This is a genomic window from Thalassobacter sp. 16PALIMAR09 (genome assembly GCF_000765485.1).
Classification (GTDB): Bacteria; Pseudomonadota; Alphaproteobacteria; order Rhodobacterales; family Rhodobacteraceae; genus Thalassobacter; species Thalassobacter stenotrophicus.
Genome location: NZ_JHAK01000007.1, coordinates 1 through 170539, shown reverse-complemented (window position 1 = coordinate 170539; position 170539 = coordinate 1). Strand labels below are relative to the sequence as shown.

173 protein-coding genes and 1 tRNA gene are annotated in these 170539 nt (G+C 58.0%); 85 read left to right on the top strand and 89 right to left on the bottom strand.

The genetic code is table 11. The features are described 5' to 3' along the window. Positions 1 to 116 precede the first annotated feature (116 nt). The 4 genes from PM04_RS14130 to PM04_RS14115 form a co-directional block, all read right to left on the bottom strand. Complete coding sequence (locus tag PM04_RS14130) at positions 117 to 704, bottom strand: hypothetical protein (protein ID WP_235281446.1); 588 nt, start codon at positions 702 to 704, stop codon at positions 117 to 119. Between the two features lie 66 nt (positions 705 to 770). Next, positions 771 to 1919: a M48 family metallopeptidase gene (locus tag PM04_RS14125; RefSeq protein WP_038008029.1), complete on the bottom strand. Its 1149-nt coding sequence runs from the start codon at positions 1917 to 1919 to the stop codon at positions 771 to 773. Then, positions 1916 to 3124: a DUF898 family protein gene (locus PM04_RS17450; protein ID WP_052068311.1), complete on the bottom strand. Its 1209-nt coding sequence runs from the start codon at positions 3122 to 3124 to the stop codon at positions 1916 to 1918. The genes PM04_RS14125 and PM04_RS17450 overlap by 4 nt, the downstream gene beginning before the upstream one ends. A 9-nt stretch (positions 3125 to 3133) precedes the next feature. Beyond that, positions 3134 to 5431, bottom strand: coding sequence for a DNA topoisomerase IV subunit A (locus PM04_RS14115; RefSeq protein ID WP_038008025.1), 2298 nt, complete (start codon positions 5429 to 5431; stop codon positions 3134 to 3136). Between the two features lie 138 nt (positions 5432 to 5569). On the opposite strand from PM04_RS14115, the gene PM04_RS17445 reads away from it, so the two are divergent. From PM04_RS17445 to PM04_RS14085, 6 genes are all read left to right on the top strand, one after another. Further along, a complete protein-coding gene (locus PM04_RS17445; protein ID WP_052077309.1) occupies positions 5570 to 6034 on the top strand; it encodes an SH3 domain-containing protein in 465 nt (154 codons plus the stop codon). A gap of 57 nt (positions 6035 to 6091) precedes the next feature. Further along, positions 6092 to 6916, top strand: coding sequence for an SDR family NAD(P)-dependent oxidoreductase (locus PM04_RS14105; RefSeq protein ID WP_038008022.1), 825 nt, complete (start codon positions 6092 to 6094; stop codon positions 6914 to 6916). A gap of 33 nt (positions 6917 to 6949) precedes the next feature. Further along, positions 6950 to 7159 carry an HIG1 domain-containing protein gene (locus PM04_RS14100; RefSeq protein WP_038008020.1) on the top strand — a complete coding sequence of 70 codons (210 nt, stop codon included), beginning with the start codon at positions 6950 to 6952 and terminating at the stop codon, positions 7157 to 7159. Continuing rightward, positions 7159 to 7731, top strand: a complete 573-nt coding sequence (locus tag PM04_RS14095; protein WP_038008019.1) for a cob(I)yrinic acid a,c-diamide adenosyltransferase — start codon at positions 7159 to 7161, stop codon at positions 7729 to 7731. Before PM04_RS14100 ends, PM04_RS14095 begins: the two co-directional genes overlap by 1 nt. Positions 7732 to 8039: 308 nt before the next feature. Continuing rightward, entirely contained in the window at positions 8040 to 8801 is a 762-nt protein-coding gene (locus PM04_RS14090; protein ID WP_038008018.1) for an electron transfer flavoprotein subunit beta/FixA family protein, read from the top strand. 1 nt (position 8802) lies between these two features. Then, complete coding sequence (locus tag PM04_RS14085) at positions 8803 to 9729, top strand: electron transfer flavoprotein subunit alpha/FixB family protein (RefSeq protein WP_038008017.1); 927 nt, start codon at positions 8803 to 8805, stop codon at positions 9727 to 9729. A gap of 64 nt (positions 9730 to 9793) precedes the next feature. On the opposite strand, the gene PM04_RS14080 is transcribed toward PM04_RS14085, so the two are convergent. Continuing rightward, positions 9794 to 10612, bottom strand: a complete 819-nt coding sequence (locus tag PM04_RS14080; protein WP_038008016.1) for a DUF6473 family protein — start codon at positions 10610 to 10612, stop codon at positions 9794 to 9796. Positions 10613 to 10776: 164 nt separating this feature from the next. On the opposite strand from PM04_RS14080, the gene PM04_RS14075 reads away from it, so the two are divergent. After that, positions 10777 to 11652 (top strand): 3-hydroxybutyryl-CoA dehydrogenase, encoded by an 876-nt coding sequence (locus PM04_RS14075; RefSeq protein WP_038008015.1) that lies wholly within the window; start codon positions 10777 to 10779, stop codon positions 11650 to 11652. Here PM04_RS14075 and PM04_RS14070 read toward each other — a convergent pair. The 7 genes from PM04_RS14070 to PM04_RS14040 form a co-directional block, all read right to left on the bottom strand. After that, positions 11649 to 12518, bottom strand: coding sequence for a lysophospholipid acyltransferase family protein (locus tag PM04_RS14070; RefSeq protein ID WP_038008014.1), 870 nt, complete (start codon positions 12516 to 12518; stop codon positions 11649 to 11651). The two genes, PM04_RS14075 and PM04_RS14070, sit on opposite strands and share 4 nt — an antisense overlap. Positions 12519 to 12537: 19 nt before the next feature. Further along, complete coding sequence (locus PM04_RS14065; protein WP_038008012.1) at positions 12538 to 12807, bottom strand: HPr family phosphocarrier protein; 270 nt, start codon at positions 12805 to 12807, stop codon at positions 12538 to 12540. Beyond that, the gene (locus PM04_RS14060) at positions 12804 to 13202 is read right to left on the bottom strand and encodes a PTS sugar transporter subunit IIA (protein ID WP_038008054.1); all 399 of its coding nucleotides are present in this window, start codon (positions 13200 to 13202) and stop codon (positions 12804 to 12806) included. The genes PM04_RS14065 and PM04_RS14060 overlap by 4 nt, the downstream gene beginning before the upstream one ends. Before the next feature lie 8 nt (positions 13203 to 13210). After that, entirely contained in the window at positions 13211 to 14113 is a 903-nt protein-coding gene (gene rapZ / locus PM04_RS14055; protein ID WP_038008001.1) for an RNase adapter RapZ, read from the bottom strand. A gap of 81 nt (positions 14114 to 14194) precedes the next feature. Beyond that, a complete protein-coding gene (locus PM04_RS17440) occupies positions 14195 to 14668 on the bottom strand; it encodes an HPr kinase/phosphorylase (RefSeq protein WP_052068314.1) in 474 nt (157 codons plus the stop codon). Then, complete coding sequence (locus tag PM04_RS14045) at positions 14669 to 16396, bottom strand: sensor histidine kinase (protein WP_052068315.1); 1728 nt, start codon at positions 16394 to 16396, stop codon at positions 14669 to 14671. It abuts the gene before it with no gap. After that, positions 16393 to 17094 (bottom strand): response regulator transcription factor, encoded by a 702-nt coding sequence (locus PM04_RS14040; RefSeq protein ID WP_038007999.1) that lies wholly within the window; start codon positions 17092 to 17094, stop codon positions 16393 to 16395. Before PM04_RS14040 ends, PM04_RS14045 begins: the two co-directional genes overlap by 4 nt. A gap of 292 nt (positions 17095 to 17386) precedes the next feature. On the opposite strand from PM04_RS14040, the gene PM04_RS14035 reads away from it, so the two are divergent. Then, on the top strand, positions 17387 to 18985 hold the full coding sequence (locus PM04_RS14035; protein WP_038007989.1) for a phosphoenolpyruvate carboxykinase: 1599 nt from the start codon (positions 17387 to 17389) through the stop codon (positions 18983 to 18985). 27 nt (positions 18986 to 19012) lie between these two features. Here the strand turns inward: PM04_RS14035 and PM04_RS14030 are convergent, their stop codons facing one another. Beyond that, positions 19013 to 19768 (bottom strand): sulfite exporter TauE/SafE family protein, encoded by a 756-nt coding sequence (locus PM04_RS14030; protein ID WP_052068316.1) that lies wholly within the window; start codon positions 19766 to 19768, stop codon positions 19013 to 19015. A 198-nt stretch (positions 19769 to 19966) separates the two neighbouring features. Here PM04_RS14030 and PM04_RS14025 point away from each other — a divergent pair, with 198 nt between their 5' ends. The 3 genes from PM04_RS14025 (at position 19967) to rimO (ending at position 24179) form a co-directional block, all read left to right on the top strand. After that, on the top strand, positions 19967 to 21655 hold the full coding sequence (locus tag PM04_RS14025; protein ID WP_038007986.1) for an acyl-CoA dehydrogenase family protein: 1689 nt from the start codon (positions 19967 to 19969) through the stop codon (positions 21653 to 21655). A 107-nt stretch (positions 21656 to 21762) separates the two neighbouring features. Beyond that, positions 21763 to 22767, top strand: a complete 1005-nt coding sequence (locus PM04_RS14020; RefSeq protein ID WP_038007984.1) for an NAD-dependent epimerase/dehydratase family protein — start codon at positions 21763 to 21765, stop codon at positions 22765 to 22767. A gap of 41 nt (positions 22768 to 22808) precedes the next feature. Further along, positions 22809 to 24179, top strand: coding sequence for a 30S ribosomal protein S12 methylthiotransferase RimO (gene rimO, locus PM04_RS14015; RefSeq protein WP_038007982.1), 1371 nt, complete (start codon positions 22809 to 22811; stop codon positions 24177 to 24179). 4 nt (positions 24180 to 24183) lie between these two features. Here rimO and PM04_RS14010 read toward each other — a convergent pair whose 3' ends face one another. The 5 genes from PM04_RS14010 to PM04_RS13990 form a co-directional block, all read right to left on the bottom strand. After that, positions 24184 to 24522: a YigZ family protein gene (locus PM04_RS14010; RefSeq protein ID WP_369793317.1), complete on the bottom strand. Its 339-nt coding sequence runs from the start codon at positions 24520 to 24522 to the stop codon at positions 24184 to 24186. Positions 24523 to 24527: 5 nt separating this feature from the next. Further along, on the bottom strand, positions 24528 to 24887 hold the full coding sequence (locus tag PM04_RS14005; protein WP_038007977.1) for a diacylglycerol kinase: 360 nt from the start codon (positions 24885 to 24887) through the stop codon (positions 24528 to 24530). A 59-nt stretch (positions 24888 to 24946) separates the two neighbouring features. Next, on the bottom strand, positions 24947 to 25240 hold the full coding sequence (locus tag PM04_RS14000) for a DUF6455 family protein (protein WP_052068317.1): 294 nt from the start codon (positions 25238 to 25240) through the stop codon (positions 24947 to 24949). Positions 25241 to 25315: 75 nt separating this feature from the next. Then, the gene (locus PM04_RS13995) at positions 25316 to 25564 is read right to left on the bottom strand and encodes a DUF6455 family protein (protein ID WP_052068318.1); all 249 of its coding nucleotides are present in this window, start codon (positions 25562 to 25564) and stop codon (positions 25316 to 25318) included. An 81-nt stretch (positions 25565 to 25645) separates the two neighbouring features. Then, the gene (locus PM04_RS13990; protein ID WP_038007975.1) at positions 25646 to 26356 is read right to left on the bottom strand and encodes a M48 family metalloprotease; all 711 of its coding nucleotides are present in this window, start codon (positions 26354 to 26356) and stop codon (positions 25646 to 25648) included. A gap of 63 nt (positions 26357 to 26419) precedes the next feature. Between PM04_RS13990 and PM04_RS13985 the strand changes: the two genes are divergently transcribed. The 5 genes from PM04_RS13985 (at position 26420) to PM04_RS13965 (ending at position 29638) form a co-directional block, all read left to right on the top strand. Continuing rightward, on the top strand, positions 26420 to 26812 hold the full coding sequence (locus PM04_RS13985; RefSeq protein ID WP_038007972.1) for a thiol-disulfide oxidoreductase DCC family protein: 393 nt from the start codon (positions 26420 to 26422) through the stop codon (positions 26810 to 26812). Between the two features lie 21 nt (positions 26813 to 26833). Further along, positions 26834 to 27076, top strand: coding sequence for a hypothetical protein (locus PM04_RS13980; RefSeq protein WP_038007969.1), 243 nt, complete (start codon positions 26834 to 26836; stop codon positions 27074 to 27076). 9 nt (positions 27077 to 27085) lie between these two features. Beyond that, positions 27086 to 28183 carry a class II histone deacetylase gene (locus PM04_RS13975; protein WP_038007967.1) on the top strand — a complete coding sequence of 366 codons (1098 nt, stop codon included), beginning with the start codon at positions 27086 to 27088 and terminating at the stop codon, positions 28181 to 28183. Between the two features lie 107 nt (positions 28184 to 28290). Then, on the top strand, positions 28291 to 29004 hold the full coding sequence (locus PM04_RS13970; RefSeq protein ID WP_038007966.1) for a CoA transferase subunit A: 714 nt from the start codon (positions 28291 to 28293) through the stop codon (positions 29002 to 29004). 4 nt (positions 29005 to 29008) lie between these two features. Next, positions 29009 to 29638 carry a CoA transferase subunit B gene (locus PM04_RS13965; RefSeq protein ID WP_038007965.1) on the top strand — a complete coding sequence of 210 codons (630 nt, stop codon included), beginning with the start codon at positions 29009 to 29011 and terminating at the stop codon, positions 29636 to 29638. A gap of 15 nt (positions 29639 to 29653) precedes the next feature. Here PM04_RS13965 and PM04_RS13960 read toward each other — a convergent pair whose 3' ends face one another. Then, positions 29654 to 30460 carry a lytic transglycosylase domain-containing protein gene (locus PM04_RS13960; protein WP_038007963.1) on the bottom strand — a complete coding sequence of 269 codons (807 nt, stop codon included), beginning with the start codon at positions 30458 to 30460 and terminating at the stop codon, positions 29654 to 29656. A gap of 293 nt (positions 30461 to 30753) precedes the next feature. Here PM04_RS13960 and PM04_RS13955 point away from each other — a divergent pair, with 293 nt between their 5' ends. The 16 genes from PM04_RS13955 to PM04_RS13880 all read left to right on the top strand — a co-directional run bounded on the left by PM04_RS13955 (position 30754) and on the right by PM04_RS13880 (position 46947). Continuing rightward, positions 30754 to 30936 (top strand): hypothetical protein, encoded by a 183-nt coding sequence (locus PM04_RS13955; protein WP_038009527.1) that lies wholly within the window; start codon positions 30754 to 30756, stop codon positions 30934 to 30936. Between the two features lie 185 nt (positions 30937 to 31121). After that, positions 31122 to 31331 (top strand): hypothetical protein, encoded by a 210-nt coding sequence (locus PM04_RS13950; protein ID WP_038007961.1) that lies wholly within the window; start codon positions 31122 to 31124, stop codon positions 31329 to 31331. Between the two features lie 204 nt (positions 31332 to 31535). Then, the gene (locus PM04_RS13945; protein ID WP_052068319.1) at positions 31536 to 31760 is read left to right on the top strand and encodes a Flp family type IVb pilin; all 225 of its coding nucleotides are present in this window, start codon (positions 31536 to 31538) and stop codon (positions 31758 to 31760) included. A 270-nt stretch (positions 31761 to 32030) separates the two neighbouring features. Continuing rightward, a complete protein-coding gene (gene cpaB, locus PM04_RS13940) occupies positions 32031 to 32858 on the top strand; it encodes a Flp pilus assembly protein CpaB (protein WP_038007960.1) in 828 nt (275 codons plus the stop codon). Between the two features lie 209 nt (positions 32859 to 33067). Beyond that, positions 33068 to 34507 carry a type II and III secretion system protein family protein gene (locus PM04_RS13935; RefSeq protein WP_038007959.1) on the top strand — a complete coding sequence of 480 codons (1440 nt, stop codon included), beginning with the start codon at positions 33068 to 33070 and terminating at the stop codon, positions 34505 to 34507. Between the two features lie 6 nt (positions 34508 to 34513). Continuing rightward, a complete protein-coding gene (locus PM04_RS13930; protein WP_038007957.1) occupies positions 34514 to 35140 on the top strand; it encodes an OmpA family protein in 627 nt (208 codons plus the stop codon). A gap of 211 nt (positions 35141 to 35351) precedes the next feature. Next, positions 35352 to 36656, top strand: coding sequence for an AAA family ATPase (locus tag PM04_RS13925; RefSeq protein WP_038007955.1), 1305 nt, complete (start codon positions 35352 to 35354; stop codon positions 36654 to 36656). Between the two features lie 21 nt (positions 36657 to 36677). Then, the gene (locus PM04_RS13920; RefSeq protein ID WP_038007953.1) at positions 36678 to 38195 is read left to right on the top strand and encodes a CpaF family protein; all 1518 of its coding nucleotides are present in this window, start codon (positions 36678 to 36680) and stop codon (positions 38193 to 38195) included. A gap of 12 nt (positions 38196 to 38207) precedes the next feature. Continuing rightward, entirely contained in the window at positions 38208 to 39176 is a 969-nt protein-coding gene (locus tag PM04_RS13915) for a type II secretion system F family protein (RefSeq protein WP_038007951.1), read from the top strand. Between the two features lie 4 nt (positions 39177 to 39180). Next, positions 39181 to 40155: a type II secretion system F family protein gene (locus PM04_RS13910; protein ID WP_038007949.1), complete on the top strand. Its 975-nt coding sequence runs from the start codon at positions 39181 to 39183 to the stop codon at positions 40153 to 40155. Further along, positions 40156 to 40716, top strand: a complete 561-nt coding sequence (locus PM04_RS13905) for a tetratricopeptide repeat protein (RefSeq protein WP_038007946.1) — start codon at positions 40156 to 40158, stop codon at positions 40714 to 40716. It abuts the gene before it with no gap. A 36-nt stretch (positions 40717 to 40752) separates the two neighbouring features. Further along, complete coding sequence (locus PM04_RS13900; RefSeq protein WP_038007943.1) at positions 40753 to 41604, top strand: lipopolysaccharide assembly protein LapB; 852 nt, start codon at positions 40753 to 40755, stop codon at positions 41602 to 41604. Continuing rightward, positions 41605 to 42099: a prepilin peptidase gene (locus PM04_RS13895; RefSeq protein ID WP_038007939.1), complete on the top strand. Its 495-nt coding sequence runs from the start codon at positions 41605 to 41607 to the stop codon at positions 42097 to 42099. Positions 42100 to 42185: 86 nt separating this feature from the next. After that, the gene (locus tag PM04_RS13890) at positions 42186 to 43499 is read left to right on the top strand and encodes an ATPase (protein WP_038007936.1); all 1314 of its coding nucleotides are present in this window, start codon (positions 42186 to 42188) and stop codon (positions 43497 to 43499) included. A 323-nt stretch (positions 43500 to 43822) separates the two neighbouring features. After that, on the top strand, positions 43823 to 46222 hold the full coding sequence (locus PM04_RS13885) for a ligase-associated DNA damage response DEXH box helicase (RefSeq protein ID WP_369793316.1): 2400 nt from the start codon (positions 43823 to 43825) through the stop codon (positions 46220 to 46222). A 275-nt stretch (positions 46223 to 46497) separates the two neighbouring features. Continuing rightward, positions 46498 to 46947: an MmcB family DNA repair protein gene (locus tag PM04_RS13880; RefSeq protein ID WP_052068369.1), complete on the top strand. Its 450-nt coding sequence runs from the start codon at positions 46498 to 46500 to the stop codon at positions 46945 to 46947. On the opposite strand, the gene PM04_RS13875 is transcribed toward PM04_RS13880, so the two are convergent. After that, entirely contained in the window at positions 46934 to 47116 is a 183-nt protein-coding gene (locus PM04_RS13875; RefSeq protein WP_038007932.1) for a DUF6324 family protein, read from the bottom strand. The genes PM04_RS13880 and PM04_RS13875 overlap by 14 nt on opposite strands. A gap of 191 nt (positions 47117 to 47307) precedes the next feature. On the opposite strand from PM04_RS13875, the gene PM04_RS13870 reads away from it, so the two are divergent. After that, positions 47308 to 47384 (top strand) — tRNA-His (locus tag PM04_RS13870). A 64-nt stretch (positions 47385 to 47448) separates the two neighbouring features. Here the strand turns inward: PM04_RS13870 and PM04_RS13865 are convergent. Then, positions 47449 to 47745 carry a DUF6476 family protein gene (locus tag PM04_RS13865; RefSeq protein WP_038007930.1) on the bottom strand — a complete coding sequence of 99 codons (297 nt, stop codon included), beginning with the start codon at positions 47743 to 47745 and terminating at the stop codon, positions 47449 to 47451. On the opposite strand from PM04_RS13865, the gene PM04_RS13860 reads away from it, so the two are divergent. The 3 genes from PM04_RS13860 (at position 47735) to PM04_RS13850 (ending at position 51309) form a co-directional block, all read left to right on the top strand. Beyond that, a complete protein-coding gene (locus PM04_RS13860) occupies positions 47735 to 48748 on the top strand; it encodes an RluA family pseudouridine synthase (RefSeq protein WP_038007916.1) in 1014 nt (337 codons plus the stop codon). The genes PM04_RS13865 and PM04_RS13860 overlap by 11 nt on opposite strands. A gap of 196 nt (positions 48749 to 48944) precedes the next feature. Further along, on the top strand, positions 48945 to 49838 hold the full coding sequence (rpoH, locus tag PM04_RS13855) for an RNA polymerase sigma factor RpoH (protein ID WP_038008043.1): 894 nt from the start codon (positions 48945 to 48947) through the stop codon (positions 49836 to 49838). Positions 49839 to 49995: 157 nt separating this feature from the next. Continuing rightward, complete coding sequence (locus PM04_RS13850; protein WP_038007913.1) at positions 49996 to 51309, top strand: isoprenylcysteine carboxylmethyltransferase family protein; 1314 nt, start codon at positions 49996 to 49998, stop codon at positions 51307 to 51309. Between the two features lie 4 nt (positions 51310 to 51313). On the opposite strand, the gene PM04_RS13845 is transcribed toward PM04_RS13850, so the two are convergent. Together PM04_RS13845 and PM04_RS13840 are read right to left on the bottom strand one after the other, a co-directional pair. Then, positions 51314 to 53134, bottom strand: a complete 1821-nt coding sequence (locus PM04_RS13845) for a M3 family oligoendopeptidase (RefSeq protein WP_038007910.1) — start codon at positions 53132 to 53134, stop codon at positions 51314 to 51316. Between the two features lie 48 nt (positions 53135 to 53182). Beyond that, entirely contained in the window at positions 53183 to 53905 is a 723-nt protein-coding gene (locus PM04_RS13840; protein WP_038007907.1) for a folate-binding protein YgfZ, read from the bottom strand. Positions 53906 to 53979: 74 nt separating this feature from the next. Between PM04_RS13840 and PM04_RS13835 the strand changes: the two genes are divergently transcribed. Continuing rightward, positions 53980 to 55179, top strand: a complete 1200-nt coding sequence (locus PM04_RS13835; protein WP_038007905.1) for an alanine--glyoxylate aminotransferase family protein — start codon at positions 53980 to 53982, stop codon at positions 55177 to 55179. 52 nt (positions 55180 to 55231) lie between these two features. On the opposite strand, the gene PM04_RS13830 is transcribed toward PM04_RS13835, so the two are convergent. The 8 genes from PM04_RS13830 to PM04_RS13795 all read right to left on the bottom strand — a co-directional run bounded on the left by PM04_RS13830 (position 55232) and on the right by PM04_RS13795 (position 62419). Further along, positions 55232 to 55432, bottom strand: coding sequence for a hypothetical protein (locus PM04_RS13830; RefSeq protein ID WP_038007903.1), 201 nt, complete (start codon positions 55430 to 55432; stop codon positions 55232 to 55234). 60 nt (positions 55433 to 55492) lie between these two features. Next, positions 55493 to 56614 carry a pyridoxal phosphate-dependent aminotransferase gene (locus PM04_RS13825; RefSeq protein WP_038007902.1) on the bottom strand — a complete coding sequence of 374 codons (1122 nt, stop codon included), beginning with the start codon at positions 56612 to 56614 and terminating at the stop codon, positions 55493 to 55495. 7 nt (positions 56615 to 56621) lie between these two features. After that, positions 56622 to 57404, bottom strand: coding sequence for a LysM peptidoglycan-binding domain-containing protein (locus tag PM04_RS13820; RefSeq protein WP_038007900.1), 783 nt, complete (start codon positions 57402 to 57404; stop codon positions 56622 to 56624). Positions 57405 to 57650: 246 nt separating this feature from the next. Further along, complete coding sequence (locus PM04_RS13815; protein ID WP_038007898.1) at positions 57651 to 58409, bottom strand: serine aminopeptidase domain-containing protein; 759 nt, start codon at positions 58407 to 58409, stop codon at positions 57651 to 57653. 70 nt (positions 58410 to 58479) lie between these two features. Further along, on the bottom strand, positions 58480 to 59334 hold the full coding sequence (locus PM04_RS13810; RefSeq protein WP_038007896.1) for a DMT family transporter: 855 nt from the start codon (positions 59332 to 59334) through the stop codon (positions 58480 to 58482). A gap of 152 nt (positions 59335 to 59486) precedes the next feature. Further along, on the bottom strand, positions 59487 to 61127 hold the full coding sequence (gene groL, locus PM04_RS13805; RefSeq protein ID WP_038007894.1) for a chaperonin GroEL: 1641 nt from the start codon (positions 61125 to 61127) through the stop codon (positions 59487 to 59489). Positions 61128 to 61178: 51 nt separating this feature from the next. After that, complete coding sequence (locus tag PM04_RS13800; RefSeq protein ID WP_038007891.1) at positions 61179 to 61478, bottom strand: co-chaperone GroES; 300 nt, start codon at positions 61476 to 61478, stop codon at positions 61179 to 61181. Positions 61479 to 61744: 266 nt separating this feature from the next. Continuing rightward, on the bottom strand, positions 61745 to 62419 hold the full coding sequence (locus PM04_RS13795; protein ID WP_038008042.1) for a DUF2161 domain-containing phosphodiesterase: 675 nt from the start codon (positions 62417 to 62419) through the stop codon (positions 61745 to 61747). Positions 62420 to 62547: 128 nt separating this feature from the next. Here PM04_RS13795 and PM04_RS13790 point away from each other — a divergent pair, with 128 nt between their 5' ends. Then, entirely contained in the window at positions 62548 to 63468 is a 921-nt protein-coding gene (locus tag PM04_RS13790) for a manganese-dependent inorganic pyrophosphatase (protein ID WP_038007889.1), read from the top strand. A 64-nt stretch (positions 63469 to 63532) separates the two neighbouring features. Here PM04_RS13790 and PM04_RS13785 read toward each other — a convergent pair whose 3' ends face one another. Then, positions 63533 to 65152, bottom strand: coding sequence for a PAS domain-containing hybrid sensor histidine kinase/response regulator (locus PM04_RS13785; RefSeq protein WP_038007887.1), 1620 nt, complete (start codon positions 65150 to 65152; stop codon positions 63533 to 63535). Between the two features lie 130 nt (positions 65153 to 65282). On the opposite strand from PM04_RS13785, the gene PM04_RS13780 reads away from it, so the two are divergent. From PM04_RS13780 to PM04_RS13760, 5 genes are all read left to right on the top strand, one after another. Then, entirely contained in the window at positions 65283 to 66158 is an 876-nt protein-coding gene (locus PM04_RS13780; protein ID WP_038007884.1) for a TIGR01459 family HAD-type hydrolase, read from the top strand. Between the two features lie 124 nt (positions 66159 to 66282). Then, entirely contained in the window at positions 66283 to 66726 is a 444-nt protein-coding gene (locus tag PM04_RS13775) for a MaoC family dehydratase (protein WP_038007880.1), read from the top strand. 46 nt (positions 66727 to 66772) lie between these two features. Beyond that, positions 66773 to 67702: a bifunctional riboflavin kinase/FAD synthetase gene (locus PM04_RS13770; protein WP_038007877.1), complete on the top strand. Its 930-nt coding sequence runs from the start codon at positions 66773 to 66775 to the stop codon at positions 67700 to 67702. Next, a complete protein-coding gene (locus PM04_RS13765) occupies positions 67699 to 68169 on the top strand; it encodes a YcgN family cysteine cluster protein (RefSeq protein WP_038007876.1) in 471 nt (156 codons plus the stop codon). The genes PM04_RS13770 and PM04_RS13765 overlap by 4 nt, the downstream gene beginning before the upstream one ends. Positions 68170 to 68174: 5 nt before the next feature. Next, a complete protein-coding gene (locus tag PM04_RS13760; protein WP_052068321.1) occupies positions 68175 to 69239 on the top strand; it encodes a low specificity L-threonine aldolase in 1065 nt (354 codons plus the stop codon). Here the strand turns inward: PM04_RS13760 and PM04_RS13755 are convergent. Both PM04_RS13755 and PM04_RS13750 read right to left on the bottom strand, forming a co-directional pair. Then, a complete protein-coding gene (locus PM04_RS13755; protein WP_052068322.1) occupies positions 69191 to 69937 on the bottom strand; it encodes an alpha/beta fold hydrolase in 747 nt (248 codons plus the stop codon). The two genes, PM04_RS13760 and PM04_RS13755, sit on opposite strands and share 49 nt — an antisense overlap. Continuing rightward, complete coding sequence (locus PM04_RS13750; protein WP_038007875.1) at positions 69938 to 70531, bottom strand: 2-hydroxychromene-2-carboxylate isomerase; 594 nt, start codon at positions 70529 to 70531, stop codon at positions 69938 to 69940. A gap of 109 nt (positions 70532 to 70640) precedes the next feature. Here PM04_RS13750 and PM04_RS13745 point away from each other — a divergent pair, with 109 nt between their 5' ends. Further along, positions 70641 to 71678, top strand: a complete 1038-nt coding sequence (locus PM04_RS13745; protein ID WP_038007874.1) for a ribose-phosphate pyrophosphokinase — start codon at positions 70641 to 70643, stop codon at positions 71676 to 71678. A gap of 139 nt (positions 71679 to 71817) precedes the next feature. Here the strand turns inward: PM04_RS13745 and PM04_RS13740 are convergent, their stop codons facing one another. The 6 genes from PM04_RS13740 to PM04_RS13715 all read right to left on the bottom strand — a co-directional run bounded on the left by PM04_RS13740 (position 71818) and on the right by PM04_RS13715 (position 77705). Continuing rightward, positions 71818 to 72198 carry a F0F1 ATP synthase subunit epsilon gene (locus PM04_RS13740; protein ID WP_038007872.1) on the bottom strand — a complete coding sequence of 127 codons (381 nt, stop codon included), beginning with the start codon at positions 72196 to 72198 and terminating at the stop codon, positions 71818 to 71820. 2 nt (positions 72199 to 72200) lie between these two features. Further along, positions 72201 to 73625, bottom strand: coding sequence for a F0F1 ATP synthase subunit beta (gene atpD, locus PM04_RS13735; RefSeq protein WP_038007869.1), 1425 nt, complete (start codon positions 73623 to 73625; stop codon positions 72201 to 72203). 17 nt (positions 73626 to 73642) lie between these two features. After that, positions 73643 to 74518, bottom strand: a complete 876-nt coding sequence (locus PM04_RS13730; protein ID WP_038007866.1) for a F0F1 ATP synthase subunit gamma — start codon at positions 74516 to 74518, stop codon at positions 73643 to 73645. Positions 74519 to 74529: 11 nt separating this feature from the next. Continuing rightward, positions 74530 to 76068, bottom strand: coding sequence for a F0F1 ATP synthase subunit alpha (gene atpA, locus PM04_RS13725; RefSeq protein WP_038007865.1), 1539 nt, complete (start codon positions 76066 to 76068; stop codon positions 74530 to 74532). Beyond that, positions 76069 to 76629: a F0F1 ATP synthase subunit delta gene (locus tag PM04_RS13720; protein WP_038007861.1), complete on the bottom strand. Its 561-nt coding sequence runs from the start codon at positions 76627 to 76629 to the stop codon at positions 76069 to 76071. It abuts the gene before it with no gap. A 323-nt stretch (positions 76630 to 76952) separates the two neighbouring features. Then, positions 76953 to 77705 (bottom strand): class I SAM-dependent methyltransferase, encoded by a 753-nt coding sequence (locus tag PM04_RS13715; protein WP_038007860.1) that lies wholly within the window; start codon positions 77703 to 77705, stop codon positions 76953 to 76955. Between the two features lie 70 nt (positions 77706 to 77775). On the opposite strand from PM04_RS13715, the gene gloB reads away from it, so the two are divergent. Continuing rightward, complete coding sequence (gene gloB, locus PM04_RS13710) at positions 77776 to 78534, top strand: hydroxyacylglutathione hydrolase (protein WP_038007858.1); 759 nt, start codon at positions 77776 to 77778, stop codon at positions 78532 to 78534. Between the two features lie 198 nt (positions 78535 to 78732). Continuing rightward, positions 78733 to 81072 carry an ATP-dependent Clp protease ATP-binding subunit ClpA gene (gene clpA / locus PM04_RS13705; protein WP_038007855.1) on the top strand — a complete coding sequence of 780 codons (2340 nt, stop codon included), beginning with the start codon at positions 78733 to 78735 and terminating at the stop codon, positions 81070 to 81072. Between the two features lie 96 nt (positions 81073 to 81168). Here clpA and PM04_RS13700 read toward each other — a convergent pair whose 3' ends face one another. From PM04_RS13700 to PM04_RS13690, 3 genes are all read right to left on the bottom strand, one after another. Further along, positions 81169 to 82992, bottom strand: coding sequence for a peptidoglycan -binding protein (locus PM04_RS13700; protein ID WP_038007853.1), 1824 nt, complete (start codon positions 82990 to 82992; stop codon positions 81169 to 81171). Between the two features lie 3 nt (positions 82993 to 82995). Beyond that, on the bottom strand, positions 82996 to 84183 hold the full coding sequence (locus PM04_RS13695) for a biopolymer transporter ExbB (RefSeq protein ID WP_234702839.1): 1188 nt from the start codon (positions 84181 to 84183) through the stop codon (positions 82996 to 82998). Positions 84184 to 84276: 93 nt separating this feature from the next. Then, complete coding sequence (locus tag PM04_RS13690) at positions 84277 to 84804, bottom strand: gamma-glutamylcyclotransferase (RefSeq protein ID WP_038007849.1); 528 nt, start codon at positions 84802 to 84804, stop codon at positions 84277 to 84279. 65 nt (positions 84805 to 84869) lie between these two features. Between PM04_RS13690 and PM04_RS17435 the strand changes: the two genes are divergently transcribed. Next, on the top strand, positions 84870 to 85868 hold the full coding sequence (locus PM04_RS17435) for a DUF2125 domain-containing protein (protein ID WP_052068323.1): 999 nt from the start codon (positions 84870 to 84872) through the stop codon (positions 85866 to 85868). A 24-nt stretch (positions 85869 to 85892) separates the two neighbouring features. Here the strand turns inward: PM04_RS17435 and PM04_RS13680 are convergent, their stop codons facing one another. From PM04_RS13680 to PM04_RS13665, 4 genes are all read right to left on the bottom strand, one after another. After that, positions 85893 to 86810, bottom strand: a complete 918-nt coding sequence (locus PM04_RS13680) for a prephenate/arogenate dehydrogenase family protein (RefSeq protein ID WP_038007847.1) — start codon at positions 86808 to 86810, stop codon at positions 85893 to 85895. After that, positions 86807 to 87895, bottom strand: a complete 1089-nt coding sequence (gene hisC / locus PM04_RS13675) for a histidinol-phosphate transaminase (protein ID WP_038007846.1) — start codon at positions 87893 to 87895, stop codon at positions 86807 to 86809. The genes PM04_RS13680 and hisC overlap by 4 nt, the downstream gene beginning before the upstream one ends. A gap of 72 nt (positions 87896 to 87967) precedes the next feature. Continuing rightward, positions 87968 to 90163, bottom strand: coding sequence for a primosomal protein N' (locus tag PM04_RS13670; RefSeq protein ID WP_038007844.1), 2196 nt, complete (start codon positions 90161 to 90163; stop codon positions 87968 to 87970). 3 nt (positions 90164 to 90166) lie between these two features. Beyond that, positions 90167 to 90793, bottom strand: coding sequence for a LysE family translocator (locus tag PM04_RS13665; RefSeq protein ID WP_038007843.1), 627 nt, complete (start codon positions 90791 to 90793; stop codon positions 90167 to 90169). Between the two features lie 98 nt (positions 90794 to 90891). Between PM04_RS13665 and fsa the strand changes: the two genes are divergently transcribed. From fsa to PM04_RS13640, 5 genes are all read left to right on the top strand, one after another. After that, positions 90892 to 91545 (top strand): fructose-6-phosphate aldolase, encoded by a 654-nt coding sequence (gene fsa, locus PM04_RS13660; RefSeq protein WP_038007841.1) that lies wholly within the window; start codon positions 90892 to 90894, stop codon positions 91543 to 91545. A 46-nt stretch (positions 91546 to 91591) separates the two neighbouring features. Continuing rightward, positions 91592 to 92305, top strand: coding sequence for a DUF484 family protein (locus tag PM04_RS13655; protein ID WP_038007839.1), 714 nt, complete (start codon positions 91592 to 91594; stop codon positions 92303 to 92305). Beyond that, positions 92302 to 93237, top strand: a complete 936-nt coding sequence (locus tag PM04_RS13650) for a tyrosine recombinase XerC (RefSeq protein WP_038007837.1) — start codon at positions 92302 to 92304, stop codon at positions 93235 to 93237. The genes PM04_RS13655 and PM04_RS13650 overlap by 4 nt, the downstream gene beginning before the upstream one ends. 118 nt (positions 93238 to 93355) lie before the next feature. Beyond that, positions 93356 to 93937 carry a cytochrome P460 family protein gene (locus PM04_RS13645; RefSeq protein WP_038007835.1) on the top strand — a complete coding sequence of 194 codons (582 nt, stop codon included), beginning with the start codon at positions 93356 to 93358 and terminating at the stop codon, positions 93935 to 93937. Between the two features lie 46 nt (positions 93938 to 93983). Further along, on the top strand, positions 93984 to 94721 hold the full coding sequence (locus PM04_RS13640; RefSeq protein ID WP_038007833.1) for a phosphatidylcholine/phosphatidylserine synthase: 738 nt from the start codon (positions 93984 to 93986) through the stop codon (positions 94719 to 94721). Positions 94722 to 94724: 3 nt separating this feature from the next. On the opposite strand, the gene PM04_RS13635 is transcribed toward PM04_RS13640, so the two are convergent. Continuing rightward, positions 94725 to 95522: an inositol monophosphatase family protein gene (locus tag PM04_RS13635; protein WP_038007832.1), complete on the bottom strand. Its 798-nt coding sequence runs from the start codon at positions 95520 to 95522 to the stop codon at positions 94725 to 94727. Between the two features lie 60 nt (positions 95523 to 95582). Next, positions 95583 to 96497 carry a LysR family transcriptional regulator gene (locus tag PM04_RS13630; RefSeq protein WP_038007831.1) on the bottom strand — a complete coding sequence of 305 codons (915 nt, stop codon included), beginning with the start codon at positions 96495 to 96497 and terminating at the stop codon, positions 95583 to 95585. A gap of 93 nt (positions 96498 to 96590) precedes the next feature. Here PM04_RS13630 and metF point away from each other — a divergent pair, with 93 nt between their 5' ends. The 4 genes from metF to PM04_RS13610 all read left to right on the top strand — a co-directional run bounded on the left by metF (position 96591) and on the right by PM04_RS13610 (position 100690). After that, positions 96591 to 97457, top strand: a complete 867-nt coding sequence (gene metF / locus PM04_RS13625) for a methylenetetrahydrofolate reductase [NAD(P)H] (protein WP_038007830.1) — start codon at positions 96591 to 96593, stop codon at positions 97455 to 97457. A gap of 148 nt (positions 97458 to 97605) precedes the next feature. Further along, on the top strand, positions 97606 to 98784 hold the full coding sequence (locus tag PM04_RS13620; RefSeq protein ID WP_038007829.1) for an aspartate aminotransferase family protein: 1179 nt from the start codon (positions 97606 to 97608) through the stop codon (positions 98782 to 98784). Positions 98785 to 98859: 75 nt separating this feature from the next. Continuing rightward, positions 98860 to 99786 carry an ornithine carbamoyltransferase gene (gene argF / locus PM04_RS13615; protein WP_038007828.1) on the top strand — a complete coding sequence of 309 codons (927 nt, stop codon included), beginning with the start codon at positions 98860 to 98862 and terminating at the stop codon, positions 99784 to 99786. Next, a complete protein-coding gene (locus PM04_RS13610) occupies positions 99725 to 100690 on the top strand; it encodes a DMT family transporter (RefSeq protein ID WP_052068324.1) in 966 nt (321 codons plus the stop codon). Before argF ends, PM04_RS13610 begins: the two co-directional genes overlap by 62 nt. On the opposite strand, the gene PM04_RS13605 is transcribed toward PM04_RS13610, so the two are convergent. Continuing rightward, positions 100638 to 101447 (bottom strand): ABC transporter permease, encoded by an 810-nt coding sequence (locus tag PM04_RS13605; RefSeq protein ID WP_038007826.1) that lies wholly within the window; start codon positions 101445 to 101447, stop codon positions 100638 to 100640. The genes PM04_RS13610 and PM04_RS13605 overlap by 53 nt on opposite strands. Before the next feature lie 107 nt (positions 101448 to 101554). On the opposite strand from PM04_RS13605, the gene PM04_RS13600 reads away from it, so the two are divergent. Further along, the gene (locus tag PM04_RS13600; RefSeq protein ID WP_038007825.1) at positions 101555 to 102148 is read left to right on the top strand and encodes a GcrA family cell cycle regulator; all 594 of its coding nucleotides are present in this window, start codon (positions 101555 to 101557) and stop codon (positions 102146 to 102148) included. Between the two features lie 72 nt (positions 102149 to 102220). On the opposite strand, the gene PM04_RS13595 is transcribed toward PM04_RS13600, so the two are convergent. From PM04_RS13595 to folK, 12 genes are all read right to left on the bottom strand, one after another. Beyond that, a complete protein-coding gene (locus PM04_RS13595; protein WP_038007823.1) occupies positions 102221 to 104206 on the bottom strand; it encodes an AsmA family protein in 1986 nt (661 codons plus the stop codon). Between the two features lie 68 nt (positions 104207 to 104274). Beyond that, on the bottom strand, positions 104275 to 104994 hold the full coding sequence (gene recO, locus PM04_RS13590; protein ID WP_038007822.1) for a DNA repair protein RecO: 720 nt from the start codon (positions 104992 to 104994) through the stop codon (positions 104275 to 104277). A 9-nt stretch (positions 104995 to 105003) separates the two neighbouring features. Then, positions 105004 to 105336 (bottom strand): DUF1491 family protein, encoded by a 333-nt coding sequence (locus tag PM04_RS13585; protein ID WP_038007820.1) that lies wholly within the window; start codon positions 105334 to 105336, stop codon positions 105004 to 105006. Beyond that, the gene (gene era, locus PM04_RS13580; RefSeq protein ID WP_038007817.1) at positions 105333 to 106247 is read right to left on the bottom strand and encodes a GTPase Era; all 915 of its coding nucleotides are present in this window, start codon (positions 106245 to 106247) and stop codon (positions 105333 to 105335) included. Before era ends, PM04_RS13585 begins: the two co-directional genes overlap by 4 nt. Further along, positions 106240 to 106929 carry a ribonuclease III gene (gene rnc, locus PM04_RS13575; protein WP_038007814.1) on the bottom strand — a complete coding sequence of 230 codons (690 nt, stop codon included), beginning with the start codon at positions 106927 to 106929 and terminating at the stop codon, positions 106240 to 106242. Before rnc ends, era begins: the two co-directional genes overlap by 8 nt. Next, the gene (gene lepB / locus PM04_RS13570; RefSeq protein WP_038007811.1) at positions 106926 to 107708 is read right to left on the bottom strand and encodes a signal peptidase I; all 783 of its coding nucleotides are present in this window, start codon (positions 107706 to 107708) and stop codon (positions 106926 to 106928) included. Before lepB ends, rnc begins: the two co-directional genes overlap by 4 nt. Before the next feature lie 107 nt (positions 107709 to 107815). Continuing rightward, positions 107816 to 108217: a holo-ACP synthase gene (gene acpS / locus PM04_RS13565; protein WP_038007809.1), complete on the bottom strand. Its 402-nt coding sequence runs from the start codon at positions 108215 to 108217 to the stop codon at positions 107816 to 107818. 60 nt (positions 108218 to 108277) lie between these two features. Next, positions 108278 to 109030 (bottom strand): pyridoxine 5'-phosphate synthase, encoded by a 753-nt coding sequence (locus tag PM04_RS13560; protein ID WP_038007806.1) that lies wholly within the window; start codon positions 109028 to 109030, stop codon positions 108278 to 108280. A gap of 42 nt (positions 109031 to 109072) precedes the next feature. Next, positions 109073 to 109717: a DUF2062 domain-containing protein gene (locus tag PM04_RS13555; RefSeq protein ID WP_038007803.1), complete on the bottom strand. Its 645-nt coding sequence runs from the start codon at positions 109715 to 109717 to the stop codon at positions 109073 to 109075. 25 nt (positions 109718 to 109742) lie between these two features. Beyond that, positions 109743 to 111869, bottom strand: a complete 2127-nt coding sequence (locus tag PM04_RS13550) for a bifunctional (p)ppGpp synthetase/guanosine-3',5'-bis(diphosphate) 3'-pyrophosphohydrolase (RefSeq protein ID WP_038007799.1) — start codon at positions 111867 to 111869, stop codon at positions 109743 to 109745. 22 nt (positions 111870 to 111891) lie between these two features. Next, positions 111892 to 112245, bottom strand: coding sequence for a DNA-directed RNA polymerase subunit omega (rpoZ, locus tag PM04_RS13545; protein WP_038007796.1), 354 nt, complete (start codon positions 112243 to 112245; stop codon positions 111892 to 111894). Positions 112246 to 112343: 98 nt separating this feature from the next. Continuing rightward, a complete protein-coding gene (gene folK / locus PM04_RS13540) occupies positions 112344 to 112910 on the bottom strand; it encodes a 2-amino-4-hydroxy-6-hydroxymethyldihydropteridine diphosphokinase (protein WP_038008037.1) in 567 nt (188 codons plus the stop codon). Positions 112911 to 113056: 146 nt separating this feature from the next. Here folK and PM04_RS13535 point away from each other — a divergent pair, with 146 nt between their 5' ends. Further along, positions 113057 to 113641, top strand: a complete 585-nt coding sequence (locus PM04_RS13535; protein ID WP_038007794.1) for an NYN domain-containing protein — start codon at positions 113057 to 113059, stop codon at positions 113639 to 113641. A gap of 2 nt (positions 113642 to 113643) precedes the next feature. On the opposite strand, the gene PM04_RS13530 is transcribed toward PM04_RS13535, so the two are convergent. Both PM04_RS13530 and typA read right to left on the bottom strand, forming a co-directional pair. Next, positions 113644 to 114270, bottom strand: coding sequence for a trimeric intracellular cation channel family protein (locus tag PM04_RS13530; RefSeq protein WP_038008036.1), 627 nt, complete (start codon positions 114268 to 114270; stop codon positions 113644 to 113646). A 69-nt stretch (positions 114271 to 114339) separates the two neighbouring features. Continuing rightward, on the bottom strand, positions 114340 to 116160 hold the full coding sequence (gene typA, locus PM04_RS13525; RefSeq protein ID WP_038007791.1) for a translational GTPase TypA: 1821 nt from the start codon (positions 116158 to 116160) through the stop codon (positions 114340 to 114342). Between the two features lie 121 nt (positions 116161 to 116281). On the opposite strand from typA, the gene PM04_RS13520 reads away from it, so the two are divergent. Next, positions 116282 to 117151: a DMT family transporter gene (locus PM04_RS13520; RefSeq protein ID WP_038007788.1), complete on the top strand. Its 870-nt coding sequence runs from the start codon at positions 116282 to 116284 to the stop codon at positions 117149 to 117151. A 22-nt stretch (positions 117152 to 117173) separates the two neighbouring features. On the opposite strand, the gene PM04_RS13515 is transcribed toward PM04_RS13520, so the two are convergent. Next, positions 117174 to 118106: an ABC transporter ATP-binding protein gene (locus tag PM04_RS13515; RefSeq protein WP_038007787.1), complete on the bottom strand. Its 933-nt coding sequence runs from the start codon at positions 118104 to 118106 to the stop codon at positions 117174 to 117176. Positions 118107 to 118193: 87 nt separating this feature from the next. On the opposite strand from PM04_RS13515, the gene PM04_RS13510 reads away from it, so the two are divergent. The 4 genes from PM04_RS13510 to PM04_RS13495 all read left to right on the top strand — a co-directional run bounded on the left by PM04_RS13510 (position 118194) and on the right by PM04_RS13495 (position 122661). Next, positions 118194 to 118382 carry a zinc-finger domain-containing protein gene (locus PM04_RS13510; protein WP_038007786.1) on the top strand — a complete coding sequence of 63 codons (189 nt, stop codon included), beginning with the start codon at positions 118194 to 118196 and terminating at the stop codon, positions 118380 to 118382. Positions 118383 to 118388: 6 nt separating this feature from the next. Continuing rightward, complete coding sequence (gene panB, locus PM04_RS13505) at positions 118389 to 119201, top strand: 3-methyl-2-oxobutanoate hydroxymethyltransferase (protein ID WP_038007785.1); 813 nt, start codon at positions 118389 to 118391, stop codon at positions 119199 to 119201. Between the two features lie 121 nt (positions 119202 to 119322). Further along, on the top strand, positions 119323 to 122127 hold the full coding sequence (polA, locus tag PM04_RS13500) for a DNA polymerase I (RefSeq protein WP_038007784.1): 2805 nt from the start codon (positions 119323 to 119325) through the stop codon (positions 122125 to 122127). Between the two features lie 6 nt (positions 122128 to 122133). Beyond that, positions 122134 to 122661 carry a pseudouridine synthase gene (locus PM04_RS13495; protein WP_038007783.1) on the top strand — a complete coding sequence of 176 codons (528 nt, stop codon included), beginning with the start codon at positions 122134 to 122136 and terminating at the stop codon, positions 122659 to 122661. Here PM04_RS13495 and PM04_RS13490 read toward each other — a convergent pair. Next, positions 122658 to 122888 (bottom strand): DUF2798 domain-containing protein, encoded by a 231-nt coding sequence (locus PM04_RS13490; protein WP_038007782.1) that lies wholly within the window; start codon positions 122886 to 122888, stop codon positions 122658 to 122660. The genes PM04_RS13495 and PM04_RS13490 overlap by 4 nt on opposite strands. Positions 122889 to 122959: 71 nt before the next feature. Further along, a complete protein-coding gene (locus PM04_RS13485; protein WP_038007781.1) occupies positions 122960 to 123526 on the bottom strand; it encodes a DUF1285 domain-containing protein in 567 nt (188 codons plus the stop codon). 72 nt (positions 123527 to 123598) lie between these two features. On the opposite strand from PM04_RS13485, the gene PM04_RS13480 reads away from it, so the two are divergent. The 5 genes from PM04_RS13480 to PM04_RS13460 are packed head-to-tail and all read left to right on the top strand — an operon-like array spanning position 123599 to position 130706. Further along, on the top strand, positions 123599 to 124603 hold the full coding sequence (locus PM04_RS13480) for a MoxR family ATPase (RefSeq protein WP_038007780.1): 1005 nt from the start codon (positions 123599 to 123601) through the stop codon (positions 124601 to 124603). Beyond that, positions 124600 to 125490, top strand: coding sequence for a DUF58 domain-containing protein (locus PM04_RS13475; protein ID WP_038007778.1), 891 nt, complete (start codon positions 124600 to 124602; stop codon positions 125488 to 125490). Before PM04_RS13480 ends, PM04_RS13475 begins: the two co-directional genes overlap by 4 nt. Next, positions 125487 to 128231: a DUF4159 domain-containing protein gene (locus tag PM04_RS13470; protein ID WP_038007776.1), complete on the top strand. Its 2745-nt coding sequence runs from the start codon at positions 125487 to 125489 to the stop codon at positions 128229 to 128231. Before PM04_RS13475 ends, PM04_RS13470 begins: the two co-directional genes overlap by 4 nt. Before the next feature lies 1 nt (position 128232). Then, positions 128233 to 130311, top strand: coding sequence for a membrane protein (locus PM04_RS13465; RefSeq protein WP_038007774.1), 2079 nt, complete (start codon positions 128233 to 128235; stop codon positions 130309 to 130311). After that, complete coding sequence (locus PM04_RS13460) at positions 130308 to 130706, top strand: ACT domain-containing protein (RefSeq protein WP_038007773.1); 399 nt, start codon at positions 130308 to 130310, stop codon at positions 130704 to 130706. Before PM04_RS13465 ends, PM04_RS13460 begins: the two co-directional genes overlap by 4 nt. On the opposite strand, the gene PM04_RS13455 is transcribed toward PM04_RS13460, so the two are convergent. The 10 genes from PM04_RS13455 to mutM all read right to left on the bottom strand — a co-directional run bounded on the left by PM04_RS13455 (position 130703) and on the right by mutM (position 140686). Beyond that, the gene (locus PM04_RS13455) at positions 130703 to 131122 is read right to left on the bottom strand and encodes a universal stress protein (RefSeq protein ID WP_038007771.1); all 420 of its coding nucleotides are present in this window, start codon (positions 131120 to 131122) and stop codon (positions 130703 to 130705) included. The genes PM04_RS13460 and PM04_RS13455 overlap by 4 nt on opposite strands. Before the next feature lie 131 nt (positions 131123 to 131253). Then, positions 131254 to 133668, bottom strand: a complete 2415-nt coding sequence (gene gyrB, locus PM04_RS13450) for a DNA topoisomerase (ATP-hydrolyzing) subunit B (RefSeq protein WP_038007768.1) — start codon at positions 133666 to 133668, stop codon at positions 131254 to 131256. A gap of 98 nt (positions 133669 to 133766) precedes the next feature. Next, entirely contained in the window at positions 133767 to 134183 is a 417-nt protein-coding gene (locus PM04_RS13445; protein ID WP_038007765.1) for a VOC family protein, read from the bottom strand. After that, the gene (gene recF / locus PM04_RS13440) at positions 134180 to 135301 is read right to left on the bottom strand and encodes a DNA replication/repair protein RecF (RefSeq protein WP_038007763.1); all 1122 of its coding nucleotides are present in this window, start codon (positions 135299 to 135301) and stop codon (positions 134180 to 134182) included. The genes PM04_RS13445 and recF overlap by 4 nt, the downstream gene beginning before the upstream one ends. A 7-nt stretch (positions 135302 to 135308) precedes the next feature. Then, the gene (gene dnaN / locus PM04_RS13435) at positions 135309 to 136427 is read right to left on the bottom strand and encodes a DNA polymerase III subunit beta (protein WP_038007760.1); all 1119 of its coding nucleotides are present in this window, start codon (positions 136425 to 136427) and stop codon (positions 135309 to 135311) included. A 72-nt stretch (positions 136428 to 136499) separates the two neighbouring features. Beyond that, complete coding sequence (gene dnaA / locus PM04_RS13430) at positions 136500 to 137864, bottom strand: chromosomal replication initiator protein DnaA (protein WP_038007757.1); 1365 nt, start codon at positions 137862 to 137864, stop codon at positions 136500 to 136502. 35 nt (positions 137865 to 137899) lie between these two features. Further along, a complete protein-coding gene (locus PM04_RS13425; protein WP_038007755.1) occupies positions 137900 to 138349 on the bottom strand; it encodes a sulfurtransferase in 450 nt (149 codons plus the stop codon). Positions 138350 to 138539: 190 nt separating this feature from the next. Then, entirely contained in the window at positions 138540 to 138806 is a 267-nt protein-coding gene (gene rpsT / locus PM04_RS13420) for a 30S ribosomal protein S20 (RefSeq protein WP_038007753.1), read from the bottom strand. 182 nt (positions 138807 to 138988) lie between these two features. Further along, positions 138989 to 139765, bottom strand: a complete 777-nt coding sequence (locus PM04_RS13415) for an enoyl-CoA hydratase (RefSeq protein WP_038007752.1) — start codon at positions 139763 to 139765, stop codon at positions 138989 to 138991. 66 nt (positions 139766 to 139831) lie between these two features. Beyond that, the gene (gene mutM, locus PM04_RS13410) at positions 139832 to 140686 is read right to left on the bottom strand and encodes a bifunctional DNA-formamidopyrimidine glycosylase/DNA-(apurinic or apyrimidinic site) lyase (RefSeq protein WP_038007750.1); all 855 of its coding nucleotides are present in this window, start codon (positions 140684 to 140686) and stop codon (positions 139832 to 139834) included. A gap of 77 nt (positions 140687 to 140763) precedes the next feature. Here mutM and ubiE point away from each other — a divergent pair, with 77 nt between their 5' ends. Together ubiE and ubiB are read left to right on the top strand one after the other, a co-directional pair. Beyond that, a complete protein-coding gene (gene ubiE / locus PM04_RS13405; RefSeq protein ID WP_038007748.1) occupies positions 140764 to 141513 on the top strand; it encodes a bifunctional demethylmenaquinone methyltransferase/2-methoxy-6-polyprenyl-1,4-benzoquinol methylase UbiE in 750 nt (249 codons plus the stop codon). Between the two features lie 3 nt (positions 141514 to 141516). Next, entirely contained in the window at positions 141517 to 143049 is a 1533-nt protein-coding gene (ubiB, locus tag PM04_RS13400; RefSeq protein WP_038007746.1) for a 2-polyprenylphenol 6-hydroxylase, read from the top strand. Positions 143050 to 143064: 15 nt separating this feature from the next. On the opposite strand, the gene PM04_RS13395 is transcribed toward ubiB, so the two are convergent. Continuing rightward, the gene (locus PM04_RS13395; protein WP_052068325.1) at positions 143065 to 143724 is read right to left on the bottom strand and encodes a flagellar hook capping FlgD N-terminal domain-containing protein; all 660 of its coding nucleotides are present in this window, start codon (positions 143722 to 143724) and stop codon (positions 143065 to 143067) included. A gap of 9 nt (positions 143725 to 143733) precedes the next feature. After that, entirely contained in the window at positions 143734 to 146094 is a 2361-nt protein-coding gene (locus PM04_RS13390) for a flagellar hook-length control protein FliK (RefSeq protein ID WP_038007745.1), read from the bottom strand. Positions 146095 to 146210: 116 nt separating this feature from the next. Here PM04_RS13390 and PM04_RS17735 point away from each other — a divergent pair, with 116 nt between their 5' ends. The 6 genes from PM04_RS17735 to PM04_RS13370 all read left to right on the top strand — a co-directional run bounded on the left by PM04_RS17735 (position 146211) and on the right by PM04_RS13370 (position 150211). Continuing rightward, positions 146211 to 146486: a rod-binding protein gene (locus PM04_RS17735; RefSeq protein WP_081946014.1), complete on the top strand. Its 276-nt coding sequence runs from the start codon at positions 146211 to 146213 to the stop codon at positions 146484 to 146486. Further along, entirely contained in the window at positions 146486 to 146845 is a 360-nt protein-coding gene (locus PM04_RS17910) for a hypothetical protein (RefSeq protein ID WP_152594005.1), read from the top strand. The genes PM04_RS17735 and PM04_RS17910 overlap by 1 nt, the downstream gene beginning before the upstream one ends. A 200-nt stretch (positions 146846 to 147045) precedes the next feature. After that, entirely contained in the window at positions 147046 to 148563 is a 1518-nt protein-coding gene (locus PM04_RS13385) for a flagellin (RefSeq protein WP_038007741.1), read from the top strand. A gap of 78 nt (positions 148564 to 148641) precedes the next feature. Continuing rightward, positions 148642 to 149016: a flagellar biosynthesis regulator FlaF gene (flaF, locus tag PM04_RS13380; RefSeq protein ID WP_038007739.1), complete on the top strand. Its 375-nt coding sequence runs from the start codon at positions 148642 to 148644 to the stop codon at positions 149014 to 149016. Continuing rightward, the gene (gene flbT / locus PM04_RS13375; RefSeq protein WP_038007736.1) at positions 149016 to 149420 is read left to right on the top strand and encodes a flagellar biosynthesis repressor FlbT; all 405 of its coding nucleotides are present in this window, start codon (positions 149016 to 149018) and stop codon (positions 149418 to 149420) included. Before flaF ends, flbT begins: the two co-directional genes overlap by 1 nt. Beyond that, on the top strand, positions 149417 to 150211 hold the full coding sequence (locus PM04_RS13370) for a DUF1217 domain-containing protein (RefSeq protein ID WP_038007734.1): 795 nt from the start codon (positions 149417 to 149419) through the stop codon (positions 150209 to 150211). The genes flbT and PM04_RS13370 overlap by 4 nt, the downstream gene beginning before the upstream one ends. On the opposite strand, the gene PM04_RS13365 is transcribed toward PM04_RS13370, so the two are convergent. Together PM04_RS13365 and dacB are read right to left on the bottom strand one after the other, a co-directional pair. Further along, on the bottom strand, positions 150208 to 150672 hold the full coding sequence (locus tag PM04_RS13365) for a tRNA (cytidine(34)-2'-O)-methyltransferase (RefSeq protein WP_038007732.1): 465 nt from the start codon (positions 150670 to 150672) through the stop codon (positions 150208 to 150210). The two genes, PM04_RS13370 and PM04_RS13365, sit on opposite strands and share 4 nt — an antisense overlap. Then, entirely contained in the window at positions 150669 to 152108 is a 1440-nt protein-coding gene (gene dacB, locus PM04_RS13360; RefSeq protein WP_038007729.1) for a D-alanyl-D-alanine carboxypeptidase/D-alanyl-D-alanine-endopeptidase, read from the bottom strand. The genes PM04_RS13365 and dacB overlap by 4 nt, the downstream gene beginning before the upstream one ends. A gap of 150 nt (positions 152109 to 152258) precedes the next feature. Between dacB and PM04_RS13355 the strand changes: the two genes are divergently transcribed. Further along, positions 152259 to 153056, top strand: coding sequence for a DMT family transporter (locus PM04_RS13355; RefSeq protein ID WP_234702840.1), 798 nt, complete (start codon positions 152259 to 152261; stop codon positions 153054 to 153056). Positions 153057 to 153061: 5 nt separating this feature from the next. On the opposite strand, the gene uvrB is transcribed toward PM04_RS13355, so the two are convergent. After that, complete coding sequence (gene uvrB / locus PM04_RS13350) at positions 153062 to 155218, bottom strand: excinuclease ABC subunit UvrB (RefSeq protein WP_038007722.1); 2157 nt, start codon at positions 155216 to 155218, stop codon at positions 153062 to 153064. A gap of 396 nt (positions 155219 to 155614) precedes the next feature. Here uvrB and PM04_RS13345 point away from each other — a divergent pair, with 396 nt between their 5' ends. Continuing rightward, positions 155615 to 155926 carry an ETC complex I subunit gene (locus tag PM04_RS13345; RefSeq protein ID WP_038007720.1) on the top strand — a complete coding sequence of 104 codons (312 nt, stop codon included), beginning with the start codon at positions 155615 to 155617 and terminating at the stop codon, positions 155924 to 155926. Here the strand turns inward: PM04_RS13345 and PM04_RS13340 are convergent. Both PM04_RS13340 and PM04_RS13335 read right to left on the bottom strand, forming a co-directional pair. Then, positions 155923 to 156522, bottom strand: a complete 600-nt coding sequence (locus tag PM04_RS13340; RefSeq protein ID WP_038007719.1) for a nicotinate-nucleotide adenylyltransferase — start codon at positions 156520 to 156522, stop codon at positions 155923 to 155925. The genes PM04_RS13345 and PM04_RS13340 overlap by 4 nt on opposite strands. 36 nt (positions 156523 to 156558) lie before the next feature. Further along, a complete protein-coding gene (locus PM04_RS13335; protein WP_038007717.1) occupies positions 156559 to 158535 on the bottom strand; it encodes a protein meaA in 1977 nt (658 codons plus the stop codon). 149 nt (positions 158536 to 158684) lie between these two features. Between PM04_RS13335 and PM04_RS13330 the strand changes: the two genes are divergently transcribed. From PM04_RS13330 to PM04_RS13305, 5 genes are all read left to right on the top strand, one after another. Further along, entirely contained in the window at positions 158685 to 160115 is a 1431-nt protein-coding gene (locus PM04_RS13330) for a 1-acyl-sn-glycerol-3-phosphate acyltransferase (protein ID WP_081945995.1), read from the top strand. 100 nt (positions 160116 to 160215) lie between these two features. Beyond that, positions 160216 to 161508: a crotonyl-CoA carboxylase/reductase gene (gene ccrA / locus PM04_RS13325; RefSeq protein ID WP_038007715.1), complete on the top strand. Its 1293-nt coding sequence runs from the start codon at positions 160216 to 160218 to the stop codon at positions 161506 to 161508. A 363-nt stretch (positions 161509 to 161871) separates the two neighbouring features. Beyond that, complete coding sequence (locus PM04_RS13315; protein ID WP_038007712.1) at positions 161872 to 162585, top strand: LuxR family transcriptional regulator; 714 nt, start codon at positions 161872 to 161874, stop codon at positions 162583 to 162585. Between the two features lie 102 nt (positions 162586 to 162687). Beyond that, positions 162688 to 163302 (top strand): acyl-homoserine-lactone synthase, encoded by a 615-nt coding sequence (locus PM04_RS13310; RefSeq protein ID WP_038007710.1) that lies wholly within the window; start codon positions 162688 to 162690, stop codon positions 163300 to 163302. Positions 163303 to 163343: 41 nt separating this feature from the next. Then, entirely contained in the window at positions 163344 to 164876 is a 1533-nt protein-coding gene (locus tag PM04_RS13305; protein ID WP_038007708.1) for an ATP-dependent RecD-like DNA helicase, read from the top strand. A gap of 87 nt (positions 164877 to 164963) precedes the next feature. Here the strand turns inward: PM04_RS13305 and PM04_RS13300 are convergent, their stop codons facing one another. Next, positions 164964 to 165365: a tellurite resistance TerB family protein gene (locus PM04_RS13300; protein WP_038007706.1), complete on the bottom strand. Its 402-nt coding sequence runs from the start codon at positions 165363 to 165365 to the stop codon at positions 164964 to 164966. 140 nt (positions 165366 to 165505) lie between these two features. Between PM04_RS13300 and PM04_RS13295 the strand changes: the two genes are divergently transcribed. Together PM04_RS13295 and PM04_RS13290 are read left to right on the top strand one after the other, a co-directional pair. Further along, on the top strand, positions 165506 to 167080 hold the full coding sequence (locus PM04_RS13295) for a lysine--tRNA ligase (protein WP_038007704.1): 1575 nt from the start codon (positions 165506 to 165508) through the stop codon (positions 167078 to 167080). Between the two features lie 56 nt (positions 167081 to 167136). Next, the gene (locus tag PM04_RS13290) at positions 167137 to 167535 is read left to right on the top strand and encodes a DUF4864 domain-containing protein (RefSeq protein ID WP_038007702.1); all 399 of its coding nucleotides are present in this window, start codon (positions 167137 to 167139) and stop codon (positions 167533 to 167535) included. A 48-nt stretch (positions 167536 to 167583) separates the two neighbouring features. Here PM04_RS13290 and PM04_RS13285 read toward each other — a convergent pair whose 3' ends face one another. The 4 genes from PM04_RS13285 to PM04_RS13270 form a co-directional block, all read right to left on the bottom strand. Next, the gene (locus tag PM04_RS13285) at positions 167584 to 167928 is read right to left on the bottom strand and encodes a hypothetical protein (RefSeq protein WP_038007699.1); all 345 of its coding nucleotides are present in this window, start codon (positions 167926 to 167928) and stop codon (positions 167584 to 167586) included. Further along, entirely contained in the window at positions 167925 to 169013 is a 1089-nt protein-coding gene (locus PM04_RS13280; protein WP_038007697.1) for a flagellar biosynthesis protein FlhB, read from the bottom strand. Before PM04_RS13280 ends, PM04_RS13285 begins: the two co-directional genes overlap by 4 nt. Continuing rightward, positions 169010 to 169756 carry a flagellar biosynthetic protein FliR gene (locus PM04_RS13275; protein ID WP_052068326.1) on the bottom strand — a complete coding sequence of 249 codons (747 nt, stop codon included), beginning with the start codon at positions 169754 to 169756 and terminating at the stop codon, positions 169010 to 169012. The genes PM04_RS13280 and PM04_RS13275 overlap by 4 nt, the downstream gene beginning before the upstream one ends. 20 nt (positions 169757 to 169776) lie before the next feature. Beyond that, positions 169777 to 170539, bottom strand: a 763-nt coding sequence (locus PM04_RS13270) for an FHIPEP family type III secretion protein (RefSeq protein ID WP_038007693.1), incomplete at its 5' end; no start/stop codon positions are given.

Genomic DNA, 170539 nt, shown 5'->3' with positions numbered 1-170539 from the left:
GTATAATCGCCCGCGAGGACACATCCTCACGACAGGTGTTTCGAGAAGTGGCTGGGCCAATGCCCCCGCCCCACATCGCGCGCGGCTTAGACCCCTGGTGGGGAAAAATCAAGCGGTCATTCGAGCTGTGCTTCGGCCTCTGACGTCTGAGCCGCAAGAAGTGGCGGCAGCGCCAGCCATTCGGGCTTGGTCAGTATCCAATTCTGGATGGCTCTCGCGGCATTTCGCGACAGGGCGCGCATCTGCTCTTCTTTGGTTTTTGTGAACCCGGAGCCAATGATCGTGGTCGCGTTCGCGCCCTCGAATACCGTGATACGCTCAGGCTCAGCGTGCAGTTTGCGAGCCTCAGCATCGTCCCAGACGTTCGCCGACAGCACGAGAATAGATTTGGGCGCCAAAAGCACCGGAATGCCCGGAGGCGCAAGCGCGTAGCCATCCACATTTACTGCGATATGAAAATCACGCCCCCCGGCATAGCCTGAAAACCGGCGATCAATCTCGGCCCCAAGGACGTCCTGCCATTCGGCCGGTGTTGCGGAGCGCGAGGGCGGCACAAGGCGCGCATTGTCAGCGACCACAATATTCCACTTCATCTGAAACGACCCCATGTCGGGCTGCTGATAGATCAGTGGATCCTCTGAGGCGCAGGCCGAAACAAATAGTACGGCCAAAATCGTCAAAGTTTTGCGAAAAACGCCCATCATGCTCTCCAAAATTTAGGCCATGGGGTAGCCCACGATACCCGCCCGCGCAACGGTTGCTTGGCTCGGCTAGGGTGCGTCATCCGACACGACACTGCATATATCGCGCAGGGCTTGCCATTCTGTGTCTGACAAAGCGGGTGCAGTCGCGGTGCCGGTGTCCGCCGCAGCGGCGGCTTGGATCCGAGCGGCCATCTCGGGGTGCGAAGACAGATGCGCCAAGACGCCTGTAACTTCGGGATGATCTTCGGACATCCGGGCAAACAAGCTGCCCAACGCGGCGGGGGGCAGGCCCACGTCAGTCAACCGCTCCTGCGCGTAGACGTCTGCCTCTGTTTCAGCTGCACGTGAATAACCTGAGCTGATGATACCAGCCCCCAAACCCGCCGCCCCTGTGAAATCACCGGACAAGAGCGAGACGATGACAAAAGTCGTCATCCGCTCCAACACGCTGGCGACAGAATGGTCCAACACGACGTGACCCAATTCATGGGCGAAAACGGCCGCGACTTCATCCGGGCTCTCGGAGAGTTGGATGAGCGAATCGAAAAACGTGATGTAGCCCCCCGGCAAAGCATAGGCATTGGGGATTTGGTTGGCGCGATCATCCAAAACCGCCACCTTGAGCGGATAGGGCAAGGCAACGCCATCGGCGATACGCGCAGTGATCTTGTTCATCGCAGCCACCCCATCCGGCGCTGCACAGAACTTTAACGGCGTGTTGCTGGGCGAAAACGCGCTGCGGGTCAGTTCGAAATGGGTCTCCCCCATTTTCAGCTCAGCACGAACATTGGTGAAACCCGCCAGAACGCCCGCAAGCATCGGCAACACCACCAAGATCAGAGCGGCCACGGATACAGCGCCAACTGTGGCCGCCGTGATCGCTTGCCGCCACTTTGAAGGTGGACGTAAAGGAGTGCCTAGGTTCGGGCAGGCCCGCGCCACCATCGCGCAGGCGACCGGGTCCCGCAGGACCAAGCGCGCGCTGGTGTTGTCGTCTAACCCGATCGTCAGCGTGTCGTAATTCGACTGGTCCGGCAGCGTGCGCACCGCATCGCAAGGCCACAACACGACGTTCTGCCCGTCAGGCAGATCGAGGACCAGTACATCGCCGTAATCGCCGTGATCTTCGCGAACGGCAACACGCTGCGCTAGCGCACGCTCACCGTCATAGTAGTCGCCGAAATGCTCATTCGAGGGGGGCTGGGACGTATTCATATGCCGCCCCCAAAATCAAAGAAGCCCGCCAGCCCATCCGCATCTGCCATGTGATGATCCACCCCACGCCGGGTCGCGGCAATCACGCTGGCATCATGCACCAGCAGCGTTTCAGCCGCATGCCGCAACATCGGGAACGTCACAAACACATGTTTGAACTGCGCCCGCAGGACAAAAAAACTGAAGTAGATCAGAATGGTGCTCGCGAGGATAATCCACTCCGGCAGGTTGAACAGCGCCCCCAATGAGAATTCCTCAGTCAGGATGTCTTGGGAGGGAAGGCTTGCACCCAAGGCCCCAAAGATCGCGAACAGCATCGCCACGAGGATCGGCACAAGGATCGAAAGAATAAGGAAGATGATCAGGTTGCCGAGCAGATGGATTTTGATGATCTTGCCCGTGCGCGGATGAATTTCGAGTTCAGTCCCGCCGGAATAAAGCGTCTCGGACATCAACATCCGAAAGCTTGCAACCCGGTAGTAGATCCATCCAAAGACCATGCCCGGCACCGTAATAAATAGCCAGCCTAAGTTCCCGCCAGTTCCGTTAAAGGACGCCGCAGCGGGCAACCCAATTGTCGCCAATCCAAAGACCAAAAACGGTAGGTAAGCCGCATATAGCATAGTGAACCGGCCACTTTGGAAAAACGGCTGATCCCCAAACCACGTGCGATCCACCATAAATTTGCGCAACCGAAACGTCGCCAGTGGCAAAAGCAAGCCGAGCGACGCAATCGCCAGCCCATAGTAAAGGAACGCCCGCCACATGTAGCCAAACGCGCCGGGTTCCATAGAAAACGCGAGCCCGCGCCATGAGGTATGGTTTACCAGATACCTTCGGCCCCGGTACTGGGCGATAAAATAAAGCGGTAGGATCAGCGCAAGGGCCGCGATAAATCCGGGCGTCGTATCGCCGGTGAGATTGAGGCTCGCGAAGAGGATGAGCATCATCACGAGGCCCACGTAGAACACCAGCAGCACAGCCGCGACAAAGAAACCGATCAGTTTTTCAAGCGGTTGGCCCGTGTATTCTAACGGCATACCGCCCGGGCGCACACTAGACCACAGCCACCGGCGCAACCGGGTCCGCGCCCAAAATGAATACAGCCCGAAGGTCACAACCATCAAACTGCCGGTCTTGAGCACCAACCCTAGCAGGTCGATCCGCGCTCCTTTTACGGCAGTTTCCAGCGTGTCATCGGCCATTTCGGTGCCTTAGGTAAAGGTGTTATCCCGCGGAAAGCCACGTGGCGCCATCCGCCCTGCCGAAGCACGTTTGGATGTCCATTCGCTTAGATCTGTCTCGGTACGGGTCCGGCCAGCGGGATCGAGCCAGCTAAGGCCATCGGCGAGCGTGAAGGTCCGCGCATCCGTGAGGCCGCCGTCCTTATATTTTTGCAACCGGACGCCCTTGCCGCGTGCCATTTCCGGCAATTCATCAAGTGCGAAAACCAACATTTTACGGTTTTCGCCGACGACGGCGACGTGATCGCCTGCCACGGGCGCACAGACGGTCGCGCGCACATCACCTCGCACGTTCAGCACCTGTTTACCCGACCGCGTTTGGGCCACCACATCGTCCTGCGCGACGACAAAGCCGTCACCTGCACTTGAGGCAACCAGCAGCTTACCCCCAGCGCGGTAAATCAGAATATCCGTGATCTCGACCTCGTTGGGCAGATCTACCATCAGGCGCAAAGGCTCACCCATGCCGCGCCCACCGGGCAAATTCGCGGCCAGAACGGTGTAGAAACGCCCATTAGAGCCGAACACCAGCAGCTTATCCGTGGTCTCAGCATGGAACATAAAGCGGGGACCATCGCCGTCCTTGAACTTTAACTCACGCGCAAGATCGATGTGCCCGGTCATTGACCGCACCCAAGCCATCTTGGAGCAGACGACGGTGATCGGCTCACGCTCAATCATCGCCTCAAGCGGGACTTCTGCGATCTCTAGGGCCTCTGCAAAGGTTGTGCGGCGGGCACCGCCCTCAACACCTTTGCCGAATAGTTTACGCGTTTCGCGCAATTGATCCGCGATCGCTTTCCATTGGACGTCATCATTTTCCAGCAGGTCCTCTAGACCCGCGCGCTCCTCCATCAAAGCGTCACGTTCCGTGAGCAGCGCCAACTCTTCGAGCCGTCGCAAGGCGCGCAGACGCATATTGAGGATCGCTTCGGCCTGAACCTCGCTAAGGGCCTCGGACCGGTCGGTCGGCAAGGGGCTGACGTAGTCGGCTTCATCCTGCGCGCGCGCATGGCTGACGCCCCAGTCCTCGAACATCAACGCCCGCTTGGGCGCATCATCGTATCGGATAATATCGATGACGCGATCCAGATTGAGGAAGGCCACGATAAAGCCCTCAAGCACCTCAAGCCGGTGATCGATCTGGGCCAGACGGTGCCGTGAGCGGCGCTGTAGCACAACGCGGCGGTGGTCCAAAAACGCCTGCAAAACCTCACGTAGGCCGCAAACCTTTGGGGTCACACCGTCGATCAGCACGTTCATGTTCAACGAGAACCGTGTTTCCAGATCGCTGGCCCGGAACAGGGTCGACATCAAAACGTCGGGGTCCACGTTCTTGGTTTTCGGCTCAAGCACGATGCGGATGTCATCCGCACTTTCGTCGCGCACGTCCGCAAGGATCGGCACCTTTTTGGTCTGAATGACCTCGGCCAGCTTTTCGATCAGGCGGGATTTTTGCACCTGATACGGTATTTCGGTCACGACAATTTGCCATTGCCCACGGCCCAAATCCTCAACTTCCCAACGGGCGCGCAACCGGAAGGAGCCACGTCCAGTCCGATACGCCTCAAGCACGTTTTCGCGCGGCTCAACCAGCACGCCACCGGTTGGAAAATCCGGGCCGGGGATCATGTCGACCAGCGTTTCATCCCGAACATTGGGTGTCTTGATGAGATGCAGACAAGCGGTGATCAACTCTTCGAGGTTATGAGGCGGAATATTGGTCGCCATCCCAACCGCAATCCCGGAAGAGCCGTTTGCCAACAGGTTCGGGAACGCCGCAGGCAGCACGACGGGTTCACGCAACGTGCCATCGTAGTTGTCGCGGTAATCAACCGCGTCTTCGTTGAGCCCCTCTAGCAGCGCCTCAGCCGCGGCGGTCATACGCGCCTCGGTGTACCGGCTCGCGGCCGGGTTATCGCCGTCGATGTTGCCAAAGTTCCCCTGCCCGTCCACCAGAGGATAGCGAACTGCGAAATCCTGCGCCAAGCGCGCCATCGCGTCGTAAATCGCGGCGTCACCATGGGGGTGATAGTTGCCCATCACATCGCCCGAAATCTTGGCGGACTTCCGGAAGCCACCCGTCGGCGATAGACGCAATTCGCGCATCGCAAAGAGGATGCGTCGGTGAACTGGCTTCAGCCCGTCCCGCGCATCCGGCAACGCCCGGTGCATAATCGTGGACAGCGCATACGTCAGGTAGCGCTCCCCAATGGCGCGCGACAGTGGCTCTGCAATGGCTTCGGGTGTGTCGATGGGATCACTCATGAACTTGGTCTACTGTAGGCGATTTCCAGCGTAAACAGACAACGCGGCCAAAAAATGGTAAGTTGGTGTTCAAAGATTCGTAGCGCTGCCTTTTGCTGCACATTTATTTTATTTTGACCGTTTACGGAGGGCTGCGTTTTGCTTCGCCTTTCTATCATATTGATTGCCACCCTTTGGGCGGGCTTCCTGATTTGGGGCACGCCCAGTGAAACGACACCCCAATCGGGCCAAAACCTAAGCGACCACGCCCCGCGCGCCGCGAGAGTTTCGATATATTCAGAGCCGACGATTTTGTCTGTGGATCGCCCCACGCCAACAACTGCGCGCGCTGCACCGCCCCCGGTGCTGGCCGTTCAAATCGCCACGGAACCAACGACACCAGAAAAGATAGTGCCGATGGAAGAGTTACCTCTGTTTACGGTCACCGGCAGCCGCGTAAACCTACGCACCGGCCCCTCGACCCAGACAGATATTGTGATGTCCCTCTCGCTGGGGAGCGTGACCGCAGCGCTCGGCCCGGAAAAAAACGGTTGGATCGAGATCAGAGACCTAAACACGGGGCTGTCCGGCTACATGTCGGCCCAGTTTCTCGAATTGCTGTAAAGCATCCATTGACCCCACTGAGCCTGCCCTTACGTTGCCCCACGAAAAGAGGGCGCAATGCAAAAATCCATATTGATCACAGGGTGTTCCAGCGGCATCGGTCTAGACGCAGCACACACATTGCGTGACCGGGGCTGGCAGGTCTTTGCGGCATGTCGAAAGCAAGTTGATTGCGACCGGCTCTCGGATGAAGGCTTCGTCGCCCCACGGTTAGACTACGAAGCCCCCGAAACCATCGAGGCAGCCCTCAAAGATGTTCTGAACCAGACCGGAGGTACGTTGACCGGGGTCTTCAACAACGGTGCATACGCAATCCCCGGCTTGGTTGAGGACCTGCCCACCGACGCACTACGCCAGATTTTTGAAGCCAATTTCTTTGGCTATCATGCCCTGAACCGCGCCGTGATTCCGGTGATGCGCGCGCAGGGCCATGGCCGCATTGTGCAATGCTCCTCCATTCTAGGCTTCTCACCGCTGCCGTGGCGCGGGGCCTATAATGCCACCAAATTCGCGCTGGAGGGGTTAACGGACACGTTGCGACTAGAAATGCGTGGCACGCAGATTTTCCCGGTTCTGATTGAGCCCGGCCCCATCACAACCAAGATCCGAGAAAATGCGATTCCCCATTTTGAAAAGTGGATCGACTGGGAAAACAGCGCCCGGGTGGCTGATTACAAAGCGCTCAAACAGCGACTTTATACTTCATCTGGGCCTGACCCGTTTGAGCTGCCCCCCACTGCTGTGACCAAAAAACTGCTCCACGCCTTAGAAGCGCCAAGGCCACGCGCACGCTATTATGTGACCTTTCCCACCTACCTGATGGGCACGCTTAAACGGCTTTTGTCGACTTCGGGCATAGATTTTGTGGCCAGCCGGTTCTAGACCGCTACGTCACGGCCAAAGAGAGGAATAAACATGTTCAGCGATCCCTTGTTCTACATAGCAGCGGCTGCATGCCTTGTTGTGGCGGGCATCTTGTTGTTCGGCATCGGCGGCTTTGGCTCCGGTGGCGGCTTTAATAAAAAACACGCCAATAAGGTCATGCGGCTCCGGCTTTATGCCCAGTTGGGGGCCGTGGCCCTGATGGTTGGTTTTCTCTTACTACGCGGCGTCGGAGGTCAATAATGGTAGTTTTATCAAAGATTTACACAAAAACAGGTGATGCGGGCGAAACTGCTCTGGGCAACGGGGCACGGGTGGCAAAGCACTCACTGCGGGTCACGGCCTATGGCACTGTGGATGAAACAAACGCCACAGTTGGCCTAGCGCGACAGCACAGCACCGGTGAGATGGACGCCCAATTGGCGGCGATCCAGAACGATCTGTTCGACCTTGGCGCCGATCTGTGCCGCCCCGACATGGAAAAAGACGCCGAGAGCGAATATCCACCGCTGCGCGTCTCTGAAGCACAGGTCCAGCGGCTCGAAGCCGAAATCGACGCTATGAACGCTGCACTTGAGCCTCTGCGCAGCTTTATTCTGCCCGGCGGCAGCGCATTGGCTGCGCAACTACATCTGTGCCGGACCGTATCGCGCCGTGCCGAACGTTTTTCGGTTGAGCTAGCGACCGTCGAAGCGATTAACCCAGCAGCAGTCAAATACCTTAACCGCTTGTCTGATTGGTTCTTTGTTGCAGGCCGCATCGCGAATGACGGTGGCAAAGATGACGTTCTTTGGGTGCCCGGCGCGAATAGATAATTGATCCCTTTGCGCATCGCTTTGACCGCGAAAAAGGCGGTGCGCAAAGGACAAAATAGGACATAAAACGGCGTAAATGACCCAGACAGTGGTGTTGGCTTTGCCCTCTACATTGGCTCGCAAGCATCACGATAATCACGCCCAACATGCTACGACACACCACAGGCCTAGGGCCGGAAACATCGCCGCGTCACAGTGGCAAGTTGTAAAAATTTACTCTATGCCGCGCAGTGCACAGTGGTTATCAATGCGATGAAATTTTCGGGCAATATTTCACGAAAGCCCGAGTCGAACAGGAGAAACGCGCAATGAAGGTCCTCGTACCGGTGAAACGCGTGATCGATTATAACGTAAAAGTTCGCGTCAAAGCGGACGGAAGCGGTGTCGATCTCGCGAACGTCAAAATGTCCATGAACCCCTTTGATGAGATCGCGGTCGAAGCTGCGATCCGCCTGAAAGAAGCGGGTCAAGTAGACGAAATCGTCGTCGTTTCCGTTGGCGTTGCAAAAGCACAAGAAACGTTGCGCACCGCTTTGGCGATGGGCGCAGATCGCGCGATCTTGGTCGAAGCCACCGACGACGTTCACACCGACATCGAGCCTCTTGCCGTCGCAAAAGTCCTCAAGGCGCTGGTTGAAGAAGAGCAGCCCGGCCTCGTGATCTGTGGCAAGCAAGCCATCGACAACGACATGAACGCCACCGGTCAGATGCTCTCGGCTCTGCTGGGTTGGAGCCAAGCTACCTTCGCCTCCGAATTGGCGATTGAAGGCGAAAGCGCGACCGTGACCCGCGAAGTGGACGGCGGCTTGCAGACAATCAAGGTCAAGATGCCTGCCGTTGTGACCGTGGACCTGCGCCTCAATGAGCCGCGCTACGCGTCTTTGCCCAACATTATGAAGGCAAAGAAAAAACCGCTCGACACCAAGACACCAAGCGACTTGGGCGTTGACGTAACCCCACGTCTGAGCGTCGTCACAACAACTGAACCAGCAGCGCGCGCAGCTGGCGTCAAAGTTGGTTCCGTGGACGAACTTGTTTTGAAACTCAAAGACGAAGCAGGAGTGATCTAAGATGGCTGTTCTTCTTATTGCAGAAGTCTCGGGCGGCACTTTGGCCGTGGACGCAACCGCCAAGGCGCTCACTGCTGCCAAAGCGATGGGTGACGTAACCGTACTGTGTGCTTCCGCGGGATGCGGTGGCGCGGCAGAGGCGGCAGCGAAACTCGACGGTGTGAGCAAAGTTCTCTGCGCCGATGACGCAGCTTATGGCCACGACCTTGCGGAGCCTCTTGCCGATTTGGTTGTCGGCATGGCCGGTGACTACAGCCACATCGTGGCACCCGCTACAGCAACTGCTAAAAATGTGATGCCCCGCATCGCAGCCCTGCTGGATGCAATGGTGATCTCGGACGTAACGGCCGTTGTGGACGCAGACACTTTTGAGCGCCCCATCTACGCTGGTAACGCGATCCAAACGGTCAAATCGGCAGATGCTACAAAGGTTCTGACAGTTCGCACAGCGACGTTTGATGCCGCTGGCGAAGGCGGCTCGGCGTCGGTTGAAAGCATTGCAGCAGCGGCCAACTCCGGAATTTCGGAGTGGGTAGAAGACAAGGTTGCCGCCTCTGACCGGCCCGAGCTGACCTCCGCTGGAATCGTTGTCTCTGGTGGTCGCGGCGTTGGCTCCGAGGACGATTTCAAGATGATTGAAACCCTCGCGGACAAGCTGGGCGCCGCAGTTGGTGCATCCCGTGCCGCAGTCGACTCAGGCTACGCTCCGAACGATTGGCAGGTCGGCCAGACCGGCAAAGTCGTCGCACCCGACCTGTACGTTGCGGTCGGTATCTCGGGTGCAATTCAGCACCTTGCCGGCATGAAAGACTCCAAGGTTATCGTTGCAATCAACAAAGACGAGGAAGCGCCAATCTTCCAAGTTGCTGACTACGGTCTCGTTGCTGATTTGTTCGACGCAGTACCAGAACTTCTCGAAAAGCTCTGATTACGCTGAAACCTTTATTGGAAACGGCCCGCATTTGTGCGGGCCGTTTTCTTTTGCGCTAATCTCAAGCGAAAGCGGCAACACCCGCCAGTTTCTCCGCGATCTCTACGTGACACGCTGGGGGCAAAAGTTGCTTTGCCACGGGCACCTCCATCTCAGGCACTTTCATACCGTGAATACCCGCATTGGCACGTGTTTGCGCAGGGTCGTACCGCAGAACATCCTCAACCAATGGTCGTAAATCGTCGACCATGCGCTCAGACACAAAAAGTGGCTCTGGCCCAAGTTCCGCGCCATGTGTGGGCGGAGTTTCATCCGGCAACCACAAAAGCATTTTGCGCCCGGTTATCCGCGTCAGCAGCAAACGCATACGCGCCGTCCAGGCCGCACACAGTTCCTGCTCAATCATCCGGAACTTGTCCGGCGAACAGGCTTTTAACGTCACCAGCATGTGCCGCGTGAAATGGAATTCACTAAAATCAACGCCTTGAAACAGGTTTTGCATCAGAGCTGAGGGCTTCAAGAAGCGGTCGTTGCGGCGAGGATGAACGTGATAGAAACGGTTCGACATGTTATGCGCCGGCAAAACCTGGACAATTGTCATATCAGCCTCTGAGGCCATATCCAGCACCGTCGCATCAGCCGCAAAGACATCCACGCCAGCATTCATTTGGCCAAAGTTCACGCAAGGCAGGCCAATCTTATCTTCCAAAAGCTCGGAAAACGGCCGTTCCACATAGCGACCATACGTTTCAGAACCACCAATAACCGCGACATAGGGTGTTCGACGATCCTTCTTGGGACCCCGAAACAGTGTTTTCGATGCGCCGTAAGTGCACGGGTAATACTCAAGCGCGGGCTGCGCCATTCTTTCATAGGTCATCTACCTATTCCCACCAATGTTCGACTCACCCAAGCCAGACATTGCAGCAAAGCCGTTACCGATTACCTAACCGAGTAATTTGCCATTCTTTTTCAACAACACCGTGGCTTGTGACCCTTCGCTATCCCGCGTAATTTAGCCCCACACACGGCAGGAGAGCCCGAATGGATATTCAGAAAATCGGCATCGTCGGCGCAGGCCAGATGGGCAACGGCATTGCACATGTCTGTGCATTGGCGGGTTACGATGTGATTCTAAATGATATTTCCCAAGACTCACTCGACGCCGCGATGACAACGGTTCGCAAAAACCTCGAACGACAAGTCAGCCGTGAAAAAATCACACAAGCCGATCAGGATGCGACCCTAGGCCGGATCTCAACCACGTTGCGCCTTCCGGATTTGGGCGCGACGGACTTGGTTATTGAGGCCGCGACGGAGCGTGAAACAGTAAAACAGGCGATTTTCGAAGACCTTCTGCCTCACCTCCAACCACACACAATCCTGACCTCCAACACATCGTCTATCTCGATCACCCGCCTCGCGAGTCGTACAGACCGGCCCGAGAAATTCATGGGCTTCCACTTCATGAACCCGGTGCCGATCATGAAATTAGTCGAGTTGATCCGTGGGATCGCAACAGACGAACCAACATTTTCGGCCTGTCGCAAGGTGGTTGAACGGCTGGGCAAAACCGCTGCCACTGCAGAAGATTTTCCAGCATTCATCGTTAACCGCATCTTGATGCCGATGATCAATGAGGCGGTTTACACGCTCTATGAGGGTGTCGGAAACGTTAAATCCATCGATGAATCCATGAAGCTTGGCGCGAACCACCCAATGGGGCCGCTTGAACTCGCGGACTTCATCGGGTTGGACACATGCCTTGCGATTATGAACGTGCTACATGACGGTCTAGCGGATACCAAATACCGTCCCTGCCCACTGCTCACGAAATACGTTGAGGCCGGGTGGCTTGGTCGCAAAACGGAACGTGGCTTCTACGACTATCGTCAGAACCCGCCTGTCCCAACCCGCTAATCGTTCAGGGTTTTTTCCCGCAACCAAGCGACAAACCCACGTGGGTTTGACGCCCATTTTGCGATCTCAGATCGGTCAATGGGTGCACGCACGATAGGGGCCTGTGGTTTGTTCAACGCATAAACCACTTCATGCAGCAGCAGACCCTGACGCAGGGTCGCCGAAAGAATATTCGCAATCTGATACCAACGCGAGTTTTGTCCCGGAAAGAACACAGGCACGACAACCGCTTCGGATTTTTGGATCATTTTCGCGGTGAACGGATTCCATTCCTTTTCGACCGCTGGTCCAAAATATGTCTCCGAGGCTGCAACAGCGCCGGATGGGAACAGGACAATCACACCGCCGTTTTCCAGATGCGCATTCGAGGCTTTGCGCATCTCAAGATTTTTCTTCAACGAATTCTCTTCGTGCGGAAACGGCACCGGGATCATGAATTCTTCGATCTCGGGGATCCCGGTCAGCAAGGAACGCGTCAAGATTTTGTAATCTGTTCGCACCCGACCGATCAATTCGGCCAACACCATGCCATCCACCAAACCATGCGGGTGATTGGCCACAACAATAACCGGGCCCGTCTTGGGGATGCGCGCGATTTGCTCCTCGGGGGTGATCAGATCAATCCCCATGACCTTGAGCGCATGCGCCCAAAACCCCTGCCCGGTTTGCACACCCTCCCGCTCAAACCGGCGGATCAGGCGCAGCAGTCGAATTTTGCCCGTCGTCCACTCCATCACGCGGATTGTGTTGGCTTTCCACGGGTTTTCGAACGTGTTGGCGTAGGAAAGGCGCTTCTTATCATAGGCCACGTAATTGGGGTCCGTGACCCCATCCGCGCCGTCTAATTCGTGCGTATTGTCCACCAAAGCTAACGGGGCTCCCGGTTCAGACGTCTTCCCCAAAGCGCGCGGCCACCAAGTCGGCCAATGCATCGGCCAAGGCATCCGCTTGTGCGCCCGAAGTTTCGACCTCAATAGTCGTTCCCTTGGATGCTGCCAACATCAAAAGCCCCATGATTGAATCGCCAGACGCCTCAAGACCGTCTTTGCGGACCGTGGCAGAGGCATCAAAACCTTCGACACACTCAACAAACTTAGCTGAAGCCCGTGCGTGCAGGCCTTTTTGGTTCACGATGGATAGGGTTCTTGCCGTCATGCGTTGCCCGCCGTTGCATCAAAACTGTTGATGTACCGTCGTCCGGCATCGCGCGCCAAATCGACCGCCTCACCGACTGAGCGCCCACGAGACTTGGCAAGCTTAATCAGAGCCGGAAGGTTCGCGCCGTACAGAATACGCCGATCAGCGGCCATGCACGCAGGCAACGATAGGTTCGAGGGGGAGCCACCAAACATGTCAGTGACAACTACAACACCGTCTCCGGTATCGACATCGTTCGCCGCTGCACAAATTTCAGATTTTTTCACATCTCTGTCGTGATCAGGCTCTATGGCTATCGCAACAATACCGGTCTGCTGGCCAACGACATGTTCAATCGCAGCCAGGTACTCCCGTGCAAGCCCCCCGTGGGCAACGATGACGATCCCAATCACCTGTGGGTCTACCTCTTCCCCGGGCGCCACGTCTGTCCGCTGCGCCGCTCCAATTCCCTGTGTCTTAAAGACACTCTCCAGCCGCTTTCCGCAAGGGTCGCTGCGAGGCTTTCCGCTACGGCAACGGAGCGGTGTTGCCCCCCTGTACAGCCCAACCCAATCGTAAGATGCGATTTTCCCTCGGCCTCATAGGCGGGCAAAAGCATCAAAAGCAGGTCCTCAACCTTCGCACGGAACGGTAAATAATGCGTGTCTTTCGCGATATACGCGGCAACTTCTTGCGACTGGCCCGTTTTTTCCCGCAAATCTGGTGCCCAGTGCGGATTGCGCAAAAAACGCACATCAAACGCTAAATCGAGGCCGAGAGGCAACCCACGCTTATAGCTGAAACTTTGAACCGACACCGCAAGCCGCGTCGCCGCCGAGACCGCGAATATGCGATCCACCTCTGCGCGCAACTCGTGGATATTAAGCTGACTGGTATCAATAAAATGATCGGCCTGCTCTTTGAGCGGCTCTAGCAAGAGCATTTCTTGCGCAATGCCACCCTCTGTGTCCTGACCATCCGCAGCGGGATGCCGCCGCCGCGTTTCGGAATAGCGACGCAACAGAATATTTGGCGCGCAATCAACATAGAGCACATTCAGATCAACCGCTGGGTTTGCCCGAAGCTTTGTGATCAGATCGGTAAACCGCTGGACACTGAAATCTCGGTTGCGCGTATCGACCCCAAGCGCCAGAGGCCGACCCGTTGATGGTCCATTCAAAACGCGCCCCACCAGCGACAACGGCAGGTTATCAATCACCTCATATGCAAGGTCCTCAAGGGCAGCAATCGCAGTGGATCGCCCCGCGCCAGCAGGGCCGGTCACGAAAACAACAGGGGTTGGGTCTGGTGCCACGTCGGTCATTAAGCTCGCAGTATTATTGCTTGATAGAAGGATAGCGGTAACAGATCCCGAAGCAAATGAAACGGTGCCGCGGATAAACCGCTAGCAGCGCAGGGTCCGCCCCCCATGGCGCAACAACAATACGGCTTTGGCCGCCAGCCCAGTAACGTGAGACGCGCGATAGATCGGAACCTCACACTCATCAAAGATCACAGCTTCTTCAGGGGGGAAGCGCGGAGCGGCATTCTCTCCCAGCACAAGGCAGCACGTCAGTTTTGCAGAGCGTTTCAAAGGGATTGGGAGAAGACCGAACCCGCGCATCTCTAACTGCTCGGGCGCATTTTCTGGCGGCATGCATAGCAAGTTTCTGCGCGAATTCAGTTTGATTTCCACGGCATCATCACACACCAACGCACATCCCAAGGCGATCATCTCAGCCGCGAGCGTGCTTTTCCCAGCGCCACTTTTACCAAGGATCAAAAGCCCGTGATCCCCGTGTGCGACACAGGTGGCATGGGCACGCCAATGCCCCTGACCCCGCACCGCGCAAAAACTATCCGCTTGGATCAAAGTCACTTAAATCGGCAAGCCAACCACGAACCGCGCGCCTAGCGGCTCGGACGTGAGGTCCAAATCGGTGGGGCGAATATTCTCAGCCCAAATCACACCACCATGTGCCTCAACAATCTGCTTCGAGATGGCCAAACCAAGCCCCGAGTGATTGCCAAACTGTTGCTGCGGTCGCTCAGAATAGAACCGGTTGAACACCTTCGTCAAAGCCTGTTCAGGAATGCCGGGCCCCGTGTCTTCGACCACGATCAGCACGCGGTTGTCACGCTGACGCGCCCAAATTCGCACCGCATCACCAGCATCACAAAACGACAGCGCATTGGTGATCAAGTTCACGAAAACCTGAGCGAGTCGCGCCTCAAGCCCCATGATCACGATTGGCTCTTTGGGTAGGTCCGCGATGAAATCAATATCACGCGCGCTTGCTTCCTCAGAGTGGTAGAGCGTCAGATTATTGAGCATCTTGATGAGGTTGAAGGGCTCTTCTTCTTCCTTCACCAGCTCACTGTCCAGCCGCGACGCATTTGAGATGTCGGACACGAGCCGATCAAGACGCCGGACATCGTGGTCAATCACATCCAGAAGCGTGCTGCGCTGATCCTCTGTCTTGGCCAAACGCATCGTGCCCACCGCAGAGCGGAGAGAGGCCAGCGGGTTCTTGATTTCATGCGCCACGTCGGCCGCAAATTGTTCGTTGCTATCGATCCGGTCATAGAGCGCGGACACCATGCCCCTTAGCGCCCCCGACAGCCGTCCGATTTCATCGGGGCGCGCAGTGAGATCTGGAATGCGCACCCGATTGGGGCTCATCTTGCGGGCATTTTTGTCCCGCCCAAGTTCGGCCGCCGCTGATAAATCCGACAAGGGATTAGCAATGGTTGAGGCGAGCAGAAGGCTCAGCCCAATCGAAACCATCAAGGCAATCACAAACATCTGCAGCACTTGTTCCCGCTGCGCGCGGGCTAGGGCGTCAATCTCTCCCGCGCGGCTTGTCACGGCAATTGAGCCCAGTGCAACGGCATCTTTGCCGATGGGCGTGGCCACAGTATAGACAGTGCCGGTCTCAATCTCGCGGCCGCGGATGAGCGTCTCACCCTGGCCAATCTCACGTACCATTTCCAGCGCGACTTGGGATGTGGGCGTGCTGATCACTGGGGCCTGCTCGGCCGACATTACACCCGCAACGCTGTCCCACACCCAGTTGAGCAGGTTGGTAATGACATTGGTCCGATCAGTGGTTGTTTGCAGCCCCCGGACGGTCCCTGCGGGCTGCGCATCAGCGGTCGTTTCAGCCACAAGCCTTTGACGGTCGTCAAACACATGCACCTCGACCCCGGCTGGTAAGTCGATAGCGGCCAGCACCTCCGTCACGTCAACGTCCGCGAGGGACGCAAGCGACCCACTGGCAACACCCGGTAAGGACGCCTCAAAGATGTCGGCAATCAACTGCGCCTCAACCACCAAAGCCTTTTCGCGCTGCGTAACAAGGCTATCGCGCGAAGGGCTTAGAAACAGAACCCCAGCCACAAGCACTAAAATCGCCAACATGTTGAAAACGATGATCTTGCGCGCAAGCGGTGATCGGTTGAGTGAAATCATCCCACGACGTTCGCGCGCCGAAACCAATTCGCTTTCTAAAGCACCAGTGGGGCGGTCCCAGTCTTCACCAAGAACCACCTCACTTTCAGGCCTGCGTCCGCGCGAAGCGGTTTGCATAATGGCGTCCGCCGTCATTCTTCGTTGTATCGGTACCCAATGCCGTACAGCGTCTCAATCGCGGAGAACTCGGCATCAGCCATGCGCATTTTCTTCCGCAACCGCTTGATATGGCTGTCGATTGTTCGATCATCGACATAGACCTGATCGTCATAAGCCACGTCCATCAGTTGATCCCTGCTTTTAACAAATCCGGGACGCGTGGCCAATGCTTGTAACAGCAAAAACTCGGTTACGGTTAGGGTTACGTCGTTGCCCTTCCACTTCACTGCGTGACGCAGCGGGTCCATGACCAGATCACCACGCACAAGCGCCTGTGTTTCCTCTGGCGTATCGGTTTCATCGGAGGCAATCGCCTCCTGACGGCGCAAAATGGCGCGAATACGCTCGACAAGCAGGCGTTGCGAAAACGGTTTGCGCACATAATCGTCCGCCCCCATCCGCAGACCCAAAACCTCATCGATTTCGTCATCTTTGGAGGTTAAAAAGATTACCGGGACAGAGCTTTTCTGACGCAAACGCTGCAACAGATCCATGCCATCCATACGGGGCATCTTTATGTCCAACACAGCAAGTTCCGGCATCCGGCGCATAAATGCATCCAAAGCCGATTGGCCATCATTATATGTTTCGACCTCAAAACCCTCTGCCTCCAGAGTCATCGAGACTGACGTGAGAATATTTCGATCGTCATCGACCAGAGCAATCCGCGACATGTGCAATGTTCCTTATTTTGCCCAATTTGCCTAAATTTTTGCTTACTGTCCGACTTTCACTAGAGAGAATCAACAAAAAACGAATCAGCCGCGGTGATCCTGCCCCGTACAAGGCCTGATCGAAGTTAATAGCCCCATAATTTGCGCTAACAGCGGCAATTTGGTTGCGCTAACTGCGCGCTTGCGTCCTGTTCAAGCCAAAATACGTCATGATATAGCCACGGAACGTAGTCGCATTGGCTGCTGTTTGTATTTCGACCTAGAGCGGGACAACACCCGCGGGAGCAAGATCATGATCATCGGACGCGTTAACCCAGCGCACACGCTGGAAACCCAAGGCATTTCCGGGCTCGGGTCGGTCTATTACAACTTGCTTGAACCGGCGATCATCCAGCAGGCGATTGAACGCGGCGAAGGAACACTCGGCAAGGGTGGCGCGTTCATGACGACCACTGGCAAATACACCGGTCGTTCGCCCAAAGATAAGCACGTGGTGAAAACCCCAGACGTCGTTGATACGATCTGGTGGGACAACAACGCCGCGATGTCGCCCGAAGGGTTCGACGCGCTCTACGAAGACATGCTCGCCCACATGAAAGGTCGCGATTATTTCGTACAAGACCTGTTTGGCGGCGCGGACCCAGCCCACCGCTTGGACGTTCGGATGGTGACCGAGCTTGCATGGCACAACCTGTTCATCCGCCACCTTCTGCGCCGCCCTGAGCCCGCAGAGCTGGAAACATTCGCCCCCGAATTCACGGTCATCAACTGCCCCACGTTCAAGGCCGACCCAGAGCGTCACAACTGCCGCTCCGACACGGTCATCGCCATGAACTTTGAGCGTAAGCTGATCCTGATCGGCGGCACCGAATACGCCGGTGAAAACAAGAAATCGATCTTTACGCTGCTCAACTACCTGCTGCCAGCCAAGGGCATCATGCCCATGCACTGCTCGGCCAACCACGCCATCGACAACCCAGTCGATTCGGCCGTGTTCTTTGGCCTCTCGGGCACCGGCAAGACCACTCTTTCGGCTGATCCCGGTCGCACCCTGATCGGTGATGATGAACACGGCTGGTCCGAGCGCGGCATCTTCAACTTCGAGGGCGGCTGCTACGCCAAAACGATCAACCTGCGCCGCGAAGCCGAGCCTGAAATCTACGACACGACGTCTAAGTTCGGCACCGTGATCGAAAACATGGTGTTCGACCCGAACACCTTTGACCTCGACTTTGATGATGACAGCCTGACCGCCAACATGCGCTGCGCCTACCCGCTGGAGTATATTTCCAACGCGTCGGACACCGCACTTGGTGGCCACCCCAAAAACATCATCATGCTGACCTGCGATGCGTTTGGCGTCCTGCCTCCCATCGCGCGGCTCACGCCAGCGCAGGCTATGTACCACTTCCTGTCGGGCTTCACCTCCAAGGTCGCGGGCACCGAGCGTGGCGTGACCGAGCCTGAGCCAACGTTCTCGACTTGCTTTGGCGCACCTTTCATGCCCCGTCGCCCCGAAGTTTACGGTGACCTCCTGCGCAGCAAAATCGCCGAAAACGGCTCCACCTGCTGGCTGGTCAACACCGGCTGGACCGGTGGCGCCTATGGCACAGGTTCGCGGATGCCAATCAAGGCCACACGCGCGCTGCTGACGGCTGCGTTGAACGGTAATCTCGGCGATTGCGAATTCCGCCGCGACCCCAACTTTGGCTTCGACGTTCCCGTCGCATGCCAAGGCGTCGACGACAGCCTGCTTGATCCACGGACAACATGGTCCGACCCCGCAGCCTACGACGCACAGGCCGCGAAACTGGTTTCCATGTTCTCAGACAACTTTGCGCAATACGTCCCGTTCATCGACGAAGACGTCAAAGCCTGCGCGATCGGCTAATCATGTGCTGAGGCGGGCATCCCCGCCTCACGCCAAGCCTTTGCGGATCAGGTTCGCACCGGCCACCAGCAAGACAATCAAGATTGCCCGCCTAAACGCGACCGCGGGCAATCGGTCTTGCACCGCAAAGCCAACCCACATCCCCAACATGCTTGGTATCAACAGCGCGGCTGAAAATGGCGCGGTATCAAGATTGAGAATGCCGGATTTCAAATGCGCCACAAGCAGCATGAATGATCCAAGCCCATAGATCACGCCCTGCACCACACCCTGCTGCGCACGCGGCACGTCCGTCGCCAGCAGGTACAATACGGTGGTCGATCCCCAGTTGCCCGTAAGCCCGCCCATCGTGCCCGAAATTAGGCCCGCAATCCATTCGGTCCACCACCGATGCCGCTGCGCGATATGGAACGACACCCCCGCCAGCTGAATCACCGACAGCACGACCACCGGAATACCAAGCACCAGTGAGAAAACCTGTGGGGACAACGACGTGACCAACTGCGCCGCGAGCAAGATCATGACACATACCACGATCAAATAGCGCCAAAACTGCCGCGCCGCAGCAACCGCAGGCCCAACACCGGCTCGCAAGGTTTGCGTTACATTCGCCGCCACAATCGGCAAAATAATTCCGGCCAATGCCAGCTGCGGATCCAAAAATGTCGATAGCCCAGAAATCATGATCAAGGGCAGCGCAAATCCCACCACCCCTTTGACAAAACCGCCAAAAAACGTGATCGCGACAGCAAGAGCAAAGGCCCCCAGCGACATAAATTCCATGATGCGTGTCCCTGTTTTAGCTGCACTCAATGCAGTCTTGTGCTATCGTCACGGCAACCTACCTTCCAATGGATCAACGGACACCCAAAAATCCGCTGAGACATTTTAGTTCGCCATAGATTGCATATGCAGAATTTTCTTGCGCTGCACTTGCACAGTCGGTACGAAGACCCGACAAATTGATGCTAGGAGACGACCATGCCCCGTGACGCCGCCGAGAGCCACATCGAAACATCCGCCATTCTGCCAAACCTGCTTGCACTTACGGGTGATTCCGTCGCCGCAGCAGAGGCCCTATTGGCCCGCGCCAAGGCGCTGATTACTGTCCAAGTTACCGACAATGATCGCATCTCAGGCCGCTTGATCGAAGAAAACCAGACCGCGACCCATGGCTTTGCTTGGTTGGCAACATACGTCGAATCGCTGCGTCAGATGCAGGGCTGGGCCGAGCGGATGGCCGCAGACGGCACCTTCAACGAGATGAACCAACTGATCCACCAGATCGCCTTTGGCGAGTACCTGTGGCAGATGTACGGCGGCATCCCGATGAACCAGGGCGAAATGTTGCGCCCCCAAGACATTGGCCTCTCGCAAGAGGATCAAGCGGTGCTGATGACGCCTGCGGTCCAAATGCTCACACAGAACGGCAACACCCAAAACGCGCGGACCCGCCTTGTTGAGCTGATGCAAGAGGGTCAAGCTGAGGCGATGTTCGGCACCTCCGGCCTTGATGAAGAGCTGGAAATGATCCGTGAGCAGTTCTTCCGCTACTCCAAGGAAAAGGTCGAACCCTTTGCCCACGAATGGCACCTCAAGGATGAGCTGATCCCGATGGAAATCATCGAGGAACTGGCAGAAATGGGTGTCTTTGGCCTGACGATCCCCGAAGAATACGGCGGATTTGGCCTGTCCAAGGCATCCATGTGCGTCGTTTCCGAGGAACTGTCGCGCGGCTACATCGGCGTCGGCTCGCTGGGCACGCGCTCGGAGATCGCGGCCGAGTTGATCCTTGCAGGCGGCACCGAAGAGCAGAAACAAAGCTGGCTGCCACGCTTGGCCTCTGCCGAAATCCTGCCCACCGCAGTGTTCACTGAGCCAAACACCGGTTCCGACCTTGGCAGCCTGCGCACCCGCGCCGTCAAGGATGAGAACGGCGATTACCAAATCACCGGCAACAAAACCTGGATCACCCACGCGACCCGCACGCAGGTTATGACGCTGCTGGCCCGGACCGATCCCGACACGACCAACTACAAAGGTCTGTCGATGTTCCTTGCGGAAAAAACCCCAGGCACGGACGAAAACCCGTTTCCCACTGAGGGCATGACCGGTGGTGAAATCGAAGTGCTCGGCTACCGCGGCATGAAAGAATACGAGCTGGGTTTCGATAACTTCCACGTGAAGGGCGAAAACCTGCTTGGCGGAGAAGAGGGCAAGGGCTTCAAACAGCTCATGGAAACCTTCGAAAGCGCACGCATCCAGACCGCAGCTCGCGCCGTTGGTGTTGCGCAGTGCGCCCTCGACATCGCAATGCAATACGCGATCGATCGTAAGCAGTTCGGCAAGTCGCTGATCGAGTTCCCCCGCGTTTCGGGCAAGCTTGCGATGATGGCTGTTGAGATCATGATCGCGCGCCAGCTGACCTACTTCTCGGCCCGCGAAAAGGATGAAGGCCGTCGCTGCGACCTAGAGGCAGGCATGGCCAAACTGCTTGGCGCCCGCGTGGCGTGGGCAGCAGCCGACAACGGCCTGCAAATCCATGGCGGCAACGGCTTTGCGCTGGAATACAAAATCTCGCGCGTGTTGTGCGATGCCCGCATCCTCAACATCTTTGAGGGTGCTGCGGAAATCCAAGCCCAGGTGATTGCCCGCCGCTTGCTTGGCTAAACCGCCTCTTTTCTGAGCAGATCAAAACCCCCGGCGCTATTCCCTAGCGTCGGGGGTTGCTTTTTTCGCCCCTCCGCCACAGCTGTTAGGTCACGAGGGAGATCACCATGACAGATACGCGCCCTATCCTGCTCACTGGCGTCAGTGGGTTCATTGCCAAACGCATTGCCTATGACCTTTTGCAAAAAGGCTACCATGTGCGCGGGTCTCTGCGCAGCATGGACCGCGCGGATGAAGTGCGCGCCGCCGTCCAAGACCCCGGCGATGGGCGCCTCACCTTTGTTGAGCTGGACCTGACCCGCGATGCAGGTTGGGATGCTGCTGTCACCGGTTGTCAGGCAGTCCTGCACACCGCATCCCCCTTTCCCCTAGCCTCACCCAAGAATGAAGAGGACCTGATCCGTCCTGCGGTAGACGGCACGCGCCGCGCGCTCAAGGCCGCGCGCATGGCAGGCGTGAACCGCGTCGTGCTGACATCGTCCATGGTGGCGATCCTCTATGCAGAGCGGCCTGCGGGCTACGCAGCCACCGCCGCCGATTGGACCGATGTCACCCACAAAAGCGCCTCAGCGTACATCAAATCCAAAACCCTCGCGGAACAAGCGGCATGGGATTTCGTGAAACGAAACCCAGAGCTGCAGCTGACAACCGTGAACCCCGGCCTAGTGTGCGGCACGCCAATGGATAACCGCTTTGGCACCTCGCTTGAACTGATCCAGCGGGTCATGTCTGGCAAGGACCCGATGCTGCCAGATATTCCAATTCCCGTCGTGGATATTGAGGATGTCTCGGCCCTGCACATAATGGCGCTGGAACGCCCAGACACGATTGGCCAACGCATCATGGCCACGGATGACGTGCTGCGGATGCCTGCGATTGGCGCTTTGTTAGCCGCGACTTACCCAAAGCGAAAGATCGCAACCAAACCGGCACCGCGGTTTTTGCTCAAGGCGCTCGCGATGTTCGACACGTCGCTCAAAACTGCGATGCCCCAAGTGGGCCTGCCGATGCAGATCGACACACGCGCCACCACCGAAGGGCTGGGCTACCGCTTTGTGCCCTCGGACACAGCGATCCAACGCTCTGCTGAGGCCGTGATCAGCGGCGCTTAGTCCGTCTTCCCTCGGGGCGGCGCAGGGGGTATAGCCGCGTCATGGCTCAAAATCCTCCCTCGCTTCGGCCCGACCTCGCCCCCAAGCCCACCTTGCCCACGGACGCCCGCCCGGGGCAGCCACGCATTGGCATGGTCTCTCTTGGATGTCCCAAGGCGCTGGTGGACAGTGAACGTATCCTGACGCGCCTGCGGGCCGAGGGCTACGCGATCTCACCCGATTATGCTGGCGCTGAGGCCGTGATCGTCAACACCTGCGGGTTTCTCGACAGTGCCAAGGCCGAAAGCCTTGAAGCCATCGGAGAGGCACTGGACGCCAATGGCCGCGTCATTGTCACGGGCTGTTTGGGCGCAGAGCCTGAGTATATCACCGGCGCGCATCCCAAAGTTCTCGCGGTGACCGGGCCCCAACAATACGAGCAAGTGCTGGACGCCGTGCACGCCGCCATGCCGCCTAGCCCCGATCCGTTCGTGGACCTTCTGCCCGCTACCGGCGTCAGCCTCACGCCGCGCCACTACAGCTACCTCAAGATCTCTGAGGGCTGTAACCACACCTGCAAATTCTGCATCATCCCGGACATGCGCGGCAAACTCAGCAGCCGCCCCCATGCCGCCATCCTGCGCGAAGCCGAACGTCTGGTCGATGCAGGCGTGCGCGAACTGCTCGTGATCTCGCAGGATACTTCTGCCTACGGCACGGACGTCAAAAGGCGCGATGCCAAACACCCGATCATCCCTCTGGCGCGCGATCTGGGCGAATTGGGCGCATGGGTGCGGATGCACTATGTCTATCCCTACCCCTTCGTAAAAGACCTGATCCCGCTCATGGCAGAGGGGCTGGTGCTGCCTTATCTGGACGTGCCGTTCCAACACGCCCACCCCGATACACTCAAACGCATGGCGCGCCCAGCGGCTGCGGAAAAAACGCTCGACCGGATCCGCGAATGGCGCGATATCTGTCCCGACATTACCCTGCGGTCCACGTTTATCGTCGGCTACCCCGGCGAAACCGAGGCCGAGTTCCAAACGCTTTTGGATTGGCTGGATGAGGCGCAATTGGATCGCGTCGGCTGTTTTCAATACGAGAACGTCGATGGCGCGCGGTCAAACGCCCTGCCCGATCATGTCGCCCCCGAGCTGAAACAAGAACGCTGGGAACGCTTCATGGAGAAATCCCAAGCGATTTCTGAGGCAAAGCTGGCCGCCAAAGTCGGCACCCGGATTGAGGTGATCGTCGATTCCGTCGACGAGGAGGGCGCGACCTGCCGCACCAAATCCGACGCACCCGAGATCGACGGGAACCTGTTCATCGACGAAGGGTTCGAAGGACTGACCCCCGGCATGATCGTCGAGGTCGATGTTGATGAGGCCGGTGAATACGATCTTTGGGGGCAAGTCGCCGCACAATCGTGAGGGCCTACGCCTCAGCCAACCACATCCTGACCGCGTCCTGCACATGCCGGAAGCGGTCGCCCCCCAAATGCTTGCCGCCGTACCAGCGCGTGACGACAACAACGGTGTCGTACAGGCCCTCACGCTCCAGCATCCGACAGATCACAAGACCCGCGCCGCTTTCGCCGTCGTCATTCTTGACCGGCCCGCTTTCCAGCAAAAGCCCCCAAGTATTATGCGTGGCGCGCGCAAATTTCTTGTTCCGGCACAGCGCTTTGACAAAGGCTTTCGCCTCTTCTGGCGATGCCGCGGGCCCGCCCGCAACCGCATAGCGCGAGCCGCGATCAGAAATCACGTTCTCCATGATCCTCACGCGAACAGCCCCACTAGGATCACAACCCACGCAAGCCCTACGGCAATCCCCGCGAGAGATGCCGCACAGGACCCAATGTCCTTTGCCTCCCCCGCCAAGGGATGCTGCTCCAATGAGATATAATCCACCACACGTTCAATCGCGGTATTGAGCAGTTCAATCACCAACACAAACGTCCCGCCCATCACGATGATGGCCACCTCAACCGTGCTAAGCGGCAGGATCAATGCCGCAAGCACCGAGATGCCGTGCATCAATGCCCAAGCCCGCAAGGCTGTTTCGCTTTTCCAAGCAACCCTCCAGCCAGCCCAGCTCCACGCTGATTTCTGTCGTAGTTCTTTTAGGGTGGCGCGCATCCGGGTCTTCTCCAAGCTTCACGCCTTGAGACCAGAAACACACGACGATGAAAAGAGGACTAAGGCTCAGCCTTCGCCGCAGCGGGTGGAAGCTTGATCCACTCAAACACCTCCGCGTTCATGCACGCAGACGGCACGCTCTGGGCACCCCATTCGGATTTGCCAAGCCAACACTCACACTGCTGCACCCAATCGCATCCGCGACACCGATGCACCACATCAGCCCATTCCTCCGCACTTAGACGGCCATCCGCATAGGCCTGCACAAGGTCAGCACCGCTGGCCTTGGCCATAGTGACAGCCAGCCAATAGTGGCGATTCAATGTGCCCAAAGGGGTCAGGTGATGTGTCATCGCAACGATCCTTTCGTTGGATCAAGGATCGCATGAAACAACCCTTCGCGCTTTGCGCAGGATCAAAGACGGCCCTCACATGCGCGAAACCGCACGCAGCGCATCCCAGCGGCTTTCGTTGTTGCAGGTCTCGGGCACCTCGCCCGCGTCCAGCGCCTTGGTGCAGCCGCCTACATCCCCGCATCCACGGCAGCGCAAAAGCATATCGCTGGTGTCCCCCGCCGACAGGGTCCCCTTGGCTTCTTCGGCACGCAAATCAAATCCCTGCGCCTCCGCCATGCGGTTCATAAGGTCTTGATGAAGTCTCGGATCGCCCAAAGCCATGATGCACCCTTTCTCGATGACGTCAGACAAGGGGTAAGGGCTGCGCGAAATCCCGGCTTTGACCTATATCAAGGCCCCAAATCAGAGCCCCGCCGCAACCCGGCGCACCGTCGCCACACGCGCGGCATTGGGCGGGTGGGTTCCCAAGAACCGATCACCGGGGTCCGGGATCCGCGCAAAGAACGCAGCCCCCCGCAACGGGTCGAACCCCGCGTCATGGGTGATCACTGTGCCCAGCGCATCGGCCTCTAACTCATGTTCTTTGGAAAATCCCCGCGCCCCAACCGTGGCCCCAGCGCGTGATAGCTGGTCCACCACCGCAGAGTTTGCACCGGTGATCGCGCCCACAAGGCTGCCCAAAATCGCACCCCCAACGGCGGCTTGCCGTTGCTCGGCCAAGTGTTCTTCTATGTGGTGGGCGGCTTCATGGCCCATAACAAAAGCGATCTCATCAATATTGCGCGCGTCCGCAATCAATGCCTGCGCAAACGTCAAAAGCGGGCGCCCCTCGGGGCTGAGAGATTGAAACGCGTTCTTGGGGGCGTTGGGGTTTGGGTCTACCCGGAACAGAAAATCACAATTCAGCCCGCGCGTCTGCGCACGGCAGGTCCGCTCCGCCACGGGTTCTAGGCGGATGCGCGCGGCGTTGTAGTTGCGCATGGCTTGCGCCGCACTGACCGGAGCACCCGCCTGCGGCAAGGGGGCCGCATTGACAGGGGGCGGCGCGGACGTCGGCTCCACGCAGGCCGATAGGAACAGAAGCGACAGACCTGCGACACACGTTCTCAACATTGCGGCTCTCCTTTTCGACGCGGTCGCGCGCCCTACTTGTGACCAAAGATATAGGAATTTACCGTGCAAGACAAAAGCCATACCGACACGCGAGTGCTGTACAACGCCCAGTGCCCCGTCTGCTCGTTTGAGATCAACCACTACGACGCCTACAGCAAGGCGCAGAACCTGCCGATCCGGTTTGACGATCTGAATGCGGATGTTCTGGCCGAATGGGACATGGACGCTGACACTGCGGCCAAGCGTTTACATGTTCTACACAATGGTCAACTGATCGCAGGTATCCCCGCGTTCCTGGTTCTGTGGCAAGAGATGCCGCGCTACCGCCTATTGGGGCGGATCGTGGGCCTGCCCGGTATCCGGCACGCGGCGATTGCGGCCTATGACTATGTCCTCGCGCCCGCGATTTACGCTTGGCACAAACGCCGCCAGAACCGCGCGGTTGCCAAAGGCTGATCTCGCGGGCAGTGTAAGTTCATGTTTTCCATTGAGCACACTTTCGACGCATCGGTTATCACCCTCGTGGATGAAGGCGCGGGCCATTTGACCGAAGACATCACGATCAATGCCTTTGAGGATTGCGTCACCATTGAACAGGTCGACCCCACCACGGACATTGTACGGCGGATCACACTCTCCCTGTCACAGGTGCAGGATCTGGCCGCCGCATTGGACCTGCCCGAAGGGGTCTATCGGCTCAAACAGGCTGAGGCTGAATAGGGCACGCGCATGACGGTTGGTTTCTTTCACGATGAGCGGTGCCTGTGGCACTCTGGCGGGAATTACGCGGGCATGTTGCCCGTGGGCGGCTTGGTCCAGCCCATGGTCGGGGGGCTGCCAGAGAACCCCGAAACAAAACGCCGCTTTGTGAACCTGATGCAAGTGACGGGCTTGGCGCGTGAGCTAACCTGGTCCACTGCCCCCGTCGCCAGCACTGAGGACCTGCTGCGCGTCCACCCCCAAAGCTATCTGACGGCCTTCAAGGAGATGTCGGAGGCCGGTGGCGGTGAATTGGGCCTGCGTACACCCTTTGGCCCCGACGGCTACGACATCGCAGCCCTTTCGGCCGGGTTGACCACAGCCGCTGTCCAACAGGTGCTGCGCGGTGAATTGGACCAAGCCTACGCGCTGTCCCGTCCGCCCGGTCACCATTGCCTGCCGGACTTTCCCAACGGGTTTTGCCTGATGGCCAACATCGCCATCGCGGTTGAGGCTGCGTTACACCACAAACTGGCCGGGCGCATTGCCGTGCTGGATTGGGATGTGCACCACGGCAATGGCACAGAGGCGATCTTTTATGATCGGCCTGATGTCCTGACGATCTCGGTTCATCAGGAACGGAACTATCCCAGCGACACTGGCGGGTTTGAGGCGCGCGGCTCTGGCTTGGGTGAGGGGGCGAACCTCAACATTCCGCTGCCCCCCGGCGCGGGCCACAATGTATACATTAAATCCATGGAGCAAATCGTCCTGCCGGCGCTGCGCGATTTCCAACCGGACCTGATTGTTGTCGCCTGTGGATTTGATGCCGCGATGATTGACCCGCTCAGCCGGATGATGGCCCGGGCCGAGACCTTTCGCGCGATGACCGCGATGGTGCAGGAGGCCGCGCGCGATCTGTGCGGCGGCAAATTGGTGCTAAGCCATGAGGGCGGCTATTCCGAGGTCTATGTCCCCTTCTGTGGTCACGCCGTGATGGAGCAACTCACGGGCAGTACAATCACCGCACCCGACCCGTTTGAAGAACGCTTCCGCGACCGTCAGCCCAGCGCGCGTTTTGATCAATTCGCCTTTGGGCTGCTAGATGAAATGGCGCAGGCGCTTTAACCCACGCGACCCGCGCCAAACGAAACCGCCGCGGCGCAGCAATGTGTTTGACTTCGCATAGTCCACTGCGGCACCTTACCCGCGACCACAGTGAGGATCTCCTTCTTATGAATAAAGTATATGGCAGTGCGGCGGAGGCTCTTGATGGGCTTTTGCACGACGGCATGTTTATCGCGGCTGGCGGCTTTGGCCTGTGCGGTATCCCTGAGTTGCTCTTGGACGCGATCAAGGACGCAGGCACGCAAAACCTGACCTTCGCCTCGAACAACGCAGGCGTGGATGATTTCGGCATCGGGATTTTGCTGCAAACGCGCCAAGTTAAAAAGATGATCTCATCCTATGTGGGTGAGAACGCGGAATTCATGCGCCAGTATCTGTCGGGTGAGTTGGAGCTGGAATTCAACCCCCAAGGTACCTTGGCCGAGCGGATGCGCGCAGGCGGTTGTGGCATCCCCGGCTTCTATACCAAGACCGGCGTGGGCACCGTGATTGCCGACGGCAAAGAGCACAAAGACTTTCCCACCGGGCCCGACGGCGCGAATGAGACGTATATCATGGAAAACGGCATCTTTGCCGATCTGTCCATCGTCAAGGCGTGGAAGGCCGACGCGACGGGCAACCTTGTGTTCCGCAAGACGGCTCGCAACTTTAACCCGCCCGCCGCGATGTGCGGCAAGGTCTGCATCGCAGAGGTTGAGGAAATCGTGCCCACCGGCTCGCTTGATCCCGATATGATCCACCTGCCGGGCATCTACGTGCACCGGATCGTTCAGGGCGATCACGAAAAACGTATTGAGCAACGCACTGTGAGTGAGGGTTAAGACTATGCCTTGGGATAGAAACCAAATGGCCGCCCGCGCGGCACAGGAACTGCAAGACGGCACCTATGTGAACCTTGGCATCGGTATCCCGACGCTGGTGTCCAACTACATCCCCGAGGGGGTTGAGGTCACGCTGCAATCGGAAAACGGGATGCTTGGCATGGGGCCCTTCCCCACAGAGGACAACATCGACGCGGACCTGATCAACGCAGGCAAGCAAACCATCACCGAGCTGCCGCAAACCGCGTATTTCGACAGCGCGCAGTCGTTCGGCATGATCCGTGGCGGCAAGATTGCGATGGCGATCCTTGGCGCGATGGAAGTTGCCGAAAACGGGGACCTTGCCAACTGGATGATCCCCGGCAAGCTGGTCAAAGGCATGGGCGGTGCGATGGATTTGGTGGCCGGTGTGGGCCGTGTGGTCGTGGTTATGGATCACGCCAACAAGCATGGGCAATCCAAGCTGCTAAAGGAATGCACCTTGCCCCTGACGGGTAAGGGCGTGGTTGATCGGATCATCACCAACCTAGGTGTGCTGGACGTTGTGGACGGTGGGCTGAAGCTGGTTGAGCTGGCCGATGGCGTCAGCGAGGACGAGCTGCGCAGCCTGACAGAAGCTACTCTGGTCAACTAAGCCTGTCGCGCGGCCTTAGTTGCCGCGCGCAAGGTCTGCAAAATTGAAAACGCACCCGTCCGAGGGCAACTCGGGCGGTGTCATGCAAAGATTGCGCGCCACGTTCCACGCGGCCAACACTTTGGGCACATAGGCGCGGGTTTCTGCGAAAGGGGGCACGCCGTCATGTTCCCGCACGGCGCCCTCACCCGCGTTGTAGCCTGCAAGGGCCAGCAACACGTCGCCGTCAAATTCCTGCATCAACCAATCAAGGTAAGCCACGCCGCCTGCGATATTCTGGCTGCCGATCTTGCTGTCTTCAACGCCAAAGCGCGCGGCGGTGGCCGGGATCAGCTGCATCAGGCCTTGCGCCCCTGCCGGGCTGACCGCGTCCGTGCGCCCCGCGCTTTCAACCGCGATGACAGCAAGCGCGAGGGCGGGCGACACACGGGTGCCCACCGATTGCATCAGCAATGCGGGCCCATGGTCTGTCGCGATCTTGGCCAACAACTGAAGGGACGGCGCCGCGATGCCCGACCCTTTGGGCGCGTTGGTCACATGGATCGTGGCCTCGGTGAACCGCCCCGCCTGCCCGTGGTCCCGCCACGGTGGGATCACATCCCAAAACCACGGCTGTAGGTTTCCTGTCGGCGCGGATGGCAACACTGGCGCCGCAATCGGTGCGGTGGCGGGCGGCGCGGCAACGATGGTCGGCGTGATTTGGATGTTGATCCGGTTGGTCGCGTCCGAAGCCGGGGGCGTGACGGTCTTGAATGTCCACTCGCTGGCCCAGCCGAGTTGCGGGGCCAAGATCAGCCCCAAACAAATAATCAAACGTTTCATAAAGCTGCTCGTCCCTGATTTTAGCGTCAATAGACGCGGGATCTTGGGGCAGAGCGTGCCACACACGGGCCGGTTTGACCAATGCGATAAGTATGTTTCACCCCAATATCAGTGCAAAACCGCAACAATCGGGCCATTTTTGCGCGATTAGACCGCATTTTCAGAAAAATGATCACAGCTTGCCACGATTGTGCCTTATTTCGCCGCACCTATTAAGGAATGGCGCGGCCAGACGGGTCACCAAAGATCCGCGATTTATCCCGACGCCTGAGGCAGAGCAATGAAAGAGGCATATGATGATGAAAGCATTTCTTATTGATGATTCCGGCGCGATGGCGCTTGATTGGCTCGTTTTGACAGCCGCCCTCTTGGGACTTGGACTTGCCATTTCGGCCGTCGTTTCGTCCGGGGTCGATCATTTATCGGCACAAGCCATGACGGGCGCCGCCACCCAGAGCGTTGTTTTATTTAAATAAAAATGATGTGGCCGCCTGTATTTTGGCGGCCCTGTCCCGTGTGAATGCCTAAAATTAACACCTAATTTATCGTTAATATGTCTAAAGCCCGCCCTAAAGCCGCCCCGTTCCATCGGCAAAACTGACTTATCGAACGGCGCAAGCGCCACGATTTAAAAAAACGAGCTACACCAAGGAATATCAAAATGCTGAAAAACTTTATTGCAAGTGAATCTGGCGCCGTAACCGTTGACTGGGTTGTTCTGACAGCCGCTCTCGTGGGTTTGGGTCTTGCGGTTATGACTGTTGTGTCGTCCGGCGTTGAACAGCTTTCGACCGACATCGACGAAGAGCTGTCCACAATGGGCACGCAATCCTACACCTTCCTCGGCTTTACCGGCGGTTCGGGTGGCTAAGCCCCCAACCTATGACCTTGTGGCCTCGCCTATGTTAGGGCGGGGCTACCACGATAGCTAAAATTCGATAAAAAGGCGGTTAGAACTCTAGGTTTTTAGGGTTTTTTCGGCCCAATTCGCGCCGCATTGCGGGTGCCTTATGCCCTCATCCGACGAGCACAGATCAGCTCTGGATGAACGAAACTGAGCATAAGGAACGAGCACATGCTTCTGCACGCAATCAAGACATTCACGAACGACGAAGACGGCGCTGTCACGGTTGACTGGGTTGTTCTGACAGCGGCCCTTGTGGGCCTGGGTCTGGCCGTCATGGTCGTGGTCAAGGACGGGATTTCCGATCTGGCCGGCGACATCGACACCGAGTTGAAGAAAGACCACACCACATTCACAATCGATCTCTCTGGTTCGGGCTCCGGCTCGGGCGGCTAACGCCCTATGTACCAACCGACACTATCACAAACCGCGCGGGGGCCTTCCGCGCGGTTTTTCGTATTTCGGAGCAGGCCCATGGAAACAATAAGCAAATTTTCGGAGATTTCCCCACCAACGCCGCTTCAATTCCCCGCCCGGACCATCCTTTCGCCCAATTTCAGGCGCAGAAAACCATCATGAGGCTCCCGCATGCCGTTCAATGGGTAGGTGCGTCGGGACCCCGCATGGATGAGGCAATGGCCCGGGGGGTCAGTTAGGACAGACACCATGAGACTCGTATTTGGATTGGTTCTCATAATCGGCGTGGGGCTTGCTGGATTTGCGGTCTACTTCGCCAAAGATCGGTTTGATCAATACCAATTGGCCTTGGCACAGCAAAAGGCCGCGATCATTCCTTTGACCGAAGTCTTTGTGACCAAACGCCAGCTGCGGTACGGTCAACAACTGACGCCCGATGATGTGCAGGCCGTGAAATGGCCCGCTGACGCGCTGCCACCCGGTGCTTTTACCGAGCTTGCGCAGATTTTTCCCGATGAAAACAAAGAGCCCCGCACAGTGCTGCGCGTGATGGAACGCGGTGAGCCGCTTTTGATCATGAAGGTCACTGGCCCCGGTGAAGACGCGGGCGTTGCTGCGCGGTTGAGCAAGGGGATGCGGGCCTTTGCCCTGCGTGTGGATGTGATGTCCGGTGTGTCGGGTTTCCTGCGCCCCGGCGACAGGGTCGATGTTTATTGGACAGGCACCGGGGCCGAGGGTCAGGGCATCACCCGGTTAATCCACGCCAACCTGCAACTGATCGCGGTGGACCAAGTCACGGATGAAGAACGCAATAACCCGATCCTTGCCCAATCCGTAACCGTGGAAACCACCCCCGACGTGGTGGCGAAACTGGCCCAAGCGCAGGCAACCGGCCGCCTGACACTCGCGCTGGTGGGTGTGACGGATGATGTTGCCAGTGCTGAAGTTTCGGCCGACGCCAGCTCAATCGTGGGGGAACGCGCGATCGCTCCGGTGGCGGAAGCCAAGCGCACCTGCTCCATCCGGGAGCGCCGCGGTAAGGAAGTGGTCGTGATCCCCTCTCCCTGCCCCGAGTGACGGGGGTCTAAGTCTAGGTGATTTCTGCCCAGCGCGCCCAAAATCTTGTGGCGCGCTGTTGCTGTTTGACCGGGATTGTTGCCCTTTTGCATGAAGTACGGACGTTAACAGCTTGATTCTTGCAATAAACCCCCACTTAGCGCATGGTCGCGGCTAATATGGGCACAGACCCACTTTTAGAGCAGCGGTGATCAGAGAGGCGAGATCACATGAAATTCAGACATGTTTTAACTGCGGGGCTTTTGGGCCTTGCATTCTTAGTCGGTCAGGGCGCGCCAACATCGGCTGAAACCCTCAGCATCATGCGCGGCACCGCACAGGCGCCCCTGAAGGTGCCGTTGAACCGCGCAATCGTTCTGGAAAGCGACACGGTCTTTGCCGAATTGTCGGTTGCGAACCCCGCAATTGCCGACATCGCGACCCTGTCAGAGCGGACCATTTATGTCCTGGGCCGTGCGCCCGGGCGTACAACGCTGACCCTTTTGGGTGCTGACGGCCGTTTGATCAGCAACGTTGAGGTGCAGGTCACCCCTGATGTGGGTGAGCTAAAGGAACGCCTGTCCGAGCTGTTGCCCGGTGAACCGATTTCGGTGCGCACTGCGAATGATGGAATTGTCCTTGCCGGGACGGTGTCCTCTTCGGCGCGCGTTTCTCGTGCCCTTGATATCGCCAACCGCTACGCACCTGATCGGGTCCTGAACCTGATGGTTGTCGGCGGCACGCAGCAGGTCATGCTCAAGGTCCGCTTTGCCGAAATGCAGCGGTCAGTGTCGAAAAGCCTGTCATCATCGCTGGGGATCACGTCGATCAACCCCGACATTTCGTCCTCTACGGCCACGGGCACTGCAACGTTGAACTCGGGCACCACGCCCGGCAGCGCTGCTTCCGTCAGCCAAGTGCCGAACAACGAAAATGCGGGCGGTATCGCCGTGGCATTTGGGGCAGGCGCTGTTCAATTCTCGATCCTGCTGGAAGCGCTTGAGGACAAAGGCGTCGTCCGCACATTGGCTGAACCCAACCTCACCGCCCTCAGCGGTCAGGACGCACGGTTCCTTGCGGGCGGTGAAATCCCCCTCCCCGTTGCGAATGAACGCGGCGGCGTGTCAGCCGACTATCGCCCGTTTGGCATCGACATGTCGTTCACACCAACGGTTGTGGATGGCGACATCATCAACCTCGTGCTGAACGCCAGCGTGTCCAGCATCGACAGCGCCAATGGCACAACGATCAACAACGCATTCGTGCCCGCATTCCGGACCCGCGAAACATCCACCACGGTGGAACTGCGCGACGGTCAAAGCTTTGCGATTGCGGGCCTGTTGGAGGACGATTTCCAAGACAACGCATCACAGGTGCCTTGGCTTGGTGACATCCCCGTTCTGGGCACCCTGTTCCGTAGCGCCGAATTCCAGCGCTCGCAGTCGGAGTTGGTTGTGATCGTGACAGCCCATCTTGTGACGCCCACAACCGGCGAAGCACTGGCGCTGCCCACGGACCGCATCCGGCCCCCAACCGAGCGTGAGCTGTTCTTGTTCGGGCAGGTAGGCAACACCGGCACATCGTCCAACACACGTGTTTCGACGCAATCTGGCTCTGATGAAGTGGCGAACCAAGACTTCAGCGGATCCTACGGCTACGTATTGGAGTAAGTGATCATGGCAACTTCCAAGCATTACTCACGTCGCGGGTTGATCATGATGGCTGGCACCAGCGGGCTGTTGGCCGCGTGCGGACAGGTGTCATTGGACCAAGTCGCAGGCGCGGACATCGACGAGGGAGCCTTCGGCAACCCGACGTTCAACAACCATCTCGCCCAAACTGGCCGCGTCAACGCACGCATCAGTCTTGCCCGCAAATTCGCGGAATCGGTGCCCACGACTGTTAACTTTGCATTCGACAGCGCGGTTATCGACGCGGAGGCCCAGCAGGCCATTCGCGCACAGGCTGATTTCATGCGTCAGTTCCCAGAGGTCAAATTCTCAGTCTATGGGCATACGGATGCGGTGGGGGGTGAGGCCTCCAACCTGCGCCTTGGGCGTCGCCGGGCCCGCGCCGTTGTCAGTGCGCTTGGCCAATTCGGCATCTCGGCGCGCCGGCTTGAGGCGCTTGTCTCCTTTGGTGAGCGTCAATTGCTGGTCCAAACAGACGACCGTGAGCGGGCGAACCGCCGCACCGTGACCGAGGTTTCGGGCTTCATCGAAAGCGATCCTATGGTGTTGGATGGCCAATACGCCAACCTCATCAATCGCAACTACGTGGCATCACAAGTGCCATCTGAATAGGCCCCACGCAGCCTGTCCGACCGCGCCTGAATTGTGGCGCGGTCGTTGACACAGCGTGAACGATGACCACTCTAATACCACTTAGTTTCAGCTTTTCGGCCAAACTAATGCCCAGATTGCGGGTCAAACCAGTTCATGGGAACAGGTGCGTTTTGCACATGTGTACCCGGGGGACCGTTGGGGTCCCAGGATGTGAACTGGGTATTTTATTATGTCGAGCAACCTTGCCTTAACACCTGAACCAGCCGCGATTGTGGCCTGCACGGTTTCACGGGATGTCCAAGAATTTGACCTGCTGATTGAAGACATGGAAAGCGCGTTGGGCGAAAGTTGGGGTGACCTGACCTTCGAAGAAGCCCATGCCTTTTTGGAGCAGCCAGAAGCGCAGGAAATGGAATTTATCGCGGTGGCTGTTGATGCCGAGGATGAGGGCGACCTTGTCGAGGTTGGCACCATCATTCGCACCGCAAAAGCTGCCGGTATCAGGGTAATCCTGATCGCGGATGGGCTAAGCCCCACACTACTGCATGCGCTTTTACGCGACGGCGCGGACGATTTTGTGCCCTACCCCCTCCCCGAGAGCGCCTTGGCAGATGCCATTGCCCGGGTGCGCGCATCAACCGAGGCTGCCATGGCGGCCCCGCCACAAACAGAGCCGACTGGCAGTGCGCGCACGCAGCGGGGTTCTGGCGGGCGATCCGGGGCGGAGCCGGTGTTGTTCGCGGTGCACGGCATTGCAGGGGGCTGTGGGTCGACCACATTCGCCACCAACCTTGCGTGGGAATTGGCCAACATCAGCAGTGATCAGCCGCTTGATGTGTGCCTAATTGATCTGGACCTTCAGTTCGGCACGGTTGCCACTTATCTCGATCTGCCGCGCCGCGGTTTGATCTATGAAATCCTCGCGGACACGCAATCCATGGATGAGCAGGCCTTTCGCCAATCGCTGCTGCCGTTCAACGAAAAGATGCAGGTGTTCACCGCGCCCACGGACATTCTTCCGCTTGATTTGATCGGACCAGAGGACGTTGAGGCGTTGATCCGCCTCGCGAAGGAATGCTTTGACGTGGTGGTAGTCGATATGCCCAGCACGCTGGTGTCTTGGACCGAAACGGTGCTGCAAGAATCGGACATCTACTTTGCCAATGTTGAGTTGGAGCTGCGCTCTGCACAGAATGTCCTGCGGATGATCAAGGCGCTCCGCTCGGAGCATTTACCCCTCGAAAAGATCAAATGGGTTCTGAACCGGACGCCTAAGAAAACCGACAGCACGACCAAGGGCCGGATCAAGCGCCTCTCGGAGAGCCTTGGGGTCGAGTTTGGTTACATGATCCCGGATGGCGGACAGCAGGTGACCGATACCAATGACCACGGTGTCCCCCTGATGGAGGGTGCCCCCAAGAACCCGATGCGCAAGGAAATCCACGCCATGGCCGAGGTGCTCCATGCCGCCGCCATGGGTGATGCCGACAATCAAGCGAAACCCAAGAAGCGCTCCTTCTTTGGCTTCGGCTAACGAACTGTATGAGGTGGGTCGATGTTTTCACGTTACAAGAAACCACAGATGGACAAAGCCAAGCCCGTGGACGGAGTGCCCGGCGGGGCACCTGGTGCGGCGCGTGTGGTTGCAAAATCCGAACTGACAGGCACCGCTGCGCCCAAGTCCAAGCCCATTGCGCAAAGCGCGCAAGCAGATCCTGCCGTGGTCGAGGCCAATCCCCCGGTCAAGTCGCGGCCCGTCACCAAGACCGTGGCCGAGACACCATCCGACAAAGAACTTAAGCGGCGTCAGCGGCTCGAAGAGCTAAAGACTGAGATGCACCACAGGCTCTTGGACAACCTCAACCTAGCCGCCCTTGAGGGGGCCAATCCCAGCGATCTACGTTCAGAACTGGTCGCGATCTGTTCGGATGAGCTATCCGAGATGGGCGTTGTTCTGAACACCGAGGATCGTCAGACGCTGCACAAAGAGCTGTTTGACGAAATCACCGGCCTCGGCCCGCTAGAGCCGCTTTTGCGCGATGAGGACGTGAACGATATCCTCGTGAACGGCCCCCACAACATCTACGTGGAACGCGCGGGCAAACTGTCGAAATCCGAAATTCGGTTCAAGGATGAGGCGCATTTGCTGCGTATCATCGACAAGATCGTGTCCGCCGTGGGCCGACGCGTGGACGAATCGAACCCCTACGTTGATGCGCGCCTCAAAGATGGATCGCGTTTCAATGCCATGGTCCCTCCCGTGGCCGTGGATGGCTCGCTCGTCTCCATCCGGAAGTTCAAAAAGGAAAAGCTGGGTGTAGACGAGCTGGTCAACTTTGGAGCCTTCACCGAGGAAATGGCCGCCTACCTACAGGCCGCCGTCTCCACGCGGTTGAACGTGATCGTATCGGGCGGGACGGGTTCGGGTAAGACGACGACGCTGAACGCTTTGTCTTCTTTTATCGGTCAGGCTGAACGGGTGCTGACGATTGAGGATACGGCCGAATTGCAACTGCAACAGGACCACGTCGGCCGGATGGAAAGCCGCCCCCCCAACGTTGAGGGCAAAGGTGCGGTGACCCAGCGGGACTGTCTACGCAACGCCCTGCGCATGCGGCCCGACCGGATCATTGTGGGTGAGACCCGCGGCGAAGAGGTTATCGATATGTTGCAGGCCATGAACACCGGCCACGACGGGTCCATGACCACGATCCACGCCAACAACGCCCGCGACGCGATTTCGCGGTTGGAAAACATGGTCGCGATGGCCGGGATTGAGATGCCGCTTAAGGCGGTGCGCGCCCAGATTGCCTCGGCTGTGAACCTGATTGTGCAGGCTTCCCGCCTACAGGATGGATCCCGCCGGATGGTTTCAATCACCGAAGTGACCGGCATGGAGGGAGAGGTCATCACCCTGCAAGAGGTCTTTCGCTACGAGCGTTTGGGCCTAGAGCCGGACGGCACGATTATCGGGCGCTTCACCGCCACGGGCATTCGGTCACACTTTGCCGACCGCTTCCGCCAGTGGGGCTATGACCTGCCCGCATCCATCTATGAACCCGCGATCGACTAAGGGGTATACGCCATGGAAATCTCTATTGAGCCACTCATTTACATCGGCATTTTCGTCGGGATCGTCTTCTTGGTTGAGGGCATCTATCTGCTGTTCTTTGGCAAGAGCATCTCTCTTAACGCGCGGGTGAACCGCCGCCTAGAGATGCTGGAAAAGGGATCGACCCGCGAAGAGGTGATGGAGCATCTTCGCAAAGAGCAAGAGCAGCATTCGACCGCGCGCAACATCCCGTTTTATTCGCTCATCGCCGAGAAGGCCCGTAAGGGGAACATCGCCTTTGCCCCCGAGATGTTGATGGCCGTGATGGCCGGGCTGTGCGTGGTCGCTTTCCTCGCGCTGACGCTGTTTACGGGCGCGGGGTTTGCGGTGCGGCTGTTGGTGTCGATCGTCTTTGGCATTGGTGCGGTCTATTTCTGGATCAACAAAAAGGCCAAGCAGCGCCTATCGATGATGGAAGAGCAATTGCCCGACGCCGTGGACCTGATGGTGCGCAGCTTGCGCGTGGGACACCCGTTGAATTCCGCGATCAACATTGTCTCCAAGGAGGTGCCGGACCCGCTGGGCACCGAGTTCGGTTTTATCTCGGATGAGGCAGCCTATGGGCGCGATGTGTCCGAGGCGCTTCGCGGTCTGGCCGAACGCGCGGGCCTGCAAGACATGCGGTTTTTGGCTGTGGCCGTGGCTATTCAGCAAAAATCGGGTGGTAACCTCGCCGAGATTTTGAACGGTCTGTCGAAAGTGATCCGCGCCCGGTTCAAACTGTTCCGCCGGGTCAAGGCCATCACCGCCGAGGCGCGTTGGTCCGGCGTGTTCCTGTCGATCTTTCCGGTGCTCGCGCTGATCGGGATCAACGTGGCGCAACCGGATTACTACGCCGACGTAAAGGACAGCACGATGTTCATTCCGGCGGCTGTTGTTGTCCTCGTCTTTCTGATCGTCAACGTGTTCTTCATGCGTATGATGGTCAATATTAAGGTTTAAGCTCATGGAAACGTTCAACGAATACATCGCATTTCTTGGCCCCATGGGTGCGCTTTTGTTCGTGGGTTTCATCGGTGTGGTGATGGCCCTGATGGTCCTGCCCCGCCTGTTGCACCGCGAAAAAGACCCATTGGACCGCCTGCGCAAATCCCAAGAGGATCAAGCCAGCGAAACGGACGCGGAGGTGAAACTCAGCCGCCACGGTCAGCGGAACAAAAAGTTGGAGCGGTTTGCCCATCTGCTAGAGCCCCAAGACGCCGAGCAGCTGTCCGAAACCCGCAAAATGCTGATCCGTGCAGGCTACCGTGATCGCGACGCTGTGCGCACGCTTCAGGCCGCGCAGCTTATCTTGGGGATTGGGCTGCTAATTGTGGGCGTGTTCTATGTGGTCGTTCTGGGCTCTGAGATGAGTCTGACCAAGGTCATTATGGCCGTCATGATCCCCGGCGGTGTTGGCTATTATGGACCGAAATACTGGGTCCAAAAGCGCGTGGCGGCACGCCAGGATGCTATCATGTCAGGCTTTCCCGATGCGCTGGACCTGCTGTTGGTCTGTGTTGAGGCCGGCCAATCGCTGGACCAATCGATCATCCGCGTCAGCGAGGAGATCGAGGCCTCTTATCCAGATCTTGCCGAAGAACTATCCATGGTTGCCCATGAAATGAAGGCCGGTAAGGACAAGCCATCCGTCCTTAAGGAGTTCGCGGACCGCTGCGATGTGGCGGATATTTCGTCGTTTGTAACAGTGTTGATCCAGTCCGCCGCCTTCGGGACATCCATTGCCGAAGCACTAAGGGTGTATGCGGCGGAAATGCGTGATAAACGGGTCATGCGGGCCGAAGAAAAGGCCAACGTTTTGCCAACGAAACTGACCGTGGGAACCATGATGTTTTGTGTGCCACCCTTGCTGATTATTCTGATCGGCCCCTCCCTTTTCGGGATTTCCCAAAGCCTTGGCGGCGGAGGCGGTGGCTTCTAGATGCGCGCACTTTCCATTTCTGCACTTCTGTTGGTCCTCGTCGCCTGTGCGCCGGGGACCTCTGCACGTCTGGAACCCACACCAGGTGTGGCGCCCGGTGCCGCGCCGGGCGCGGAGCCGGTCGTGGACCCGCGTATCGTGGCGGATCGCTTGCTCGCCGCAGGTGAGGCCGAGCTGGCACTTGAGACCTACACGCGTGCAGCCGCGCGCGAGGGGCTCAGCCCTGATTTGCTGGTTTCAATGTCAGCCGCCAACGTGCGTCTTGGCCGCCTAAACCAAGCCGAACGGATCCTGCGCGATGTTTTGCGCGACACCCCCGAGCATGTTGGTGCGCTCAATAATCTGGGCGTTGTACTGCTCGAGCAGGGCAATACAGGCGAGGCCCAGCGCACTTTCCGCAAAGCCTTTGCCCTAGACAGTGGCGAAACCCCCGAAATTCGCGAAAATCTGCGCGTAGCACTCGCAAAAATGGAAAATTCATCGTATAATCCAGAACAATCGGCTTACACGCTGGTCAATCGCGGAGGGGGCGTTGTCTCTCTGGTGCGGACCAAGCCATAAAAATTATTGAGCCACACGAGCAGTAAAGGACGCAAAATGCGCCACGTTGGATTGATCGGCCTCCTGATGGGGGGCACCGTTTTGCTTGCGGGTTGTGAGCAGCCTGACACAGACGTGAGCCGCGCGCTCGATAGTGTGAATGTCATCGATGAGAGCAACCTCAACGACATCATGTTGACGGTCGCGGACCCGAATGAGGCCGTCGATTACTTTCTGCGGACCAGTCGCGAAAACCCGGACCGTATTGATGTGCAACGCGGTTTGGCCAAAAGCCTGATCCGCGCCAAGCGCAATGAGGAAGCTGCCCTTGCATGGGAAAAGGTTGCCGATCACTCTGAGGCCAGCAATGATGACAGGGTCGACTATGCCGACAGCCTGATCCGGACGGGCAAATGGGACAAGGCCGAAGATGTCCTAGACACGATCCCGCCGACCTATGAGACCTATTCCCGTTACCGGCTTGAGGCGATGATCGCCGACAGCAACCAAGAATGGGAAAAGGCCGACGCCTTTTATGAGATCGCTACAGGCCTGACCACGCGCCCAGCGGGTGTTTTGAACAACTGGGGTTTTTCCAAGCTAACCCGCGGTGATTACGGCGACGCGGAGCGGTTGTTCACCGAAGCGATCACCTATGATCGGGAACTGTTCACCGCCAAAAACAACCTCGTGTTAGCCCGCACAGCGCAGGCGAATTACACGATGCCCGTCGTGCCCATGACCAAAACGGAACAAGCGCAACTGTTGCACACTGCGGCATTGGCCGCGATCAAACAGGGTGAGACCGACATTGGCCGTACCCTGCTTCAGGATGCAATTGACGCCCATCCGCAGCACTTTGCCCCCGCCGTGCGTGCCCTGCGCGCGCTGGACACGGAGCGCACCTAGATGTTGCTGGAGATGACGGCGCAACAGGGGCTTTGGTTCCTGATCCCCGCCCTGCCGATTTGCCTGTGGGTTGCCTATACGGACCTTAGTGCGATGCGCATTCCCAACGCTGCGGTACTCACGTTGTTGGCGGTGTTTATGGTGGTGGGCTTCATGGTTCTGCCACTGGACGCGTTCGCGTGGCGGTTTGCGCATTTGGCCGTGGTTTTGGTGATCGGCTTTGTGCTGAGCGCGTTTTTGGGCGTTGGTGCGGGGGATAGTAAATTCGCCGCCGCTATGGCCCCCTTTGTGGCCCTTGGGGACGTGTCCGAAGTGCTCACGATCTTTTGCGTGTTGATCTTTGTGACCTTTGCGCTGCATCGGGCCGCGCGCTCGGTTGCCTTTATTCGCAGCCTCGCACCCACTTGGGAAAGCTGGACGGCCAAAAAATTCCCCATGGGCATCACACTTACGTCCACACTTGCTGTGTACCTTGGTCTCGCAGCCGCGCAATAAGCCGCGCGCCTGCGACCAAAGTAACCAAAACGCAAGGGACCGTGGGCTAACCTGCGACGGATCCCTGTCGCAGGAGTGTGTAGACAATGAACATGATGGTTCCCAATCCGGTGCCCGCACCAACCCCGCTCAAGACGTTGTCGGATACGGGGCTGAGCATGGTGATGATGCGTGATGTGCTGCTGAAAACCATGTTCCGCAAATCCTGTGAAACCGCGCGTGAAATTGCAGCGGCTGTGTGTATGCCGGTGCCATTGGCGCAGGAATTGGTCGATATCATCCGCAAAGCCGGTCTGGTTGAGGCGACCGGGACGCTGCATGCTGGCAAGGGCGGGGACATGGGGTTCCAACTGACGGAGGCGGGTAAGGCCCGCGCGCTCGATGCCCTATCGCAGTCCGAATACTATGGTGCGATGCCCGTCCCGCTTGAGATCTACAAACAACAAACCCGCAAGCAATCCGTACGCAATGTCCAGATCACCCGTGATGCGTTGCTGCGGTCTATGGGGCATCTGATCCTACCGCCCAATCTGATTGATCAACTTGGCCCTGCTGTTGGCTCTGGGCGATCTGTCCTTATGTACGGCCCGCCCGGCAATGGTAAGTCGTCGATTGCCGAAGGTATTCGTGCGGCTCTTGGGGACCACATCTATATCCCGCATGCCCTTGAATACGCCGGACAAGTTATCACCCTGTTCGACCCCATCGTGCACACGCCAGTGCCCGTAAAGCCCGAAGACCCCAATTGCCTGCGCAAGACAGGCCCCCGTTTTGATGAACGGTACATCATCTGTCAGCGGCCAACGGTCATGACGGGGGGTGAGCTAACGCTCTCGATGCTGGACCTAAATTACAACCCGGTTGCGCGCACCTATCAGGCATCCTTGCAGCTAAAATCATCGGGCGGTGTGTTCATCGTGGATGACCTTGGTCGCCAAGAGGAGCCCCCTCAATCACTGATCAACCGATGGATCGTCCCGATGGAGATGGGCTACGATATCCTCGCGCTGCAATCGGGTGAAAAGTTTGAGGTGCCCTTTGACACGCTGGTGGTGTTTTCCACCAACTTCCACCCCAACAAACTGTTCGATGGCGCGGCCCTGCGGCGGATCTTTTTCAAGGTCTTGATTGATGGCCCGACGCAGGAAGACTTCCTGAAGATCTTTGCCATGGTCGCCAAAAAGAAAAAGGTCCCGCTGGATGAGACAGCCTTGGTGCACATGCTCAAACAGAAATACCCCACGATTGACTATGTCTATGCCAACTTCCACGCGCCGTTCCTGCTCGATCAGATCATCGCCATTTGCGAGTATGAGGGCATCCCCTACCAAATGACCCCGGATCTGATTGATCGCGCGTGGGAGAATCTCTTTGTGTCGGAAGTTGAGTTCTCACACTAACTCACGTCACAAAGCGGCCACGATTTTGCCTCATTCCTTCGTCATTTGGCGTCGCAAAAGAACACGACTCGCCTTAGGGCGGCAAGGACGACGCAGTGGAACTATCACCCTTCGAAGACGACCCTGATGCACTGAGCCAGCGGCGCACCGTGCGGCTCATTCTATTGGCGGGGTTGGCGGTCCTTTGTTTGGCGCTGGGTATGGTCTAGCGGCTCTTGCCTCTATCACGAACGCTGGGCCAGCTTGCTTTCCCATCCGGGTCACAGATCCCTTGATCTAGCCTTGCCGCGCCACGCGCGGGGGCTAGGCTGTGGGGTATGGAAATGCCTCCCTCCCTTACCGCTTGGTTCGCCGCACGCGGCTGGTCGCCCCACCCGCACCAGTCTGAAATGTTGGCGCGTGCCGATGAACCCTCACTGCTTTTGATCGCACCTACAGGTGGCGGCAAAACGCTTGCGGGGTTTCTACCGACCCTCGCGGCGCTAGCAGACGGGTCGCACAAGGGGCTGCATACGCTTTATATTTCGCCCCTCAAGGCACTCGCTGCGGATATAAAACGCAACCTGCGCCGCCCAGTCGAGGAAGCAAACCTGCCCATCCGGATTGACGACCGCACAGGTGACACACCGCAGTCGCGGCGCAAAGCGCAGCGCGCTGACCCGCCTCACATACTTCTGACAACACCTGAAAGCCTCGCGCTCTTGCTCAGCTATGAGGACGCGCCACGGATGTTTGCAGGCCTACAGCGAGTTGTTGTCGATGAAATCCATGCGCTAGCCGAAAGCAAACGTGGCGATCACTTGATGCTGTCGCTGTCGCGGCTCCAATCCTTGGCCCCTGATATGCGGCGCGTGGGGCTGTCGGCGACAGTCGATGACCCGACTGCAATCGCTGGTTTTCTGGCCCGCCACCCTGACCCCTGCCCTATTCTGAATGCCGATCCGGGCCCTGAACCTGACATATCAATGCTACGGACAGCGGAGGCACCGCCTTGGGCCGGAGGCGGCGGTCGCTATGCGATCCCTGCGGTGTTGGAGCAGGTCAAACGCCACAAGACCACGCTGATTTTTCATAACACCCGCGCGCAAGCAGAGGTTTTTTTCCACCACCTATGGCTCGCGAACGAAGATGCATTGCCAATTGGCATTCACCACGGCGCGCTGTCACGCGAAGCTCGGGAAAAGGTCGAACACGCGATGGTGGACGGCCAATTGCGTGCGATCGTATGCACGGGCAGCCTTGATCTGGGCATCGACTGGGGCAACGTTGATCTTGTGATCCAAGTGGGTGCACCCAAGAATGTCAAACGTTTGGTTCAGCGGATTGGCCGCGCCAATCACCGCTACAATGCACCGTCCAAGGCGCTTTTGGTGCCTGCAAACCGCTTTGAAGTTGTCGAATGTGTCGCCGCGCTAGAGGCCGTGCGCGCCCACGATCTGGATGGTGAACCGCGCGGTCCCGGCCCGCGAGATGTTCTGTGCCAGCATATCCTCAGTACTGCGTGTGCAGGTCCGTTTGACGCCGATGCTCTGTTTGCCGAAATCAAAACCTGCGGTGCATACCAAAGCCTCAGCCGCGCTCAGTTTGACGATTGCCTTACGTTTTGCGCGACGGGCGGCTACGCGTTGCGCGCCTATGATCGTTACCAACGATTGATGCAATTGCCGGACGGGCGGTGGCGTTTGCGCGACCCACGCAGCACACGGCAAATACGCATGAACCTCGGCACGATCCTATCTGCCGAAACCCTCAAAGTGCGATGGCGCGGGCGAGGTGGTGCGCCCTTGGGCGAGGTTGAGGAAGAATTCGCAGCCACCCTCACCCCCGGCGATACCTTTCTGATGGCGGGCCAGATCGTCCGCTATGAAGGACTGCGCGAGTTGGTCATTGAGGTCACCCGCAGCAGGTCCAAAACCCCAAAAGTCGCCACCTTTTACGGGACCAAATTCGCGACATCGACCCAGCTGTCGGAGCGGATTTTACGCATTTTTCAACAAGGCGATTGGGCAGGCTTGCCTGCACACACAGCCGATTGGCTGGACGTTCAAAAACGGGTATCCAAGCTTCCGCAACCGGGGCGACTTTTGGTCGAAAGTTTTCCGATGGATGGGCGCGCGCACACCGTTGCCTACGGCTTTGCCGGACGTAATGCGCAGCAGACACTGGGGCTTTTGCTGACTCAGCGCATGGAAGCCGCCGGCCTTGGCCCAATGGGATTTGTGGCCACCGATTACGCCACCCTCATTTGGGCGCTCGACCCCGTGCAGGACCCAAGCGCGCTGTTTGATCGCGCGGAATTAAGGGACGCGCTTGAAACATGGTTGGCAGGCAATCAGGTCATGAAACGGACCTTTCGGGGCGCTGCGATTATCTCTGGCCTGATCGACCGAAACATGCCCGGCAAACGGAAATCCGGGCGGCAGGCTACGTTTTCCAGCGACATCCTCTATGACACTCTGCGCAAATATGATCCCGAGCATTTGATGCTGCAAATTACCCGTGAAGAAGCCATGCGCGGCTTGGTCGATTTTGGTCGTGTTGAACACATGCTGGACCGCATCGGGGATCGGATTGATTTGATTGAACTGGACCGGCTTAGCCCGCTTGCCGCCCCCTTGTTCCTAGAACCCGGGCGCATCCCGGTAAAGGGTCTCGGCGAACAACGCCTACTCGCCGAAGAGGCCGCGCGGCTCATGACCGCGGCGGGATTGGAACAGGTGTAGCCGATCAAACGGGCGGATTTTCCGAAGAAAAATAAGGCGGCGGGAACCACATGAACCGTCGAGCGAGGATTCCCGAGGACCTGTATGTACAGGTGGGCGCCAGGTAACACAGCCAGGACCGTGACAGAGCCAGCTCCCTCGGATTTGCTTAAGGCCACCGGAATTTCGCTATGTTGACGTATCCCGCAGAACCCGCCTGCCCCGACACATAGGGCCGCATAGCCCCCCGCACAAGCCTAGACATGTGTTCACGTTACGTTCAAAATGCTGCGATGATGAGCAGTGATACCATACTCAGCCCCGGCCAATTGCTGGCGCGCGGAACCGCACGGCACCTTTTGACGTATGATTACAATTGCATCGAGGAATTCACACCAGAACGCGGCCTGCGCGTGGACATCATGGCCTTGGGTCCAAAAGGGCAACTGTGGGTGGTGGAATGCAAATCATCGCGTGCCGATTTTCAGTCTGACCAGAAATGGCAGGGCTACTTACCGTTCTGTGATCGGTTTTTCTGGGCAGTGGACAGTGATTTTCCGACGGAGTTACTGCCAGACGACACTGGCCTGATTATCGCTGATAGCTATGGGGCTGAGATCATTCGCATGGGGCCCGATACGCCTTTGCCAGCCGCGCGGCGCAAGAAACTCGTGCAGAAGTTCGCTCGAACCAGTGCACAGCGTTTGCAGGCTCTGCGCGATCCGATGGCGTTTACTCTCCCGTAATCGAAAGAGCCGCTGCCCGAATTTCTTCCGCAATATCCAAGGCTTCTTCCGGTTCGAAATCCATCGGGATCTCCACATCACCAGCCTCGACAAAAATACGGACCATGCCGTCGGTCGTTGGACCGATCTGCAGGTTTGCGGTGATGTCGCTTTCGGTATTGATGCCCATGATGGCCTCCTTGTTGCGTTGCACCTACCCAATGGCTCGCGCCCATGCAAGCCTGCGGCGCTGCCTGCGTTCCCCAAGGTCCATGACAGGTCTTCATTCCCATTCGCATAGATTTCATCGCACAAAGGTGGGAAATAGCGCGCCAGTAGCGCTTGCAATCGTCAGCACACCTCGCTAAATCCACCAAGCGTGCCGCCTTAGCTCAGTAGGTTAGAGCGCCTGATTGTGGATCAGGAGGTCCCCCGTTCGAGCCGGGGAGGTGGTACCATCACCCTACACACCTATCTAGCCCGCGCCTTGTCGTTACCCGCACACGATTCGCGGCATTTCAGCTATTGGCTGTCTAACGGAACCTCTTGGCGGAGTGCCCCGTCGCTTCCGAAAAATAGCACGCGCGCGTCTTCGGTGACCACAATCCACCAACCGTGCCCTTGTGTCACGGCCTGCGCAACAGTGCCTTCGGGTAGCTGCAATGCTTCGGGCGCGGTCACTGGGGTCGGGAAGCGCGTGACAAGCAGGCCCACCACGACTATCACGCCGAGGATCATCACACCCGTCAACACCGTCACCAGCGTTTTGAGCAGGCGAAGGTGGGGCGGCAATTCGGGGAAATCGTCTTTGGCAGACACACGCGTCACCTTTGTTATCGGGGAAAATCCCCCTGCCCGTCTTGATAAGGCGATCGCGCGCGATGTGCCAGAGCAAGCCCACCTCAGCCGGTCGCGTCTTGCGCGTTTGGTGGCGGACGCAGCCGTACAGGTCAATGGGACGATCGTGACCGATCCAAGGGCACGGCTGACTGAGGGTGACAAGATCGCAATCACGGTCGAAATCACCCAAGACCTTGAGACCCGGCCCGAGGACATCCCCCTCGATATTCGGCACGAAGACGACGATCTGATTGTGATCCACAAGCCCGTTGGCATGGTCGTCCACCCGGCTCCTGGTTCCCCCGGCGGGACTTTGGTAAACGCGCTGTTGCATCATTTTGATGGGCGTTTGTCTGGGGTTGGCGGCGAAAAACGTCCCGGCATCGTGCACCGGATCGATAAGGATACCAGCGGCTTGCTGGTGGTCGCCAAATCGGACGCTGCCCACCACGGGCTTGCCAAGCAGTTCGAGAAACATACCGTGCGCCGCCGCTACCTTGCGCTGTGTTATGGGGTGCCCAGCGCCTCTGACCCACGGCTGCGCGGCGTAAAGGGCACCAGCTTTGAGCCCGGCAACATCCTCAAAATCACAACTATGTTGGCCCGCCACAAAACGGATCGGCAGCGTCAGGCCGTACTGTTCACGGGCGGGCGCCATGCGGTCACTCGCGTCCGGATTGTCGAGGATTTTGGCGCGGCCGCACTGGTCGAATGCTGGCTCGAAACCGGGCGCACACACCAGATCCGCGTGCATATGGCCCATGCGGGGCACGCCCTGATCGGGGATCAAACCTATGGCGGACGACGCAAATTGCCCAAAGGCCACCCAGGCCTGGAGGATGTTCTCAGCTTCCCCCGACAAGCGCTCCACGCGGCTGAACTGGGCTTTGTGCATCCTGTCACAGAAGAACACATGCGTTTCGCAGCCGACATGCCTGCGGACATGCAGGCGCTGCAGAACGCGTTAACCGGTTCGGCATAATCCGTGGCACACATGTGCTCACACGCACGTTACTTATGCTTCAGCCCGATTGAAGCGCATTCGCGCAGGCTCTATATTTCTGAACAACGGGGTCGAAATCCTTCGACCCCACTTGAAAACCGTTCAACCTCTGCCCACGTTAAGTGGAAAGTAAAAGAAATTAACATGCCATTCAGGGGGCTTTGCCATGTCCAACATGTCCGCTTATGCCAATCTTCCCGCTCCGTCGCCGGAACAGGGACTGAACCGCTATTTACAAGAAATTCGCAAGTTCCCAATGCTGGAGCCGGAGCAAGAATACATGCTCGCCAAGCGTTGGGTTGAAGAAGAAGACACTGACGCCGCACACCAAATGGTAACGTCACACCTGCGTCTCGCGGCCAAAATTGCGATGGGTTATCGCGGCTACGGACTTCCGCAGGCCGAGGTCATCTCGGAGGCAAACGTGGGCCTGATGCAGGCCGTCAAACGCTTTGACCCGGAAAAGGGGTTTCGCCTCGCGACCTATGCGATGTGGTGGATTCGCGCCTCAATCCAAGAATATATCCTACGGTCTTGGAGCCTTGTGAAACTCGGCACGACCTCGGCACAAAAGAAACTGTTCTTTAACCTGCGCAAAGCCAAGGCCCGCATCGGCGCGTTGGAAGATGGCGATATGCGCCCCGAAAACGTAAAACGCATTGCCACAGATCTAGGCGTGACAGAGACCGAAGTGATCTCCATGAACCGGCGCATGTCGGGGGGCGATGCTTCGCTCAATGCGATGATTTCGGCCGATGGTGAGGGTGCTACAGAATGGCAGGACTGGCTTGAGGATGACAGCGCGGACACCGCTGGCGACTATGCCGAAAGTGATGAGATGAAGGCGCGATTGTCGCTCATGGAGGACGCCATGGAAGTCCTGAATGAGCGGGAGCGTGACATCCTTGTGCAACGTCGCCTGTCAGAAGAAACGATCACGCTAGAGGACCTGTCCACACAGTATAGCGTCAGCCGCGAACGCATTCGCCAGATTGAGGTGCGCGCGTTCGAAAAGCTGCAATCGCGGATGCGTGAATTGGCCAAGGAAAAGGGCATGTTGCCCGCCTAAGCCCTGAACGACCCACGACAAACGCCCTGCCCGCACACGCGGGTGGGGCGTTTTTACGCCTATAGGGCTACCTTCCTGCCGCGATAGTTTCTGCATTTCGTCCCATTTCCGCCCGCTTGCTGTGATCAACCCGATCTAAGCAAGTAGGGGACACGTCATGGCATCGCCGCCAGCCAAGATACCAACATCCGTCACAACTGGCTGGATCAATTTGGTCGGCCTTGGCTGTGCCACCGCCGCGTTTGTCGCGATGACACACGCCTCGTCGATCCCGGTGATCTGGGCGGCCTTTGCGTTGATGTGTGCCTATGCGGTGCCTATTGCGATACTTGAACTGGCCTTCAAGCGGGTCCACCGCAACGCCAGTAGCGGGATCAACCAAAGCCCCCCGCACTATGATATTCTGCGCAGCGCAACGAAGTTCGTCGGCCTCATCGCGATGCTTGGCGCCGTTATCGGCTTTCACGCGCTATTCCGAGTGTACCCAGCCCAAGACCTTATCCCCGCAGTCGGGCTATTGACCCGTTTGGCCCCGGTCATATTGGTCATTTCGTTTCTCTATATCCTTTGGGTCGATGCCCGGATGACCCAACCGCGCGACGGATATTGGCAGATCGGCGCATGGCTCACACGTCAATCACACCATGTGGAATACGCAGGGCTACGCCACTTCATGCTTGGATGGGTCATCAAAGGGTTCTTTCTGCCGATCATGTTTAGCTACCTCGTCAACACAATCGCAGGCAGCACACCGATCAGTGATTGGGCGACCCAAGACCTGATCACCCTCACCCGCCACCTGATGTTGCTGGCGCTTTTGCTCGAACTGGTTGTGGTCTGCGTGGGCTATACGCTCACCCTGCGCCTGTTCGACGCCCATATTCGCACGACCAACCCCGCGCTTTGGGGCTGGGTCGTCACGCTGATCTGCTACGCACCCTTCAACGCAGTCATCACGGGTCAAATATTTAGCCGCGACACCGGCGTGCCGTGGCATGAGACGATCCAAGACTACCCGCTTTTGGCTGGACCATGGCTGGCGCTACTTTTGCTGAGCTTTGGCGTTTGGGTCTGGGCCACAGCGTCATTCGGCTTGCGCTGGTCCAATCTGACCAACCGAGGTGTCGTGACCTGCGGGCCGTACCGCTGGATGAAACACCCCGATTACATGTCCAAGGTGTGCTTCTTCTGGCTGACCTCGGCACCGTTTCTAGCCGATGTCCCGGTCCAGACCCAAATCGCCGCGACAGCGGGGATGATCGTGGTCACGATGATCTATTTTGGCCGCGCCAAGACAGAGGAACTGCACATGTCCGAAGACCCAGACTACGTGCGCTATGCGGCCGCGCTCAACACCCGAGGGCTATGTGCACCGCTTTACCGGATGCTACCGACTTTGGCCTACAGCGCGCCAGATCACGCGCTGCATGCCGTTTCAAAACCAGACAACTGCCCAGTCGCTGCAGAATAGCGGGCTAGTCTTCCATCGCCTCAAGCTGGTCGATGAAGCCTTCGATCATCGAAAGACCCTTGGACCAGAACGCCGGATCGCTGGCATCCAAACCAAAGGGCGCCAAAAGCGCCTTGTGATGTTTGGACCCACCTGCGCGGAGCATCTCAAAATACTTCTCTTGGAAGTCCGCATCGCCCTCTTCGTAGACCGCATACAACGCGTTCACGAGACCGTCGCCAAAGGCATAAGCATAGACGTAAAACGGCGAATGCACGAAGTGTGGGATGTACGCCCAGAAGGTCTCATACCCTTCCATGTAGTCAAAGACGGGGCCGAGGCTTTCGGCCTGCACAGACATCCACAAAGCGTTGATATCATCTGGCGTCAGCTCACCCTCGCGGCGGGCGTCATGCAGTTTGCACTCAAAGTCATAGAAGGCGATCTGGCGGACAACCGTGTTGATCATGTCCTCGACCTTGCCCGCCAGCATGACCTTGCGCGCGGCATCACTGTCGGCGTTTTCCAGCATCTTGCGGAAGGTGAGCATTTCGCCAAACACACTTGCCGTCTCGGCCAGTGTAAGCGGTGTTGAGGACAACAATTCGCCCTGCTCTGCGGCTAAAACCTGATGGACGCCGTGACCCAGTTCATGCGCCAATGTCATCACATCACGCGGTTTGCCGAGGTAGTTGAGCATCACATAAGGGTGCACGGTCGTCACGGTGGGGTGCGCGAATGCGCCGGGCGCTTTGCCCGGCTTCACGCCCGCGTCGATCCAACCTTTGTCAAAGAAAGGCTCGGCCAAGGCACCCATGCGCGGGTCAAAGGCCGAGTACGCATCCATCACGGTGGCCTTTGCCTCATCCCAACCGACAGTGCGCGTGTCCTCCATCGGCAAGGGCGCGTTGCGGTCCCAAACCTCCAGCGTCTCAAGGCCCATCCACTTGGCCTTTAGCGCATAATACCGATGCGACAGGCGCGGATAAGCCTCAACCACCGCGTTGCGCAGCGCCTCAACCACCTCTGGCTCGACATGGTTGGCGAGGTGACGACCCATCTGCGGGGTTTCTAGCCCGCGCCAGCGATCAGAGATCTCTTTTTCTTTGGCCAACGTGTTGTGCACACGCGAAAACGTACGGACATTTGCACCGAACACGCGCGCCAATTCACGCGCAGCCGCCTCGCGCTTGGAACGGTCGGGGTCGGACATGAAGTTCAGCGTGCCTTCGATGTTGTATGTCTCACCCTCGACCACGAACTCCAACCCGGCGATCGTTTCGTCGAACAGCTTGTTCCATGCGCTGGAACCCACAACCGATTGATCGTGCAAGAATGTCTCTAACTCATCCGAAAGCTGATATGGTTTCATCGCCCGCATCCGGTCCAACACGGGACGGTAGCGCGCCAGATCCGCGTTGGCACCATAGGCAGCCTCTAGGGCGTCATCCTCAAGCGAGTTGAACTCAAGCGAAAAGAACACAAGCGCAGTTGTAAACGTGGTGATTTTGTCCTGCATGTCGGACATAAACTTCGCGCGATCCCCATCCGTGGTCTGCTGGTAATAGCGTAGGCCCGCGTAGGACATGATCCGCCCAGCGATAACGTCGATTTCCTCATAGCGCTTGATACATGCAGCCATTCCGTCCGCATCCAGCTCGGCCAGTTTGCCTTGATAATCAGCGGCGAACGCGGCGCACTCGGCCTCCAGCCACTCAAGGTCCCGAACCAGTTCTGGGGCGTCATCTGCTGCATACAGGTCCGTCAGATCCCACTCAGGCAGGTTCCCCAATGGCTCCCCTTTGGCATCAGAATGGGCGTCGCGGAGAAGGGGTGTATCAAACATCAAAAAAACCTCTTGGGTATCGGGATATATATAGAAAAGTAGGGCAGATTACGCTGCCGCCACCTCTGCGCCTGCGGCCTGCATGGGGCCGGTGGCGCGGTCAAACCGCAGATAGGCCAGACCTTTGCCACCAGATTGCGTGAACAAGGTGCCAGCGGGTTTGCCTTCGGACGTGATGGGGGTGCCAACGGGCACATCTTGGCTGACAGTGACCTGCATCAGGCCCTTTTTCAGCTCGGTCTTATGCTTCATCCGGGCCACAATTTCTTGACCAACAAAACAACCTTTGCGGAAATCGACGCCGTGTAGACGCTCAAACCCCATCTCAAGGATATAGCTGTCGCCAACGACCAGCTCGATCCCGCTTTCGGGAACAACATGGGTCACGCGCAGCTGATCCCAATCGGTGCCATCGTCACCGTCCTGTGTGCCATACAGGCGCCAGCCCAGTGCGGGGTCGCGCGGATCGGTCATCGCGCCGTCGGGTGCAGGCCCCGTCCCGCGGGACATGCACAGCCCGCTGTCCGTGATAGCCACGTCAGAGCGCAGCTTATACATCGACAGCCGCCGCCCCAAATCAGCCGCAAGCTCCGTCGCGACATCCACAAAAATCGCGTCCGCTTCCTGCCACTGGAAAAAATCCGCAAGATATTTGCCCTGAGGGCTCAGCAGTGCGGCATAGCCCAAACCCTGCTCGGGCACGTCATTCGACACGAGCCCATGCAAAAACTTGAGCCGGTCTGCACCAGTGATCTTGAAAACTGTGCGCATTGTGGCACCTCCTTGCCATTAGAGATAAGACCTATGGCAACCGCCACAAGCGCAAACAACAGGAACAATCAAAAATGAGTCTCGCTCACGGCCGCCACACACTCGCTATCCCTGGCCCCTCCGTTATGCCCGATCGCGTTTTGCGCGCCATGCACCGCGCCGCGCCGAATATATACACCGGCGAGTTGATCGAGATGACCCATTCGCTGATCCCCGACCTCAAGGCCGTGGCACGTACCGCGCACAACGTGACGATCTATATCGGCAACGGCCACGCCGCGTGGGAGGCATCGCTGGCCAACACCCATTCCCGAGGCGACCTTGCGCTGGTGCCCGCGACGGGGCAGTTCGCCCACGGCTGGGCTGCATCTGCCGAAGGGTTGGGCATCCGCACCGAGATTATCGACTTTGGCAAACGCAGCCCGATGGACGCCGCCCAGATCGAGGCACGGTTGCGCGCCGACACTGACCACGAAATCAAATCGGTGCTGATGGTCCATGTCGACACATCCTCATCCGTTCTGTCGGATGTGGCTGCGATGCGTCGGGCGATTGACGCCGCAGGCCACCCTGCCCTGTTGATGGTTGATTGCATCGCATCACTGGGCTGCGACCGGTTTGAGATGGATGAATGGGGCGTCGATGTGATGATCACCGGCTGCCAAAAGGGCCTTATGACCCCGCCCGGCATGTCTTTTGTTTACTACAACGACCGCGCCGAAGCCGCCCGCGAAAACGCCAATTGCGTCACTGGCTATTGGGATTGGCGCCCGCGCACAAACCCCGACTACTACTACAAATACTTCAACGGCACCGCCCCGACGCATCACCTCTACGGCCTGCGCGAGGCACTGGACATGATTGTCCACGAAGAGGGCATCACCGCTGTCTGGGCGCGTCACGAAACCCTCGCCCGCGCGCTGTGGGCCGCCTGCGATGCTTGGAGCACCCAAGGCCCGCTCGAGTTGAATGTCGCAGACATCGCACATCGCAGTCGCGCGGTGACATCGCTACGGATCACTCCCCCGCTGGGTACCGCTTTGCGCGATCATTTGACGGATCAGATGGGCGTCACCCTCGGGATTGGGCTGGGCATGGCCCCCCCTGACGCCCCCGAATGGCACGGGTTTTTCCGCGTCGGCCACATGGGCCACGTCAACGCACACATGATGCTCGGCACATTGGGGGCGATCGATACCGGCCTTAAGGCGCTGAATATTGAGCATGGTGAGGGCGCGTTGTCCGCCGCGGCGGAGATATTGGCAGGGCGCTAATCTGCACTGGTGTTTTCTAGGGCCGCACCTGCGGCCCTGGTTTACATGGGCCCTAGTCCCGCACCGTCACGACCTCGGCGCGTTTTTGCAACTTATGCGCGAGCCACGCATGGGCAAAGCTGCACATCACGATCGCCATCAAGAACCCCCAAACGGCCCAAATCGCAATCAGGGCAATCATCATCCAGACGAAAGCCATGGCCAGAAAGGCATTGGTATAATCCGGCGCGCGGCCGACGGGATGGTTTTTCATCACGCACCTCGTATCACGAGCTAGTTAACTAAAGTTATACGTGATGCGTATTTTAGAAAGTCAAATTTCCGTGCAGCGAGCCAACGCGCGCGGCAATGCCTGTTCAAACGCCATCATTTCAGCCTTTTGCCCACAAGACACGCGGATACAGCGGTCTTGGGGGGCTTTAAGCGGCATGCGCACAAAGATACCCTCAGCGCTAAGGGCTGCAACCAAGGCGCGGGCAAAATCACCATCCCGTCCGCAGTCTAGCGTCACAAAATTCGCCGCTGAAGGAAGTGCGCGCAGCCCATGTGCGGCCCCAATGCGCGCGATCTCAACCCGTGATATCGCAACCTGCGCCCGAACATGCTCCAACCAATCGGGATCGCGTAGCGCGGCCAGCGCCCCCGCCTGAGACACCCGCGACATCCCAAAATGATTACGCACCTTGTGGAACGCGGTGATCAATGCGCGCGGCCCTATCGCATAACCCACACGTGCACCGGCAAGGCCGTACCCCTTGGAAAACGTACGCATCCGGATCACGCCCGGCGTCTCGGGGTCGATTTGAGGGGCCGTGCCGTCGGGCGCGAGGTCAATATAGGCCTCATCCAGCACCAAAAGACTGCCGCTGGGGACTGCTGCAACAACAGCCTCCATCCGGGCCGCGTCGTACCAGCTGCCCATGGGGTTGTCCGGATTAGCAAGGTAAATCAGCTTGGCCCCAACCTCAGCCGCCTTGGCCAAAAGCGCCTCGGGATCTTCGTGATCATCGCGGTAAGGGACGGTGTGCAGCGCGCCACCGAAGCCCGCGACATGATAGTTGAACGTGGGATAAGCACCTGCCGACGTGACCACCGGATCGCCCTGCCCTACAAACAGACGCACCAAGGTGCCGAGCAAGCCGTCGATCCCTTCGCCCACCATGATCTGATCCGCATCCACGCCCAGATCATCGGCCAAGGCCACCCGCAAGTCATAGCTTTCAGGATCGCCGTACATCCATGCGTCGCGCGCCGCGTCCGCCATTGCCGCGATGGCCTTGGGGGACGGGCCAAAGCCGCTTTCGTTTGCGCCAAGGCGGGCGTCAAACTGCGCACCGCGCGCGCGTTCTTGGGTCTCGGGGCCGACGAAGGGCACAGCCGCAGGCAAGCTTTCGGCCAGAGGTGTCAAGCGAAGGGTCGTTTGTGAAAATGTCATATGTGGCTCAGGGCAAGCGAAGGGTCTGACCCGTCTGGATTGCGTCGATGGAGGGAAGGAGGTCGCGATTGGCGTCGAAAATCTGTTGGTATGCGTCGCTGTTCCCATACAGCGCACGGGCGATGGACAAAAGGCTATCGCCAGGCTGTACGACATATGTGTCGCCGGTGCCGGCCTCCGCCGCGAGGGCCGCTTGCGCGATCAAAGCCTCAATCACTGGATCCAGAGGTAAGCGAGGGGCGGGTTCGGCGACGGGTGCGGGCGTTTGCGCGGGTGCGGGAGGTTCAATCACTGGCGCGGGGGCCGGACGCAATTCCGCTTGCTCTGGCTCTGCTTCTGGGGGGCTTTTCGCCGCTGGCGTGGCTGCGGTTTCCACCTGCGATGCGGCGGGCACGGACGCTATGACAACGGGTGCCGGAACCTCCTCAACCACGTCGGGCAGGACCTCAACAGTCGGCGCGGATACTTCCTCCGGCTCCCTTGGGGCGACGACAACTGGGGGCAGCGCGACTGGGGCTGGTGAGCTACTGACTACGGCAGTTTCAACAGGCTCAGGGGCCGGGCTTTCGATGATTTGCACCTCAGGGGGCGCTACAGCGATCTCTGGCACGCTCTCCGGCAATTCCGCGATAACTGGCGCGGGCGCGCTAGGGGCGACTGCAACAACCTCAGGCAAAATCTCGATGTCGTGGACGGCTTCTGCCAATGGTTTCTGATCCGACGGCCCGAACCACAGGCCAAGGGCTGCTGCACACAACAGCCCGGTGTAGATCATGAACAAACGGATCATCACAATTTCCCTTAACGGCCGTGTACCAAGCCCGTCCAAAGCCCCCAAGATGAGACATCAAAACAGGCGCACATCCGATGCTGATACTCTCGCAAGCCCCTTGCCACACCCCTGCTTCAGGGTCGCTGTGATGGCCAAAGGACAGGCTGCTCGAATAGAAAAACGGTGGCGAAAAAGTGGCAAAAAGTCAACCTGTAGCGCATGCTGAACCACGTATCGGCATATATAGGTCGGCCACCCATGGGGTTACTCCACAAGGGCGTCCCACAACACCTCGCCCAGCGTTAGATCCGGCACGAAAGTCTCGGTGTCCAGAAACGACAAGGTCTGCGCAATTACACGCGGGTTGTTCATCATAAACGTGTGGGTAACGGGCAAGGTCAGATGCGCCTTCATCCCCGCCACTTTCGTAGATTCCACCGTGACTTTGCCATCGTCTTCACCGGGCAGGATCGAGGAATAGAACGCATTCAGGCTGCGGTTGCCCGCGATCACACCCAATGAAACCGGCACCGGGCCGAGTTGTGCGGGAATATCGTCAGGCCCTGTGCCCAGAGCCGTACCCGCAGGACCGTTAAACCACTCAAACCCCGGCACCTCTTCGAAGGTGTCGACCAGTTCAGAGCCGTTATTGGGAGGTGCCAGCATGACCACGCGGCCCCATTCGGCCTCTGGGTGCGCCTTGGCCCAAACGCGTGTCAGGATACCGCCCATCGAATGCGTGACCACATTCACATCCGCCTCAGGGGCGGCTGCGGCACACGCCCGTCGTGCGGTTGGAAGGGTATCGGACGCAAGGTCCGACAGCTTGCCCGAGCGAGACGGATAGCTGGCTGCAACCACGTGGTAGCCCGCCTGTTCCAACGCCTCTTGCATGACCAGCATAGAGGCATCTGTGCGCGCCAACCCATGAAGCAATATCACGCAACCCCGGGGGGCCGCCTGCACGGATGCGCAGCCCAATAGGGCGAGGCTTGTTATGGCAGTGATAAGTGCGCGTTTCATATCCCAAACATAGGGGTACAGCGGCGCTGTGACGAGGGGGGCTGCATGTGACGTAACGCGACACGCGAAGTTATTGCGGCGGTGAGGCCGCCTTGCGCACGGGCGGTACCGTCGCCAACGCGATGCCACCCAAGACAACGGCGCAGGCCAGAATAATCGGCAGCGTCACAGGTTCATCCAGCAGGACCGCGCCGCCAATCACCGCAATCACCGGCACACACAATTGGGCGACCCCGGCCGTCGTCGTGGCCATCTGCGGCAAAACCACGAACCAGAGGGCATAGCCTAACCCAGACGCAATCGCACCGGAGGCCACGGCGCACACCAATCCCAGCGGCGTAATCACCCCGCCCCACCAAAGCGGCACCGCAAGAAACAGCACACCTGTGCTGAGCAAAAAGTTACCCGCTGAATTGCCCAAAGCCCAATCGGACGACTTGCCCATGTAGGTATAAAGTGCCCAACCTGCGCCGCCCAAAATCATCCACGCGACACCTGCCAGATCGACGCCATCGCCCCCACCGGGCAGCAGCAGTAGGGTCAGACCGCTCATTGCGATGCCCATACCGAGCCAGCGGCGCGGGCCGATCACCTCACGAAAGGCGATAGCGGCACCGAACAGGCACAATTGCACGGTAGCAAACAACACGAGCGCGCCCATACCGGCCTCAAGCGTCAAGTAACTGAGAGAAAAGCCCAAAAGATAAACGCTCAGCCCGATGACAGACAAAAGCCGCGTGCGCCCGGTGATCGGCACCTGCCCCCGCTGCCACAAGGCAATGGCCCCCAGAAAAACCGCCCCCGCACCGACACGGATCGCGGCAAATGTCAGAGGGTCCATGCCATCCGCCACACCCGCCCGCGTCAGGAGCGAGTTGGAGGCGAAAAAGAGCATCGTAAGGGTCGTGAGTGCAAAGAGTTTCATAGCGCCACTCAGGGGCTGCGCGCGGCAGGATGTCAAACGGTTTGCATCCCTTGGCGGGTGGGCCATCAAAACCCCCAGACATGACAAAGGGCCCACAAGGGGCCCTTTGCACTACCGATCCCGAAGGACCGGCGCATGTGACGCTAAGCGTCTTACATCATGCCGCCCATGCCGCCCATGTCGGGCATTGCTGGTGCGCCGCCGCCGTCTTTGGACGGCTTGTCGGCAACCATGGCTTCGGTGGTGATCAGCAGACCAGCAACCGAGGACGCATCTTGCAGAGCGGTGCGAACCACTTTGGCAGGGTCAATCACGCCGAACGAGAACATGTCGCCATATTCTTCGGTCTGTGCGTTGAAGCCGAAGGACAGGTCGCTGCTTTCGCGGATTTTGCCGGCAACAACTGCGCCGTCAACACCAGCGTTTTCTGCGATCTGACGCAGAGGCGCTTCGATGGCTTTGCGGATGATCGAGATGCCGACGTTTTGGTCGTTGTTTGCACCTGTCAGGCCGTCGAGGGCTTTTGCAGCCTGTACGAGAGCCACACCACCGCCAACAACAACGCCTTCTTGCACAGCTGCGCGTGTCGCGTTGAGAGCATCGTCCACACGGTCTTTGCGCTCTTTTACTTCCACTTCGGTCATGCCGCCGACGCGGATAACAGCAACACCACCAGCCAGTTTGGCTACGCGCTCTTGCAGTTTTTCACGGTCGTAGTCGGATGTGGTTTCTTCGATCTGCTGACGGATCTGAGCCACGCGTGCCTCGATTTCAGCCTTCTCACCAGCGCCGTCCACAACAGTGGTTTCGTCTTTGGTGATTGTGACTTTCTTCGCGGTGCCGAGCATGTCCATGGTGACATTCTCAAGCTTCATGCCGAGATCTTCGGAGATCACTTGGCCGCCGGTCAGGATTGCGATGTCTTGCAGCATGGCTTTGCGGCGATCGCCGAAACCAGGTGCTTTGACTGCCGCAATTTTCAGGCCGCCGCGCAGTTTGTTGACCACGAGTGTTGCCAGCGCTTCGCCTTCTACGTCTTCTGCGATGATCAGAAGCGGCTTTTGCGACTGGATCACGGACTCGAGCAGGGGAACCATTGGCTGGAGCGAGGAGAGTTTCTTCTCGTGCAGCAGGATCATGCAGTCTTCGAGGTCTGCGATCATTTTGTCGGGGTTCGTAACGAAGTAGGGCGACAGATAACCGCGGTCGAACTGCATGCCTTCAACAACATCAGTCTCTGTCTCAAGACCTTTGTTTTCTTCGACGGTGATAACACCTTCGTTGCCGACTTTTTGCATAGCACCGGCGATTTGCTCACCGATTTCACGCTCGCCGTTGGCAGAGATCGTGCCGACCTGTGCGACTTCGGCACTGTCGTTGACAGGACGCGAGGCCGCTTTGATGGCTTCAACGACTTTGATCGTTGCCATGTCGATGCCGCGCTTGAGATCCATTGGGTTCATGCCAGCAGCGACGGACTTCATGCCTTCGCGGACAATGGCTTGGGCCAGAACGGTCGCTGTTGTGGTGCCGTCGCCGGCCTCATCGTTGGTGCGGGAAGCAACTTCCTTCACCATTTGTGCGCCCATGTTCTCGAACTTGTCTTCGAGTTCGATTTCTTTGGCTACGGATACACCATCTTTGGTGATGCGCGGTGCGCCAAAGGATTTGTCGAGGACAACGTTACGGCCTTTGGGGCCGAGTGTCACTTTAACCGCGTCAGCCAGGATGTTCACACCCTGCAGCATACGGTTGCGGGCGTCGGTGTTGAATTTGACGTCTTTCGCAGACATTTCAATCTCCAGTAAATTTGGACTTATTTAAGATCGGACGATCAGAAGCGCTTATGCAGCGTCGTCTGTGATGATGCCGAGAATGTCGGATTCTTTCATCATCAGCAGCTCTTCGCCATCAACGGTGACTTCGGTGCCGGACCATTTGCCGAACAGCACTTTGTCGCCAGCCGAAACAGCCATGTCGATCAGCTCGCCGCTGTCCTTGCGGGCGCCTTCGCCGCAGGCCACGATGATGCCTTCTGCGGGCTTCTCTTTGGCAGTCTCGGGGATGATCAGGCCGCCAGCGGTTTTCTCGTCGCTTTCGGTACGACGGACCAGCACGCGGTCATGAAGCGGTTTCAATGCCATTACAGAACACTCCTATGTTCTCAGTTACGAGGTCTTAGCACTCGCTCGGTGTGAGTGCTAACGGCAGGTAGGTAAGCAGGCTGCGGCAAGCTGTCAACAGTTGGGGGAGAGAGAATTTTCACCAAAACGGGGGCGTATATGGGCGTAGGTCGCGCTGAAAGTCCTCTGAGGCGTGTGTGTACAGGATTCGCACTCAGCCCGACACCCTGTTTATGCGATAAATAAAGGACACCAAATCGGGAACGGAATCGATTTAAGCCTGCGGCCTAACCCAGAACGTCACCCCAATCTTTGAGCCCCGCCTGCCCCGCGGCAGACAGGCCATAGACGCCCTTTTCGATCTTATCGAACCAGCCATAGTGGTTGTCGCGCATAATCGTTGTTGCTTGCGCCACGCCGGTGGCCTTGGCGACCAAAGCCCCCTTTTCCGCGCCCGCTTCAGCCAGATAAGCAGCACATTTCAACGCGTCTGATCGGTACCCCGTCACCAAACCATGCCGTGTCGCGCCGCCCGTGTTAGGGTCACCTTCTAAACGCGCAAATTCCTTCAGCAGCCGAGCTTGCCGTTTGACGCTTTTGCGCGGGGCGTAGGGCCCCGGATCGCAATGCACCTGCACCAACCCATCGGATAGCCGAACCGTGACAACCCCCAGCCCCAGCCGTCGCGCCAAGCTGATGTTGGACTTAAGGCTGGTCTGCCACCGCTTACCCTGCCCGCGCGGCACAGCGACATATACGGTATCCGTGATGCCCAGCCGCGCGATCCCCTGATGAAATAGCGACAATGAAAACGCGGCTTTCAGTTCAACCACAACAGGCGGCTCCGCGCCTCGCACCGCGACCACATCCGCCGCGCCAACCTCGGCCTTCACGACATAACCCTGCCCTTCTAGAAAGGTTTTGACGGGCGCATAAAGCTCGGTTTCGCGGATTGGTGCCATGGCCGAGTTACCGCGCAGCTTGGACAAAGTGTCAAGCCGCCCCGTGCCCGCGACGCCTTGGCTTCGTGACAAGTCACGCGCGCCCTGATACCCCCGCGCCAACCTCATTTTTGCAATGGACAGAACCTATGACAACGCTCGTCTTCGGCCACAAAGCACCTGACACTGACTCCACCGGATCGCCCATTATCTGGGCATGGTACCTGAACCAGATCAAAGGCGTAGACGCCAAGCCCGTCCTGTTGGGCGAGCCGAACACCGAAGCCTTGTTTATGCTCGACCACTGGAAATTGGACAAACCAGAGATCATCGCAGACGTTGCCGACGATCAGCCCTGTGTGATCGTGGACACCAACAACCCCGCCGAGCTGCCCGCCAACATAAACGGCGCAGACGTACGCGCGATCATCGACCACCACAAACTGGTGGGCGGGCTGGAAACCAAAGGCCCGATCGACATCCGGATCGAGCCGCTGGCCTGCACCGCGACCATCATGTGGAAAATGATCGGCGATGATCTGGCGCAGGCGCCCAAGGCGATCAAAGGCGCGATGCTGACATGCATCCTGTCCGACACGCTTGAATTCCGCTCCCCCACGACAACACAAGAAGACAAAGCCATTGCCTATGCATTGGCCGAGGATCTGGGCGTAGACATCGCTGAATACGCCGCCGCGATGTTTGCTGCCAAATCCGACGTCTCTGCGTTTTCGGACGCCGAATTATTGCGCATGGACAGCAAGGAATACGAAGTCGCGGGCACAAAGTTCCGCGTATCCGTCCTAGAAACAACAGCCCCTGACGTCGTGCTCGACCGCAAAGCCTCCATCATGGAGACGATGACCAGTGTTGCGGCTGAGGACGGTGTCGATCAGGTCCTGCTTTTCGTGGTTGATATCCTGAACGAGCAGGCCACGATGCTGATCCCCAACGACTTGACCAAATCCGTGGCCGAGAAAAGCTTTGGCGCGACGGTTGAGGGTGACGCGGTTGTCCTACCCGGCATCATGAGCCGCAAAAAGCAGATCATCCCGAACCTCGCTGTTTAAGATCTGATACAGGTTCCATTGCCGGGCACCGCGCCCCGGCAATGGATATCCCAAGGTGCCGCGTCTAGGCATAGGCCCCGCGCACCGACCGCACCCAATTGATGCAATCACGCAGCCCATCCAGCGTAACGGGTTTGGGCAGATGTCGGTCAAAACCAGCCTCAACGTATGTTTCGACCTGGTGTTTCAGCACATGCGCGCTGCACGCAATCAGCGGCAAGCGGCCAACCGCATTCTCTTGTTCAAGCGCGCGCCACTCTTGGGCGAATTCCGTGCCGGACATAACAGGCATTCTGATATCGATGAAGCCCGCATCAAAGGTCTGTTTCTGTACCAGATTCAGCCCCTCCAACCCGTTGTTGGCGAAAACCAGCTCTGCGTTCATGTGGCCTAGAAGGGCCTTAAGGACCATCTGGTTCATCTCATTGTCTTCGACGACCAAAATCTGAAGCGGATCCTTGCCCTGTTGAGGCGCATAATTTTGCGGCACCTCTTGGGGCGCTTGGTTTGGACTTTGCACGACGAATGTCGCATTGAATGTCGCCCCGCCGCCCGGGGTATCGCTGAGCGTTAGATCACCGCCATGCAACTGACACAGCTGCCGCGCGATCGGTAGGCCAAGCCCCGGGCCACCTTCGCCCTGCCCTGGTACAACGTCACCCTGCGCGAACCGGTCAAACACCGCGTCTTTTTGCACATCGGGAATGCCCGGCCCGGTATCCACGACCGACACAAGCAAAGTATGGGCCCCCGGCGTGGCCCCCTCCCGTAAGTGAGCACGAACCTCTATGGTGCCTTGGCCAGCATATTTAACGGCATTACTGACGAGATTGCCGATCACCTGCCGAATGGTCCGCCCCGACGCCAACACCTGAGGAGGCAGCGTTTGATCACGCAAGGTGACAATATCCAGCCCCTTATCCCGCGCCATACATTCAAACAGAATTGCCGCGTCACGCACCAAGTCAAAGGGAGCCACCGGCGCCATTTCGATTGCGGTGGTTCCGGCCTCTATCTGCGCCATGTCGAGTAAGTCGTTTAGCAACGTCAACAACGCCGTGGCAGAGCGATTGATCACGGCCACTTGGCTTGTTGCTTCAATCGGCAGGTCCTGCATTACCAAAGCCTGGGCCATGCCCAAAATGCCGTTCATCGGGGTCCGAATCTCGTGGCTTATCTGTTCGAGGAACGCGATTTTGGCTTGAACTGCTGCCTCTAGATCAGTGCGGGCATCCATCAATTCCTCGACCGTGCCACGCAGCACGCCTTCTGCCTCATGCAAGGCGGTCACATCCGAATGCACACCCAACATTCGGACCGGTGTGCCGCTCTCGTCACGCAGCGCAATCGCACGACACCGCACCCATACCCACTTGCCGGTCTCCCCGTGCTTATATCGCACGACTTGCTCATGGGGCTGCACCGGGTCCGTTGCGTGAGCCTGAAAGTCTGTGTTCACTTTTTCCAAATCATCTGGGTGAACAACATCCTGCCAAAACCCCTTGCAGGGCTCAGCATCTGGATCATAGCCGAGGGCCCGCCAAAACCCGCGCGACATCCAGCCCTCATTGGGGCTTTTAACGTCTCGGTACGATATCCCATCCCCCCCGGCCTCCATCAGGAAATCGAGGATATCGCCCCCTGCGCCAAGCCGCTCGTACAGTTCGTGTTGAAGATAGTGCATCGCAATTGTCCCCTAATCCATGGAAACGTCCTCCCCCTGAGCAAGTTACCATTGCGTTAATGCGGGAAATTATCTTTACCCATGTGTAACTCGCGTCATGTGAGAAAATCCCAGCAAACACAGGCTCCCCATGACCCAGATTATCTCAGCACTTTCTGACATTTCGAAACGCTACAAGGCGATGTTTGTGGATCTGTGGGGCTGTGTGCACGACGGTGTCGTCCCCTTCCCCGAGGCAGTCGCGGCATTGCAGGCCTACCGCCGCGCCGGTGGCATCGTGGTTTTGGTCACCAATTCGCCGCGCCCTCGCGCCAGTGTTGCCACTCAGCTGGCGCAGATCGGCGTGCCCGTTGATGCCTATGACACCATCGCCACCTCAGGCGACAGTGCTCGCGCTGCGATGTTCCAAGGGGTCGTGGGTCGCAAGGTTTATCACATTGGCCTGCCCGATGAGGGTGGGTTTTTCGAACCGCTCGCGCTGCTGGATGAGCCGGTTGAGATTGAACGCGTCAGCCTTGATGAGGCCGAGGGCATCGTTTGCACCGGCCCCTTCGATTCGCTAGCGGATCCGGCCGCAAACCGACCCGCGTTTTTGGCCGCAAAAACCAGAGGGCTGAAACTGCTCTGCGCAAACCCTGACATCATCGTCGACCGTGGTGAGGTCCGCGAATGGTGCGCAGGTGCGTTGGCGCAATTGTACACGGAAATGGGCGGTGAAAGCCTGTATTTCGGCAAACCCCACCCCCCAATCTATGATCTGGCGCGGCGGCGGCTGGCGCAAATTGATGACGTAGCAGACAGCGAAATCCTCGCCATCGGCGATGGAATCGGCACAGACGTCTCTGGCGCCCTTGGTGAAGACCTTGATGTGTTGTTCATCAGCGGCGGGCTTGCGGCGCGCGAAACGGGCACCGGCACTACCGGCGACCCAGAGGCATCCAAGCTGGCCGCGTATCTGACGGATCACCAAAGCGAGCCACGCTATACAATCGGAATGCTCCGTTAAGCCAACGCGACACGCCACCCGTAATTAAATTACCGTTAATGCGCAAAAATTGTCGCATTATTGCTTTCTGCATTGCAGCATGGCCTGAAATAGTCTAGGACGACCATGAAGAAGGAGAGACCCCATGCTCGACAACATGCCCCGCGGAACGATCTGTATCGAAGATATCGAAATCGGTATGTCACGCTCTTTGCGCAAAGTGATCACCGATCGCGACATTGAGCTGTTTGCCGAGGTCTCGACCGATCACAACCCTGTGCACCTTGATGATGACTATGCACGCGACACGATTTTTGAGGGTCGGATCGCCCACGGCATGCTGACGGCTGGCCTGATCTCGGCCGTTATTGGCGAACAATTGCCCGGCCACGGAACTGTCTACTTGGGTCAAAGCCTCAAGTTCCTTGCCCCCGTGCGCCCCGGCGACATGGTGAACGCGGTTGTAACCGTCACGGACATGGATTTGGGCAAGCGTCGCGTAACGATGGACACCCATTGCGAGATCGACGGCAAGAAGGTCCTCAAGGGTGAGGCAATCGTTCTGGCACCGTCGCGCAAATTCGACTGATCCTACACGGCTTGCATGACCCGGCTCACGCGGCTAGGTCACGCTCATGGATATACTCCGGGAATATCAAAACATAGATGCCAGTCACCGAGGCGCTTCGGTGGCTATTGGCAATTTTGATGGGGTGCACCTCGGCCATCAAAAGGTGCTGGATTTGGCCCGCCAAGGCCCCGGCCCTTTGGGTGTTTTGACGTTCGAACCTCACCCACGTGAAGTCTTTTTCCCCGACGCCCCGCCCTTTCGGCTGATGTCGGCGACCGCGCGGGCCAATCGGCTTGCGAAACTGGGTGTTGAGACGCTGTTTGAGCTGAGCTTCAACACCGATCTATCCGGTCTGACCGCGCATGAATTTGCCCAATCGGTCCTCGCGGATGGTCTTGGCCTTTCCCGTGTCGTGGTCGGTGCGGACTTTTGCTTTGGCAAAGGGCGCGCGGGCGATGTGGCAACACTCAAGGATTTCGGCGCTGAGTTCGGCTTTGAGGTCGTCGTGGCCGATATCTTGCAGGGCGATACCGGCGCGGCCGTATCCTCAACCAATATCCGCAAAGCCCTCAGCGACGGTAATCCCCGTGCAGCGGCCGCGATGTTGGGCCACTGGCACCGTGTTGACGGTCCCGTTGTGCACGGCGAAAAGCGCGGGCGTGAGTTGGGTTTCCCCACCGCGAACATGAACCTCGACGGTCTGCATCTGCCGAAACTGGGCACCTATGCTGTCCTGGTCGATGTGCTAGAGGGCCCCCATGCCGGCAGCTACCATGGTGCTGCTTCGCTTGGTGTGCGCCCGATGTTCAACGGCTCGGTTCCCAACCTCGAGACCTTTTTGTTCGACTTCAAAGGCGATCTTTACGGCACACCGCTGTCGGTCGGCTTGGTCGATTTCCTCCGCCCCGAGCAGTCATTCGACGGCATTGATTCCCTGATTGCCCAAATGGATGCCGACTGCCAACAGGCGCGCGCCATCCTGCGGGACCTATAGCCGTGCAGTTCTGGGAACGCCCCCTCAACAAACTCTCGCAAGAAGAATGGGAGTCGCTGTGCGACGGCTGCGGCAAATGCTGCCTCAACAAGCTAGAGGACGAAGACACCGGCGAGGTTGCATTCACCCGGATCGCTTGTCGGCTATTGGATGACGCAACCTGCCAATGCGCCCAGTACCCGATCCGCAAACAATTCGTACCCGAATGCGTGGTGCTGACGCCGAAAACGCTACCTGATGTTGCCTATTTCATGCCGCAAACCTGCGCCTATCGGCTGCTGCATGAGGGTAAACCTCTGCCCGAATGGCACCCGCTTTTGACAGGTGATCCCGACAGCGTGCACCGCGCAGGCGTATCCGTGCGCGGATGGACAATCCCGGAATTTGAAGTCGAAGAAGAAGATTGGGAAGATCACCTGATCGATGAACCCTTGGGCCACGACGCACCGCCCCAGCAAGACGAGTAGCCGCCATGAACCTCAACTTCGCCTCTGACAACACGGGTCCTGTCGCCCCAAAGATCATGGAAGCGATGCTTGCGGCCAACACCGGCGCGGCCATGCCCTATGGCAACGACCCCTCGATGGACGAAGTCACCCAAGGCATTCGACGCACCTTTGACATGCCCGAAGCGACCACGCTGTTGGTCACCGTGGGCACCGCGGCAAATGCGCTGGCGCTGGCGACACTCGTGCAGCCCTATGAAACCGTCTTTTGTCACCGTACCTCTCACATTGAGTTGGACGAATGCGGCGCGCCTGAGTTCTATTCGGGCGGCGCGAAGCTGACCCTCGTCGACGGACCCGACGGCAAAATCTGCGCAGAAGCCCTGCGTGCCGCGATTGAGCGCGTGGGGACTGACCTGCATTCGGTGCAGAGAGGCGCGCTTTCGCTGACGAACCTTACTGAATTGGGCACGATCTACACCTTGGATGAACTGCGCACACTGACCGGCATTGCCCGCGAATACGGGCTGTATACGCACCTTGATGGCGCACGTTTCGCCAATGCTTGCGCGGCCCTTGGCTGCTCCGCCGCCGATATGGCGCAAGGGTTCGATATGATCTCGTTTGGGGGCACCAAGAACGGCTGTATGGGCGTTGAGGGCATTGTGATCCGAGACCCCGAAATGGCGCAACAGGCGCAGTTCCGGCGCAAACGTGCGGGGCATCTGTGGTCCAAGAACCGCTTCCTTGCGGCACAGATGCAGGCCTATTTGCACGATGATCTATGGCTTCAGTTGGCGGCACAGGCGAATGCAGCGGGCCAACGACTGGCCAAAGGCCTTCGGGAGGTCGGCGCGCAGCTTGAGGCTGAACCCGCAGGCAACATGATCTTTGCACGGCTACCGCAACAAGCCCACGAGCACGCTTTTGCGGGTGGAGCGCAATACTCTTTGTCGGGTGAAAACGGTGACGGGGTCCTTGCACGGTTTGTTTGCGACTGGTCCAAAACTGAGGACGAGGTGGATGCCCTGTTGGCCCTGCTTCAGGGCAAGTCCGCCCAGAACGCTGCGACCTCCGCCGCCACTGCCTGAGGCGCCGTGACGGGCAACATATGGCGCCCCTCACCCGCGACGGACCGAACTGTGACGTGCGGTAAAAGACTGCGCAAGCCTTCACAAATCGACGCCATGACGGGCAGTTGTTGATGCGCCTTTTGCTGAAGAACCAGCACAGGCACCGGGCAAGTCCGCAACTGCGGCAACAACCCGTGTTTGTCATGTACGACAGAGGGCTCAGTTGCTGGGACCAATGGGATCAGTCGAAGGATGGTCTTGCGCAGGTTGGTAGGCAAATCCTCCCACGCGGCACCGGTGCCCCAATGCGCATGAAACTCGGCTGCGGCCGTACCTTCGCGCCCCGTTTCGAGTGCATCGCTCACGACCTTCATTGCCATGAGGTAGTCATTTAGCGCTGCACCGCTTGCCGCCGAAAATAGGGCGGGTTCAAATATGGTGAGGCTGCGAACCTGTTCGGGCCGCGCAACGGCAACATGCAACGCCACCGTTGCACCAAGGCTATGACCGAACACATCAATGGGTTCGTCCGGCATGGCCGCCAAGGCGGCATCCACCGCTTGCTCCATGTAATCACGCCCCTCAACCCACGGAGGACCCCTCCGGTGACCGGGCAGCCCGGGCGCAATAATTTCGCGCCCGAGGGCCTCAGCCAATGGCGCCATTGCAGCGCCATGCATGAACATCGCATGTAGCGCCAACAGTGGCCGCGTCATTCAGAGCGTTCCGAGATAGTGGTCCAGATCGGAAATCCGATCTTGGCCCCAAAACGGCTCATCCCCGACGATGAAAAACGGCACACCAAACACGTCACGGCGCACGGCTTCTTCCAGGTTGGCGGCATATTCCTCCGCCCCTTCCAAGAGGCCCGCGTTGACCAAGCCGCGGTCAAAACCCGCAGCCTCTAGCGCATCTGCCACGACCTCATCGTCTGCGACGTCCTTTTGATCGGCCCAGACCGAGCGCAAGATACCCTGCACCAGTGCGCCCAGATCACCACCGCCCACTTTCTGCGCGGCAATGATCGCGTAGCTTGAGGGCGCAGGGTTCGTGGGCCAATGCGCAGGTTTAAGATTAATTGCCATATCTTGTTGCGCGGCCTGACGGCGCATCTCAACCAAGCGGTAGGCTTGCCGCGCGGGGTGACGATCTTTGGGCGCTTGCCCACCCGTCCGGGTGAAAAGTGTCATGGTATCAAGTGGCTTATAGGTAATCGTGGCACCGTGCTTTGCAGCCACATCTTCTAGGCGCGTGCCTGTCAGGTAGGTGTAAGGCGAAAGCGTAGAAAAGAAGTAGTCGATATGGGCCATGCTGGCCTCCCTGCTTTGGTTTGCCCGAACACTAGGCCCGTGCTAGGCGGTGTCAACGTCATCCGGGCGCGAGTCGCTAATAGACCGCGCCTCCTCGAAAGGCCCTGCCATGCCCGCACAAGACCCCAAACTCATCTCTGGAAACGCTAACCCCGAATTGGCCGCATCTATCGCCAAGCGCATGTCGATGCACCGCGGAATGACTGTTGGTCTTGTGGATGCACGGGTTGAGCGGTTCAACGACGGTGAGATTTTCGTCGAGGTTTATGAGAACGTGCGCGGCGAGGATATGTTCATTATCCAGCCCACCTCGAACCCGGCCAACGACAACCTGATGGAGTTGTTGATCATTGCCGACGCGATGAAACGGTCCTCGGCCCGGCGCGCAACGGCAGTCATCCCCTACTTTGGCTACGCCCGTCAGGATCGCCGTACCAAGGCCCGGACACCAATTTCGGCCAAACTTGTATCGAACCTGATCTCCCAATCCGGGATCGAGCGGGTATTGACCATGGACCTGCACGCAGCCCAAATCCAAGGCTTCTTCGATATTCCAGTTGATAACCTCTACGCCTCGCCGATCTTCGCGCTGGATATCATGCACCACTTTGCGGGCAACATGGCAGACGTGATGGTTGTGTCCCCCGATGTAGGCGGCGTGGCCCGTGCGCGTGAATTGGCAACACGGATCAAGGCACCTTTGTCGATCGTCGACAAACGCCGCGAAAAGCCCGGTGAAATTGCTGAGATGACCGTTATCGGCGACGTTCGCGGCAAGAAATGTATCATCGTGGATGACATCTGTGACACGGCGGGCACCCTGTGCAAAGCCGCTGAGGTCCTGATCGAAGCGGGTGCCACCGAGGTACACAGCTACATCACCCACGGTGTCCTGTCCGGCCCTGCGGTTGAACGGATCACAAACTCGGTGATGAAGTCGCTGGTTATCACGGATTCGATCCAAGCCACTGATGCTGTCAAAGCCTGCCCCAATATCCGCATCGTGCCCACCGCGCCAATGTTCGCCCAAGCGATCCTGAACATTTGGAACGGCACATCGGTATCATCGCTATTTGATACCGCGACGCTAGAGCCGATCTATGAGCCGCTTTACCCCCGTGGGATGACCGGCCTCGCGGCGGAATAATCGCAGCTGACATGTTCCAAGAGTAAGACGGCCCCGCATTCCACATGGGATGCGGGGCTTTTTTATGCCGACATCTGCCCAAAGAAAAACCCCCACTCACAAGAGCGGGGGTTTTTAAATCTTAGCTAAGGTAGCTTGCTTAGACGTTCAGAGCCGCCCGTACTGCCTGCATGTCAGAGACCACCTTGGCAGCCTCATCCGAAGCACCAGCAGCCTCAGCGTCGGCGATCAGGGTATCCATGATCGCGCCCGTGACTTCGCTCACAGGCATGGCCTGTTCGGCCAGCACAGACGTGGCAGTCGCTGTGATCTCCGCGAAACCACCAGTCACGAGGTACTCATCCGCGCCAGAGGCCGTGATGACCCGCAAGATACCGGGGCGCAGCGTTGTGATCGTGGCAGCATGATCAGCCATAGCCGTCATGTCCCCGTCCGCGCCTGGGATCTGGACCTCGGTCGCCTCGACGGAAGCAAGCTTCCGTTCCGGCGAAACGAGATCAAATTGGAGCGAAGCGGCCATGATCAGGCTGCCTCCGCTGCCAGTTTTTCAGCTTTCGCTTTCACTTCCTCGATGCCGCCGACCATGTAGAAGGCGCTCTCGGGGAGGTGATCGTACTCACCGGCAACAACCGCTTTGAACGATGCAATGGTGTCCTCAAGAGGAACCTGCACACCGTCGGAGCCGGTGAAGACCTTCGCAACGTCGAACGGCTGGGACAGGAAGCGTTCCAGTTTACGTGCACGTGCCACGGCCAGTTTGTCCTCTTCGGACAGTTCGTCCATGCCGAGAATGGCGATGATGTCTTGCAGCGACTTGTAACGCTGAAGCACCTGCTGGACGTCTGTGGCGACTTTGTAGTGCTCATCACCGATGATCAGCGGATCGAGCAGACGCGATGTGGAACCGAGTGGGTCCACAGCCGGGTAGATGCCTTTTTCCGAGATCGAACGATCCAGAACGGTCGTCGCGTCAAGGTGCGCAAACGATGTTGCAGGTGCAGGGTCGGTAAGGTCATCCGCAGGCACGTAAACGGCTTGCACGGACGTGATCGAACCGGACTTCGTGGACGCAATACGCTCCTGCATTGCGCCCATGTCGGTTGCCAGTGTCGGCTGGTAGCCCACAGCAGAAGGAATACGACCCAGAAGCGCGGACACCTCAGAACCGGCCTGTGTGAAGCGGAAGATGTTGTCCACGAAGAACAGAACGTCCGAACCGGATTCGTCGCGGAACTGCTCGGCCAGTGTCAGACCGGACAGAGCGATCCGCATACGCGCACCGGGAGGCTCGTTCATCTGGCCGTAGACCAGTGCGATCTTGGATTTTTCCAGATCATCGGGAACGATAACGCCGGATTCGATCATCTCGTGGTACAGATCGTTCCCTTCACGGGTCCGCTCACCCACACCAGCGAACACGGACAGGCCCGAGTGCACTTTTGCGATGTTGTTGATGAGTTCCATGATCAGAACGGTTTTGCCAACGCCGGCACCGCCGAACAGACCAATTTTACCACCCTTGGTGTAGGGGGCCAAAAGGTCGATCACTTTGATGCCTGTGACGAGGATTTCAGTCTCGGTGGACTGCTCGTCAAACTCAGGTGCATCGCCGTGAATGGCGCGTGTCGCAGTTGCGTTCACGGGGCCTTTTTCGTCAACGGGGTCGCCGGTGACGTTCATGATGCGACCCAGTGTTGCGGAACCCACGGGTACAGAAATCTGACCGCCAGTGTTTTCAACAGCTTGGCCACGCACGAGGCCTTCGGTGGCGTCCATAGCAATGGCGCGCACTGTGTTTTCGCCAAGGTGCTGGGCCACTTCGAGAACGAGGTCTTTGCCTTGGTTTTGGGTTTTCAGGGCGTTCAGAATCTCAGGCAGGTCGCCTTCGAACTGAACATCGACGACGGCGCCGATGACCTGGGTGATTTTTCCGGTAGGGTTTGCCATATCGGGTATCTCCAGATTTAGAGCGCTTCAGCGCCCGAGATGATTTCAATAAGCTCGTTGGTGATGACAGCCTGACGCGACCGGTTGTATTGGATGGTCAGTTTGTCGATCATTTCGCCTGCGTTGCGGGTCGCGTTGTCCATTGCGGACATCCGTGCACCCTGCTCGGAGGCGGCGTTTTCCAACAAGGCCGCGAAGATTTGTGTCGCCACGCCACGGGGCAGCAGGTCGGCCAAGATGGCTTCTTCGCTGGGCTCGTAGTCATAAAGCGTGTTGTCTTCGCCCGCACCGGCATCCTCAAACGCGGCAGGGATAATCTGCTGCGCCGTTGGAATTTGGCTGATGACGGACTGGAAACGGGCGTAGAAAATCGTAGCCACGTCGAATTCTTCGTCGTCGAAACGAGAAAGAATGCCGCGTGCGATGTCCTGTGCGTTGCCGTATCCAAGGCGCTTCACTTCCGACAGGTCCACATGGCCAATGTACAGATTGCCAAAGTCACGCTTGAGGGTCTCACGACCCTTTTTGCCGACTGTGAGAATCTTGACCGTTTTACCAGCAGCCAACAATTCGTTGGCGCGGGCGCGGGCCATTTTGGCGATGTTGCCGTTGAAGCCACCACACAATCCACGCTCTGAGGTCATGACGACCAGCAGTTGCACTTGGTCGGAACCAGTGCCCACCAGAAGCTTGGGACCCGAGTCTGAACCACTCACACCAGCCGCCAGCCCCGCCATTACGGCGTTGAAGCGGTCAGTGTAGGGACGTGCGGCCTCAGCAGCATCCTGTGCCCGCCGCAATTTTGCGGCGGCCACCATTTGCATGGCTTTCGTGATCTTCCGAGTGCTTTTGACACTCTCGATCCGATTTTTGAGGTCCTTAAGGTTGGGCATGATGCTCTACCTTAAGCGAACGTCGCGGCGAAGGCGTCAAGAACACCCTTCAGGCGGTCGGCTGCATCACCCTTGATTTTAGGATCGTCGTTGGTGATCCAATCGAGGACGTCCTGATGCTTGTTGCGCAGGAAGGACAGCATTTCACGCTCAAACCGGCCAACTTCGCTGACGTCGATTTTGTCGAGGTAGCCGTTTGTGCCAGCAAAGATCGAGCAGACGATCTCAGCGTTGGTCAATGGCGCGTACTGAGCCTGCTTCATCAGCTCGGTCAGACGGGCACCACGGGCCAGCAGCTGCTGGGTTGCGGCGTCAAGGTCGGAACCAAACTGCGCGAATGCAGCCATCTCACGGTACTGAGCCAGCGACAGTTTCACCGGACCCGCAACCGAGGACATCGCCTTGGTTTGAGCCGACGAACCCACGCGGGACACCGACAGACCGGTGTTCACAGCGGGACGGATACCTTGGTAGAACAGTTCGGTTTCGAGGAAGATCTGACCGTCAGTGATCGAAATCACGTTGGTTGGAATAAACGCCGAAACGTCGCCGCCCTGAGTTTCGATGACTGGCAGAGCTGTCAGCGAGCCCGAGCCATAGTCTTCGTTCAGTTTAGCCGAACGCTCCAGAAGCCGGGAGTGAAGGTAGAACACGTCACCAGGGTATGCTTCACGCCCGGGTGGACGACGGAGCAGAAGGGACATCTGACGGTAGGACACAGCTTGCTTCGAGAGATCATCATAGATGATCAGCGCGTGGCGGCCGTTGTCGCGGAAGTATTCCGCCATGGCAGTCGCTGCGTAGGGTGCGAGGAACTGCATCGGCGCTGGGTCGGATGCGGTTGCAGCCACAACGATCGAGTATTCAATCGCGCCGGACTCTTCGAGCTTTTTCACCAGCTGAGCAACAGTGGAGCGCTTTTGGCCCACAGCCACGTAGATGCAGTAGAGCTTCTTGCTCTCGTCATCGCCAGCGGCTTCGTTGTAGGATTTCTGGTTCAGGATCGCGTCCAGTGCCACAGCCGTTTTACCGGTCTGACGGTCACCAATGATCAGCTCACGCTGGCCACGGCCAACGGGGATCATCGCATCAATAGCCTTGAGGCCAGTCGCCATCGGCTCGTGCACGGATTTACGTGGGATAATGCCGGGCGCTTTCACGTCAGCAACACGACGCTCGGTCGACACGATCGGACCTTTGCCGTCGAGGGGGTTACCCAGACCATCAACAACGCGACCCAGCAGGCCGTCACCAGCGGGAACGTCCACGATGGAGTTCGTACGCTTAACAGTGTCGCCTTCTTTGATGTCACGGTCGGAACCGAAGATCACGACACCGACGTTGTCGGTTTCGAGGTTCAGCGCCATCCCACGGATACCACCGGGGAATTCGACCATCTCACCGGCCTGTACGTTATCAAGGCCATGCACACGGGCAATACCGTCACCGACGGAAAGCACGCGGCCCACTTCGGCCACTTCGGCCTCCTGGCCAAAGTTTTTGATCTGGTCCTTGAGGATCGCAGAGATTTCGGCTGCTTGGATACCCATTTATCCGACCTCTTTCATGGTGTTTTGGAGTGCGTTCAGACGCGCTTTGATCGATGTATCGATCATCTGCGAGCCCACTTTAACAACGAGACCGCCGATGAGGCTTTCATCAACGGTCAAGTTCAGGTTCACATCCTTGCCGATGGACGCTTTCAGCGTTTTGGCAAGTTCTGTTTGTTGTGCCTTGGTCAGCGCCTTGGCAGAGGCGACTTCGGCAGTTGTCTCGCCTTTGTGCTCGGCGATCATGGCGCGCAGCGCGGCCATGAGTTGCGGCACCACAAAGAGGCGACGCTTGGAGGCCATCAGCGCGAGGCTGTTAGCCATGACCGAGGTCAATCCCATTTTTTGTGCAACGGCCGTGATGGCCGCACCCTGTTCGTCCCGCGTGTACACGGGAGACGAGATCAGGTCGCGCAGATCAGCAGAGTCCGCAAGGGCCCCCGCAAGTGCGCTCACGTCGGATTCGAGTTTTGGCAGGGATTTGCCCTCAATCGCGAGGTCAAAGATAGCCGAGGCATAGCGCTTGGCGATGCCCATGGAGATCGAAGCTGGTTCGGACACGTCCACCCTTTCGATAGCTAGGCCAAACGGAACATCAGCGACCCGCTCGGCACGATCAGAAGCTGCGGTTCAATGCGGCTCCCACTTAAAATCGTGCACGCTCTAGCAAAGCATTTCTGCAACTGCAATGGCGTGCTCTGAGGCGACTTACAGAGGCGCCACCGCGCAGTCAAAGAGGATTCTCAACCAAATGGTAAAGTGCGACCTTTTGCGTTAGCTTTTTTGCGACCAACTGGCACAAAAGCAGGTGGGCTCCGCTACAGGTTGCGTCGACACCCGTTGCGGTACGTTTGGCAGGCACCTGCACTCAGTGGGCTTTGGGGTTAATTGCGGCCGACGGGCTTTACGCCAGGCATCGCGGGCTCCAGCACGCGCAAAGGCCGCCTGACACGCTCCGCCAAGCGGGGCCGTTTAGGGGCGTAGACCTGTTTGGACACCTCCAACATGATGACACCACCGGCGCGCAAATCCGGCATCCGCGCGCCCATACGCTCCACCACATCGGACGTCCGCATCCAAAACTTCGCCTCACTAGGGGGCGCAAACAACGCGGACACATGACGCTCAGGCACGAAACCCGCCTGTTTGACCTGCATTTCCAACTGGCTCAGCGAATATGGACGGCCAAACCCAAAAGGCGTCGCATCGCGGCGGGCCCAGAGGCCGGAGCGATTGGGCACCACAAAGATCGCCTTGCCACCGGGGCCAAGCACACGGTCACATTCCGCCAGCACGGCGGAGGGATGCTCAGATGTCTCTAACCCGTGCAACAACACGAGCCGATCAACCGACCCAGTTTCCACCGGCCACAGGGTTTCTTCGCACAGAACGGCCACGTTTTGCATGCCCGCAGGCCAAGGCATGACGCCTTGCGGCCCCGGCATCAGGCCAAACACACGCCGCGCGTCGGCCAGATAGGGCCTCAAAAGTGGAACCGCGAATCCAAACCCCGCCACGGTTTGTCCCGTCGCACGCGGCCACAGCCCCAGCAGGCGGTCACGGATCGCCTTTTGCGCCACCCGTCCCAGCCGGGTCCTGTAATAGAAGTGTCGCAGATCGAGCACGTCGAGATGCATTTCGTTTTCCCTTGCAATGCAGCCAAAGCGCTTAAATCATGCGGCAGTTATAACAAAAGTGAGCCAGCACATGCCGCTAAAGGTCATCACCGTCCCTTGTCTGAGCGACAATTACGCATTTCTTATGAAAGATGAAGCCTCGGGGCGCGTCGGCGTGGTGGATGTGCCAGAGGCTGGCCCGATCCAAGCCGCGCTTACGGATGCTGGTTGGACGCTGACAGATGTGTTTTTCACCCACCACCACCATGACCACATCGGCGGCCTTCCTGCGCTTGGAGCTGAGGGTGTGCGCATTTGGGGCTCGGCCGCTGATCAAGACCGCCTGCCGCCGCTGACGGACCCTGTATCACCCGGCGATACGATTCTCTTTGGTGAGAGTGCCGCGCAAGTTTGGGATGTGTCCGGGCACACGATCAACCACCTCGCGTTTGTCTTTGACGGCTACGTCTTCACGGGTGACAGCCTGATGGCACTGGGCTGCGGGCGTCTGTTTGAAGGCACTCCCGCGCAAATGCACGCCAGCCTCAAACAGTTCGACAGCCTCTCTGACGAAACATTGGTATGTTCGGGCCACGAATACACCGCCGCCAATGGCCGCTTTGCCAAAACAATCGAACCGAACAACGTGGCCCTCGCGCAACGGTTGCAATCTGTCGCACAAGCGCGCGCGGCCAATCAGCCTACCGTGCCCTCACGTTTGGGTGAGGAGCGCGCCACCAACCCGTTCCTGCGATGCCACATTGACGCCGTAAAGGCGGGCGTAAACCTGCCCAATAGCACCGATGTGGCGACATTTGCGGCCGTTCGCGCATCAAAAGACGCGTTTTAACGCCTCAAACACGGTTTGCACGTTTTTTTAACTTTCCCGAGGTATTCATCCGCTCACAGGAAATTTCCTACGTTTTATAAATAAATAAGCAGAAAATGCTTGAAGAGAGCGGTCTGACAACCAAAACTTAATACTAAGGGCTCAAAGTCCGGCGAGGGGCGCGCACCGCCCCGCCGACCCATACGAAAGGAGCACTCCGTGCCTTCGTTCTCAAATACGCTCGAGCAAGCCATTCACGCAGCATTGGCCCAAGCCAACGCACGCCGCCATGAACTGGCCACACTAGAACACCTTCTTCTGGCCCTGCTGGAAGAGCCAGACGCGACAAAGGTCATGAAGGCCTGCGGCGTCGATCTGGATGCGCTTCGCGTCACGCTAGAAGAGTTCATCGAAGATGAGCTTTCGACCCTCGTGACCGAAGTGGATGGATCAGAGGCTGTGCCCACCGCAGCCTTCCAGCGCGTGATCCAGCGCGCGGCGATCCACGTGCAATCCTCCGGCCGGACAGAAGTCACTGGCGCAAACGTACTGGTCGCGATCTTTGCAGAGCGCGAGTCCAACGCCGCCTACTTCCTGCAAGAGCAGGACATGACCCGCTACGATGCGGTGAACTTCATTGCGCACGGCGTGGCAAAAGACCCCAACTTTGGCGAAGCGCGCCCCGTGCAGGGATCGGACTTCGAAGATGACGCCTCGGTAGAGCCACAGGATAACGGACCGAACCCAGGTGAAAACAAAGAATCCGCCCTCGCGAAATACTGCGTGGACCTGAACAAAAAGGCTACCAAGGGCGACGTCGATCCCCTTATCGGTCGCGACAGCGAGGTTGAGCGGTGTATCCAAGTGCTCTGCCGCCGCCGCAAGAATAACCCTCTTTTGGTCGGAGATCCCGGCGTTGGCAAAACCGCCATTGCCGAGGGTTTGGCCTACAAGATCATCTCGGGGCAGACCCCCGAAGTGCTGTCGGGTGCCACGATCTACTCGCTCGATATGGGGGCGCTGCTGGCTGGCACCCGTTACCGCGGCGACTTTGAGGAACGCCTCAAGGCAGTGATGACCGAGATGGAGGACCACCCTGACGCGGTGCTCTTTATCGACGAAATCCACACCGTGATCGGCGCTGGCGCTACCTCTGGCGGTGCCATGGACGCGTCGAACCTGCTGAAGCCCGCCCTTCAGGGTGGCAAACTACGTTGCATGGGCTCAACAACTTACAAAGAATTCCGTCAGCATTTTGAAAAGGACCGCGCACTCAGCCGTCGGTTCCAGAAAATTGACGTGAATGAGCCTTCCGTCGAAGATGCGGTGAAAATCCTCAAAGGTTTGAAGCCGTATTTCGAGGATCACCACGCGATCAAATATACCTCTGAGGCGATCAAGACCGCAGTGGAGCTATCCGCGCGCTACATCAATGACCGTAAGCTGCCCGATAAAGCCATTGATGTGATCGATGAAGCGGGTGCGGCTCAGCATCTTGTAGCGTCAACCAAACGACGCAAGACCATCGGTGCCAAAGAGATCGAGGCTGTTGTCGCTAAAATTGCGCGCATCCCGCCCAAGAACGTCTCCAAAGACGATGCAGAGGTCCTGCGCGACCTTGAGGCATCGCTCAAGCGGGTCGTGTTTGGGCAAGACCCTGCGATTGATGCCCTGTCCTCCGCGATCAAGCTGGCCCGCGCAGGCCTGCGGGAACCAGAAAAGCCCATTGGCAACTATCTCTTCGCGGGTCCAACCGGCGTCGGGAAAACCGAAGTTGCCAAGCAGCTTGCCGATACGCTGGGCGTTGAGATGCTGCGCTTTGACATGTCTGAGTACATGGAAAAGCACGCGGTTTCACGGCTCATCGGCGCGCCTCCTGGCTATGTCGGGTTTGACCAAGGCGGCATGCTGACAGACGGGGTGGACCAGCATCCACACTGTGTTCTCCTACTCGATGAGATGGAGAAGGCGCACCCTGACGTCTACAACATCCTTCTGCAGGTGATGGACCACGGCAAACTGACGGACCACAACGGGCGCACCGTTGATTTCCGTAACGTGATCTTGATCATGACCTCCAACGCGGGTGCGGCTGAACAAGCCAAAGAGGCCATCGGTTTTGGACGTGATCGCCGCACAGGTGAGGATCAAGCCGCGATTGAGCGGACATTCACGCCTGAGTTCCGCAATCGCCTTGATGCTGTGATTTCGTTCGCGCCGCTCGGCCGCGAAGTGATCCTGCAAGTGGTCGAAAAGTTTGTGCTTCAACTAGAGGCACAACTGATGGACCGTGGCGTCAGCATCGAACTGACACGTGCCGCAGCTGAGTGGGTCGCCGAAGAAGGCTATGACGACAAAATGGGTGCACGTCCTCTGGGTCGTGTCATTCAAGAGCACATTAAAAAACCGCTCGCTGAGGAACTGCTGTTTGGCAAACTCGCCAAGGGCGGCGTTGTGCAAGTGGGCGTCAAGGATGGTAAACTGGATTTGCGGACTTTTGAGCCTGGTGCACTGTCCTTGAAGCCGAAGAAAAAGCCACCACTCCTGACGGCAGATTGATAACCGCTCGTTGAATTTACCAAGATATACCGCCGCGCCATACTAGGTGCGGCGGTTTTCTTTTGCCCAACACGCTAACGGGCACGTCGCGCGCAGCTATTTCTCAGTAAATTTCAATTCAATTCGACGGTTCTGCGCCCGTGCCAATGCGGTATCCGCGGTATTAATGGGCTGGTATTCACCAAATCCATTAGCTGACAAACGCTCCGGCGGCAGGCCCAGTTGGTTTACCATATACAATACAACTGACAGAGCCCGCGCTTGGCTCAGCTCCCAGTTATTTGCGAAGGGCGCGCCAGCACTAAGCGGCACGTTGTCGGTGTGACCATCCACCTGCAACACCCAATCGATACCTACGGGAATATCGCCTGCAATCCCTTGCAATAGCTCCGCGACCTTTGCGATCTCATCCCGTCCAGCCGATGACAATAAATCCGACCCCGGCGCAAAAAGAACCTCAGACGAAAAAACAAACCGGTCACCCACAATCTGAACGCCGTCCTGGCCCTCCAGTAAATCCCGCAATTGCCCAAAAAACTCAGAGCGAAAACGTTCCAAATCCTGCGCTTCCGCCTCGAGCCGTAACCGCTCCGCTTCTTCAAGATCGGCGCGGCGCCGCTGTTCGGCAGCAACCTGTGCCAACGCTGCGTTCAAATCGGACCCGAGGCTTTCTAGCTGAACCTGCGCGGCCTCATCCCGCGCGCGCGCCTCATCCAATATCGACTGAAGGGCGCCGAGCTGGCTTCGCAAAGCACTGACTTGTTGGTTCAAAAGTGCCGCCTCCCGCTGAGCTTCCAACGCCTCTGCCTCTGTTTGAGTCAGCGCGGCATCCCTCTCCAGCAAACGACGCTGGGCCTCCGCCAACAACACCGCCTGCGCATCGGCCGCACTCAAGACCTGGCGGCTTGTTTGCTCCGTCGCCAGCTTTTCGGCTAGGGCAGCTGCCAATTGCGCACGCAGCTCTGCCGCCTGTTGCGCCGCGTCCGCTTGCGATTGCTCAGCATCGGAAAAGCGATCTAATGCCCGCTCCAATTGCGCCCGTAGATCATTTTCTTGATCAATAGCCTCCGCCCGCAGCGCCTCTTGATCCAACAATGCAGCTGCCAGTTGCGCCGATAAATCTTCTTGAGCTCCCTCTGACGCAGCCAGCAAAGTTAGTGTCTCTTCAGCCGCTTGGCGCTGTTCTTCGAGCGCGAGGGTCATAGCGGTTAATTCCGCGTCAGCATCCCGTAGTCGAGCCCGCAATGCCTCGGCGGCAGCCGCCTCCGCCAAGCGTGCGGCTTCCTCATCGCTTAGGGCGTCCTCAATTTCAGCAAGGTTCGCGGCGTTAGTGTTCGCTTCCGCCCGAAGATCGGCCACCAATGCCTCTAATGCTTCACGCCGAGCCGCGTCCAAGCGGGCAGCTTCCGCCTGCGCATCCACCTCGGACCGAACCTGCGCCAACGCCAATTGCAACGCCTCACGCTCATCTATCACGCGCGCCACCTCAGCCTCTGAGGTTTCCAACGCGCCAGATAACTGTTCCCGCTCCGCCAAAAGCCCGGCAACCTGCGCCTCAAAACTCGCAATTTGCGTCGACAATTCCTGTGCTTCGCCCTGCAAAACTAAGATCGCCTCGGCCTGTGCCGCCGTCATCGCGTTGGCCGCCGAAAGGGTGACTGCAAGTTCGCTGGCCTGCTCTTCCAACTCAAACGCACGCTTCTGTTCCAACCCCAGCGCCCGCGCGAGCGAGGCGACTTGCGTCCCTAGCGCATCCAATTCTGTGTCCTGATCCGCGATGCGTTGCGACAGAATGAACTGCACGATCATAAAGATCGACAAAACAAACATCAGCACCAACAAAAGTGCGGTCATCGCGTCCACGAAACCCGGCCACACGTTGGCGGTAAATCGTTGTCCGTTGCGCCGGTGAAACGCCATGCTCTACTCGGGCCGAGTGTCCGGCGTCTGCGCCGACGTTGCGATGCGGTTCAATTGGCGGATCGCACGGGTGAGCGAGCCGATATCACCGCGCAAATCATCCATAGAAGCCGGTCGCCCTGATGCCATCTCTTCGAAAATCTTCAGCAATTGCACGTCGATCGACCGAATGCGCATGCGACTTTCGGCATCCAAGCCGCCCTCACCACCGCCGGAACCCTGCAAAACCGCAACGATATTGTCCTGCCCTTCGGCGACCCGTTCCAGCGCACGGGCGTTGGCCCCTCCGCTTTCAACGGCTGATGACATCGTGGAAACCGCCGCCGCCAAAGCCGCAAGACGGTCTTCGGTCGCGGAACGACCCGCCTCCGCCCGCTGGAACATCTCCTGCAGGCTCTCCATCTGGTAATTCATGTGATCCAGAACCGCCGCAAGCGAGTACTGATCAATCGTTTCTTCACCATCTTGGCCGACAAACCCAACGCGTGTGATCGTGCTGAGCCAATCCTCCATTTCACGGTAGAAGCGGTTTTGCCCGTGTCCCGCAAACAGTTCCAACAGGCCAACCACGAGGGACCCCGCCAGCCCCAAAAGCGAGGATGCAAACGCCGTCCCCATACCCGCCAACTGATCCTCAAGCCCGCCAATCAACCGCGTAAAGACCGCCACGCCGCCCTCATCTTCGCTGGGGTTGAGCGATCGGATGGTGTCAACCACGGCGGGAACCGTCGTAGCCAAGCCATAGAACGTGCCCAAAAGGCCCAAGAAAATCAGCATGTTCACGATGAACCGCGTGATGTCCCGGGCCTCTTCCATGCGCGCGCCGACGGAGTCGAGAATGGACCGTGCCGAGCTTGGGGCCATCTGCGTCCGAGCTCCCCGTTCGCGCAACAGCCCCGAGAGGGGCAGCAGCAGCGAGGGCGCCTTGGTCAGGTCATGCCCCGCTCGCTGAATGGCAAATCCCTCGATCCACGCGACAGATGAAAACAGCTGAAACACTTGGGCAAAACACGCCATCACCCCGATAAAGAACACAAAGATAATTGTGCCATTCAACCACGGGCTAGCCGAAAAAATAGGCGCCATCGCAGGATAGGCCATGTACACGCCTGCCCCGGTAGCCGCCAAAATGACAAGCATTTGAACGATCTGCCGGATCGGTTGAGAGAACTGCGTTCGCGCTTTTTTCATGTCCGGTCTCATCCCGGTATCCCCTTTAGGCCTGTGGTGGGGCGCATCGCGGAAACCCTACCCGCGCAAGCCCAGACTGCCAATGGGGAAAGGTTAACCGCCGGTCAGCGCCTTCACCCGGTCATACAGCCAATCCAGATCGGCATCCGGCAGACCCAAATCGTTAATATGTTTAGCTGTATTGAAAAGGTATTCCGTGTTCGGACCGCGCCCGCCGACCGCACTCGCAATAACTTGCGCCTGTCGCTCAAGGGTCAGGTCACCACAATACTGAACGTGGTCACGATTAATTACGTAGCATACGGCCGACACGCGGCGCCCGTCACGCAGGGTGATGTCGTGCCATTCCTCTAAGTACGCGGATGAGACCAATTCACGTTCGCGCAAGTACTCCAACGCGGCCTCAGGTTCGGCCGCGCGAAAGGCGACGCCATCACAAAACGTCTCGGCGGCGTCTAGCGCGAGGACCAGGCCCGGATCCTCTTGAGTACCGCGGTGGTGAATGGACCACATGCAAAATGAGCGGTGGAACCCTTCTAGCCGCGCGATCTCTTGCTCAGAAACCGCAAACCCCGGGTCCCAAATCAGCGAGCCGTAGCCAAATACCCAAAGTGTGTCCATCGCTCCGGCTCCCTTGCATCTGTCGGCGACATAACGACAGTAGGCTCATAAGAAAAGGGGGCGACATGAAACGCTTAGGATGGTTAGTCTTGGTCTGCGCGGTTGTATGGAGCGGCTGGTGGTATACGAATGCCGTTGCGATCGACCGAGTGCTGAGCGCGTGGTTAGACGACCGCCGCGCCGAAGGGTGGGCGGCCGACGCTCAAAACCTAAACACAACAGGCTTTCCAATGGAGCTGGCCACAACACTTGAAGGCCTGCGCCTTGCGGACCCTGCGACGGGTGTCGCGTGGCAAGCTCCGTCTGTCACCCTGACCCGCCCCACCTTTGGCCCCACCGATATTACCGTCAGCCTGCCGCCTGAGCACACACTATCAAGTCCCTTCGTTAACCTGACGATCAGCAGCCAAACCAGCACCGCGCGCCTGTCTGTGGCGCCGACGCCCAACCTAACGGTTTGGGACAGTCAGATTGCGCTTGAGGATTTTGCGATCACCTCATCCCAAGGCTGGACCAGCCGCATTGACGGTGCAGAAATCTCAACCACCCAAGGCGCAGAGCCTATGTCTCACGTGATCCGCGCCACCCTGACGGCGGTCTCTCCCGGCGGCCCGATCCTGCAACTGCTTGATCCTGCAAACCTGCTGCCGGACAGCATGCAATCCATGCACATCGACGCAACCGCGACCTTTGACAAAGCGTGGGACATCACAGCACTAGAGGATCGGCGCCCCCAGCCTCGCGCCATCGACCTACAAACCGTTGATATGCAGTGGGGCGAAATCGAGGTGCGGATCGCCGGTGCCCTGACCGTTGACGCGAATGGCGTGCCCGAGGGCGACATCGCTGTTCAGATCGTCAAGTGGGAAGCGCTTTTGGAGCTGCTGCAATCCAATGGCGTCCTGCCCCAGCAGATCAACGCCTTTGCGCTACGCGCGGTGGAAAGCTTGGCGCAAGCCAGCGGTCGCGCGGATACGCTCGATGCAACATTAACGCTGGCGGGCGGCTTTATCCGATTTGGGCTGATCCCCTTGGGTCCAGCGCCACGGCTGGTGATCCGCTAGCCACATGGCCCAAAGGTCAACTGCCTAGGACGAAGATTTGGGGCGGCGTCCAAAGTCCGGTGCATCGGTGTCTTGGCCCGCTTCAATAATACCGCGCCTGATCTCCCGCGTGCGGGTGAAAAAGCTGTGCAAATGCTCTCCATCACCTGTGCGAATGGCACGCTGCAGGGCAAAAAGCTCTTCGGTGAAACGACCCAAAATTTCGAGCGTCGCATCCTTGTTGGACAAAAAGACATCGCGCCACATCGTCGGGTCACTCGCCGCAATCCGGGTGAAATCCCGAAAACCAGCGGCAGAATATTTGATAACTTCGCTGTCGGTCACGCGGCGTAGATCATCCGCAACCCCAACCATCGTGTAGGCGATCAGGTGCGGCGCATGCGACGTCACCGCAAGCACCAGATCGTGGTGGTTGGCGTCCATGCTTTCGACAAAGGACCCCATGCCCTCCCACAACGCGCGCAACTTCGCCTCGGCCTCGGGGTCGCCACCTTCGAGCGGGGTCAGCAGCGTCCAACGGGAATCAAACAGCTCAGGGAAGCCCGCGCGCGGGCCGGAATGTTCAGTCCCCGCAATCGGGTGGCCCGGCACAAAATGAACACCTTCGGGCAGATGCGGGCCGACCGCGTCAATCACCGCTTGCTTAACCGACCCGACGTCCGTGACCGTGGCCCCCGGCGCAAGGTGCGGGCCGATTTCCGCGGCAACCGCTGCCATCGCACCCACGGGCACGCACAAAACCACCAGATCGGCGCCGGCAACAGCCTCGGCAACTGTGTCGACGATACGGTCGCACAGCCCAATTTCGCGCGCGGTGTCTCGCGTCTGCGCAGAGCGCGCGGTGCCGACGGTTTCGCCCGCAAGGCCACCGCGACGGATCGCCAACGACATAGACCCCGCGATCAGGCCCAGCCCGATCAATGCAACGCGTTGATAAATCATGCCTGTGTGTCCCGGAAACTGCGCAACGCGGCAAGCGTGCGGGCCACGCCCGGCTCATCCCCGACGGTGATCCGTAGGGCTGCGGGCAATCCATAGCTGGACACGCGCCGCACCAGAATGCCCAAGCCGCGCAGGTGCGCATCCGCCGCCGCCGCCTCATCACCATCGGCAAAACGCGCGAGCACGAAGTTCGCCTCTGATCTATCCGAAGGCAGGTTCAATGCATCCAGCCCCGCGACCAGCTTCGCCCGCAAGCGCGTGTTCTCAGACTTGCACCAATCTTGATACTCAGTGTCCAGAATGGCAGCCTCAGCCGCCGCAAGACCAACATGGCTCAGGTTGAACGGCCCCCGAATACGGTTGAGCGTGTCGATCACCTCTTGGGCGCCGTAGCCCCATCCCACGCGCAGCCCGCCCAGTCCGTGCAGTTTTGAAAACGTCCGGGTCATAAAGACATTCGGCATCTCTGTGGCCAGCGCCGCACCACCGTCGTAGTCCTCCACGAACTCTGCATAAGCACCGTCAATGACCAACATGCAGCCATCCGGTAGGCCACGCGCAAGGCGACGCAGGTCGTTACCGCCGATCATCGTGCCCGTCGGGTTGTTCGGGTTCGCGATAAACACGAGGCGGGTTTTCTCGCTTACGCCCGCAAGGATCGCATCGACATCAGCGGTGCGGTTTGTCTCTTTTACGACGACGGGTGTAGCACCGGCCGCGCGCGCGCTGATCGCATACATCGCAAAGCCGTGTTCGGTGTGGACTACCTCATCACCCGGCCCAGCAAAGGCTTGGCACAGAAACGCGATAATCTCATCACTGCCCGCCCCACAAATGATGCGCCCGGGATCAAGATCATAGGTTGCTCCAATCGCGGCGCGCAGGCTGGCGTGGTCCGTGTTGGGATACACGTGCAGTTTGGTTGCAGCCTGCTGCGCGGCGGCCAATGCCTTGGGCGAGGCTCCAAACGGGTTCTCATTCGAGCTGAGCTTGATTACATCCGTGACGCCCTCCACATGGGATGCGCCGCCGACGTAAAGGTCGATGTCCATAATTCCGGGCTGCGGCTGGGGCGCTTGGGGCATTGTCGATATCCCTTGGAGATGAGGTTATTGCGGGTTTAGCGAGCCGCGCGGGCCTTGGAAAGGGCACGCAGCTCAATAGAAGCTTTGCGGGTCGATATCGATCGAAAGACGCAATGAGGGTGGCAATTTCAACGCACCCACCCACTGCGACAGAGCCGACTGAAGCGGCGTGCCCTTGGCGGCCTTTACCAATAGCCGCACCCGGTGCCGTCCCCGGATCCGTGAGATCGGCGCAGGTGCGGGCCCGTAAACCGCAGCACCCAGCGCATGCAGCGGCCCCGCATTGCGCGCCAAAGCCGTGCCCACGTCAAACGCCACCTGCGGATCGGGGTCCGAGATCACGACCCCCGCCATACGACCGAAGGGCGGCATTCCGGCCTCCCGGCGCTCTGCGGCTTCAGCGCCCCAAAACGCCTCTTCGTCGCCGGTCAGGATTGCGCGGATTACGGGATGCTCTGGCTGAAACGTTTGCAACAAGGCAGTGCCGCGCCGCGACGACCGCCCAGCGCGACCAGCAACCTGCCGCATCAGCTGAAACGTCCGCTCCGCCGCGCGCAGGTCTGATCCTTGCAGGCCCAAATCCGCGTCAATCACCCCCACAAGCGTGAGCAAAGGAAAGTTGTGCCCTTTGGCCACCAACTGCGTACCAATGATCAAATCCGCACCACCGCTGGCGATGTCTTCGATCTGCGCCTTCAGCGCACGGGCGGAACTGAACAAGTCCGAGCTAAGCACCGCGAGACGCGCATCGGGAAACAACTCAGCGGCTTCTTCTGCCATACGCTCAACACCCGGACCAACCGGGGCCAGCCGATCCTCAGCCTCGCAAGAGGGGCAAGCTGTGGGGATTGGTGTGCTTTCCCCGCACTGGTGGCACATCAGCCGCTTGAGAAACCGGTGCTCAACCATCCGCGCATCGCACTGAGTGCAGGCCACTTGCTGCCCGCAGGCACGGCACAATGTGACCGGTGCGTACCCCCGGCGGTTGAGAAAAATCAGCGCCTGTTCACCCGCATCAAGCCGGGCTTGAATTGCGCTTTGCAGCGTGGGCGACACCCAGCGCCCACCGGGCAAATCCTCACTGCGCATATCAATCGCGCGCATTTCGGGCATGACGGCATCCCCAAACCGGGACGTCAGATCGAGCCGCGTGTATTTGCCAGCCTCCGCGTTCGCCCAGCTTTCGAGCGAGGGCGTGGCCGAAGCCAGCACCACCTGCGCACTACAGAGCGACGCCCGCAGAACCGCCATATCGCGGGCGTTATAAAGGACCCCGTCCTCTTGCTTGTAGGACGTGTCGTGTTCTTCATCGACGACGATCAGCCCCAAATCCCGAAATGGCAGGAACAGCGCGGACCGCGCCCCTACGACAAATTGCGCCCCCCCCTCGCCCACCATCCGCCAACAGCGGCGGCGTTCGGTCATCGTCACGCCTGAGTGCCACTCAGCCGGCTTGGCCCCGAATCGTTCTTCAACCCGGGTGAGGAATTCAGCCGTCAGCGCGATCTCAGGCAGAAGCACCAGCGCCTGTCGCCCTTGAGCAAGGCAGGCGGCGACAGCCTCTAGGTACACTTCGGTTTTGCCAGACCCCGTCACCCCCTTTAGCAGGGTCGTGCCATAGGTTCCGGACCGAGCTGCGACGGCCAGCGCCTCTGCGGCTTTGGCCTGATCCGGGGCCAACGCCTTACTGGGCAAGCTTGGGTCAAGCGGGACATAGGCCGCGTCGCGTGGGGTGTCTTCTTCGCGCACGGCGCCTTGTTTCACGAGGCCTTTGATAACCGAAGATGTGACACCAGCGTGTTCCGCCAATTCGCTCAGAGTGAACGACAGCCCCCCAAATTCCTCAAGAACTGCCAAAACCTTTTCCCGTGGGGCAGTCATCCGATCCGGAGTGCGGTCACCAAGGCGGTAGACCTTTTGCATAGACACCGGGTTGCTGAGGCCCGGCACGCGCGTGGCCAGCCGCAACATCGCGGGAAGCGAAGTCAACGTGTAGGTCGCCGCCTTTTCGATGAACGCGCGCAATTCGGCGCGCATGGGTGCGGCCTCTAGCACACGGATCGCGGAGCGGACCTTGGCGATATCCCAATCCCCACGCCCCGGCCCCCAAACCACGCCCAGCACTTTGCGCGGCCCCAAGGGGACCTCAATGAACGCGCCGAGCCAGCAGCCGCCCTCTGGGGCTTTGTAGTCCAACACACGGTCTAGCGGCTGGGTCGTCAGCACGCCGATCAGCGTACCGGCAGGAAAAAAGTCAGGCGAGTCCATCCCTTAGGCGCGGCGCAAAGCGGCAGTGGCCACACCCATAGCCACCAGCGTTGCTCCACCCAACCGCGTCAACACCCGCAACACCGACGGGCGCGCGATTGCCACACGCATCCGGTCCGCGAGGAGTGCGTACAAAAGCGCATTCAGGAACCCGACGGCCACAAAGGTCGCGATCAGGATGATAAACTGTGGCAGCAGCGGCGCTTCGGGGCGCATGAACTGCGGCACAAAGGCGATAAAAAACGCAATCGATTTGGGGTTAAGCGCCGTTACCGCCGCCGCGTGGGCGAAAATCTCGGCCGGCCGTGTGCCGCGGGGCGCCCCGACCGCGCCCGGCGCAGCCTCTGCCGCTGACATAAACAGTTTCACCCCCAAATAGACCAAATAGGCGGCCCCAATCCATTTTAGCACCGTGAACAGCGTGGCGGACGCAAGGACCAGCGCCCCAAGGCCCACCAGCGACGCAGTCATTGCCACCAAATCGCCCAGTGCAACGCCTCCCGCTGAAGCCACTGCCACCTTGCGCCCTTGGCTTAACGCGTAGCTGACCACCAACAGCACCGTTGGACCGGGTATGATACACAGCACCGTCGAGGCCACAACAAACGCAAGCCAAAGATCGAGAGGCATAAGGTGGTCCTTTCGCAAAACCGGGGGTGTATCTCAGCGCGTATTTCGCTAGGAGTGTGCCAAACATACCACCGCCCTTGAAAGAAGGAAGCGCACCCATGAAATTCTTCGTAGATACCGCCGAAATTGACGCCATCGCTGAACTAAACGACCTTGGCATGGTCGACGGCGTCACCACCAACCCGTCCCTGATCATGAAGTCAGGCCGCGACATTATCGAGGTCACGCGCGAAATCTGTGCCTTGGTCGAAGGCCCCGTCAGCGCCGAGGTCGTCGCGACCGAAGCCGAAGACATGATCAAAGAAGGCCTCAAGCTGGCTGAAATCGCCGAAAACATCGCGATCAAAGTGCCGCTGACATGGGATGGCCTCAAGGCGTGCAAAGTGTTCTCGGATGCGGGTCACATGGTCAACGTCACGCTCTGCTTTTCGGCCAACCAAGCGCTCTTGGCGGCAAAAGCCGGTGCCACGTTCATCTCGCCGTTCATCGGGCGTTTGGATGACATCAACATCGACGGCATGGAGCTGATCGAAGACATCCGCACGATCTATGACAACTTCGGCTTTGACACGCAGATCCTTGCGGCGTCCATCCGCTCGGCCAACCACATGAAGGACGCAGCCCTTGTGGGTGCCGATGTGGCCACTGCGCCACCCGCTGTGATCAAGTCGATGATCAAGCACCCCCTAACGGACGCGGGCCTTGCCGCATTCATGAAGGACTGGGAAAAGACTGGCCAGAAAATCGTCTGACATGCTATAACTGCTCTCAAATTCACGGCGAAAGACCGGAGAGCAGATGTCAGAGCAGGCCAGTGCCAACAAGGATTGGCGCACGATCGTATTGTCCGATCCCGATGTAATATTGGAAGACCGCGACGTGATGCGCGCCCTGATTGCTGCCAATGAGCGGCAATTGGGGGGCAACATCGTTGATATGCGCGGTCTTGCCATGGAGCGGCTGGAAACCCGGCTGGACCGGCTAGAAGACACCCACCGCAGTGTCATCGCCGCCGCCTATGAAAACCTAGCAGGCACCAATCAAGTTCACCGCGCGATCCTGAAACTGTTGGATCAGGCGGAGTTTGAACCGTTCCTACAAAGCCTCGGCGGCGAAGTCATGGATATCTTGCGGGTGGACCGCATGCGCCTCGTGCTCGAAAGCGCTGAGGCACGCGATACGGCCGTTGCCCCCCCATCCGCCGTGTCAGATTTACTGAGCATCGTCGCCCCCGGCTTTATCGCGAATTACCTGACGGCGGGGCGGGATATGCCACAGCGGCAAGTCACCCTGCGGGACGTCGGCACTGCAAACACCTCTGTCTACGGCGAGGATGCGGAATACATCCGTTCCGAAGCGCTGCTAAAGCTGGACCTTGGGCCGGGACGGCTACCGGGACTTTTGGCTATGGGTGCCGAAGACCCGAACCAGTTCCGCAGCAATCAAGGGACAGACCTGTTGTCTTTCTTTACTGGCGTGTTCGAACGAACGATGCGCCAGCATTTGGCATGAGCCTGTCGATCAGCCCCGCAGCGCGCGATGCACTTGCGGGCTGGCTCGACCACATTCGCGCCCTCGACAATGCTGCTGAAAACACCTTGCGGGCCTATCAAACAGATGTGCTCGACTTTCTATCGTTTATGACCGGGCACAAAGGGGCAGCTGACGGACTTGGCCCCCTGTTGCGGATCACCCAAAGCGACATGCGGGCATGGATGGCCCATGCGCGTGGACGCGGCGTTGCGGCCCGGTCGCTTGCGCGCTCTCTCTCGGCGGTAAAAACCTTCTACCGCTGGCTGGGTGAGCGTGAGGGCCATGAACCCACCGCCGTCTTGGCCACACGCGCGCCAAAGTTCCGCAAAAAACTGCCGCGCCCCCTATCGCCGGATGCGGCCAAAGCCATGCTCGACACTGTAGGCATCCAAAACACCACGCCATGGATCGCGGCGCGGGATATGGCTGTGGTCACACTATTGTATGGGTGCGGGCTACGCATATCCGAGGCCCTCAGCCTGACCGGTGCAAGCGTACCATTGCCCGACGTCCTGCGGATCAAAGGCAAGGGCGGCAAGGAGCGGATCGTACCGGTTCTGCCCATCGCGCGCGATGCGGTGAACGACTATGTCCGGGACTGCCCGCATGACTTGGCCACAGATACGCCGCTGTTTCGTGGCGCACGGGGCGGAGCACTCTCGGCGCGGGCGATATCAGGGGTCGTAGCCTCAGTACGGATGCAGTTGGGCCTGCCCGCAACCGCCACCCCACACGCGCTACGGCACAGCTTTGCCACCCACCTCCTAGAAGCAGGCGGTGACCTGCGCGCGATCCAAGAACTGCTTGGGCATGCCTCGCTGAGTACGACACAGGCCTATACGGCGGTCGATACCGCGCGCCTGATGGAGGTTTATGCCAAAGCCCACCCCCACGGGCAGGACAGCGCCTAAGAGCTACAGCCCAACATGCCAGCACCCTCACGCCATCGTGCGCAGAGGTGATGTGCATGGGGTTTGATTGCGTGATTGTCTGCAATGACACATTCAATCAAATCGTAAGGGACAGACTATGATTAGGACATTTATTGCCGCCAGCGCCGTGATCTGCATCGCAGGCACCGCACACGCCGCGGATACCTGCGTGATCGAGGGCGATCACTGGGAATTGGATGACGCAGGTGTGGCGGCTCTGTATGATTGTATGTCTGCACGTATGGTCACGGGCTATACCAAGGGCGACGACTCCGTGGCACCCGTTTACCGTGACTGGACCCAGACTGCCACGCGCGCCGCCGTCGCCGGGGCCCACGGTGAGCGGTTCTTGCTAACATTCGCAAATGATATCGCGGCCCCCGAATACCTGAAATTCGCGTCTGAGGGTGTCGAAATCCCCGTGGGCGGCGTGTTGGCCAAGGAATCCATCAAAATCGGCAAAGAAGGCAAAGCCCGTATCGGTCCATTGTTCATCATGACAAAGGTCGGCCTAGATGACGCGCCAGACACCGGCGGGTGGCTGTATTCGGGCGTGCAGCCCAACGGAAAGCCGCTGAAATTCAAACAAGCTTTCTGTCATGACTGCCACGTCGGCTGGGAAAGCCAAGACGCCCTTGCCTACCCACTCGAAGAGGTCCGGGTTTCAGCCACGCAGTAGACCCGGTTGCCATAGACAGAGCGCGGCGGATCGGTCATTAAGCCCCATGTCCGCAAAAAAAGACAAAGCCCGCGCCCTGTCAGTGCACCTTCTCACGGCCTCTGGGGCCGTTTTTGCCATGCTCGCGATGCTGCAAGCCGTCGAGGCCAATTGGTCGATGATGTTCTTGTGGCTGTTGGTGGCATTGTTCGTGGACGGGATCGATGGGCCACTGGCGCGCCGCTATAACGTCACGCTGCATGCCGCGCGTTATGATGGGGTGCTGCTGGACCTGATCATCGACTACCTGACCTATGCGTTCATCCCTGCCTATGCGCTTTATGCGTCGGGCTTGGTGCCTGGATGGCTGGGTTGGGGCGTGCTGATCGTGATCCCCTTCGCGTCGGCAATGTATTTTGCCGACACACGCATGAAAACTGATGACAAAAGCTTTCTCGGGTTTCCAGGGTGTTGGAACATGGTGGCACTTGTCAGCTTTGTGCTGAGCCCGCCGGCATGGATGATCTTTGCCGTGACGGTCGCACTCGCTGTGGCGATGTTCATGCCGCTAAAGTTCGTGCACCCCACACGCACTGTGCGTTGGCGGTGGGTGACGCTGCCAATTGCGAATCTCTGGATGATTTTGGGAATTTGGGCCACTTGGGTGCGGTTTGATCTGCCCCAGACCGCGGCCTTGGTGTTCACTGCGGCCAGCATCTATCTGCTGTGCGCAGGCATGGCCCATCAAGTGTTGGCGCCCCGACCAACCGCACATTTGGGTCAGCCGGGCGAGCGCGCCAAGTAACGTTTACTCAGGCCGCTTGCGAATGATGTTCGAGAACTTCTCAAACACAGCACCGCTTGCCGCAACCACGTGACCGTCGTTCAGCAAGTCTTGCTCAGCGCGGATCGGCTCAACGAGGCCACCGGCCTCACGGACCAGCAACACACCGCCAGCGATATCCCAGATTTTGAGACCGCGCTCCCAATAGCCGTCGTACCGGCCAGCCGCCACATACGCGAGGTCCAGTGAGGCGGCACCCCAACGGCGCACACCGGCGCACACGGGCAAAAGCCGCCCAAGGTCAGACAAAGCGGCGGGCAGGTATTTGCTGCCTGCAAAGGGCAGACCCGTCGCATAAACCGTTTCGATCATCTTGGTCCGCTGCGTCACCCGCAAACGCTGGCTGTCGTTGAGCCAAGCGCCTTGGCCTTTTTCAGCGTAGAACATTTCGTCCTTAGCGGGGTCATAGACCACCGCGGCAACGATCTGGCCTTTATGCTCTAGCGCGATGGACACGGCCCAGTGCGGCATCCCGTGCAGGTAGTTTGTCGTGCCGTCGAGCGGATCCACGATCCAGCGGCGGGTGGGATCTTCACCCTCTTTCTCACCGCTTTCTTCACCCAGAAAACCGTAGGACGGGCGCGCCGCCATCAGCTCTTCTTCGATGATCTCTTCGGCCCGCTTATCGGCGCGGCTGACAAAGTCGCCTGCGCCCTTCATCGTCACGGTCAGGGCTTCGACTTCGCGAAAGTCCTTAACCAGCGATCGCCCGGCTTTGCGCGCGGCTTTGATCATCACATTGAGATTTGCGCTACCTTGCATGGGCTCGGTCCTTGGATCAGGGGGGTCAGGCGCGGGCTATAGACCGCTGAGAGCCTACGCTCAAGGCTTATCTCCGCGCTGCAATTTTACGGGCTCAGTTCGCATCAGGCGGATGACGTTGGCCATAAAGGGTTTGGCCGCATCCGTAGTGCGTACAGCGGCATAAAGACGTCGGGTCAGGCCGCCTTGGGTCAGGGGGCGCGTGACGTAGTCCGAATTGTAGCGAACCTCGCGCACGACCCAATCCGGCAGGACCGCAACACCCCGGTTAGAGGCAACCAGCAACAGGATCACAGCCGTCAGTTCCACCTGCCGAACAGCGCGCGGCTCAACCCCTGCGGGGTGCAGAAACTGGCTGAATACATCCAGACGCGGGCGTTCCACCGGATAGGTAATCAACAATTCATCGCGCAGGTCTTCGGCCTCGATGAAGTCCTTTTTCGCCAACGGATGCTGGCTAGAAGCAACAAAGACTGGCTCATAGTCAAACAGCGGCTGAAATTCGACGCCGGGCAGGCTCTCGGGATCTGAGGAGACGACCAGATCGACCTCCTCCCGCTCAAGTGCGGGCAGTGCCTGAAACTGAAGCCCGGGACGGATATCCACGTCGATTTCCGGCCATGCGCGACGAAATTCCTCCAGCACCGGGAAGAGCCATTCAAAACAAGCATGACATTCGATCGCGATGTGAAGGCGGCCAATTTTACCGGATTTGAGGGATCGAAATTCCTCCTGCAAGGCTTCGATCTCGGGCAAGACCCGCTCGGCCAAGCGCAAAAGGCGAATCCCCGCCGGGGACAGTTTCATCGGCTTGGAGCGTCGCACGAACAGCTCTAGCCCCGCCTGATCCTCAAGGCCCTTCACCTGATGGGACAGGGCAGACTGCGTGATGTTCAGGCGATCTGCGGCCGCAGAAAGCCCTCCGCAATCGTGGATCGCTTTGATCGTGCGGAGGTGTCGGAATTCAAGATGCATGTGCGGCTCATGTAAATGATGAGTGTTATGAGTTTGATTCAACGGCACGCATATGCGAAGACGTGATGCGACACAAGAAGGACCAAAACCGTCATGCCCGCCCCGACCGTCTCATTCGAATTCTTCCCACCCCAATCGCTGGAGGCGTCGTTCCGCCTGTGGGAAACGGTGCGCACTTTGGCCCCGCTGGACCCGACGATGGTATCTGTGACCTATGGCGCGGGCGGCACGACACGGGCCCTGACCCACGAAGCAGTGGCCACGATCCACAAGCATTACGGCCTGCGTGTCGCCGCCCACCTGACATGCGTGGACGCCACACGGGCCGAGACGCTTGAGATCGCCGACCAATACGCCGCCGCTGGCGTAACGGACATTGTGGCCCTGCGCGGCGATCCACCCAAGGGCAGTGGTCAGTTTACTGCGCACCCCGAGGGATTTCGCCATTCCGTCGAATTGATTGAAGCCCTTTCCAGCACCGGCAAATTCAACCTCCGCGTCGGCGCATACCCGGATCGCCATCCCGAAGCCCAGAACGACATGGCAGACATCTTTTGGCTCAAAGCCAAGATCGACGCCGGTGCGTGTGAGGCAATCACGCAGTTCTTTTTTGAGCCTGAGACATTCCTGCGGTTCCGCGACAAATGCGCAGACGCGGGGATTTCTGCCCCGATTATCCCCGGCATCCTTCCGATCGAAAACTGGGCTGGCACCAAGCGGTTCGCCACACGCTGCGGCACACCTGTACCAGCCGAGCTGGACGCCGCGTTTGAGACCGCAATTCGGGATGGCCGCGAGGAATTGATGTCTTTGGCACATGCCACAGAACTGTGCTCAACCCTCATGGATGAGGGCGTTGATCACCTGCACTTCTACACTCTCAATAAGCCAGAGCTTACTCGGGATGTATGTGCAGCTTTGGGTGTGACGCCTGAGGTTAAACTTGAGGAAGTTGCGTAAGCCACAGCTTACGCATAATCCACAAACCACACAAAGCATGCCATTTTGTGCGCATTGAGCATCAGCAGTTGGAATAATCCCAATCCAATTGACACACCGCGGATTATGGGTCACGGATTTCGCTCTATTTTTCAAAAGAGGCGCTACCATGATACCCGCAGTTCTGCCGACATATTCCCGGGCACCGCTGACCTTCGTCAAAGGCGAAGGCAGCTGGTTGATCGAGGCTGACGGCCGACGTTTCTTGGACATGGGCGCAGGCATCGCGGTGAATGTGCTAGGCCACGCCAACCCTGCCCTTGTGACGGCCTTGACCGATCAGGCAAGCGCGCTGTGGCACACATCAAACCTCTATCACATTCCGCAGCAAGAAACGCTTGCCGAGCGGTTGGTTGAAGCGACCTTCGCCGACACCGTGTTCTTTACCAACTCAGGCACAGAATCCTGCGAGCTGGCGGTCAAAATGGTGCGGAAATACTGGTCCGACAAAGGCCAGCCTGAGCGGCACAAAATCATCGCGTTTACTGGCTCATTCCATGGCCGTTCCTCTGCGGGCATTGCCGCCGCCGGATCGGAAAAGATGACCGCCGGTTTTGGCCCGCTGCTGCCCGGCTTCATCCACTTGGCCGTCGGTGACCATGACGCACTTGAGGCCGCAATGCGCGCCCCCGATGTGGCTGGCGTCCTGATGGAGCCAGTGCAAGGCGAAGGCGGCATCACTCCAATCCCCGACGCCTGCCTCAAGGGCCTGCGCGATCTGTGCGACGAAACTGGCGTCTTGATGATGCTGGATGAAGTGCAATGCGGCATGGGGCGGACTGGCAAGCTGTTTGCGCATGAATGGGCCGGGGTCACGCCTGACATCATGATGGTGGCCAAGGGCATTGGCGGAGGCTTTCCACTGGGAGCTGTGTTGGCGACCGAAAACGCGGCCAGCGGCATGACAGCGGGCACCCACGGCTCGACCTACGGGGGCAACCCACTCGGGTGCGCCGTCGGCAATGCCGTGATGGAAACCGTCGCCGACGACGCGTTCTTGGCGGAGGTGAACCGCAAGGCCGCACTCTTGCGTCAGGGGCTTGAGGCCTTGGTCGCAACCCACCCTTCTGTATTTGAGACCGTGCGCGGCGCGGGCCTTATGATCGGGCTGAAATGCGCAGTCCCGAACATGGATGTCGTCAATGCGGCCTATGCGGCTGAACTGATCGTCATTCCCGGCGGCGATAACGTGGTGCGCTTGTTGCCCGCGCTTAACCTGACGGACGCGGATATCTCCGAGGCATTGACCCGCCTAGAGGCCACCGCAACCGCCCTTAGCGCGGCCTGATCGCCGTACCATTGAAACATAGCGCGGAGTGTTAGATCCACACGTCCCACCCCGCCGCCGATCCGAAGAACGCCTATGACCCATTTCATCGATATCAACAAAACCGACCCTGCCGACCTGCGGGCGATGCTTGACCAAGCCAGCGCAATGAAAACGGCTCGCGCGGGCCTGCCCAAGGGCACACCGGATGCGGACCGTCCGCTGGAAAACCACATGGTCGCGCTGATCTTTGAAAAACCTTCGACCCGGACGCGCGTGTCATTTGATGTGGGCGTGCGCCAGATGGGCGGCGAAACCATGGTTCTGTCCGGCTCCGACATGCAGCTTGGACACGGCGAAACCATCGCCGACACGGCCCGAGTCCTATCGCGCTATGTCGACATGATCATGATCCGCACCTTTGAAGAAGACACCCTGCTAGAGATGGCAGAGCACGCCACCGTGCCAGTGATCAACGGGCTGACGAACCGCACGCACCCTTGCCAAATCATGGCAGACATCCTGACATTTGAGGAACATCGCGGCCCCATCACGGGTAAGAAAGTGACGTGGTGCGGCGATGGGAACAACGTCTTCGCCTCGTTCGCTCATGCGGCCGGGCAGTTCGGGTTTGATCTGACCTTCTCAGGGCCCGCGACGCTGGATCCGGAGGCGGTTTTCTTGAACGAAGCCCGCGCTAAGGGTAGCAACATCGAGATTGAGCGTGACCCATTCCGCGCTGTCGCCGACGCCGATCTGGTCGTGACAGATACGTGGGTTTCCATGCACGACAGCCAAACCGCGCGCGAACGCCGTCACAACCAACTACGCCCCTATCAGGTCAACGCCGAACTGATGCGTCATGCAAAGCCCGATAGTTTGTTCATGCACTGCCTGCCCGCGCACCGGGATGAGGAAGCCACGTCTGAGGTAATGGACGGGCCGAATTCAGTCATCTTTGATGAGGCCGAAAACCGCCTGCACGCGCAAAAAGCCATCATGCGGTGGTGTCTTGGCCGCTGAAAACCGCGCTTTGGCCATGGCCTTTATGGTCGCGGCCACGGTTTTCATCGCAGCCACCACATTGCTCGCCAAGGCGCTGGGCACCGAAACGCTCGGCCCGCCTTTGCATCCGCTTCAGATCAGTCATGGTCGGTTCATTTTCGCGTGGCTCGCAATTACCAGCGTCGTGTTGGTCCTGCGCCCACAACTACGCGCAACGAACCTAAAACTCCACCTTGCGCGTACCAGTTGCGGCTGGCTGGGCGTGACGTTGATGTTTGCCGCGGTTGCCTCAATCCCGCTTCAGGATGCGACGGCGTTGAGCTTTTTGAACGTCGTGTTTTGCATGCTGCTTGCGATTCCGCTGTTGGGCGAACGGGTGGGTCCAGTCCGTTGGAGCGCGGCGCTGATCGCACTGGTTGGCGCGGTGGTCTTGTTACGCCCCGGGACGGGTGCGTTACAGATGGGCGCGTTTCTGGCGCTTGGGGCAGCCTTGATCATGGGGCTTGAGCTGATCTTCATCAAACGCCTCGCTGGGCGCGAGGGGCCGCTAACGATCCTGTTCATCAACAACACAATCGGCGTGGTGATTTCGTCGATCGCCGTCAGCTTTGTTTGGGCGCCCCCCACCCCAGTGCAATGGGCAGCACTTGCAGGTTTGGGCGTGTTAATGGCCTGTGCGCAGGCTTGTTTTGTGAATGCAATGTCACGGGCTGACGCGAGCTTTATCACCCCGTTCAGCTATCTGACGTTGGTGTTCGCCGCTCTTTATGACGCCGCCCTCTTTGGCGTACGCCCGGACGCCACAAGCGTTTGGGGGGCCAGTATCATCATTGCTGGTGCCGCACTTCTTGCGTGGCGCGAGGCGCGGCTTAAGCCTTCAGCCGGTAGCCCGTCCGGAACATCCACCAGCCCAAAGACGTGACCGCCACCAGCGCCAAAAGGATCACGCCCAACCCCAACAAGGGCGAGCTGTCAGAGACCCCAAGCGTGGCAAAGCGCACACCGTCGATTAAGTAGAACACCGGATTTGCGTGGCTAAGCGCCTGCATGAATGGCGGCAGGCTATCAAGGCTGTAGAACGTGCCTGACAAAAAGCTCAGCGGCATCACAATGAAGTTGGTGATCGCGGCCATCTGGTCGAACTTATTGGCGAAAACACCCGCAATAACCCCAAGAGCACCCAAAAACGCCCCGCCAAGAACAACATACAAAAGCCCCAGAAGCGGATGCGCCACGCCGAGCCCAATCATCGGAAACAAAATGAGCGAAACGCTGACTGCAACAAGTGCACCGCGCAGGACACCACCAGCAAGGTAGCCGACCATCAACTCACCCGCGGACAGGGGCGGCATCAGCGTATCAACGATGTTGCCCTGCACCTTTGAGATCACGATTGAAGACGAAACATTGGCAAAGCTGTTCTGAATAACTGTCATCATCAAAATGCCGGGTGCGAGGAAATGCACGAACGGCACGCCCATCACGTCGCCGCGACGCGTCCCGACCGCCAGAGAAAAAATCAGAAGGAAGAGGCCCGCCGTAATCAGCGGTGCCAAGAGCGTCTGCGTCCAAACAGCAAGGAACCGCCGCGTTTCACGCCAGCATAAGGTATAAAGGCCCAGCCAGTTGACCAATCCGAACCGACGGACGCCCAGATCACCAATCTCGTGTCTTGTCATTTGCCCTGTCCCTTGCCATATAACGTTCCCGGCGCTTGTAACCAGCCGTGCTCCAGTTACAATGGCGTAATCCTTGGGGCAACGGCCCCCAATTTGAGAGAGGCGCAATGTCCTGGACAGATGACCGCGTAGAACTGCTGAAAAAAATGTGGGGTGAAGGGCAAAGCGCCAGTCAGATCGCAAAAGAACTTGGCGGTGTGACCCGCAATGCGGTCATCGGCAAGGTGCACCGTCTTGGATTGTCTAACCGCAATCAGGGTACGGCTGCCAAACCGGCCGCCAAAGAAAAGGCGGCACCCGCAGCTAAGGCCGCACCGTCGAAGCCCGCTGCGGCTCCGCAGCCCGAGAAAAAGCCTGAGCCAAAGACCGAAGCGGCTGTGCCCGTGTCGGCGGACCGCCCTGCGAACGTCACGCATTTGCGCAAGCAGATCGTGCCTGCAGGTCAACCTTTGCCGCCGCAGCCCTCGGCCAATGAAATCAGCCCAGAGGCTCTTGCAAAGGTCAATGAGATCGAGAAGTCGGCCAAAAAGCTCGGCTTGATGGAACTGACAGAGCGGACCTGCAAATGGCCCATCGGTGATCCTGCAACACCTGATTTCTGGTTCTGCGGGCTGCCTTCGCAACAGGGTAAACCCTATTGTGAGGCCCACGTTGGCGTGGCCTTCCAGCCAATGTCATCGCGGCGCGATCGTCGCCGCTAGGCTGATACAGTATTTGAATTGAAAAGGCGGGGCCACGCAAAGCGGCCCCGCCCTTTTATTTGGCACCAGGGATCAGTTGCCGCCGAAAAGCCCGCCCAAGGCATCGCGGACTTTGTCCTCAACCCGGTCTTTGACGGCATCTTCAATGCTTTGACCATCGGTGACGCCCTCGCGTGCAACGTCCAATTCCTCAGCCAGTTTTTGTTGCAGCGCGGAGCGTGCGTTGTCCTCAATCGCTGCACCGTCGATGTTGAGCTGCTGAAGCGTCGCGGCCTCTAGGTCTGGTCGAATTCGCGGCGCGCTCCATGGCCCCGTGATCCGCAAAGGCACGGAAATACCCGCGCCTTCGGCGTTTTGCAACAGCACGGGCACCACCGTTAGATCAAGGTTTTGCGCACCCATGTTGACTTGGCCCTGTGTCAGGGCCTCAAGCAAAGGAGCCGAGAGCGTCAGGTCGTCCGTGTTCAAAATACCTTGGGTCAACGAAAACTGGCCTGTGATCCCATCAAAAATCGTCCGCGCGCCTTCGCCCTGAAAGTTCAGATCAAAGTTACGCATCATCCCAGCGAGGTCGAGGCCGAGTATCTCACCCCGGCCCACCGATACATTGCCGGATCCCTCTAGGCTGCTCATCAGAGCGGCCATCGACGTGCCAACCCCAAGCACATTCACCGATACATCGGCCTGCCCTACCAGCCGTTCAAAATCGAGAAACTCCGTCAAAAGCGGCTGGGTCTGCAGCCCAGAAAGGGCGAGGTTCACGCGCGATGACAGCCCGCCACGGCCATTGACGATCACCTCACCAGTGATACTGCCGCCATAGGCCCGAATAGGCGCAAGCGTGATCACCGCACGCGCGCGGTCCAGCACAAGGCGTGCAGAAACGGCGTCAAGGGTTGCATCCCCCAAGCCGATCGCCCCTGTCGTCAGTACGATTTCAGCGTCCGCAAGACCGAGGGCGCTGACGTCGATGGGGGCGTTGCTCCAACCGCTACTTGTGGTGGGCGCCGCGCTCGGGCCAGCCTCACCGCCGGATTGAGCCGCCAGCGCGCTAAGGTCTAGGCCGGGGCTATCGAGGGTGGCCACGACTTTGGGGCGTTGTTCGCCGGGGAAAACGTCCACATCACCGCGGAGGCTATTTCCATCAAGCCCAAGCGTCATATCCCGCAAATGCAGTGAGCCTTCGGTTGCCAAGGTCAGGCCTGTTTGTAGGGTTATCTGGTCGCGCCCAAAGCCGCTCGGCAGGTCAGGGGCCGCTTGCCCAATGGCTGCAAAAAGCGTCGCCCGTTCATTGCTTTGGGCGGTCAACTGCCCCTCAAATCCCAAGGGCGACATCCCAAGATTGCCTGTGACAGAGGCTGTTGTGCCGCCCACCGCAACCTGTGCCTCGATGGGTGTTAGATCACCGTTCAACAAGCCCGCAATGCCATCTAGAGTGCCATCAAAGGTCACGGCGGCTCCGTTATAGAGAGCGGAGCCTGACGCCTCTGCCCGGCCTTGGAAGCTGGGCAGGGTCATGGTCAAATCGAGCGCCTCCACGCGGTGCTGCGCGTCCGCTTGCGCATCGATAAACGCAACCGTGCCATTGATGATCCGCGCCTCTGCGAGGGAAATTTCTGGCAGCGTCGTACTGCCGCCGCCTGTTGTGGTCGCGCCAGAGGGGGCGGCGGTCTTGGGCGCAACGTCCCAGTTCACGCGACCATCAGCGGCCCGTTCCAGCAAGACGACGGGATCAACCAATTCCAAGCGATCCACAGAGACTGCACCACCCAAAAGATCCATTAACCCAACACTAACATCCAGCCGTGCTGCGGCCAGCATAGGGCCTTGCGCAGACCAATCCGCGTTGGCCATCGCAACATCCTCGATCCGAACCCCAAGGCTGGGAAAGACCGTGGGCCGCACTGATCCGTTAATCGTCAGCGCCCGGCCCGTGGCTTGTTCGAATTGATCTGTAGCTAGTCGGGCGATCCGCTCGGTAGGCACAACAAACAACGCACCGACGGCCAATGCGACCAAAGCCAAAACGCCAATCGCCAGTCTTTTGATCCACCGCATGGGTCGCTCCTGATTTACCTGAACGTAAGCCTACCAGAGCTGCGCGCCCAATCAATGGCGCTGCACGGCTAAGCGCGGGCCACCTGCTCAACAAAGCGTGTGCGCGCCGCCGGAAACGCACGTCCGCCCAGCGATGGTGCAAGATGCTGGGTCAGGAAATGCCCTGTCAGGGTCAGTGCCGCACGTGCGCCGTCTAAGGTGACCGGGCCGCCCAATAGGCACTCTGGCAAGGGCAGCAAACGGTCAGCCCATTCGCCCGCACCCATGCGACTGACCGCGCGGCCCGTGCGTGGCGACACATAGGCCAAATCATTCGCGCCGCCCCCGTTGGCGCATGCGCTCAAATCCAGCGCAAAGCCGGTTTCTTCCAACAGGCGAAGCTCCCAGAAAATGTACGCGCTGAGCCAGCCTTCGCCACTGTGGATCGCGTCCGCCAGGGCTTCGGTCTCGGCTTGAAAGTTGGGCAAACTCTCCCGCTCCGGCAGGCAGAAGGCAGATGTGGCGCAAAGGCTCGACAGGGCCGATAATCGCAATGGGTCGTTCAGAACTGCCGCCATCCGAGACCGGATGGGTTCCGCAGTGAAACTGCCCATATGGCTTTCGAGACGCGCGCGCCACGCCACATCCAACTGTGCACCCGGCTGCAGAATGGGGGCCAGCTTGCGCGAGGTGCCCCCCCGGATCACGCCCAAATGACGCCCGTGCCCGCGGGTAAAAACCTCTGCTATGACAGAGTTTTCTCCGTGGGGTCGAACCGCCAGAAGCATTCCCTGATCACGCCAATCCATGCCGTAAAGTTAGGCGTTCAAATGTGGCGTGTCCAACAGATGTCGCCCCTGCCGATCCTCAACCTCTAGGACCCACAGGTCTGGATCGAACCCGCGTTGCCGCGACAGCGCCGCATCGCAGTCCACCTCTGGGCCTCTGGTCAGTTCCACCCACTGACGTTCGCCTGTCATTAAGTCAAAGCTGCGCTGATAGACGCAGGCGTTGCCGTCTAGGGTGTTAACCTTGACGAAAACCGCGCCCGCCTGCGCATGGCCTTTTGCCACGACGAAACAGGGAATATCCAACATCTCTAGATGCTTGCGATAGGCAGACACCCAAAAATCGGAGGTCAGTCGGGTCAAGAATTACCGTCCTTGAAATCAAGGCCCATCTCGGAATACCGCTCAGATTCTTCCAGCCAGTTGGGTCGGACTTTGACCTGTAGGAACAGGTGAACACGACGGCCAAGGAATTCTTCTAGCTCTTGGCGGGCGGACTGGCTGACGCCTTTGATCGTTTCACCTTTGTTGCCCAAAACGATGCCTTTGTGACCATCGCGGATCACATAGATCAACTGATCAATCCGGGCAGAGCCGTCTTTGCGCTCTTCCCAATTGGTCGTCTCAACGGTCAACTGGTAGGGCAATTCTTGGTGCAGCCGCAGGGTCAGTTTCTCGCGCGTCATCTCTGCTGCGATCATCCGCATCGGCAGGTCCGCGATCTGATCTTCGGGATACAGCCAAGGACCATCCGGTAGATTTTCAGCCAGCCACCCGCGCAACGTATCGACGCCATGCCCCTTCTCGGCCGAGATCATAAACGTCTCAACGAACGGGTAACGGGCGTTCAGCTTTTCGGTCAGGCCCAACAGGACCTCAGATTTAACGCGGTCAATCTTGTTAAGCGCAAGTGCCACTTTTTGGTTCGGCGAAATACGTTCCTCAAGAGCCTCGATGATCGCCTCAACACCTTCGGTGAGACCCCTGTGCGCCTCAACCAACAGCACGACGATTTCGGCATCCGCGGCACCACCCCATGCGGCGGCAACCATGGCGCGGTCCAACCGACGACGCGGGCGGAACAGGCCGGGCGTGTCCACGAACACAAGCTGGCTTTGCCCCTCCATCGCGACACCGCGAATACGTGCGCGCGTGGTCTGGACCTTGTGCGTCACGATGGACACTTTCGCCCCCACCATACGGTTCAGCAGCGTGGATTTGCCGGCGTTCGGCTCCCCGATGAGGGCGATAAACCCGGCTTTTGTGTCAGCCATCATTCTTCTCCATCTGCGCGAAAAGCGCTTTGGCGGCGGCCTGCTCAGCGTGGCGTTTGCTGCCCGCCGATGCCTGCGCGCGCGCACCATTGTCCAATTGAGCCTCAATCAGGAAAACCGGCGCGTGGTCGGGTCCAGAGCGTTTGAGCAAGGCATATGTCGGTGGCTGCAAGCGACGCGCCTGCGCCCATTCCTGCAACGCGGTCTTTGGGTCGCGTGCGTCTTCTTCGACCTGTGCGACCCTGTCACCCCACAGACGCAGGACCAAAGCATGTGCAGCCTCAAACCCGCCATCCAAATAGACAGCAGCGATCAAAGCCTCCATCCCGTCACCAAGCAGCGCGTCCTTGCGGCGACCACCAGTCACCATCTCGGATTTACCAAGCTTTAGTACCGCGCCCAGATCGATTTCGCGGGCGACGGCGGCGCATGTTTCTTTGCGTACAAGGGCGTTGTAGCGCGGGGCCAATTGGCCCTCGGACGCGGCTTTGTCTTCGGCCATCAGCGCCTCGGCCATCACGAGGCCCAGCACCCGATCACCCAGAAATTCTAGCCGTTGATTGTCCGGGCGCGACGCACTGGAAATCGAGGAATGCGTCATCGCGCGCACCAACAAATCAGGGCGTGCAAAGACGTGCCCGATCCGGGTCTGAAACGCCGTCAGTTCAGCACTCAACTTCACTCGATCGCCTTGTAAAAACGGTCGCCGCGCCACGTCCAGAAATAGATCATCCGGTCGCCAGCAGACGAGAACATCACACGGTCCGCACGGCCAATTAGGTACTCAAACGGGACCATCCCAACACCGCCCTGCGCCTGCGTAAAGCGGCTGTCTTGCGAGTTGTCACGATTATCACCCATGAAGAAATAGTTACCCTCGGGCACGACAAAGGCAGGCGTGTTATCGCCGCGGCCTGTTAACGTATCGAGGACAGAATGCGTCGCGCCCCCGGGCAGAGTTTCGACAAAGCGGTTCTTCTCGCACTGGCCGCCCAATCCCACAGGTTCGTTCGCGCAGCGTGGCAAGTGACCGGCGGAGCCTTGGCGCTCAAACGTCTCGACAAAAGGAGCGACGGGGTCGAGCTTTACGGCAGTGTCGTTGATATAAAGCACACCGCCCTGCATCTGCACCTTATCGCCGGGCATCCCCACGACCCGCTTGATGAAATCCGCACCGTTCACGGGATGGCGGAACACGATCACATCTCCGCGCTCAGGCTCTGATCCGAGGATACGGCCCGAAAAGGGGCACATCGAAAACGGGCAGGAATGACGCGAATAGCCATAGGCCATTTTGTTCACAAACAGGAAATCACCGATCAGCAACGTATCCTTCATGGAGCCAGACGGGATCCAGAAAGGCTGAAAAAACAGTGTTCTAAAGACCCCAGCAATGAGCAGCGCCCAAAAAACTGTTCTGAGCGTCTCACCGATGCCCTCTTTTTTCGCCGTGCTTGCCATAGGGCCTCTTTCCCGCGCTAACTCAAGCCACCGTCCTGCCTTGGGGCCTGCCCAGAGTCAACCGCGCGCAGAGCCACGTCCACGCCCATTTGACGGTGTTTTGAGCCTTATTCGGCGGGGCGAGCCTCAATCATGACCATGGCTTGGGCCCATGGGTGATCGTCCGTGAGAGTGACGTGAATAATCGCCTCGTAACCGGGCGGGGTCATCGCGTCGAGGCGATCTTTGGCCCAGCCCGTAACCTGCATAACCGGCTGCCCGGTGGGCAGATTGGTGACCGACATGTCTTTCCAGGCGATGCCCATGCGCAGCCCCGTGCCCAACGCCTTGGAGCACGCTTCCTTAGCAGCCCAACGCTTGGCATAGGTGCCGGCGACATCTTTGCGGTTCTCGGCCTTACGCTGCTCATCCTCCGTAAAGATACGATTGCGGAAGCGGTCGCCAAAGCGGTCCAGCGTTCCTTGAATGCGTTCAATATTCGCGAGGTCAGTGCCGATGCCGAGGATCATTCCGGCTCCGTGGATGGTTGTGCGTTCAGCCAACGTGTGTAGCGAGTGATCGGGCGCTGTCTAGTCAGAAGCACTTATGCGAGCGGCGTCCATTACCTGCCGCATTTGGGTCATTACCGCCTCAAGCCCCACAAAGATCGCCTCACCGATCAAAAAGTGCCCGATGTTCAGCTCCCTCACGGTGGGAAGGGCCGCAATCGGCGGGGTACTTTCGTAGGTCAGGCCGTGGCCCGCGTGAACCTCTAGCCCGAGGTCATGCGCAAAAGCCGCCATCTCAGTGATCCGCGCCAGTTCAGCCGCTGCATCGCTCGTGTGACCTTCGGCGACCGCATCGCAATAGGCACCTGTATGCAGCTCGATGACTGGTGCACCGATGCGGTGGGCTGCGCGAATTTGCGCCTCATCCGCCGCGATGAACAGCGACACCCGACAGCCCGCCTCGCGCAGCGGTGCGATATAATCGCCCAGCCGGTTTTCTTCGCGCGCGACCTCAAGCCCACCCTCGGTTGTCCGCTCTTCGCGCCGCTCGGGCACGATGCAAACGGCATGAGGTTTGTGATGCAAAGCGATGGCCTGCATTTCAGCGGTGGCGGCCATTTCGAAATTCAGGGGGATGGTCAAAGCCTCCATCAAGGCGCCGATATCAGCATCCTTGATATGGCGGCGGTCTTCGCGCAGGTGCGCCGTAATGCCATCTGCGCCCGCACGCTCTGCCAACACCGCAGCGCGCACCGGATCAGGTACCACACCGCCCCGCGCATTGCGCACCGTTGCCACGTGATCGATATTCACACCAAGACGCAGTTTTTCCATCAGACCACTCCCTCATTCGCTTGCTCGCCCTCTGGGCTGAACCTAGCGCGTTTGATCGCCACGGGCAGCCTTGCGGCGCAACTCTTCTAGCTTTTTCTTGATCATGCCGCGGCGGCGTTTTTGATACGCGGTGATAACCGGCAGGCACATGTAATAGCAGATGATCCCAGCCACGATGCCGGGGATGATACCGCCCACCATGTAGGGAAAGAACACCTCATCCCAGAACAGGGAAAGATGGCTCCAATCCGCAGCCTCCCCCGAGAAGGGCGCGCGCACATTGTGCAACAGGTCTTGGCCCGCACCGACGAACTTGGCCAACAGCCCGTCGTCAAATTCCTTGTCGAATTCCGTGCCTAGCAAAAAATGCCCGGTCTGGAGCGAGATCACCCCGATAGGCACATACGTCAGAGGGTTGCCAAAGAACGTCGCCAGCAAAGCCGCAAGGATATTGCCCTGCAACAGGCGCGCACCAACGGCCGCCACTAGAAAGTGCAACCCGTAGAAGGGTGTAAAGGCGGTGAACACGCCAACAAGAATGCCGCGGCTGATTTTGTGCGGGCTGTCGGGCAATCGCCGCAGGCGGTGTTTGACATAGTGAAACGCACGCGCCCAGCCACCTTTGGGCCAAAGCACCTCCTTGAGGATACGCCACCATGGGCGGGCGTCTCTGCGTTTGAAGACCACCCGGGCCCTCCCCTTTATGCCGCCCTCAGGCCGGCGCCTTGGCGACATCGCGTTCGCGTCGAAGCGCCGCGACATCACTGTCCGTCTCGATTGCCATCATCACCGCGTGCAGGTGTTCGCTGTCGCGGACGTCCACGTCTACCAGCAAGCGGTAAAAATCCGGTTTGCGATCTGTGAATCGCAAGTCCGAGATATTTGCGTTTTGCTCGCCAATCAATGTGCAGATACGTCCCAGTACCCCACCTTCGTTGCTGATCGTCAGATCCAGCGTCACCGCGTGCACAGCCGCATGGTGACCCGCCGCCCAGCGAATGTCGAGCCAGCGATCAGGCTGATCCTCATATGTCACAAGGCGTTTGCAATCGATGCCATGCACCACCACGCCGCTGCCGCGATAGGTAATGCCAACGATGCGTTCACCGGGCACGGGCTGACAACAGCTGCCACGCGTGAATTTATCATCGGGATTGAGGCCAACAATGGCCTTGTTCGGCGCAACTTCTGCCTCTGGCGCACTGGCGACAAGTTCGGGATAGAGCCGTTCCACCACTTTGCGCGCAGACACATCCGTGGCCCCGACCTTCGCCAACAGCGCATCCGTATTGGGCAGATCAAACGCCCGAGCGGCGGTTTCAAGCACCTTGTCCGTGGCTTTCTTGCCCACATGATCCAACGCCACGCGCATCAATTCGCGCCCCAAGCGTTGGAACCGCACAATGTCCTCTTCGCGTAGCGCGCGGCGGATGGCTTGTTTGGCACGACCCGTTTTTACGATGTCGATCCACGTCACCTGGGGGCTTTGACCCTCAGCGGTGGTAATCTCAACGCTTTGACCATTTTTAAGCCGGGTCCACAGCGGCACCCGCATCCCATCAACCTTGGCTCCAGCGCAAGAGTGACCAATTCGCGTGTGGATAGCATAAGCGAAATCCAAGGGCGTCGCGCCTTTGGGCAGGGCGACAACCTCACCCTTAGGTGTAAAGCAGAACACCTGATCGGAATACATCTCGAGCTTCACGTGTTCCATGAACTCGTCGTGGTCTTCTGCTGCTTCGAATCGCTCCGTGATCGTTTCGAGCCACTTGGCGGGATCAACGGCAAACCGATTCTCAGCACGCTGACCGTCACGATAGGACCAGTGCGCGGCCACGCCGCCCTCTGCCACATCGTGCATTTCGCGGGTGCGAATCTGCACCTCAACCCGTTTGCCATCACGCCCCGAGACAGTCGTGTGCAACGAGCGATACCCATTCGATTTGGGCTGGCTGATGTAATCCTTGAACCGACCAGGCACCGCGCGCCACCGTTGGTGGATCACTCCCAAGGCGCGGTAGCAATCTTGCTCAGACGCGCAAATTACCCGAAAGCCGTAGATGTCGGACAGTCGAGAAAAACCAAGCTCTTTTTCCTCCATCTTGCGCCAGATGGAAAAAGGACGCTTGGCACGGCCAGTCACGTCAGCCGCGACCTCAGCTTTTTTAAGTTCATTTATAATGTCGAGCGTGATGCGCGCGATTACGTCGCCGCTGGCTTTTTGCAGCGTCACAAAGCGGCGCATAATCGAAGAGCGCGCCTCCGGCTGAAGCACGGCGAACGACAGGTCCTCCAGCTCCTCCCGCATCCATTGCATCCCCATGCGTCCGGCAAGCGGCGCATAGATATCCATTGTCTCATGGGCCTTTTGCGCCTGCTTGTGCGCGGCCATGTGACGGATCGTGCGCATGTTGTGCAAACGATCAGCCAGCTTGACCAAGATAACCCGCAAGTCCTTGGACATCGCCATGAAAAGCTTACGAAAATTCTCGGCCTGTTTGGTCTGCGTGCTGCTCAGTTGAAGGTTGGTCAGCTTGGTCACACCATCGACCAACACCGCAATTTCCGTCGAAAACATCTCGGCGATTTCGGTGAACGTGGTGCGCGTGTCCTCGATCGTATCATGCAGCAAGGCTGTGATGATCGTGGCATCGTCTAGCCGCTGCTCCGTGAGCAGCATCGCCACCTCAACGGGGTGCGAAAAGTAGGGCTCACCAGATTGCCGGGTCTGCCCCTTATGCATATCCCAACCATAGGAATAAGCCGCCCGGATCAGCGGCTCATTGGTGTTGGGGTTATATGCGCGAACCTTTGCGAGAAGGTCCTCTACTGGGATCATCTGCTAACAGGGCGAGGGGCCCTTAGCGGGGCTCCTGCGCCTCCATCAGCGCGCGCAGCAGTTTTTCCTCAGACATATCGTCCTCAGCAGGAGCGTCTTTTTCGACGCCCATCAGCAGAGACATGCTGTCATCTTCGGGCTCATCAACCTCGATCTGTGTCTGGTTGCTTTCGATCAGACGTTCACGCAGGTCCTCAGCGGATTGCGTTTCATCAGCGATCTCACGCAGAGAGACGACAGGGTTTTTATCGTTATCACGATCCACGGTGATCGACGCACCAGCGGCAATTTCGCGGGCGCGGTGAGCGGCCAGCATAACCAGTTCAAACCGGTTTGGAACCTTATCAACGCAATCTTCAACCGTAACGCGGGCCATGGTGCACTCCAGATCATGGGGGTGTGAGCTGCATCACTTACAGCCTCACGCAAGACTTGACAAGGGCGAAACAATTGGCTCCACGCAGCGCGAACAGGCTACCACGGTACAACCGAGGCGCGTTCCTGCGCTGGACGGGCCGCCAACAAGGCGCAGGCGCTTTGGCCGCTCAGCGGATCTATCCAATCGGGCGCGACCTCGACCAACGGAACCAGAACAAATGATCGATCAGTGACACGCGGATGCGGCAAAATCAGGGTCTGTGGCGTGGTGATCAGCTGCGCATCCATCGGCAGGTCACGCCACTGCTGGGCAACGCCTAGATCGGGCGCAACCTGCCCGCCCGCTGGCCCCGCCGCAATCAAATCGATGTCCAAAGTTCGCGCGCCCCAACGCTCTGCACGCGTCCGGCCAAACTCAGCCTCAATGCCATGCGCGATGGCCAAAGCCGCCTCAGCGTTCACCTCCGGGGCCTCACAAATCACGACAGCATTGGCAAAATCAGCGCCGCTGCCTGCTGGAAACGCTGGGGTGCGATATAGACAACTTGACCGCCAAGAGTCCCCTATTTCACTGCATCGCAGCGCAGAAATGGCGCGCTGCACGACCAAATTAGGCGATTCTCCGCCGAAGTCCGAATTTCCTCCAAGCGCAAACAGAAGCATTGTGCGACGATCTCCCTGTGTATCACTTGTGCCGTTAAGGTTTTGATTTATGTTTTCTGTCATACCGCTTTGTGTGGTTTGCTCATATTTACTCACAAGGCCTGTCGCTTTAGGCGGGACAAAATTATTTTTAAAGGACATTCGGGATGTTTTACCGAGACGAGCGGCTCGCGCTCTTTATTGACGGTTCCAATCTTTACGCTGCGGCCAAAGCACTTTCATTCGATATCGACTACCGACTGTTGCGCCAGGAGTTCATGCGCCGGGGGAAAATGCTCCGTGCTTTCTACTACACCGCTCTCCTCGAAAACGACGATTACTCCCCAATTCGCCCGCTTGTAGATTGGTTGCATTACAACGGCTTCACCATGGTCACGAAATCCGCCAAGGAATACGTCGACAGTCAAGGCCGCCGAAAAGTCAAAGGCAACATGGATATTGAGTTGACCGTGGACGCGATGGAAACCGCCGACCACGTTGACCATATCGTGCTGTTTTCCGGCGATGGTGATTTCCGCCCGCTGGTTGAGGCCGTGCAGCGTAAAGGCGTGCGTGTTTCGGTGGTTTCAACCATCCGCTCGCAGCCTCCGATGATTTCTGATGAACTCCGCCGTCAGGCCGACAACTTCATTGAACTTGATGAATTGCGCGATGTGATTGGCCGCCCCCCCCGTGAACCACGCGCCGACACAGATGGCGCTCCCGCGATGGCGCCTTCTCCTAGCAACTAGGTCTATGTCCGCGGCGGACGCGCACGGTACACCGGCAGCCGCCAGCCAAACAGGATAGAACCCGCGCGCAATCCAAACGTAAGGGCCGCGCACAACGCGATTGCCGCCCAAGGGGAACCAGGATTCAACCACAGGCCAACCAATGCCCCCACTGCACCAGCAAGCGCTGCGGTGACATACAACTCCCCCTGCTTCAGGACCAAAGGCACCTCGTTACAGACCACATCGCGCATCAACCCGCCCAAACAGCCGGTCATCACGCCCATAATTACTTGGATCGCCGCGGGTTGATCCACGGAACGCGCCGCCAACACCCCCGCCGCCACGGCAACTGACAAGGCCACTGCATCCAACCAAATCACCGCCTTCAGGCGGCTTTCTACCCAATGGGCGGTGAAAAAAATTACTACCGCCGCCAAAAGCGCGGCTGCAATATTTAACGGATCTGCCAACCAAAACACAGGATTTCGATCCAATACGACGTCGCGCACTGTCCCGCCGCCCACTGCTGTCAGACACGCCACAAAGCCAAAGCCCACCACATCCAGTTGCGCCCGCGATGCCACAAGCGCGCCTGTCACAGCGAACACGATCACAGATGCATAATCCAACAATACAAGTGTCGTCATCGGGACCATCCAAACAAAAAAGAAGGGCACAAACGCGCCCTTCTTTGGTTCTCAAATATCCATGTAGCCTTAGCTGGCAACACGAGACTGACGCTTGCGCTCATGCGGGTCCAGATAGCGCTTGCGCAACCGGATCGCATTGGGCGTGACCTCGACCAGCTCGTCATTGTCGATATAGGCAATCGCTTCTTCCAGGGACATCTTGACCGGCGTTGTCAAACGTACAGCTTCATCCGTACCGGAGGCGCGTACGTTCGTCAGCTTTTTGCCCTTCAGCGGGTTCACCTCAAGGTCATTATCGCGGCTGTGTTCGCCGATAACCATACCTTGGTAAACCTGCTCCTGCGCACCGATGAAGAACTTACCGCGATCCTCAAGGTTAAAGATCGCATAAGCCACCGAAACACCATCTTCCATCGAGATCAGAACACCCTGACGACGACCGGGGATCGCACCCTTGAATGGCGACCATTCGTGGAACACACGGTTCAACACACCGGTCCCGCGCGTATCGGTCAGGAACTCACCGTGGTACCCAATCAAACCGCGCGAGGGCACATGCGCGATGATCCGCGTTTTGCCGGCGCCAGCTTGTTTCATCTCGACCAGTTCACCCTTGCGGGTACCTGTGATCTTTTCGATCACAGCGCCAGAGTACTCGTCATCCACATCAATGGTGACTTCCTCAATCGGCTCCAACTTCTGGCCATCTTCCTCACGGAACAGAACCTGCGGGCGCGAGATTGACAGCTCAAACCCCTCACGGCGCATGTTTTCGATCAAAACACCCATCTGCAATTCGCCACGGCCAGCGACCTCAAAGGCCTCACCGCCGGGGGTGTCCGTGATCTGAATCGCGACGTTGGTCTCGGCTTCTTTCATCAGGCGGTCGCGAATAACGCGCGATTGCACCTTTTTGCCGTCACGCCCTGCAAGCGGGCTGTCGTTGATCCCGAAGGTCACTGTGATGGTTGGTGGATCAATCGGTTGTGCATCAATCGGCGTGGTCACACTTGGATCACACAGCGTGTCGGCCACAGTGGCCTTGGCCATACCTGCAAGCGTGACGATGTCACCTGCGACCGCTTCGTCGATAGGCTGTTGGCCCAGACCGCGGAACGCGAGGATTTTGGTCACGCGGAAGCTTTCCAGCTTGTCGCCTTCACGGCTCAGCGCCTGCAATGTTGTCCCCGCCTTAAGGGTCCCGGCCTCAACCCGACCTGTCAGCGTCCGGCCAATGAAGGGGTCTGCGCCAAGTGTCGTGGCCAGCATACGGAAAGGCTCATTCGCCGCCGCAAGCTGTGCGGGTTTTGGTACGTGCTTGACGATCAGATCGAACAGCGCGGTCAGGTCTTTGCGTGGCCCGTCCAGTTCCAGATCGGCCCAACCGGACCGGCCGGAGGCATACATGTGTGGAAAATCGAGCTGCTTGTCGTCTGCGCCGAGGTTAGCGAACAGGTCAAAACACTCATCCAACGCGCGGTCAGGCTCCGCATCGGGCTTGTCCACTTTGTTGAGCACAACAATAGGACGCAAGCCCAGCGCGAGCGCTTTGGAGGTCACAAATTTCGTCTGAGGCATCGGGCCTTCAGCGGCATCAACCAACAGAACAACACCGTCAACCATGCTAAGGATACGCTCTACTTCACCGCCAAAGTCGGCGTGGCCGGGCGTATCAACGATGTTGATCCGGGTATCGCCCCATTCAACACTTGTCGCTTTCGCCAAAATGGTGATGCCGCGTTCGCGTTCTAGGTCATTGCTGTCCATCGCGCGCTCGGTCGTCGCCTGATTTTCCCGGTAAGTACCGGATTGTTTGAGAAGCTCGTCAACGAGCGTCGTCTTGCCGTGGTCAACGTGTGCGATGATCGCAATATTGCGAATATCCATGGGAACAGCCTTTGGAGGAGAGTAGGTGCGCGCGCCTTAGCGCAGGTCAGCCCAAAAAGCCAGCGCGCATTTTCTGCGGGTGCGATATGGACGCGACGAAAGGTTGGCGATACGCCGGGGCATGACTTCAGCGCGCGCGACCTTAATCGGATTTGGAGCCGTCCTTTTGTGGGCGCTTTTGGCACTGTTCACGGCGGCCAGTGGTGCCGTTCCGCCCTTACAATTAGCGGCTTTAAGCTTTGCGATTGGTGGCCTGTCGGGCGCAAGCGTCATGCTAGCTACCGGTCGGTCCTTTGGTGCATTGCGCCAACCGCCCCACGTTTGGGCCATCGGCGTGGGCGGTTTATTTGGATACCATTTTGTCTATTTTTCTGCCCTGCGCGCCGCACCGGCGGTAGAGGCAAGCCTAATCGCCTACCTCTGGCCGCTCTTGATTGTGGTGCTTTCGGCACTGGCACCGGGCGAGCGCTTGTTGCCCCGGCATGTGATCGGAGCGGCCTGCGGCTTTTGCGGAGCGGCCCTATTGGTCACCCGAGGTGAGGCCTTGGCCTTTGATCCAACCTACACCAGCGGCTATGCCCTTGCACTTTTGGCGGCATTCATATGGTCCAGCTATTCGGTCCTATCGCGCACAATTTCCCATGTCCCGACCGAGGCCGTTACCGGCTTTTGCCTTGTGACAGCCATCCTTGCCACTGCGGCGCACCTGATGATTGAGACAACCGTTTGGCCCGTTACCGCCATCCAGTGGGCTGCCATAATTGGACTAGGCCTTGGGCCGGTGGGATTTGCATTCTTTTTGTGGGATGTCGGCGTCAAGCGCGGCGATATTCAGGTCTTGGGCGCGGCCAGCTACGCAGCCCCACTGTTATCCACGATTGTCTTGGTGGTTGCGGGTCAGGCTGCCGCCACGTGGTCATTGGCGGGTGCCTGCCTTCTGATCACCCTTGGCGCAGGCATTGCAGCAGGCGTCGTCAGCCGGCGCGGCTAAACGATACGCTACTTGCTGCGGCCTATGCCTTTGACGACGTCAAAGAGACAAACACGTCCTCAAGATCCGCCTCTTCGGTGCGCACATCACGGATCGAGATCCCCGCCGCATGAACCGCCTGCAACACGGCCTCAGCACTGGTGTTGGAGCGCGCGTAGGAGAACGCCAGCTCACCATGGGGCCTGCGTACCATCTCAACGCCTTTGGGCAGCGACACTTCACCGACTTCGGCCTCTGGTACGATCACGAGGGTTTTGGCATCTAGCCGATCCAACAAAACCTCGGTCCGATCGCGCACAACAACTTCGCCGTGATTGATGATCGCGATCTCATCACACATTTCCTGCGCCTCTTCGAGGTAGTGCGTGGTCAGGATGATTGTCATCCCTCGCTCCTCGTTCAGCTTGCGCACGTTGCGCCACAGCATCTGGCGCAGCTCAATATCCACGCCCGCTGTGGGTTCATCCAACACAAGGATTTGCGGGTGATGCACAAGCGCTTTGGCCAACAACAGTCGCCGCCGCATACCGCCCGAGAGCGTACGCGCATAGGCCTCAGCCTTGTCCGTCAGCCCGACAAGCTCCAAGATTTCATCGCTGCGGCGATCCGCTTTGGGCACACCATATAGCCCAGCCTGCACCTCAAGCGCTGCGCGGGGCGTAAAGAACGGATCAAGGTTCAGCTCTTGCGGCATCACACCAATCGCGGCCCGGCTTTGGCGGGGGTTCACATCTTGGTCAAAGCCCCAGATGTTCACACTCCCGGACGTTTTGGTAACCAAACCGGCCAAAATGTTGATCATCGTGGATTTGCCAGCGCCGTTTGGCCCCAATAGGCCAAAAATGCTGCCCTGCGGGATTTCCAGATCGACGCCCTTTAGTGCCTCTTTCGGTGCACTGGCGCCCTGCCCAGCATAGGTTTTCCGCAATCCTTCGATTTTGATCGCTGCTGCCATTGGGGCGTCCCTCACCATTCCGCTTGCCCACAAGGGGCAGTTTACCGCATAACCCCCCCTACCCCTTGAATCGTCTGGAGCCAACCCATGAGCATTGATGCCCCTGAGACAGAGATCGTGACCTCTTCGCGTGTGGCCTGTGATGGCGGCGGCGGTGCCCTTGGCCACCCACGCGTATGGCTAACTGTGGACAGCACAAAGGGCTACGTCGAGTGCCCCTATTGTGACAAGAAATTCATGCTTTCTGATGACGCCGAGGGCGCAGCAGCGCACTGATTTAACATGAGCACGACAGGCCAATCGCGGGCCGTAACACCAAGCGATATAAAAGACATGAAGGGCGGCACACCAATTGTCAGCCTGACGGCCTACACCACACCTATGGCCCAGCTGATGGATGCGCACTGCGATTTTGTGCTGGTTGGCGACAGTGTTGGCATGGTGCTGCACGGCTTGCCCTCGACCCTGCAAGTCACGCTAGACATGATGATCCTGCATGGCCAAGCCGTGCGCCGCGGGTTGGACCGCGCGCTCATGGTCGTAGACATGCCATTTGCCAGTTACGAGGCCAGCCCACAGGTGGCGTTTGCCGCAGCCGCCCGCCTGATGGCGGAAACCGGCGCGGGCGCGGTCAAGCTTGAGGGCGGTGTGCACATGGCTGAAACCATTGCATTCTTAGTCGAACGCGGCATTCCGGTGATGGCCCATGTCGGCCTGACGCCGCAGGCGATCCATACGCTTGGCGGGTACAAGGTACAGGGCCGCGGCGACGCCGCGCCCATGTTGATGGCCGATGCTCAAGCCGTCAGCGACGCAGGTGCGTTCGCCGTTGTCTTGGAAAAAGTACCAACAGGACTGGCCACCAAAATCACCGAAGCCCTACCCATTCCGACCATCGGCATCGGGGCATCGGCGCATTGTGACGGTCAGGTCCTTGTGGTCGATGACATGCTCGGGCTGTTCACCGCATTCAAGCCGAAGTTCGTCAAACGCTATGCCGATCTGGGCAGCCAAGCCGAAGCCGCCATAGAAGCCTATGCCCAAGAGGTCCGGACACGCAGCTTTCCGGCCGAAGAACACGGGTTCGCCGACTAAGGCGGACCTTTTTCTCCCCTGCGTCGAGGGCCGCTTAGTTTCCCCCAATCAGTGTCCGCAGAGCCTCGCCATCCAGCGCCCCCTGCGCTAGAACCATGCGCACGGCGAACAGGGGAATATCATGTCAGACACGCAATTCGGAAAAGGGTGCCACCTGCACCTCATCGACGGTTCGGCCTTCATTTTTCGCGCCTTTCACGCGCTGCCTCCTTTAACGCGCAAATCCGATGGCCTGCCGGTCGGCGCGGTCAGCGGGTTTTGCAACATGCTGCAACGCTATGTTGAGGGCAATTCCGGCCCAGACGCAGCCACCCATGTCGCCGTGATCTTTGACAAGGGCAGCCATACGTTCCGCAATGACCTGTATGACCAATACAAAGCCAATCGAGACGCGATGCCCGAGGATTTGCGCCCTCAAATCCCCCTGACCCGCGACGCCACCCGCGCCTTTAACATCGCCTGCGAAGAGATCGAAGGCTTTGAGGCAGACGACATCATAGCAACGCTCGCATGTCAGGCGCGCGCGGCTGGTGGCCGGGTGACGATTGTCTCGTCTGACAAAGACCTCATGCAGCTTGTCGGCGGCGGGGTTGAGATGATGGACCCCATGAAAAACAAGCGCATCGATAGTGACGGTGTGGTTGAGAAGTTTGGCGTGGGACCAGAGCGTGTTGTGGATGTGCAGGCCCTTGCGGGCGATAGCGTCGACAACGTGCCCGGCGCACCCGGCATCGGGATTAAAACAGCCGCCCTCTTGATCAACGAATTCGGCACCCTAGAGGACCTGTTGGACCGCGCCGAAGAGATCAAACAACCCAAGCGCCGCCAGACGTTGATCGAGCATCGCGCCCAGATTGAACTGTCCAAACGGCTGGTCGCACTCGACGAAAATATGGACCTGCCGTTCACGTTAGAGTCGCTCGAAATCCGCGATGCCGTGGCGGAGGATTTGTTGAAATTCCTCAATCAGATGGAATTCCGCACCCTGACTAAACGCATCGCCGACCGCATGGGCGTAGAACCCCCTGCCGCCCCTGAAATCACAGCCCCAGACGCGCCCGAAGCCCCAGAAGCCCCCGCAATGGGCACCGGGACATACACCTGCATCCGCGACACCGAAACGCTGGCCAAATGGATCGCGCAGGCGCATGCGCGCGGCTACGTCGCTGTGGACACAGAAACAACCGGACTGAACGAAATGACCGCCGATTTGGTGGGTGTCAGCCTTTGCGTCGAGCCGGGCGAAGCGGCCTATATACCGCTGACCCACAAGGGCGCGGCCGCCGATGACCTGTTCGGGAATGACGCCCTCGCGGAGGGGCAAATCCCGCTAGAAGACGCCCTCGCGTTGTTGCGGCCTTTGCTACAGGACCCTTCAGTCCTGAAAATCTTGCAAAACGCCAAGTACGACATGAAGATCTTTGCCAAGTACGGGATCACGCTGGCACCTATCGACGACACGATGTTGTTGTCCTATGCGCAACATGCTGGGTTGCACACGCACGGCATGGACAAGCTGGCGGATCAGTACCTGAACCACACGCCGATCCCGATTAAGTCCCTCTTGGGGAGCGGAAAATCCATGATCACCTTTGATCGTGTGCCCATCGACGATGCCGTGCCGTATGCCGCCGAAGACGCAGATGTGACGCTGCGCCTGTGGCAAATCCTTAAGCCTCGCCTTTCAGCGGCCCAGGTCACGCGGGTCTATGAAAAGCTCGAACGTCCTCTTGTACCCGTTCTCGCGCAGATGGAACGAACTGGGATCAAGGTCGACCGCGACACGCTCAGCCGGATGTCCAATGCATTCGCCCAAAAGATGGCGGGACTTGAGGCCGAAATCCACGAACTGGCAGGACAAAGCTTTAACGTCGGATCGCCTGCGCAGCTCGGCGAAATTCTGTTCGATAAAATGGGGCTAGAAGGCGGCAAGAAAAGCGCAAAGACCGGCAAGTATTCCACTGGTGCCGATGTCCTAGAGGACCTCGCGACCGAGCATGATCTGCCCGCTCGCGTTCTTGATTGGCGACAGTTGTCCAAGCTGAAATCGACATACACCGATGCGCTTCAGGACCATATCAACCCCGATACTGGGCGTGTTCACACGTCCTATTCTATTGCGGGCGCAAGCACGGGGCGCTTGGCGTCGACTGATCCGAACCTACAAAACATCCCCATCCGGTCCGAGGAAGGGCGCCGCATTCGTGAGGCGTTCGTCGCGGATGAGGGCAAAGTGCTCGTTGCACTCGATTATTCTCAGATCGAGTTGCGGATTTTGGCCCATGTCGCCGGAATTGATGCTCTCAAACAGGCGTTCAAAGACGGTCAAGATATCCACGCAATCACCGCTTCGCAGATGTTTGGCGTACCCCTCGATGAGATGACCTCAGACGTGCGTCGCCAAGCCAAAGCGATTAACTTTGGCGTAATTTACGGCATCTCCGGTTTTGGTCTGGCACGCAATCTGCGCATTCCGCGCGCCGAGGCGCAGGCCTTCATCGACACCTATTTCGAACGCTTTCCTGGCATCCGCACTTATATGGATGACACCGTCAAATTCGCCAAAGAACATGAGCGGGTCGAAACGCTGTTTGGTCGCAAAATCCACACGCCTGAGATCAACGCCAAAGGCCCCTCCGCCGGGTTTGCAAAGCGCGCCGCAATCAACGCCCCGATCCAAGGGACGGCGGCTGATATTATCCGTCGCGCCATGATCCGGATGCCCGCCGCTATTTCTGATCTGCCTGCCAAGATGCTGTTGCAGGTGCACGATGAACTGCTGTTTGAAGTCGATGAAGACGCCGTGGACACACTGACCGCCGTGGCTCGTGACATCATGGAAGGCGCGGCCGACCCCGTGGTGCATCTGGATGTGAAGCTGAACGTTGAGGCTGGTCAGGGCGCGAACTGGGCACAGGCCCACTAACGTCGCATGCTGATCGCGTTCAACAAACCGATGAATGTCCTGAGCCAATTCACCGATGAGGGGAAATGGCCGGGGCTAAAGCATCACATCGATCTGCCCGGCGTTTATGCCGCTGGCCGCTTGGACCGCGACAGCGAGGGGCTTTTGCTGCTGACGGACAACGGGCAGTTGCAGGCGCAGATCACCTCGCCCAAGCGCAAGGTGCCAAAAACCTACTTTGTGATGGTCGAGGGCACGCCCTACGGTGACGCGTTGGATCAACTGGCCCGGGGAGTCACGCTAAAGGATGGCAAGACCCGGCCCGCCAAGGTCCGCGAAATCCCCGCGCCCGACCTATGGCCCCGCGATCCACCCGTGCGTGTGCGCAAAACCGTGCCAGATGCATGGCTTGAATTGACCATCACCGAAGGGCGCAATCGTCAGGTTCGGCGCATGTGTGCCGCCGTGGGTTTGCCCTGTTTGCGGCTGGTGCGGTGGCGTATCGGGGACTGGTCGTTGGAGGGCATCGCACCGGGTAAGTGGATTGAGCTCTAGCCTTCGTTTCGGACCAAACGCGCCACCAAGCGGCGCGCCAGCGGGGCCACGACCAACACGGTGGGGAATGCCACAGCCCAGCTAAATGCCCAACTGCCCATCCATTTGGCCAAAATATCCGGTGGCACGCCAACGGCGCGCAGCGTCGCAATGCCCGACACTATTAGCGACATCAGCCCCGATAAGATGAAACCAAAAACCACAGGGGCAAAGCGTGCAGGGATCATGAAACGTCCTTTCCAGTTGCCCGAGACCTAGCGCACCCCGCACAGGCGCGCCACATGCACGCGCGCACAGGTCAGTCCTGCAAAGCCGCACTTTCTACAAACGGGAAGAACGCGCCACCAGACCAGATGCCAAACATGCCCTCATGATGCGCGCCGACCTCAACCAACCGATAAAACGATTTGCGGTCGATCAACGCCTCTAGGCCTGCCCGGACATGCAAATAGGGCGACGGCTCTCCATCCTCGGCGACATCGATACGGACGGCATTCTCCGGCCCAACAGTGACGCTATCGCCTACGTGGGTTTCGAACACGATATCCGCGCCGTTCTGCTCAAAATCGACGGCCACGAAAGGGGCGTCCTCTACCGTGATCCCGACCTTTTCCACAGGGGTCACAAGGAAAAACTTGCCGTCCTCAAGTTTAAGGATCGACGAAAATAGCCCCACCAAACCGGGGCGTGTTATTTTTGATCCTTCGTAGAACCACGTGCCATCGCGCGCGATGCGCATGTCTATATCCCCACAAAAGGGCGGATTCCACAGGTGCACAGGCGGCAATCCGCGGCCCTTTTTTGTGGCGTTTATACTGGCAGCTATGCCCTCGGGGTTCGGTTTCACGATGTTTTGTCCGCTCATGTCTCTTTGCCATTCAGCCCATTCGTCATATCTGCATACTGACGCCTGTAAACGCCCGCATGGAGAGAGCCTATGTCTGATGACGCCATGATCAAGGAAATTGACGCACTCGGCGACAAACTGCGAGAGGCCCGATCCGAGATCGCCGGCACGATTATTGGTCAGGACACTGTTGTCGGGCTGTCGCTTGCGGCGATGCTGTCGGGGGGGCACGCGCTGTTGATGGGGCTGCCGGGGCTGGGCAAAACGCTTTTGGTCGAAACGCTATCGACGGTGATGGGCCTGAACGGCAACCGCATCCAGTTCACACCTGATCTGATGCCGGGCGATATCCTTGGCTCTGAGGTGCTGGAAACTGCGCCCGACGGCAGCCGTGCGTTTCGCTATATCGAAGGGCCGATTTTCGCCCAGCTTCTCATGGCGGATGAGATCAACCGCGCCTCGCCTCGGACACAATCGGCACTGCTACAAGCCATGCAGGAGCGTGAGGTCACCGTTGCGGGCCAAACCCGCAAACTGCCCGCGCCTTTTCACGTGTTGGCCACCCAAAACCCGATTGAGCAAGAAGGGACCTACCCCCTGCCCGAGGCGCAATTGGACCGTTTTCTTGTGCAGATCGACGTGCCCTATCCGGATCGCGACACCGAACGTGACATCCTGCTGGCCACGACCGGCACACAGCAGGCCAAACCCACACAAGTGTTCACCCCCGAGGCGTTGATTGACGCTCAAGGTATTATTCGGCGCATGCCCGTTGGCGACGCAACCGTCGACATGATCCTTGATCTGGTCCGTGCCTGCCGCCCCAATGCGCCCGAAGCACCGGCCATTGTGCGCGACACTGTCGCATGGGGCCCCGGCCCACGCGCGGCACAAGCCCTGATGCTGACATCACGGGCTTGGGCACTGATGGATGGCCGCCTTGCCCCCTCGCCCGAGGATGTAGCCGCCCTTGCGATGCCAGTGTTGTCGCACCGCATGGCGCTCAGCTTTGCGGCGCGCGCCGAGGGGCGTGTTTTGACTGATGTCATCCGCGAGGTCACCGCAACCGTCACCCATGTGGACGCCGCCGCGTGAGCGACACAACGCTCCATACCCCCGATACGCTGCGCGCTCGGTCCGAGGAGGTTTCGGCCTATCTGCCCGCCCTGTTGGCGGACGCACAGCACCTTGCCGCAACGGTTCTATTGGGGGAGCATGGGCGTAAACGGGCCGGTCAGGGCGACAATTTTTGGCAGTACCGTCCCGCGCAACCGGGCGATTCTCGGCGTCGGATCGATTGGCGCCAATCTGGCCGCAGCGACGGCCACTACGTGCGCGAAACCGAATGGCAGGCCGCACAATCGGTCATGCTCTGGGTCGATGACGCAGAGTCCATGACATACTCGGGACACAAAGACCGCCCCTCCAAACTCCGACGCGCACAGACCCTTGGCATGGCGATTGCGATCCTGGCCCAACGCGCGGGCGAGCGGATCGGCTTGATGAACCTGCCGGAACCGCCCCGCTCGGGCAAAGCGCAGCTGCTCAACATGGCGCGCGCCCTGATGGACCCAAGCGAGGCCGCTGATTATGGTGCCCCGCGCCCCCAAGTCCTGCCTAACGGATCGCGCGGCGTGTTTTTCTCCGACTTTATGGGCGACATCACGGCGACCGAGACGGCCCTTACCACCGCAGCGGACCGCGGCGTGAAAGGGGCGATTGTCCATGTTCTCGACCCCACCGAAGAAAGCTTTCCCTTCGATGGGCGAACCGTATTTCAATCCATGACCGGCGCGGTCGAATTTGAAACCATGCGCGCAAAGACCCTGCGCGACGCATACCTTGATCGACTAGCCGCCCGCAAAGCCACCCTTCAAACCCTGTGCGCGCGGACTGGCTGGCGTTATTACTGCCATCACACGGATGGCTCCGCTGAGCCTGCACTTCTATGGCTCTATGCCGCGTTGGAGCGTGCGAGATGAGCGGTTTGTCCTTCGCAGCCCCCCTTTTATTGCTGGCTCTTCTGGCACTGCCGATCCTGTGGTGGCTGCTGCGCGCAGTGCCGCCAGCCCCCACAAAACGCCGCTTTCCGGGCGTGGCCCTATTGCTGGGCCTACGTGACGACGACGCCGAAACGGACAAAACTCCATGGTGGCTATTGGTACTGCGCACGCTTGCAGTTGCCGCCGTCATCGTGGGCTTTGCGGGGCCCGTTTTGAACCCACGCACACCGGCTGAGGGCTCAGGCCCAATGTTGATCGTGATGGACGCAAGCTGGGCCTCGGCCCGCGACTGGCCAGCCCGCATAGAACGCTTGGGCGAAATCCTGACGGAGGCCGCACGGGCCGAACGCACCGTTGCGATCCAGCCTCTGACAGGCCCTCTCACACCGCCCGAATTCCGCGCGCCGCGCGACTGGTTGCCCGAATTGACAGGTTTCCGCCCCGCGCCCTACGCCCCCGATTACGCAGCGGTTGCCGATTGGGCGTCCGGGCTTGAGGGCATAGGCGAAGTCGTTTGGTTCAGCGATGGCCTTGCCCGCGACAGGGACGCTGCCATTGCAGCTTTGGCCCCGTCACGCGTGATCCAAAGCCCGCAGCCGGTGCTAGGCCTAGTCCCGCCCAGCTATGCCGATGGGATCATCACTCTGACGGCGATGCGTGCGGCCCGCGCCCGGGTGGCCGCCGACTATCCGCTTAACGCAATTGGGCCGGGTCCGGACGGTATTGTCACAACGCTGGCCACCGGCATGCTTAGCTTTGCAGATGGCGAAAACACTGCAACGCTAGAGCTCTCCCTCCCGCCGGAGTTGCGCAACCGCGTGCAGAGGTTTGAAATCGGTGGCCAACGCTCCGCCGGGGCGGTCAGCCTGACGGACGATGCGCTGCAAAGGCGCGAGGTCGCACTTTTGACCGCCGAGGCAGACGCCGAAACCCAAGACCTGCTCTCACCGCTTTATTATCTGAACCGCGCATTAGCACCGACCGCTGACCTGATCGAAGGGGCGCTTGACGACATGTTGCTGGCCAATCCTGATGTGTTGGTCTTGGCCGATGTCGCACAGTTCACCGCATCCGAGACGGAGGCCGTGACGGAATGGGTCGAAAACGGCGGACTGCTCGTACGCTTTGCCGGGCCTCGGCTGGCCGGATCCGACGTGAGCCGCGCCGAAGAGGACCCCCTGATGCCCGTGCGCCTGCGCACCGGTGGCCGCACAATCGGCGGCGCGCTCAGTTGGGGTGAACCAAAGACCCTACGCCCCTTTGCCGATACGTCACCCTTTTTTGGCCTGCCCGTGCCGCCCGATGTCACCATTGCCAGCCAAGTTATGGCGCAGCCGGACCCGACCTTGGCCGAACGCTCTATCGCGGCGCTCGCGGACGGCACGCCATTAGTGACACGAAAGGTGATGGGACAGGGCCAAGTCGTGCTGTTCCACGTCACGGCCAACGCGGAGTGGTCCAACCTGCCCTTGTCGGGACTGTTTGTGCAGATGCTCGAACGCCTCGCAATCTCAACCCGCCCCGCAACCCCCGAGGCAGAGGATTTAGCCGGTGTGACATGGGTGCCATCGGTGGTGTTGGACGGCTTTGGTCTGCCCCAAGATGCCGCGCGCTTTGCCGGTGTCAGCGGAACGGTCTTGGCCGAAGGCGTGCTAGGCCCCGAACTGCCCCCGGGGCTTTATGCCGGGCTTGAACGGCGCGTGGCGCTGAATGTTTTGGGGGCTGAGGACACGCTCACGCTTGCGGAATGGCCGTTGAACTTACCCGTAGAGGGCGTCGCCACCCAACCGGAATTGCTGCTTATGCCCTTGTTCCTGACCCTCGCATTGTTCTTTTTGGCGATCGACGCTGTGGCGTCCTTGTGGTTGGGCGGGCGCCTGCGCGGTGCGATGCCTTTGGTAGCCGGATTGGCAACTATGCTGATGCCGATCCCGCCCGCCCACGCTCAAAACAATTTGGCGACGGATGAGGCCCTTGCCCTACTGGCAAGCACAGACATCCGCCTTGGCTATGTCATCACCGGCGATGCGCGGATGGATGATGTGTCTGAAGCGGGTCTTGCCGGGCTATCTGCAGCCCTGACCCGGCGCACATCAGTTGAACCAGAACCACCCCTTGGCGTGGATATTGAGCGCGATGAGCTGAGCCTTTTTCCTATGCTTTACTGGCCAATTACAGAGCGCCAGCAGATCCCAAGTGATGCCGCCTACAGCGCGCTCAACCGCTATTTGCGCGGTGGCGGGATGATCGTATTCGATACGCGTGACGCCGACGTCAGCCGCTTTGGCGGGACCAGCCCGAATGCCCGCCGCCTACAGGCCATCGCACGACCGCTGGACATTCCGCCGCTGGAACCACTGCCAGCGGATCACGTTCTAACGCGCACGTTTTATCTGCTACAGGACTTTCCCGGGCGGCACGCATCGCGCGATGTTTGGGTCGAGGCCGCACCTGATGCCGAAGAGGTCGAAGGCATCCCGTTTCGCACCCTGAACGACGGCGTCACACCCGTCTTGATCGGAGGCAACGACTGGGCAGCGGCCTGGGCCACCAACGCAAACGGCCAACATCTGTTTCCCGTGGGGCGCGGCTTTGCGGGCGAACGCCAACGCGAGATCGCCTATCGGTTTGGGATCAATCTTGTGATGCACGTGCTCTCGGGCAACTACAAATCGGACCAAGTCCATGTACCCGCGCTGTTGGATCGGTTGGGGCAATGACATGACGCAATCTGTGCTTTTTGACCCGCTGATCCCAATCACCCTATTGGCAGGCATCGCCCTAATGATGGCCGCCTTGTGCGCGCTGTGCGCGGCGCGTCGATTGCCCGGATGGTGGCTTCGATTGTTGGCCGCGTCCGCGTTGGTGCTGGCACTGGGCAACCCGTCGCTCCAGACCGAGGACCGCAGCCCCCTGTCCGACATCGTGTTGATCGCGGTGGACGAAAGCGCGAGCCAAGGGCTGGGCGATCGTCGCGCGCAGACAGAAGCCGCCCTTGAGGACACGCTTGATCGGATCACCGAGTTGGGCATGGATGCCCGCGTCGTGCGTATTGGTGACGGGGAAAACAACGCTGGTACGCGCGTGATGGCGGCCCTTGGTAACCTGTTGGCAGAGACCCCACGCGCCCGCGTGGCCGGTGCCTTGATCCTGTCTGACGGACAGATCCATGACGCAGAACTGGCACCCGACATCCCCGCGCCCACGCACCTGCTGCAAACCGGACGCAGCACCGATTGGGACCGTCGCCTAAGCGTGCGCAACGCGCCCGCATTTGCGATTTTGGATGAAGAATTCACCATCACATTGCGCGCTGATGATCTGGGTGCGGCCCCTGCCGGCGCGATCAGCACACCGGTGCAAATCTCAATCGACGGCAATGCTCCACGGACATTCGACATCCCCTTGGGCCGGGACCTAGAGGTGCCTTTGGTCCTGCCACATGGCGGCATAAATATCCTGCAGTTCACCCTGCCCGAGGCGGAGGGTGAGCTGACGACCCGCAACAACAGCGCCGTTGTCCAGATCAACGGCGTCCGCGATCGCCTGCGCGTTCTGTTGGTGTCTGGTCAGCCCCATCCCGGGCAACGGACATGGCGCAATCTGCTAAAGGCGGATTCAGCCGTTGATCTTGTGCATTTTACAATCCTGCGCCCCCCCGGCAAACAGGACGGGGTGCCGGTGACGGAACTCTCGCTCATTGCCTTTCCGACACGGGAGTTGTTCCTCGAAAAAATCGACGAATTCGATCTTATCATCTTTGATCGCTACCGCCGTCGCGGGATCCTTTCGCCGCTCTACCTCGCGAATGTGGCGGATTACGTGGCGCGAGGTGGGGCAGTTTTAGTCGCCGCAGGGCCGGATTTCGCTTCGGCCGATAGCCTTTATAGATCGCCGCTAGAAGATATCATGCCCGCGGCCCCAACGGCCCGTGTCGTGGAACAGGGTTTTGCCCCCGCAATCACCGAAATGGGCAGCCGCCACCCGGTCACACAAGGCCTAGAAGCCTTTGGCCCGGGGAGCGCGGATACCGACGGGACAGCCCCTTGGGGTCGCTGGTTCCGGATGACCGAGCTGCGCACAGAACCCAACGCGCAAACCGTCATGGAAGGGCCTGATAACGCGCCGCTGTTGGTTCTGGACCGCGTGGGCGAAGGTCGTGTCGCGCTCTTGGCCTCTGATCACGTCTGGCTTTGGGATCGCGGGTTTGAAGGCGGCGGTCCGCAGTTGGAACTGCTGCGCCGCCTCGCCCATTGGATGATGAAAGAGCCAGAGTTGGAGGAAGAGGCCCTGACCGCATCGGCCGTTGGACAGGTCGTCACGATCACGCGGCGCACCCTGAGCGGGACACCAGAAACGGTGGTTATCACGCGCCCCGATGGAACTGAATTCGCACTCACGCTGAATGAAGACACACCGGGCCGCTTCGTTGCCGAATTCACGGGCACGCAGCAAGGTCTGTATCGGCTGAGCGAAGGCGACCAAGAGACTGTGTTTGCCCTTGGCCCTGCCGCTCCGCGCGAATTTGTAGACACAATCGCAAGTGCTGCTCCGATCGCAAACGTGCTTGCGGCCCGCAGAGGCGGTGCAGCATTGTTGGAGGACGGCACACCGGACCTGCGCACGGTGCGCGAAGGCCGCACCGCAACAGGACGTGGGTGGGTTGGATTGACCCCACGCGAAGCCTTTCAGACCACTAGCCTGCGGATTACATCGCTGGTGCCGCCATGGCTGTTTTTGATGCTGGCCGCACTGTTGACTGTGTTTGCTTGGTTACGGGAAGGACGCAAAAGCGCATGAGCGGTGAACATGATCTAGCGACGCTTTTGCGGAGCCTAAATGCAGTGCTTCAGCCAGAAACCTACGTTTTCGTGTCTCGACCGGGGCAAGGCATCCCACCCGATCTTGTCCCGCGCATGGTCTTCCAAGAATCTGAGGGCACCACATTCATCGTCCTGCGTGACGAAGCGGAAGCGCTTGGATGGAGTTATGAATTTCCGTGCCGAATGATCACGTTGAACATTCACTCAGCCTTGGATGCGGTCGGATTTTTGGCCCGGATCACAACGGCACTCGCCAAGGGCGGCATGGGGGTTAACCCGGTGTCGGGGTTCTATCACGACCACCTCTTTGTGCCCGAAGACCGTGCCGATGATGCGATGGCCATATTGGCCCAATTGGCGGCCGAGAGCTAATCGCGCAGGACCAGCACCGATGCCTTGGCGTGCCGCACAATGCGAGCGGCGTTGGCCCCTAGCAAGAAATCCTGCAGCTCTGGCTGATGTGATCCGACCAAGATGAGGTCTGCGCCCAAGGCCTCAGCCTCCGTTAGGATCATGTCATATACTTTGCCGGTCAAAACATGGGTGCGCGCGTTCAAGTTGGCGTCGGCGATTGCCTCCATCAACTGGACATGCGCGGCCTCTTTGCTGCGCGCCTCAAAATCGTCGGATAAAAAAGAGCCAACAACCGCCATCCCGACGGAGGGCACAACGTTGACGACATGCAACGCGCAGTCCCAGTCCGCTGTCAGGGCCTTGGCTGCGGACAAAATGCGTTGGGTTTCTGCCTCTTCAGAGACATCAACGGCGATCAAGACTGTTTTGAACATTCAAGCCTCTCCCAATTGGCCAGCCAGAGATATACTCAAACATCAGCCGCTTTTGGGGCATTCTGCAAGGATTGAGATCGGGGAGGGATGTCGGTGCGCTGGGTCAGCTTTGTCCCGGCGCACCGTTTGTTTTAAAAGTCGAGGTTTTCCACGCTTAGCGCGTTTTCCTGAATGAAGGCGCGGCGGGGTTCCACCACATCGCCCATCAGCTTTGTGAAAACGTCATCAGCCTCGGCAAGGTCTTCAATCTTTACCTGCAAGAGCGTACGCGCATCAGGGTCCAACGTGGTTTCCCACAATTGGTCTGGGTTCATCTCGCCCAAGCCCTTATAGCGCTGCAATGACAGGCCTTTTTCGCCTTCGGCCAGCACGGCTGCCAGCAATTCCTGCGGGCCGTGGATGATCGTTTCACGCTCCTTGCGCTGCAAACGCGCGGGGTCATTGTAGACCTCGCGTGTGCGCTCGGCGACATCGGCCAGCTTGCGTGCCTCGCCTGAGCGGAGAACGGCACCGTCAAGTGTCCGCACCTCCTCAACGCCGCGCAGAACGCGTGCCAAGCGGATGCCGTGGTCTTGTGTAATCCGGCCCGTCCACCCGCGCTCGTATTCCAAAGCAACAAGATCCAGACGCTTGGCGACCGCATCCGCGACGGACTGCAAATCAGCGTCCGCTTTGCCGGGATCAAAGGCGCCAGCGATGGCGGCCTGCTCCAGGATACGACGGGGGTAATGCGTTGGAAACGCATCCAAAATCCGCTTGAAGCTACGCGCGCCTTCTACAACGCGTGCAAGGTCTTGACCCGCCAATTCCTCACCGGAGGGCAGGCGCAGAACCATTCCGTCAAGGCCCTGAGCCACCAGATAATCATCCAAGCCCGCTTGGTCCTTGAGGTACACTTCGGACTTCCCGCGCGACACCTTATAGAGCGGCGGCTGCGCGATGTAGAGGAACCCGCCCTCAATGATTTCGGGCATCTGCCGGAAGAAGAACGTGAGCAAAAGCGTCCGGATGTGCGCGCCGTCAACGTCCGCGTCGGTCATGATGACGATCTTGTGGTAGCGCAGCTTGTCGATGTTGAACTCGTCACGGCCGATCCCGGTGCCCAAAGCGGTGATCAGCGTGCCGATTTCTTGGCTGCCGAGCATCCGGTCGAAACGCGCGCGTTCCACATTCAGGATTTTACCACGCAAGGGCAGAACCGCCTGATTACGCCGCGAGCGACCCTGTTTGGCGGACCCGCCAGCACTGTCACCCTCGACCAAGAAAATCTCGGAGTTCGCGGGGTCTTTTTCCTGACAATCGGCCAGCTTACCCGGCAACGAAGCCACATCCATCGCAGTTTTACGGCGTGTCAGTTCACGGGCTTTGCGCGCGGCTTCACGGGCCAAAGCGGCTTCAATGATCTTGGAAACGATCGTTTTGGCCTCATTCGGATGCTCTTCGAACCACTCCGACAGCTTTTCATTCATGAGACCTTCGACCGCCGGACGCACCTCAGATGAGACCAGCTTGTCCTTGGTTTGGCTCGAAAATTTCGGATCAGGCACTTTTACGGATAGCACACAGGTCAAACCCTCACGTGCGTCATCCCCGGTGAAATTCACCTTCTCACGCTTGGCGATCCCGGAGGATTGGGCGTAGGCGTTGATGGTCCGCGTCAGTGCGCCGCGCAGACCCGCAAGGTGGGTGCCGCCATCGCGCTGAGGAATGTTGTTGGTGAAGGGCAGAACCGTCTCATGGTAGCTGTCGTTCCACCACATCGCGACCTCAATCCCGATGTCGTCCTTTTCCCCGGTGATAAAGATCGGGTCCGCCATGCCGCTGGTTTTTGAACGATCCAGATAGCGCACGAATTCCTGCACACCACCCTCATAGAACAGCTCGGTCCGAAGCGGCTCAGCGGGGCGTTCATCCTCAAGAATAATCCGAACGCCCGAGTTCAAGAACGCAAGCTCGCGCAGGCGGTTTTCCAGCGTTTTGAAATTGTATTCGAGGTTCGAGAACGTCTGGAGCGAGGCAAGGAAACGCACCTCGGTGCCGGTTTCCTCAGTCTCGGAGACGACCTTGAGATGCTCTGCGGTGTCACCATGCTCAAAGCGCGCAATATGCTCTTTGCCTTCACGCCAAACGCGCAGCTCCAGCCAATCCGAAAGCGCGTTCACAACCGACACGCCCACGCCGTGCAGACCACCCGACACCTTGTAGGAATTGCTGTCGAATTTACCGCCCGCGTGCAGCTGGGTCATGATGACCTCGGCCGCAGAGACGCCTTCTTCTTCGTGCAGACCCACCGGAATGCCCCGGCCGTTGTCGCGCACAGAAACACTGCTGTCGGCGTGGATTTTAACACTTACGTGGGTCGCATGTCCGGCCAGCGCCTCATCGATCCCGTTGTCCACCACCTCGTAGACCATGTGGTGCAGACCGGAGCCATCATCGGTATCCCCGATGTACATGCCGGGCCGCTTGCGCACAGCCTCCAAGCCTTTGAGAACTTTGATAGAATCGGCGCCGTATGTTTCCGGCGTCTGAGTGGCGTCAGCCATGTGGACAGACCTCTTGTTTGGTCCGCAACTTATAGCGGTTTACCCTACCCTTGTCACGCGCAGACCCCCACATTTAGCGGTTTGTGGTGACGTCCCGCTTAGGCGATCCGACCATCTAAATCCAAAGGCCAAAATGGGTTGAAGGAATACTCCCACGCGTGACCATCAGGGTCCGCAACATAGCCAGAATATCCGCCCCAAAACATCTTTTCTGGAGCCTTCAAAAGCGTTGCTCCGGCGGCAAGTGCGCGTTTGACCGCAGCGTCCACCTCTGCTTCGCTCAGCTGGTTTTGCGCCAAGCTCGAAGAGCCAACGCCACATTCCTCAGGCGCACGCCCTTGTTCATGTGCAAGGTCATCGCGCAGATAGAGACCAAATTTTGCGCCGCCGAGGTCGAAAAAGGCGGTTTTCTCCAGCACGGTCTCCGGCTCAAAGCCTACGGTCCTGTAGTACGCGACCGAGCGCTCCAAATCACGCACGCCCAGTGTGATCAAAGAGATGCGATTGCCAATCATAGTGTCGCCTCCTCAACGAGCGAGGCGGCCTCTGTTTCGGCTACCTGATACACCGCGGCGCGGGACCCAAAGTCCGTGAACAGATTGCGGTCCGTTCCGGTCAAGAAGGCCTGCGCGCCCAAGGCTGTAATCTCATCATACAGGGCTTTGCGGCGTTCTGCATCCAAATGTGCAGCGACCTCATCCAACAACAACACAGGCGCCGCCCCAGTTGTAGCATGAAGGGCACGGGCATTCGCGAGGATCAGCGAGATCAGAAGCGCTTTCTGCTCTCCGGTGGAGCAGTGCTTGGCGGGTACGTCTTTGCGGACAAAGATTGCCTCAAGATCAACGCGGTGCGGTCCCACAAGCGTGCGCCCCGCTGCCATGTCGCGCGGGCGGCTTTCCGCTAGGGCCGCGCGCAGATCATCTGGGTTTTCAGGGGCAACCGCGCCGTCAGGCAACGAAATCGACAGGGCCCCCGTAGGGAAATCTGCAACCGTGCTTTGTTGCGCGTCTTGCAAGACCTCAAGCGCGTTGCGCCGGTTGAGCGAGATTTCAGCCCCAAAGCGCGCCATCTGACTTTCGAGTGCGGCATACCAATGGGCATCGCGCACACCGTCCTTGAGCAAGCGATTGCGGTCTCGCATAGCCTTTTCGTAAGCCAGCGTAATTTCAGCGTGATCGGGGGTAAAGCTCATGGTGGCACGGTCCAAGAACCTACGACGCCCCTCTGCCCCCTCTATCCACAGACGATCCATCGCAGGGATCAACCACAGCACACGCACCAATCGCGCCAATGCCGTTTGCGGCAACTGTTTGCCGTCAATCCGGGTTTGCCTTGGTTGGCCAGGCTCAGCCTGAAGATCGACCTCATAGACCTGCGCGTCCGTCGCCACCTGTGCTGCAATTTTCCAGCCAATCGCTTCAGGCCGACGTATCAAATCCTCCGCAAGGGCACGGCGCAAACCACGCCCGGGCGACAAAAGCGATACCGCCTCAAGGATGTTGGTCTTGCCCGCGCCATTCGCCCCGAACAGGACGACGGGCCTGCCATCAAGCCCTATCTGGACTTGATGATGAGACCGAAAGTGCGACAGGCGCAGAGATGTGATGATGTGGCGCGACGGTCGAACCAATCGGGTCTCACACCCGCATCGGCATGACCACGTAGACCGCGGAGGTATCATTCCCCTCACGCATCAAGGTCGGATCGCCGGAGGAGTTGAACAAGAACACCGCGTTCTCACGATCAACTTGGCTTGCGATTTCAAGAAGGTACTTGGCGTTGAAGCCGATCTCCAACCGCTCGTCGCCGTAGGCCACGGCAAGCTCTTCTTCAGCGGCACCGCTATCGGGCGCATTGACGGACAGCACCAGGCGGTCTTCGTCAAGTTGCAGCTTCACGGCGCGCGAACGCTCGGAAGAGACTGTCGCCACACGGTCAACCGCGCTTGCGAATTCGGCGGCATCCACCTCAAGCTTGCGGGTGTTACCGGTCGGGATGACGCGGGTGTAGTCGGGGAACGTCCCGTCAATCACCTTGGACGTCAGGGTGATCCCCGGTGTTGCGAAACGGACCTTCGTCTCGGAGACGGAGACCGCAATAGTCGCCTCATCATCATCGAGCAGCTTGCGCATTTCGCCAACCGTTTTGCGGGGCACGATAACGCCGGGCAATGTTTCTGCCCCCTCGGGGAGGTCGGCGTCAACACGGGCCAAACGGTGCCCATCCGTCGCCACACAGCGCAGCACTTTACCGCCCTCTGCATCAGCCACATGCATGTACACGCCGTTCAGATAATAGCGCGTCTCTTCGGTAGAGATCGCGAACTTCGATTTGTCGAACAGGCGGCGCAGAACAGGGGCCTTGCAGCTAAAGTTGCTCGCATACTCAGAGGAGGCCATCACGGGGAAGTCCTCCTTTGGCAGAGTTGCGAGGCTAAAGTGCGAGCGACCCGCGCTCACGGTCAAACGGCCGGTTGCAGGTTCTTCGGACAATTGCACCAATGCGCCATCGGGCAGTTTGCGTACGATCTCATTCAGGATCACAGCGGAAACGGTCGTCGCGCCAGCGCGCTCAACCTGAGCCGGTGTCTTGTCGACAACTTCGATATCAAGGTCGGTCGCGCGAAAGCTAACCTCTGCGTCAGCCGCTTCCATCAACACGTTCGCAAGAATTGGGATGGTGTTGCGCCGTTCGACCACGGACTGCGCCTGGCTGACCGCTTTTAGGAGTGCGGCGCGTTCGATGCTGAATTTCATGATCCATCCCTCGTAGGCTGTGGGGCTTTGACAGTAGACAAAGCCCCAGCAGGTTCAATGCCTTTTAAGAGGTTAACTTTCGAGTTTCCGCTCTAAAAGCAAGGCATCTTCGGCAACTTGCGAGTCTTGAGTGATCAATTCCTCAATCTTGCGGACACCGTGCAACACAGTTGTGTGGTCACGCCCACCAAATTTGCGGCCAATCTCGGGGTAGCTGCGAGGCGTGAGCTTCTTGGCGAGGTACATCGCCATTTGGCGCGGCCGCGCGATAGAACGCGTGCGGCGCGCCGAAACCATATCGGACATCCGCAGGTTATAATGCTCACAGACCTTTTTCATGATCTCATCGATTGTCAGCTTACGCTCAGAGGCGCGCAGAATATCGGCAAGACAATCTTGGGCCCGATCAAGCGTGATTTCTCCGCCAACCAGCGTTGAGAACGCGAAAAGCCGGGTTACGGCCCCTTCAAGCACACGGATGTTGCTCGAAATACGGTCAGCAAGGAATTCAAGGACGCCGGGAGCGACGGCCAAGTCGGGGTTTTGCGCCCGGAATTGCGCCATCTTGTGCTGCAATACACCAAGGCGAAGTTCAAAGTCGGCCGGGTGCAGGTCTACGACCAGACCGGACTGGAGGCGCGAACGAATGCGTTCTTCAAGATCAGTGATATCCGCAGGCGAACGATCAGCCGAAATAACGATCTGTTTGCCTTGGTCAATCAGGGCATTGAACGTGTGGAAGAATTCGTCCTGCGTGCTTTCTTTGCCCGCAATGAACTGGACATCGTCCACCATCAACACATCGACCGAACGGAACAGCTGTTTGAAGCTGATCGTGTCTTTTTCGCGCAAGGCTTGGATAAAGCGGTACATGAACTGCTCAGCCGACAGATACAGCACGCGCAGGTGCGGTTGGCTGGCCTGAAGTTCCCACGCGATGGCCTGCATGAGGTGGGTTTTACCCAAGCCTACGCCACCATACAAAAACAGCGGGTTAAATCCGACGGCATTGCCGGCAGCCACACGACGAGCCGAGGCATGGGCCAGTTCGTTGGGCTTGCCCACCACAAACGCGTCAAACGTAAAGCGCGGGTCGAGCGCCGCGCCCGGAAGGTCGGCATTGACAGCCACAGCAGGTTTGCGTGCAGCGACAGGCGCAGGCGTGACCGCGGCCTTTGGCGCAGGTGCCGCAGCCGTATTGGCCACGATGCACTCAAGACGATCAGCGCGCACACCAGCTGCGGTGCAATGGCGCAAAATCACATCGGAGTAGTTTTGCGTGACCCAAGACCCAATGAAATTGGTCGGCGCGACAAGGCGCAAGACGCTTCCGTCAAGACGTTCAAACCCAAGAGGCTCAATCCAGGCAGTGTAGTTATTGTTCCCAACCGATTTGCGAATCTGATCGCGCACCGCCCCCCAGGTATCATTTGTCATTGTGCCTCTTTTCCCAACTCGGACTGTCGTCGCATCTATGTTTGCCGCCACGGTAACCCACTGGCTTTCCAGCCATTGAGCGCCCCGCGCCGACCTTGTGCGTCACAATCTCCCTCAAACCCGTTCACGACATTAATGCATGGCACGTCTAAACCCTCAGCAGACAGGGCGTCGGCCACGGCATATGCCGCGCTCAGTGATCTTGCGCCGGACCGACAGATAAACAGCAGGTGCGATGGAACATTTCCACCGATGCTGTCCATCAACGTCCGAACGAACGCAAGATTAGGGGACATATCTGGATAAGCGAGCCATTCGATCTGCGTGACCGTTTGCTCGACTTCCGACAGGTCTGGACCGCCCACAAATCCCCATTCGGGGCGGGTCCGGACATCAATCATGAGTGCGCGGCTGTCGTTAGACAATATTTCCCAAGCTGCCTGAGGTAAAATCTCAGACACCAGCGTCGATCCGCTCTTACTCATACCAATCCCCTAAGGTGCGATGTGACTCGCTGGAATGTGATAGCAAGTGCGCAAAGGCTCCATCAATGGAACAATGATATTGACAGCGGAGTCTCTGAAAAAGAATCTAATGAGGCCGAGAAATGTCACACCCCAAACGCAAAACGCGCCCCCAAAGGGGCGCGTTTTGTAAGCTGTATATTTTTGGGACTTAGGCGCCCATGGACTTCACACGGGAAGACAGACGCGAAACTTTGCGCGAGGCTGTGTTTTTGTGGAAGACACCTTTTGTCACGCCGCGCATGATTTCGGGCTGAGCAGCTTGCAGCGCAGCTTTTGCGGCATCTTGGTCACCGGAGGCGATCGCCTCTTCAACTTTACGCAGGAACGTCCGGATGCGCGAACGACGGGCTTTGTTTACTGCAAAGCGACGCTCGTTCTGACGGGCGCGTTTTTTAGCTTGGGGCGAATTTGCCATGGTATTTGATCCTTGTTCCGGGGCCCGCTGCATGTGCGTTGGGCGCAAATTTAAGTGCAAGGGGCAAACCCGGTCTCCGGGTTTGGTACCGGACGAATCTGGCTAAGCGAGCCTCACACGCATGTCTGGCGCGGTGTTTAGGGCACTGGCCGCGCCTTGCCAAGCCCCTATTGTACGATGTCTTACTTGTCGCGGAACTGAGCTTCGCGCTTTTCAACGAATGCAGCCATACCCTCGGACTGATCCTCAGTCGCGAACAGCATGTGAAAGAGCCGACGCTCGAACAGCAGACCTTCTTGTAGTGAAACTTCGTCCGCCCGGTTGACCGCTTCCTTGACCGCCATCGCCGTAAGCTGGCTTTTCTGCGCGATCTTTTGCGCCGCTGCGAGCGTTTCTTCCATCAGCTTTTTGGCGGGCACCACACGGCTTACCAGCCCAGAACGCTCTGCCTCTTCGGCATCCATGAAGCGGCCGGTTAGGTGCATGTCCATCGATTTGGATTTGCCCACTGCGCGGGTCAGCCGCTGAGTGCCACCAAGGCCTGCAACAACACCAAGATTGATTTCGGGCTGGCCAAACTTCGCGGTATCCGCAGCAATGATAAAATCACACATCATCGCCAATTCGCATCCGCCGCCCAGCGCGTAGCCCGCGACAGCTGCGATGATTGGCTTGCGGCACTTGGCCATTGGATCGACCTCATGGCCGAACATGTCAGAGGCGAACACCTCAACAAAATTCTTGTCGGCCATTTCGGTAATATCGGCGCCCGCTGCGAACACTTTATCGGAGCCAGTCAACACGATGCACCGCACCTTGTCGTTTTCCTGCGCAGATTTAAAGGCCTTCGCCAGATCCGCCAAAAGAGCTTGATTCAGGGCATTCATCGCCTCGGGTCGGTTCAACCGAATGAGGGCCACGTGGTCCTCTACGTCGACGATAAGTGTGTCATAGGCCATGTGAGCAAGGTCCCTAGTGATCCATTTTGAAGCCGGACATTGGCCCGTCACGCCCCAAGGTTCAAGCTATCTTTGGCATTGCGGGCAGTAGAAAGTTGACCGGCCAGATTGAGTGATTCGATCAATTGTGCCGCTACAATCGGGCGTTACACAAGCTTCGCCCTCACGATCATAGACTTGGAAACGGTGCTGAAAGTACCCCAATTCACCATCAGCTTGGCGATAATCACGCAAAGATGACCCTCCGGCCTCAATAGCGTCGCTTAGGACTTCACGCACGATGGGCACCAGGGCGCTCGCACGTGCGCGTGCAATCTTCCCGGCCTTGCGGGTTGGACTGAGCCGTGCGCGAAACAGCACTTCGCAAACATATATATTGCCCAAACCACTTACGATCCGCTGGTCCAACAGCGCGGATTTGATCGGTGTGTTTTTGCCCGACAATGCCTCTGCAAGATAGGTTTCGCTAAACGCGTTACCCAGCGGCTCTGGTCCTAACTTTTCAATCAGCCAGTGGCGATCAATGCCATCGGTCGGAGCCAAATCCATCGCCCCAAACCTACGTGCATCGTTGAATGTGATCGTTGCGCCGTTATCCATATGCAAGACAACGTGATCGTGTTTTTGGGGAACCACCTCTTCGTGATGGAAAACTCCCGGTGTCGGAGCACCGGCGATCAACATCCGACCAGACATGCCCAGATGAATGATCAGCGTCTCACCTGTATCAAGCTCAGCAAGGATATATTTCGATCGCCGTGCCAAACGCGTCACACGCGCGCCGGTCAATCGCGCGGCCATCTGCTCTGGAAATGGCCAGCGCAAATCTGGCCGCCGCACTTCGGCCCGCGCGATCACGGCCCCCTCCATCACGGGCAGCAATCCGCGACGGACTGTCTCTACTTCGGGCAGTTCTGGCATACGGGCTTCCCCCTGTGGCGTGGCGACCTATAAGAAAGGGCAGACAGAGCGATCTGCAAGCTTGAAAGGCCGAAGGCATGGACGAAACACAAAATAAAACGCATTTCGGATTTCAGACCGTCGACGAAACAGAAAAAGCGGGCATGGTCCACGGCGTCTTTTCGAACGTTGCGTCAAAATATGACATTATGAACGATGTGATGAGCGTTGGGATCCACCGCGTCTGGAAAGATGCGATGATGGATTGGTTAACCCCGCGCGCCAATCAGCGGTTGCTGGATGTTGCTGGCGGCACGGGTGACGTGGCCTTCAAATTCCTGCGCCGTGCACCGGGTGCCGAAGCCGTTGTGTGCGACATGACCGAAAGCATGCTGATCGAAGGCCGCAAACGCGCAGAAGCTGCCAGCCTAGACGATAGCCTGGAATGGATTGTCGGCGACGCAATGGCCCTACCTTTTGAAGACAATAGTTTCGACGTCTATACGATCAGTTTTGGCATTCGAAACGTCACGCGCATCCCGGACGCGTTGTCAGAAGCGTACCGTGTGCTACGGCCCGGTGGGCGTTTGATGGTGCTAGAATTCAGCCAACTGCCCAACCCTATGATGCAAAAGGCATATGACCTTTACTCGTTTAACGTGATCCCACGCATGGGCCAGATGATTGCTGGCGATAGCGAAAGCTATCAGTACTTAGTCGAATCGATCCGCCAGTTTCCCGATCAAGACACCTTCGCCGGCATGATCCGCCGCGCTGGTTTTGATAACGTTAAGTATCGCAATCTGACATTTGGCGTCGCGGCGCTGCACTCGGGTTGGAAGCTGTAGCGAATGCGCGGTCCCCACAACATTTGGCGCCTGATCCGCACGGGCGCCACATTTGAACGTACGGGCGCCATGGGCGTGGTGCTTGAAGCGATTGATGCCCCACGGCCGTTGCGCATCGCGGCGCACGTCTTGGGCTGGCCGTTTAAATGGCTTGGCCTGCGCGGTGACCCAGCGCTACCGCCAGTCACACGCGCAATTACAGCGCTTGGCCCCAGCTATATAAAATTTGGTCAAATTTTATCGACGCGCCCAGACTTTGTTGGAGTGGATCTCGCGACACAGCTGCGCGTGCTACAGGACAAGCTGCCACCGTTCCCGATGGAGCAAGCACGCCAAACAATTGCCCGGGAAATTGGCAAACCCGTTGATGCGGTTTTTTCAGAACTGTCCGAGCCTGTCGCTGCGGCCTCTATCGCTCAGGTCCACAAAGCCCGATTGGCTGAAACGGGCGAACAGGTCGCAATCAAAGTTTTACGGCCGGGCATCGAACGCGCGTTTCGCAAGGATATCGATGCGTTCTACTTTGCGGCGGGACTAATCGAATTTCTATCGCCAGCATCACGTCGGCTGCGCCCACGCGATGTGATTGCACACTTTGAATCTACAGTTTTGCGGGAGCTTGACCTGCGGATCGAAACTGCCGCGGCTGCGGAATTCGCCGCGACCACCGCCGGGGATGAGGGCTTCGCTGTCCCCAAGGTCGAATGGTCCCTGTCCAGCCGCGGCATCATGACGATGGAATGGGTCGAAGGCATTCAATTTGCCGACATCGATGCCCTAGATGCCGCTGGCCATGATCGCGTGGCGCTCGCGGACAAGGTGTTGCAACTGTTCCTTAGCCACGCCCTCCGCGACGGTTATTTCCATGCGGATATGCACCAAGGTAACCTTCGGGTTGGGGCTGATAGCACGATTATTGCCCTCGATTTTGGCATCATGGGGCGGCTGGATGAGTACACACGCCGTGTCTATGCAGAGATTCTGATTGGTTTCATTCGCAAGGATTACCGGCGCGTTGCAGAGGTACATTTCGAGGCCGGATACGTCCCCGCAGATCGCGACGTGGATGAGTTTGCTCAAGCGCTTCGGTCCGTTGGAGAACCAATATTTGGTATGGATGCCAGCCGAATCTCAATGGGACGATTGTTGAGTTTTCTATTCGAAGTCACCGAGACTTTTGGAATGGAAACGCGCACCGAGCTGATCCTACTTCAGCGCACGATGGTCGTTGTGGAGGGCGTTGCGCGCACATTGAACCCAAACATGAATATCTGGCAGGTCGCTCAGCCTGTGGTCGAAGACTATATCCGCGAAAGTCTGGGCCCCCGCGCCTTTGCCCGGGATCTGTTCAAAACGGCCCGTGTTCTTGCCAGATTTGGCCCGCAACTGCCCACCATCACCGAGCGGCTGTTCACATCTCAGACCCAAGACCAACCAGAGACCACGGCTGGTCAGGGTATCGGCTCTGTTGCTTGGTTCGCGATCGGTGCAGCGACAGCCAGTATCGGAGGCGTCATCGGGGCGGTTCTTTTCTGAAGCCCTTACCGTCAATCACAGAGCGTTCCGAACCCCAAGGACCGACGAACTCGGCATCCCAATATCGCCCGGGAAACGCAAAATAACTTGCCCGTCGATCAGCGCCGCTTCCCTGACTTGAGCGAATGTCTCTACATCAGAAACACCAAGCAAACTTCCACTGCTGAAGCTCTCAATCTCAAGATTGTAGATGTCTTCGGGAAGCTGCTCTCCGGTCGGAGATCGTCCAGACCATGTGACTTGCGCGACGTCAGGATCAATCGCAATGCGCTGAACCTCTTGTCCCGCTGTATTTCTAACAACGATCTCGGCAGCATCTGCAACCACTGGCGTGTTCAAAATAAGTGTCTTGTCGGTACCATCCACGGGCACCGGCATCACCGCTCGCGCCTCCATGCCGACCCACGAGGACATTTCACTCATGTTCTGTAACGACATTTGTGCCGACATTTCTTTTAGCAGATCATTTGTTTGCACTGCCTGCTCCACGTTCGAGAACGTCGCCAGCTGTGCAACAAACTCAGTCGAGTCGGCGGGGTTGAGCGGGTCTTGGTTCCGAATCTGAGCCGTAAGCAGCTGCAGAAAGGTATCAAAGTCTGAGGCAAGACCATTGCTTTCATCAGCATTTGATATCTGCGTTTTTGCAATGGATTGGATCGTGTCACCGATAATCATAACGGCCTCCTAAAATGTCAGATTGAGCCCACTCGGCGTGCTTGAATTTGAACGGGCTGCCGTTGATGGACCCGCGGGAAGCGCATTAGGGGAGATATCGACTACTGCCTCTTCTTGGGTGGCGTGGCTTGATCCGCTCCTCCCTTGAGAAACGTCCTGTTGAGCGTCCGAGGACGTCCCAAACTGCAGGTTAAGACCGCCCTTTCCTTCTTCCGCAAAGGCCTCATGCAAGAAGTTTGCGTGCCGGCGCATGAGTTCAGCGGTTTCGGGCCGATCTGCAATGATGACGAGCGTTGTCGTTGCTTCACTCGTTTGAAGAACCATCCGCACCTGCCCTAGTTCTGGCGGATCCAGTGCAATCTCGAGCGGATACCTATCCATTCGGGCACCAGCACGCAGTTGTTCTGCGATCTTCAAAACTTCCTGCGGAAGAGGCGTGGCAGGGTTGCGAGAAATTGCTTCAGGGCTGCGTGAAGAACTACTCTGGACCTCGCTGGAGACATGCGTCGCGATAAGCAAGTCTCCAGCGGCTCGGCCCGTATCCCTTAAGCTTCGTTCCACCATCGGAGCGACTTGAGCAACGGCCACCGGCATCATGCTTGTCGTCTGATTTATTCCAACGGGCGCCGCTGGCCCCATTTCTCTCACGTCGTATGTTGGATCCAATGTAATCGTAGGTGAAATCTTGGGGTCTTGTGGTGGGGCTGGCACCGTTGAAATGGCTTCTGGCTGTAGCTTTTTGGCTCCGGAAGCGGCTGGATCAATTTTGATGCCAGAGGTCTGTCCAACTGGGCTGTCAAAATCACCCACGACGGGTTTGGGCAGTTCAGTTCGATCGGTATTGCCAATCTGATCCGTGCCCAACACCTTAAACATCACGCCGTCTGGCACAGACTGCCTCAACATTGAAGACTCGGAACTAGCGGCGACAGGTGAGCCGATACCCATCTGCTTTTCCATCGATGCCGTAGCTTTGTCTGATTTAATCTCAGCAGGGCCGACCAGTTGCACCGAAATGTCCGATATCGGGGCCGACTTTGGCGAGGAAGGGAGCTTGGTTAGCTGCAGCCCACTCTCCGCTATCCCTTGATTAGGTAAGGAACCTTGCGAGGGGCTCGTGGCCTCTTCGTCTATTTGACCGGCATATTGCCCGACTTTTACGGGTCTTTGCGTATCACCATCATTAATTGGAACGGTGGGGTGAAACGACGATGGTACCGTCAAAAGCGAACGACCTGGGGGAGCGTTGGTTTCACCCCTGGAACCCGCCATAGCGATTGGTTCGCCTTTAGTATTCGACACCGAGCCGGCGTAACCCTGATCAGCACCCACAATCTTTGTATACTCAACTCGATTAGCCAAAGCTCCCTGCACTTCAAGACGTGGAGAAATTGGTTGTGTGATCTTGGTCGATTCGGAAGGTATCACTAATGAAGGGGGCGCAAGACTTTTCGCCTCGACAGTCGAACCCTGTTTGCCCGCAGCCAACACTTGTTCAGCAGTAACTCTGTTATCTGCAAGCCCTACGCTATTCACACTTTGCACAGTCCCTGCAAAACCGGCCATCCCTAATTCGCGCTCAACCGAAGCGCTCATCAGTGTTTTTTGACCAAAAGAGGCATTACTTCCGGCCACTGACACGGTCGGTGCCGCTGTTTCAAGTAAGGATAGCTTTGATCCCGAGCGTTTCGCATCAAGCGCATGGCCATCAACACTACGTTGCATATCAGTATTGGGATATACGCCAAGTTTTTCACCTTTTCCCGTAACCTGTGCAGCAGCCTCGTTAGGAACCGTCACCACTACGTCGCGATCTGCATCACTCTCAATATTGGCGCCTTGAGAGTTTGCTCCACTACTGGACGGCTGAAAGCTTACCTGCGTGGGTTTCAACAAGGGCTCGAGCACTGCAGCCTGTGACCCAAAACGCCCCTCATCTACGCCATAATCCAATGCATGTTTATTCTCGAAGCCTCTGACAGCCACCGCCTCGGGTGATGAAACCTTTGGCGACACCTCCATCTCATTGAAATTCTCAGTTAATATTTCTGGGGTTCCGTGAAGCGGCCTCCCAAGAGTTAGCCCTTCCATCTTCTCATTTGTGGAATTCGCGATGAATGCCAGATCCGACGAAGCAGTAGGTAACTCGCCTTCTTGTCGCTTATCCAACCCTACGAATTCATCCTTTTCCAAGGCATTCGGACTTGTGGCAATGGCTGGATCACGTGAAACAGTGCCCACGGCTTGGGTATCACCCGCATTTGTCAAAGCGGCATCGAACTCACTTTTCAACTCAGGTGCAAACATCCGCCCTGTCGCTACGGTGCTTCGCCCAGGACTGAGGGACGGATTTACTTTGAGATCGACCATGCTCTCTCCAATGCGGATTTCTTCCGGATGAGATCGCTTTTAACTGCCGGTAGTTACCGATTTATTTACTCAAAGCAGTCAATGTGATCAAAATCACTTCAATTGGAGCAATAACCATGAACCCTTTAGGCACAGCTCTTATTACGCCTCAAGGTCACCCCACACAGACCGAAAAGCTTCGCGCACTCGCTATCGATCTAGAAACAACGTTTCTTACTGAAATGTTAAAGCATTCTGGCCTGGGAACCACCCAAAGCACGTTTAATGGCGGAATTGGAGAAGAACACTTTTCGTCTATGCGTCTACAGGAAACAGCCAAACAGATAACAGGATCAGGCGGTATCGGACTTGCGGAAAGTATTTTCCAATCTCTAATTGCGAGAGCAAAATAATGACGAGTTGCGACGAAACGATCCTATGGCTTGAAGGCGTTCTTGAGGCAGAGGCGAAAGTGCTGACAACTGGAACCCTAAAGGACTTACCTGAATTAGAGCATGCAAAGAATAAAGCATGGAACATTTTACAGGTAACGCATGAACCGGGAAACGCAAGCGACCTGTCACGTATTCAAAAAATGGCAACGCATAATGCAAAACTCCTTTTGGCGGCAAGAGACGGTATCGCACTCGCAAATAATCTAAGAAGCGCCTTGAGTAACGGCCCCAAGCCTTTGGCTACTTATGGCGCCAACGGTCAGAAATCCACGGTTTTGACTTCGAGACGCAGCCAAGTAAATTCGAGATCATTTTAAAGAAAATTCTCATTATTCTCCATTTTTCTCAGTAACTTAATTAGCACAGTGTTAGCAATACCCAGCAATAATCACTCAAGCATCGAAGGGTGCGTGGCACGCCGCCACCGCGTCAGAAGGACGTATCATCTCACACGCTCGGAGCGGGTGGAATCTTTGACTGTACCGCAAAAGCGGTACGCAAAACGGGAACGTTAACAATGTCTAGTATTCTGACAAACAATGGCGCGATGGTTGCGCTACAAACGCTAAAATCCGTCAATTCCAATTTGGCCAAAACACAGGCAGAAATTTCTACGGGTAAGACGGTTGAAACAGCAAAAGACAATGCTGCAATTTGGGCTATTTCCAAAATTATGGAATCTGATGTAAAGGGATTTAAAGCAATCTCTGACAGCCTTTCATTAGGTCAATCAACTGTGGAAGTTGGGCGTCAAGCCGCTGAAACAACGACTGAGCTTCTTCAAGATATCAAAGCCAAGATTGTTGCGGCTCAAGAAAGCAACGTTCCGCGCGAAACGATTCAAAACGATATCAGCGCCTTGCGAGATCAGATCAAGTCCGTAACAAACGCCGCGCAATTCAACGGCCTAAATCTGGTCAATGGGACCGATGATGTCTCTATTCTGTCTTCTCTCGATCGTAATAGCGATGGCACCGTTGTTTCCAGCAGCATCAGCGTGGCGCGAAGTGATCTTACAACTGAGGCAGGCACCTACGGCAATGGTGGTGGTACGATTAATAGTGCGATCACCAGCTCAAATACTCAAATCGACAAAGACGCTAACGCAAACCAGCTGAATATCACGTTTGGCGGTACCGCCACCGACGGTGACACCATTACCCTAGCAGGGCTTGAATTCAGCGATAATTCGAACACAGCCGCAGCGCGGGCAACTGCCGTTGCCACAGCAATTAACGCAGCCAACCTGACCGGCATCACGGCAAGCGATGCCTCTGGAGTGTTGACCCTCACAAACACCAACAGCTTTGCTGAGTTTGAGGTTGGGTTTGACGCTGGTGGTGCAAACACATTTGTAGTCGACAACGAAGAAGACAACAGCTTTGACGTCACATCGACCAGCGCGGCCGGCACCACACAATTGAGCCGCCGCGCTGAGGAAGTAACGCTCTCCGGCACGACCCAGGTTAACGAAGGCGACAGCTACCGGATCACCTTGGGAGGCACGAACTACGACTACATCGCCGGCAAGGGTGAAACGATGGAGGACATTGCGCGCGGCCTAAAGACGGCTGTTGATGGTGGGGCAGTCGATGGTGTTTCCACACAGGTTGCCAAAGAAGGCGATGATTGGAAGGTCCTAATCGACTACGAGGGTTCGGCCGCAAACATCTCCCTTGCTGACGACGCGCAAGAAGGCGGCAAGGCCTCGGGCGGTCTGTTTGGATTGGACAAACTGGACGTAACGACTGACAAGGGCGCAACCGCAGCTTTGGACAATATTGAAACGTTGATCCAGAACTCGATCGATGCTGCCGCCAGCTTTGGTTCGGCCCAAGGCCGTATTGAAACGCAATCCAACTTTGTTTCGAACATGACCGACGCACTTAAGTCGGGCATCGGCTCTATGGTGGATGCAGACATGGAAGAAGCATCCGCGCGCCTACAGGCCCTTCAGGTTCAGCAGCAGCTCGCGACCCAGTCGTTGTCGATCGCGAACCAGGCACCACAGTCGATCCTCTCGCTGTTCAGATAAGCACGTAACTCACGCTGACGCGTCACAACGGCGCGTCAGCTCCCTTTACGCTACGTACACGAGATTGGAGAACCCGCCGTGACCCCCCACGCACTCGCAAAATCAGCCTATGCCCCTCAGAACGCTCTGACCAACGATCCGAAACGGATCGAGTTTGCGGCATTTACCCATGTAACCAAGATGTTGACAGAGGTTCAAAGCGGCAAACGCCTGCCGCTCGGTTACAAAGCCGCCGCAATGCATGCTAACAGACGCCTCTGGACCGAAATCGCAGCCTTGGTCGCCGATGACGACAATCAACTGCCAAAAGATCTTCGCGCACGTTTGTTCTACTTGGCTGAATTTGTTGCGCAACATAGCAGCAAAGTCTTTTCACAAGACGCCAGCATCCAACCACTAATTGATATCAACGCAGCCATTATGGGCGGCCTGAACGCACAGGAGGCCTCGTAATGTCTGGTCTTGTCCTAAAACTCAGCCCCCGTGAACGCGTCTTGATAAATGGCGCCGTCATCGAAAACGGGGAGCGGCGGTCACGCATCAACATCGTCTCGCCCAACGCGAATATTCTGCGACTTCGCGACGCTATTCATCCCGAAGAAGCCAACACGCCTGTCAAACGTATCTGCTACATCACCCAATTGATTCTGTCGGGTGACGTTGACGTAGAGGTTGCGCGTCGGCAATTGCTCACGGGCGTTGAGCAATTGAGCCAAGTTTTCAAAGATCCTGACAGCCGCGAAATCCTTGCGATTGCGACCGGCCACCTCGTGGATGCCAACTACTACCCCGCACTAAAAACGCTCAGATCTCTCCTGGATCGCGAAGAGCGGCTCTTGGCAGTACAGGCGTCATGACGTTTCAACCCATCATTCCGGTGGGTGGCATCGCGGGCTGGCAAATTTTGCAACGGACCGAAGAGTCACAGAGGGAAACTTATGCCGCCAGCGGACCAACCAAGCGCGATCTCGATTATTTTCGCGAGAAAATAGGCGACATAAAAACGCCAGAGCAACTCGTGGGTGACTTTCGCCTCCTAAGGGTCGCTCTGGGCGCCTTTGGTCTCGATGACGATATCGGCAACAAGTACTTCATCAAAACAGTGCTAGAGGAAGGCACGACCGATGACGATGCACTTGCCAACAAGCTATCTGATAAACGCTATCTTGCTCTGTCAAAGGCATTCGGCTTTGGCGATTTTGATACGCCAAACACTGCCCTCTCAACCTTTCCCAACGAAATTGCCGCGAAATTCACGGACCGGAGTTTTGAAACGGCTGTGGGGCAAACGAACGACGACATGCGCCTTGCGCTCAACATGCGTCGTGAGATCGGTGAACTAGCAGGAGCCTCAACTTCGCAAACCACCAAGTGGTTCACAATTCTTGGCACACCACCACTAAGGGCAGTATTTGAAGGGGCTCTCAACCTCCCCACAAGTTTCGGGAGCCTGCCGATCGACCGCCAACTAGAAGAGATTCAGATACGAGCAGAAAGCGTTTTGGGCACGTCGGATCCAGCAGATTTGGGTAGCCCAGAAAGGTCTGAGCTATTGATCCAACGGTTTTTGGTATCCAGTTCAATCGAAGGCAGCAGCGGGATCAATTCCCCAGCGGCCAACGCTTTGGTCCTATTGGGCGGTCGCTAAAACGCTCCGCGTAGAACCTGATAGGCAACTGCAGTCACAGTATTGGCGAGATTGAGAGAGCGAATATGCTCAGACCGCATTGGTAAATTCACGATCTGCTTTTCTGCACCCACGAGCAATTCCTTAGGCAAGCCTTTCGTCTCCCGGCCAAAAACAAGATAGGGATTTTCCGGAAAAGCGACATCGTAGATGGATTGCGCTCCGAACTCTTCGAAGAAGAAAGTCACATCAAGCCGCGGCTGTCGCGCCACTATAAACTGTTCCCACGTGTCGAACTCGGTCAGGTCGACATGTTTCCAGTAGTCCAAGCCTGCACGACGCACAGTTTTATCAGATAACTCAAATCCATAAGGCTTAATCAGGATCAGTTCCATATCGAGGGCGACGCATGTTCGACCAATTGCACCCGTGTTGCCCGGGATTTCGGGAGCAACCAAAACGACTTTGGGACGGTTGGTCACTTCGCGGCACCAAACCGGCGGATCAGGCGCGACTGCAAAACGCGCGCGCGGCGCGACCAAGCGCGCCCACCGGGGGGCCGTTCACGCTCTGCTTTGGAAAGCTGCCCTCGCGTTGGCAAATCTGCCGAGAATATTGCAAATGCCACTGAGCGCTCAGAGTCACCCGGAAAATCGGCATACCCAGCCAAGCCACTTACGAAATTCAGCGTTCCGGTTTTAGCTTTCACGTCATATGATTCCGCATCATCGCCGTCGCGCAATTTGAAAGGCTTCAAGATCGGGCGCAATCGGTTTTGCGCTTTATCCGATGCCAACACTTTTACAACATCACGCGCAGCCACTCGGCTTGCGTCACCCAAGCCAGAGTGATCCACAAGATCCATACGACGCGCACCGAATTCTTGCTCTACCCATGCCGACATCGCCTCAGCACTTTGCCGCAAGCTTGATGCACCCGAAGCCGTCAAGCCCACACACTCGGCTGTCAAATTGGTGGAGTATTTTAACATGTCTGCACAAATTTCTTTCAAGGGGCGGCTTTGAACTGTCGAAAGCACATCTATTGATGGCACGGATGTGGCTTCGGCATACCCATTCGCGACAATTCCGTGCGATCGCAAGAGCGTTGTCATGACATCTGCAGCATAAGCAGTCGGCACTCGAACCGGCAACCAGCGCCCGCCTTTTTTACCAAGCGCACCGCGCGCGACTGACCATTGCTCTTGCTCTGGCATATCCCGATAGGCGAATACTGGGGCAGATCGGTCCACGACATCCATCGCAATGACTTGCACACTTGGCCGATAGCGCGCTGTGCGCGCCTGCAGCGAGATTTCATACCCTGATTGAGCCGCCCGCCATTCAAAATGCACGCGATTGAAATTAAGGTTCATTCCCGAAACGGCCGGGTTGTAGCCGACATGATCAGGCTGGCTTGCGTCAATCATATCGCTTTGTGGTAAATGCCCCCCCCAAACCAGCAATCGTCCTGTAACTTCGCGCAGACCAGCCGCCTTGGCCTGTGCTGCCAAATGCGCCAAATCATCTGTCGTAAGGGTAGGATCACCACCGCCCAACAGCACCAAATCCCCCTCAAGCCGACCATCGACCAACGTGCCCGCATAGCCAAGCCGTGTTTCAAAACGGAATTCCGGACCCAATCGCTCCAGCCCATAAAGCGCGGTCAAAGCCTTTGCCACACTCGCCGGTGGCAGGGCGCGCAGGGGTGAGGATGACGCCAGAATGCGCCCATCTTTCAGGTCGGAAAAAACCAATGAGGTTTGCCCGGACAGTTTCGACGCACGGACCAGTTGCTGCGCACTGGGCAACGTCCCATCGGGCCGCATAACAGGGCGCACCGACTGCGCGGGGCTATTGGCCAATGCAGGCCCCGCTACGCTTGCGAACAGCCCATGCAAGAAGAAACGTCGGTCCATTAAGTAGCCTTTTTGTCCTATTCCCACACTAAACGAAAAGCACCGACCCACCACCCGAAATCATGGCCTTGCATGTGGCCCCACGCCTGCTACGGCTGCGCAATGAATGCACGAATTCCTCTAAGCGCAGTCGGGCTAATGCTGCTTGGCATGTCCTTCATTCCCATGGGGGACACGGCGGGCAAGCTGCTCATGGCGTGGTATGGCATTGACACTGGGTTCATCGCTTGGAGTCGTTTTTTCCTTGGTGCGGGCCTCGCGTTCATCGTGCTCCGCCAAGCGCCCCCCCTAAAGTTGATGCTAGACTGGCGCATCTGGCTGCGTGGCGGGCTTATCTCGGGTGGCATTCTCAGCATTCTCACAGCCCTCAAAACAGAACCTATCGCAAGCGTCTTTGGTGCCTTTTTCATCGGCCCTGCAGTCAGCTACATGCTTTCTGTTTGGCTCTTGAATGAACCCTTTTCACCGCAGCGTTTTTTACTGGTAATCCTCGGCTTTCTCGGCGTTTTACTGGTGGTCCAACCCGGCCCGAACATGAGCGTTGGCTTGCTGTTCGCCGTCCAAGCAGGTGTGTTCTATGGCGCCTTTTTAACCACCGCAAAGTGGCTGGCCCCTGTCGCCCCGGCCCCGCATCTGCTTTTGAGCCAGCTGCTGGTCGGCAGTATCCTACTTGCCCCCGTCGGCATGCCCTCTTTACCGGCATTTTCGGCACCTATCGCGGGACTAACGTTTCTCTCCGCTGGCTTTTCGGCAGCGGGCAACATGCTGCTGATCGTGGCCTACGGACGTGCAAATGCATCCGCACTGGCGCCTTTTGTCTACTTTCAGATCGTAGCTGCCACTGCACTAGGTGCAGTCGTATTTGCCACTCTGCCCGACACACTGACATGGCTCGGACTAGCCGTTATTTTGATCGCAGGCACTGGGGCGGCCCTCATACGGCGCTAGCGCCGCTATTTGCTGCGACGCTTCACCCCACCGCGCTGCCCGGGCCGACCAGCCGTTGAGCGACCAGACATCTTGGTGGCATCCGCGACAGCCTTATCAATAACAGACTGACGCGCCAAAGGATCGTCTGACACCGCCAAATCCACAGCCTCAAGCCGTTTGACTTCATCGCGCAGTCGCGCCGCTTCTTCGAACTCAAGGTTCTCAGCCGCTTTGCGCATATCCACGCGTAGCCCGTCCAAATGCGCCTGAAGGTTCGCACCAACCATGGGAGCATCAACCGTGGCGGTGACCCGGTTCATGTCGACATCACCCTGATACAGCCCCGCCAACACGTCCTCGACGTTCTTTTTCACCGTCGCGGGTGTGATGCCGTGTTCTTCGTTGTAGGCCATCTGCCTGTTGCGACGCCGCTCGGTTTCGCGCAAAGCGCGCTCCATTGAGCCGGTGATCCGGTCCGCATACATAACCACGCGGCCATCCGCGTTTCGCGCGGCACGCCCGATTGTCTGCACCAACGACGTCTCGGATCGCAAAAAACCTTCCTTATCGGCATCCAAAATAGCAACCAGCCCACATTCGGGAATGTCCAAGCCCTCGCGCAAAAGGTTGATGCCGATCAGCACGTCAAACGCACCCAATCGCAAGTCACGCAAGATTTCGATCCGCTCAATCGTGTCGATATCGGAGTGCATGTAGCGCACTTTGATACCCTGCTCGTGCATATATTCGGTCAGGTCTTCGGCCATGCGCTTGGTCAGCGTCGTCACCAGCGTCCTGTAGCCTGCCGCTGTCACGCGACGCACCTCATCCAAAAGGTCGTCCACCTGCATATCGACCGGCCGGATCTCTACCAGCGGATCCAACAGGCCCGTCGGACGGATCACCTGTTCGGTGAATACCCCACCTGTTTGTTCGATCTCCCAAGCGGCTGGCGTCGCCGAAACAAAGACCGACTGCGGCCGCATCGCATCCCATTCCTCAAACTTGAGGGGACGGTTATCCATGCATGATGGCAGCCGGAAACCGTGCTCTGCCAAAGTAAATTTGCGCCGATAGTCACCTTTGTACATGCCGCCGATTTGGGGCACAGAAACGTGAGATTCATCGGCAAAGACGATGGCATTATCAGGGATATACTCGAACAACGTGGGGGGCGGCTCACCCGGCGCGCGCCCGGTCAGATAGCGAGAATAGTTTTCAATGCCATTGCAGACACCCGTAGCCTCTAGCATCTCAAGATCGAATTTCGTGCGTTGCTCTAGACGCTGCGCCTCTAACAACTTGCCCTCACCCACCAGCTGATCAAGCCGCATTTGCAACTCAGATTTGATGCCCTTAACCGCTTGCTGCATAGTCGGACGTGGCGTCACGTAGTGGCTGTTGGCATACACACGGATCTTATCGAATGAGCCGGTTTTTGCGCCAGTAAGAGGATCAAATTCTGTGATCGCCTCCAACTCATCCCCAAAGAATGACAACTTCCAAGCACGGTCATCAAGGTGAGCGGGCCACACCTCAAGACTATCGCCACGCACGCGAAAACTGCCCCGTTGGAACGATGCATCGTTGCGCCGATATTGCTGGGCCACCAGATCGGCCATGACTTTGCGTTGGTCGTATTCATCGCCGGCAACCAAATCCATGGTCATAGCACCATACGTCTCGACCGATCCGATACCGTAGATACAAGATACCGACGCGACGATGATCACATCATCACGCTCCAACAGCGCTCGCGTCGCAGAGTGGCGCATGCGGTCAATCTGTTCGTTAATCTGACTTTCTTTTTCGATGTAAGTATCAGAGCGCGCAACATAGGCCTCGGGCTGGTAGTAGTCATAGTAGCTGACGAAGTATTCTACTGCGTTATCCGGAAAGAAACCTTTGAACTCTCCATAGAGCTGCGCGGCGAGTGTCTTGTTAGGGGCTAGAATGATCGCAGGGCGCTGGGTTTCTTCGATAACCTTTGCCATCGTAAAGGTCTTGCCCGTGCCTGTCGCGCCAAGCAGAACCTGATCCTGCTCACCTGATAGAACGCCTTGGCTGATCTCTTTGATGGCTGTCGGCTGGTCCCCTGCCGGTGAGAACTCAGTCGCCATCACAAAGCGTTTGCCACCCTCAAGCTTCGCGCGGGGAGCTTCAATCGTTACGTCGGTCATGCCATGATTCCTCTTACAACTCCCAAATTGAGGCGATCATAGCGCAATTCAAGGTCATGAATTATTGCCATTTCATATAAATTCATGACGAAAATCCAATTTATACGTGTAATTTCGGTACCTTGCGAAATTAAGTCAAATTTTAAGAAAGTTGTTACAACTTTAGGGCGAAAAAATACTCGACCTAACTTTTAGATAGGTCTATGGTTAACGGGCAAGCAGCAGATCGATTGTCGGTCGGGGTCGTACCACCCACCCCACCCCTCGCTCCCTCGAGCCCGACTGACAATCACTCCCTCCACATAAACAGTGACATCCCGCCTCGGAGCGCCCGCGATCTATTGCGCAGATGCGCGATGTGGAGGATAAGAGACACAACGACGACAGGAGCTCCCCATGCGCGCACGCATCTACTGCCCAGCACGAACTGCAATGCAATCCGGCACCGCGAAAACAAAGTCTTGGGTTTTGGAATATGCGCCCGCATCAGCCCGCGAAGTAGACCCTTTGATGGGGTGGACCTCATCGTCGGACACCCAATCGCAAGTCAAACTGACGTTCGACAGCCAAAAGGCTGCGGAGGCCTACGCGAAGTCAAAAGGCCTCGATTACGTTGTGCAAAAACCCAAAGCCAGAGCCGCGAATGTGCGTGCAGGTGGCTACGGTGAAAACTTTGCAACCAACCGCCGCGGTGTTTGGACGCACTAGCCCCATTCGCCTTTTTCGCGGATTTCAGAGCTTGAAATGCGTTGCATCGGGATGTTGACGAAGCTCCATGCCGGAGCGGCATGAAACCCCAGCCCAAACGCATCCCGCTTGCGGACACGGTACTGCCCATACAGTTGTGCGACCTTTGACGTGCGCGCTGGAATACGGTCACCCGGTCGGGCAAGCACCCCGAGCGGAACACGTTCGATAATCTCACGCCAACGTTCCCAGCGGTGAAACTGCGCCAAGTTATCTGCGCCCATCAGCCAAACGAAACGCACGCCCGGGTAGCGTAATTGCAAAGCGGCAATGGTTTCGGCCGTGTAACGGGTGCCTAGCTGCGCCTCTACATCCGTGACTGCCACACGAGGGTGCTGCATCAAACTGCGCGCGTGCGCCAAGCGCGCTTCAAGCGACGCTGGGCCGCGTGACTTTAGCGGATTTCCCGGCGTAACCAGCCACCAAACATGATCAAGGCCAAAGCGTTTCAACGCCTCACGTGTGATATGCACATGCCCCGCATGAGCCGGGTCAAATGACCCGCCCAACAGCCCGATCACCTGACCGGGGCGCGCATATGGAAGGCCTAAACCCATGCTTTTCCGTGCCATGCGCGGCACGGGGGCGCAAGCCTACTCGGCAGCGACAGGCTCAGGCGTTGCCAAAGTGACGATGTCTTGCATGATCCGGTTCAGTTCAAAATCTTTGGGCGTGTAGACCTGTGCCACCCCAAAGGACCGCAGCTTTTCGGCATCCTCGTCGGGAATGATCCCCCCCACAACGACGGGAACATTGCCCAAACCTGCCGCGCGCATCCGGTCCATCACATCCGCGATCAGCGGCACATGCGAACCCGACAGGATCGACAAGCCGACAACATGCGCCTCATCCTCAAGCGCCGCTTTTACGATCTGCTCCGGCGTAAGCCGAATGCCCTCATACGCGATATCCATCCCACAATCACGGGCGCGGAAAGCGATCTGTTCAGCACCGTTTGAGTGGCCATCTAACCCCGGCTTACCCATCAAGAACTTCAACCGGCGGCCAAGCTTGTCGCTGACGGCATCAACAGAAGCCCGCAAATCATCCAAACCTTCTGTCTTGTTTGAAACCGACCGGGAGACGCCCGTGGGACCACGATATTCGCCGTGTACTTTGCGCATCACACCGGACCATTCCCCCGTGGTCACGCCGGCCTTTGCCGCAGCAATCGAGGGGCCCATGACGTTTTCCCCGCTTTGTGCAGCAGCCCGTAGGTCCGCCAGCGCGGCCTCAACGGCTTGTGCATCACGGGCGTCTTTCCATGCGTTCAGACGGTCAATCTGATCCTGCTCAACAGCAGGATCGACGACCATGATGCCACCTTCTTCGTCAACCAATGGCGAAGGTTCACCTTGTTCATACTTGTTCACGCCTACGACGACGGTCTCACCGCGCTCAATCCGGTTGAGACGATCTGCATTGCTCTCGACCAGGCGGGATTTCATGTATTCGATTGAAGCAACGGCACCGCCCATCGCATCCAGATTAGCCAATTCTGCCCGAGCGCCGTCTTTCAACGCCTCAACTTTGGCATCGACTGCCGGGTTCCCGTCGAACAGGTCAGGATATTCCAACAAGTCGGTTTCCAGCGCCAAAATCTGCTGCATCCGCAGGGACCATTGCTGATCCCATGGGCGCGGCAGGCCCAACGCCTCATTCCAAGCGGGCAATTGTACCGCCCGCGCACGTGCTTTTTTCGAAAGCGTCACGGCCAGCATTTCGATCAAGATCCGGTACACGTTGTTTTCTGGTTGCTGCTCAGTCAGGCCAAGCGAGTTCACCTGAACCCCGTAGCGAAAACGGCGCATCTTGGGATCTTCGACGCCATAGCGCTCACGGCAAATCTCATCCCACAGATCGACAAAGGCGCGCATTTTGCACATCTCGGTCACAAAGCGGATGCCTGCGTTCACAAAGAACGAAATCCGCCCAACAAGCGTGGGGAAGTCTTCGGCTGGGACGCGTGGGCGCAGTTCGTCCAACACAGCCGTTGCCGTCGCCAATGCAAAGGCCAACTCCTGCTCTGGCGTCGCACCGGCCTCTTGCAGGTGATAGGAACACACGTTCATCGGGTTCCATTTCGGCACGTTCGTGTAGCAATAGTCAGCCACATCCGCGATCATCTTGAGCGATGGCGCAGGCGGCAAAATGTAGGTGCCGCGGCTGAGGTATTCTTTGATCAGGTCGTTTTGCACGGTGCCTTGAAGCTTGGACACATCCGCGCCCTGCTCTTCTGCCACGGCGATATACAACGCCAGCAGCCATGGTGCCGTAGCGTTGATCGTCATCGACGTGTTCATTTGTTCCAGCGGAATGTCCTGAAACAAGGTGCGCATGTCACCCAAGTGACTGACGGGCACACCGACTTTGCCGACCTCACCGCGCGCCAAAATGTGGTCGCTGTCGTAGCCGGTCTGCGTCGGCAGATCGAAAGCCACGGACAAACCTGTCTGACCCTTTGCCAGATTCGATCGGTAAAGCGCGTTGGAGGCCGACGCCGTGGAGTGCCCCGCATACGTCCGGAACAGCCAAGGGCGGTCTTTTTTCACGGCTGGTGCGTCGGACATGGGGAACTCCTGAATCAGTTTCGGCAATTTTATTCCGCTACAGCGTTACTATGCGACAGAATATAACGCTGTCAATCGCCGCGCTGCGGCATAACACCCTACGCCTACCATTTACCGCCGCACAAAAACACGTCAGGGTGAGCGACACCATGTTTGACACCGTCGCAATCCCTATTTGGGCCATCGTGCTCACGGGCCTTTTGGCCCTTATCGCCGCACTGGACAAAATCCTGCTGCCTTCGGTGCGCTGGTTCCTGCGGCGTCGGCTGGAACGCGCAGTGGAGCGTTTGAACACACGGCTAGAGCGCCCGATTCAGCCGTTCAAGTTGGCGCGTCGGTTCGACACAATCCAACGCCTTTCCTATGATCCAGAGGTTGCCCGCGCCATTGCCGAGCATGCCGCAGAGAACAACATCCCAGAGCAGGTCGCCTTTGAAAAAGCCCAGCGCTACGCGCGTGAAATTGTGCCGGGGTTTTCTGCGTTTACCTATTTTGGTTTTGCGATCCGTGCAGCCAAGTGGCTGTCCCAATCGCTGTATCGCGTGCGGCTGGGTTATTTTGACGAGGAAGCCCTGCGCGCGGTCGACCCTGAAGCCACCGTCATTTTCGTGATCAATCACCGATCCAACATGGATTACGTTCTGGTAACATGGCTTGCAGCAGAGCGATCTGCACTGGCTTACGCCGTGGGCGAATGGGCCCGCGTTTGGCCCCTACAACAGTTGATCCGAGCCTTGGGTGGCTATTTCATCCGGCGCCGACAATTGAACCCACTGTATCGCAAGGTCCTGTCCCGCTATGTACAAATGGCCACCGAGGGTGGCGTGACCCAAGCGATGTTCCCCGAAGGTCGCCTAAGCATGGATGGCAATTTGGGCGCTCCCAAGCTGGGCCTGCTCAGCTATGTGATTGCGGGCTTCACCCCCGGCAAGAGCCGCGAAGTGGTGTTTGTGCCCGTGGGGCTTAACTATGACCGCGTAATTGAAGACCGCGTCCTGACTCGCGCAAAAGACGGCTCTAACGGCTCGACCCGGCGGTTTCGGCTACGACCCATCATGATCTTGCGTTACCTCTATCTTCACCTCCTACTGCGCCTGCGAGGTGGTTTTCACCGCTTTGGCTACGCCGCGGTCAGCTTTGGCGCCCCCTTGTCATTGACCGCCTTTCTTGAGCGAGAGAGCGAAAATACCGCCGAAGCCCTTGCTAAAGAGTTGATGGGAAGGATTGACCACATCCTACCGGTTTTGCCCGTGCCCATAATGGCGTCGGTCATTCGCGACCGCGCACCTTTGCCCCTGTCCGAACTGCATGAAGCGTTTGAAGGGTATCTCGCCAAAATTCAAGAAACCGGCAGTCATGTGCATATCCCTCGGACCGACATGGCCTATGCGGCAGAGGTTGGCCTGCGCGCACTCACGCTGCGGGGCATCGTGGAAACGCGTGACGGATTGCTGCAGGCCACCGAAAAGGAAGCGCGGCTTTTGCATTATTACGCGAACATGCTGCCAAAAGGAGCTGCTGACGCAGTATCAGACACCTCAAGCGCGAACCAGAGACATAAAATTACCGAAAAGACATAATTAAGTTTGCATTATTGCGCAGCCGAGTTTACTCCATGTTGCAACGCAGCGTGGATGCGATTCTGCGACGCGGCAACTGAGAATTAAGTGGAGATGGAGTATGGCTTTGGACACGAACGCCGAACTGGCTGTGTATGACGCGCCGCAAAAGGACCTGTACGAAATGGGCGAGATGCCTCCCATGGGGTACGTGCCCAAGCAGATGTATTCCTGGGCGATCCGCCGCGAGCGTCACGGTGATCCCGACAAGGCCATGCTCAAAGAAGTCGTCGAAGTCCCGACCCTCGACAGCAACGAGGTCCTCGTCCTCGTGATGGCTGCGGGCGTGAACTACAACGGCGTGTGGGCGGCTCTTGGCCAGCCGATCAGCCCGTTTGACGGCCACCAACAGCCCTATCACATCGCGGGCTCTGATGCGTCTGGCATCGTTTGGGCCGTTGGTGACAAGGTAAAGCGCTGGAAAGTTGGCGACGAAGTTGTGGTTCACTGCAACCAAGACGACGGCGACGATGAGGAATGCAACGGTGGCGATCCAATGTATTCCCCCACTCAGCGGATTTGGGGCTATGAGACGCCTGACGGGTCGTTCTCACAGTTCACGCGGGTACAGGCACAGCAGTTGATGCCACGCCCCAAGCACCTGACGTGGGAAGAAAGCGCGTGCTATACGCTCACGCTCGCAACCGCTTACCGTATGCTGTTTGGCCATGAGCCCCACGACCTGAAGCCTGGTCAAAACGTTCTGGTATGGGGCGCATCCGGCGGCCTTGGCTCCTACGCGATCCAGCTGATCAACACGGCGGGCGCCAACGCCATCGGTGTGATTTCCGATGAAGACAAGCGTGAGTTTGTCATGGGGCTCGGCGCCAAGGGCGTTATCAACCGTCGCGATTTCAATTGTTGGGGGCAGATGCCCACCGTGAACACTCCTGAATACGCAGTGTGGTTCAAAGAGGCGCGCAAATTCGGCAAGGCCATCTGGGACATCACCGGCAAGGGCGTGAACGTCGACATGGTGTTCGAACACCCCGGTGAGAGCACATTCCCCGTCTCGAACCTTGTGTGTAAGAAGGGTGGTATGGTCGTAATCTGCGCCGGCACCACTGGCTTCAACTGTACATTCGACGTGCGCTACATGTGGATGCACCAAAAGCGCCTGCAAGGGTCGCACTTTGCGCACCTCAAGCAAGCGGCAGCAGCAAACAACTTGATGGTCGAGCGGCGTCTTGACCCATGCATGTCCGAAGTGTTCCCGTGGGACGACCTACCCGAGGCGCACATGAAAATGCTCCGCAATGAGCATAAGCCCGGCAACATGTCCGTTTTGGTCCAAGCCCCCAAGACCGGCCTGCGCACCCTAGAAGACGTGCTGGAAGCTGGTCCAAAAGCTTAATTAGAATCACTCCCAAGCATGGCCCGCGCAGAGAGATTTGCGCGGGCCATTTGCGTTGCGAAACACAGTTTGAGCGTTTTCCGAGCCTTATTTTGACCTCCCTCCCTATTTCTGGGGAGGGAATTATCGCGAATTTCGCGAAAAAGCGTCGAATGGTAGTGTTCTCTTTACCAACCGTTAACCATTCAAAGGGGACTCTGGTGATGTCGAAAGACTGGATTATTGACGTGCTGACCGACCTGCGGGCATTTGCGCATCTTAACGAGCTACCATCATTGGCTGAACACCTCGATGACACAGTACTCGTGGCTGCTGCAGAGCTCGCGGAGAACGCGTTGCACCGCCAAAACGGAACTGTGGTGTATGACGCGACGACTAGAAACATTTCTGGACAGCCTCACTCAGGCCTCAAGTCTTGATGACCTACAGTCGTCAGTCGTTCGCTTGCGCGACGTCTATGAGGTTGAGCACCTCGTCTATCACTCGGTTAAATCAACCGGTCAGCAATACGCCGCGCTGACCTATGACCCAAGCTGGGTCGATCACTATGTTGCAGAAGGTTTCGAAAAAATTGACCCGGTCGTGCAAGGGTGCTTCCAACGCTTTACCCCAGTGGATTGGAAACGCCTAGATTGGTCCCACAAAAGCGCCCGCACCCTGCTTGGAGACGGAATTACTGCGGGTCTTGGGAACCAAGGGTTTTCAATACCTATCCGCGGCCCTGCCGGGCAGTTTGCTCTATTCACCGTGAATCACAAAGCAAGTGATGAGCAATGGGCCTCCTTTACGACGGAATACATGCACGAACTGATCTTGGCGGCGCACTATATGAATGAGCGTGCACTCGCGATGGAGGGGAGTGATGAAATCAAAGCCGGTCAGTCATTGTCTCCGCGTGAAACAGATGCTTTGACGCTTTTGGCTGCCGGCATGAATCGCTCTCAAGCTGCAGAACGGCTCAAGATTTCGGAGCATACACTGCGGGTCTATATCGAATCTGCCCGGTTCAAATTGGGCGCCGCAAACACGACCCATGCTGTTGCAAACGCGCTTTTGCGGGGGCTCATCTGCCTCTGAGCAACTGCGGTTGCGCGATCTTTGTCTTCGCGCACGCTAGGAAACCGTTAACCTGCACGACCCTAGCTCCTCGTCCCTATCACGGACGACAGGAGCCCCAAAATGATCCGCTATCTCTACGCCACCGAACTCGCTACCTTCCCCACATTGACCGACACCATGTTCCGCGACCGCGCCACACAATTCCGCGATCGCCTCAAGTGGGATGTCAGCGTCGATGAAAAAGGTTGGGAAACCGACCAATACGACGCAATGAACCCGCTTTACCTGATTTGGGAAAAATCGGATGGCACACATGGCGGTTCCATGCGTTTCTTACCCACCACCGGTGATAATATGACCGCCGATGTTTTCAATCACCTGACTGATGGCGTGACTATTCGCAACCCTTTGATTTGGGAATGCACGCGGTTTTGCCTTGCCCCCGACGCCACACCAAATACAGCCGCTGCCTTGATGTTGGGCGCAGCTGAGCTTGGAATTGGCATGAACCTATCCCACTCCGTCGGTGTCTTTGACGCTAGAATGCCACGTATTTACAAACGCTTGGGCTGGGCGCCAGACGTATTGGGAACACAAGATGGTATCTCAACTGGGCTTTGGGCCTTCCAGCCGGACATGCGCGAAAAAATGGCTGCAAAGGCCGAAATTTCAACGGTATTGTCCGGTCAATGGTTCCAAAACGCATTTGGCCCCCTACCCATGATGACCGGCTGATCCCACTGGCACACCGCCATGGCCTAGCCTAGTGTGCGGCCATGGCGCAAACACCCATCAAATTCTCCGACGATCAGGCCGAAGCCTTTGACAGCATTTCAAAGATTTTGAAAAGCGCGGGCGTTAATCTTGATGATGCCCTGTTAACACCGCTGAGCGATGGAAAATCCAGCGTTACAGCCGTCATTGGCAAGGCTGGCAGCGGCAAAACACTACTGCTGGCCAAGCTTGTAGAGGCACTCCAAGACGCTGGTCTAGAACTCGTGTCAGGCGACTATGAGGGGAAAAGCCGCAAGGACAAACGCACACTCGCGGTACTGGCTCCAACAAACAAAGCCGCCTCAGTTTTGCGCAATCGTGGCGTGCCCGCCACAACCATTCACCGCATTCTCTACACACCGGTCTATGACCCTGAGTATGAAAAGATTGCGGAGTGGCTCGCCGAAGATGGGAACCGTCCCAAAATCGCCGACATCACAGATGAGGCATTGGATCGCGCCGCCCGTGTCTATTCTGAGACGAAATCAGTCCCTGCAGCATTGGCCGCCGCTGGGCTCAAAGGCTCTGATTTCATCACAGGCTGGAAGCGCAGAGAATCTCCGTTAGACATTGGTTTCGTTGATGAATCGTCAATGCTGGACGAAAAACAGTACGATGACCTGCGTGAGATTTTTCCAACTCTAGTTCTTTTCGGAGATCCAGCGCAGTTGGCTCCCGTCGGCCAATCCGGAGAGATGGTGTTTGACCGGCTCAGCGACAAGAAACGACTGATCCTAAACCGCATCCACCGCCAAGCAGACGATAACCCAATCCTTGACCTTGCACATGCGCTTGGCGACCCTGATCTAGAGTTTTCTCGCTTTGAAGACATGATCGAAGAAGCTGCGCAGAAAGATCCGCGTGTTGAAGTTGCAGCGCGCGTGAACAGCGATTTGATGGCCCGCAGCCCCGTTTTGGTCTGGCGCAACGCAACACGTGTGCGGCTGATCCGTGCTTTTAGGATGGCGCACGAGGCACCCAAGGATGCGCTTCTCCCAGGGGAGCCCTTGATATGCGATGGGATCGAGCTGCCGCTTAAACATCGTAAACGCCGGATTGACCTGGAAGCCCGCGGATTAATCAAAGGCGCCCAGGTCGTATACCTAGGCCCCGGACGAAAACCCGGGTTTTCACGACTTCATGTCGTCGGGGCACCTGACCCGCAGATCTCAGCCGCATCGATCGTCAAAATCGAACTGCCGGATGAAGATGAACCGTTCCTTCCTTTCGCAGCACATATGGGTGCTGCATTCTTACACGGTGCGGCAGTCACAATACACAAAGCGCAAGGATCTCAATGGGATGACGTGCAAGTATTTGCACCAGACCTATACGCGGCATCTCGTGCTGGCCGTATGGAAGCAGGTCAAGCTCTTTGGAAGCGCCTTGCCTATGTTGCAATTACCCGCGCCGCGTCGCGTCTCATTTGGGTGAAACGGTACGCCCTTGCTCGCCCCGAAGGACTACTGGGCACTGACGACCTCAAAGCCCCCGTCACAGAGTTTACGCTCACCCAAACATCCGCGGATGAGTGACGGACGAACCCCATCATCGGCACGTAAGCGCCTAACACTTTCTTCACACTCTTAAATCAATTCGTCGGACACTCTTCAGTGCAAACGCTAGAGAGGGAGGTGACGCGCTCTCGCTCCGCGTTCAATCGCAGCCGCATGCAGGCGATCAATTGCAAGCTCATAGCGCACCTCTTTTAGCAGTTCGAGCTCTGTCTGTTGTAACCGCCCATCCGCAGCAGCAACATCACAAGCCAACGCATATGCTGTCTCAAAATGTGACACTGGGATCGCATCCTTGATCAAACCGAATAGTGCATCCAACCCGTCCTCTTCTTCCAACAAATCAAACACAGTCTGTGCGGCCTGCTGCATACGGTCGATATCGTACTCTGCAAAAATCGGCAGATGGTTTACGATTTGTTGGATCGTCAGCAGTTCCGAAGTGCGAATGTTCGCATCCGACGCCGAAACCGCGATCATCAATGCGACCAGCGCGTCTTGCGCGGTCATTGCTTGGGGGTTTTCTGTCACGGCGTACTGGCTTTCGTTTAAGGGCTATATGACCAATTTATTGACCCCAGACCCCACCCGCAATAGGGAGTGGTCGCATCTGTCCAAATCCGGACGCATTCAACAGGATAATCCCGATCATGAGCACTCTTCGCGACGCTGCACTCACCTCCAAGGCCTGGCCTTTTGAAGAGGCTCGCCGTCTGCTCAAACGGGTCGAAAAACGTCCCCCCGAGAAAGGCTATGTCCTGTTTGAAACGGGTTACGGGCCCAGTGGACTGCCTCATATCGGTACTTTTGGCGAGGTTGCTAGAACAACAATGGTGCGGCGCGCTTTTGAGGTGATCTCCGACATTCCCACGAAATTGATCTGTTTTTCTGACGATTTGGACGGAATGCGGAAGGTTCCTGGAAATGTACCCAATCCCAGAGACTTGGACGAACATCTACAGCGACCGCTGACCTCAGTTCCTGACCCATTTGGCGAATATGAAAGCTTTGGGCATCACAACAACGCGATGCTCCGCCGCTTTCTTGATACCTTTGGATTTGAGTACGAGTTCATCAGTTCCACGGATTTCTATCGCTCTGGGCAATTTGATCCGGTGCTACTGCGCGCGGCTGAAAAATACGATGACGTCATGGCCGTTATGCTTAAATCGCTCCGCGAAGAGCGGCGCCAAACCTACTCGATCTTTCTGCCAATTCATCCCGAAACGGGGCGTGTTCTTTATGTGCCGATGAAACATGTGGACGGTCAAAAAGGCGAGATCACATTTGATGACGACACCGGCCGGGAATGGACGCTGCCGGTCACAGGCGGCAACGTTAAGCTACAATGGAAGCCTGATTTTGGTGCACGGTGGGCTGCACTCGACGTTGATTTTGAGATGTATGGCAAGGATCACTCGACCAATACGCCAATTTACGACCGTATTTGCGAAATCCTTGGGGGCAAGAAGCCTGAGCATTTCACGTATGAACTGTTCCTCGACGAAAGCGGGCAAAAAATCTCAAAAACGAGCGGGAATGGCATCAGTATTGATGAATGGTTGACCTATGCGTCTTCTGAGAGCCTGTCCTACTTTATGTATCAAAAGCCAAAAACAGCGAAACGGATGCACTTTGATGTGATCCCAAAAGCTGTCGATGAATACCATCAACAGCTTCGCGCCTATCACACGCAAGATCCTGAAAAGCAGGCGGCAAACCCGGTATTCCACATCCATGGTGCGGACGTGCCGCAGTCGGATTTGGTGGTGCCGTTTTCGATGCTGATGAACTTGGCAAGTGTGGCAAACGCCGAAAACAAAGACCAACTGTGGGGCTTCATCCAACGCTATGCGCCAGACGCGGCACCCGCTACGCACCCCGGCCTTGATGCCGCCGCAGGTTTTGCCGTTCGGTACTACAATGATTTTGTTGAGCCGCACAAAACTTACCGCGCGCCCAGCGACATCGAACGCGAGGCACTAACAGCTCTGCGCGAGGAGCTAGTATCGTGGGAGGGTGAGGCGGACGCAGAAGCGCTGCAAGGCCTTGTTTTTGCTTGCGGGCGTGAGCGATTTGATCCGATGCGTGACTGGTTCAAAGCGCTATACGAGGTCCTTCTGGGCGCGTCACAAGGCCCGCGTTTTGGGGGCTTCATCGCCCTTTATGGCGTTGCCGAAACAATCGCGCTCATCGATGCTGCACTCGAAGGTCAGCTCGGCTAATTTGCCAAACAGCGCATTGCGGCTAGCATAAGGGGAACAAAACCCCGGAGGCCGCTATGCGCACTTTACTCTTTTCGTTGATCCTCATCGTGACTGGGATGTCTGCACGCGCTGATGAAGCGGCCATCCAATCTGTGATTCAATCGCAGATAACAGCCTTCAAGCAGGATGATTTTGCGACGGCCTTCACCTACGCAAGCCCCACGATCCGCCAGCTTTTTGGAACGCCTGAGCAATTTGGCATGATGGTGCGCCAAGGCTATCCGATGGTTTGGCGCCCAGGCCAGGTTGATTTTTTACCCCTAAAATCAGAGCCGAACCGCACGTTTCAGGATGTCATGATCACAGATCAAACAGGTGTCGTACATGTGCTACGCTACACGATGATTGAGGGGGAAATCAGCTGGAAAATCAATAGCGTGCAGGTGTTGCAGACACCACAAGTCGGCGCTTAGGGCCGTTCTGAACCCATATTGGTTTGTCGCTGGAACGCGTACCTGCGCCTAGGGTCGCTTTTTTCGATCCTTAATCAACTGCTTTATCACCTGTGATCGCCCCTCATCTTTGGCCGCCATCTCTTTCACCGGCTGCGCACGGGCCATCGCCATGGCCAGATCAGCCTGCAAAACCTCATTCCGCTTTGCAGCCCAAATGGCATAGCGGTCATCGGCCGCTGCCTGTGTCGGCGTCTCGGCGACGATAGTGGCGCGCGCAGCTGTGACTTTACGCATCACCGCAGCAATTCCATCAATCTCCGCCCGATGGGTGGACAGCTTAGCGCGGCTCATCTCTGATTTCAGCTCAGTGAGTTCCCTAAGCGCATTCAACTGCTGAAGTTTACGTGTCATGTCCCGCGGCTCCCTTTTGCCTTTTTGCGCATCTCATCGGCAAAACGAACAGCGATTGCGACAGCAGCAAAATGTTCACGATTGATTGGCGCGCCAATTTCCACAGTGGCGTGCAGCGCGCGTGCCGTTGGCGGATCACGGTGAATTGGCACGCCATGTTCCGCAGCAACTTTGCGAATTTGCGCTGCAATTTCGTCCACTCCCTTCGCCACACACATGGGGGGCGTCGGATCAGTCGGAGACCACTTCAAGGCGACCGCATAATGCGTGGGATTAACCACAACCACCGCGGCATCAGGTACGTCTGCCAACATCTGGTTGAGCGCAATCTCTTGTGCCCGCTGTCTTCGCTGGCCTTTTACATGCGGATCACCTTCAGATTTTTTGGCCTCTTCTTTCAGTTCTTGCTGGGACATCATCTGCTTTTTCAAATGGTCAAAGCGTTGCCAGAAATAATCGATCGCACCAATCAGGCCAGCAATCACAAACACAATGATGAGGAACTCGCGAAGCAGCGCCCCCATCAACGCCACCAATTGGGCCGGCTCAGCATTCATCGCACCAATCATGGGGTCCAAATTGCGCGCAAAGAACCAGACAAGGACGCCGGAGATAATGATAAGTTTGACGGCCGACTTGAGAAATTCAAACAGGCCTGAGGGTCCAAATTTCTGCTTCGCATTGCTCAAAAGCGAAACCTTTGAAAGCTTGGGTTCCAGCTTAGCTGGCGCGAACACGATCGCCTGCTGCGCAACCAACGAGATCAACGTCCCGAAGGCCGGAAAAATGAAAAATGCCGCTGCGGCAAGGCCTGCGGCTAATAGAATCTCACCATGCAAATGCGCACCGCCCGAGGACAACAGCGTTTCGGAATAGGCATCCGCGTTTTCTAGAAGCCCGCTCGAAAACTGTCCAAAATAGGACAAAGCCGCCGGTGCTGCGATCCCGAGGGATAGCAGAAGACCGGCATAGCTGGCCGCCGTATGAAGGTCAGTTGATTTTACGAAATCACCCTTCTTGCGCGCTTCGAGCAGTTTTTGCTCCGTCGCCTCATGGGATTTTTCAGAGCTGTCATCGTCGCTCATGGCAGGGCCTGCAAGGGTGCTGCGAGCACTGCATCAAACCGCTGCAACCAGATCGGCAAGAGGATCGGAAGCGAAATAAACAGCAGGATCATGCCACCGGCTGTGATTGCCGGCGCGCCGACAAATGCCACCATCAACTGCGGCATCGCCTTGTTAATGATGCCCATTGCAACGTTGTAAATGAGCGAAACCAAGACGAAAGGTGCTGCTAAGACGAACCCCAAGCCAAAGATGCTCGCGACGCTATCAACGCCCCATGTCATCACATCCAGTGGCACAAGGAAGACGCCGATGGGCAAAAACCTATATAACTCAACAAGTGCCCATATGATTTTGATGTGGAGATCTGCCAATATAATCAACACCAAACCCGCCATGTATATGATATTGGATAGTGCCGGTTGGGGATCGATGGATGGCCCCCCCAGCAGTTGCGACAAGGATGTGGATTGGGCCGCAATCGCCCCCGCCACCAACAGAGCATGGCTTAGAAAACGAAGCGTGATGCCAAACATGAAGCCCACAAGCGTTTCTGAAAAGAATAAGAACACCAATGGCGCGCCCGGTTCGATGCTTGGGAGGTTCACCGCCGGAAAAACGCTAACGACCACAACAAGCGCAATGGCCAGTTTGACACGTGCCGGGATCATCTGATCCCCAAGAGCGGGCAGGACAGAGACAAAGGCGCCAATCCGCAGGAATAGGAGACCAAAGAGGGTCAATGCATCTTGCCCAAATCCCATTATCTCTTGGATCTGGGCCATCATGTAGCAACGAGACCCACGATTGCCGGTTTCACATCTGGGCCAAGTTCTTCGAATGCAAGGACAGGGTTGCTGAGGCCACTGGAACGCAAAACGGTATGTAGATATCTTCGGCGCCTGCTCGACGTAATTAGAGCGGGAAAATCGCCCCGTTCTGCAGCAGAACCAACCCGCTCCCCGATACCAGAGGCCAGTTTTGAAAACAGTGCGGGCGGAAGAGCCACGTCTATGTTGCCATGCTCCCCGCGTGTCTGATGAGACTCGAACACCGTCTCCCAGTCCGGGGCAAGTTGGATCAACGGCAACGTCCCATCGGCGCGTCGAAACTCAGCTACAATTTGGAAGCCAAGCCGCTGACGAACGTGCTCACAAATGGTTTCGAGCGGTGCTTGAGCAGCACGCATTTCTGCGATTGCTTCTAAGATGAGAGGGAGATTGCGAATAGAAACGCGTTCACTAAGCAGCATTTGCAAGACAGCCATCAAGGTTTCCATCGGCACCTTGTCGGGGATCAAATCATCAACGAGGCGGCGGTTACTTGATGCCCGCACCGGATTGCTGGGACTGGTAAATTCATCCAACAATCGTTGCAGCGACTTGAGCCCCAGCAAACGCGGCAGGTTGCCTTTGATCACCTCCAGAAGGTGCGTCGCGAGCACCTCACCCGGCGAAACCGTTGTAAACCCGGCAAGCGCCATAGCCTGTTCTTCGCTCTTGGGTATCCAGCGCGCGGGCGCCCCATAGACCGGTTCTTTCACGCTG

Excerpts from the sequence above, each read along its gene's own strand:
- PM04_RS14130 (WP_235281446.1), bottom strand. The coding sequence starts at position 704 with ATGATGGGCGTTTTTCGCAAAACTTTGACGATTTTGGCCGTACTATTT.
- PM04_RS14125 (WP_038008029.1), bottom strand. The coding sequence starts at position 1,919 with ATGAATACGTCCCAGCCCCCCTCGAATGAGCATTTCGGCGACTACTAT.
- PM04_RS17450 (WP_052068311.1), bottom strand. The coding sequence starts at position 3,124 with ATGGCCGATGACACGCTGGAAACTGCCGTAAAAGGAGCGCGGATCGAC.
- PM04_RS14115 (WP_038008025.1), bottom strand. The coding sequence starts at position 5,431 with ATGAGTGATCCCATCGACACACCCGAAGCCATTGCAGAGCCACTGTCG.
- PM04_RS14105 (WP_038008022.1), top strand. The coding sequence starts at position 6,092 with ATGCAAAAATCCATATTGATCACAGGGTGTTCCAGCGGCATCGGTCTA.
- PM04_RS14100 (WP_038008020.1), top strand. The coding sequence starts at position 6,950 with ATGTTCAGCGATCCCTTGTTCTACATAGCAGCGGCTGCATGCCTTGTT.
- PM04_RS14095 (WP_038008019.1), top strand. The coding sequence starts at position 7,159 with ATGGTAGTTTTATCAAAGATTTACACAAAAACAGGTGATGCGGGCGAA.
- PM04_RS14090 (WP_038008018.1), top strand. The coding sequence starts at position 8,040 with ATGAAGGTCCTCGTACCGGTGAAACGCGTGATCGATTATAACGTAAAA.
- PM04_RS14085 (WP_038008017.1), top strand. The coding sequence starts at position 8,803 with ATGGCTGTTCTTCTTATTGCAGAAGTCTCGGGCGGCACTTTGGCCGTG.
- PM04_RS14080 (WP_038008016.1), bottom strand. The coding sequence starts at position 10,612 with ATGACCTATGAAAGAATGGCGCAGCCCGCGCTTGAGTATTACCCGTGC.
- PM04_RS14075 (WP_038008015.1), top strand. The coding sequence starts at position 10,777 with ATGGATATTCAGAAAATCGGCATCGTCGGCGCAGGCCAGATGGGCAAC.
- PM04_RS14065 (WP_038008012.1), bottom strand. The coding sequence starts at position 12,807 with ATGACGGCAAGAACCCTATCCATCGTGAACCAAAAAGGCCTGCACGCA.
- rapZ (WP_038008001.1), bottom strand. The coding sequence starts at position 14,113 with ATGACCGACGTGGCACCAGACCCAACCCCTGTTGTTTTCGTGACCGGC.
- PM04_RS14045 (WP_052068315.1), bottom strand. The coding sequence starts at position 16,396 with ATGACGGCGGACGCCATTATGCAAACCGCTTCGCGCGGACGCAGGCCT.
- PM04_RS14040 (WP_038007999.1), bottom strand. The coding sequence starts at position 17,094 with ATGTCGCGGATTGCTCTGGTCGATGACGATCGAAATATTCTCACGTCA.
- PM04_RS14035 (WP_038007989.1), top strand. The coding sequence starts at position 17,387 with ATGATCATCGGACGCGTTAACCCAGCGCACACGCTGGAAACCCAAGGC.
- PM04_RS14030 (WP_052068316.1), bottom strand. The coding sequence starts at position 19,768 with ATGGAATTTATGTCGCTGGGGGCCTTTGCTCTTGCTGTCGCGATCACG.
- PM04_RS14025 (WP_038007986.1), top strand. The coding sequence starts at position 19,967 with ATGCCCCGTGACGCCGCCGAGAGCCACATCGAAACATCCGCCATTCTG.
- PM04_RS14020 (WP_038007984.1), top strand. The coding sequence starts at position 21,763 with ATGACAGATACGCGCCCTATCCTGCTCACTGGCGTCAGTGGGTTCATT.
- rimO (WP_038007982.1), top strand. The coding sequence starts at position 22,809 with ATGGCTCAAAATCCTCCCTCGCTTCGGCCCGACCTCGCCCCCAAGCCC.
- PM04_RS14010 (WP_369793317.1), bottom strand. The coding sequence starts at position 24,522 with ATGGAGAACGTGATTTCTGATCGCGGCTCGCGCTATGCGGTTGCGGGC.
- PM04_RS14005 (WP_038007977.1), bottom strand. The coding sequence starts at position 24,887 with ATGCGCGCCACCCTAAAAGAACTACGACAGAAATCAGCGTGGAGCTGG.
- PM04_RS14000 (WP_052068317.1), bottom strand. The coding sequence starts at position 25,240 with ATGACACATCACCTGACCCCTTTGGGCACATTGAATCGCCACTATTGG.
- PM04_RS13995 (WP_052068318.1), bottom strand. The coding sequence starts at position 25,564 with ATGGCTTTGGGCGATCCGAGACTTCATCAAGACCTTATGAACCGCATG.
- PM04_RS13990 (WP_038007975.1), bottom strand. The coding sequence starts at position 26,356 with ATGTTGAGAACGTGTGTCGCAGGTCTGTCGCTTCTGTTCCTATCGGCC.
- PM04_RS13980 (WP_038007969.1), top strand. The coding sequence starts at position 26,834 with ATGTTTTCCATTGAGCACACTTTCGACGCATCGGTTATCACCCTCGTG.
- PM04_RS13975 (WP_038007967.1), top strand. The coding sequence starts at position 27,086 with ATGACGGTTGGTTTCTTTCACGATGAGCGGTGCCTGTGGCACTCTGGC.
- PM04_RS13970 (WP_038007966.1), top strand. The coding sequence starts at position 28,291 with ATGAATAAAGTATATGGCAGTGCGGCGGAGGCTCTTGATGGGCTTTTG.
- PM04_RS13965 (WP_038007965.1), top strand. The coding sequence starts at position 29,009 with ATGCCTTGGGATAGAAACCAAATGGCCGCCCGCGCGGCACAGGAACTG.
- PM04_RS13960 (WP_038007963.1), bottom strand. The coding sequence starts at position 30,460 with ATGAAACGTTTGATTATTTGTTTGGGGCTGATCTTGGCCCCGCAACTC.
- PM04_RS13955 (WP_038009527.1), top strand. The coding sequence starts at position 30,754 with ATGATGATGAAAGCATTTCTTATTGATGATTCCGGCGCGATGGCGCTT.
- PM04_RS13950 (WP_038007961.1), top strand. The coding sequence starts at position 31,122 with ATGCTGAAAAACTTTATTGCAAGTGAATCTGGCGCCGTAACCGTTGAC.
- PM04_RS13945 (WP_052068319.1), top strand. The coding sequence starts at position 31,536 with ATGCTTCTGCACGCAATCAAGACATTCACGAACGACGAAGACGGCGCT.
- cpaB (WP_038007960.1), top strand. The coding sequence starts at position 32,031 with ATGAGACTCGTATTTGGATTGGTTCTCATAATCGGCGTGGGGCTTGCT.
- PM04_RS13935 (WP_038007959.1), top strand. The coding sequence starts at position 33,068 with ATGAAATTCAGACATGTTTTAACTGCGGGGCTTTTGGGCCTTGCATTC.
- PM04_RS13930 (WP_038007957.1), top strand. The coding sequence starts at position 34,514 with ATGGCAACTTCCAAGCATTACTCACGTCGCGGGTTGATCATGATGGCT.
- PM04_RS13925 (WP_038007955.1), top strand. The coding sequence starts at position 35,352 with ATGTCGAGCAACCTTGCCTTAACACCTGAACCAGCCGCGATTGTGGCC.
- PM04_RS13920 (WP_038007953.1), top strand. The coding sequence starts at position 36,678 with ATGTTTTCACGTTACAAGAAACCACAGATGGACAAAGCCAAGCCCGTG.
- PM04_RS13915 (WP_038007951.1), top strand. The coding sequence starts at position 38,208 with ATGGAAATCTCTATTGAGCCACTCATTTACATCGGCATTTTCGTCGGG.
- PM04_RS13910 (WP_038007949.1), top strand. The coding sequence starts at position 39,181 with ATGGAAACGTTCAACGAATACATCGCATTTCTTGGCCCCATGGGTGCG.
- PM04_RS13905 (WP_038007946.1), top strand. The coding sequence starts at position 40,156 with ATGCGCGCACTTTCCATTTCTGCACTTCTGTTGGTCCTCGTCGCCTGT.
- PM04_RS13900 (WP_038007943.1), top strand. The coding sequence starts at position 40,753 with ATGCGCCACGTTGGATTGATCGGCCTCCTGATGGGGGGCACCGTTTTG.
- PM04_RS13895 (WP_038007939.1), top strand. The coding sequence starts at position 41,605 with ATGTTGCTGGAGATGACGGCGCAACAGGGGCTTTGGTTCCTGATCCCC.
- PM04_RS13890 (WP_038007936.1), top strand. The coding sequence starts at position 42,186 with ATGAACATGATGGTTCCCAATCCGGTGCCCGCACCAACCCCGCTCAAG.
- PM04_RS13885 (WP_369793316.1), top strand. The coding sequence starts at position 43,823 with ATGCCTCCCTCCCTTACCGCTTGGTTCGCCGCACGCGGCTGGTCGCCC.
- PM04_RS13880 (WP_052068369.1), top strand. The coding sequence starts at position 46,498 with ATGAGCAGTGATACCATACTCAGCCCCGGCCAATTGCTGGCGCGCGGA.
- PM04_RS13875 (WP_038007932.1), bottom strand. The coding sequence starts at position 47,116 with ATGGGCATCAATACCGAAAGCGACATCACCGCAAACCTGCAGATCGGT.
- rpoH (WP_038008043.1), top strand. The coding sequence starts at position 48,945 with ATGTCCGCTTATGCCAATCTTCCCGCTCCGTCGCCGGAACAGGGACTG.
- PM04_RS13850 (WP_038007913.1), top strand. The coding sequence starts at position 49,996 with ATGGCATCGCCGCCAGCCAAGATACCAACATCCGTCACAACTGGCTGG.
- PM04_RS13845 (WP_038007910.1), bottom strand. The coding sequence starts at position 53,134 with ATGTTTGATACACCCCTTCTCCGCGACGCCCATTCTGATGCCAAAGGG.
- PM04_RS13840 (WP_038007907.1), bottom strand. The coding sequence starts at position 53,905 with ATGCGCACAGTTTTCAAGATCACTGGTGCAGACCGGCTCAAGTTTTTG.
- PM04_RS13835 (WP_038007905.1), top strand. The coding sequence starts at position 53,980 with ATGAGTCTCGCTCACGGCCGCCACACACTCGCTATCCCTGGCCCCTCC.
- PM04_RS13830 (WP_038007903.1), bottom strand. The coding sequence starts at position 55,432 with ATGAAAAACCATCCCGTCGGCCGCGCGCCGGATTATACCAATGCCTTT.
- PM04_RS13825 (WP_038007902.1), bottom strand. The coding sequence starts at position 56,614 with ATGACATTTTCACAAACGACCCTTCGCTTGACACCTCTGGCCGAAAGC.
- PM04_RS13820 (WP_038007900.1), bottom strand. The coding sequence starts at position 57,404 with ATGATCCGTTTGTTCATGATCTACACCGGGCTGTTGTGTGCAGCAGCC.
- PM04_RS13815 (WP_038007898.1), bottom strand. The coding sequence starts at position 58,409 with ATGAAACGCGCACTTATCACTGCCATAACAAGCCTCGCCCTATTGGGC.
- PM04_RS13810 (WP_038007896.1), bottom strand. The coding sequence starts at position 59,334 with ATGAAACTCTTTGCACTCACGACCCTTACGATGCTCTTTTTCGCCTCC.
- groL (WP_038007894.1), bottom strand. The coding sequence starts at position 61,127 with ATGTCTGCGAAAGACGTCAAATTCAACACCGACGCCCGCAACCGTATG.
- PM04_RS13800 (WP_038007891.1), bottom strand. The coding sequence starts at position 61,478 with ATGGCATTGAAACCGCTTCATGACCGCGTGCTGGTCCGTCGTACCGAA.
- PM04_RS13795 (WP_038008042.1), bottom strand. The coding sequence starts at position 62,419 with ATGGCACCAATCCGCGAAACCGAGCTTTATGCGCCCGTCAAAACCTTT.
- PM04_RS13790 (WP_038007889.1), top strand. The coding sequence starts at position 62,548 with ATGACAACGCTCGTCTTCGGCCACAAAGCACCTGACACTGACTCCACC.
- PM04_RS13785 (WP_038007887.1), bottom strand. The coding sequence starts at position 65,152 with ATGCACTATCTTCAACACGAACTGTACGAGCGGCTTGGCGCAGGGGGC.
- PM04_RS13780 (WP_038007884.1), top strand. The coding sequence starts at position 65,283 with ATGACCCAGATTATCTCAGCACTTTCTGACATTTCGAAACGCTACAAG.
- PM04_RS13775 (WP_038007880.1), top strand. The coding sequence starts at position 66,283 with ATGCTCGACAACATGCCCCGCGGAACGATCTGTATCGAAGATATCGAA.
- PM04_RS13770 (WP_038007877.1), top strand. The coding sequence starts at position 66,773 with ATGGATATACTCCGGGAATATCAAAACATAGATGCCAGTCACCGAGGC.
- PM04_RS13760 (WP_052068321.1), top strand. The coding sequence starts at position 68,175 with ATGAACCTCAACTTCGCCTCTGACAACACGGGTCCTGTCGCCCCAAAG.
- PM04_RS13755 (WP_052068322.1), bottom strand. The coding sequence starts at position 69,937 with ATGACGCGGCCACTGTTGGCGCTACATGCGATGTTCATGCATGGCGCT.
- PM04_RS13750 (WP_038007875.1), bottom strand. The coding sequence starts at position 70,531 with ATGGCCCATATCGACTACTTCTTTTCTACGCTTTCGCCTTACACCTAC.
- PM04_RS13745 (WP_038007874.1), top strand. The coding sequence starts at position 70,641 with ATGCCCGCACAAGACCCCAAACTCATCTCTGGAAACGCTAACCCCGAA.
- PM04_RS13740 (WP_038007872.1), bottom strand. The coding sequence starts at position 72,198 with ATGGCCGCTTCGCTCCAATTTGATCTCGTTTCGCCGGAACGGAAGCTT.
- atpD (WP_038007869.1), bottom strand. The coding sequence starts at position 73,625 with ATGGCAAACCCTACCGGAAAAATCACCCAGGTCATCGGCGCCGTCGTC.
- PM04_RS13730 (WP_038007866.1), bottom strand. The coding sequence starts at position 74,518 with ATGCCCAACCTTAAGGACCTCAAAAATCGGATCGAGAGTGTCAAAAGC.
- atpA (WP_038007865.1), bottom strand. The coding sequence starts at position 76,068 with ATGGGTATCCAAGCAGCCGAAATCTCTGCGATCCTCAAGGACCAGATC.
- PM04_RS13715 (WP_038007860.1), bottom strand. The coding sequence starts at position 77,705 with ATGCATCTCGACGTGCTCGATCTGCGACACTTCTATTACAGGACCCGG.
- gloB (WP_038007858.1), top strand. The coding sequence starts at position 77,776 with ATGCCGCTAAAGGTCATCACCGTCCCTTGTCTGAGCGACAATTACGCA.
- PM04_RS13700 (WP_038007853.1), bottom strand. The coding sequence starts at position 82,992 with ATGGCGTTTCACCGGCGCAACGGACAACGATTTACCGCCAACGTGTGG.
- PM04_RS13695 (WP_234702839.1), bottom strand. The coding sequence starts at position 84,183 with ATGAAAAAAGCGCGAACGCAGTTCTCTCAACCGATCCGGCAGATCGTT.
- PM04_RS13690 (WP_038007849.1), bottom strand. The coding sequence starts at position 84,804 with ATGGACACACTTTGGGTATTTGGCTACGGCTCGCTGATTTGGGACCCG.
- PM04_RS17435 (WP_052068323.1), top strand. The coding sequence starts at position 84,870 with ATGAAACGCTTAGGATGGTTAGTCTTGGTCTGCGCGGTTGTATGGAGC.
- PM04_RS13680 (WP_038007847.1), bottom strand. The coding sequence starts at position 86,810 with ATGATTTATCAACGCGTTGCATTGATCGGGCTGGGCCTGATCGCGGGG.
- hisC (WP_038007846.1), bottom strand. The coding sequence starts at position 87,895 with ATGCCCCAAGCGCCCCAGCCGCAGCCCGGAATTATGGACATCGACCTT.
- PM04_RS13670 (WP_038007844.1), bottom strand. The coding sequence starts at position 90,163 with ATGGACTCGCCTGACTTTTTTCCTGCCGGTACGCTGATCGGCGTGCTG.
- PM04_RS13665 (WP_038007843.1), bottom strand. The coding sequence starts at position 90,793 with ATGCCTCTCGATCTTTGGCTTGCGTTTGTTGTGGCCTCGACGGTGCTG.
- fsa (WP_038007841.1), top strand. The coding sequence starts at position 90,892 with ATGAAATTCTTCGTAGATACCGCCGAAATTGACGCCATCGCTGAACTA.
- PM04_RS13655 (WP_038007839.1), top strand. The coding sequence starts at position 91,592 with ATGTCAGAGCAGGCCAGTGCCAACAAGGATTGGCGCACGATCGTATTG.
- PM04_RS13650 (WP_038007837.1), top strand. The coding sequence starts at position 92,302 with ATGAGCCTGTCGATCAGCCCCGCAGCGCGCGATGCACTTGCGGGCTGG.
- PM04_RS13645 (WP_038007835.1), top strand. The coding sequence starts at position 93,356 with ATGATTAGGACATTTATTGCCGCCAGCGCCGTGATCTGCATCGCAGGC.
- PM04_RS13640 (WP_038007833.1), top strand. The coding sequence starts at position 93,984 with ATGTCCGCAAAAAAAGACAAAGCCCGCGCCCTGTCAGTGCACCTTCTC.
- PM04_RS13635 (WP_038007832.1), bottom strand. The coding sequence starts at position 95,522 with ATGCAAGGTAGCGCAAATCTCAATGTGATGATCAAAGCCGCGCGCAAA.
- PM04_RS13630 (WP_038007831.1), bottom strand. The coding sequence starts at position 96,497 with ATGCATCTTGAATTCCGACACCTCCGCACGATCAAAGCGATCCACGAT.
- metF (WP_038007830.1), top strand. The coding sequence starts at position 96,591 with ATGCCCGCCCCGACCGTCTCATTCGAATTCTTCCCACCCCAATCGCTG.
- PM04_RS13620 (WP_038007829.1), top strand. The coding sequence starts at position 97,606 with ATGATACCCGCAGTTCTGCCGACATATTCCCGGGCACCGCTGACCTTC.
- argF (WP_038007828.1), top strand. The coding sequence starts at position 98,860 with ATGACCCATTTCATCGATATCAACAAAACCGACCCTGCCGACCTGCGG.
- PM04_RS13610 (WP_052068324.1), top strand. The coding sequence starts at position 99,725 with ATGAGGCCGAAAACCGCCTGCACGCGCAAAAAGCCATCATGCGGTGGT.
- PM04_RS13605 (WP_038007826.1), bottom strand. The coding sequence starts at position 101,447 with ATGACAAGACACGAGATTGGTGATCTGGGCGTCCGTCGGTTCGGATTG.
- PM04_RS13600 (WP_038007825.1), top strand. The coding sequence starts at position 101,555 with ATGTCCTGGACAGATGACCGCGTAGAACTGCTGAAAAAAATGTGGGGT.
- PM04_RS13595 (WP_038007823.1), bottom strand. The coding sequence starts at position 104,206 with ATGCGGTGGATCAAAAGACTGGCGATTGGCGTTTTGGCTTTGGTCGCA.
- recO (WP_038007822.1), bottom strand. The coding sequence starts at position 104,994 with ATGGATTGGCGTGATCAGGGAATGCTTCTGGCGGTTCGACCCCACGGA.
- era (WP_038007817.1), bottom strand. The coding sequence starts at position 106,247 with ATGGCTGACACAAAAGCCGGGTTTATCGCCCTCATCGGGGAGCCGAAC.
- lepB (WP_038007811.1), bottom strand. The coding sequence starts at position 107,708 with ATGGCAAGCACGGCGAAAAAAGAGGGCATCGGTGAGACGCTCAGAACA.
- acpS (WP_038007809.1), bottom strand. The coding sequence starts at position 108,217 with ATGATCCTCGGCATCGGCACTGACCTCGCGAATATTGAACGCATTCAA.
- PM04_RS13560 (WP_038007806.1), bottom strand. The coding sequence starts at position 109,030 with ATGGAAAAACTGCGTCTTGGTGTGAATATCGATCACGTGGCAACGGTG.
- PM04_RS13550 (WP_038007799.1), bottom strand. The coding sequence starts at position 111,869 with ATGATCCCAGTAGAGGACCTTCTCGCAAAGGTTCGCGCATATAACCCC.
- rpoZ (WP_038007796.1), bottom strand. The coding sequence starts at position 112,245 with ATGGCCCGCGTTACGGTTGAAGATTGCGTTGATAAGGTTCCAAACCGG.
- folK (WP_038008037.1), bottom strand. The coding sequence starts at position 112,910 with ATGCTTCTGTTTGCGCTTGGAGGAAATTCGGACTTCGGCGGAGAATCG.
- PM04_RS13535 (WP_038007794.1), top strand. The coding sequence starts at position 113,057 with ATGTTTTACCGAGACGAGCGGCTCGCGCTCTTTATTGACGGTTCCAAT.
- PM04_RS13530 (WP_038008036.1), bottom strand. The coding sequence starts at position 114,270 with ATGACGACACTTGTATTGTTGGATTATGCATCTGTGATCGTGTTCGCT.
- typA (WP_038007791.1), bottom strand. The coding sequence starts at position 116,160 with ATGGATATTCGCAATATTGCGATCATCGCACACGTTGACCACGGCAAG.
- PM04_RS13520 (WP_038007788.1), top strand. The coding sequence starts at position 116,282 with ATGACTTCAGCGCGCGCGACCTTAATCGGATTTGGAGCCGTCCTTTTG.
- PM04_RS13515 (WP_038007787.1), bottom strand. The coding sequence starts at position 118,106 with ATGGCAGCAGCGATCAAAATCGAAGGATTGCGGAAAACCTATGCTGGG.
- PM04_RS13510 (WP_038007786.1), top strand. The coding sequence starts at position 118,194 with ATGAGCATTGATGCCCCTGAGACAGAGATCGTGACCTCTTCGCGTGTG.
- panB (WP_038007785.1), top strand. The coding sequence starts at position 118,389 with ATGAGCACGACAGGCCAATCGCGGGCCGTAACACCAAGCGATATAAAA.
- polA (WP_038007784.1), top strand. The coding sequence starts at position 119,323 with ATGTCAGACACGCAATTCGGAAAAGGGTGCCACCTGCACCTCATCGAC.
- PM04_RS13495 (WP_038007783.1), top strand. The coding sequence starts at position 122,134 with ATGCTGATCGCGTTCAACAAACCGATGAATGTCCTGAGCCAATTCACC.
- PM04_RS13490 (WP_038007782.1), bottom strand. The coding sequence starts at position 122,888 with ATGATCCCTGCACGCTTTGCCCCTGTGGTTTTTGGTTTCATCTTATCG.
- PM04_RS13485 (WP_038007781.1), bottom strand. The coding sequence starts at position 123,526 with ATGAGCGGACAAAACATCGTGAAACCGAACCCCGAGGGCATAGCTGCC.
- PM04_RS13480 (WP_038007780.1), top strand. The coding sequence starts at position 123,599 with ATGTCTGATGACGCCATGATCAAGGAAATTGACGCACTCGGCGACAAA.
- PM04_RS13470 (WP_038007776.1), top strand. The coding sequence starts at position 125,487 with ATGAGCGGTTTGTCCTTCGCAGCCCCCCTTTTATTGCTGGCTCTTCTG.
- PM04_RS13465 (WP_038007774.1), top strand. The coding sequence starts at position 128,233 with ATGACGCAATCTGTGCTTTTTGACCCGCTGATCCCAATCACCCTATTG.
- PM04_RS13460 (WP_038007773.1), top strand. The coding sequence starts at position 130,308 with ATGAGCGGTGAACATGATCTAGCGACGCTTTTGCGGAGCCTAAATGCA.
- PM04_RS13455 (WP_038007771.1), bottom strand. The coding sequence starts at position 131,122 with ATGTTCAAAACAGTCTTGATCGCCGTTGATGTCTCTGAAGAGGCAGAA.
- gyrB (WP_038007768.1), bottom strand. The coding sequence starts at position 133,668 with ATGGCTGACGCCACTCAGACGCCGGAAACATACGGCGCCGATTCTATC.
- PM04_RS13445 (WP_038007765.1), bottom strand. The coding sequence starts at position 134,183 with ATGATTGGCAATCGCATCTCTTTGATCACACTGGGCGTGCGTGATTTG.
- dnaN (WP_038007760.1), bottom strand. The coding sequence starts at position 136,427 with ATGAAATTCAGCATCGAACGCGCCGCACTCCTAAAAGCGGTCAGCCAG.
- dnaA (WP_038007757.1), bottom strand. The coding sequence starts at position 137,864 with ATGACAAATGATACCTGGGGGGCGGTGCGCGATCAGATTCGCAAATCG.
- PM04_RS13425 (WP_038007755.1), bottom strand. The coding sequence starts at position 138,349 with ATGAGTAAGAGCGGATCGACGCTGGTGTCTGAGATTTTACCTCAGGCA.
- rpsT (WP_038007753.1), bottom strand. The coding sequence starts at position 138,806 with ATGGCAAATTCGCCCCAAGCTAAAAAACGCGCCCGTCAGAACGAGCGT.
- PM04_RS13415 (WP_038007752.1), bottom strand. The coding sequence starts at position 139,765 with ATGGCCTATGACACACTTATCGTCGACGTAGAGGACCACGTGGCCCTC.
- mutM (WP_038007750.1), bottom strand. The coding sequence starts at position 140,686 with ATGCCAGAACTGCCCGAAGTAGAGACAGTCCGTCGCGGATTGCTGCCC.
- ubiE (WP_038007748.1), top strand. The coding sequence starts at position 140,764 with ATGGACGAAACACAAAATAAAACGCATTTCGGATTTCAGACCGTCGAC.
- ubiB (WP_038007746.1), top strand. The coding sequence starts at position 141,517 with ATGCGCGGTCCCCACAACATTTGGCGCCTGATCCGCACGGGCGCCACA.
- PM04_RS13395 (WP_052068325.1), bottom strand. The coding sequence starts at position 143,724 with ATGATTATCGGTGACACGATCCAATCCATTGCAAAAACGCAGATATCA.
- PM04_RS13390 (WP_038007745.1), bottom strand. The coding sequence starts at position 146,094 with ATGGTCGATCTCAAAGTAAATCCGTCCCTCAGTCCTGGGCGAAGCACC.
- PM04_RS17735 (WP_081946014.1), top strand. The coding sequence starts at position 146,211 with ATGAACCCTTTAGGCACAGCTCTTATTACGCCTCAAGGTCACCCCACA.
- PM04_RS17910 (WP_152594005.1), top strand. The coding sequence starts at position 146,486 with ATGACGAGTTGCGACGAAACGATCCTATGGCTTGAAGGCGTTCTTGAG.
- PM04_RS13385 (WP_038007741.1), top strand. The coding sequence starts at position 147,046 with ATGTCTAGTATTCTGACAAACAATGGCGCGATGGTTGCGCTACAAACG.
- flbT (WP_038007736.1), top strand. The coding sequence starts at position 149,016 with ATGTCTGGTCTTGTCCTAAAACTCAGCCCCCGTGAACGCGTCTTGATA.
- PM04_RS13370 (WP_038007734.1), top strand. The coding sequence starts at position 149,417 with ATGACGTTTCAACCCATCATTCCGGTGGGTGGCATCGCGGGCTGGCAA.
- dacB (WP_038007729.1), bottom strand. The coding sequence starts at position 152,108 with ATGGACCGACGTTTCTTCTTGCATGGGCTGTTCGCAAGCGTAGCGGGG.
- PM04_RS13355 (WP_234702840.1), top strand. The coding sequence starts at position 152,259 with ATGTCCTTCATTCCCATGGGGGACACGGCGGGCAAGCTGCTCATGGCG.
- uvrB (WP_038007722.1), bottom strand. The coding sequence starts at position 155,218 with ATGACCGACGTAACGATTGAAGCTCCCCGCGCGAAGCTTGAGGGTGGC.
- PM04_RS13345 (WP_038007720.1), top strand. The coding sequence starts at position 155,615 with ATGCGCGCACGCATCTACTGCCCAGCACGAACTGCAATGCAATCCGGC.
- PM04_RS13340 (WP_038007719.1), bottom strand. The coding sequence starts at position 156,522 with ATGGGTTTAGGCCTTCCATATGCGCGCCCCGGTCAGGTGATCGGGCTG.
- PM04_RS13335 (WP_038007717.1), bottom strand. The coding sequence starts at position 158,535 with ATGTCCGACGCACCAGCCGTGAAAAAAGACCGCCCTTGGCTGTTCCGG.
- PM04_RS13330 (WP_081945995.1), top strand. The coding sequence starts at position 158,685 with ATGTTTGACACCGTCGCAATCCCTATTTGGGCCATCGTGCTCACGGGC.
- ccrA (WP_038007715.1), top strand. The coding sequence starts at position 160,216 with ATGGCTTTGGACACGAACGCCGAACTGGCTGTGTATGACGCGCCGCAA.
- PM04_RS13315 (WP_038007712.1), top strand. The coding sequence starts at position 161,872 with ATGACGCGACGACTAGAAACATTTCTGGACAGCCTCACTCAGGCCTCA.
- PM04_RS13310 (WP_038007710.1), top strand. The coding sequence starts at position 162,688 with ATGATCCGCTATCTCTACGCCACCGAACTCGCTACCTTCCCCACATTG.
- PM04_RS13305 (WP_038007708.1), top strand. The coding sequence starts at position 163,344 with ATGGCGCAAACACCCATCAAATTCTCCGACGATCAGGCCGAAGCCTTT.
- PM04_RS13300 (WP_038007706.1), bottom strand. The coding sequence starts at position 165,365 with ATGACCGCGCAAGACGCGCTGGTCGCATTGATGATCGCGGTTTCGGCG.
- PM04_RS13295 (WP_038007704.1), top strand. The coding sequence starts at position 165,506 with ATGAGCACTCTTCGCGACGCTGCACTCACCTCCAAGGCCTGGCCTTTT.
- PM04_RS13290 (WP_038007702.1), top strand. The coding sequence starts at position 167,137 with ATGCGCACTTTACTCTTTTCGTTGATCCTCATCGTGACTGGGATGTCT.
- PM04_RS13285 (WP_038007699.1), bottom strand. The coding sequence starts at position 167,928 with ATGACACGTAAACTTCAGCAGTTGAATGCGCTTAGGGAACTCACTGAG.
- PM04_RS13280 (WP_038007697.1), bottom strand. The coding sequence starts at position 169,013 with ATGAGCGACGATGACAGCTCTGAAAAATCCCATGAGGCGACGGAGCAA.
- PM04_RS13275 (WP_052068326.1), bottom strand. The coding sequence starts at position 169,756 with ATGGGATTTGGGCAAGATGCATTGACCCTCTTTGGTCTCCTATTCCTG.